Source organism: Achromobacter spanius (assembly GCF_002812705.1).
Taxonomy (GTDB): domain Bacteria; phylum Pseudomonadota; class Gammaproteobacteria; order Burkholderiales; family Burkholderiaceae_B; genus Achromobacter; species Achromobacter spanius.
In genome coordinates, this window is sequence record NZ_CP025030.1 from 2337829 (window position 1) to 2568514 (window position 230686).

The 230686-nt window shown below is 65.0% G+C and carries 197 protein-coding genes, 1 tRNA gene and 3 pseudogenes (2 of these 201 running past the window's edge); 89 read left to right on the top strand and 112 right to left on the bottom strand.

Annotated features, from left to right (window positions below; genetic code table 11):
- Window positions 1–1109, bottom strand: the 5' portion of a protein-coding gene (locus CVS48_RS10635; protein ID WP_100854424.1) for a CoA-acylating methylmalonate-semialdehyde dehydrogenase. Its footprint begins 385 nt before the window's first position; the window shows 1109 of its 1494 coding nt (coding positions 1–1109); the start codon lies at window positions 1107–1109; its stop codon lies beyond the left edge, outside the window.
- Window positions 1110–1225: 116 nt separating this feature from the next.
- Window positions 1226–2551, bottom strand: a complete 1326-nt coding sequence (gene aptA, locus CVS48_RS10640; RefSeq protein WP_167400970.1) for an omega-aminotransferase AptA — start codon at window positions 2549–2551, stop codon at window positions 1226–1228.
- Window positions 2552–2712: 161 nt separating this feature from the next.
- On the opposite strand from aptA, the gene CVS48_RS10645 reads away from it, so the two are divergent.
- Window positions 2713–4131, top strand: coding sequence for an aminotransferase-like domain-containing protein (locus CVS48_RS10645; protein ID WP_100854425.1), 1419 nt, complete (start codon window positions 2713–2715; stop codon window positions 4129–4131).
- Window positions 4132–4218: 87 nt separating this feature from the next.
- Here the strand turns inward: CVS48_RS10645 and CVS48_RS10650 are convergent, their stop codons facing one another.
- The 4 genes from CVS48_RS10650 to CVS48_RS10665 form a co-directional block, all read right to left on the bottom strand.
- Window positions 4219–4701 (bottom strand): dihydrofolate reductase, encoded by a 483-nt coding sequence (locus CVS48_RS10650; RefSeq protein WP_100854426.1) that lies wholly within the window; start codon window positions 4699–4701, stop codon window positions 4219–4221.
- A 125-nt stretch (window positions 4702–4826) separates the two neighbouring features.
- Window positions 4827–6890 carry a putative bifunctional diguanylate cyclase/phosphodiesterase gene (locus CVS48_RS10655; protein ID WP_100854427.1) on the bottom strand — a complete coding sequence of 688 codons (2064 nt, stop codon included), beginning with the start codon at window positions 6888–6890 and terminating at the stop codon, window positions 4827–4829.
- A 384-nt stretch (window positions 6891–7274) separates the two neighbouring features.
- Window positions 7275–8246 (bottom strand): thymidylate synthase, encoded by a 972-nt coding sequence (locus CVS48_RS10660; RefSeq protein WP_100854428.1) that lies wholly within the window; start codon window positions 8244–8246, stop codon window positions 7275–7277.
- An 8-nt stretch (window positions 8247–8254) separates the two neighbouring features.
- On the bottom strand, window positions 8255–8698 hold the full coding sequence (locus tag CVS48_RS10665; RefSeq protein ID WP_100854429.1) for an OsmC family protein: 444 nt from the start codon (window positions 8696–8698) through the stop codon (window positions 8255–8257).
- Between the two features lie 122 nt (window positions 8699–8820).
- On the opposite strand from CVS48_RS10665, the gene coq7 reads away from it, so the two are divergent.
- The 10 genes from coq7 to CVS48_RS10715 all read left to right on the top strand — a co-directional run bounded on the left by coq7 (window position 8821) and on the right by CVS48_RS10715 (window position 21633).
- Window positions 8821–9498 carry a 2-polyprenyl-3-methyl-6-methoxy-1,4-benzoquinone monooxygenase gene (gene coq7, locus CVS48_RS10670; RefSeq protein WP_167400971.1) on the top strand — a complete coding sequence of 226 codons (678 nt, stop codon included), beginning with the start codon at window positions 8821–8823 and terminating at the stop codon, window positions 9496–9498.
- A 745-nt stretch (window positions 9499–10243) separates the two neighbouring features.
- Window positions 10244–11350 carry an MraY family glycosyltransferase gene (locus CVS48_RS10675; RefSeq protein ID WP_050448076.1) on the top strand — a complete coding sequence of 369 codons (1107 nt, stop codon included), beginning with the start codon at window positions 10244–10246 and terminating at the stop codon, window positions 11348–11350.
- 98 nt (window positions 11351–11448) lie between these two features.
- Window positions 11449–12726, top strand: a complete 1278-nt coding sequence (gene tviB / locus CVS48_RS10680; protein WP_100854430.1) for a Vi polysaccharide biosynthesis UDP-N-acetylglucosamine C-6 dehydrogenase TviB — start codon at window positions 11449–11451, stop codon at window positions 12724–12726.
- 10 nt (window positions 12727–12736) lie between these two features.
- Window positions 12737–13762 (top strand): SDR family oxidoreductase, encoded by a 1026-nt coding sequence (locus CVS48_RS10685; RefSeq protein ID WP_100854431.1) that lies wholly within the window; start codon window positions 12737–12739, stop codon window positions 13760–13762.
- A 1-nt stretch (window position 13763) separates the two neighbouring features.
- Complete coding sequence (gene murJ / locus CVS48_RS10690; RefSeq protein ID WP_100854432.1) at window positions 13764–15113, top strand: murein biosynthesis integral membrane protein MurJ; 1350 nt, start codon at window positions 13764–13766, stop codon at window positions 15111–15113.
- Window positions 15114–16256 (top strand): glycosyltransferase family 4 protein, encoded by a 1143-nt coding sequence (locus tag CVS48_RS10695; RefSeq protein WP_100854433.1) that lies wholly within the window; start codon window positions 15114–15116, stop codon window positions 16254–16256.
- A 48-nt stretch (window positions 16257–16304) separates the two neighbouring features.
- Complete coding sequence (gene asnB / locus CVS48_RS10700) at window positions 16305–18236, top strand: asparagine synthase (glutamine-hydrolyzing) (RefSeq protein WP_100854434.1); 1932 nt, start codon at window positions 16305–16307, stop codon at window positions 18234–18236.
- A 3-nt stretch (window positions 18237–18239) separates the two neighbouring features.
- Window positions 18240–19355, top strand: coding sequence for a glycosyltransferase family 4 protein (locus CVS48_RS10705; RefSeq protein ID WP_100854435.1), 1116 nt, complete (start codon window positions 18240–18242; stop codon window positions 19353–19355).
- Complete coding sequence (locus tag CVS48_RS10710; protein WP_167400972.1) at window positions 19352–20509, top strand: glycosyltransferase family 4 protein; 1158 nt, start codon at window positions 19352–19354, stop codon at window positions 20507–20509. The genes CVS48_RS10705 and CVS48_RS10710 overlap by 4 nt, the downstream gene beginning before the upstream one ends.
- Complete coding sequence (locus CVS48_RS10715) at window positions 20506–21633, top strand: glycosyltransferase family 4 protein (RefSeq protein ID WP_100854436.1); 1128 nt, start codon at window positions 20506–20508, stop codon at window positions 21631–21633. The genes CVS48_RS10710 and CVS48_RS10715 overlap by 4 nt, the downstream gene beginning before the upstream one ends.
- A 71-nt stretch (window positions 21634–21704) precedes the next feature.
- Here CVS48_RS10715 and pgi read toward each other — a convergent pair whose 3' ends face one another.
- Complete coding sequence (pgi, locus tag CVS48_RS10720) at window positions 21705–23258, bottom strand: glucose-6-phosphate isomerase (RefSeq protein ID WP_100854437.1); 1554 nt, start codon at window positions 23256–23258, stop codon at window positions 21705–21707.
- 7 nt (window positions 23259–23265) lie between these two features.
- On the bottom strand, window positions 23266–24660 hold the full coding sequence (locus CVS48_RS10725; RefSeq protein WP_100854438.1) for a phosphomannomutase/phosphoglucomutase: 1395 nt from the start codon (window positions 24658–24660) through the stop codon (window positions 23266–23268).
- Between the two features lie 319 nt (window positions 24661–24979).
- On the opposite strand from CVS48_RS10725, the gene CVS48_RS10730 reads away from it, so the two are divergent.
- The 5 genes from CVS48_RS10730 (at window position 24980) to CVS48_RS10750 (ending at window position 30090) form a co-directional block, all read left to right on the top strand.
- Window positions 24980–25609: a BPTD_3102 family carboxylase-like protein gene (locus tag CVS48_RS10730; RefSeq protein WP_100854439.1), complete on the top strand. Its 630-nt coding sequence runs from the start codon at window positions 24980–24982 to the stop codon at window positions 25607–25609.
- Window positions 25610–25707: 98 nt separating this feature from the next.
- The gene (locus tag CVS48_RS10735; RefSeq protein WP_100854440.1) at window positions 25708–27123 is read left to right on the top strand and encodes an FAD-binding oxidoreductase; all 1416 of its coding nucleotides are present in this window, start codon (window positions 25708–25710) and stop codon (window positions 27121–27123) included.
- A 47-nt stretch (window positions 27124–27170) separates the two neighbouring features.
- Complete coding sequence (locus CVS48_RS10740) at window positions 27171–27884, top strand: response regulator transcription factor (protein ID WP_100854441.1); 714 nt, start codon at window positions 27171–27173, stop codon at window positions 27882–27884.
- On the top strand, window positions 27881–29230 hold the full coding sequence (locus CVS48_RS10745) for a sensor histidine kinase (protein WP_100854442.1): 1350 nt from the start codon (window positions 27881–27883) through the stop codon (window positions 29228–29230). Before CVS48_RS10740 ends, CVS48_RS10745 begins: the two co-directional genes overlap by 4 nt.
- A gap of 68 nt (window positions 29231–29298) precedes the next feature.
- Window positions 29299–30090 carry a phosphatase PAP2 family protein gene (locus tag CVS48_RS10750; RefSeq protein ID WP_100854443.1) on the top strand — a complete coding sequence of 264 codons (792 nt, stop codon included), beginning with the start codon at window positions 29299–29301 and terminating at the stop codon, window positions 30088–30090.
- Here CVS48_RS10750 and CVS48_RS10755 read toward each other — a convergent pair.
- The 5 genes from CVS48_RS10755 to CVS48_RS10775 form a co-directional block, all read right to left on the bottom strand.
- Complete coding sequence (locus CVS48_RS10755; protein WP_100854444.1) at window positions 30042–31325, bottom strand: TRAP transporter large permease; 1284 nt, start codon at window positions 31323–31325, stop codon at window positions 30042–30044. The genes CVS48_RS10750 and CVS48_RS10755 overlap by 49 nt on opposite strands.
- Entirely contained in the window at window positions 31316–31879 is a 564-nt protein-coding gene (locus tag CVS48_RS10760) for a TRAP transporter small permease (protein WP_100854445.1), read from the bottom strand. Before CVS48_RS10760 ends, CVS48_RS10755 begins: the two co-directional genes overlap by 10 nt.
- Window positions 31880–31886: 7 nt before the next feature.
- On the bottom strand, window positions 31887–32864 hold the full coding sequence (locus CVS48_RS10765; protein WP_100854446.1) for a TRAP transporter substrate-binding protein: 978 nt from the start codon (window positions 32862–32864) through the stop codon (window positions 31887–31889).
- 111 nt (window positions 32865–32975) lie between these two features.
- Window positions 32976–33854, bottom strand: coding sequence for an SMP-30/gluconolactonase/LRE family protein (locus CVS48_RS10770; RefSeq protein ID WP_100854447.1), 879 nt, complete (start codon window positions 33852–33854; stop codon window positions 32976–32978).
- Between the two features lie 8 nt (window positions 33855–33862).
- Window positions 33863–34711, bottom strand: coding sequence for an NAD-dependent epimerase/dehydratase family protein (locus tag CVS48_RS10775; RefSeq protein ID WP_100854448.1), 849 nt, complete (start codon window positions 34709–34711; stop codon window positions 33863–33865).
- Window positions 34712–34838: 127 nt separating this feature from the next.
- On the opposite strand from CVS48_RS10775, the gene CVS48_RS10780 reads away from it, so the two are divergent.
- Together CVS48_RS10780 and CVS48_RS10785 are read left to right on the top strand one after the other, a co-directional pair.
- Window positions 34839–35567 carry a FadR/GntR family transcriptional regulator gene (locus CVS48_RS10780; RefSeq protein ID WP_100854449.1) on the top strand — a complete coding sequence of 243 codons (729 nt, stop codon included), beginning with the start codon at window positions 34839–34841 and terminating at the stop codon, window positions 35565–35567.
- A gap of 214 nt (window positions 35568–35781) precedes the next feature.
- Complete coding sequence (locus tag CVS48_RS10785) at window positions 35782–37677, top strand: LTA synthase family protein (RefSeq protein WP_100854450.1); 1896 nt, start codon at window positions 35782–35784, stop codon at window positions 37675–37677.
- Between the two features lie 77 nt (window positions 37678–37754).
- Here the strand turns inward: CVS48_RS10785 and CVS48_RS10790 are convergent, their stop codons facing one another.
- From CVS48_RS10790 to hmgA, 3 genes are all read right to left on the bottom strand, one after another.
- The gene (locus CVS48_RS10790) at window positions 37755–38888 is read right to left on the bottom strand and encodes an IS481 family transposase (protein ID WP_100854451.1); all 1134 of its coding nucleotides are present in this window, start codon (window positions 38886–38888) and stop codon (window positions 37755–37757) included.
- A gap of 279 nt (window positions 38889–39167) precedes the next feature.
- Window positions 39168–40487 (bottom strand): fumarylacetoacetase, encoded by a 1320-nt coding sequence (fahA, locus tag CVS48_RS10795; RefSeq protein WP_100854452.1) that lies wholly within the window; start codon window positions 40485–40487, stop codon window positions 39168–39170.
- Between the two features lie 151 nt (window positions 40488–40638).
- On the bottom strand, window positions 40639–41937 hold the full coding sequence (gene hmgA / locus CVS48_RS10800; protein WP_100854453.1) for a homogentisate 1,2-dioxygenase: 1299 nt from the start codon (window positions 41935–41937) through the stop codon (window positions 40639–40641).
- 161 nt (window positions 41938–42098) lie between these two features.
- Between hmgA and CVS48_RS10805 the strand changes: the two genes are divergently transcribed.
- A complete protein-coding gene (locus CVS48_RS10805) occupies window positions 42099–43007 on the top strand; it encodes a LysR family transcriptional regulator (RefSeq protein WP_100854454.1) in 909 nt (302 codons plus the stop codon).
- A gap of 195 nt (window positions 43008–43202) precedes the next feature.
- Here the strand turns inward: CVS48_RS10805 and CVS48_RS10810 are convergent, their stop codons facing one another.
- From CVS48_RS10810 to mutM, 4 genes are all read right to left on the bottom strand, one after another.
- A complete protein-coding gene (locus CVS48_RS10810) occupies window positions 43203–43418 on the bottom strand; it encodes a DUF2783 domain-containing protein (protein ID WP_167400973.1) in 216 nt (71 codons plus the stop codon).
- A gap of 19 nt (window positions 43419–43437) precedes the next feature.
- The gene (locus tag CVS48_RS10815) at window positions 43438–45117 is read right to left on the bottom strand and encodes an FAD-dependent oxidoreductase (RefSeq protein ID WP_100854455.1); all 1680 of its coding nucleotides are present in this window, start codon (window positions 45115–45117) and stop codon (window positions 43438–43440) included.
- A gap of 126 nt (window positions 45118–45243) precedes the next feature.
- Entirely contained in the window at window positions 45244–46197 is a 954-nt protein-coding gene (locus CVS48_RS10820) for an MBL fold metallo-hydrolase (RefSeq protein WP_100854456.1), read from the bottom strand.
- Window positions 46198–46334: 137 nt separating this feature from the next.
- Window positions 46335–47162 (bottom strand): bifunctional DNA-formamidopyrimidine glycosylase/DNA-(apurinic or apyrimidinic site) lyase, encoded by an 828-nt coding sequence (gene mutM, locus CVS48_RS10825; protein ID WP_100854457.1) that lies wholly within the window; start codon window positions 47160–47162, stop codon window positions 46335–46337.
- On the opposite strand from mutM, the gene CVS48_RS10830 reads away from it, so the two are divergent.
- Both CVS48_RS10830 and lolB read left to right on the top strand, forming a co-directional pair.
- Window positions 47161–49047, top strand: coding sequence for a tetratricopeptide repeat protein (locus CVS48_RS10830; RefSeq protein ID WP_100854458.1), 1887 nt, complete (start codon window positions 47161–47163; stop codon window positions 49045–49047). The genes mutM and CVS48_RS10830 overlap by 2 nt on opposite strands.
- An 11-nt stretch (window positions 49048–49058) precedes the next feature.
- Entirely contained in the window at window positions 49059–49649 is a 591-nt protein-coding gene (lolB, locus tag CVS48_RS10835) for a lipoprotein insertase outer membrane protein LolB (protein ID WP_419191460.1), read from the top strand.
- A 3-nt stretch (window positions 49650–49652) separates the two neighbouring features.
- Here the strand turns inward: lolB and CVS48_RS10840 are convergent, their stop codons facing one another.
- Complete coding sequence (locus tag CVS48_RS10840; protein WP_100854460.1) at window positions 49653–51239, bottom strand: BCCT family transporter; 1587 nt, start codon at window positions 51237–51239, stop codon at window positions 49653–49655.
- A 226-nt stretch (window positions 51240–51465) separates the two neighbouring features.
- On the opposite strand from CVS48_RS10840, the gene betI reads away from it, so the two are divergent.
- The 11 genes from betI to CVS48_RS10895 all read left to right on the top strand — a co-directional run bounded on the left by betI (window position 51466) and on the right by CVS48_RS10895 (window position 62115).
- Window positions 51466–52089: a transcriptional regulator BetI gene (gene betI / locus CVS48_RS10845; RefSeq protein ID WP_100854461.1), complete on the top strand. Its 624-nt coding sequence runs from the start codon at window positions 51466–51468 to the stop codon at window positions 52087–52089.
- A gap of 17 nt (window positions 52090–52106) precedes the next feature.
- Window positions 52107–53573, top strand: coding sequence for a betaine-aldehyde dehydrogenase (gene betB / locus CVS48_RS10850; RefSeq protein WP_100854462.1), 1467 nt, complete (start codon window positions 52107–52109; stop codon window positions 53571–53573).
- A gap of 160 nt (window positions 53574–53733) precedes the next feature.
- Entirely contained in the window at window positions 53734–55407 is a 1674-nt protein-coding gene (betA, locus tag CVS48_RS10855; RefSeq protein ID WP_100854463.1) for a choline dehydrogenase, read from the top strand.
- Window positions 55408–55443: 36 nt separating this feature from the next.
- The gene (gene ispE / locus CVS48_RS10860) at window positions 55444–56343 is read left to right on the top strand and encodes a 4-(cytidine 5'-diphospho)-2-C-methyl-D-erythritol kinase (protein ID WP_100857596.1); all 900 of its coding nucleotides are present in this window, start codon (window positions 55444–55446) and stop codon (window positions 56341–56343) included.
- 1 nt (window position 56344) lies between these two features.
- Window positions 56345–56421, top strand: a tRNA-Gln gene (locus tag CVS48_RS10865).
- Between the two features lie 141 nt (window positions 56422–56562).
- Window positions 56563–57513, top strand: a complete 951-nt coding sequence (locus tag CVS48_RS10870; protein ID WP_006227587.1) for a ribose-phosphate pyrophosphokinase — start codon at window positions 56563–56565, stop codon at window positions 57511–57513.
- A 148-nt stretch (window positions 57514–57661) separates the two neighbouring features.
- Window positions 57662–58273 carry a 50S ribosomal protein L25/general stress protein Ctc gene (locus CVS48_RS10875; RefSeq protein WP_046805051.1) on the top strand — a complete coding sequence of 204 codons (612 nt, stop codon included), beginning with the start codon at window positions 57662–57664 and terminating at the stop codon, window positions 58271–58273.
- A gap of 97 nt (window positions 58274–58370) precedes the next feature.
- Complete coding sequence (pth, locus tag CVS48_RS10880; RefSeq protein ID WP_050448047.1) at window positions 58371–58970, top strand: aminoacyl-tRNA hydrolase; 600 nt, start codon at window positions 58371–58373, stop codon at window positions 58968–58970.
- On the top strand, window positions 58967–59746 hold the full coding sequence (locus CVS48_RS10885) for a CPBP family glutamic-type intramembrane protease (RefSeq protein ID WP_100854464.1): 780 nt from the start codon (window positions 58967–58969) through the stop codon (window positions 59744–59746). Before pth ends, CVS48_RS10885 begins: the two co-directional genes overlap by 4 nt.
- A gap of 96 nt (window positions 59747–59842) precedes the next feature.
- A complete protein-coding gene (gene ychF, locus CVS48_RS10890) occupies window positions 59843–60934 on the top strand; it encodes a redox-regulated ATPase YchF (protein ID WP_050448045.1) in 1092 nt (363 codons plus the stop codon).
- A gap of 122 nt (window positions 60935–61056) precedes the next feature.
- Window positions 61057–62115 (top strand): PDDEXK nuclease domain-containing protein, encoded by a 1059-nt coding sequence (locus CVS48_RS10895; protein ID WP_100854465.1) that lies wholly within the window; start codon window positions 61057–61059, stop codon window positions 62113–62115.
- A 75-nt stretch (window positions 62116–62190) separates the two neighbouring features.
- On the opposite strand, the pseudogene CVS48_RS10900 reads toward CVS48_RS10895, so the two are convergent.
- The 6 genes and pseudogenes from CVS48_RS10900 to CVS48_RS10925 form a co-directional block, all read right to left on the bottom strand.
- Window positions 62191–62471: pseudogene (locus CVS48_RS10900) on the bottom strand (transposase); the annotation flags it as partial.
- Between the two features lie 13 nt (window positions 62472–62484).
- A pseudogene (locus tag CVS48_RS10905) lies at window positions 62485–62739 on the bottom strand (integrase core domain-containing protein); the annotation flags it as partial.
- Window positions 62740–62796: 57 nt separating this feature from the next.
- Complete coding sequence (locus tag CVS48_RS10910; RefSeq protein ID WP_100854467.1) at window positions 62797–63981, bottom strand: MFS transporter; 1185 nt, start codon at window positions 63979–63981, stop codon at window positions 62797–62799.
- A gap of 134 nt (window positions 63982–64115) precedes the next feature.
- Window positions 64116–64424, bottom strand: coding sequence for an ester cyclase (locus CVS48_RS29770; protein ID WP_197723170.1), 309 nt, complete (start codon window positions 64422–64424; stop codon window positions 64116–64118).
- Window positions 64373–64550: pseudogene (locus CVS48_RS29590) on the bottom strand (hypothetical protein); the annotation flags it as partial. The pseudogene CVS48_RS29590 and the gene CVS48_RS29770, both read right to left, overlap by 52 nt.
- Window positions 64551–64552: 2 nt before the next feature.
- Entirely contained in the window at window positions 64553–65476 is a 924-nt protein-coding gene (locus CVS48_RS10925; protein WP_100854468.1) for a LysR family transcriptional regulator, read from the bottom strand.
- A gap of 382 nt (window positions 65477–65858) precedes the next feature.
- Between CVS48_RS10925 and CVS48_RS10930 the strand changes: the two genes are divergently transcribed.
- Window positions 65859–66980: a Fic family protein gene (locus CVS48_RS10930; protein ID WP_100854469.1), complete on the top strand. Its 1122-nt coding sequence runs from the start codon at window positions 65859–65861 to the stop codon at window positions 66978–66980.
- Between the two features lie 21 nt (window positions 66981–67001).
- Here CVS48_RS10930 and CVS48_RS10935 read toward each other — a convergent pair whose 3' ends face one another.
- Together CVS48_RS10935 and CVS48_RS10940 are read right to left on the bottom strand one after the other, a co-directional pair.
- Window positions 67002–67448 (bottom strand): MarR family winged helix-turn-helix transcriptional regulator, encoded by a 447-nt coding sequence (locus CVS48_RS10935; protein ID WP_100854470.1) that lies wholly within the window; start codon window positions 67446–67448, stop codon window positions 67002–67004.
- Window positions 67449–67451: 3 nt separating this feature from the next.
- Entirely contained in the window at window positions 67452–69050 is a 1599-nt protein-coding gene (locus CVS48_RS10940; protein ID WP_100854471.1) for an MDR family MFS transporter, read from the bottom strand.
- A 418-nt stretch (window positions 69051–69468) separates the two neighbouring features.
- On the opposite strand from CVS48_RS10940, the gene CVS48_RS10945 reads away from it, so the two are divergent.
- Window positions 69469–71967: an AsmA family protein gene (locus tag CVS48_RS10945; RefSeq protein WP_100854472.1), complete on the top strand. Its 2499-nt coding sequence runs from the start codon at window positions 69469–69471 to the stop codon at window positions 71965–71967.
- Window positions 71964–72350 carry an MOSC N-terminal beta barrel domain-containing protein gene (locus tag CVS48_RS10950; RefSeq protein ID WP_100854473.1) on the top strand — a complete coding sequence of 129 codons (387 nt, stop codon included), beginning with the start codon at window positions 71964–71966 and terminating at the stop codon, window positions 72348–72350. The genes CVS48_RS10945 and CVS48_RS10950 overlap by 4 nt, the downstream gene beginning before the upstream one ends.
- A gap of 64 nt (window positions 72351–72414) precedes the next feature.
- Here the strand turns inward: CVS48_RS10950 and CVS48_RS10955 are convergent, their stop codons facing one another.
- From CVS48_RS10955 to rsmD, 4 genes are all read right to left on the bottom strand, one after another.
- On the bottom strand, window positions 72415–73629 hold the full coding sequence (locus CVS48_RS10955; RefSeq protein WP_100854474.1) for a benzoate/H(+) symporter BenE family transporter: 1215 nt from the start codon (window positions 73627–73629) through the stop codon (window positions 72415–72417).
- Window positions 73626–73877 (bottom strand): YfhL family 4Fe-4S dicluster ferredoxin, encoded by a 252-nt coding sequence (locus CVS48_RS10960; protein ID WP_006221659.1) that lies wholly within the window; start codon window positions 73875–73877, stop codon window positions 73626–73628. The genes CVS48_RS10955 and CVS48_RS10960 overlap by 4 nt, the downstream gene beginning before the upstream one ends.
- A gap of 106 nt (window positions 73878–73983) precedes the next feature.
- Window positions 73984–74487 carry a pantetheine-phosphate adenylyltransferase gene (coaD, locus tag CVS48_RS10965; protein WP_046807920.1) on the bottom strand — a complete coding sequence of 168 codons (504 nt, stop codon included), beginning with the start codon at window positions 74485–74487 and terminating at the stop codon, window positions 73984–73986.
- A 58-nt stretch (window positions 74488–74545) separates the two neighbouring features.
- Window positions 74546–75112, bottom strand: coding sequence for a 16S rRNA (guanine(966)-N(2))-methyltransferase RsmD (rsmD, locus tag CVS48_RS10970; protein WP_100857599.1), 567 nt, complete (start codon window positions 75110–75112; stop codon window positions 74546–74548).
- 457 nt (window positions 75113–75569) lie between these two features.
- On the opposite strand from rsmD, the gene ftsY reads away from it, so the two are divergent.
- Window positions 75570–76646: a signal recognition particle-docking protein FtsY gene (ftsY, locus tag CVS48_RS10980; protein WP_318269771.1), complete on the top strand. Its 1077-nt coding sequence runs from the start codon at window positions 75570–75572 to the stop codon at window positions 76644–76646.
- 60 nt (window positions 76647–76706) lie between these two features.
- Here ftsY and CVS48_RS10985 read toward each other — a convergent pair whose 3' ends face one another.
- Both CVS48_RS10985 and CVS48_RS10990 read right to left on the bottom strand, forming a co-directional pair.
- Window positions 76707–78905, bottom strand: coding sequence for a phosphocholine-specific phospholipase C (locus CVS48_RS10985; RefSeq protein ID WP_100854475.1), 2199 nt, complete (start codon window positions 78903–78905; stop codon window positions 76707–76709).
- A 919-nt stretch (window positions 78906–79824) separates the two neighbouring features.
- Window positions 79825–81483 (bottom strand): CYTH and CHAD domain-containing protein, encoded by a 1659-nt coding sequence (locus CVS48_RS10990; protein WP_100854476.1) that lies wholly within the window; start codon window positions 81481–81483, stop codon window positions 79825–79827.
- 58 nt (window positions 81484–81541) lie between these two features.
- Here CVS48_RS10990 and CVS48_RS29195 point away from each other — a divergent pair, with 58 nt between their 5' ends.
- Entirely contained in the window at window positions 81542–81688 is a 147-nt protein-coding gene (locus CVS48_RS29195; protein ID WP_157814463.1) for a hypothetical protein, read from the top strand.
- A 7-nt stretch (window positions 81689–81695) separates the two neighbouring features.
- On the opposite strand, the gene phnE (CVS48_RS10995) is transcribed toward CVS48_RS29195, so the two are convergent.
- The 6 genes from phnE (CVS48_RS10995) to CVS48_RS11020 all read right to left on the bottom strand — a co-directional run bounded on the left by phnE (CVS48_RS10995) (window position 81696) and on the right by CVS48_RS11020 (window position 86997).
- Window positions 81696–82520, bottom strand: coding sequence for a phosphonate ABC transporter, permease protein PhnE (gene phnE / locus CVS48_RS10995; RefSeq protein WP_100854477.1), 825 nt, complete (start codon window positions 82518–82520; stop codon window positions 81696–81698).
- On the bottom strand, window positions 82517–83401 hold the full coding sequence (gene phnE, locus CVS48_RS11000) for a phosphonate ABC transporter, permease protein PhnE (protein WP_100854478.1): 885 nt from the start codon (window positions 83399–83401) through the stop codon (window positions 82517–82519). The genes phnE (CVS48_RS10995) and phnE (CVS48_RS11000) overlap by 4 nt, the downstream gene beginning before the upstream one ends.
- Window positions 83398–84168, bottom strand: coding sequence for a phosphonate ABC transporter ATP-binding protein (gene phnC, locus CVS48_RS11005; RefSeq protein WP_100854479.1), 771 nt, complete (start codon window positions 84166–84168; stop codon window positions 83398–83400). The genes phnE (CVS48_RS11000) and phnC overlap by 4 nt, the downstream gene beginning before the upstream one ends.
- A gap of 6 nt (window positions 84169–84174) precedes the next feature.
- Window positions 84175–85173, bottom strand: coding sequence for a phosphate/phosphite/phosphonate ABC transporter substrate-binding protein (gene phnD / locus CVS48_RS11010; protein ID WP_100854480.1), 999 nt, complete (start codon window positions 85171–85173; stop codon window positions 84175–84177).
- 158 nt (window positions 85174–85331) lie between these two features.
- The gene (locus CVS48_RS11015; protein WP_100854481.1) at window positions 85332–86147 is read right to left on the bottom strand and encodes an IclR family transcriptional regulator; all 816 of its coding nucleotides are present in this window, start codon (window positions 86145–86147) and stop codon (window positions 85332–85334) included.
- A 13-nt stretch (window positions 86148–86160) separates the two neighbouring features.
- The gene (locus tag CVS48_RS11020; protein WP_100854482.1) at window positions 86161–86997 is read right to left on the bottom strand and encodes an HAD-IIB family hydrolase; all 837 of its coding nucleotides are present in this window, start codon (window positions 86995–86997) and stop codon (window positions 86161–86163) included.
- A gap of 148 nt (window positions 86998–87145) precedes the next feature.
- Here CVS48_RS11020 and ribBA point away from each other — a divergent pair, with 148 nt between their 5' ends.
- The 6 genes from ribBA to CVS48_RS11050 all read left to right on the top strand — a co-directional run bounded on the left by ribBA (window position 87146) and on the right by CVS48_RS11050 (window position 91660).
- Entirely contained in the window at window positions 87146–88324 is a 1179-nt protein-coding gene (gene ribBA, locus CVS48_RS11025; RefSeq protein WP_100854483.1) for a bifunctional 3,4-dihydroxy-2-butanone-4-phosphate synthase/GTP cyclohydrolase II, read from the top strand.
- 10 nt (window positions 88325–88334) lie between these two features.
- The gene (gene ribH / locus CVS48_RS11030) at window positions 88335–88868 is read left to right on the top strand and encodes a 6,7-dimethyl-8-ribityllumazine synthase (RefSeq protein WP_100854484.1); all 534 of its coding nucleotides are present in this window, start codon (window positions 88335–88337) and stop codon (window positions 88866–88868) included.
- Window positions 88837–89346, top strand: a complete 510-nt coding sequence (nusB, locus tag CVS48_RS11035) for a transcription antitermination factor NusB (RefSeq protein WP_006227614.1) — start codon at window positions 88837–88839, stop codon at window positions 89344–89346. The genes ribH and nusB overlap by 32 nt, the downstream gene beginning before the upstream one ends.
- 186 nt (window positions 89347–89532) lie before the next feature.
- Window positions 89533–90498: a thiamine-phosphate kinase gene (gene thiL, locus CVS48_RS11040; protein WP_100854485.1), complete on the top strand. Its 966-nt coding sequence runs from the start codon at window positions 89533–89535 to the stop codon at window positions 90496–90498.
- A 101-nt stretch (window positions 90499–90599) separates the two neighbouring features.
- The gene (locus tag CVS48_RS11045; protein ID WP_100854486.1) at window positions 90600–91106 is read left to right on the top strand and encodes a phosphatidylglycerophosphatase A family protein; all 507 of its coding nucleotides are present in this window, start codon (window positions 90600–90602) and stop codon (window positions 91104–91106) included.
- Window positions 91103–91660 (top strand): CinA family protein, encoded by a 558-nt coding sequence (locus CVS48_RS11050; protein WP_100854487.1) that lies wholly within the window; start codon window positions 91103–91105, stop codon window positions 91658–91660. The genes CVS48_RS11045 and CVS48_RS11050 overlap by 4 nt, the downstream gene beginning before the upstream one ends.
- A gap of 27 nt (window positions 91661–91687) precedes the next feature.
- Here the strand turns inward: CVS48_RS11050 and pyrF are convergent, their stop codons facing one another.
- From pyrF to CVS48_RS11065, 3 genes are read right to left on the bottom strand one after another with little or no spacing between them, the layout of a single operon-like run.
- Window positions 91688–92506 (bottom strand): orotidine-5'-phosphate decarboxylase, encoded by an 819-nt coding sequence (gene pyrF / locus CVS48_RS11055; protein WP_050449563.1) that lies wholly within the window; start codon window positions 92504–92506, stop codon window positions 91688–91690.
- Window positions 92507–92513: 7 nt separating this feature from the next.
- Window positions 92514–93833, bottom strand: a complete 1320-nt coding sequence (locus CVS48_RS11060) for an NAD(P)/FAD-dependent oxidoreductase (protein ID WP_100854488.1) — start codon at window positions 93831–93833, stop codon at window positions 92514–92516.
- Window positions 93834–93881: 48 nt separating this feature from the next.
- The gene (locus tag CVS48_RS11065; RefSeq protein ID WP_100854489.1) at window positions 93882–94280 is read right to left on the bottom strand and encodes a diacylglycerol kinase; all 399 of its coding nucleotides are present in this window, start codon (window positions 94278–94280) and stop codon (window positions 93882–93884) included.
- 201 nt (window positions 94281–94481) lie between these two features.
- Here CVS48_RS11065 and CVS48_RS11070 point away from each other — a divergent pair, with 201 nt between their 5' ends.
- The 9 genes from CVS48_RS11070 (at window position 94482) to CVS48_RS11110 (ending at window position 104541) form a co-directional block, all read left to right on the top strand.
- Window positions 94482–95216, top strand: a complete 735-nt coding sequence (locus CVS48_RS11070; protein WP_100854490.1) for a FadR/GntR family transcriptional regulator — start codon at window positions 94482–94484, stop codon at window positions 95214–95216.
- A 127-nt stretch (window positions 95217–95343) separates the two neighbouring features.
- On the top strand, window positions 95344–96318 hold the full coding sequence (locus tag CVS48_RS11075; RefSeq protein ID WP_100854491.1) for a sialic acid TRAP transporter substrate-binding protein SiaP: 975 nt from the start codon (window positions 95344–95346) through the stop codon (window positions 96316–96318).
- Between the two features lie 91 nt (window positions 96319–96409).
- A complete protein-coding gene (locus CVS48_RS11080) occupies window positions 96410–97072 on the top strand; it encodes a TRAP transporter small permease (protein ID WP_100854492.1) in 663 nt (220 codons plus the stop codon).
- 58 nt (window positions 97073–97130) lie between these two features.
- Entirely contained in the window at window positions 97131–98540 is a 1410-nt protein-coding gene (locus tag CVS48_RS11085) for a TRAP transporter large permease (protein WP_100854493.1), read from the top strand.
- 13 nt (window positions 98541–98553) lie between these two features.
- Window positions 98554–99300, top strand: coding sequence for an SDR family oxidoreductase (locus CVS48_RS11090; protein ID WP_100854494.1), 747 nt, complete (start codon window positions 98554–98556; stop codon window positions 99298–99300).
- 31 nt (window positions 99301–99331) lie between these two features.
- Complete coding sequence (locus tag CVS48_RS11095) at window positions 99332–100198, top strand: fumarylacetoacetate hydrolase family protein (protein WP_100854495.1); 867 nt, start codon at window positions 99332–99334, stop codon at window positions 100196–100198.
- A gap of 51 nt (window positions 100199–100249) precedes the next feature.
- Entirely contained in the window at window positions 100250–101785 is a 1536-nt protein-coding gene (locus tag CVS48_RS11100) for a UxaA family hydrolase (protein ID WP_100854496.1), read from the top strand.
- 135 nt (window positions 101786–101920) lie between these two features.
- On the top strand, window positions 101921–103441 hold the full coding sequence (locus CVS48_RS11105) for a mannitol dehydrogenase family protein (RefSeq protein WP_100854497.1): 1521 nt from the start codon (window positions 101921–101923) through the stop codon (window positions 103439–103441).
- A gap of 47 nt (window positions 103442–103488) precedes the next feature.
- On the top strand, window positions 103489–104541 hold the full coding sequence (locus CVS48_RS11110; RefSeq protein WP_100854498.1) for an Ldh family oxidoreductase: 1053 nt from the start codon (window positions 103489–103491) through the stop codon (window positions 104539–104541).
- Here the strand turns inward: CVS48_RS11110 and CVS48_RS11115 are convergent.
- The 18 genes from CVS48_RS11115 to CVS48_RS11200 form a co-directional block, all read right to left on the bottom strand.
- The gene (locus CVS48_RS11115; RefSeq protein WP_100854499.1) at window positions 104538–105248 is read right to left on the bottom strand and encodes an ABC transporter ATP-binding protein; all 711 of its coding nucleotides are present in this window, start codon (window positions 105246–105248) and stop codon (window positions 104538–104540) included. The two genes, CVS48_RS11110 and CVS48_RS11115, sit on opposite strands and share 4 nt — an antisense overlap.
- Complete coding sequence (locus CVS48_RS11120) at window positions 105245–106048, bottom strand: ABC transporter ATP-binding protein (RefSeq protein ID WP_100854500.1); 804 nt, start codon at window positions 106046–106048, stop codon at window positions 105245–105247. Before CVS48_RS11120 ends, CVS48_RS11115 begins: the two co-directional genes overlap by 4 nt.
- The gene (locus tag CVS48_RS11125; RefSeq protein WP_100854501.1) at window positions 106045–107046 is read right to left on the bottom strand and encodes a branched-chain amino acid ABC transporter permease; all 1002 of its coding nucleotides are present in this window, start codon (window positions 107044–107046) and stop codon (window positions 106045–106047) included. The genes CVS48_RS11120 and CVS48_RS11125 overlap by 4 nt, the downstream gene beginning before the upstream one ends.
- Window positions 107047–107056: 10 nt before the next feature.
- The gene (locus CVS48_RS11130; protein ID WP_100854502.1) at window positions 107057–107977 is read right to left on the bottom strand and encodes a branched-chain amino acid ABC transporter permease; all 921 of its coding nucleotides are present in this window, start codon (window positions 107975–107977) and stop codon (window positions 107057–107059) included.
- Window positions 107978–108017: 40 nt separating this feature from the next.
- Complete coding sequence (locus tag CVS48_RS11135) at window positions 108018–109211, bottom strand: ABC transporter substrate-binding protein (RefSeq protein ID WP_100854503.1); 1194 nt, start codon at window positions 109209–109211, stop codon at window positions 108018–108020.
- Window positions 109212–109342: 131 nt separating this feature from the next.
- On the bottom strand, window positions 109343–110344 hold the full coding sequence (locus CVS48_RS11140) for an amidohydrolase family protein (protein ID WP_100854504.1): 1002 nt from the start codon (window positions 110342–110344) through the stop codon (window positions 109343–109345).
- A gap of 81 nt (window positions 110345–110425) precedes the next feature.
- Window positions 110426–111007, bottom strand: a complete 582-nt coding sequence (locus CVS48_RS11145; RefSeq protein WP_100854505.1) for a 3-hydroxyanthranilate 3,4-dioxygenase — start codon at window positions 111005–111007, stop codon at window positions 110426–110428.
- Window positions 111008–111201: 194 nt separating this feature from the next.
- Window positions 111202–112158: a LysR substrate-binding domain-containing protein gene (locus CVS48_RS11150; RefSeq protein ID WP_100854506.1), complete on the bottom strand. Its 957-nt coding sequence runs from the start codon at window positions 112156–112158 to the stop codon at window positions 111202–111204.
- Between the two features lie 72 nt (window positions 112159–112230).
- Window positions 112231–113202 (bottom strand): YihY/virulence factor BrkB family protein, encoded by a 972-nt coding sequence (locus CVS48_RS11155; RefSeq protein WP_100854507.1) that lies wholly within the window; start codon window positions 113200–113202, stop codon window positions 112231–112233.
- A 260-nt stretch (window positions 113203–113462) separates the two neighbouring features.
- A complete protein-coding gene (groL, locus tag CVS48_RS11160) occupies window positions 113463–115103 on the bottom strand; it encodes a chaperonin GroEL (protein ID WP_054423092.1) in 1641 nt (546 codons plus the stop codon).
- 37 nt (window positions 115104–115140) lie between these two features.
- Complete coding sequence (gene groES, locus CVS48_RS11165; protein WP_054423089.1) at window positions 115141–115428, bottom strand: co-chaperone GroES; 288 nt, start codon at window positions 115426–115428, stop codon at window positions 115141–115143.
- A 391-nt stretch (window positions 115429–115819) separates the two neighbouring features.
- Window positions 115820–116647: an enoyl-CoA hydratase/isomerase family protein gene (locus tag CVS48_RS11170; protein ID WP_100857600.1), complete on the bottom strand. Its 828-nt coding sequence runs from the start codon at window positions 116645–116647 to the stop codon at window positions 115820–115822.
- Window positions 116648–116705: 58 nt separating this feature from the next.
- Window positions 116706–117836 carry a CaiB/BaiF CoA transferase family protein gene (locus CVS48_RS11175; RefSeq protein WP_100854508.1) on the bottom strand — a complete coding sequence of 377 codons (1131 nt, stop codon included), beginning with the start codon at window positions 117834–117836 and terminating at the stop codon, window positions 116706–116708.
- A gap of 32 nt (window positions 117837–117868) precedes the next feature.
- Window positions 117869–118606 (bottom strand): IclR family transcriptional regulator, encoded by a 738-nt coding sequence (locus CVS48_RS11180; protein WP_100854509.1) that lies wholly within the window; start codon window positions 118604–118606, stop codon window positions 117869–117871.
- 49 nt (window positions 118607–118655) lie between these two features.
- A complete protein-coding gene (locus CVS48_RS11185) occupies window positions 118656–119810 on the bottom strand; it encodes an acyl-CoA dehydrogenase family protein (protein WP_100854510.1) in 1155 nt (384 codons plus the stop codon).
- Between the two features lie 45 nt (window positions 119811–119855).
- Complete coding sequence (locus CVS48_RS11190; protein ID WP_100854511.1) at window positions 119856–121985, bottom strand: acetate--CoA ligase family protein; 2130 nt, start codon at window positions 121983–121985, stop codon at window positions 119856–119858.
- Window positions 121982–122479, bottom strand: a complete 498-nt coding sequence (locus CVS48_RS11195) for a MaoC/PaaZ C-terminal domain-containing protein (protein WP_100854512.1) — start codon at window positions 122477–122479, stop codon at window positions 121982–121984. The genes CVS48_RS11190 and CVS48_RS11195 overlap by 4 nt, the downstream gene beginning before the upstream one ends.
- Window positions 122480–122519: 40 nt before the next feature.
- A complete protein-coding gene (locus CVS48_RS11200) occupies window positions 122520–123272 on the bottom strand; it encodes a beta-ketoacyl-ACP reductase (RefSeq protein WP_061306426.1) in 753 nt (250 codons plus the stop codon).
- A 224-nt stretch (window positions 123273–123496) separates the two neighbouring features.
- Between CVS48_RS11200 and CVS48_RS11205 the strand changes: the two genes are divergently transcribed.
- The 7 genes from CVS48_RS11205 to CVS48_RS11235 all read left to right on the top strand — a co-directional run bounded on the left by CVS48_RS11205 (window position 123497) and on the right by CVS48_RS11235 (window position 130769).
- The gene (locus CVS48_RS11205) at window positions 123497–124462 is read left to right on the top strand and encodes a tripartite tricarboxylate transporter substrate binding protein (protein WP_100854513.1); all 966 of its coding nucleotides are present in this window, start codon (window positions 123497–123499) and stop codon (window positions 124460–124462) included.
- Between the two features lie 83 nt (window positions 124463–124545).
- Window positions 124546–125529 (top strand): Bug family tripartite tricarboxylate transporter substrate binding protein, encoded by a 984-nt coding sequence (locus tag CVS48_RS11210; RefSeq protein ID WP_100854514.1) that lies wholly within the window; start codon window positions 124546–124548, stop codon window positions 125527–125529.
- A 51-nt stretch (window positions 125530–125580) separates the two neighbouring features.
- A complete protein-coding gene (locus CVS48_RS11215; RefSeq protein WP_100854515.1) occupies window positions 125581–126456 on the top strand; it encodes a MaoC family dehydratase in 876 nt (291 codons plus the stop codon).
- Between the two features lie 5 nt (window positions 126457–126461).
- The gene (locus CVS48_RS11220; protein WP_100854516.1) at window positions 126462–127991 is read left to right on the top strand and encodes an AMP-binding protein; all 1530 of its coding nucleotides are present in this window, start codon (window positions 126462–126464) and stop codon (window positions 127989–127991) included.
- 30 nt (window positions 127992–128021) lie between these two features.
- Entirely contained in the window at window positions 128022–129161 is a 1140-nt protein-coding gene (locus CVS48_RS11225) for an acyl-CoA dehydrogenase family protein (RefSeq protein WP_100854517.1), read from the top strand.
- A gap of 37 nt (window positions 129162–129198) precedes the next feature.
- Entirely contained in the window at window positions 129199–130356 is a 1158-nt protein-coding gene (locus CVS48_RS11230) for an acetyl-CoA acetyltransferase (RefSeq protein WP_100854518.1), read from the top strand.
- Between the two features lie 2 nt (window positions 130357–130358).
- Complete coding sequence (locus CVS48_RS11235; protein WP_100854519.1) at window positions 130359–130769, top strand: Zn-ribbon domain-containing OB-fold protein; 411 nt, start codon at window positions 130359–130361, stop codon at window positions 130767–130769.
- A 111-nt stretch (window positions 130770–130880) separates the two neighbouring features.
- Here CVS48_RS11235 and CVS48_RS11240 read toward each other — a convergent pair whose 3' ends face one another.
- Complete coding sequence (locus CVS48_RS11240) at window positions 130881–132470, bottom strand: sulfatase family protein (protein WP_100854520.1); 1590 nt, start codon at window positions 132468–132470, stop codon at window positions 130881–130883.
- Window positions 132467–133426, bottom strand: a complete 960-nt coding sequence (locus CVS48_RS11245; RefSeq protein WP_242001320.1) for a Bug family tripartite tricarboxylate transporter substrate binding protein — start codon at window positions 133424–133426, stop codon at window positions 132467–132469. The genes CVS48_RS11240 and CVS48_RS11245 overlap by 4 nt, the downstream gene beginning before the upstream one ends.
- A 115-nt stretch (window positions 133427–133541) precedes the next feature.
- Here CVS48_RS11245 and CVS48_RS11250 point away from each other — a divergent pair, with 115 nt between their 5' ends.
- The 3 genes from CVS48_RS11250 to CVS48_RS11260 all read left to right on the top strand — a co-directional run bounded on the left by CVS48_RS11250 (window position 133542) and on the right by CVS48_RS11260 (window position 135565).
- Window positions 133542–134483, top strand: a complete 942-nt coding sequence (locus tag CVS48_RS11250) for a LysR family transcriptional regulator (protein ID WP_242001319.1) — start codon at window positions 133542–133544, stop codon at window positions 134481–134483.
- A 191-nt stretch (window positions 134484–134674) separates the two neighbouring features.
- Window positions 134675–135061, top strand: coding sequence for a DUF6152 family protein (locus CVS48_RS11255; protein WP_100854522.1), 387 nt, complete (start codon window positions 134675–134677; stop codon window positions 135059–135061).
- An 18-nt stretch (window positions 135062–135079) separates the two neighbouring features.
- Window positions 135080–135565 (top strand): DUF6644 family protein, encoded by a 486-nt coding sequence (locus CVS48_RS11260; RefSeq protein ID WP_100854523.1) that lies wholly within the window; start codon window positions 135080–135082, stop codon window positions 135563–135565.
- 29 nt (window positions 135566–135594) lie between these two features.
- Here CVS48_RS11260 and CVS48_RS11265 read toward each other — a convergent pair whose 3' ends face one another.
- Complete coding sequence (locus CVS48_RS11265) at window positions 135595–136506, bottom strand: LysR family transcriptional regulator (RefSeq protein WP_100854524.1); 912 nt, start codon at window positions 136504–136506, stop codon at window positions 135595–135597.
- A 102-nt stretch (window positions 136507–136608) separates the two neighbouring features.
- On the opposite strand from CVS48_RS11265, the gene CVS48_RS11270 reads away from it, so the two are divergent.
- Window positions 136609–136935, top strand: coding sequence for a nuclear transport factor 2 family protein (locus CVS48_RS11270; protein WP_100854525.1), 327 nt, complete (start codon window positions 136609–136611; stop codon window positions 136933–136935).
- The gene (locus tag CVS48_RS11275; RefSeq protein WP_100854526.1) at window positions 136932–137714 is read left to right on the top strand and encodes an SDR family oxidoreductase; all 783 of its coding nucleotides are present in this window, start codon (window positions 136932–136934) and stop codon (window positions 137712–137714) included. Before CVS48_RS11270 ends, CVS48_RS11275 begins: the two co-directional genes overlap by 4 nt.
- A gap of 37 nt (window positions 137715–137751) precedes the next feature.
- Here CVS48_RS11275 and sorU read toward each other — a convergent pair whose 3' ends face one another.
- The 6 genes from sorU to CVS48_RS11305 form a co-directional block, all read right to left on the bottom strand.
- Window positions 137752–138126 carry a SorU family sulfite dehydrogenase c-type cytochrome subunit gene (gene sorU, locus CVS48_RS11280; RefSeq protein WP_100854527.1) on the bottom strand — a complete coding sequence of 125 codons (375 nt, stop codon included), beginning with the start codon at window positions 138124–138126 and terminating at the stop codon, window positions 137752–137754.
- A 13-nt stretch (window positions 138127–138139) separates the two neighbouring features.
- The gene (gene sorT / locus CVS48_RS11285) at window positions 138140–139378 is read right to left on the bottom strand and encodes a SorT family sulfite dehydrogenase catalytic subunit (RefSeq protein ID WP_100854528.1); all 1239 of its coding nucleotides are present in this window, start codon (window positions 139376–139378) and stop codon (window positions 138140–138142) included.
- A gap of 256 nt (window positions 139379–139634) precedes the next feature.
- Window positions 139635–140681 carry an alpha/beta fold hydrolase gene (locus CVS48_RS11290; RefSeq protein WP_100854529.1) on the bottom strand — a complete coding sequence of 349 codons (1047 nt, stop codon included), beginning with the start codon at window positions 140679–140681 and terminating at the stop codon, window positions 139635–139637.
- A 199-nt stretch (window positions 140682–140880) separates the two neighbouring features.
- A complete protein-coding gene (locus tag CVS48_RS11295; protein ID WP_100854530.1) occupies window positions 140881–141828 on the bottom strand; it encodes a sensor domain-containing diguanylate cyclase in 948 nt (315 codons plus the stop codon).
- Window positions 141829–141845: 17 nt separating this feature from the next.
- Window positions 141846–142217 carry a hypothetical protein gene (locus tag CVS48_RS11300; RefSeq protein WP_100854531.1) on the bottom strand — a complete coding sequence of 124 codons (372 nt, stop codon included), beginning with the start codon at window positions 142215–142217 and terminating at the stop codon, window positions 141846–141848.
- A gap of 343 nt (window positions 142218–142560) precedes the next feature.
- A complete protein-coding gene (locus CVS48_RS11305; RefSeq protein WP_100854532.1) occupies window positions 142561–143295 on the bottom strand; it encodes a PAS domain S-box protein in 735 nt (244 codons plus the stop codon).
- A 331-nt stretch (window positions 143296–143626) separates the two neighbouring features.
- Between CVS48_RS11305 and CVS48_RS11310 the strand changes: the two genes are divergently transcribed.
- Window positions 143627–146728, top strand: a complete 3102-nt coding sequence (locus CVS48_RS11310; protein ID WP_167400975.1) for an autotransporter outer membrane beta-barrel domain-containing protein — start codon at window positions 143627–143629, stop codon at window positions 146726–146728.
- An 8-nt stretch (window positions 146729–146736) separates the two neighbouring features.
- On the opposite strand, the gene CVS48_RS11315 is transcribed toward CVS48_RS11310, so the two are convergent.
- Window positions 146737–147687: a LysR family transcriptional regulator gene (locus CVS48_RS11315; RefSeq protein ID WP_100857602.1), complete on the bottom strand. Its 951-nt coding sequence runs from the start codon at window positions 147685–147687 to the stop codon at window positions 146737–146739.
- 90 nt (window positions 147688–147777) lie between these two features.
- Between CVS48_RS11315 and CVS48_RS11320 the strand changes: the two genes are divergently transcribed.
- From CVS48_RS11320 to CVS48_RS11330, 3 genes are read left to right on the top strand one after another with little or no spacing between them, the layout of a single operon-like run.
- On the top strand, window positions 147778–149025 hold the full coding sequence (locus tag CVS48_RS11320; protein ID WP_100854534.1) for a CaiB/BaiF CoA transferase family protein: 1248 nt from the start codon (window positions 147778–147780) through the stop codon (window positions 149023–149025).
- Complete coding sequence (locus CVS48_RS11325) at window positions 149025–150089, top strand: NADPH:quinone oxidoreductase family protein (protein ID WP_100854535.1); 1065 nt, start codon at window positions 149025–149027, stop codon at window positions 150087–150089. Before CVS48_RS11320 ends, CVS48_RS11325 begins: the two co-directional genes overlap by 1 nt.
- On the top strand, window positions 150038–151063 hold the full coding sequence (locus CVS48_RS11330) for a Bug family tripartite tricarboxylate transporter substrate binding protein (RefSeq protein ID WP_100854536.1): 1026 nt from the start codon (window positions 150038–150040) through the stop codon (window positions 151061–151063). The genes CVS48_RS11325 and CVS48_RS11330 overlap by 52 nt, the downstream gene beginning before the upstream one ends.
- Window positions 151064–151128: 65 nt before the next feature.
- Here CVS48_RS11330 and CVS48_RS11335 read toward each other — a convergent pair whose 3' ends face one another.
- Window positions 151129–152310, bottom strand: a complete 1182-nt coding sequence (locus CVS48_RS11335; RefSeq protein ID WP_100854537.1) for an MFS transporter — start codon at window positions 152308–152310, stop codon at window positions 151129–151131.
- 207 nt (window positions 152311–152517) lie between these two features.
- Window positions 152518–153069, bottom strand: a complete 552-nt coding sequence (locus tag CVS48_RS11340; protein ID WP_100854538.1) for a MarR family winged helix-turn-helix transcriptional regulator — start codon at window positions 153067–153069, stop codon at window positions 152518–152520.
- Window positions 153070–153323: 254 nt separating this feature from the next.
- On the opposite strand from CVS48_RS11340, the gene CVS48_RS11345 reads away from it, so the two are divergent.
- From CVS48_RS11345 to CVS48_RS11370, 6 genes are read left to right on the top strand one after another with little or no spacing between them, the layout of a single operon-like run.
- Window positions 153324–154247: a DODA-type extradiol aromatic ring-opening family dioxygenase gene (locus tag CVS48_RS11345; protein WP_100854539.1), complete on the top strand. Its 924-nt coding sequence runs from the start codon at window positions 153324–153326 to the stop codon at window positions 154245–154247.
- Window positions 154248–154285: 38 nt separating this feature from the next.
- Window positions 154286–155098: a DODA-type extradiol aromatic ring-opening family dioxygenase gene (locus tag CVS48_RS11350; protein ID WP_100854540.1), complete on the top strand. Its 813-nt coding sequence runs from the start codon at window positions 154286–154288 to the stop codon at window positions 155096–155098.
- Between the two features lie 54 nt (window positions 155099–155152).
- Window positions 155153–156628: a 2-hydroxymuconic semialdehyde dehydrogenase gene (locus CVS48_RS11355; protein WP_100854541.1), complete on the top strand. Its 1476-nt coding sequence runs from the start codon at window positions 155153–155155 to the stop codon at window positions 156626–156628.
- Between the two features lie 7 nt (window positions 156629–156635).
- Complete coding sequence (locus CVS48_RS11360) at window positions 156636–157067, top strand: RidA family protein (RefSeq protein WP_100854542.1); 432 nt, start codon at window positions 156636–156638, stop codon at window positions 157065–157067.
- A 32-nt stretch (window positions 157068–157099) separates the two neighbouring features.
- Window positions 157100–157960, top strand: coding sequence for an alpha/beta hydrolase (locus CVS48_RS11365; protein WP_100854543.1), 861 nt, complete (start codon window positions 157100–157102; stop codon window positions 157958–157960).
- Between the two features lie 20 nt (window positions 157961–157980).
- Window positions 157981–158958 carry a Bug family tripartite tricarboxylate transporter substrate binding protein gene (locus CVS48_RS11370; RefSeq protein WP_242001317.1) on the top strand — a complete coding sequence of 326 codons (978 nt, stop codon included), beginning with the start codon at window positions 157981–157983 and terminating at the stop codon, window positions 158956–158958.
- A 6-nt stretch (window positions 158959–158964) separates the two neighbouring features.
- Here the strand turns inward: CVS48_RS11370 and CVS48_RS11375 are convergent, their stop codons facing one another.
- The 5 genes from CVS48_RS11375 to CVS48_RS11395 all read right to left on the bottom strand — a co-directional run bounded on the left by CVS48_RS11375 (window position 158965) and on the right by CVS48_RS11395 (window position 164271).
- Entirely contained in the window at window positions 158965–159747 is a 783-nt protein-coding gene (locus CVS48_RS11375; protein WP_242001316.1) for an enoyl-CoA hydratase/isomerase family protein, read from the bottom strand.
- A 30-nt stretch (window positions 159748–159777) separates the two neighbouring features.
- A complete protein-coding gene (locus CVS48_RS11380; RefSeq protein ID WP_100854546.1) occupies window positions 159778–160770 on the bottom strand; it encodes a Bug family tripartite tricarboxylate transporter substrate binding protein in 993 nt (330 codons plus the stop codon).
- Between the two features lie 93 nt (window positions 160771–160863).
- Complete coding sequence (locus tag CVS48_RS11385; RefSeq protein WP_100854547.1) at window positions 160864–162444, bottom strand: AMP-binding protein; 1581 nt, start codon at window positions 162442–162444, stop codon at window positions 160864–160866.
- A gap of 40 nt (window positions 162445–162484) precedes the next feature.
- A complete protein-coding gene (locus tag CVS48_RS11390; protein WP_100854548.1) occupies window positions 162485–163261 on the bottom strand; it encodes an enoyl-CoA hydratase/isomerase family protein in 777 nt (258 codons plus the stop codon).
- Window positions 163262–163452: 191 nt separating this feature from the next.
- Window positions 163453–164271 carry an IclR family transcriptional regulator gene (locus CVS48_RS11395; RefSeq protein WP_100854549.1) on the bottom strand — a complete coding sequence of 273 codons (819 nt, stop codon included), beginning with the start codon at window positions 164269–164271 and terminating at the stop codon, window positions 163453–163455.
- Between the two features lie 168 nt (window positions 164272–164439).
- Between CVS48_RS11395 and CVS48_RS11400 the strand changes: the two genes are divergently transcribed.
- The 6 genes from CVS48_RS11400 to CVS48_RS11425 all read left to right on the top strand — a co-directional run bounded on the left by CVS48_RS11400 (window position 164440) and on the right by CVS48_RS11425 (window position 170745).
- Window positions 164440–165141, top strand: a complete 702-nt coding sequence (locus tag CVS48_RS11400) for a response regulator (RefSeq protein ID WP_100854550.1) — start codon at window positions 164440–164442, stop codon at window positions 165139–165141.
- Window positions 165134–166441: an ATP-binding protein gene (locus CVS48_RS11405; RefSeq protein WP_100854551.1), complete on the top strand. Its 1308-nt coding sequence runs from the start codon at window positions 165134–165136 to the stop codon at window positions 166439–166441. Before CVS48_RS11400 ends, CVS48_RS11405 begins: the two co-directional genes overlap by 8 nt.
- Before the next feature lie 157 nt (window positions 166442–166598).
- Window positions 166599–167702 carry a serine hydrolase domain-containing protein gene (locus CVS48_RS11410; protein WP_100854552.1) on the top strand — a complete coding sequence of 368 codons (1104 nt, stop codon included), beginning with the start codon at window positions 166599–166601 and terminating at the stop codon, window positions 167700–167702.
- Window positions 167703–167868: 166 nt separating this feature from the next.
- Window positions 167869–168825 carry a glycosyltransferase family 9 protein gene (locus CVS48_RS11415; RefSeq protein WP_100857603.1) on the top strand — a complete coding sequence of 319 codons (957 nt, stop codon included), beginning with the start codon at window positions 167869–167871 and terminating at the stop codon, window positions 168823–168825.
- On the top strand, window positions 168800–169957 hold the full coding sequence (locus CVS48_RS11420; RefSeq protein ID WP_100854553.1) for a glycosyltransferase family 4 protein: 1158 nt from the start codon (window positions 168800–168802) through the stop codon (window positions 169955–169957). The genes CVS48_RS11415 and CVS48_RS11420 overlap by 26 nt, the downstream gene beginning before the upstream one ends.
- A 62-nt stretch (window positions 169958–170019) precedes the next feature.
- Complete coding sequence (locus CVS48_RS11425; protein WP_100854554.1) at window positions 170020–170745, top strand: alpha/beta hydrolase; 726 nt, start codon at window positions 170020–170022, stop codon at window positions 170743–170745.
- Here CVS48_RS11425 and CVS48_RS11430 read toward each other — a convergent pair.
- The 4 genes from CVS48_RS11430 to CVS48_RS11445 form a co-directional block, all read right to left on the bottom strand.
- Window positions 170735–171052, bottom strand: a complete 318-nt coding sequence (locus CVS48_RS11430) for an NIPSNAP family protein (protein WP_100854555.1) — start codon at window positions 171050–171052, stop codon at window positions 170735–170737. The two genes, CVS48_RS11425 and CVS48_RS11430, sit on opposite strands and share 11 nt — an antisense overlap.
- 36 nt (window positions 171053–171088) lie before the next feature.
- Complete coding sequence (locus CVS48_RS11435) at window positions 171089–172081, bottom strand: Bug family tripartite tricarboxylate transporter substrate binding protein (protein ID WP_100854556.1); 993 nt, start codon at window positions 172079–172081, stop codon at window positions 171089–171091.
- 84 nt (window positions 172082–172165) lie between these two features.
- Window positions 172166–173851, bottom strand: coding sequence for a thiamine pyrophosphate-binding protein (locus CVS48_RS11440; RefSeq protein WP_100854557.1), 1686 nt, complete (start codon window positions 173849–173851; stop codon window positions 172166–172168).
- A gap of 128 nt (window positions 173852–173979) precedes the next feature.
- Window positions 173980–174879 (bottom strand): helix-turn-helix domain-containing protein, encoded by a 900-nt coding sequence (locus CVS48_RS11445; RefSeq protein WP_100854558.1) that lies wholly within the window; start codon window positions 174877–174879, stop codon window positions 173980–173982.
- Between the two features lie 157 nt (window positions 174880–175036).
- On the opposite strand from CVS48_RS11445, the gene CVS48_RS11450 reads away from it, so the two are divergent.
- Together CVS48_RS11450 and CVS48_RS11455 are read left to right on the top strand one after the other, a co-directional pair.
- Window positions 175037–175303, top strand: a complete 267-nt coding sequence (locus tag CVS48_RS11450; RefSeq protein WP_100854559.1) for a CopG family ribbon-helix-helix protein — start codon at window positions 175037–175039, stop codon at window positions 175301–175303.
- Entirely contained in the window at window positions 175303–175578 is a 276-nt protein-coding gene (locus CVS48_RS11455; protein WP_100854560.1) for a type II toxin-antitoxin system RelE/ParE family toxin, read from the top strand. Before CVS48_RS11450 ends, CVS48_RS11455 begins: the two co-directional genes overlap by 1 nt.
- Before the next feature lie 115 nt (window positions 175579–175693).
- On the opposite strand, the gene CVS48_RS11460 is transcribed toward CVS48_RS11455, so the two are convergent.
- Window positions 175694–176743, bottom strand: a complete 1050-nt coding sequence (locus CVS48_RS11460) for an alpha/beta fold hydrolase (RefSeq protein ID WP_100854561.1) — start codon at window positions 176741–176743, stop codon at window positions 175694–175696.
- 295 nt (window positions 176744–177038) lie between these two features.
- Between CVS48_RS11460 and CVS48_RS11465 the strand changes: the two genes are divergently transcribed.
- Window positions 177039–177665, top strand: a complete 627-nt coding sequence (locus tag CVS48_RS11465; protein WP_100854562.1) for a glutathione S-transferase family protein — start codon at window positions 177039–177041, stop codon at window positions 177663–177665.
- Between the two features lie 109 nt (window positions 177666–177774).
- Window positions 177775–179085, top strand: coding sequence for an MFS transporter (locus CVS48_RS11470; RefSeq protein ID WP_100854563.1), 1311 nt, complete (start codon window positions 177775–177777; stop codon window positions 179083–179085).
- 19 nt (window positions 179086–179104) lie between these two features.
- On the opposite strand, the gene CVS48_RS11475 is transcribed toward CVS48_RS11470, so the two are convergent.
- Window positions 179105–180118: a helix-turn-helix domain-containing protein gene (locus tag CVS48_RS11475; protein WP_100854564.1), complete on the bottom strand. Its 1014-nt coding sequence runs from the start codon at window positions 180116–180118 to the stop codon at window positions 179105–179107.
- A 193-nt stretch (window positions 180119–180311) separates the two neighbouring features.
- Between CVS48_RS11475 and CVS48_RS11480 the strand changes: the two genes are divergently transcribed.
- Window positions 180312–181082 carry an aldolase gene (locus tag CVS48_RS11480; protein WP_100854565.1) on the top strand — a complete coding sequence of 257 codons (771 nt, stop codon included), beginning with the start codon at window positions 180312–180314 and terminating at the stop codon, window positions 181080–181082.
- A gap of 82 nt (window positions 181083–181164) precedes the next feature.
- Here CVS48_RS11480 and CVS48_RS11485 read toward each other — a convergent pair whose 3' ends face one another.
- Genes CVS48_RS11485 through CVS48_RS11495 form a run of 3 tightly spaced genes read right to left on the bottom strand, consistent with a single transcriptional unit; the run spans window position 181165 to window position 198300 of the window.
- Entirely contained in the window at window positions 181165–181923 is a 759-nt protein-coding gene (locus tag CVS48_RS11485) for a SapC family protein (RefSeq protein WP_100854566.1), read from the bottom strand.
- A gap of 9 nt (window positions 181924–181932) precedes the next feature.
- Window positions 181933–196599 (bottom strand): filamentous hemagglutinin N-terminal domain-containing protein, encoded by a 14667-nt coding sequence (locus CVS48_RS11490; RefSeq protein ID WP_100854567.1) that lies wholly within the window; start codon window positions 196597–196599, stop codon window positions 181933–181935.
- Between the two features lie 24 nt (window positions 196600–196623).
- Window positions 196624–198300 carry a ShlB/FhaC/HecB family hemolysin secretion/activation protein gene (locus CVS48_RS11495; protein WP_242001315.1) on the bottom strand — a complete coding sequence of 559 codons (1677 nt, stop codon included), beginning with the start codon at window positions 198298–198300 and terminating at the stop codon, window positions 196624–196626.
- 436 nt (window positions 198301–198736) lie between these two features.
- Here CVS48_RS11495 and CVS48_RS11500 point away from each other — a divergent pair, with 436 nt between their 5' ends.
- Genes CVS48_RS11500 through CVS48_RS11510 form a run of 3 tightly spaced genes read left to right on the top strand, consistent with a single transcriptional unit; the run spans window position 198737 to window position 203169 of the window.
- Window positions 198737–199576, top strand: coding sequence for a response regulator transcription factor (locus tag CVS48_RS11500; protein WP_100854569.1), 840 nt, complete (start codon window positions 198737–198739; stop codon window positions 199574–199576).
- Entirely contained in the window at window positions 199569–202289 is a 2721-nt protein-coding gene (locus tag CVS48_RS11505) for a hybrid sensor histidine kinase/response regulator (protein ID WP_100854570.1), read from the top strand. The genes CVS48_RS11500 and CVS48_RS11505 overlap by 8 nt, the downstream gene beginning before the upstream one ends.
- 43 nt (window positions 202290–202332) lie before the next feature.
- Window positions 202333–203169, top strand: coding sequence for an alpha/beta fold hydrolase (locus CVS48_RS11510; RefSeq protein WP_167400976.1), 837 nt, complete (start codon window positions 202333–202335; stop codon window positions 203167–203169).
- Window positions 203170–203230: 61 nt separating this feature from the next.
- Here CVS48_RS11510 and CVS48_RS11515 read toward each other — a convergent pair whose 3' ends face one another.
- The 20 genes from CVS48_RS11515 to CVS48_RS11610 form a co-directional block, all read right to left on the bottom strand.
- On the bottom strand, window positions 203231–204562 hold the full coding sequence (locus CVS48_RS11515; protein WP_100854571.1) for an FAD-binding oxidoreductase: 1332 nt from the start codon (window positions 204560–204562) through the stop codon (window positions 203231–203233).
- A complete protein-coding gene (locus tag CVS48_RS11520; RefSeq protein ID WP_100854572.1) occupies window positions 204559–206007 on the bottom strand; it encodes a sulfatase-like hydrolase/transferase in 1449 nt (482 codons plus the stop codon). Before CVS48_RS11520 ends, CVS48_RS11515 begins: the two co-directional genes overlap by 4 nt.
- A 39-nt stretch (window positions 206008–206046) precedes the next feature.
- Window positions 206047–206931 (bottom strand): tripartite tricarboxylate transporter substrate-binding protein, encoded by an 885-nt coding sequence (locus tag CVS48_RS11525; RefSeq protein WP_242001314.1) that lies wholly within the window; start codon window positions 206929–206931, stop codon window positions 206047–206049.
- Window positions 206932–207136: 205 nt separating this feature from the next.
- Window positions 207137–208063: a LysR family transcriptional regulator gene (locus CVS48_RS11530; protein WP_100854573.1), complete on the bottom strand. Its 927-nt coding sequence runs from the start codon at window positions 208061–208063 to the stop codon at window positions 207137–207139.
- A 3-nt stretch (window positions 208064–208066) separates the two neighbouring features.
- Entirely contained in the window at window positions 208067–209116 is a 1050-nt protein-coding gene (locus tag CVS48_RS11535; RefSeq protein WP_100854574.1) for a hypothetical protein, read from the bottom strand.
- A gap of 416 nt (window positions 209117–209532) precedes the next feature.
- Window positions 209533–210528 (bottom strand): Bug family tripartite tricarboxylate transporter substrate binding protein, encoded by a 996-nt coding sequence (locus CVS48_RS11540; protein ID WP_100854575.1) that lies wholly within the window; start codon window positions 210526–210528, stop codon window positions 209533–209535.
- A gap of 68 nt (window positions 210529–210596) precedes the next feature.
- A complete protein-coding gene (locus CVS48_RS11545; protein WP_100854576.1) occupies window positions 210597–211568 on the bottom strand; it encodes a hydroxyacid dehydrogenase in 972 nt (323 codons plus the stop codon).
- Window positions 211569–211676: 108 nt separating this feature from the next.
- A complete protein-coding gene (locus tag CVS48_RS11550; RefSeq protein ID WP_100854577.1) occupies window positions 211677–212558 on the bottom strand; it encodes a LysR family transcriptional regulator in 882 nt (293 codons plus the stop codon).
- A gap of 255 nt (window positions 212559–212813) precedes the next feature.
- The gene (locus CVS48_RS11555; protein WP_242001313.1) at window positions 212814–213977 is read right to left on the bottom strand and encodes an MFS transporter; all 1164 of its coding nucleotides are present in this window, start codon (window positions 213975–213977) and stop codon (window positions 212814–212816) included.
- Window positions 213974–214504: a TetR/AcrR family transcriptional regulator gene (locus CVS48_RS11560; protein WP_100854578.1), complete on the bottom strand. Its 531-nt coding sequence runs from the start codon at window positions 214502–214504 to the stop codon at window positions 213974–213976. The genes CVS48_RS11555 and CVS48_RS11560 overlap by 4 nt, the downstream gene beginning before the upstream one ends.
- A 71-nt stretch (window positions 214505–214575) precedes the next feature.
- Complete coding sequence (locus tag CVS48_RS11565) at window positions 214576–215493, bottom strand: SMP-30/gluconolactonase/LRE family protein (RefSeq protein ID WP_100854579.1); 918 nt, start codon at window positions 215491–215493, stop codon at window positions 214576–214578.
- A 17-nt stretch (window positions 215494–215510) separates the two neighbouring features.
- On the bottom strand, window positions 215511–216509 hold the full coding sequence (locus CVS48_RS11570; protein ID WP_419191447.1) for a Bug family tripartite tricarboxylate transporter substrate binding protein: 999 nt from the start codon (window positions 216507–216509) through the stop codon (window positions 215511–215513).
- Between the two features lie 57 nt (window positions 216510–216566).
- A complete protein-coding gene (locus CVS48_RS11575) occupies window positions 216567–217541 on the bottom strand; it encodes a Bug family tripartite tricarboxylate transporter substrate binding protein (RefSeq protein WP_100854580.1) in 975 nt (324 codons plus the stop codon).
- Window positions 217542–217582: 41 nt separating this feature from the next.
- Window positions 217583–218560, bottom strand: a complete 978-nt coding sequence (locus tag CVS48_RS11580; protein ID WP_419191446.1) for a Bug family tripartite tricarboxylate transporter substrate binding protein — start codon at window positions 218558–218560, stop codon at window positions 217583–217585.
- 72 nt (window positions 218561–218632) lie between these two features.
- Window positions 218633–219703, bottom strand: a complete 1071-nt coding sequence (locus tag CVS48_RS11585) for a cyclase family protein (protein ID WP_100854581.1) — start codon at window positions 219701–219703, stop codon at window positions 218633–218635.
- Window positions 219704–219714: 11 nt separating this feature from the next.
- Window positions 219715–220662: an NAD(P)-dependent oxidoreductase gene (locus CVS48_RS11590; protein WP_242001312.1), complete on the bottom strand. Its 948-nt coding sequence runs from the start codon at window positions 220660–220662 to the stop codon at window positions 219715–219717.
- Window positions 220659–221342 (bottom strand): RraA family protein, encoded by a 684-nt coding sequence (locus CVS48_RS11595; protein ID WP_100854582.1) that lies wholly within the window; start codon window positions 221340–221342, stop codon window positions 220659–220661. The genes CVS48_RS11590 and CVS48_RS11595 overlap by 4 nt, the downstream gene beginning before the upstream one ends.
- A 38-nt stretch (window positions 221343–221380) precedes the next feature.
- Entirely contained in the window at window positions 221381–222382 is a 1002-nt protein-coding gene (locus CVS48_RS11600) for a Bug family tripartite tricarboxylate transporter substrate binding protein (protein WP_100854583.1), read from the bottom strand.
- A gap of 22 nt (window positions 222383–222404) precedes the next feature.
- Window positions 222405–223274, bottom strand: a complete 870-nt coding sequence (locus CVS48_RS11605; RefSeq protein WP_100854584.1) for an amidohydrolase family protein — start codon at window positions 223272–223274, stop codon at window positions 222405–222407.
- A gap of 6 nt (window positions 223275–223280) precedes the next feature.
- Window positions 223281–224249 carry a Bug family tripartite tricarboxylate transporter substrate binding protein gene (locus tag CVS48_RS11610; RefSeq protein ID WP_100854585.1) on the bottom strand — a complete coding sequence of 323 codons (969 nt, stop codon included), beginning with the start codon at window positions 224247–224249 and terminating at the stop codon, window positions 223281–223283.
- Window positions 224250–224430: 181 nt separating this feature from the next.
- On the opposite strand from CVS48_RS11610, the gene CVS48_RS11615 reads away from it, so the two are divergent.
- Entirely contained in the window at window positions 224431–225177 is a 747-nt protein-coding gene (locus CVS48_RS11615; RefSeq protein ID WP_100857609.1) for an IclR family transcriptional regulator, read from the top strand.
- 70 nt (window positions 225178–225247) lie between these two features.
- Here the strand turns inward: CVS48_RS11615 and CVS48_RS11620 are convergent, their stop codons facing one another.
- The 4 genes in view from CVS48_RS11620 to purB are tightly spaced (at most 37 nt apart) and all read right to left on the bottom strand, a layout consistent with a single transcriptional unit that may run on beyond the window.
- Window positions 225248–227572 (bottom strand): molybdopterin guanine dinucleotide-containing S/N-oxide reductase, encoded by a 2325-nt coding sequence (locus CVS48_RS11620; RefSeq protein WP_100854586.1) that lies wholly within the window; start codon window positions 227570–227572, stop codon window positions 225248–225250.
- Window positions 227573–227578: 6 nt separating this feature from the next.
- The gene (locus CVS48_RS11625) at window positions 227579–228442 is read right to left on the bottom strand and encodes a sulfurtransferase (RefSeq protein WP_100854587.1); all 864 of its coding nucleotides are present in this window, start codon (window positions 228440–228442) and stop codon (window positions 227579–227581) included.
- A gap of 15 nt (window positions 228443–228457) precedes the next feature.
- Window positions 228458–229462 (bottom strand): Bug family tripartite tricarboxylate transporter substrate binding protein, encoded by a 1005-nt coding sequence (locus CVS48_RS11630; protein WP_100854588.1) that lies wholly within the window; start codon window positions 229460–229462, stop codon window positions 228458–228460.
- Window positions 229463–229499: 37 nt separating this feature from the next.
- Window positions 229500–230686 carry the 3' portion of an adenylosuccinate lyase gene (gene purB, locus CVS48_RS11635; RefSeq protein WP_100854589.1) on the bottom strand. It continues 178 nt past the right edge of the window, so the window shows 1187 of its 1365 coding nt (coding positions 179–1365); its start codon lies beyond the right edge, outside the window; its stop codon occupies window positions 229500–229502.

Sequence of the window (230686 nt, forward strand, 5' to 3'; positions counted from 1 at the left end):
TCGAACAGCGTGCCGCCCAGGAAGTAGCCCTTTTCGTTGCCGGGCACGGTCAGTCCCCGGCCATCGACGACCAGGTCCGCGCCTGCCGCGATGCCGTCTTCGATGTAGCCCATGACCTTGTTGCGATGCTGCGCGGTAACCAGCGGGCCCATCTCGGCGTCGGCGTTCATGCCGTCCTTGACGATCAGCGCCTTCACGCGCGGGGCCAGGCGTTCGACAACCTTGTCGGCCACGTCGCCCACCGCCACGGCCACCGAGATCGCCATGCAGCGTTCGCCGGCCGAGCCATAGGCCGCGCCCATCAAGGCATCGGTAACCTGGTCCAGGTCGGCATCGGGCATGACAACCAAGTGATTCTTGGCCCCGCCCAGCGCCTGCACGCGCTTGCCGCGCTTGGTGCCTTCGGAATAAATGTATTCGGCGATGGGGGTCGAGCCCACGAACGACAGCGCTTCGACGTCCGGGTGCCCGATGAGCGCGTCCACGGCCAGCTTGTCGCCATGGACCACGTTGAAGACGCCGGGGGGCAGGCCGGCTTCGGTCAGCAGTTCGGCCAGGCGCAGGGACGCTGACGGGTCGCGTTCAGACGGCTTGAGCACGAAGGTGTTGCCGCAGGCAATGGCCACCGGGAACATCCAGCACGGCACCATCATCGGGAAGTTGAACGGCGTCACGCCGGCCACCACGCCCAGGGCCTGGCGCATGCTCCAGTTGTCGATGCCGCCGCCGATCTGGTCGGAATACTGGCCCTTGAGCAGTTGCGGAATGCCGCAGGCGAATTCGACGATCTCGATGCCGCGCATGACTTCGCCCTTGGCATCCGAGAACACCTTGCCGTGTTCGCGGGTGATGAGCTCGGCCAGTTCGTCCTGGTGCTGGTCCAGCAGCGCCTTGAAGTTGAACAGGATGCGGGCGCGCTTGAGCGCGGGGGTTTCCGACCAGGCCGGGAACGCTGCCTTGGCAGCCGCCACGGCCAGCGCCACGTCTTCGGTCGAGGCCAGCGGAATGGACGAGCAGATTTCGCCCGTGGCCGGATTGAAGCCGTCGGCGTAGCGGCTGCTGCGGCCATCGAAATGCTGGCCGTTGATGAAATGGGAGATCTTCTTCATGGTGCGAAAGGCTCTGGGCGGTGATTCTTCAAAAACCTCTTGCGGGCGGCACAGGGCCGCCCGCAAGAGGTGTCATGGGTTGCGGCGCGGCCGCAAGGGCAGCGTCATCATCGGATTTACGCGACTTCCTTCAGGATCTTCCCGATCTGTTCGAAGATCTGGCCGATCTGGGCTTCGTCGATGATCAGCGGGGGCGACACGGCGATGATATCGCCGGTATAGCGCACCATCAGGCCGCTGTCGAAGCACTTCTGAAAGACCTCGCCGGCGCGTGCGCCCGGTGCGCCCGCGCGCGGCGACAGTTCAATGCCGGCAACCAGGCCCAGGTTGCGCACGTCGATGACGTGCGGCGCGCCCTTCAGGCTGTGCGCGGCTTCCTGGAACGCGCCCGACAACTTGCGGGCGCGGCCGAACAGGTCTTCGCGGCGGTAGATGTCCAGCGTGGCCAGGATGGCGGCGGCGGCCAGCGGGTGCGCCGAATAGGTGTAGCCGTGGAAGAACTCAATGCCGCCCGCCGGGCCGTTGACGATGGCGTCGTGGACTTCGCGCTTGACGGCAACCGCGCCGGCCGGCACGGCGGCATTGCTGACGCCCTTGGCCATGGCGATGATGTCCGGCGTGACGCCGAAGAATTCGGACGCGGTGGCGGCGCCCAGGCGGCCGTAGGCGGTGATGACTTCGTCAAAAATCAGCAGGATGCCGTGCTTGGAGGTAATTTCGCGCAGCTTTTCCAGGTAGCCCTTGGGCGGAATCAGCACGCCGGTGGAGCCCGCCATGGGTTCGACGATCACGGCGGCGATGGTGGACGCGTCGTGCAAGGCCACGATGCGTTCCAGTTCGTCGGCCAGGTTGGCGCCCCACGCGGGTTGGCCCTTGGAGTAGGCGTTCTGCTCCAGGTTGTGGGTGTGCGGCAGATGGTCAACCGAGGGCAGCAGCGCGCCCGAGAAGGTCTTGCGGTTGGTCGAGATGCCACCGACCGAAATGCCGCCAAAGCCCACGCCGTGATAGCCGCGTTCACGGCCGATCAGGCGGGTGCGCTGGCCGTCGCCGCGCGCGCGGTGATAAGCCAGTGCAATTTTCAGGGACGTGTCGACGGATTCGGAACCCGAGTTCGTGAAGAAGACGCGGTCCAGCCCTTGGGGCATCAGGCTGGCGACTGCGGTGGCGGCTTCGAAGGCCAGCGGGTGGCCCAGTTGGAAGCCCGGCGCGTAGTCCATGATGCCGGCCTGGCGGGAGATGGCCTCGACGATTTCCTCGCGGCCGTGGCCGGCGTTGACGCACCACAGGCCGGCGGTGCCGTCCAGGATCTGACGGCCATCGGCCGAGGTGTAGTACATGCCTTTGGCCGTTGCCAGCATGCGCGGGTGGGCCTTGAACTGCTTGTTGGCAGTGAAGGGCATCCAGAGATGGGACAAGTCGGGCAAATTGGCGGGGGCGTTCATGGCGGCTCCAGGGAGAACGAAACGGCTGCGCAGCAAGGGAAAAGGCGCTGCCGCCGGGATTCAGTTGATTCTGGTCCGTCCCAGGGGGAATGAAAATATACGATCTGCGCAAAGGCCGCTAACTGTATAGTCACGAGTGGCTCAACTGTACAGTTATCGTCGTGATTGATTTCCAGCCCAACCGCGCTCGCGGACTGGCGCCCACTCTGGTGGAACAACTGGTGGCGGCCATCCTGCGCGCCATTGAAGAACAAACCCTGCGTCCGGGTATGTCCCTACCCTCGGTGCGCGAGTTCGCGCGCCAGTACGGCGTCAGCACCTTCACCGTGGCCAGCGCCTATAGCCGGCTGGTGTCGCTGGGTTGGCTGGCCGCGAGGCCGGGTGCGGGCTATCGGGTGGCCTCGCCGGACGCACCTGCGCGCCGGGGCGAACCGCTGTCATGGGAACCGCCGCGCCTGAATGCGGGCTGGCTGCTGTCCGACATCTTTGCCGACCACTCCATCCCCATCAAATCGGGCTGCGGCTGGTTGCCAGGGGAATGGCTGAATGAAGAGGGGCTGCATGTGGCTCTGCGCCACATGGGCCGGGTGCCGGCGATGCGCATCGCCAATTACGGGCACCCCTACGGTTATGCGCCGCTGCGTGAAACCATCGCGGCCAGTTTGAGCGCGCAAGGGATGGAGGTGGAGGCGTCGCAGGTGCTGCTGACCCAAGGGGTCACGCATGGCCTGGACATGGTCATCCGCACCTTGCTGCGGCCGGGCGACACGGTGGTGGTCGAGCAGCCCGCCTACGCCAACCTGTTGCAGATGCTGCGGCTGGCGGGGCTGCGCGTGGTGTCGGTGCCGCGCACGGTGGACGGGCTGGACTGCGAAGCGCTGGAGCGTGTGGCGGCGCAGCATCGGCCGCGCGCGCTGTTCATCAATACGGTGTTGCAGAACCCGTCGGGCGCCAGCATCGGCATGGCCAATGCGTTTCGCATTCTGCAAGCGGCCGAGCGGCATGGCTTGTGGGTGATTGAAGACGATATATCGCGCGAGCTGGCGCCGGGCGTGACGCCGATGCTGGCAGCGCTGGACGGTGCGCAGCGGGTGGTCTACCTGGGCGGGTATTCCAAGGTGATCAGCCCGTCGGTGCGCGTGGGCTATGTGGTGGCGCACCGCGACCTGGTCCGCGACATTGCGCGCACCAAGATGGCGGTGGGGCTGACCTCGCCAGAGATCATGGAACGCATCGTGCACCAGGTGATTCGCGAAGGCCGCTACCGCGCGCACATTGCCCGCACCCGCGAACGGCTGGCCGAGGCGCATGGGGTGGTGGCCGAGCAGATGCGGCAACACGGTTTCGAGATCCATGGCCGGCCGCAAGGCGGATTGTTTCTATGGGCGAAGGTGGCGGGAACGTGGCGCGAGCGTGGCGCCAATGGCTTGGCCGAGCTGGCCTTGAAGGACGGCATCTGGCTGGCGCCGGGGTCGTATTTCGACGTGGATGAGGCCGATACGCCCTGGGTACGGTTCAACGTGGCGTATTCCGAGGCGCCGGCGTTGTGGCGATTCATGCGGAATGCGGGGGCGGCCTAAATCGGTAGGATGGGTGTAGCGCGGCACAGCCGTCAGAAAAATCCCATCGCCGACCGCGCGCAACCCATTAGCCCGGCCCCGCACCCCTCACCGCTCATAAACCACAAAATCATATTCATAGCCGTTCTCCGCCGGCTGCGCGTCACGCGCCGTTTCCTTCCACTGAAACGACGGCAACAACGGAAAGAACGCGTCGCCCTCCACATCGGCGTGCACTTCCGTCGCCAGCACCCGTTGCGCCATCGGCAAGGCTTGCGCATAGATCTGCGCGCCGCCAATCACGAAGGCTTCCTGCACATCACCGCACGCGGCGATAGCGGCTTCCAGCGTGGGCACCACGGTGGCGCCGGCTGCGCTGAAATCCGGATTGCGGCTGATCACGATATTGCTGCGGCCCGGCAGCGGGCGGCCCAGGGAATCCCAGGTCTTGCGGCCCATGATGATGGGATGACCCAGCGTGCTGCGTTTGAAATGCGCCAGATCGCCCGGCAGTTTCCAGGGCAGGGCGTTGTCGCGTCCGATGACGCGATTGGTGGAGTAGGCGACGATCAGGGTAAGGCTGGCGGGCATGCGGGTTGGCTACGGTTGGGGCGGGGCCGGAAGTCGGCCCGCGCGACGGCGTAAGCGTAGCAAATTCGGTCGCCTGCTGGGACGCGGGAGGGCAGTCGGTTGCTGGCCGGGGCGCCTGCTCTCCCTCAGTTCGCCGCGTGTTCCAGGAATTCAGTCGCGGGCATCGGTCGGCCCAGCAAAAATCCTTGCAGCGAATCACAGCCCAGCCCCGTCAGGAACTTCTGCTGCGCGGCGGTTTCCACGCCCTCGGCGACGATGCGCAGGTTCAATTGCTGCGCCAAGGCGACGATGGCCGACACGATCGCCGCATCCTCGTTGTCGTTTTCCAGTTGATTCACAAAGCCGCGGTCGATCTTCAGTTCCGTCGCCGGCAGGCGCTTCAGATACAGCAGGCTGGAATAGCCCGTGCCGAAATCGTCGATCGAGATCGTGACGCCCAGGCCCGACAGGCGCTTGAGCACGGCCAGGCTGGCCTCGGCATCGCGCATGGCGGTGGACTCGGTGACTTCCAGCGTCAGGCAGGAAGGGGGCACATCGTGCCGCGCCAGCGCCCCGCGCACCGTCTCCACCAAGCTGGCGTGGGCAAACTGCAAGGCCGAAATATTGACGGCGATGGTCCAGTGCGACTGGCCGGCGTTGATCCATTCCCGCATCTGCCGGCACGCCTCGTTGATCACCCATTCGCCGATCGACAGGATCAAGCCCGTTTTTTCAGCGGTGGGAATGAACTGGTCCGGCCCGACCAGGCCGCGCGTGGGATGGTTCCAGCGCAGCAGCGCCTCGGCGCCGATGATCGGCCCTGCCGGCGCTTCATACTTGGGCTGATAGTGCAGCACGAACTGGCCGCGCTCCTGCGCCAGGCGCAGGTCGTGCAGCAGCTCGATCTGCTCATGCGCGTCCGCGTTCATGGATGGTTCGAAGAAGCTGTAGCCGGTGCCGCCCAGGCGCTTGGCGTGGTACATGGCGGCGTCGGCGTTGGTCAGCAGCGTGTGGGTGTCTTCGCCGTCGTTCGGGTAGATGGCGATGCCCACGCTTGAGGTCACCAGTACTTCGTGGCCATAGACCATGACCGGGCGCGCGATGGCTTCGATCAGCCGGTCGGCCACGTTGGCGGCGTCGGTGGGTTCGATGACTTCGCTTAGCACGATGAATTCGTCACCCCCCAGGCGCGCCACCGTGTCCTGCGTGCGCAGGGCTTGGCGGATGCGCTGGGCCAGGTCGATCAGCAAGGCATCGCCCGTGTGGTGGCCGTACGCGTCGTTGACCGCCTTGAAACCGTCCAGATCAAAGAACAGCACGGCGAAATAGCCCTTGCGCCGGCTAGCGCCCTCGATGGCCTGCTCCATGCGGTCTTCCAGCAGGATGCGGTTGGGCAGCTTGGTCAGCGTGTCGTGCAGGGCCAGCTGCACCAGTTCTTCATTGGCTTCGGCCAGGGAAGAAGCCAGCGCCGACGTGCGCGCCTCCAGTCGGTTGTCCAGCACCGCCACCACCAGCGCAATGGCCAGCACGCTCAAGGTGACGGCCGTCACGGCGATGGCCAGCCAGCCCGCCGAGATCCCGCCATCGGCCGCCATGCAGATGCTGCCGGCGGGGAAGGCGGCGGCTTTCATGCCCGAATAGTGCATGCCGACGATGGCGATGCCCATGACCACCGACGCCAGCGGCCGCGACAAGGCCACGCGCGGTCCGTCGTGGCGCAGCCGATAGGTAATCCACAGCGCGGCGCCCGAGGCCGCCACCGCAATCAGGATGGACAGCGCAAACCACTTCGCGTCGTAGGCGATGCCGGGCTCCATGCGCATGGCGGCCATGCCCAGATAGTGCATCGCGGCGATTCCCGCTCCCATCAGCAGCGCGCCGCTGAGCAAGCGGCGCCAAGGCAGTTCGTCCTTGCACACGATCCACAACGCAAAGGCCGAGCACCCGATGGCGATGGCCAGCGACAGTATCGTCAAGGGCAGGTCATAGCCCATCGGTATGGGCAGGTTGAAGGCCAGCATGCCCACAAAGTGCATCGACCAGATCCCGACGCCCATGGCGAACGCGCCGCCCGCCAGCCAATAGCGCGCCGCCGGCAGCCCATTCGAGGCCCGCACGCGGTTGGCCATGCCCAACGCCGTATATGACGCCAGGATGGTGACCCCTAGAGATACGAGGACGAGCGAAGGGTTATAAGTTCCAACGAGCATTTGTGCGGTCCTGTCCTAAGCGCTTACTGCCGACGCGCCGGCCTCAAATCAAATCAATTAGTAGTCAACAGTTGCAATTGGGTCGTGAGACAGATTGCTGCTGTCGACGCTGGCGATCTACGTACTCTCTTGTCGGGAAGGGGGAGGTGGCAAGCAATGCCTGCGGTCGGCGCCGCCGGGGTGCCGCGCGCTATTGCGGCAAGTGGCGGCGCGGCGCGGCATGAGCCGGTCGGAAGCCTGGGCGCGCGCGTGGTTCTGGACGCGCGTCCTGAGCTAAGGGATGGGTTATACCGAAATCGCGCGTCCAGATGCTCACCAATCTTCACTTAAGGCTTGCGAGGCCGGCTACCCCGCCCGCCGAAGTCTGGCGAGCCGAGGGGGAGCCTATACGGCCATGGGGGCGGTGAGCGGCGCGTGATGGGTGTAGCCGGACAGGGAAAAGTCGGTGGGTTCCACCTTTTCCAGCCACTCCGGTTCATAGCGCCCGGTGACGGCGAAATCAGGGATGCGGTCGGACAGCACCAGCTTGGGCGATTCGTAGGGCTCGCGGGTAAGCTGTTCGCGCAGCATCGGCAGGTGATTTTCGTAGATGTGCGCGTCGCCGATGAAGTAGGTGAACCAGCGCGGCGTGTAGCCGGTCAGGCGACCCACCAGATGCAGCAGCGCGGCGCCTTCCGTCAAGTTGAACGGCGTGCCCAGGCCCACGTCGTTTGAGCGGATATACAGGCACAGCGAAATCTCGCGCGTCGTCGCGTTGGGCAGGAACTGGTACAGCAGGTGGCAGGGCGGCAGCGCCATTTCTTCGATCTGGGCCCAGTTCCAGCCATGGAACAGGATGCGGCGATCGCCCGGGCGTTCGTGGATGGTGTCCAGGCACTGGCGCAACTGGTCCACCGCTTTATAAAACAATACCTTCGGCACGCCGCCTTCTTCCAGGTCGGCGACCTTGGCGTAACCGCGCGCCAAGGCATCTTCAAGCTGGGCCGGACGGCTGGCGTCCAGGAGCTTGTACGCAGGCCATTGGCGCCATTGCACGCCGTACACCGGGCCCAGGTCGTCAGGGCCCTCGCGGTACGGATTGGCCAGCCATTGGCTGTTTTCATTGGCGTTCTGGTCCCAGACCTTGCAGCCCAGTTCACGGAATTCGGCCGCGCTGCGCGAGGCACGAAGGAATCCGACCATTTCTCCAATGGCGGATTTGAAGGCCAGTTTTTTGGTGGTGACGGCGGGAAAGCCTTTTTGCAGGTCGAAGCGCAACGAGGCGCCCGGCATGCTGATCGTGCGGATGCCCGTCCGGTTTTCCTGCCACGAGCCGGTGTCCAGGATGGATTGGACGAGGTCTAGATATTGTTTCATGGCGGTCCTCAGGCTGCGGCCGGCGCGTCCTGGGTGTCGACGATCTCGACCGAAAAGGTCATCGCCGCGGTTTTCTCAAGCATGGCCGAGGCCGAGCAGTACTTTTCGTGCGATAACTGCACGGCGCGTTCCACCGCCGCCTGCGGCAGGTTGCGGCCCGTGACGGTGAAGGCGAAATGGATGCGGGTGAAGACTTTCGGGTCGGTTTCGGCGCGATCCGCTTGCAGCTTGACGCTGCAACCGGTGACGGCGTGGCGTCCACGCTTCAGGATCAGCACCACGTCGTAGGCCGTGCAGCCGCCGGTGCCGGCCAGCAGCATTTCCATCGGGCGGGGCGCCAGGTTGTGTCCGCCGCCGTCCACGGCGCCATCCATCACGGCCACATGGCCGCTGCCGGTGCTGGCGGTAAAGAGCATGCCGTTGGGGCCGCCCCAGTCTATCGTGCATTCCATTTTGAGTGTCCTTCCACATTGCGCGCAGTCAATGGCCGATGATACCCGTTGCGTACAATTCCAGGCATGAGAGCCCCGCCCCGCATCAGGGGTGTGTGCTCAGTCTTGCAGAGGAGTCGCCCATGCCCATCGCCATGTCCCAATCTGGAACTGTTTCCTTGCGCCGTCGCGTCGGCCCCCTGGATGCCCTGCTGGCCGAAGCCGACCGCGCCTTGCGTGTCCTGTCCAACAGCGCCACGGCCGGGCGGCCGTATCCCGCCAAGACGCCGGAAGCGCCCGATACGCTGTCGGCAGAGGAAAAGCGCCACGCCGCCGGATTGATGCGCGTGAACCACGTAGGCGAAATCTGCGCTCAGGCGCTGTACCGGGGGCAAGCCTCGGTGTGCCGTGAGCCCGCCCCGCGCGCGTTGCTGCTGAATGCCGCCGCCGAGGAAGTGGATCATCTGGTGTGGTGCAACGAGCGCCTGACGGAATTGAACAGCCGGCCCAGCCTGCTGAACCCGGTCTGGTATGCCGGCTCTTTCGCCCTGGGTGTGCTGGCCAGCGCCGCGGGCGTGCCGCGCAACCTGGGTTTCATGGCCGAAACCGAAAAGCAGGTCGAGGCCCATCTGGAAGAGCATTTACGCACCTTGCCGGTGCAGGACGAACGCTCGCGCGAGGTCGTCCGGAAGATGAAAGACGACGAAGCGGAACACCGGGCCAGCGCCGAGCGGGCAGGGGGCGTACCACTGCCGGGCCCTGTAAAGACGGCCATGCGGGCGATGTCCAAAGTGATGACGACGACGGCGTACTGGATCTGAAGCGAAGCGGTTTGGTTGCGGTTTGCGGCATTGTTGCAATGCACCAATATGGCCGCATCGTGGTGCGAATCGCACCAAGTTGGTGCGGAAATTCAGGCGGGATTACCCGATACCGGCGAGGGTAAATCCCCAAGGGGTTTACCCGTTTGGCAAAAACCCTTTTTTCGGCCAAGTCATTTGTTAGCGCGGGTTTCCAACGGGTAGGCGCTGGATTTGCAGCGAAAACGCAACGCAGAAATTGACCTTTTAAAGAGATCAAAAAAATTCTTGCATCGCACAAAAAACCTCGTTAATATTCACACATCGGATGTTGAAACGCAGTCGGCGCGGTGCAAAACCCCGACAGCAAAGCGAGCAGAAGGTCAGCTCCCAACATGCCACGGTTGTCTCCTCCACCCTCCTCCTTTGGTGGATTTAGCCCGAGATCTCACGATCTCGGGCTTTTTTTTGCGTGCTTTTGATGCGTCCCTGTTTTTGGCGGGCAGTCCGCCGACCGGACTGGAATGACGGTGCCTCCACCCTATGGAGGCATCCGCGTTTTCCCTGGGATATTTCGTATGCGCCCAGGCGGAAAGATCTACAATCGCCTGCATGAATCCTGGACTTCCGCGCGAAAGAACGCCCCTGACCCGGGAGTTACGTTTCGTGCCCGTGAATTGCACTTCCTTATCCCTCCCATATATGGGCGTTACACCTGCCCCCGATAATGGCGGGCCTGTCTCCATAGACCAAGAAAGGTGATCGAGTGACCTGGCTGTATATCTGCGTGGTCGCGTTCATGGTGGGGGGACTCATCGTGTGGTCGGAGCGCTGGCATGGCCGCTTCACCGGCGACAGCGACCTCAACAAACCGCAAGCGAACCATTCCCGAGCCACGCCCCGCGTTGGCGGCCTGGCCGTGCTGGCCGGCACCCTGCTGGGCCTGCTGGTGCTGGGCCCCGCCAACATGACGCTGACCTGGCTTTGGCCGGCGTTGTTCGTTGCCGCCCTGCCGGTCTTCGTGGCCGGCCTGCTCGAAGACATTACCAAAGACATCGGCGCCAGCAAGCGCTTGCTGGCGGCGTTCCTGTCGGCGGCGATTGCCTGGTGGCTGCTGGGCGGCGTCAGCCGTGTCGGCATGGCCCCGGTGGATTACGTGCTGTCGTACTGGCCCGTATCGCTGCTGTTCACCATGTTTGCCGTGGGCGGCTGTACCCATGCGCTGAATATCGTGGACGGCATGAACGGCCTGGCCGGCATGGTCGCCACGCTGATGGCGGTGTCGATCAGCCTGGTGGCGCTGCAAGTGGGCGACGTGCCCATCTTCATGATCGCGGCGGCCCTGGCGTCCGCCACCCTGGGCTTTCTGGTCTGGAACTTCCCGTTCGGCCGCGTCTTCCTGGGCGATGGCGGGGCGTACTTCCTGGGCTTCATGCTGGCCGAGCTGGCCGTGTTGCTGGTGGTGCGCAATCCGTCGGTGTCGCCTTTCTATGCGCTGGCCGTGCTGTTCTACCCCGTTTTCGAAACCGGTTTTTCGATCTGGCGCCGCCGCTTCAAGCGTGGCGTGCCGGTTGACCAGCCGGACGCGCTGCACCTGCACCAACTGGTGTTCCGCCGGCTGGTCCGCGTGACCTTCAGCCGTGGCCGCCGCCATGCGGTGCCGGCGCTGTGCAACGCGATGGCGTCACCCTACATGTGGGTGCTGGCGCTGATCGGTCTGGTGCCGGCCACCATCTGGTGGGACAACGCGTGGGCCCTGGGCGCCAGCCTGGTGGTGTTCGCCAGCGTCTACGTCTGGCTGTACGCCCGCCTGGTGTCCTGGCGTCGCCCGGGGTGGCTGCTGTTGCCGTCCGTGTTGAAGACCTCGGATTAAGTGTTGAGTGCCCCGGCGACTGCCGCCGGGGGCTCGTGAATCATCAATCACCCGACCATATTTAGAATGCCGTAAACGCTTACGGTGAAGGGAGAGTTATGTTGCGAATTCAGGATGTGAAACTCGCTGTCGTTGGCCTGGGCTACGTCGGTCTGCCCTTGGCGGTGGAGTTCGGCAAGAAGCGCTCGGTCATCGGGTTTGATATCAATACGCGCCGTATTGACGCCTTGAAGGCGGGCCACGACCACACGCTGGAAGTCAGCGACGAAGAGCTGGCCGAAGCCGCTCAGTTGAGCTACACCGCCGACCGCGCCGAACTCGGCCAGGCGAACGTGTTCATCGTGACCGTTCCCACGCCCATCGACGAATACAAGCAGCCGGACCTGACCCCGCTGGTCAAGGCCAGCGAAACGATCGGCGCGGTGCTCAAGCGCGGCGACATCGTCATCTATGAATCCACCGTTTACCCCGGCGCCACCGAAGAAGACTGCGTGCCGGTGCTGGAACGTGTGTCCGGCCTGAAGTTCAACGTGGATTTCTACGCGGGCTACAGCCCCGAGCGCATCAATCCGGGCGACAAGGAACACCGCGTCAGCACGATCAAGAAGGTCACCTCTGGCTCCACGCCCGAAGTCGCCGAGCTGGTCGACCAGCTGTACAAGGAAATCATCACCGCCGGCACGCACAAGGCGTCCAGCATCCGCGTGGCTGAAGCCGCCAAGGTGATCGAGAACACGCAGCGCGACGTGAACATCGCGCTGATCAACGAACTGGCCCTGATCTTCAACAAGATGGGCATCGATACCGAAGCCGTGCTGCAAGCCGCGGGCACCAAGTGGAACTTCCTGCCGTTCCGCCCGGGCCTGGTTGGCGGCCACTGCATCGGCGTGGACCCGTACTACCTGACCCACAAGGCGCAGTCCATCGGCTACCACCCCGAGATCATCCTCGCCGGTCGTCGCCTGAACGATTCGATGGGCGGCTACGTGGTGTCGCAGTTGGTCAAGTGCATGACCAAGCAGCGCATCCATGTGCAAGGCGCGCGCGTGCTGGTCATGGGCCTGGCCTTCAAGGAAAACTGCCCCGACCTGCGCAACACCCGCATCGTCGACATCGTCAGCGAGCTGCGCGACTACAACGTGGATGTGGACGTCTACGACCCGTGGGTCGATCCCGATGAAGCGGTACACGAATACGGCCTGACCCCGGTGGCCAAGCTCGAAGAGGGCAAGTACGACGCCGTGATCCTGGCGGTGGCGCACAACCAATTCAAGGCCATGGGCGCCGAAGGCATCCGCAAGCTGGGCAAGCCGCAACACGTGCTGTATGACCTGAAGTACGTGCTGTCGCCCGCCGAATCCGACCTGCGCCTGTAAGGATTCCGCCATGACGACTCGCTATGAAACCATCAAGCAAGAACTGGCCGCCGCGCCGCGTAAGTGGCTGGTGACGGGCTGCGCCGGATTTATCGGCTCGAACCTGCTGGAAACCTTGTTGAAGTTGAACCAGACCGTCACCGGCCTGGACAACTTCGCCACCGGCCACCAGCGCAATCTGGATGAAGTGCGCACCTCGGTCACGGCCGAGCAATGGGCGCGCTTCACCTTCGTGGAAGGCGATATCCGCGACCTGGCCGCTTGCCAACGCGCTGCCGAGGGGGTGGACTTTGTCCTGCACCAGGCCGCCCTGGGTTCCGTGCCGCGTTCGCTGAAAGACCCGATCACCACCAACGAGGTGAACATCGGCGGCTTTCTGAACATGCTGGTCGCCGCCCGCGACGCCGGTGTGAAGTCCTTTGTCTACGCCGCGTCCAGCTCGACCTACGGCGACCACCCGGCCTTGCCCAAGGTTGAAGAAAACATCGGCAAGCCGCTGTCGCCCTACGCCGTCACCAAGTACGTGAACGAGCTGTACGCCGACGTGTTCGCGCGTTCCTACGGCTTTGAAACCGTGGGCCTGCGCTACTTCAACGTGTTCGGCAAGCGCCAGGACCCGGACGGCGCCTACGCCGCCGTGATCCCGAAGTGGACGGCCGCCATGATCAAGGGCGAAGACGTCACCATCAACGGCGACGGCGAAACCAGCCGCGACTTCTGCTTTGTGGATAACGCGGTACAGGCCAACCTGCTGGCCGCCATGGCGCCGCCCGAAGCCCGCAACCAGGTCTACAACGTGGCCGTCAGCGGCCGCAGCACCTTGAACGACCTGTTCGGCTTTTTGGTCAAGGCCCTGGGCAACCAGAATGTGAACTATGGCAAGCAAGCCGTCTACGCGGATTTCCGCGCCGGCGACGTGCGCCATTCCCAGGCTGACGTCAGCAAGGCGGGTCGACTGCTGGGCTACGCGCCTTCGCACACCGTGCTGCAAGGCCTGGAAGTGGCCATGCCCTGGTACACGCAATTCCTGCGTTGATTTGAAAGCACTCGTCCGAAAACTCGGCAACATCCACCCGGACCACCAGCGCATCTTCAAGGGCGCGTTCCGGGTGGCGGTGTTTCTGCTGCTGGGCAAGGCGGCCGGCGCCATCAAAGAGATGGCGGTGGCGTACCGCTACGGCGTCAGCGACGCCGTGGACGCCTACCAGTTCACGATGACCATGGCCACCTGGCTGCCGGTCACCATCGTGGGCGTGCTGTCGGTGGTCTTGATTCCCGTGCTGGTGCGCCTGCGCCGCGCGGACGACGCCGAACGCGACCAATTCATCAAAGAACTGCAAGGCTGGGTAGCCGCGGCCGGTATCGCGCTGGCCATCGCAACCTGGTTCGCCTGGCCGTATGTTGTGGACGCCTTGGGCAAGGGCTTGCCCGAGCGCGTGCGCGGCATGACGGGCGACCTGCTCATCGCCTTCGCCCCGGTGTCGGCGTTGCTGCTCATCGCCGGCATCAGCGCTGCGCGACTGCGCGCGCATGAACGCCACGTCAATACCTTGCTGGACAGCGTGCCCGCCGTGGCAACACTGGCCTGGGTCATGCTGGCCGTCAGCGCCGACGGCGTGGGCCCGCTGCTGTGGGGCACGTTGGTGGGCTACGCCATCCAGACCGTATGGCTTGCGTGGCTGGCCGCGCGTGCCGATGGCGGATTCTGGGGCGCGCCTCGGCTGACGCTGCGGTCGCCGCACTGGCCCGAACTGATGGGCGCGGCCGGCGTCATGCTGATCGGCCAGGTGGCGATGAGCTTTGTCGGCCCGCTGGACCAGTACGCCGCCGCCAACCTGGGCGCCAACGCCAACGCCACGCTGGGTTATGCCAGCCGCTTGTTGTCGTTGCTGCTGGGCATCGGCGCGGTGTCGGTCGGGCGCGCCGCGCTGCCCGTGCTGGCCGATGTGCAAGCGCGCGGCGATACGGCCCGCGCGCGCAGCATGGCGCTGAAGTGGTCCGTGCTGATGGTGGGCGCGGGCGCCGTGGTCGTCGCCATCGGCTGGGTGCTGGCCCCGTGGGGCGTGGCCGTGCTGTTCGAGCGCGGCGCCTTCACGGCTGAAAACACCGAAGTCGTCGCGCATGTGCTGCGCTGGGGCCTGTTGCAACTGCCTTTCTATTTTGGCGTGCTGATCCTGGTGCAATTGCTGGCCAGCCAGAACCGCTACCGCATCATGGCCGCCATCGCCGTGGCCAACTTTGCGCTGAAAGCGGTGTTGAACACCGTGCTGGCGCCCAAGATGGGCGCGGCCGGCATCATGCTGGCAACCAGCCTCATGTATGTGCTGTCCTTCGCGTGCTACCTGGTCGTGGCGATGCGCAAGGCTGAACCCAAGGAGGCAGATTGAATGTCCGACGCCGACTCCGGCCGCGCATTGCGCGTGCTGCTGTTTATTCATTCGCTGCATGGCGGCGGCGCTGAGCGCGTTGCCGCGGACCTGAGCGCGCACTGGGCCGGCATGGGCCGCGAGGTCATGGTGGTGACCCAGGCCAGCGCGGACGGCGACGTCTACGCGCTGCATCCCAAGGTGCGCCGCGAAGTCCTGCATACGGCGGGCGAGGGCGGCGGCTTGCGCGGCATCTGGAGCAACGTGCAGCGCGTGCGTGCGCTGCGCCGCGTGGTCAAGACATTCCGCCCCGACATCGTGCTGGGCATGATGACCACGGCGTCGGTGCTGTCGGTGCTGGCATGCGCGGGCATCCCGTGTCGGGTGATCGCCACCGAGCACACGCATCCGCCGTCGCAGACCCTGTCCGGCCTGTGGCAGCGGCTGCGCCGCATCACCTACCCGCGTGCCGCGCGAGTCGTCGCGCTGACCCGTGGCACGGCCGACTGGATCGAACAGCACGTGCCGGGCTCGCGCCTGGCCGTCATCCCCAACCCGGTGCATTGGCCCTTGCCGCGCGCCGAGCCCTTGCTGGCACCGCCCACGTCCGATGGCCGCAAGCGCCTGCTGGCGGTTGGCCGGTTGCACGCGGACAAGGGGTTTGACCTGCTGATCCAGGCGTTTGCCGCGCTGGCCCCATCGCATCCGGATTGGGATCTGGTTATTCTGGGCGAAGGCCATGAACGCGGCGCGCTGCAAGCACAAGTCGACCAGGCCGGCCTGGCCTCGCGTATCTTGATGCCCGGCCGCGCCGGCAATGTGGGCGACTGGTACGACAGCGCCGACTTGTATGTGCTGACCTCGCGCTTTGAGGGGCTGTCCAATACCTTGCTTGAATCCATGGCCAGCGGCCTGGCCGCCGTCTCGTTCGATTGCGATACCGGACCGCGCGAGATCGTGCGCGACGGCATCGACGGCGTGCTGGTGCGGCCCAATGGCGATGTACCGGCCTTGTGCAAGGCGCTGTCCGATGTGATGGAAAACGACGCAAGGCGCCAGCGGATGGCGCAAGCGGCAACCGATGTGCGCGACCGCTTTTCGGCCGCGCGCGTGTTGCAGCAATGGCAAGAACTTTTTGACGGCGTGCGCAAGCCGGGCCGCTAGGGCCTTCGCGGCGCGCGCCGTTGCTACGGTGACCACGAGAACCTCATCATGTGTGGAATAGTCGGAATTTGGGGCCCCATCGGGAACAAGGAGCGCGTGCTGGCCGAAAGCTGCCGTCGCATCCGCCATCGCGGGCCGGACAGCAACGGTTTCTGGGAAGACCCGGAAGCCGAAGTGGCGCTGGGGCACGTGCGCCTGGCCATCCTGGACCTGACCGAAGCCGGCCATCAACCCATGACGTCCGCGTGCGGCCGCTATGTGATGGTGTTCAACGGCGAGATCTACAACCACCTGGACATCCGCCAGCAGCTTGAAAAGTCGGGGCTGGCGCCGTCCTGGCGCGGCCATTCCGATACCGAAACGCTGCTGGCCGGCTTCACCGCGCTGGGCATCGAGGCCACCCTGCAGGCCGCGGTCGGCATGTTCGCCATTGCGCTGTGGGACCGCGCATCGCGCAAGCTGATGCTGGCGCGCGACCGCATGGGCGAAAAGCCGCTGTACTACGGCTATTCGGGCGCCGAGCTGGTTTTTGCGTCCGAGTTGAAGGGCCTCATGCCCATCCCCGGATTCGGCCGCGAGCTGAACCGCAACGCGCTGGCCTCGTTCATGCGCCACAACTACATTCCCGCGCCGCAATCCATCTACCAGGGCATTGCCAAGCTGCCTCCGGGCACCTGGGTGGAGTTCACCGCCGACGACACCCGCAGCCGCCGCATGCCGGAGCCGCGCGTGTATTGGTCCGCGCGCGAAGCGGCCGACAGCGCGGCCCGGTCGCCGCTGTCGTTCGGGTCCGACGCCGAGGCCGCCCAGGCGCTGGAAAGCGTGTTGTCCAAGGCAGTGGGCGGCCAGATGCTGTCCGACGTCAGCCTGGGCGCCTTCCTGTCGGGCGGCATTGACTCGTCCACCATCGTGGCGCTGATGCAGGCGCAAAGCGCCAAGCCGGTACGCACCTTCGCCATCGGTTTCCACGAGAAAGGCTACGACGAGGCGCAACACGCCAAGGCCGTCGCCACGCATTTGGGCACCGACCACACCGAGCTCTACGTCACCGCGGACGACGCGCTGGCGGTGGTGCCGTCGCTGGCCGAAATGTACGACGAACCGTTTGCCGATTCGTCGCAGATTCCCACGTCGCTCGTCACCAAGATGGCGCGCCAGCACGTCACCGTAGCCTTGTCGGGCGACGGCGGCGATGAACTCTTTGGCGGCTATTCGCGCTACTTCCGCGTGAATAACTGGTGGCAGCAATGCGAGCGCGTGCCCGCCATGCTGCGCAAGCCCGCTGGCGCGATGCTCTCCGCCACCACCCACCTTCCAGGACGCGGCGCCTGGCGCGGCAAGGTCGGCAAGCTGGGCGAGCTGCTGCGCACCGATACGCGCGGCGACTTCTACCGCCACTTCGTGTCTTATTGGGCCGACCCCACGCAGGTGGTCAAGGGCGGTGTAGAACCCGTGTCGGAATTCGCGCGCGACATGCAGGGCTCGACCTTCGAAGCCATGATGAAGCTGGACACGATTACCTATCTGCCCGACGACATCCTGGTCAAGGTCGACCGCGCCGCCATGGCGGTGAGCCTGGAGACGCGCGTGCCGCTGATCGACCATCGCGTTTATGAATTCGCCTGGAGCCTGCCGCATCAGTACAAGGTGCGCGGCAACACGGGTAAATGGCTGCTGCGCCAGGTGCTGCATCGCCATGTGCCGCAGGCGCTGGTGGACCGCCCCAAGCGCGGCTTCGCCGTACCGCTGGCCGCCTGGCTGCGCGGACCGCTGCGCGAATGGGCCGATGCGCTGCTCGACCCCGCGCGGCTGCGCCAGGAAGGCTGGTTTGAACCCGAACCCATCCTGCGCAAATGGCGCGAACACACCTCGGGCCATCGCAACTGGGACAGTCACCTGTGGGGCGTGCTGATGATGCAGGCCTGGCTGGACCGCTATCGTGCCGCACCGGATCAAGGGGGAACGATTGGGAGTCGTTAACGCATGAAAATATTGATGTTGGTCAGCTCCATGCACGCGGGCGGTGCCGAACGCGTCGCCGCAACGCTGGTGAATGCCTGGGCCGAACGCGGCGACACCGTCACGCTCACGCCTACCTACTCGTCCAAGGGCACCTGCTTTTATCCCGTGTCGGACAAGGTCACACTCGCCTGGCTGGCCGATATCGCCGGCACGCGCGCATCGGGCGGGATGGCCGCGTTCAAGCGCCTGATGGCCTTGCGCAAGCACATCCGCGACACCAAGCCCGATGTGGTCGTGTCTTTCCTGACCAACGTCAACGTGGCCGCCATCCTCGCCACGCGGGGCCTGGGCGTGCCGCTTATCGTTTGCGAACGCACCAACCCCGTGGCCGAAACCACCACCGGCACGGTGTGGCGCAAGCTGCGCCGCTTGCTGTATCCGCGCGCCGACATGGTGACGGTGCAGGCCGAAGACACCGCTGGCCCGTTCTCGCGTCAGGTGCCGGGCATCAAGCGCCTGGCCGTCATTCCCAACCCCTTGCCCGCGCCCCTGCTCGACGCGCCGCGCGTGGCCCAGCGTGAAGACGGTGGCCCGCGTGAATTGCTGGCGATGGGCCGCCTGGTGCCCGACAAGCAGTTCGATGTGTTGATCAATGTGTTCGCACAATTGGCGCCGTCGCACCCCGACTGGAACCTGCGTATCTGGGGCGAAGGCCCCGAGCGCGCGCTGCTGGAGGCGCAGATTGAAAAGCTGGGTCTGCAATCGCGCGTGAGCCTGCCGGGCCGCACCGAAGCGCCGTGGGAAGAACTCGCGCGCGGCCAGGCTTTTGTGCTGAGCTCGCTGGTGGAAGGCTTTCCGAATGTCTTGCTGGAAGCCATGTCGCTGGGCCTGCCTTGCGTGGCTTTCGACTGCCCCAGCGGCCCTCGCGAAATGACGCGCGACGGCCAGGACGCCTTGCTGGTGCCCGCTGGCGACGCCAGTGCCTTGCAAGACGCCCTGCAGCGCGTCATGAGCGACCTGCTGCTGCGTCGGCAACTGGGCGTGTGCGCCGCCACGGCCGTGCGCCAGCGTTACGCCCTGGACACGGTGCTGTCCGAATGGGATGAACTGTTCGACGCGGTGCGGGAGGGGCGATGAGCACCGCCGCCTTGCGCGTTCTGCATGTCATCACGGGCCTGGGGCAGGGCGGCGCGGAATCCGTGTTGATGCGCTTGGCGACGTACCCGGAAACGGGCGTGTCGCACACCGTCGTGTCGCTGACCGATGAAGGCATCTATGGCGAGCGCTTGCGTGCCGCCGGCGTGCCCGTGCATGCCTTGGGCATGAAGCGCGGGCGCGTGAGCGCAAGCGGTTTTTTGGCGTTGCGCCGGCTGATCGCCGCTCAGCGTCCTGACGTCGTGCAGACCTGGATGTATCACGCGGACCTGATCGGCGGCCTGGCCGCACGGCTGGCGGGCGTGCGCGCGGTGGCCTGGGGCATCCGTAATTCCGGCGCGCATCTGGAACGCAGCAGCCGCTCGGCGCGCCTGGTCTTGCGCGCCTGCGCTTGGCTGTCCGGCAGCGTGCCGCGCGCCATCGTCTGCGCCGCCCAGAATGCGGCCGAACGGCACGCCGAACGCGGCTACCGCCGCGACCGCATGGTGGTGATTCCGAACGGCTACGACCTGTCGCGTTATGCGCCCGATGCGCAAGCCCGCACGCGCATGCGCGCGCAGTGGGGACTGTCGGAAGACGCACCCGTGATCGGCAGCGTGGCCCGTTGGGATCCGCTGAAAGACCACGCCAACCTGCTGCGCGCGGTGGCCGCATTGGTGCGCGATGGCCGCGACGGCGGCTTGCGCTGCGTGCTGGTCGGGCGCGGCATGACGGCCGACAACGCCGAACTTGGCGCGCTTGTCGACAAGCTGAACCTGCGCGACCGCCTCATCCTTGCCGGCCCCAGCGACGACGTTCCCGCCGTGATGAACGGCCTGGACGTGCACGTGCTGTCCAGTTGCGCCGAGGGCTTTCCCAACGTGGTGGCCGAGGCCATGGCCTGCGGTGTTTACTGCGTGGTGACGAACGTGGGCGACGCCGCCTACATCGTCGCCGACACCGGCGTCGTCGTGCCCCCCGAGCAAGCCGAGGCGCTGGCGCGCGGCATCGAGACCGCCTTGTGCGACGTGGCTGCGCGCGGCCACGGACGCGCGGGCGAGGCGGGCCGCGCGCGCGTGTTGGAAAACTTTGATCTGGCGCGCATGGTGCAGCATTACCTCACCGTATGGCGCCGCATTGCCGGAGACCAGGCATGAGCCGTCGCCTGATGTTCGTCGTCAACAATCCCGCGTTCTTCATGTCGCATCGCGTGCCGGTGGCGCTGGCCGCGCAGCAAGCGGGCTATGACGTGCATGTGGCCACGATGGATGGCCCCGCCGTGGCCGACATCCAGGCGCTGGGCATGACCCATCACGCCATTCCCATGACGCGCAGCGGCAAGCATCCCTTGCAGGAACTGGGCACGCTGCTGGCGCTGGTGCGCCTGTTCCGCCGCGTGCGTCCGGACGTGGTGCACCTGGTCACGATCAAGCCCGTGCTGTATGGCGGCATTGCCGCGCGCATTGCCCGCGTGCCGGGCATGGTGGCGGCAATTTCCGGCCTGGGCTTCGTGTTCCTGTCCAATTCCCTGAAGATGCGGCTGGTGCGCGCCGTGGTGGCGCGCCTGTACCGCGTGGCGCTGGGTCATCCGAACAGCCGCGTGATTTTCCAGAACGCCAATGACCGCGACCTGCTCAAGTCACTGGGGGCCGTGCGCGATGAACAGGTCGTCATGATTCGCGGCGCGGGGGTCGACCTGGATGCCTATCGCGCGTCGCCCGAACCGCCTGCGCCGCCTGTCGTGGTCACCATGGTGGCGCGCCTGTTGCGCGACAAGGGCGTGCGCGAATTCGTCGAGGCGGCGGCCCTGCTGCGCGCGCGTGGCGTGCCGGTGACCATGCAACTGGTGGGCGGGCTGGATGCGGGCAACCCCGCGTCCGCCACGCAGGACGAGGTGGACGCCTGGCAGCGCGACGGCGCCGTGCAGGCCTTGGGCGAACGCTCGGACATTGCCGATCTGTACGCGGCGAGCCATATCGCCGTGCTGCCGTCGTATCGCGAGGGTTTGCCGAAATCGTTGATCGAGGCCGCGGCGTGCGGGCGCGCGGTGGTGACGACCGATGTGCCGGGCTGCCGCGACGCCATCGAACCCGGCCAGACCGGGCTGCTGGTGCCGGTGCGCGACGCGCAGTCGCTGGCGGACGCCATCGCGCGCCTGGCCGAGGACGCCGCCTTGCGCCAGCGCATGGGCGCGGCGGGGCGTGCACTGGCCGAGAGCGAATTCGACATCAAGCGGGTTGCCCGCATCCATGTCGAGCTGTACGACGCCCTGGGTGCTTGATCGGCTGATACGGCTGATACGGCTGATACGGCGAATTCGGCGGGTTCGGATTCAGGATTGATTGAGCCCGCCTAGCGCCCGCGCGCGATCGCGTCGATCCAGAAACGGGTGGATGGGTCTTGCTGGCTGGTCTGCGGCGCATCCAGCTCGCGCATGATGTTCTTGGCCAGCGCCTTGCCGAATTCCACGCCCCATTGGTCAAACGGGTTGATGCCCCAGATCACGCCTTGCGCGAACACCTTGTGTTCGTACAAGGCCAGCAGCGCGCCCAGGGTATAGGCCTCCAGGCGCGGCAGCACGATCAGCGACGACGGACGGCCGCCCGGATGAACGCGGTGCTGCGCAAGCAGCCGCGCGCGCGCCGGATCGCTTTCCGTGGCCGAGGTTTCGGCCAGCGCCTCGTCGAAGGACTTGCCCCGCAGCAGCGCCGAACGCTGCGCCAGGCAGTTGGCAATCAGCAGTTCATGGTGACGCGCATAGGCGTGGTCGGGCTGCTCGCAAAGAATGAAGTCCACCGGCGCGCCCATGGCGTCCTGGTGCAGCCATTGAAAGAACGTGTGCTGACAGTCGGTGCCGGCCATGCCCCAAACGGAGGGGCCGGTCGGCACGCCGACAGGGCTGCCGTCTTCAGTGGCGACCTTGCCCAGTGATTCCATTTCCAACTGCTGCGCCCAGGGCACCAAGTGAACCAGCCGCGAGTCGTAAGGCGCAATCACCAGCGAGTCATAGCCCAGCACGCTGCGGTTGACCACACCGGCCAGCGCCAGTTGCAGCGGCGCGTTCTCCGCGTTGGGGGCGGTGCGGAAATGTTCATCCATGGCCGCGGCGCCCGCCAGCAACTGATCAAATGCATCGTTGCCCAACGCCAGCGCAATCGGCAGGCCGATGGCGGACCATAGCGAATAACGGCCGCCCACCCAGTCCCAGATCTGGAAGATGTGGTCGGGCAAGATGCCCAGGTTGAGCGCGGCTTCCACGTTGGAGGTAATCGCCACCACTTGCTTGATGGGGTCGGCCACGCCGGCGTCGCGCAGCCAGTTCATCGCCACTTCCGCATTGGCCAGCGGCTCGGTCGTGGTGAACGATTTGGACGCGACGATGACCAGCGTGTCGTGCGGATCCAGCCGGCTCATGGCGTCGGCGACGGAATGCGAATCCACGTTCGACGCAAAGCGCACTTCGCGCCGCGCGCCGCCATGGCGCAGCGCACGGCTTACCAGGCGTGGCCCCCAATCGCTGCCGCCGATGCCCAGGTGCAGCACGTAGCCGTAGCGGTCGGCGCGGTCGGCCTCGCGCACGAATTCGCGCAAGCGATCCCGTTCGGCCTGCACGGCGTTGGCAACCGCGGCGGGCGGTTCGGCCGCGCGCAAGGCGGTGTGCCAGGCGGCGCGCCCTTCGGTCCAGTTGGCGTGGCCGCCGTCAAACAGCGTGGCGCGGGCGGCGTCAAACTGCTGCTGGGCCAGCAGCGCTTCAGACGCTGCGTGCAAGGCGGGCGAGTGTGCCTGGGTGCTTAGATCCAGGCGCAGGCCCGGTGCGGTGATCACCCTGAGTTGCTCGCCGCGCAGGGGCGCGGCTTTGGCTGCCGCGGTGAATGGTTGCCAGGCTGGGCTGTTCGGTAGCGACATGAGCGGGTCAGAACGGCAGTTTGGCTTCTGGCGCAAGCTTGCCCAATTCGCGGCGGAAGTCGGCCTGGATGCGTTGCAGCGCCTCGGCGCTCTCGGCTTCAAAGCGCAGCACCACCACGGGCGTGGTGTTCGATGGGCGGGCCAATCCAAAGCCGTCGGCGTATTCGGCGCGCACGCCGTCGATGGTGATGACACGCTTGGCGTCGGTGAACTGCCCCTGTTCCTGCAAAGCCTTCACCAGCATGAACGGCTGGCCTTCTTCCATCTCCAGCTTCAGTTCGGGCGTGGAGACGTCTTGCGGCAGGGCTTCCAGGGGAGCGCAGGCGTCGGCGTCGCGCGACACGATTTCCAGCAGGCGCGCGCCGGTGTACAGGCCATCGTCAAAGCCGTACCAGCGTTCCTTGAAGAAAATGTGGCCGCTCATTTCGCCGGCCAGGGGCGCGCCGGTTTCGGCCAGCTTGGCCTTGACCAGCGAATGGCCTGTTTTCCACATCAGCGGCACACCGCCCGCGGCTTGCACGGACAGGCCCACGTGGCGGCTGCACTTGACGTCGTAGATGATGGTGGCGCCGGGGTTGCGGTCCAGCACGTCGCGCGCGAACAGCACCAGTTGGCGGTCGGGCCAGATGATCTGGCCCGATTTCGTGACCACGCCCAGGCGGTCGCCGTCACCGTCGAACGCCAGGCCCAGTTCGCAGTCGGTCTCGGCCACGCACTTGATGAGGTCTTGCAGGTTCTTGGGTTCGGCGGGGTCGGGGTGGTGGTTGGGGAACGTGCCGTCCACCTCGCAGAACAGTTCTGTGACTTCGCAGCCCAGCGCGCGGAACAGTTGCGGGGCCACCGCGCCGGCAACGCCGTTGCCGCAGTCGATCGCGATTTTCATGGGGCGGGCCAGCTTCACGCCGGAGGCCACGCGCGCGATATAGGCGGCGACCAGGTCCAGTTGGCGGCGCACGCCGGGGCGTTCGGCCGGGGCCGGGCTCGCGCCATTCATGGCGGCGCCCAGGGCCAGCACGTCTTCGCCATACAGGGCGCGGCCGCCCATCATCATCTTGAAGCCGTTGTACTTGGGCGGGTTGTGGCTGCCGGTGATGGCCACGCCGGACCCCGTCTGCATGATGTTCGCGGCAAAGTACACCAGCGGCGTCGGCACCATGCCCACATCCAGCGTGTCCACCCCGCCTTCCTGCATGCCTTCCTGCAAGGCGTCCGACAGCATTTCGCTGCTCAGGCGGCCGTCGCGGCCCACCACCAGGGTCTGCACGCCTTCGTCACGCGCGCGCGCGGCCAATGCCACGCCCAAGGCGCGCGCAAACGTCGCGTCGATCAGGTCCGGCACCGTGCCGCGTATGTCATAAGCCTTGAAGACAGAAGCGGGAAATTGCGTGTTGTTATTACCCACGACGATTCCTTGAGTAGGGAGTTGCAGCGCCAGTGCCGACGGGGCTAGTGGTAAACCCGCATGTCAGAACCCGGCTGGGTTAAGCATCAAAAGTGAATTATCCCCCATTGGCGCATGGCCCTCATCCGACGGGAGCAGTAGGACGTCTTAGGGGTGGCGCCCGCCCTGGATTGGTGCGTAGCGCGTGGCGTGCCGCCTTGATCCGGTGCGCTTCGGAAGAGGGGACGGAGCCGCTCCGGGGCGCGCGCGCATGGCACACAATTTGCTCGTCATCCGAAGGTGATACGCTTGCGCTGCAAGCAGAATGACAGGAGGGGCCATGGGTGCCAAAGTTTCCACTGTGATGTCATCGGGGCGCGCCACCAGCCGGCGCGGTCCTCCCACGGACTACGCCGGTCCGGGCGCTGGCCAGGAACGCCGGCTTGATATCCATGTATTCGTATCCGAGTCGGGCGAATTGGTCGCTGGCCGTGCGTGGGAACGCTGCGTCTGGCGCGAGGCCCGTGTGTTGATCGCCGAATGTCCCGCTCCGCATCTGCCGGCTTCCATCGAGGCCGCCTTGCGTGGCGTCGCCACCGAGGTCGCGCGCGACCGCAACTGGCAAGGTACGGGGGCCGTGGCCTTTTCCCTGGACGACCGCAGCGGCGTATTCCGCGTGATCAGCGCCGACGTGCAGCCGCATGCCGGTGCCATCCCGGCCAGCCCCGACGCCCTGGGCGCCCACGCCTTGGAAATGCGCATCGACGGCTGCGTCGACCGCCGCCTGCCTTGCACCCGGCTGCTGGTGTACGGCGCCACGCGCGGCGAAGCGTTGCGCCGTGCCTACCGCGCGCTGTCCGAAATGCCCGGCCCGGCCGGCATCGACCGCGCTTTCCTGATGAATCGCATCGCCTCCCGGGCTTACTGCTCGGGCCTGACCGGCACCCGACTCGACCAGGCCGTCGGCTAGCGCGGCGCTTTTAGCCCGCGCGATTCCGCCCCTACAATAGCTCGCACATCCCTATCCCCAAGCCTGGGCGCGTCCCAGGCCATTTCTGTGCGGCGCCTATGACATTGCTGAGCGATCTACAGTCCCTCCTGGGCTTTTCCCATGTGCTGACCGGCGAGGACGCCGCGTCTTATGTGCTGGACTGGCGCCGCCGTTACCGAGGGTCGGCGCTGGCGGTGATACGGCCGGGTTCCACGCAGGAAGTGGCCGACGCCGTGAAGCTCTGCCTGCACCATGGCGTGCCGGTGGTGCCGCAAGGAGGCAACACGGGCCTGTGCGGTGGCGCCACGCCCGACGACACCGGCCGCGCCATCGTGCTGTCCACGGCCCGCCTGACTGCGGTGCGCAACCTCGACACCGACAACGACACCATCACTGTGGAAGCCGGCTGCATCCTGCAAGCGGTGCAAGAAGCCGCCGCGGGCGCCAACCGCCTGTTCCCCCTGAGCCTGGCCGCCGAAGGCAGTTGCACCATAGGCGGCAACCTGGCCACCAATGCCGGCGGCACGCAGGTGCTGCGTTACGGCAACACGCGCGACCTGACGCTGGGCCTGGAAGTGGTGACGGCCGAAGGCGAGATCTGGGACGGGCTGCGCGGCCTGCGCAAGGACAACACCGGCTACGACCTGCGCGACCTGTACATCGGCAGCGAAGGCACACTGGGCATCATCACCGCCGCCACCTTGAAACTGTTTCCACGGCCGGTTGCTTCCTGCACCGCGTTGTTGACGCTGGACACCATCGATCAGGCCGTGGAAGTGCTGTCACGCGCGCGCGCTGGCTTCGGCGCGGCGCTGACAGGTTTCGAACTCATGAGCAACGCCTGCCTGCAAGGGGTGGTACGCCTGTTCCCGCAACAGCGCCTGCCGTTTGAGGGCGACTCCGCCGAATCCCCCTGGTTCGCGCTGCTGGAACTGTCCGATAGCGAAAGCGAAGCGCACGCGCGTGACCGCTTTGAAGCCGTGCTGGGCGAGGCCATCGACGCCGGCCTGATTCACGACGCCGCCATTGCCGCCAATGTGTCGCAGAGCAAGGCGCTGTGGCATCTGCGCGAAAGCATTCCGCTGGCCGAAGCCGAGCTGGGCAAGTCGGTCAAGCACGACGTGTCCATTCCGATTTCGTCCATCGCCGGCTTCGTGCACAAGACCAATGCCTTGTTGCAGGCGCGCTTTCCGGGCGTGCGCCACGTCATCTTCGGCCATCTGGGCGATGGCAACCTGCATTACAACGTGGCCAACGCGCCCGGCCAGACCGAAGCCGAACTGCTGGCGCTGCAAAGCGAGATCTATGGCGTGGTGCACGACAGCGTGCATGCGCACCAGGGTTCCATCAGTGCCGAGCACGGGGTGGGGCAGCTCAAGCGCGACGAGTTGCCGCGCTACAAAAGCCCGGTGGAATTGGCGCTGATGCACCGGATCAAGCGCGCGCTGGATCCGCAAGGGCTGATGAACCCGGGCAAGGTGCTGCAAGCCTAGCGCGTGCCGGCGCCGGACTCGCGTTCAATCCACACGGAGCGTCAACCATGGCAGTCAGCCTCGCGGCGGGTGCGAATTACCGGGTGCTGATTGTCGAAGACGATCACATCATTGCGGGCAACCTGTATTCCTTCCTGGAAGTGCGCGGGTTCCTGCCCGACGTTGCCTACACCGGCCACGCCGCACTGGAGAGCGTCAAGGCACAGCGCTTCGATGCCTTGATCCTGGACATCGGCTTGCCGGGCATGGACGGCAATGCGGTGCTGCACGCGCTGCGCAACGACATGCGCGCGGATGTACCGGTGCTGATGCTGACCGCGCGCGACAGCCTCGAGGACAAGCTCACGGGCTTCTCGCATGGCGCCGACGACTACCTGACCAAGCCCTTTGCCCTGCTCGAAGTCGAAGCCCGGCTGCTGGCGCTGATTCAGCGCGCCAAGGGGGCAACAGTGGATGCGGTGCGTGTTTTCGGCCCGCTGCAATACGACACCCGCAGCCGGGGCGTGTTGGTCAACGGGCAGCCTGTGCACCTGACGCGCAAGGCCAGCCTGATCATGCAAGCGCTGATGCGCGATCCGGGCCGTGTGGTGGCCCGCGAAGAACTGGAATCGCTGCTGTGGGGCAACGAGCCGCCGTCGTCCGACGCGCTGCGCAGCCAGGTGCACCTGCTGCGCCGCGCCTTGGCGGATGCCGGCTTCGATGGCATTGAAACCCTGCACGGCACCGGCTGGCGCCTGACCCTGAGCGGAGCCGCGCCATGACGCGCGCGGCGGGCGGCACACTGACCCAGCGGGTCGTGTGGGCCCTGACCGGAACGGTGGCGCTGTTCGTGACCGCGCTGGCCCTGCTGGCTTATCTGACGTTCGACCAGATGGAAGACGACCTGGTCAACGACATCCTCAACACCGAAATGGACCGGCTGGTGCAACACGCCCGCGCCAGCGACGAGTTCGTGCCGCGTCAGGGCGTGCGCGAACTGGGCGGTTCGATGCGCGCGTGGATGAGCGTGGACGGGCAGCGTCCCGCCGGCATTCCCGACGAGGTGCTGGGGCTGGACAACGGCCTGCACCTGATCGAGCCGGGCGCGTACACCTGGCACGTGATGGTGGCCGATACCGGTCGCGGCAAGGTGTATTTGCTGTACGACGCCACCGATAACGAAGAGCGGGTCCACGACTTTGGCCTGATCGTGCTGGGCGTGGGGGCCATTTGTGTGCTGGGCGCCTATGCCCTGTCGCGACGCGTGGCGGCGGTGGCGGTGGGCCCCTTGCTGGACCTGACTGACCGGCTGGCAACCTGGGCCCCGGGGGCGCCCGACCTGGCCGTCACCCGCGACGACGAGGCGGGCCGCCTGATCGAAGCCTTCAACCGCGTGCAGAATCAGGTGGACCGGTCCATCACGCGCGAACGCGAGTTCGCGGGCAACCTGAGCCACGAAATCCGCACACCGCTGGCTGCCATCCGTTCCGACAGCGAATTGATGCTGCTGACCCAATCCTTGACGCCAGATCAGCACCAGCGCCTGACGCGCGTGGTGGACAACGTGGACGATGTGATCGTCTGCCTGGAGAGCGCGCGCGCGATGGCGCGCGACCAGTTGCTGCCCCCCGCGCCAGTGGATATCAGCGTGTGCATGGATGATGCGTGGCGCGGTTATGAGGCGCAGGCCGGGCTGGCGGACTTGCGCTTCGACAATCAGATTGGCCCCGGCCACGTGCTGACCCTGGACCGCTACGCGCTCTTGACCGTGCTGCGCAACCTGGTGCGCAACGCGGTCGAGCACGCCGCCCCGGCCACGCTTACCGCCCGGTTTCACGCGCCCGGCGTGCTGGAGCTGAGCGACGACGGCAAGGGTATTGCGGCGGACGACCTGCCGTTTCTGTTTCGCCGTTACTACAGCGGCCGCATGCGGGACTCGGGTGCCGCCGAGCAGCACGAGGCCGCGCGTGGCCTGGGCCTGGCGATCGCCAAGCGTGTCTGCGACATGCAAGGCTGGCTGCTGACGGTGGAGTCTTCTCAAGAACCCGCGTCGCGGGGGACGCGGTTCCTGCTGCGCTTTGACGCCTATTCCGTCGCGGCGGAGCCAAACGCGGCGACGCGGATTTGACGAATTTTCGACCTTCGGCCGGCTAATCTCTGCGCTTGCTCCCGAACCGCTCGTCGTCGACGTTTCCCATGCCATCCTCTTCGTTGCCCGCGGCGCGCGCGCCCACGCTTGCCTGGTATTCATGCAGCCAACTCATTGGCGTGACCGTGGTGTTGGCTGCCGTCTCATGGTGGGCCAATGCGTCGGGTCTGGACCTGCGCATCGCGCAGGCGCTGTTCAACCCGGCGCTGGACGACTTTCCCTTGCGCGCGAACCGCTTGCTGGAATTGCTGGGCCATCGCCTCGTGCTGGTGCTGCCCATCGGCGTGGCCTTGGGCGCGGCGGGCGTGGTGGCTGCCAGTTTCCGTGTGCCGTCATGGCGCGGGTGGCGCGGGCCGGCATTGGCGCTGGCGGCAACCTGCCTTGCCGGGCAGTTGCTGGTGAATCAGATCAAGCACTACACGACCTTGCCACGCCCTTACGACCTGGCCACACTGGGGGGTTATACGCCCTACCCGAAGCACTGGTGGACCTGGGTGCGCGCACAAGCCGGGGGAGCCTTGCCGAGCGGGCACGCGGGCGCGGGCTATTCGATGCTGACGCTTTACTTTGCCGGCTGGGCGCTGAACCGGCCATCGTGGCGCTGGTGGGGCCTGGCGGTGGGTATGTCGGCCGGCGTTTTGTTTTCAGTGGTGCGCATCTTGCAAGGCGCGCATTTCCTGAGCCAGACGCTGTGGTCGGCCACGTTGCTGTGGTTTCTTGCGGCGCTGTTCTTCCTTCCGGTCATCGTGGGGCGGGCCGGTGCGAACGGCCCATCCCCGTCGACGTCCGCTCAGTTAAGCAGCACGCCAGGCAGCCACAGAGAAAACGCCGGCACATAAGTCACCAGCGCCAACGCGGCCAGCAGCGCCCCGTAGAACGGCCATATCGTGCGCATCACCGTCCCCACCGATACCCCGCCGATGGCGCACCCCACAAACTGGGTGGTGCCCACCGGTGGCGTGTTCAATCCCAGCGCGCAGTTCAGCAGAATTACGATGCCGAACTGCACCGGGCCCATTCCATACTGCATGCAGATTGGCAGAAAGATCGGCGTGCAGATAAGAATGGTGGCGGCCATGTCCAGGAAGGTGCCCAGCACGAACAGGATGATGTTCACCATCAGGAAGATGGCCCACGGGCTGGTCGAGATCGAGGCCATCAGCTGGCCCGTTTTCTCGGCCACGCCGTAGAAGCTGATCAGATAGCCGAAGGTGGCCGAAATGCCGATCAGCAGCAACACCACGCCCGTCGTCTTGACCGCCTTGCTGGCGGCGCGCACGAACTGGTCCCAGGTCAACGAGCGGTAGACGAACACCGTCAGCGCCAGTGCATACAGCACGGCCACCGCCGCCGATTCCGTTGCCGTGAATACGCCGCTGAGAATCCCGGTGATGATCAGCACCACCACGAACAGGCCCGGCGCGGCCGCCGCCAGCGAACGCGCCACGATGCGCCAACCGGGGAAGGTGCCCGCCGGATAGCCCCGGCTGCGCGCCACGAAATACGCGGCGGCCAGGTTGCACAGCGTCAGGATCAGCGCCGGCACGACGCCGGCCGCGATCAACGCGGCAATGGACACTTTGCCGCCCGCCGCCAAGGTGTAGATGATGATGTTGTGGCTGGTCGGCATCAGCGCGCCCACCAGCGCCGCGTGCGTGGTGACGTTCACGGCGTAGTCGGCGTGATAGCCCTCGCGCTTCATCATCGGAATCATCACCGAGCCCATGGCCGACACATCCGCCACCGGCGAGCCCGACACGCCGCCAAACAGTGTGCAGGCCACCACGTTGGACATGCCCAACCCGCCGCGTACATGGCCCACCAGCGACTTGGCGAAATTCACGATGCGCTCGGCGATGCCGCCATACAGCATCAGCTCTCCCGTGAAGATGAAGAAGGGAATGGCCAGGAACGAAAACGCGTTCATGCCCGAGGTCATCTGCTGGAAGGCCACGGCCAGTGGCAGGTCCTCGACCATGATCGCGGTGAGGGACGACAAGCCGATGGCAAAGGCCACCGGCACGCCGATCACCAGGAACCCCATGAACGTAAACGAAAGCAGTGTCAGCGCCATGCTGGTACCACCTTATGGTTGCGCAGGATGGCGATGATGTGCTCAAGCGAAAAGAGCGCGATCAAGGTGCCCGACAGGGTTGCGGGGACGTACTTCCAGGCGTTAGAGATGCCCAGGTTGGGAATCTTGTAGGCGTGTACCGATTCGGCCAGCACGCCGCAGTTCCAGGCCATCAACACGCCGAAGAGCAGCACCAGCAGGTGGATGACAATGCGCAGCCGCCGTTGTCCGCGCGCGGGCAGCGCGTCCAGCAGGGACTCGAAGCCGATATGCCCCGCGTCGCGTACGCCGACCGCCGCGCCCAGCATCGTGACGTACAACACCAGCAGCAGCGACAGGCTTTCGGCCCAGGTGGGCGTGCTGTTGAGCACGTGGCGGCCGAAGATCTGCAAGCTGACCGCGACGATCAGGCAGATCAGCCCGAACACGCTGGTCCACATGCAGGCCCGCGCCAGCATGGCGCAGCCGCGCGTGTAGGCGTCCAGCGGGCCGGCCAGGGCTTGCGCCCGGCCTTCTCCCTTTACGTGGGTGTCATTCGTGGATGTGGCCAACATGGCGCCCTCACTGAACAGCCTGGATCTTCGCGACCAGGTCTTTCATTTCGGGGGTGGTCACGAAGCGGTCGTACACCGGCTTCATCGCGCCCTGGAACGACGCCTTGTCCACCGCCACGATCTGCGAGCCCGCCTTCTCGACCACGGCGCGCGACTTCTGTTCACGCTCGTCCCACAGCTTGCGCATGAACGGCACCGATTCGCGTGCGGCCTCGCGCAGGATCTTTTGATCCTCGGGCGCAAGCTTGTCCCATTGGCGCTTGGAGAAAATCAGAATCTCCGGCGTCATGGTGTGCTCGGTCATGGAGTAGAACTTGGCAACTTCGTAGTGATGCGCGCTTTCGTAGCTGGGGAAATTGTTTTCGGCCGCGTCCACCAGCCCGGTCTTCAACGACGTATAGACCTCGCCCATGGGCATGGGCGTGGCGTTGCCGCCCATGGCCTCGACCATGGCGACGGACAGGTCCGACTGCTGCACGCGAATTTTCATGCCCTTGGCGTCGGCCAACGTCTTGACGGGCTTGTTGCGCGTGTACATGGACCGCGAACCGCTGTCGTACCAGGCCAGGCCGACAAAGCCGGCGGCCTCGCAAGAACGCAGGATCTGGTCGCCGATTTCGCTATCCAGCACCTTGTGCAGATGTTCTTTCGAGCGGAACAGGAACGGCAGCGACGGCACGCGCGTGGTCTGGCAGATGTTATGCATGGCGGCGCTGGACACGCGCGCCATCGCCAGGGCGCCCAGCTTTACCTGTTCGATCGAATCGTCTTCATTGCCCAGCGAGCCGCCCGCGTAGACCTTGACGGTGATGCGGCCGTTGGTGCGTTGCTTGACCAGTTCGCCGAACTGGCGCACGGCCTGCACGGTGGGATAGTCATCGGGATGGATGTCGGCGGATCGCAGCTCGGCCGCGTTGGCAAGGGGGACCAGCGTCAGCAAGGCAACCGCCGCCAAAATGGCGCGGGTCAGGGTGGGGCGCAGCATGTCTACCTCCGGTTGGAGTACGGCGTTTCGTTATGGGCCAGGACGGCCTCGAAGCTCTTCGTGTACAGACCTACGTTGCGTGGGGCGCGGCAATGCCACCCCGGTCGGGTGCTAACCGGCGCTGGCGGTTTCCTCCAGGCCTCGCGCGCCGGGACGCAGGGCGAACAACGCGCCATCCAAAGCGCCGGGGGCGGCGTCGGCGGGGCGTATCGATGTGATGAAAAGCGTGTCCATGCCCGCGCCGCCGAAGGCGCACATGGCGACCTTGCGGGCGGGAACGGCGTAGGTCTGGTCCAGCCGGCCATCGGGCGTGTAGCGATAGACGCGGCCCGCGTCGTTGCCGCAGATCCAATAGCCGCCGTCGGCGTCAACGGCGGCACCATCGGGGCGGCCGGCGGGTAGCGCAGGGATGAAGGGGCGGCGATTGTGGGGTGTGCCGCTGTCCACGTCGTAATCAAACGCCCAGACCATGGCGCGCGACGGGTGGGAATCGGACAGGTACATTGTCTTGCCGTCCGGGCTGAAGGCCAGGCCGTTGGGCACGATCAGGTCGTCCAGCAGCACCGACAGGCCGTCGGAATCAAACCGATACAGGCGGCCGGCGGCTTGCGCCCGGCTCATGTCCATCACCATGGTGCCAGCCAGGAAGCGGCCTTGCCGGTCGCAACGGCCGTCGTTGAAGCGCATGTCGGCAGCCGCGTGCGTGACGCCGGCCAGCAGGCGAGGCCGGCACGGCGTGTCGGGCAGCAGCGCGTCGCAGGTGTACACGCCGTCTTCCATCGCCAGCAGCCAGCCCGCGCCGCGCATGGCGATGCAGCCGGCCATTTGGGGCAGCGACCAGAGCGCGAATTCGCCACTGGCGGGCGACCAGCGCCACAGCGATTTATTCGGGATGTCGGTCCAGGTGTACGTCTGGTCGCTGGCGCGCCATACCGGGCTTTCTCCGACGCCGCACAACATGTCTCCAACGCGTTCGGCGGTTGTGGGCATGGCGGCGCCTACTTGGAGGTGTTGGTGGGAAAGGGAAACGGGCCTGCCTTGACGAACGCGCCGCCCTGATACCGGGCGGCGGGGTCGTCGGCGGGCAGCGGCGGCTGCGCTTCCACCTGCGCACGGAAGCGCTCGGACGAGTCCTTGGGCACAAAGCCCAGCACCTTCGCGGCGTCGTCGCGCCACCAGCTATCGCGGTTGGCCGACGCGCCATAGACGATCAGATGTCCGACGTCGGGGGCGAACAGCGCGCGCGTGACCAGGTCGGTCAGGTCGTCATAGCTAAGCCAGGTGACCAGCATGCGGCGGTCCTTGGGCGCTGGAAACGACGAGCCGATGCGCAGGCACACGGTTTCGATGCCATAGCGGTCGAAGTAAAAGCGCGACAGGTGCTCGCCGTAGGCTTTGGACAGGCCGTAGTAGCCGTCGGGTCGCAATGGCACGTCGGCATCCAATTGCTGGCCCTGTTCGTAAAAGCCGATGACGTGGTTGGAACTCGCGAACACCACGCGCCGCACGCCATGCACACGGGCGGCCTCGTAGAGGTTGTAGACGCCCTGTATGTTGGCGGGAAGAATGTCTTCGAATGGGCGTTCGACCGACACGCCGCCCAGGTGCACGATGGCGTCCACCCCCTGCACCAGCGATGACACGGCGGCGGCGTCGGCCAGATCGCACAGCATGGTTTCTTCGCCGTCCTCCGCGGGGGCCAGGGGCGCCACGTCGGAAACGCGCAGTATGTTGGTGTGAGGTTTGAGTCGGGGACGCAGCACTTGCCCCAGGCCGCCGGCGGCGCCGGTCAGTAGTAGACGCTGGCAGCGGGTGGTCGCTGGCGGCGGGTTGACGGTTCTGCTCATGTCGCAACGCTCGGTGAAAGGTGCGGAGTGGGAACGTATCTGGTACGTTGTCGTACAACGTGCGCAAAGTATAATTAGCCGCAAATTTCAGCGTCAAGCTTTTGTACTCATTTTCGGATTAACCCTGATGAACGCTCCAGTCGCTACTCCTGTCTTGCCGCAGCGTCGTCCCCGGAACTTGGCTCAAGGCTTGGTCGAGAGCATCTCCGAACGCATCCGCAGCGGCGAAATCCGCCCTGGCGACAAGCTACCCACCGAGTCCGAGATCATGCGTCAGTTTGGCGTCAGCCGAACCGTCGTGCGCGAGGCGCTGTCGCGCCTGCAGGCATCGGGCCTGGTCGAAACGCATCACGGCGTGGGCACCTATGCGCTGGAACCCAGCGGCAGTGTCGACTTCCGCGTGGACCCCGCCGACATCGCCACGGTGCGTGACGTGCTGGTGCTGCTTGAGCTGCGTATCTGCCTGGAAAGCGAGGCCGCGGGCCTGGCCGCCATTCGGCGCAGCGACGTGCAGTTGCAGGAAATGCGACGCGCGCTGGACCTGTTCAAAAGCGCATTGGACGTGGGCGGCGACACCATCACGCCCGACTTCCAGTTTCATCTATTGGTGGCGCAGTCCACCGACAACCGTTATTTCGCGGACCTGATGTCGCACCTGGGGTCGGCGATCATTCCGCGTACCCGCATCAATTCCGCCAAGTTCGCACACGAAGATCGCGCGGCCTATCTGGCCCGTGTGAATCTGGAACACGAAGACATCTACAGCGCGATCATGCGCCAGGACGCCGAAGCCGCGCGCGCCGCCATGCGCACGCACCTGAGCAACAGCCGCGAACGGCTGCGCCGCGCGCAATAACCCGGCAGGCCGGCTTGGTCTGCGTGTTATTGAAATACGATGTCGTACAACGTTTGAGTCACTGCGATCGCACCGCATCAAGGGAGAAACCGCGTTAATCTTTGCCCGGTTTCATTTTCGAACGACGAGGCGGCATGGTTTTGCTTGGCATGGATAGCGGCATTCTTTCATCAGTAGCGGCAATCGCGCTTCACCCCTTGCGGAGGGCCGCCGCATGCGTCGCCTGACACTTCGATTCATTCTTGCCGTCCTGGTGCTGCTGACGCTGTCGCGGCTGGGGCTGGCTTTCTGGATGTGGGACCGCGTGCAAGCGGCCGGCGGCTTGTGGCCGCTGCTGCTGGGCGGGCTGCGCATCGACGTCTGCCTCTTGTCCATGGTGATCGCGCTGCCCGCGGTGTTCTCGCCCTGGTTCGGGCATCGGCCCTTGGCCGCGCGCATCACCGCGTGGTGGTTCCGCGTGTGGTGGATGCTGTATGTGCTGCTGGAAGTGTCCACGCCGCAATTCATCGCGGAATACGACACGCGGCCGAACCGGCTGTACTTCATCTACCTGCTCAATCCCAAGGAAGTGGGGTCGATGCTGTGGCAGGGCTACAAGGGCGTGCTGCTGGCCGCGTTCGTGGTGCTGGTCTTGGCGGCGTGGCTCGCATTCAAGCTGTTTCCGACGCGGTCGCGCGATGGGTTCATGGCCTGGTGGAAGCGGCCGATTGCGTCCTTCGTGATCCTGGCGCTGGTGGTGCTGGGCGCGCGCGGCACTTTGGAACATCGCCCCATCAATCCGGCCAAGGTGGCGTTCAGTTCGGACGCCATGGTCAATGCGCTGGCGCTGAACTCGCTGTACAGCGTGTTCGATGCGGCCTATCGCATGCGCGATGAACGCTCGTCAGCGGCAATGTATCCGAAGATGCCGGTGGACCGCATGAACGCCATCGTCCGCGAAAAAGCTGGCTTGACCGGCGCGCCGCTGGATGCGCGCTACCCCAGCCTGCACGAACAAAAGGCCACCGTGCGCCGCGACAAGCCGCTGAACGTGGTGATCATCCTGCAGGAAAGCCTGGGCGCGCAGTACGTGGGCAGCTTGGGCGGACGCGATCTGACGCCCAACATCGACCGCCTGTCCAAGGACGGCTGGATGTTCCACCGCGCCTACGCCACCGGCACGCGCTCGGTGCGCGGCATTGAAGCGGTGACGGCGGGCTTTCTGCCCAGCGTGGCCGACGCGGTGGTCAAGCTGCCGCGCTCGCAGACCGGCTTTTTCACCTTGGCGCAGGTGCTGGGCAAGCATGGCTACCACTCGCGCTTCGTGTATGGCGGCGAGTCGCACTTCGACAATATGCGCGCGTTCTTCCTGGGCAACGGCTTTGACGAAGTGATCGACCGGCCCAAGTTCGTGAACCCGGTGTTTGAAGGTTCATGGGGCGCGTCCGACGAAGACATGTTCAATCAGGTAGACCGCCTGCTGCGCGCCGACGGCGACAAGCCGGTCTTCACGCTGGCGTTTTCCGTGTCGAACCATTCGCCGTGGGAATACCCGGAAGGCCGCATCAAGCCGGTGGGCGACCCCGCCACCGTGGACAACACGGTGCGTTATGCCGATTGGGCGTTGGGGCAGTTCTTCGACAAGGCAAAGCAGGCGCCGTACTGGAACAACACGGTGTTCCTGGTGATCGCGGATCACGATTCGCGTGTGTATGGGTCCATACCCGTACCGGTGCGCCACTTCCAGATCCCCGCGCTGTTCCTGGGCGCCGGCATCTCGCCGCGCCAGGACGAGCGCTTGGTGAGCCAGATAGACATGGCGCCGACGCTGTTGTCGCTGATCGGCCTGGACAACGTGAACCCGATGTTGGGCGCCGACCTGACGCAACGCGACCCAAACCGCGCGATGATGCAGTACGCGGACAACTTCGGCTATTTGCAAGGCGACAAGCTGCTGGTGCTGGAACCCGCGAAGGAACCCCGCGAATTCCGCTATGAAGCGGCGCCGGTTGGGCAAAATGAAACGTATGCGCCCGTGCAGCCGGCAGGCCCGGCGTTGACGGAAGAAGCGTTGGCGCATGCGCTGTGGGCAAGCTGGGCGTATCGGGAAGAAAAGTATCGATTGCCGTGATGGGTTTCTAGCGCTGTATGGACCGGGGACATGGGTGACACATGTTCGGGGACATGGGTAACACATAGGTTTTTATCCTATTGGGGTGCTCTGAGGTCGATCTGTTGAACAATTTTGTACAGGAAGACGACATCAAGCACGCCGTCTTGCGAGGAGGGTCTGACCGCGACAGGCAGACCCGCCATTCCCTCTCCGACGAAGACGACGCGTCCGTTCACAATGATCTGCCCTTTGGTCCTGACCTTGAGCACTCGATCGCCCGACTCGTATTCGATCGGAGGCAACGAGGCAGGATAGCGACGAGGGCTAGGTCTATATCTCGACAGGGGCGGCATCTGCCCCAACGCCTGGTGGGGCCGGACGTGGTTGTACTGTTCACGCCACTGATCCATGGCTTGCTGGCAGTCCAGCAGACTGCTAAACCCCCGGGCCTGGATCAACTCGCGCTTGAGCGTTCGATGCAGGCGTTCTAGCTTGCCTTGGGTTTGCGGGTGGCGAGGGCGACTGTGACTGATACGCACACCCAGCCGCATGAGCCAAACCTCCAGGCCTGTCAGCCCCAGGCCGCGCACCGATGCCCAGGATGGGCCGTTGTCCGCGGTGATCCGTTCGGGCAATCCGTAACGGCGAAATACGGCCTTCAGGTGCTGCTGCACAGTTTTGCTGCGCTCATCGCCACAAGCCTGGATGCACAGGGCGTAGCGTGAGTGATCGTCCAATAGCGTCAGCGGATGGCACCGTCCCTGACGCGCGTCGGTCAGGGCAAAGTGCCCCTTGAAGTCCATCTGCCACAACAGGTTTGGCGCCTCATGCTCAAAGCGCTGGTTCGCCAGCCCGACGTTCGAGTCCTCGCCTTGGACCCGATAGCCATGTCGTCGCAAAATTGCCGAGATGGTACTGGGCGCGGGCGCCGTAGTCGGCCCAAGCAGCGCCCGCAACTTGCGAGGCCCCCAGTACGGGTAACGCTTGTGCAGGTCGATCACCTGCGCTTCGATTTGCTCACACGTGCGCCCAGGGCTATTGCCTGGCCTGCGAGACAGATCTTGCAACCCAGCCTGGCCGTTCTGCTCGTAGCGGCCCAACCACTTGTATGCGGTCTTGGCGCTGATATCGAAACGCCGGCAAAGCTCCCGCACATTGCTGCCCGGTTGCAGGGCAAGCTGAACGAACTCCATTCGGCAGGACATAAGGCTTGACTCCTTCCACGGCATCGCTCGCTCCTAAAAACGACCATACCGTGATGCTAGAAGTGTTACCTATGTCCCCGAACACCCGTTACCCATGTCCCCGGGCCATACAAGCGCCGTGATGAAGTCGTGGTCACGTAGGATGGGTGAAGTGCGAGAAATCTTCACCCAAGAACCCCACCTCCCATCGCACGTAACCCATCACGCCCGGCAAGCAAATAACCCTTCCCGGGCGCAGTCACGATGGGTTGCGCGCGGCAAAGGGTGGGGTTCTTTCACCCGGCTTGCCGCGCTCCACCCATCCTACAATTTGGCGGGCAGCACTACGCCGGAGGATTCGCCGAAACCGATTTTCGGGTAGCCCGCTTTCTCGCATGCGGCGCGCATGATGATCTGGTCGCCATCTTGCAGGAAGGTGCGCTTTTCGCCCCAGGGCAGATCAATCGGGGTCTTGCCGCCATTGCTCAATTCCAGCAAGGACCCCGCTTCCGACGGCTGCGGGCCGGACAGCGTGCCGGTGCCCAGCATGTCGCCCGGTTGCAGGTTGCAGCCGTTCACCGTGTGGTGCGCAATCAGTTGCGCCACGTTCCAGTAAGCGTCGCGGAAATTGCTGCGCGACAGGGTCACCGGCGGTTGCTTGGCGTCGCGCGACTGCGCGGTGGTCATCAGCACTTCCAGTTGCACGTCGTAGGCGCCCTTGGCGCGGTTCGCGTCGGAGGCCAGGTACGGCATCGGCTGCGGTTCGGACGGACCGCGGTTGTACTGCGTGCGGAACGGCTCCAGCGCTTCCATCGTTACGATCCACGGCGAGATCGTTGACGCAAAGTTCTTCGACAGGAAGGGTCCCAGCGGCTGGTATTCCCAGGCCTGGATGTCACGCGCCGACCAGTCGTTCAGGATGCACAGGCCAAACACGTGGCCATCGGCGTCGGCCAGGTTGATGCGATCCCCTTGCGCGTTGCCGGTGCCCACGAAGATGCCCAGTTCCAATTCGTAATCCAAGCGGGCGCAAGGGCCGAACTGCGGCGCGTCGCCTTCGTTGGCGGGGCGGGTCTGGCCCACGGGGCGCGGAAACTTCTGGTCCACGCCGATGCTGGACGCACGGCCGTGGTAGCCGATGGGCACCCACTTGTAGTTCGGCAGCAAGGGGTTGTCCGGGCGGAATTGCTTGCCAATGGCGGTGGCGTGATGCACCGAGATGTAGAAGTCGGTGTAGTCGCCGATGCGCGCGGGCGTGGTGTGCTCAGCGTCGGCTTGCGCAACCAGCAGCGGCTCGACCACGTTGCGCAACGCGGCGCCTTCGCGCAGCGCGCGCGACAGTGCCAGGCGCAGGGCGCTCCAATGTGCCTGGCCCAAGGCCATCAGCGCATTCAGGCTGTCGCTGGCGCAAGCGGCCAAGGCTTCGGCGGCCTGGCCTTCAAACGGCTTAGCCGCCGCCAGCGCGGCCAGGTCCAGGATCTGGTCACCAATGGCCACGCCGGGGCGGAACGATTCGTTCGAGCCCTTGCGGCGGAACGCGCCGTAGGGCAGGTTTTGCACCGGAAAGTCCGACGTGCCGGTGTTGGCGCTGGCAATCCAGCTTTTCAAGGACGGGTCGTGGGTTTCGTTTATCGAGGTGGTCATGGCTGCGTGTCTCGTTAATGTGTGTGTTGGGGGCGGCTAGCCGGAGGAATGCCAAATTGTGTGCGCTAAACATTGAACGCCAAATGTTGAACGCCAAACGGCGATGCGTTTGCGCGCATCGCCGTGAACGTGGATCAGCGAGGAACCGCCGTCACGCCTTGTTGGGATCGAAGTGCTTCACGATGCCCTGCCAGCACCGGTAGTAGTCGCCTTGCAGGTCTTTGGAAGCCAGCGCCTGCGCGGTCGGACGGATCACCCGGCGCGTTTCAAACATGAACGCCATCGTATCGCGGATGTAGTGGGCGCTGTGCGTGTCGGCGTGCGAGGCCTTTTCGAACGTCTCGGCGTCGGGGCCGTGGCCGCTCATGCAGTTGTGCAGGCTGGCGCCGCCGGGCGCGAAGCCATCGGCCTTGGCGTCGTACACGCCCTGGATCAGACCCATGAACTCGCTGGCGACGTTGCGGTGAAACCAGGGCGGACGGAAGGTGTTTTCCATGGCCAGGATGCGCGGCGGGAAAATCGCGAAGTCCATGTTGGCCGTGCCCGGGGTGTCCGACGGCGCGGTCAGCACGGTGAAGATCGACGGGTCCGGATGGTCGAAGCTGATCGAGCCGATGGTGTTGAAGTGGCGCAGGTCGTACTTGTAGGGCGCATGCGTGCCGTGCCAGGCCACGACGTCCAGCGGTGAATGGTCGATGGACGCGCGCCAGAAGCCGCCGGTGAACTTCGCGATCAATTCAAAGTCGCCTTCGACGTCTTCGTACCAGGCCACCGGCGTCTTGAAGTCACGAGCGTTGGCCAGGCAGTTTGATCCAATGGGGCCCAGTTCAGGCAGGCGCAGCGCCGCGCCGAAGTTCTCCAGCATGTAGCCGCGCGCTTCACCGTCCAGCAGTTCGACACGAAAGCGCACGCCGCGCGGAATCACGGCAATTTCCAGGGGCTCAAGATCGATCAGGCCCAGTTCGGTAGCCAGGCGCAGCCGGCCTTGCTGCGGCACCAGCAGCAGTTCACCGTCGGCGTTGTAGAAGTAGCGACCCTGCATTGAGCGGTTGGCGGCGTACAGGTGAATGGCGACGCCGCCCTGTTCGTCGGGGCCGCCGTTGCCGCCCCAGGTCTTCACGCCTTCCAGAAAGTCGGTGGGGGCGGCGGGAATCGGCAGCGGGTTCCAACGCAGTTGGTTCGGCGTGACCGGGCCGTGGCCGAACGTGCTTTCCCAGCCCGCGGCGCCGTCAAACGCTTCAAACGGCTTGTGCTGCGCGCCCGGGCGGATGCGGTACAGCCACGAACGGCGGTTTTCGTTGCGCGGGGCGGTGAAGGCGGTGCCGGAAAGCTGTTCGGCATACAGGCCGTAGGGGCATTGCTGGGGCGAATTGCGGCCCACGGGCAGGGCGCCGGGCAGTGCCTCGGTGGCACAGTCGTTGCCGAAACCGGTCAGATATTGCAGTTCCATGGAATCCTCCTGGGTGGCGGCGCGGTGCGTGGCCGCGCGGTCGGTATGGGGCCGTCTGTAAAAACAGCGGCAATGCGTCATTGTCGGAAAAAATCACCACTATGGATACGGGAATGCAAAAATACAGACTATAAATTTCGTGAATAGTAGGGGGGGCGGCAATGGCCGAACTGCGCGACGTCGATCTGAATCTGCTGATCTTGTTCCAGCACTTGCTGGAAGACCGCAACCTGTCGGCCGTGGCGCGCCGCATGGACCTGACGCAACCCGCCGTCAGCAACGCGCTGCGCCGTCTGCGCGAGGCCTTTGGCGACGAGCTGTTCGTGCGGACGGGGCAGGGCATGCTGCCCACTCCCCGGGCGCAGCGGCTGGCCGGCCCCGTCAGTGAAGCGCTGACCGTGCTGACGCAGGCGCTGCAAGACCAGGATGTGTTCGACGCCGCGACCAGCAGCCGACGCTTTCGCGTGGCGATGACGGACGTGGGTGAAATCCACTTCATGCCGCGCTTGATGGAAGTGTGCGTGCAGGTGGCGCCACACGTGCGGATTGATTCAGTGCGGGTGCAGGGGCCGGACTTGCCGCGCGAAATGGAGTCGGGCCGGGTGGACCTGGCGATTGGCGCGTTCGACGAGATGGGCGCGGGCACGTTGCAACGCATGCTGTTTCGCCAGGGCTACGCAACCTTGTTCCGGCAAGCGCATCCCACGGCGCATGCCGGCATGGGCATCAAGGCATTTCGCGCGGAGCGCCATTTGATCGTGTCGCGCGCCGCGCCCTATGGGCAGGTGAACCAGTCAATGGAGCGCGCGGGGGTGGTGCTGGCGGAACACTTCAGCGTGCCGCACTTTTCGGCCGTGCCGTATATCGTGAGCGCAACGGATCTGCTGGCCACTGTGCCTGAAAAGCTGGCCGCCAGCGCCGCCCGGCCGTTTGGGTTGCGCTTCATGACACCGCCAGTGAAGGTGCCGGCATTACAGACAAACCTGTATTGGCAACGCCGGGTTGATCGGGATAGCGGCAATCAATGGCTGCGCGGGTTGATTTTGAATACGTTTGGGGTGGGGGGGTGAACGCCGGATGCTCGTAGGATGGGTGAAGCGCGAAAAATCGGCAAAAAGAAAACCGATGTGAATCGCGCGTAACCCATCATGCAGCGTTTGCGTTATGGCTGAATCTTCCCGGAATTCAACGCTGCTTGATGGGTTGCGCGCGTTCGATGTTTTCGTTCTTCTTTATTTTTTATCGCGCTCCACCCATCCTACGATCTAGCGCGCTTCACCCATCCTACATCCCACCACTGACTCTCGGGCTTGCTGCAATGCTTCGCGCAACAGGGCCATGTCGCCCAGATGGTTGGCCAGCAGCAGGATCAGCGCGGCGTTCAGTTCGTGGCTTTGCTCGTTCGTCAGGTCGCGATGGGTTTCGATCAGCGCCTCGTAGAAATCGTCGGGCGAACTCAGGTTGGTGTCGGTTATCAGCATGATGGGATGACCTCTGGAATCAGGCGTGGCCCGTGGCTCGCTTGACGGCGGCGGCAACCGCGTCGACATTGAAGGCGCGCCAGCGCGCGGCGATGTGCTGGTCGGGGCGGATCAGGTAGGTGGTGCCGGGCTGCGCGTCGTAGCGCTTGGCAACGCAGCCTTCGCGGTCGGCCACCACCGGCAGGTCCGCCGACAATCCCGCCACATCGCATTGCGGGTCGACCACCAGCACCGCCTTGACCGGCACCGGGGCCATGCGCAGCGCCTGCAAGGCCGACTGCGTGTCACGGTCGGGCAGGGTGTTGCCGCAGAACACGGCCAGCACGAAGCTGCCGTCCAGTTGCGCCATCCACCAGTCGTCTTCGCCATTCACCGACACCGGCGCATCCAGCGCGACCGCGCCGGGTGCCATGCGGCCGGTAAAGGCATCGGCATCCGGCGTGTTCAAGGGCGATCCGATGTAGGTCGCCGGCAGCGACAAACGACCGCTGTTAACGAGCGAGCGCGCAAACGGATGCGTCTTGGCCAGGTTCAACACGGCGTTGCGGAAGCTGCGGCTGATATCGCTCTTGGGCGTGATGAAGTCCGTGGCCCGCGATGAATTCAGGATGTTCTCGTCGGCCGCGTACTCGCGCTCGGCGCTGTAGCTGTCGATCAGCGTCTCGGGCGCCAGGCCCGTCAGCACCAGCTTCAGTTTCCAGGCCAGGTTCTCGGCGTCTTGCACGCCGCTGTTGGCGCCACGCGCGCCGAAGGGCGAGACGCGGTGCGCGGAGTCACCCGCGAACACCACGCGGCCGTGGCGGAACTTGTCCATGCGTTCGCACGCAAAGGTGTAGACGCTGACCCATTCCAGGTCGAACTGCGCGTCGGGGCCGAGCAACGCGCGGATACGCGGCAGCACGTTTTCAGGCTTGACGGCTTCGACGGGGTCGGCATTCCAGCCAAGCTGGAAATCGATGCGCCAGACGTTGTCCGGCTGTCGGTGCAACAGCACGGACTGGTTGGGATGAAAGGGCGGATCGAACCAGAACCAGCGCTCGGTCGGGAAGTCGGCTTTCATCTTCACGTCGGCGATCAGGAAGCGGTCGCGGAAGATGCGGCCATGGCTTTCCTGGCCGATCAGCTTGCGCACCGGCGAGCGCGCGCCGTCGCAGGCAACGAGCCAGTCGGCGTGCAGCGTGTAGGGGCCTTCGGGTGTTTCGATGGTGAGGTCTACGCCCGCATCCGTCTGCGTCACGCCCGCAACCTTGTTTTTCCAGCGCAGGTCGATATTGGGTTCCTGGCGCGCCTGCTCGTACAGATAGCCTTCGGCGTAGTACTGCTGCAGGTTGATGAAGGCGGGGCGGCGGTGGCCGGGTTCGGGCAGCAGGTCAAAGCGCCACACTTCCTGTTCACGGAAGAACACCTTGCCCACGTTCCACGACACGCCTTTGTCGATCATGCGTTGGCCGACGCCCAGGCGGTCCCAGATTTCCAGCGTGCGCTTGGAAAAGCAGATGGCGCGGGAACCGGTGGACAAGCGGTAGTCGTCGTCCAGCACCACCACGCGCACGCCTTGGCGGGCCAGGTCCAGCGCGGTGGTCAGGCCGACCGGGCCGGCGCCCACCACCACGACCTGATGCCGCGCCGCGCCCTGGGCGCTTTGGTCGGCGTGTTTTTCATAGGCGAACTCCATCGCCTGAAAGTCGATGTCTCCCACGGCTGTCTCCTGTGTGGGTCATTTTGTTTTTATGTGCGAAGCCGCGCGCCGTCTGGCGACGCGCGGTTCTGTTCTTGCATAGTCAGTCATAGGGCCGCAGGGCACCAGCCCAGCAGCCCTGCGGGTTCAGCCTTCCAGCTGCGCCCACATTTCCAGATCGCGCTTGTCGGTCCAGATGCGCGGATGCGTGTGGCCCGAGGCCTCGTCAAAGGCGCGCGACACGTCAAACGGCATGCAGTGGTCGAAGATGACCCAGTCGCTGTAGCGCGGCTTCATGAAGTCGTAGACCTCGCGGTAGATCGTCTTCAGGTCCTTGCCTTCGGCCACGCCACGGTTCACGGCGCCGTACAGATCGGTCAGGAAAGCGCGGGTGCCGGCCAGGCCCTGGCGCACTTCGGTGGCGTCCTTCAAGGCCGGGCCACGTCCCGGCACCATCTTTTCGGCTTCAAAGCCCGACAGCGCGTCCAGCGTGCTGGGCCAGTCGCGGAAGTAGGCGTCGCCGCAGTACGGGGTGGATTGGTATTCGACCAGGTCGCCCGCGAACAGGATCTTCTGTTCGGGCAGCCAGGCGATGGTGTCGCCCTTGGTGTGCCCACGGCCCACTTGCAGCAGCTTGACTTCCAGGTTGCCCAGGTTGACGGTCATTTCGCCCTTGAACGTCATCGTCGGCCAGACCAGGCCCGGCGGAATCGATTCGGCGTTGCGGAACAGGCGGGGGAAACGGCCGATTTCGCTGGCCTTGTCCTGCTCGCCACGTTCGACGATCAGGTCGTAGGTGTCGCGGCTGGCCAGGATTTCCTGGGCGTTGTAGGCGGAAGCACCAAACACGCGCACGGCGTGGTAGTGCGACAGCAGGATGTACTTGATGGGCTTGTCCGTCACTTCGCGGATGCGGCGGATGACGTCTTGGGCCATGACCGGCGTGGCTTGGGTGTCGATCACCATGACGGCCTCGTCGCCGATGATCACACCCGTGTTGGGGTCGCCTTCGGCCGTGTAGGCATAGGCGTTGTCGGACAGTTTTTCGAACGAGACGACCTTGTCGTCCATATCGGCGTGCGAGGCGAATTGCTTGCTCATGGAGGCTCCTTCCACTGTTATAGGAATAGGTGTGTGGAAGGAATATAGCGTGGCGTTAGTGTTTGTGCAATACGTTCGCTATAAACAAATGGTGCCGCTTTTACAGGGATTTCCCCAGTAATTTCAGCGTGTTGCGCCTAGTTCCGCTGGCATTTCGGGCAGTAATACGTGGCGCGCTGCCCTTGGACAAAGCGCCGGATGGGGGTTTCGCAGACGCGGCACGGCAGGCCTTCGCGTTCATAGACGGCGGCATGGATCTCGAAGTACGCCCCGGGTTCGCCCGTGGCGCCGACATAGTCCCGCAGCGTGCTGCCGCCGGAAGTCAGCGCGTCGGCCAGGGTGGCGCGCACCATGTCGGCCAGCCGTTCGCAACGGGCCGGCGACAGCTTGTTGGCGGGGGTCTTGGGGTTGATGCGCGCGCGGAACAGGCTTTCGGATGCGTAGATATTGCCCACGCCTACCACCGCCATGCCCGCCAGCAGCACCTGCTTGATGGCGGCGCCGTGGTTCTTGAAGTGGCGATGCAGCCAGGCCCCGTCAAAGCGCGGGTCGAAGGGTTCGATGCCCAGCTTGGCCAGCAAGGGGTGGGCATCGATGGGGCCGTCGGCTTCGGCGTGCCACAGTACCGCCCCGAAACGCCTGGGATCATGCAGGCGCAGCACGGCGTCGTCGAAAATCCATTCGACATGATCGTGCTTGCGCAGGAATTCACCCGGCGCCACGCTGCGCAACGAGCCCGACATACCCAGATGCACAATCTGCGTGCCGTGCTCGAACCGCAGCAGCAGATATTTGCCCCGGCGGGCGCATTCCAATACGGCGCGGCCACCAATCAGCGCTGGCAGGTCCGAGGGAATCGGCCAGCGCATGCGGGGTTCGTGGATGACCAGGCGCTTGAGCGTCCGGCCGGTGATGACGGCGTCGATTCCTCGGCGCGTAGTTTCGACTTCAGGCAGTTCCGGCATGAGCCAGTGTAAGATCATCAATTGCGTGTACGAAGATTGTGCCATCAACCGGACGGGCCGCGTGAAGTCGTCTTTTAAACAAATGAATATCGGGATCGCCGTGTTGGCGCTTGCGCTGGCAACAGGTTTTTCGCTGCCGGCCCAGGCGGCCGACAGCCGGACGCGAGATGCAACCGGGCCACGCATGGCCCCGCAGAACCGTCAGCCTGAAACCGAAGTGATCCGTCTGCGGCCGGGCCAACTGCCCTACGTTTCGCTGACCGGCGACATCTTCTATCGCGTCCTCGCGTCAGAGATCGCCGCCCAGCGTGGCATGTACGGCACAGCGGCAACCACCATGGTGGGATTGGCCCGCGACACAGGCGACCCCCGCCTGGCGCGGCGCGGGCTGGAATTCCAGTTGGCCGGCGGCAACCTGCCCGGCGCGCTGGAAGCTGCCCGGGTCTGGGCGCGCCTGTCTCCCAACGATGTCGAAGCCAGCTCCACCGAGCTGGCGCTTGCCGCCGCCAATGGGCAGACCAAGGGCCTGGCCCAGGCGCTGCGCAACCGCATCGACGCATCGCGCGACAAGCCGGCCGCCATCGGCCAGGCGCTGGCCGTGCTCAGCCGCCTGAACGACCGCCGCCTGGCGCTGCGCATCCTTGACGAATCCCTGAGCGACAGCGTGCGCAAGCTGCCCGCCGCTCATCTGGCCTTGGCCGACGTGGCGTCCGCCGCGGGCGATTACGAACGCGCCGCGCAAGAATCCCGCGCGGCGCTGGCCGCCGATCCCAAATCCGAACCGGCCGCCCAGCGCGTGCTGGAATACGGGTTCAAGGTGGACCCACAGCGCGCCCAGGCCGATGCCCGTGCCTATATCAACCGCAATCCTGGCGCCCGCAAGGTTCGTCTGATGCTGGCGGGCCAGTTGGCCGACAGCGGCGACTACAACGGCGCGCTGGCCGAACTGCAAGCCATGTCGCGCCGGTCGCCGGAAGACTTCGATCTGCTCTTCATGCAGGCGCAACTGGCCTACAAGGCCGGCCAACTGCCGCAAGCCAAGAACCTGCTTCAGCAATATCTGGACGTGCAGCACCAGCGCCAGCGCGCCACGGTGCCGGGCGCCACCGACGCCGGCGCGGCCGCCGCCGACGCGCATGTGCTGCTGTCGCGCATTGCCGAAGACCAGGGCAATTACGACGAAGCCATCAATGAATTGGGCCGTATCGACGACCCCACGCTGCGCTATTCCGTGCGCATGCGCCAGGCGGCGCTACGCGCCAAGAGTGGCCGCGTCGACGACGCGCTGGCCATGATTGACGCGGCCGGCCCGCAAGACGAAGAGGAGCGCACGCTGGGTGTGTTGACGAAGGCGCAGATTCTGCGCGACGCCGACCGCGTGCCGCAGGCGATCAGCACGCTGGAAGCCGCCGACGAAGCCCTGCCCGATACCGTTGAAATCAAGTACGAACTGGCGATGCTGTATGAGCGCCAGAATCGTCTGGACGACCTGGAACGCAAGCTGCGTCAGGTCATTGCGCTGGACCCGGATCATGCCCACGCCTACAACGCGCTGGGCTATACGCTGGCTGACCACAACAAGCGCCTGCCCGAAGCGCTGGACCTGATCACCCAGGCGCTTGAACTGTCGCCCAACGACCCGTTCATTCTGGACAGCATGGGCTGGGTCAAGTACCGCATGGGCGAATCCGAGTCCGCGGCGGAATACCTGCGCCGCGCCTACAGCGTGCGTCCGGAAGCCGACATCGCCGCCCACCTGGCCGAAGTGCTGTGGAGCCAGGGCAAGCGCGATCAGGCCACGGAACTGCTGCGCGCCGCGCTGATGAAAGACCCCAAGAACAAGACCGTGCAGGACGTGGTCAAGCGCTTGGGAGTCAACCTGTGATGATGTTTGCGATGCGAAGCCTGGCCGGCCTTTCCGGCTGGCTGCGCCTGGCGCTGGTCACGATGCTGGCGGCGGCGCTTGCCGCCTGCACCACGACGCCCAAACCCATTGAAAGCGCCAGCGCCGACGCATTTTCACGCATCGGCCGCTTTGCCATTACGGTCAACGAGGAAGGCGGCAAGCAGAATGCCGTGCAAGGCGGCTTTTCCTGGTCGGACGACGGCCAGCGCTATGTGCTGGACCTGACCAACCCGCTTGGCTCAACCGAAGCGCGCGTGGAAGGGCGCCCCGGCGCGGCCAGCTTGACCAAGGCCGACGGCACCCGCCTGCAGGCGGATAACCCCGACGCCCTGGCCGAAGAAGCGCTGGGAAGCAGCATGCCCGTGTCGGGCTTGCGCGACTGGCTGCGCGGCAGGCTGCCGGCTGAACCGGAAGCGTCTGACGTCGCCCGCGACGAACTTGGCCGGCCCACGACGTTCGAGCAAGGCGGCTGGCGGGCGAATCTGTCGCGCTATGACACGCTGGGCCCGCAGATGCTTGTGCTGCAACGCCAAGAGCCGGGCCGTCGCATCATGGTGCGCCTGGTGGTCAACCAGCCCTGAACATCAGCGCGTGGCGGGCAGGCTGCTGGGTTCGGGGTTGTCTCGGACCAGCGCCTTGTACAAGCTGACCATGTAGCACAGCAAAATCACGGAAAAAGGCAGACCGCACAGCACCACCGCGGTCTGCATTGCATTGAAATTTCCTGCCAGCAGCAGGCCGACTCCCAGCATCGTTGTCAGCGCCGCCCAAAAGACGCGTAGCCAGATGGGTGCGTCGTGGCCGGCGTCCGCGTTGCGGGCCGACAGGTTCGCGATCATCAGCGTGCCGGAATCGACCGGGGTCAGGAACAGCATGAATGACATCACCACGCCCACGCCGGCCACCAACTTGGTCATCGGCAGGTATTCCATCAGCGTGTAGAACGCCATCGGCGGGTCGGCCATGGCCATCCGGCCCAGACTGGCCGCGCCGTCGTTCAGAACCAGGTTGATGGCGGTATTGCCGAAGATGGACAGCCAGGCCAGCGTGAAGCCCAGGGGCACCAGCATCACGCCGAAGATCAATTCGCGGATCCGGCGGCCACGCGAAATGCGGGCGATGAACATGCCCACGAACGGTGCCCAACCGATCCACCAGGCCCAATAGAAGATGGTCCATGAACTGGTCCAGCGCACGGCCTTGCGGTCGTACAGGTACAGGTCGAAGCTCTTGCTCAGGAATGCGTTCAGGTAATCACCCAGGTTCTGTACCAGGCCGTCCAGCAGCAGGCGGGTGGGGCCGGCCAGGAAAACGAACAGCAGCAACAGGCACATCAGGCCGGTATTGATGTTGGACAGGATGGCGATGCCGCGCTTGATGCCCAGCGCCGCCGCACCCGTGGCCACCACCATCATGATGATCACAAGGGGCACCTGCACCGCGGCCGTGTTCGGCACGCCCCACAGGTACGTCAGCCCCGCATGCAGCAGCAATGCGCCCAGCCCCAGGTTGGTCACCATGGACACAATGGTGGCCAGCACGCCAAAGCCGTCGACGGCGTGGCCCACGCCTTTGGGCAGCGGCTTGCCGGATATCCCCTGCAGGGGCGAGCGCAGCGCCAGGGGCTGCTTGTGGCGATACGCGAAGTAGGCAAGTGCCGTGGCCGTCAGGGCATATAGCGTCCAGCCGTGGATGCCCCAATGCAGGAAGGTCAGGGTCAAGGCATTGCGCGCGGCTTCCTGGGTACCGCCCGTGCCGGTGGGCGGCATCAGGAAATGGTCCAGCGGCTCGTAGACGCCGTAATACACCAGCGCAATGCCGATGCCGGATGAGAACAGCATCGATACCCAGGACAGGTAATTGAATTCGGGGGGCTCGTCGTCATCGCCCAGGCGCAGCGCGCCATGTCGCGATAGCGCCAGCCACAGCGCAAAGCCCACGCTGACCGCCATGGCCAGCATGTAGTACCAGCCGAAATGCGCCGCCACCAATAACTGGGCGGCTTCAAGCCACGCTTGCGATTCGCCCGGCTGCACGATGAGCAGGGCGCCGATAAGCAGCACGGCGCCGGATGCACTGAGGAAAACGATGGGGTTGGTGTGCGCAAGCCAGCCGCGCCTGGGCGGCGCGGCCCCCGATGCCAGCGCCGTGGTTTTTCGATCTTGCTGCACCGCTGTCTCCCCGTGTGGTGATACTGCCGTGGTGCTTCTGATGTGCTGCTTCCAATACTGCGTCGTGGTGTCTGCGGGACCTTACTGTTTTTATATTGAATGATCAATCAATATAAATTAGACTCGACCGCACCCGGCGGGGCAGTCCAGGGTTCCACCGAAGTCGTCCCAGTCGTCCCCGCCCCTTTCGCTCCCCGCCCTCGCCAGCCCAGGAACCGCGCGCATCATGCCAAAAGTCGGAATGCAGCCCATCCGCTGCAATCAACTCATCCAAGCCACGCTTGAATCCATCGACCAGGTCGGCTTGGCGGAAAGCTCCATCGCCCATATCGCCCGCGCCGCGAAGTTGTCCACCGGCATCATCAGCCATTACTTCGGCGACAAGGACGGCCTGCTGGAAGCCACCATGCGGGAATTGCTGCGCAATCTTCGCGACTCGGTCTCGCGTGCGCGCCTTGATGCGCCAGCCACGCCCCGCGCGCAACTGCGCGCCATCATTGACGGCAACTTCGTGCCCACCCAGGTATCACGCAGCGCCATGCGCGCATGGCTCACGTTCTGGGCCGCCAGCATGCACCAACCCCGCCTGCGCAGGCTGCAACGCGCCAACGACCGCCGCCTGCATTCCAACTTGTGCTGCCAATTCCTGCGCGTGATGCCGCTTGCCCAAGCGCGCGACGCCGCGCGCGGCCTGGCCGCCCTGATCGACGGCCTGTGGCTGCGGGGCAGCCTTCAGGGCGCGGACTTTGCCAGCGACAAGGCGCGCGACATTGCTTACGACTATGTGGACCTGCTGCTTGATCGCAGCCAATTCAAGGGCGAGCCGGCTTTGGGCCCGCCCTTACTTTGACAACAGGACGGATTCCCATGCCTTTGCCCATCCAGCAACTCTACATCCACGGGCGGCGCACCAACGCCATCAGCAGCAAGACCATCACCACGGTTAACCCCGCCAATGGCGCGGTGCTGGCGGAAGTGCAGGTGGCCGCCCGGCAGGACATAGACCGCGCGGTGGCCAGCGCGCAGGAAGGGCAGAAGGTATGGGCGGCGCGCACCCCCGCCGAGCGCGGGCGCGTGCTGCTGAAGGCGGCGCAGATGCTGCGCGAGCGCAACGACGAATTGGCTGAGCTTGAAACGCTGGATACCGGCAAGCCGCTGTCCGAAACCCGTACCGTCGACATCGCCACCGGTGTGGACGTCATCGAGTATTACGCGGGCCTCGCGGCGGCGGTGGAAGGTATCCAGGTGCCCCTGCGCGAATCCAGCTTCTTCTACACGCGCCGCGAACCGCTGGGCGTTATTGCGGGAATAGGCGCGTGGAACTATCCCATCCAGATTGCCATGTGGAAGTCCGCCGCGGCCTTGGCCACGGGCAACGCCATGGTGTTCAAACCCGCCGAGATCACGCCGTTGACGGCCTTGCGGCTGGCCGAGATCTACACGCAGGCGGGCGTGCCCAACGGCGTGTTCAACGTGGTGCTGGGCAGCGGCCGTGAGATTGGCGACTGGCTGACCGGCCACCCCGGCGTGGCGAAAGTGTCGTTCACGGGTGGCGTGGACACCGGCAAGCAAGTCATGGGCGTGGCCGCCGCTACGCTCAAGAGCGTCACGCTGGAACTCGGCGGCAAATCCGCGTTGATCGTGCTGTCCGACGCCTGCCTTGAGCGCGCCGCCGATATCGCGGTAATGGCCAATTTCTTCAGCTCGGGCCAGGTGTGCACCAACGGCACGCGCGTGTTCGTGCACCGATCGCACAAGGCGGCGTTCGAGGCCGCCGTGCTGGAACGGGTGGCGCGCATCCGCATCGGCGACCCTTTCGATCCGCGCACGAACTTCGGCCCGCTGGTCAGCGCCGCCCACATGGACCACGTGCTGAGCTGGATTGAAATCGGCAAGCGTGAGGGCGCCAAGCTGCTGGCCGGCGGCGTCCGCTTGATGGAAGGCGCCTTGGGCAAGGGCGCTTATGTGGCGCCCACCGTTTTCTCGGATTGCGAAGACCGCATGGAGATCGTGCAAGAGGAAATCTTCGGCCCCGTCATGAGCATCCTGGCGTTCGACACTGAAGACGAAGTCGTGCAGCGCGCCAATGACAGCCGCTACGGCTTGGCGGCAGGCGTGGTCAGCCGCGATCTGGCCGCCGCGCATCGCGTTGCGCATCGCTTGCAGGCGGGCATTTGCTGGGTGAACACCTGGGGCGAATCGCCCGCGCAGATGCCGGTGGGCGGCTACAAGCAATCTGGCCTGGGCCGCGAAAACGGCATGGACGCGCTGGCCCAATACACGCAGACGAAATCCGTGCAGGTTGAACTCGGCCCGTTCGCGTCGGTGTTCTGATCGCCGGCGGCCGATGTTGCGCTGGCCAATGCCGGGGCGGTCGATGCCTTGGCGATTGATGCCGCGGCAACTAATGCGCGCGGCGGCCTCGCTAGCGCCACGACGGGTACCCGCCACACCGGCGGGCACCCGCTTTCTACACGTGTTCGGGGGGAAGAAAATGTCCATCAAGCGCGAGTACGACTACATCATCATCGGCGCGGGATCGGCGGGCAATACGCTGGCCGCGCGACTGACCGAAGACCCAGGCACGACCGTGCTGCTGCTGGAAGCCGGGGGCCAGGATCACCGGCTCGATTTCCGCACGCAGATGCCGGCCGCGCTGGCCATGCCGCTACAGGGCAGGCGCTACAACTGGGGCTACAAGACAGACCCGGAGCCGCATCTGAATGGCCGCCGCCTGGATTGCGGGCGCGGCAAGGGGCTGGGCGGGTCGTCGCTGATCAACGGCATGTGCTACGTGCGCGGCAACGCGCTGGACTACGACCACTGGGCGCGCATAGACGGCCTGGCGCATTGGGACTATCTGTCTTGCCTGCCGTATTTCAAGAAGGCCGAAAGCCGCGACGTGGGCGCCTGTGACTATCACGGCGGCGCGGGGCCGGTCAGCGTCACCACCCCCAAGGCCGGCAACAACCCGCTGTTTGCGGCCATGGTGGCAGCGGGCGAGCAGGCGGGGTACGCGCAAACGCCGGATATGAACGGCTATCGCCAGGAAGGCTTTGGGCCGATGGACCGCACCGTGACCCCGCGCGGCCGGCGTGCCAGCACCGCGCGCGGCTATCTGGACCAGGCGCGCGGACGCGCCAACCTGACGATCGTCACGCGCGCGTGGACCGATGTGATTCTGTTTTCCGGCAAGCGCGCCGAAGGCGTGGCCTGGGAACAGCATGGCCAGCAGCACCGCAGCTACGCGCTGCGTGAAGTGCTGTTGTGCGCGGGCGCCATCGCATCGCCGCAGATCTTGCAGCGTTCAGGCGTGGGGGCGGGCAGCATGCTGCGCGGCATGGGCATTGCCGTGCAGCATGACCTGCCCGGCGTGGGCGAGAACCTGCAAGATCACCTTGAGCTGTACGTGCAGTATGAATGCAAGCAGCCCGTGTCGCTGGCCCCATCGCTGAAGCTGCGCAACCAGGCTGCGATCGGCGCGCAGTGGTTGTTCATGGGTACGGGCATTGGCGCCAGCAATCAATTTGAAGCGGGTGGCTTCATACGCAGCCATGACGATTTCAAATGGCCGAACCTGCAATATCACTTCCTGCCGATCGCCATCAACTACAACGGGTCCAACCCCATCAAGGTGCATGGCTTTCAGATGCACGTGGGGTCGATGCGATCGCCCAGCCGTGGGCGGGTGCGCATCCGTTCGCGTTCGCCGCGCGACCATCCCAGCATCCTGTTCAACTACATGTCCGACGCGCAGGACTGGCGCGAATTCCGCGCGGCGCTGCGCATTACGCGCGAGCTGTTCGCGCAGCCTGCTCTGGCGCAGTACGCCGGCCGCGAGATATCTCCCGGCGCTGCCCTTAAAAGCGATGCGGACCTGGATGCCTTCGTGCGCGCGCAAGCCGAAACCGCATACCACCCGTCATGCTCGAACAAGATGGGCGCGGCGTCCGACCCGATGGCGGTGGTGGACGGCTACGGGCGCGTGCACGGGCTGGAGGGCTTGCGCGTGATTGATGCATCGATCATGCCGGACATCGTCACGGGCAACCTGAACGCGCCGGTCATCATGATGGCCGAGAAAATCGCCGACCACCTTCGCGGCCGTACGCCGCTTGCGCGCGCCGACGTGCCTTACTACACGGCGCAAGGTCCGGCGCGTGGCTAGAATGTTGGCTTGTCCCGCACGCATCGGCTGCCCTCTGTGACTCTGTACGACGTACCCGCTCCCGCCAAGCTGAATCTGTTCCTGCATGTGGTGGGCCGCCGCGCCGACGGCTACCACTTGCTGCAAACGGTCTTCCGCTTCATCGACCTGTGCGACACGCTGCATTTCGACGCGCGCGCCGATGGCGTCATCAGCCGTGCCACCGAGCTTGCCGGCGTGTCCGAAGCCGATGACCTGACCTTGCGCGCCGCGCGCGCCTTGCAGCACGCCACCGGCACGCGCCAGGGCGTGCAGATCGGGCTTGAAAAACGTATCCCGCAGGGCGGTGGGCTGGGCGGTGGTTCCAGCGATGCGGCCACGGTGCTGATCGCGCTGAACAAGCTATGGAACACGGGGCTGACGCGCCGCGAGCTGATGGACCTGGCCTTGCCCTTGGGTGCCGATGTGCCGGTCTTCGTGTTCGGGCAATCGGCCTTCGCGGAAGGCGTGGGCGAAGCGCTCACCGCCGTGACGCTGCCTGATCGCGCTTATCTGGTGGCGCAGCCGGACACCAGCGTGCCGACTGTTGGAATATTTTCCGCACCCGATTTGACAAGGGATTCTTCTTACATCACAATAGCGGACTTTCTTGCTTCGCCAACTTTTTCCTTCGGGAAAAACGACTTGGAGCCGGTGGTTCACCGTCTTTATCCTGAAGTTTCCAGGGCATCGCGGTGGCTTGCAGAACAGGGTTACCCTGTACGCATGTCGGGATCAGGCGCGTGTTTATTCGCCGAATTCTCTGAACTTTCCGAAGCCGTTTTGGCGAAAGCAGAAATATCCGCTATAATGCGCGGCGCTGTTAAAACAAATAGCACATCGCATCCACGGTTTCGGTTAGTGCAGGCTTGTACTGGTTTAACTGAACATCCGTTGCGGAATTGGATTGCAAGATAGTTGGGGAGTCGCCAAGCTGGTTAAGGCACCGGATTTTGATTCCGGCATGCGAAGGTTCGAATCCTTCCTCCCCAGCCAACCGAATACATAAAAAAGCTGTTGAACACGCCTGTAAGACACTGGCCCGGGTTCAGCAGCTTTTTTATTTTCCGGATCCGCTGGTGTTATCACCCCGCACCACCTCGTTAGTGTCTTACAACGACCATCGCATCATCCATCATGGCAAACGATAGCTTCATGATCTTCACGGGCACGGCCAACACTCGGCTGGCCGTGGACGTAGTCAACCACCTCGATATGTCCCTGGGCAAGATGACCGTCGGTCGCTTCTCAGACGGCGAGGTGATGGTCGAAATCAACGAGAACGTGCGTGGCAAGGACGTCTTCGTCCTGCAACCCACCTGTGCGCCCACCAATGACAACCTGATGGAAATCATGGTCATGGTCGATGCCCTGCGCCGCGCGTCGGCCGGCCGCATCACTGCCGCGATTCCGTACTTCGGCTACGCCCGCCAAGACCGCCGTCCGCGTTCGGCGCGTGTTGCCATCTCGGCCAAGGTTGTGGCCAACATGCTGCAAGTGGCTGGCGTTGACCGCGTCCTGACGATGGACCTGCACGCCGACCAGATCCAGGGTTTCTTCGACATTCCCGTGGACAACATCTACGCCGGTCCGATCTTGCTGGGCGACATCTGGCGCCGCAATTTCTCGAACCTGGTCGTGGTGTCCCCGGACATCGGCGGCGTGGTTCGCGCGCGCGCCCTGGCCAAGCAACTGGAAGCCGACCTGGCCATCATCGACAAGCGCCGCCCGCGCGCCAACGTGTCGGAAGTGATGAACATCATCGGTGAAGTCGACGGCCGCACCTGCATCATCATGGACGACATGGTCGACACCGCCGGCACGCTGTGCAAGGCGGCCCAGGCCCTGAAAGACCGCGGCGCCGGCGCCGTTTACGCCTATTGCACGCACCCCGTGCTGTCGGGCGGCGCCATTGACCGCATTGAAGCGTCGGAACTGGACGAACTGGTCGTCACCGACACCATCCCGCTCTCCGAGCAAGGCCAGGCCAGCGGCAAGATCCGCCAGCTGTCGTGCGCCGCGCTGTTGGGCGAGACCATCCTGCGTATCTCGAACGCGGAATCGGTCAGCTCGCTGTTTGTCGACTGACGCGCTTCGCGTCGGTCGGGCCACAGCCCACTCTCAGTTTTTGCACCTTGCTGGTCGCGGCAAGGCGCAATCAACACGGCGCGCATGTTGCGCGCCGTGCCGTTAACTGGTGAAGCCTCTTCACCTTATTTTGTTTTTGGAGTTTTCCATGAAATTCATCGCCACTGCGCGTAGCGTCCAGGGTTCGAGTGCGAGCCGCCGCCTGCGCCGCGCGGGCCGCGTTCCCGCCATTGTCTATGGTGGTACGGCTGCCCCCCTGAACATCGAACTCGACCACAACGAGATCTATCACGCCCTGCGTAAGGAAGAATTCCACGCATCGATCCTGCAAATGCAGCTCGAAGGCTCGAAGGATGAGCAAGTGTTGTTGCGTTCGGTTCAATGGCACGCCTACAAGCCGCAAGTCCTGCACGTGGACTTCCAGCGCGTGGACGCCAACCAGGCTCTGCGCACCAAGGTGCCGCTGCACTTTGTCAACGCCGAAATCTCGCCCGCTGTGAAGCTGGCCGGCGCCATCATCAGCCACGTGACGACCGAACTGGAAATCACCTGCCTGCCGAAGGCTCTGCCCCAGTTCATCGAAGTCGACCTGACCAACATCCTGGCTGGCGCTTCGATCCACCTGGCCGACATCAAGCTGCCCATGGGCGTCACCTACGTGCCCCACGGCGGTGAAGACAACCCGCTGCTGGCTGCCGCCATCGTCAAGGGCGGCGCTGCCGCTGCCGACGAAGCCGAAGAAGCTGCTCCGGCTGCCTAAGCGTTGCGGGAAGCCCTCGGGCTTTCCTCGGCTTGTGCCCGAAACCCTGCGTGTGCATTTGCATGCGCAGGGTTTTTTGGTTTAAACACCCTCCATCATGTCTATTCCCATACGCCTCATTGTGGGATTGGGTAACCCCGGTCCCGACTACGAAACGACCCGGCACAACGCCGGCTTTTGGCTGGCCGACCATCTGGCGGACGATCTGCGCACTTCTTTCGCGCTTGAGAAATCTTTTTTCGGCATGGTCGCCAAGTCTCGGCTGGGCGCGGACAACGTGCTGCTGCTCAAGCCCATCACCTATATGAATAAATCCGGCCAGGCCGTCGGTGCCTTGGCGCGCTTCTACAAGCTCGCGCCCGAACAGGTGCTGGTGCTGCATGACGAACTGGATCTGCTGCCGGGACAGGTCAAGCTCAAGCAGGGCGGTGGCCATGCGGGGCACAACGGCTTGAAGGACATTCAGGCCGTGCTGGGCAGCCCGAATTTCTGGCGGCTGCGCATCGGCATCGGCCATCCGCGCACATTGGGCCTGGCCCAGCAGGTGGCGGACTTTGTGCTGCACCCGCCGCGCCGCGATGAACAAAAAGAAATCGACGCCGTCATCGACCGCTGCCGCGCCGTGGTACCGGCGATGCTGGCGGGTGATTTCCCATTGGCCACGCGCCAACTGCATAGCGGCAACGTTGCCGGATGAACAACCCCGCGCAGTCCACCCCCGTCGGTAAAACCCGCTTTCGATCAGAAGTCGCGGACTTCTGGCGCTATATCCGTCACCCGCGTCCGCTGTCACGCGTGCCGGGGCGAGTGGCGGGTAATGGGTTTCTGGCCGACTGGTGGCCGGGCATCCGCCCTGGGCGCCTCTTGGCCTGGGCCGGGCTGCTGTGGGCGTTGAATCTTTTTGCACTGGGCCCTGTCGCCGTAATGGCTGCGGGCCTGGGTGGCGCGACCCACCGGATCGACCCGGCCAACCTGCCGTGGCTGACGGCGATTATCTGGGCGCCGCTGGTTGAAGAAATGCTGTTCCGCTACGGTTTGCGTCGGCCCTTGCAGACGCTCTGGCTGGTGCCTGCATTGATGCCCGTGGTCTTGTATGGCCCGCAACTGTGGACGGGGCTGCTGCTGGCGGCTTTTATGTTGCTGGCCTGCTGGGGCGTGCGTCCGCGCGACGCGATGCTGACGGGCTGGGACACGACGTGGCGGCGCTACTACCTGAAGCACTTCGGCCTGGTGTTCCATCTGGTCGCGCTGACGTTTGCCGCGGTCCATCTGACCAACTTCGTCTATAGCAAGACGCCGTACTGGCTGATGCCGCTACTGGTGTTGCCGCAATGGCTGACCGGCCTGGTGCTGGGCTGGATGCGCGTGCGACGCGGCATCGGCGCGGCCATCCTGCTGCACGCCACGTTCAACGCCGGCCCCATTTTGATGATCTGGGCCGTCATGCGCTGGGCGCCGTCCATCGTCAAATAGCGGGGCCGTATCGCCGGCCCTGATGAAACTGCCCCAGGGCGCACCCGGGGTAAACTAGAACGTTAACGATCAATACCGTACTTACACAGGATTCCCATGGCTCTGCAATGCGGCATCGTCGGCCTGCCCAACGTTGGCAAATCGACTCTCTTCAATGCTCTGACCCGCGCCGGCATCGCCGCCGAGAACTATCCGTTCTGCACCATCGAACCCAACGTCGGTGTGGTCGAAGTGCCGGATCCGCGTCTGCAAAAGCTGGCTGAAATCGTCAAGCCCGAGCGCATCCTGTCCGCCACCGTCGAATTCGTGGACATCGCGGGCCTGGTCGCCGGCGCAAGCAAGGGCGAAGGCCTGGGCAACCAGTTCCTGTCGCACATCCGCGAAACCGACGCCATCGTCAACGTCGTGCGCTGCTTCGAAGACCCGAACGTGATTCACGTGGCCGGCAAGATCGACCCCATCGCCGACATCGAAGTCATCGAAACCGAACTGGCGCTGGCCGACATGCAAACCGCTGAAAAAGCGCTGCAACGTCATCAGAAGACCGCGCGTTCCGGCGACAAGGAATCGCAGCGCATCGTGGCCGTGCTGGAAAAGTGCGTGGCCCAATTGAACGAAGCCAAGCCCATCCGCGCGCTGGACCTCAGCCCGGAAGAGCATGCCGACATCGCCCAACTGTGCTTCATCACCGCCAAGCGCGCGATGTACGTGGGCAACGTGGCCGACGACGGCTTCACCAACAATCCGCTGCTTGACCGCCTGACCGAATTCGCCGCCGCGCGCAACGCGCCGGTCGTCGCTATCTGCGCCGCCATCGAATCCGAAATCGTCGACCTGGACGACGCCGACCGCCAGGCCTTCCTGTCCGACATGGGCATGGAAGAGCCTGGCCTGAACCGCCTGATCCGCGCCGCCTTCAAGCTGCTGGGCCTGCAAACCTACTTCACGGCAGGCGTGAAGGAAGTGCGCGCCTGGACGGTGCCCATCGGCGCCACCGCCCCGCAAGCCGCCGGCGTGATCCACACCGACTTCGAACGCGGCTTCATCCGCGCGCAAACGATCGCGTACGAAGACTTCATCACATACAAGGGCGAGCAAGGCGCCAAAGAAGCCGGCAAGATGCGCGCCGAAGGCAAGGAATACATCGTGCAGGACGGCGATGTGATGAATTTCTTGTTTAACGTGTGAGTTTTCCCCGGACCTCGCGAACGTTCCTATTGTTTATCTAGGTATGAAGGATTCAGGGGTGGGTTGGGGGTAGTCGTGTTCAACCGCGGGGTGTTTTTCCCGTAGTCATGGATGGAAAGCTGATGGCCGCCGCCAAACCCGCCTCCCTCACTTCAGCTCCTCAAGGCTACGCTGACTGGCTGATCGACCTGAAAGGGCGCATCCACAGTGCGCAGCAGCGTGCGACGCTGGCGGTTAATCGGGAACTGGTCTGGCTGTATTGGCAGATCGGTCGCGACATTCTTGCACGACAAGCCGAGTTGGGTTGGGGTGCCAAGGTGATCGACCGGCTGGCGCATGACCTGCGTGCCGCCTTCCCGGATATGAAGGGTTTTTCGCCACGCAACCTTAAGTACATGCGGGCGTTTGCCGAGGCTTGGCCGGATGCTGAGATTGTGCAGCAGGCTGCTGCACAATTGCCCTGGGGGCATAACTTAGTACTACTGGATCGGCTTAAACAGCCAACGGAGCGTCTGGCTTATGCCCGCGCCGCCATCGAGCATGGCTGGTCGCGCAACGTGCTGAACATCCACATCGAAACCCGCTTGTTGGAACGCAGGGGCAACGCTGTTACCAACTTTGAACAGCGCCTGCCTGCGCCGCAGTCCGATCTGGCCATCGAGTCGCTGAAAGACCCCTACCGCTTTGACTTCCTCGGTCTGGGCGAGGAGGCACAGGAACGCGAGATCGAAAACGCGCTTGTGCAGCACGTTACCGACTTTCTGCTGGAACTAGGCGCTGGCTTTGCATTTGTCGGCCGGCAGGTGTTGTTGGACGTAGGCGGCGAGGAGTTCTTCATTGACCTGCTGTTCTACCACCTAAAGCTGCGCTGCTACGTGGTGATCGAACTGAAGGCGGGCAAGTTCAAGCCCGAGCATCTGGGGCAACTAGGTTTTTATCTGACGGCGGTGGACCGGCAGGTGAAGCACGCGCAGGACAATCCGAGCATCGGCCTGCTGCTGTGCAAGAGCAAGAACAAAGTGGTAGCCGAGTACGCCCTGGGTGACAAGTCGCAGCCGATGGGCATTGCCGAATACAAACTGATGGAGTCCTTGCCACAAGAGCTTCAAACCAGCCTGCCGACGATTGAGCAGATCGAGCAGGAATTGGGCAACTCTATGGATGATGGCGCCGACAAGTGATGCGATGACTTGATGCGTTTCGAGTACAACTCGCCGGGGGGGTCAGAAATTCCGTGTTCAAGGCGGGGTTAAGACTTACACGGAAGGTCTGATAAACCGATCCTCATAGAGGATAGCGAATTGGTTATGGCCTGCTTCCAGTCGCGAGCAGGCCGTCCCCAGTCTGCGGTGATATTGCGCAGGGCCAGCCAGATGAGCTTGGCGGCGGCGTCCTCAGACGGGAAGTAACCGCGGGTCTTGATAATCTTGCGCAACTGGGCGTTGATGCTCTCGATGGCATTGGTCGTATAGATCACCCGGCGCACTTCCGGCGGAAATGCGAAGAAGGGAATCACGCGATCCCAGGCGCTGCGCCATACTCATGCGGGGTCAGATGACCAGTGAGCCGTGGGGACGATGGTGGTTGTAGTCGTCCTGCCAGGCTCGCAGTTTTTGCTGCAGGTCGTGCAGCGTGATGAATTCATGCACATTAAGGAATTCATCACGCAATCGACCGTTGAACGACTCGATGAGCCCATTATCCGTCGGCTTGCCTGGGCGTGTGTAGTCGAGTTTGATGCCGCGTCGGTATGCCCAATCGTCCAACGCCCTAGACGTAAATTCCGTTCCGTTATCTGCGCGCACAGTGAGGCGGGTAGGCTCCAGTAAAGCCTGGTCCCGATGATAAGCCGATTCACAATCTCAGTTGAATCCGTGTTTCGACGCGCTTATTACCGTAATGAGCGCAACTATCAGAAGCGGAATCGTAGCCATCGGTAGCGCATCGAGCCCGACAGACAGAAGCAGCCCTCCGAGAATGCCGCCTCCCGCGATTGAGAGGTTCCAGGCAACCACAGTCATGGATTGCGCGACATCAATATCCGCTCCTGCCGTATGAGCTGTAGCAGTCTGAAAGAGGGTTGCCGAACCGCCATAGCCAAGCCCCCATGCAGCGACGCCGACATAGATAGCCTGCACTAGATCTATCCCGGTCGCGAGGCCAACGACAGCGACAATGAATAGCGCAATGCTGCCTAAAGTTAGTTGCCGCAGACGCTTATCCACTTGGCTGCCGACAAATACGATACTGGCCAACGACGCAAGGCCGAAGACAAGCAACACGCCACTCAGATTCTCGGTAAGTCCGGACGGACCCACCATTGGCGCGATGTAGGTGTAGAGGATGTTGTGGGCGAGAACGAATGTGAACAGGGTAAGAAGTATGGGTCTCATACCGGGAAGCACAAAGACCCGACTCAGAGTGAGTTTCGTTCTGGCATCCTGCCCTGGCAAGTTAGGCATGCGCCAGCGGATCCAGATCAAAAGCAGCATGCTTGCGCCGGACATGAGAACAAAAACTGCGCGCCAACCCAGTAGCTGGCCTAGGAATGTGCTCGCCGGAAGACCGAGGGACAATGCGATGGGCGTTCCAACCATTGCCACTGCGATGGCGCGCCCTTTGAGTTCGGGAGCGACCATCCGGGCGGCATAGCCTGCGATGATGCTCCATAGCAACCCAGCGCTCATACCAGCGAGGAAGCGGACTATAAGCGTCAGCACGTAGTTGTCGGAAACCGCGGTGATCAGATTGATCGCCGCGAAGAGCGCGATTGTGAGCATCAGCAACGGGCGTCGATCCCAGGCTCGTGTGGCGATGCTCAAAGGGATGGCGGCGACGAGTGAGCCTATGGCATATGCAGTCACCAACTGCCCCGCCATGGCCTCGGAGATTCCAAGGTCTGCACTTATCGGCAGCAAAAGGCCAGCCGGTAGGGTTTCCGTAAGGATCGTGATGAAACACGATGCGGCTAGCGCAAGGAGCGCCAAGAGCGGCAAGCGATCGGTCTCTTTTGCTTCGGTGGGAACGGCACAGATTTCTTCAGTCATGGCGCTCTTGCTTACCTTTGAATGTGAGCGATTGCAGCCCGCCGTCGAACCAGCAGAAGGCGGGTGCATCTACGTCTTCTAGACTAACTGGATTCGAACCCCCCGCGTGCCCCCGCCGAGAATCTCAAAGTTTCTCAGGAGTTGATGATGCCAAGCTGGGAGTAGAGGGTGAGGTTGTCTTCCAGATGCCAGCTTTCGAAGATCAAGCCATTGAAGAAGCGATAGATATCCATTGAGATGTAATTGACCGGCTGCCCTCCTCCCTGTACTCCCCGAAAGGTTCCCGTGAAATGCCCGGTGAATATCAGATAGGTGACGACCCGATCACCGTAGCCTTCGGTTCGGAACCGAAGATGATTCCATGCTGTGTGGGATAGGGATAGAGCGGCTTTATCCCAACGCGGTCGCGAATTAGGATCAGTTCTTCCTGCCGGTGGTCCCAGACAGCAAAGGCAAACATTGAGACGGCTGATCGCTTCGACATCCCATTGCAGGAATGCCTTGAGAAGAACCTCCGTGTCGCTGCGTGTTTGAAATGGATGGCCAAGGGACTGCAGGTCTTGACGCAACTCTAGATGGTTGTAGATTTCACCGCAGCATCTCCTGCGGTATCGAGGTGGGAGAGCGCAAGCGCCATGAAATCAATGAAGGTGCGAATCTTGGGGGCTAGGAACCTTCGGTTCTTATAGGCAGCGTAAAGCGGCGAGGAGAACGGAACGTAGCCCGGTATGGCCATTTCCAGCTTTCCCACTTCCAGGTCTGCTTCGACCAACCAGCGCGGCAGATAGGCCAGTCCGAAACCTGACTGAGCAAGTTGCAGAATCAGTGTGGTGTCGTTCGAGCGCATGACGTGCCCTCCGGCAATCGAATCGGCTTCCTGATCCTTGCTGATATCCACACCCTCGACCTCTGTGAGAACCGGCAGGATGAAGTTATGGGTCCCCAGATCTTTCGGAGAGGATGGGCGTCCTGACTTGGCAAAATAGGATGGCGTACCGACCAAGACAAAATCCAGAGTAGCTATTGGTCGTACGATGAGAGTAGGTGATGGCTTGTCAGTGACTCGAAGTGCCAGGTCGTAGCGTCCAGACACGAGGTCCTGCTTCGTATTGTCCAGAAGAAGTTCCAGCTTGATCTTCGGATAGGCGTGTTGATACTCCACCAGAATGCGTGCGAACTCGGCATTGGAGAACCACTGAGGTGCAGTCACCCGCAGCGTTCCGCTTGGGCTTCCATTGTGGTGCCCCAATAGCGCCTCAGCATCGTCGAGTATGTCGAGCGCTTCGCGGCAGCTGTTGTAGTAGAGCCTTCCGGATTCGGTCAGGCTTATGCTGCGACTGGTTCGATTGAGAAGCCGCGTTCGCTGAATAGCTTCCAAATGGGCAACGTGTTTGCTGACCATGGCTGTCGAGATCGCGAGTCGTTTTGCTGCACCGCTGAAGGAGTGCAGCTCAACGATCTCACGGAAAACCTTCAGGCTCGTTAGGGTATCCATGCCAATACTCCACTGCAGTTCGAGGGGTGAAGTATCGGCCTATTGAGCATGCGAGGGTGTCGGGCACAGCTAGAACAAGAACTTTCCTAAGCCCATTTCATTGCGAACGACATATGCCAGCCAGACCGTAGCAAGGAGCTCACTTCATCAAGGGCAACCGTTGCGAGCCAACGGCGTGAGGCGGATGTCGAGCATGAGTGCTGTAGGCGTGGTGAACAGCGCCTCGGGCGCCTGCTGGGTAAAGTCGCTGCGATAGTCTGCCATGTGAAATCTCCAGGGTTTGGATTACAACGGCCCATGTCCTTGCATCTCATCGCATGGATACACACACGTCAGCAGCGAATATCTTGCCGCTGCGGCGAATAGCCCCGATAATCGCCGCATGAACTGCGGCGATTATCTTTATATCTGGCAGGCCCCCGACTGGCCGAATTGGCGCTACGACTTGGCTGTTCTCGCCGAGCCGTTGGCGCGAGTCAGCCGCGCGCAGGGCATGTTGCTAGGGCGACTTGCCGACGTGGGCCTTGGCTTACAAGGGCAAGCCAGCCTGGCCGCCCTGACGGATGACGTGGTCAATACCAGCGAGATCGAGGGCGAGCACCTCAACGCAGCCTCGGTCCGCTCGTCCATTGCTCGCCGTCTTGGTGTCGATATCGGTGCCTTGGCGCCAGTCGACCGCAATGTGGAAGGCGTAGTGGACATGGTGCTTGATGCCAGCGGCAACAGCAGCCAGCCGCTGACGGCGGAGCGCTTGTTCGGTTGGCATGCTGCGCTGGTCCTCACTGGCTGCTCGGGCCTCGGCAAGATCATCACTGGCGGGTGGCGGGATGACGCCCAAGGGCCGATGCAGGTGGTGTCGGGTCACGTCGGGCGCCATAAGGTTCATTACGAAGCCCCCGCTGCGGAGCGTCTGCCGGCGGAAATGATGTGCTTTCTGGGCTGGGTGAATGCGCCACGGGCGTCGGAGCCCGCTTTGATCCGCGCCGGACTGGGGCATCTGTGGTTTGTGACCTTGCACCCCTTTGATGATGGCAATGGCCGTATCGCCCGAGCGATCGGCGACTTGCTCTTGGCCCGCGCCGATGGCAGTCCGCGGCGTTTCTACAGCCTGTCCGCGCAGATCCAGCGGCAGCGCAATGCCTATTACGACATCCTTGAGCGCACGCAGAAGGGCACGCTGGACGTGACGGCGTGGCTAATGTGGTTTGTTCAGATGCTGGATGAGGCGGTGCGACAGGCACATCACACGCTGGATACGGTGCTGGGCAAGGCACGGTTCTGGAACCGTGTGTCCGGCGCTTCATTGAACGACCGGCAAGTGAAGGTGTTGAACCGTTTGCTCGACGGCTTTGAAGGCAAGCTGACCAGCAGCAAGTGGGCTGCTCTTGCGAAGTGTTCTAGCGATACCGCGCTGCGCGACATTTCCGAACTGGTTGATCTTGGTGTGTTGCAACGCTCGGGGGCTGGTGGCCGCAGCACCAGCTACGAATTGAAGCCTGACTGACCCGGGTTCCGCGCGCCCCCATCACCCCCCCGCCTTATCCCCCGCCGCCCTTAGAAAATTCGATTCCAGCACGCTAAGCACCCGGTTCAGCGTATCCACATCCGCCGCTGACAACCCCTTCAACGCCTCTTCAAAAAACGCCGCCCGTTTAGGCAGCGCTTCATTCACCACCGCCTGCCCGGCAGCGGTCAGCGTGGCATTCGTCAAGCGGTTGTCCTGATCATCCACCGCACGCGCTATCCAGCCCATTTTCTCCATCGCTTGCAATTGCCGGGTCAATGACGCCGGATCCAGCCGGCAACGCTCCGCCAGATGCTTCTGCGAACACTGTCCGTTCTCATGCAGCGCCAGCAGAATGCGCCAGCGGGGCAGGGCGTGGCCGACCTTGCTGCTGAATGCGCTTTGCATGACGCGGTACGTCTGCCCCATGTGCTGGATGACTTGCAGGCCTTGTTGTTGTCTGGGCAAAAGCTATTCTCCGACGCCGGCGGGCTCCGCCTTGGATGGGCGGGCCAATTGCACCAGCGGCACGCGCCGCACGCACCATAGCGCGAAGATGGCGACGGCCAGCGCGATGAGCTGGCCTTCATGGATGGCGCCCACCAGCGCGACTCGCGCAATCTCGATCAGCGACGTACCGTCCTGGCCTTGATGCGCCAATTGTGCCAGGAACTGCGTCTGCGCCGCCGGGTTGACCAGCATCTGCGGGTCGTTCAGTTCCGGCAGCCATTGCGCCGACGCGCCGTTCAGCGTGGACTCGACGCCGCTGAAGTAGCTATGGCTGACCATGGTGCCGACGACCGCCGTGCCCAGCATGCCGCCGATCATGCGCAGCGATTGCAGCAACGCCGTGGCGATGCCCAGGTGCGTGCGGCCCGCGGTTTGCTGCGCGAAAACGGTCAGGTTGGGCATGATGAAGCCCATGCCCAGCCCGGCCATCATCATGTAGGCGGCAATCAAGATATGCGACGTGGTGTTGTGGGTGGTGACGATGCCCAGGCACGACAGCGCCATCAGCAGAAAGCCTGCATAGAGCATGCGGTTGGGGTTGCGGATGCGGGTAATGATGCGGCCGTTGATGATGCTGCCGACGGTAATGAACACAACCATGGGCGTGATCAGCATGCCGGCGTCCTGCGGCGACAGGCCAAAGCCGCCTTGCAGCAGCAGGGGCGCATAGAACAGCAGCGAATACATGGTCACGCCCACCAGCAGCGCCAGCGTGAACAGCGTGGCCAGTCCGCGGTTGCGGAACATGTCCAGCGGCAAGAGCGGATGCGGGCAGCGCTTTTCCCACCAGATCAGCAGCACGAAAGAGGCGATGCTACCCAGGCCCAGCAGCACGATGGGGCCGCTTATTCCTTCCTTGGGCAGCAGTTCCACCAGCAGTTGCAGGCTGCCCAGCGCCAGCGCGACCAGCAGGGCGCCTTGCCAGTCCAGGCGCACCTTGCCGGACGTGTGGTTGCGCAGGTGCGGCAGGTAGCGCGCCACGAACCACAGGCCCAGGATGCCGATGGGCAGGTTCACGTAGAACACGGACCGCCAGCCATAGTGTTCGGTCAGCGCGCCGCCCAGGGTGGGGCCGACGGCGTTGGCAATGCCGAAAGCCGAACTCAGCATTACTTGCCAGCGCAAGCGCACGTGCGGGTCAGGAAACAGGTCGGGGATGGAGGCGAACGCGGTGCCCACCAGCATGCCGCCGCCGATGCCTTGCAGGGCCCGCGCCAGCACCAGCGACAGCATGCTGTCGGCCGCGCCGCACAGGGCCGAGGCCAGCGTAAAGAGGATGATGGCGGCCACTACGAAGGGCTTGCGCCCGTAGTAATCACCCAGGCGGCCGAAAATGGGCACGGTGATGACCGACGTCAGCAGATAGGACGTGGCGACCCAGGCGTACAGTTCAAAGCCCTTGAGCTCGGCCACGATGGTGGGCAGCGCGGTGCCCACGACCGTTTGGTCGATGGCGACCATCATCATGACGAAGCACATGCCCAGCATGGCCAGCAGCGTTTGCCGGAAGGGCAGCACCTGGCCGGGCGAATGTGGGGTACTTGGGGTGGGGGCGGGCATTGTTGGATGCATCAACGATTGATGGATCAATTATTCTAGTCCTACAATCCGCAAACAGAAAATCGTCAGCTTCGCGGGCTTGAATGGACGGCATCGCGGCGCTTTGGGCTGGCAAGCGGGCGCGTTTTTGGTGTCATGGTCTGACAATGCCGCGCGAAGCCGGTCTGATTTGTTACGATAGCGAAATCTGCACGCTGGTCATGCTGGCGTCTTCAGCAGTCCTTCCTTGGTAGACCCTTCCTCCCTACGCCGCGGCCACAAGCTTTCGGCAGGAGCGGGGACTCGTCCTGAAGGCAGACAGTTCCAGGCAGACAGTTCCATCCGGCGCGCGATTTTTCCGCCGCTACAGCACCATCCCCGCGCGTTGCGCGGCGGGCGGCATTCCAGAATTTCCAGTCGAGGTACCGACGGGGCAGCAATGAAAACGTGGTTCAAGCGCATTTTGATAGGCCTGGTAGTGTTGGTTGTCGTGGCCGTCGTTGGCCTGGCCATCTTCTTGCTGACATTCGACCCCAACGCGTACAAGTACAAGCTGGAAGAGCTTGTTCAGGAACGCTATCACCGCACCCTCACGATCGACGGCGAGATCGAGCTATCGCTCTTCCCTCGTATCGGCCTGTCCGTGCAGGGCGTGTCGCTGTCCGAGCCCAATAGCCCGGACACCTTCGCCTCCATCGAAAGCACGCGCCTGGCGGTTGCCGTCTGGCCGTTGCTGTCCAACAGCTTCGTGGTGGACCACGTAGCCATCAGCGGCCTGAAGGCCCGAGTGGTGCGCGACAAGGACGGCCAGTTCAACTTCAGCAATCTGGTGGGAGGCACGCCGGGCGTTACGGCCGCGCCGTCCAATCCGGCCGAAGCGCTGGTTGGCGCGGCCCAGACCGCGGCCCAGGTCATCACCAGCGGCACCTTGCCGGCCACGCGCAACAACATGCAGATCGACATTGCCGGCCTGGACCTGAAGGACGGCGAAGTGTTGTTGCAGGATGCCATTTCTGGCATGGCCGTGGCGGTGACGAAGATCAACGCCAACACGGGCCGCGTCACGTTCAACCAGCCTTTCGATGTGCGCATGACTGCCCGCGTGGAAGGCGGTAACCCGCGCGTGGACGCCAACCTGACGGGGCAGGCCCTGTTGACGCTGGACCCATCGGCCAAGCGCTACGCGGCTCAGAAGCTGGACCTGCGCCTGGACGGCAAGCTGCCCGGCGCCGAGGCCAAGAGCCTGGCCATGCGCGGCAACCTGGCCTTCAACGGACAGAAGTCGTCGCTGGATATCGCCGGCCTGGAAGTCGTGTTTCAGGGCGACATCACGGACCCGGCCGCGCGCGCCACCAATGTGGAAGCCAGCGTGGCCATGCCCAAGCTGGCCATCGACCCCCACAAGAGCCAGTTGCAGATTGAAAAGCTGGCCGTGCGCGCCAAGGGCGGGTCCGACGACGGCCCCTTTGAAGTCGCGGTGGACGCGCCCGCGCTGAACATTTCGCCGACCTCGGCCACGGGTGAAGCCCTGACCGGGCGCGTGCGCATCAGCGGCCTGGATGCCAGCTTCGGCTTGAACGGTATCAGCGGCAATGCCGCCGAGCTGGACATCAAGGAAGCCAAGGTGGACAGCACGTCCAAGAACGGTGAGCGCGTCGTGAAGCTGAACTTCGCATCGCCGCTGACCCTGAACCTGTGGCAGCGCACCGGCGGCCTGTCGGCGCTGCGGGGCGACGTCAACATCACCGACCCAGGCCTGCCCAAGGGCAGCCTGCAGATTCCAGTCATCGGCAGCGTGAACGTGGACCTGCTGAAAGACCAGGCCAGCAGCAAGATCAATGCCGTGCTGGAAGGCGGCAAGTTTGATCTGAGCGCCGACATCACCAAGCTGTCCGAAACGCCGATGGTGAAGTTCGCGTTGGTGGTGGACACGCTGGACCTGGACAAGCTGGCGCCGCCCGTGGTGGCGGCCCCGGCCAAGCCGCCCGCCGACGGCAAGAAAGACGAATCCAAGCCGGCCACGCCCGCGGCCCCGGCCGCGCCGGTGGATGACACCATCGACCTGTCCGCGCTGGTGGGGCCTAGCGTCAACGGCACCCTGAAGGTGGGCAAGCTGGTGGTGCGCGGCCTGAAAGCCGACGAGGTGTCGGCCGTGGTCAAGCTGGACAAGGGCAAGCTTGAAATCTCCAGCCTTACGGCGGGCCTGTATGGCGGCAAGCTGGCGGGCGCCTTGTCCGTGGACGCCGCGCAAGGCAATCAACTGGCCACCAAGATGTCCTTGGCCGGCATTGCCATCGAGCCGTTGCTGATGGACCTGGCCAAGCGCAACGTGCTGAGCGGCACGGGCAGCCTGGCGCTGGACTTGAAGACGGCCGGCGCCAATGTCTACGCCATGAAGAACGCCTTGGGCGGCACCCTGCAAGTGCGTTTGCGGGATGGCGCGGTCAAGGGCATCAACCTGACGCAGACGCTGCGCGAGCTGAAGGCGGCGTTCAAGCCGGAATCGCAAAACGAGACCGTGCCGGCCGACACCAGCAAGCAGACCGAATTCTCGGAAATGGACGCAGACCTGGCCTTCACCAAGGGCGTGGCGGCGGTGAAGCGGCTGAACATCGTGTCGCCGTTGCTGCGCGTCACGCAGGGCGATCCGGCCAGCATCGACTTCGTGAAGAGCGAGCTGAATCTGGTGGCGCGCGCCCGGGTGGTCAACCCGGCCGCCGCCCCGGAAGGCCAGGAACTGATCGACCTGAAAGACGTGACCATTCCCGTGCACGTACAAGGTCCGTTCGACAAGCCCACCTACACCGTGCTGTGGAAAGACGCCATCGGCGGCATCCTCAAGCGCAGCCTCGAGAACAAGCTGCGCGAGGCCGTCACGGGCAAGGGCAAGGGCGGCGAGGCCGTGGACAAGGCTTTAAAGGGATTGCTTGGAAAATGAGCACCGATACGTTCCAGCCCATCGCGCAATGCGGCACCACCACGCAGCCCAATGCGGCGGCTTATCACCGGCAGTGGCTCATTGCCAATGATTCCGGCCAATGGCTGAACCGCGAGCTGTGTCCCAAGCTTGCCGACGTGTCGGTGGAGTTGCGGCTGGGCTATCTGGTGCTGAAAGCGCCCGGCATGCTGCGCATGGATATTCCGCTGGACGTCATCGAAGACGACGACAGCGTGCGCTACAGCATGAATGTGGGCGATCAGACGATTGACGTAATCGACGAAGGCGAACTGGCCGCGGCCTGGATATCGAACTTCGTGCAGGTGCCCTGCCGCATCATGAAGGTGCACCCGGACACGCCGGTCACGGCCTGGCCGGCCTGACATACTGCCAGCGTGACAAGTCGCCGCGCGGGCAGGGCTCGCGCTTGGGCCAGCGCCATAGGACCTAGGCGCGGCGCTTGAACTCGAATGCCGCGTGGGCCAGCAGGCCCGCCACCAGGCCCCAGAAGGCCGACCCGATACCCCAGAAACTGAAGCCCGACGCCGTTGCCAACAGGGTGATGAGCGCGGCTTCGCGCCGTTGCGGGTTGACCATGGCGGCGGACATGCCGCCCATGATCGTGCCCAGCAGCGCCAGGCCCGCCAGCGCGGCCAGCAGGGCGGCGGGCAGGGCCTGGAAGAAGACGGCGACAGCGCCCGCCACCAGGCTCAAGGCCACGTAACCCAAGCCGTAGGTGGCGGCGGCAATGTAGCGCTTACCGGGGTCAGGGTGGGCTTCGGGGCCGGTGCAGATGGCGGCGCTGATGGCGCCCATGGTGACGCTGTGCGCGCCAAAGGGCGCCGCCAACAGGCCCAGCAAGCCCGTGGCGGCCACGATGCGGGACGCCGGGGGCCGGTACCCCGCCGCTTGCAGGATCGCCAGGCCCGGCAGGTTCTGCGACGCCATGGCCACCACGAAGAGCGGAATGCCCAGGCTGACCACCGCCTGCATGCTGAACGTGGGCGTGGTCCAGACGAATTCCGTCAGGCGCCAGTCCAGCAGGTCCAGCCGGATCAGGTCCAGCGCGAACGCCAGCGCAATGGCCACCACCATCACCAGCAGCACCGCGTAGCGCGGCGCCCAGCGCCGGCACAACAGATAGGTGGCGCACATGGCCAGCACCAGGCCAGGTTGCAGGGCGACGTTGCTGAAAATGCCTATGCCGAAATTGAGCAGCACGCCGGCCAGCATGGCGGCGGCGATTTCGCCGGGGATGCGGCGCAGGATGGGGTCGATCCAGCCAAACAGGCCACAGGCCAGCGTCAGGCCGGCGGCCAGCATGTAGGCGCCGATGGCTTCATTGAACGGGACGCCCACCAGCGCGGTCACCAGCAGCGCGGCGCCGGGCGTGGACCACGCCATGACGATCGGCAGGCCGGTGCGCAGGCTGTAGAACGCGCCGCCGAATCCGAAGGCCAGGCTCAGCGAGCCGATCCACGAGCCGATGCGGGCCGCGTCCAGCCCCGCGGCGTGGCCCGCCTGCACCATCAGCACGGCGGTGCCGCCAAAGCTGACCAGCACGGCCACCACGCCCGCGGCGATGGCCGATGCGGACACATCGCGGCGCGCGTGGTGGGAATTCGAGGGAAGGGGGATACCGCTTTGCGTGGCGTCGCTCATGCGGCACCGGTCAGGCGGCGGTACTTGGCCATGAGCTGTTCCTGGCCTTCGTTCCACTGGGGGTGCAGTTCAATGCACTCCACCGGGCACACCACCTTGCACTGCGGTTCGTCGTGATGGCCGACGCACTCGGTGCATTTGTCGGGGTCGATGACGTAATAGTCATCACCCATGGAGATCGCGTCGTTCGGGCACTGGGGCTCGCAAACGTCGCAATTGATGCATTCTTCGGTGATGAGCAAGGCCATGGTGGGCAGCGGTGTAAAGCCGAGGGCGGCTGCCATTGTACTGCCGGGCCGCAAAGCGCAAGAAGGGCGCAAGATGCGCCCTTCGGGATGGTGCCGTGCAGGCCGATCAGCCCGGCCAGGATTGCTCGCGGCGCTCCTTGGCTTTTTCCTGCAACCAGCGTTCCACGGACGGGAACACGAACTTGCTGACGTCGCCGCCCAGCTGGGCGATTTCGCGCACGATGGTGCCCGAGATGAACTGGTATTGGTCCGACGGCGTCATGAATAGCGTTTCAACGTCGGGCAACAGATGGCGATTCATGCCGGCCATCTGGAATTCATATTCAAAGTCAGACACGGCGCGCAGGCCGCGCACGATGACGCGCCCGTTCTGGTCGCGCACAAAGTCCTTCAACAGGCCGCCAAAGCTTTGCACTTCCACGTTGGGATAGTGGCCCAGCACTTCTCGCGCGATTTCAACGCGTTCGTCGATGCTGAAGAAAGGCTTCTTGTTGCGGCTGTGGGCAATGCCCACCACGACCTTGTCGAAGAGCGTGGCCGCACGGCGGACCAAGTCTTCGTGGCCCCGGGTCAGCGGGTCGAAAGTGCCGGGATATACAGCGATGATCATGCGAGCTCCGTACCGTTATTAGTGGTGTACACCATCCTCCGAAGCTCGGATTATTGATCTATTTCCGCAATGCAGCAAATTCCAGCAGGTGGTAGTGGACCGCGCCTGCCTTGTCCTGCCGCAAGATCTGGAATCCTTCGGGGGCTTCGATGGGGGCTTCCGCCTCGACGTAGACCAGCCCATGCTCGTTCAGAATGCCCGGCAGAATGGGCCAGAGCCGCGCCAGCCAACCCTGTCCGAAGGGCGGGTCCAAAAGGATGAGGTCAAAGCGGGACGCATCCATGCGCTCGGCAACCTGCATGGCGTCGCCCACGTGGATGCGTATCATGTCGGCGTTGAGCTTGTCGCGCAGTGTCCGCAGCGCGGACGCGGCGGTCTTGTCCCGCTCGACCATCTGCACATGCGCCACACCGCGAGAGGCCGCTTCAAAGCCCAGCGCGCCACTGCCGGCAAACAGGTCCAGCACCTGCTTGTCGGCGAACTCGCCGGCCCAAAGATGATTCAACCAGTTGAACAGCGTTTCGCGAACCCGGTCGGGCGTGGGGCGCAGCGTCTCCACGTCGGGAACGGCGATGGGGGTGCGCCTGTATTGGCCCCCGACGATACGAATATACTTGTTACCCATGTTTAGCCGCTTCTTCAAGAAAAAATCCCCTCCGCCCGCCGCACCGGCTCAGCCCGTGCCGCCGCCGGAGGTCGTGGACGCCGCCGTCGCGCCCACGGAGCCCGCCGCCGCGCCGGTGATTCCGCCGCCCGCGCCGCGTCCCGAGGTGGTCGCGCCGGTGTCCGCACCCGCTCCCGCCCCGGCCGTTGATCCTGTCGCCGCACCGGTTTCGCCTGCAATTGCACCGCCGGTGTCGCCTGCCGCGCCGACCGTGGCGCCGGCTGCTGCACCGATCGCTGCACCGACGGTGTCGACGCCGGTTGCCGCGCCGACTCTGACTCGGACCGCTGCACCGACTCTGACGCGAACCGCCGCGCCGACCCATACGACGCCGGTTGCGGCGCCCGCGCCGGTGGTGTCACCGGCACCGGCCGCGCCACCCGCGCCGGCCATTGAGCCGGTCCGCGCGCCAGAGCCGATGCCTGCGCCTACGGTTTCGGTTGCGCCGACTGCCGCGCCTGCACCGATCGTAACGCCGGTGACTGCGCCAACGCCCGCGCCAGCATCCACGCCGGCACCCGCGCCAACGCCCGCGCCGGCACCCGCGCCAACCCCCCAACCCGCTGCCGCCGAGGCACCCAAGAAGTCGTCATGGCTGTCGCGCTTGAAGCAGGGCTTGTCGCGCACGGGGCAGAGCATTGGCGGCATTTTCGTTGGCGTCAAGGTCGACGAAAACCTGTTCGAGGAACTCGAATCGGCGCTCATTATGGCCGATGCGGGCTTGGAGGCCACCGAGAAACTGCTGACCGCGCTGCGTGCGCGGGTCAAGAAGGAACGCATTGAAGACCCCGCCAAGGTGAAGACGGCGCTGCGCCAGTTGCTGGCCGACCACCTGCGCCCGCTGGAGCGCGGCTTCAACCTCACCAGCGCAAAGCCGCTGGTGGTGATGATTGCCGGCGTTAACGGCGCGGGCAAGACCACGTCCATCGGCAAGCTGGCGCACACATTCCAGCGCCAGGGTGCAAGCGTGCTGCTGGCGGCAGGCGACACCTTTCGTGCCGCGGCACGCGAACAGCTTGTGGAATGGGGCAGCCGCAACAACGTCAGCGTGATTTCTCAGGACGGCGGGGACCCGGCCGCCGTGGCGTTCGATGCCGTCAACGCCGGACGCGCGCGCGGCATGGGCGTGGTCATGGTGGATACCGCCGGCCGCTTGCCCACGCAGTTGCACCTGATGGAAGAGCTGAAAAAGATCCGCCGCGTCATCGGCAAGGCGGATGCGTCGGCGCCGCACGAAGTGCTGTTGGTGGTGGACGGCAACACCGGCCAGAACGCACTGGCGCAGATTCGCGCCTTTGATGCGGCCATCAACCTGACGGGCCTGGTCGTGACCAAGCTGGACGGCACCGCCAAGGGCGGCACGCTGGCCGCCGTGGCCGCGGGTAGCCAGGGCGTGCGGCCGATTCCGGTGTATTGGATTGGCGTGGGCGAAAGCCTGGAAGATCTTCAGCCCTTCGTGGCGGATGAGTTCGCGGGCGCGCTGCTGGCGGACTGAGTTTTCGCTGTGTGAAGCAGTAAAGACGGGACGGTGCCTAGGCGCCGTCCCGTTTTGCTTTTAAGCGTCTAGCTGGCCCATCGCGGGGTCGCTGACCGCGTCCTTGCCGGTTTCCATGCGGCCGGCAAAGCGGCGCTGAAATGCGGCGTAGCCGTCGCAGGACACTGCAAAGTCGTACCACTGGCCGCTGTCGGTGATGGGCCAGCTTAGTTCACCGACCTGGCCTGCCTCCACGGTTGCCGTCCAGGGGCCGTCGTTGCGGTAGGCCATTGCTTGCACGGTGAACGTGCGGGCCTGGCTGCCGTTGTTGTGCAGCTTTACCTGCACTTGCGGGTCGTCGCAGGGCACGTAGCAGACCTGGATTTCGGGCTGCGCGCCGGCTGCTCGCATCAAGTCGCCCGCAAACGAGCGGTGGTAGCCGTTGGGGCCCAGCACCCACAGGTCGTACTGGCCGCTGTCGGCCGACACGTCCCAGGCGTCATCCAAAGACTTGCCGGCTTCGACCACATAGCGGCGTGGGATGCGGTCCAGATGCAGTTTGTCGTACACGTGGAAGACGGCTGCTGTTTGCGCACTGCTGGCATTCGCAAACAATAGCTGCACGCGGTTCTCGCGGGCTTGTTCGCGTGCGCTCGTGTGCAGTTCATAGGGCAGCGCGCGCGACGGGCGCGTGCCGGGCGCCTGCGGGGCAAGGGTCTGCTGCGTGGGGATGGCGATGGCGGGCTGCGCTTCCTGCCAGGCAGTCAGCCCGTCGGCATCGGTCTTGGTGGTGCGGCCCGACAAGGTGGGCAGGGTGGCGCTGTTGGGCGACACGAAATTCAAGGTGGACGTCAGGTCGCCGCACACGGCGCGGCGAAAAGCGCTGATGTTGGGTTCGACGACGCCAAAGCGCTGCTCCAGAAAGCGCAAGGCGGACGTGTGGTCGAACACCTGCGAATTGACCCAGCCGCCACGGCTCCACGGCGAAATCACCCACATCGGCACGCGCATGCCGGGGCCGTAAGGCTTGCCATCGGCCGTCAATTGCTTGGGCGTGGCGGGCGGGTAGGTGAAGTATTCAAACGCCATCTGCGCATCGGTCAGCGTGGACTTGCCGGCCAGCGTGCCGTCGTCGTTGCGCGACGGCGCCGACGGCGTGGGCATGTGGTCGAAGAAGCCGTCGTTTTCGTCATAGGTAACCAGGAATACCGTCTTGCTCCAGACCTCGGGCGACTGCGTCAGCGCGTCCAGCGCCGCCTGGATGTACCAGGCGCCCTTGGCGGGGCTGGAGGGGCCGGGGTGCTCGCTGTAGGCGGCCGGCGGAATGATCCACGACACTTCGGGCAGCGTGCCGTTCATGACGTCGTCGCGCAGGCTTTGCAGGAAGCCGCCGTCGGGCATGGTGTTGCCGAACCCCTTGGCCAGCGGGCTGTACAGGTCGTCGATGGCGGGGTTGTACGCGGGGCCGCCCTGGTTGGTGACCTGGCGGTCCGCAGGCATCTTTTCGATCTCGGCGCGCCAGTGCCGAAAGCTCATCATTTCGTTGCAGCCGAAGTTGTCGGGAATGTTCTGGTAGACCTTCCAACTGACGCCGGCCGCTTGCAACCGGTCGGCGTAGGTGGTCCAGGTCCAGCCTTCGGTGGATGGGCCCACGTCGGCGCCGTCGTTCCATTCGTTCATCACCACCGACACGTTGTCGCCCGACGGGCCGTTGGTGCCGGTCCAGAAGAACAGGCGGTTGGGGATGGTGCCCGCGTGCATCGAACAGTGGTAGTTGTCGCACAGCGTGAAGGCGTCGGCCAGCGCGCGGTGAAACGGCACTTCGGCGGTTTCGTAGTAGCCCATGGACAGCGGCTGCTTGGCGCTGGGCCACTTGCTCATGCGGCCGTGGTCCCACGCCGCTTGGCAGTTGGGCCAGGAGTGCGGCGTGCTGCCCGCGCGCTGCGCATTGCCCAGCGTGGTGTCCAGGTGATAGGGCAGTTCTTCGCTGCCATCGCTGCGCGTCTGGTGGAAGACTGATTTGCCGTTGGCCAGCGGAATGGGGAAGCGGTCGCCAAACCCGCGCACGCCGGGAAAGGTGCCGAAGTAGCCGTCGAAGGAACGGTTTTCCAGCATCAGCAGGACGACGTGCTTGACGTCCTGGATGGTGCCGGTGGCGTTGCTGGCTTCAATAGCCAGCGCCCGGCGGATGCTGGGCGGGAACATCGACAGCGCGCTGACCGCGGCGGTGGCGCCCACGGTGGTCTTGAAGAACTTTCTTTTGGATGCGTCGAACGTCATTGGCTTGCCTGTCCTGGTGATCGATGTGAAGTGTGCTTAAACGGCGCGAGGGGCTCAAGGGGGGCTAGGGGCTCGAGGGGCGCAGGGGTTCAAGCGATTCGAGGGGCTGGAGGGGGCTCAAGCGACTCAAGAGGCTCAAGGGGCTCATACGCCTCAAGGGGCGCAATGCGCGGCGCAAGCGGCAGGCGTCGTCGTGGGCGGGGCAGGAGCCGGTTCGTCAGTGTCGTTATCGTCGTCGCCGCCGCAGGCGGACAGCGCGAAGACCAGCGACAAGGCGCAAAAGGCCGCAAGGCCTCGTCTTGCATGGGCGAGCAAGCAGGATGGGTGTTTCATGGTTCGGTCATTGTGGGTGGGCTGACGGCCCGCCGGGGGCCTTCATGCCGTCACAAGGACGAATGTCGGGCGTATGCAGCGGGCCACGAATGCGCCCAACGCATGATGTGATGGCGGGGCGACAGCAACCCAGTATTGGCGCCGCGGATGTCGAACAATTGACCGGAAGCTGACCCGTTGCTGACTATGGCCCTTTTTTTGAAACGCCATGCGAGATGCGTTTCCAGGTGCAAACGGCAATGAGGACTGTCGCCAAAGTGAGGTATTGGAGGGGGGTATGAACCGGGGTGACGCGAGATGGGTTGCGCGCGATGGGGCCTTGGTGATCTTGCCGGTGACACTGCGCGCTTCACCCATCCTACGAGGTCGTGGTCGATGGGCGATCGTAGGATGGGTGTAGCGCGAGGAAACGTCCAGAAAAACCCAAGCGCCGAACGCGCGCAACCCATCAGCCGCCGGTGGATAAAAATCGGATCGCCGCAAGATGGGTTACGCGCGATGGGGCCTCTGCGACCTAGCCGCCGTCCGCGCGCGCTTCACCCATCCTACGAGATCGTGGTTCGTCGTGAAAATCGGGCAATCACGTTCACCGCCAGAACGGTTTGCTTTGCGCCAGGGCGTCGAAGGCCTTTTGTGCTTCCACGGCCAGTTCATCCAGGCGGGCGCTGATCCAGCCCAGGGCGAACCAGGCTTGCGGATGCGTGGCGGTACACGATTCGTAGTAGTCCTTCGCGACGGCCAGGTCGTTGATTTCGCCCAGCACGTCCTGCACCTTGGACAACAGCTTGCGATAGCCGCGCAGCTTGGCGGCGGGCAGCAGCGATTCGGCAAACGCCAGGCTGTAGCGCAGCCGTTTCCCGCGCTTGCGCAATTCGTGGCGTGTGGGAATGTCCAGCTTGGCGAATTGCGTGCCCTGGTCGGCCACTTTGCTATGCCAGCGGTGCAGGCGGCGCGCCAGTTGCTTGCGCAAGCGGCGCGGATCCGGCTCGGGGGCCAGCATGGGAATGATGGTGGGCTTGACGTTGGATACCGACAGGCCGCCTTCCAGCCGGATAGCGGGTTCGGGCGCGGTGTCGTTGGGCGTGCCGTTGGCGATGGTTTGCGTGCCGTCCGACGGCAGCGGGGGCGGTACGTCCAGGCTCCATTCCAGCAGGTCCAGCAGCCACGCCTGGAAGGCCTTGCCGCCGGCGATCGTCTGCGCGTCCTGCTCGGGCGGCGCGGCTTCCATCGGGATGACGGGCATGCCGGCGCGCAGCAGCGCGGGCGCCACGGTTTCGTTCAGCACGTCCTGGTCGCGGTTGGCGCCGAAGGCGGCGAAGTGCGTGCGCACCCCTTGCAACAGCGCGTCGGGCAGCGGCGCCACCCAGCCTTCGAACAGCTTCCACGCCGAACGCAGCCGGCGCACGCCCACGCGCAACTGATGCACGTGTTCGGAATTGCCGGCGCGGTAAACGCCTTCCGTGTCCACTTCAGCCAGCACCGCGGCGTTGCGCGCGATCTGGTCCAAACATTCCGCTGCGATGCGGCCCAAGGCCTGCGGCGCCGTCATGTCTTCGCGCAGCTTGACCGAGGCCGCGCCGCGCGGCGCCCAGAACTGGGCAATGGCTTGGGCGCGGCGCGCTTCCAGATCATCGTCCGCCTTGGCGTCTTCCTCGGCAAGCCGTTCCGCCAACTGCGCCAGCGCATCGCCACGTTCGGATTTGCTGCGCGGGTCCAGCACCAGGCTGTGCCGCTGCTGCCAGCCGCGCGCAACAGCAAAGATGGCGGCGGGGCGGCCCGACACCAGTTCAAATTCCAGTTCGGAAATAGGCAGTTCCAGCGCGCCCGCGCGCAGGATGCCGGTGTCGTAGGCCAGTTCAACCGTGCCGTAACGCGTGCGCACTTTGCGCAGCAGGCGCAGCACGTCGGTTTCATAGCGCAGGCCCAGCTCGCCCTTGATGGCGCTCAGCGCCGCTTCGACTTCGGTGCCTGCATACACCGACAGGTCCAGCACTGGCCCGGGGCGGGGGTGGTTCATTTCGATGCGGGTGATGGCGTTGATGCCGGGCATCTTCAGCGTCTGCACCCAATCATTGCCTTCCTGGCGCAGGCGGATGGCGATGCGCGCACGCGCCAGTTCACGCTCGGGTGTATCGAAATACATGGCATGCAGGCGAATGCGCGTGGCCTCGCGTTGCTTGACTTCCTTCAGCACGGCCTGGCGCGTAGCGGCGGGCACGTGCAGTTTCAATTCCTGTTCCGACATGGCGGTGGGTGTCCGACGGCAAAAGCCGAGATGTTAATCAAGCAAGGGGCGGGATTTGATGACCGTTCATATTTTGGTCATATCGAGCATAGACGCCATTTGTTGCGTGGAACAAGCGGGCACCGCAGCAAAAGAAAAAACGCCGCCCTTTTTCAAGGGCGGCGCCAAGGAGCGCTGGTCAGGGGAAACCGACAAGCGTAAATAAGATGCAACTACAGAATCCGTTTGCGCGCCTGGGTGATGATGATTTCGGCCAGCACAACCACCACGAAGATGGCGGCCAGCACCAAGGCCACGCGATCCCACTGGAACAGGTTCAACGCCGTGTCCAGCGCCATGCCGATGCCGCCCGCGCCCACCAGGCCCAGCACGGCGGATTCGCGCACGTTGATGTCCCAGCGCAGCAACACGATGGACCAGAACGCCGGGCGGATCTGCGGCCAGTAGGCATACCACAGCACCGAGCCCTTGCTGGCGCCCGTGGCGGTCACGGCTTCGATGGGGCCGCGCTGCGCTTCCTCGATGGCTTCGCCCACCAGCTTGCCGACGAAACCGATGGAGCGAAACGCAATCGCCAGCGTGCCCGCCAACGCGCCGGGTCCGAAGATGGCGATGAACAGCAGCGCCCACACCAGCGAATTGACCGACCGGCTGGACACCAGGATCAAGCGCGCCAGCATGTTGATGGTTTTGCTGGGCGTCAGGTTGTTGGCCGCCAGCAAGCCCACCGGCACCGCCATGAAGACGGACAGGATGGTGCCCAGCGTGGCGATGTGCAGCGTTTCGATCAGCGCCGCGTGCACGCCATCCGGGTAGTAGGCCCAGTCGATCGGCCACATGCGGCGGAACAGGTCGGCCATCTGTTCGGGGGCGTCATACAGGAATTCCGGTATGACTTCCACGCCACGGATGGCCTGGACAATGGCCGCGACCACCAGCAGGTACAGCGCAAAGCGCAGCAGCCGCTGCCCCATGCTGTAACGCTGCCACACGCGCGGCGTGCCCGCCGGATTCAGGGTAGAGGCGTGGGCGTTCATTCTTCCACCTCCGCCTTGCGAGCCACCGGCGGCTTGCCGGAACCGATGCCGCGCGCGCCGGCAAAGCGGCCTTGCAGGATGCGGTCAAAGCCCAGGTTGTCCAGGAACACGGCGCGCACGAAGCCCGCGATGATCTCACCCAGCATGATGATGGCGATCAGGGTCAGCAAGATGGCGCTGACGAAGTCGTAGTCAAAGCGCTGGAAGGCCGAGAACAGCGTGCCGCCCACCCCGCCCGCGCCCACGATCCCCACCATGGTGGAGTTGCGCAGGTTGGAGTCGAACTGATAGGTGGCAAAGCCGATGAAGCGCGCGAAAACCTGCGGCAGCACGCCGAAGATGATCACGTTGGCGAACGACGCACCGCTGGCGCGCACCGCTTCCACCTGCTTTAACGAGATCTCTTCGATGGCTTCGGTGAACAGCTTGCCGATGAAGCCGATGGACGCCACCGTCAGTGCCAGAATGCCCGCCAGCGCGCCAAAGCCCACGGCCTTGACGAACAGGATGGCAACGATGACGGGGTGCAGTGCGCGGCACAAGGCCACCAGCGAACGGGCGGGCCACGACACCCAGGCGGGCATCATGTTGCGCGCGCCCAGAAGCCCTACGGGCAGCGCAAACAAAATACCCAGCACCGAGGCCAGCACGGCAATTTCCAGGCTTTCGGCGATGCCCTTCCACAAGGTGTCGGGCTTTTCGAAATTGGGCGGAAACATGCGCGCCAGAAACGTCGACGCGTGTCCCATGCCGCTTTCAAAGCGCGCCCAACTGAAATCCAGTTGCGCGGCCGCGTAGACGGTGTAGATCAGCAGCAACACCAGGCCCGCCTTGGCGCGCCCGGACATGGCAAAGGGGCGGTTGCCCCGCAGGGGTGTCATTCCAGCCAAGACTCGCCTCCGTAGATGGTCTTGAGCATGGCGGCGTCCAGGCCCTGGCCGTCGCCGTCATAGACCACGTGCCCGCCGGACATGCCGACGATGCGGGTGGCGTAGCGGCGCGCCAGTTCCACGTCGTGGATGTTGACGATGACGGGAATGCCGGTGGCGCTGCCCTGATCGGACAGCAGCTCCATGATTTCCACCGAGGTCTTGGGGTCCAGCGACGAGGTGGGCTCGTCGGCCAGCAGCAGTTGGGGGCGCTGCATCAGGGCGCGGGCGATGCCCACGCGCTGGCGCTGGCCGCCCGACAGCGCATCGGCGCGCTGGTCTGCAAAGCCGGCCAGGCCGACGGTATCCAGCAGCTTGTAGGCGTGCTCGATATCTTCGGCTTCAAAGCGGCGCATCCAGGCCTTGAGCGCCGAGGTGTATCCCAGCCGCCCGGTCAGCAGGTTTTCCATCACGGTCAGGCGTTCAACCAGGTTGTATTCCTGGAACACCATGCCGATGCACCGGCGCGCGCGGCGCAGCGACGCGCCACGCACGCGGGCCAGGTCCACGCTGCCTTCCTGGGACTGCAGCACGATCTCGCCCTTGGTGGGTTCGATCAGCCGGTTGACGCAACGCAGAAGCGTGCTTTTGCCGGTGCCGGAAGGGCCGATGATGGCGGTCAGGCCTTGGCCGGCGATTTCAAGGTTGATGCCATTGAGAACCGGCCGGCCGGCCCGGTATTCCTTGACCAGGCCGGAAATGCGTAGCGACGTCGTCATGCTGGATTACTTCTTGCTCTTGGCGGATTCGCGGTCGTAAGCGGCGCGGTTGAAGCTTTCGCCACCCGATTCAGCCACTTGGCGGACGATGGCCCAGTCCTTCTGGTAGGTCACCGGATAGAAACGGTCGGCGCCGTCGAAGGCCTTCGACATTTCCGCGGGGAAGCGGTAGTCGTAGAAGCACTTCAACATCTGGTCGCGGAACTTCGGTTCCAGGTCATGTGCGTAGGCGAACGACGAGGTCGGGAATTTTTCGCTGGTGTAGATCACGCGGAAATCGGCTTCCTTGACCTGGCCGCGTTCGACCATGCGCTTGAACACGTCGGATGCCACGGCGGCGGCGTCGTAGTCGCCGGAGTTCACGCCCATGACCGACTGGTCATGCTTGCCCGAGAAGATCACCTTGTAGTCCTTGTCCGGCGTCAGGCCTTCCTTGGGGAACAGGGCCACGGGCGCCATGTGGCCCGAGTTCGACGACGGCGCGGTGTGCGCGAGCTTCTTGCCCTTCAGGTCGGACAGCTTCTGGTACGGGCTGTCTTTCTTGACGATGACGATCAGGTTGTAGCCCTGGAAGCCGTCGGCATAGCCTTTCACGGCAAAGGGCACGGCGCCGGCGATGTTCACGGCGAATGCGGTGGGGCCGGTGGAAAAACCGCCCACGTGCAAACGGCCCGAGCGCATGGCTTCGATTTCAGCGGCGTTGCTTTGCACCTGGTAGAACACCACGCGCTTACCCGTGCATTCGGACAGGTGCTTGGTGAACGGCTTGAAGATGTCTTCATAGACCGCCGGGTCTTCCACGGGTGTGTACGTGAACACCAGGGTGGACGGGGTCTTCTGCTTCGAAGCGTCAGTGGGGGTGTCCGCCACCAGATCCTTGTTGGCGTCGCAGTACATCTGGTCCAGATCGCCGCGGTTGGAGCAGGTGTCGGCGGCATTGGCGGCCGAGCCGCCAACGGCGAATGCGGCCAGGGCGGCCGCTTGCAATAGACGCATCGCGTGCATGGTTTGTCTCCTCGTGGGAATGAATTTGAATATTTCCTGAATTCAAACACACAATAGGGAAAACGCGCACCTGGGAAAGTCCCTGCCTTTTTTTTCGCGAATTGTTCGAATTGTTCGTTTTATGTTCGTTTATTTTCGCGCGATCGCGCTGCGGGGCCCTAGCCTCGATATCCCAGCTTGCGGGAAATTTCCTGCGCGCAAGCCAGCAGTGGCCGGGCGATGGCGCCGTCCCAAGACACATCGAACAATCCCGTCGGCCCCAGGCTGGTCAGCGCCAGCGCGATGCTGCCGGTGTTGTCGAACACCGGCACCGACAGCGCGTCCACGCCCGGCAGCGGGTTGCCCAGCGCGCGCGCCATGCCGTGCACGCGGATGTCGGCCAACTGGGCTTCGATATTGGCGCGCGACGCCTTGCGCGGCGGCGGCACGCTGGCGATGACGGCGGTGTCGCCCTCTTCGCGGGCGATGTAGTGTTCGCTGACCTTGGGCGGCAGCCACGCCGCGAATACCAGGCCCGTGGCGGTGTGCAGCATGGACATCACCGTGCCCTTGCGCATGTTCACGTGTACCGGATAGCTGGCTTCGGTCATGTGGATCATGGTGGGGCCGTGCGAGCCCAGCACGGCGATGCCCAAGGTATGGCCGATGTCGGATTGCAGCTTGGCGATCTCGGGCATGGCGATGCGTACCGGGTCCAGCCTTTGCAGGCTGACGAGCCCCATCTGCAAGGCGAAGGGGCCCAATTCGTACTGGCCCGTGATGGCGTCCTGCTGCACCAGGCCCACGCGGATGAAGCTGACCAGGTAGGGGTGCGCCTTGGCGGACGTCATGCCGGCGCCCGCCGCCAGGTCGCGCAGCGTCAGGGGCTTGCCGGCGTCGACCAGCGCGGCCAGCAGCGGCACGCCCACTTCGATGGATTGGATGCTGCGGCGGCCGTCATTGGCGGAGGCCGCGGGGGTCTTGGAGGTGGCCACGGTGTGTCTGACCTCAGGCCGGTTGAGCCGGGGTGGGGGGCGACGGCTGCGGCGCCTGGCGCGCTGCCAGCAGCCGATTGGCCATTTCAACAAAGCCGGCGCCGCCGTGGAATGCCGCCACGAAAGCAGGGCGGTCCGTCAGGCGGTGCAATTGCGCCTGGATGTTCGCCACGCCGACCGAAATCGGAAAGTACGCGAACATCGGCTCGTCGTTGGGCGAATCGCCGATGAAGAGCGTGCTATCCAGTGCATCAGCCACGTTCTGGCCGAATTCGCGCTGGAACATCGTACGCGTCATGGTCAGCTTGTCGTAGTCGCCAAACCAGCCGTTGACGTGGATGGAGCTGACCTTTGCCTGCGCGCCGGCGTCGTGGAAGATCTGCACGATCTTCGTGACCGCCTCCTCCGGCAGGGCGGGCACGTCTTCGCAGAAGTCGATGGCCAAGTCGGCCACGCGGTAGTCCTGGTCGCTGGCGACGGCGCACCCCGGCACCTCGGCCAGGACGCGGTCGCGGATGGCGTCCAGGCGCTTGCGGCTGGCTTGACGCGAAGCGGCGTCCGTCCAGTAATGGGTCGTCATGCGGCGGGCATGGCGGTCATAGGCATAGTAGAACGCGCCGTTTTCCCCCACCACGGCGCGCACCGGCCACATGCGGGCGATATGGTCGCACCAGCCGGCCGGGCGGCCGGTAATGGGCACGACCTGGATGCCGGCCGCCTCCAGGCGCTCCAGCGCGGCGTAGGCATCGGCCGGCAGACGGCCTTCGGTGGTCAGCGTGTCGTCGATGTCGGTCAGGACGACGCGAACCGCCGCCGCCACGGTCAAAGGCATGGCCGCAAGGGCTTGCATGAGGTTTTTCCTTCGAGTTTTAAGGGGGATCTCCGGGCGAAAGTTTAACCGTATGCCCCCCGCCAAACGGGCTTCTTGCAGACCAATAGGGGTTCTGGGCCCAGGGGCGCTAAAATCCGGGCTTTCCCGCCTGGTTTGCGTGCCCGCCATGTCCGTCCAGTTGTCCTCTTTGCCCGGCTCCGAGCCGGAATCCTTCGGTATCGCTTCGGTAGCCGAGATCATCGCCGAGCTGCGCGCCGGCCGTATCGTCATCCTGGTTGACGAAGAAGACCGTGAAAACGAGGGCGACCTTGTCATGGCCGCCGAATTCGTCACGCCCGAAGCCATCAACTTCATGGTGACCCACGGCCGCGGCCTGGTGTGCCTGACCCTGACCGAAGAACGCTGCCGCCAGTTGGAGCTGCCCATGATGGCGGCCCGCAACGGCACGCGCTACGGCACCAACTTCACGCAGTCGATCGAAGCCGCCGAAGGCGTCGAGACCGGTATTTCGGCTGCCGACCGCGCCCGCACCATCCAGGTGGCGGTGGCGCGCGACGCCAAGCCGGCCGACCTGGTCCAGCCCGGCCACATCTTCCCGGTGCGCGCGGTGCCCGGCGGCGTGCTGGTGCGCGCCGGCCACACCGAAGCCGGTTGCGACCTGACCGCCATGGCCGGCCTGACGCCCGCCGCCGTCATCTGCGAAATCCTGAAGCCCGACGGCACCATGGCCCGCTTGCCGGACCTGGTGGAATTCGGCCGCCAGCACAACCTGAAGATCGGCACCATCGCCGACCTGATCCAGTACCGCAGCGAACACGAATCCATCGTCAAGCGCGTGGGCAAGCGGCCCATGCAGACGGCCTGGGGCACCTTCGAGGCCGTGGCCTACGAAGACGCCGCCACCGGCTCCGCCCACTTGGCGCTGGTGCATGGTAACGTTTCCCCCGACGTTGAAACGCTGGTGCGCGTGCATGAACCGGCTTCCGTGCTGGACCTGCTGGACACCGGCGCCAGCCCGCATAGCTGGGGCGTGGCGAAGGCCCTGGAGGCCATTGCCGCCGCGCCCGCCGGCGTACTGGTGCTGATGAATTGCCAGTCTTCCACCGAACATCTGTTTGGCCAGATTGCCGGCTGGAGCGACCCGAAGGCCCAGGCCGACGCCGCCGCCAGCACCGACCGTTTCGGCCTGCGTACTTATGGCATTGGCGCCCAGATTCTGCGCGACCTGAATGTGGGCCAGATGAGGCTCCTGGCCCGGCCGCGCAAGATGCCCAGCATGGCGGGCTTTTCCCTGACCATTACGGGTTACGATTGCGACCCGCAGAATACTCCCGCAACACACTGAAGGCCGACACATGAACCCTTACATCCTTACCCCCGACCTGAACGGCGAAGGGCTGCACATCGGCATCGTACGCGCCCGCTTCAACGAAGAAATCGGTCAGGCCGAACTCGAAGCGTGCCTGAAGGAATTGGCCGAGCTGGGCGTGGACGAACGCGACGTGATGGTCACCACCGTCCCGGGCGCCCTGGAACTGGGCGTGGCCCTGTCCCACATGGCCGAAACGTTTGAATTCGACGCACTGATCGCGCTTGGCGCCGTCATTCGTGGCGAGACCTATCACTTTGAAGTGGTCAGCAATGAAACGGCCACTGCAATCACCCGTATCTCCCTGGAAACCGGCATCCCCGTCGCAAACGGCGTGTTGACCGTCGACACCGACGAGCAGGCGCAAGCCCGCGCCGCCGGCAAGGGCCGCGATTGCGCCCAGGTGGCCGTTGAAATGGCCAACCTGGTGGCGGCGCTGGAACCCGAGGAAGAAGACGAAGACGAAGAAGACGACGAGGACGAAGATTTTGACGACGAAGAAGACGACGACAAGCGCTGATAGCGCGGCGCAAGCCCGCGCCAACGCGCGCAGCGCACGCCGCCGTGCACGCGAATTCGCGCTGCAAGGCGTTTATGCGTGGCTGCTGCGCGGGGGCGAAGGCACGCAGGACGCCGGCGAGATCGACGCCCATCTGCGCGACACCGAGGATTTCTCCGAGGCCGACGCGCAATGGTTCAAGACCTTGCTGCATGGTGTCCTGCGCGAAGCGCCCGCGCTGCGCGAGCGTTTCACGCCTTACGTCGACCGCCCGCTGGCCGAGTTGTCGCCCGTTGAGCATGGCATCCTGCTGATCGGCAGCTTCGAACTGATTCATCATGTTGAAGTGCCGTACAAGGTTGCCATCAACGAAGCCGTTGAGCTGGCCAAGTCGTTTGGCGGCACCGACGGCTTCAAGTTCGTCAACGGCGTGCTCGACAAGCTGGCCGCCGATGTGCGTGCGAACGAGGTCCAGGCCGCGGCGCAGCAGCGACGCTGAATCCGGGCTGTTGGTTCGGACCGACGGCCCGGGCCATTGGCCCGGCCCAACGGTCTGTGTAGGGGTCAGGCGCATGCCGCCCTGCGCGCACTTTCGCGGTGCGCCAGGCGTGGTCTGCACCTGACCCCTTCGTGTATCTGGTATTTGTATTCCCGCCGGCCCGCGTGCCGGCCTCTCGGAGTTGCCGTGGCGTCCGAATTTGAATTGATCGCGCGCTATTTCACCCGGGCCGCGCCCGCCGGCTTGCTGGGCGTGGGCGACGACTGCGCGCTGTTTCCCGTGCCCGCGGGCGAGCAGGTCGCCACCAGCACCGACCTGCTGCTGGAAGGCCGCCATTTCTTTCCCGACGTAGACCCCCGCGCCTTGGGCCACAAATCGCTGGCCGTGAACCTGTCCGACCTGGCCGCCATGGGCGCGCGCCCCATCGGCTGCGTGCTGGGCCTGGCGTTGCCGCGCCTTGACGAACCCTGGCTGGCCGCCTTCGCCGAAGGCTTTCATGCGCTGGCGGCGGCCCATGGCTGCCCGCTGATTGGCGGCGACACCACGCGCAGCGCGCATGACCTGGCGATCAGCGTCACGGTCTTTGGCGCCGTGCCTGCCGGCCAGGCGCTGCGGCGCGATGCGGCACAAGCGGGCGACGACATCTGGGTATCCGGCGAGTTGGGCGCGGCCGATGTCGCCTACCGCCTGCTGGACGGCCAGTACCCCGCCAACGACGCCTTGCTGGCCGCCACGCGCGCCGCGCTGGAATGGCCGCAGCCGCAGGTGGCGTTGGGGATGGCGCTGCGCGGCATTGCGCACGCCGCCGTTGATTTGTCCGACGGCCTGCTGCAAGACCTGGGCCACATCCTGACCGCCAGCCGGCTGGGCGCCCGCCTGGAAGTCGACCGCCTGCCGGTGGCCGCCGCCGTGGCGGCCCTGGACGACGCGCCGCGCCGTCGCGCGGTGCTGGGCGGTGGCGACGTCTATCAACTGTGTTTCACCGCCCCGGCCGCGCAACGCGAGGCCGTCCAGGCCGCCGCCCGCGGGGCCAGCGCTCAGGTCACCCGCGTGGGCCAGACGCTGGCGCAATCGGGGCTGCAAGTGCTGGACGGGCATGGGCGGCCGCTGGCCGACCTCCCGGGCGGCTTCGATCATTTCCCCGCCGCCTGAGCAGCCGGTTCGCGCTTCGCCACTTCCTATTCCCCACTCCCCATTTCTCATTCCCCATCGGCCCAGGATCCATGTCCTCTTCCTCCAAGCCATCTCCCTCCATGCGCGAACGCTCGCGCGCCGTGTATCCCGCGCTTTCCTGGGTGTGCCGCGACCCCGGCCGCCTGATCGCTTTCGGCCTGGGCAGCGGCCTGATCCGGCCGGCATCGGGCACCTGGGGCACGCTACTTGCTTGGGGCATCTGGGTGGCCGCCGCGCCCGCCGCGTCGAACCTGGCCATCGGCGTGTTCCTGGCGCTGGCCTTTGTGTACGGGTGCTGGGCCTGCCATCGCGTGGGCCGCGAACTTGGGCAGTCGGATCATGTCGGAATGGTCTGGGACGAGATGGTGGCGTTCTGGCTGGTGCTTTGGCTGACGCCGGCCGGATGGTTGTCGCAGTTGCTGGCGTTCGCGCTGTTCCGCACGTTCGACATCGTCAAGCCGCCGCCCATCAAGTTCTTCGACGCCCACGTCAAGGGTGGCTTTGGCGTCATGTGGGACGATATCGTCGCGGCCGGCTATGCCTTGCTGGTTATGGCCTTGGTAGTGCGTACAGGAGTCTTGGGATGAACGAACAACAAGCAGTCACCCGTTCGAATCTGTCGGCGGCGCAGTTGGCGGAAGCCACGCTGGTCGCCCTGGCCGAACGGCTGGGCGATGCGATGCGGCGCAAGGGCTGGATGTTGGGCACGGCCGAATCGTGCACGGGCGGCCTCTTGGCCGGAGCGATGACGTCGGTGGCGGGGTCCAGCGACTGGTTCGAACGCGGCTTCGTCACCTACAGCAACGACGCCAAGGTGACCGAGCTGGACGTATCGCCCGATGCCTTGCATCACTTCGGCGCGGTCAGTGAACCCGTGGCGCTGGAAATGGCCAACGGCGTGTTGCTGGCTTCGCCCGCCGCGCACATGGCCGTATCCACCACAGGCATTGCCGGGCCGGGCGGGGCTACACCGGGCAAGCCGGTGGGCATGGTGTGTTTTGGTTTTGCGATGCGGGTGGACGACGGCATCAGCAGCCGCGCCGCCACCCATGTGTTCAACGGCGACCGCACGCAGGTGCGTCAGGCCGCCGTGGAATTCGCGCTGCGCGGCTTGCTCGAATTGCTGGGCGAGCCGGCCTGATTCAATACGCCGCGTTGACCAAGGACATCAACGCACCGCGTTGATGGCGTCCCGCAGGCCCATGGCGGCCTGGCCGGCGGCTTCGCGCCAGTCGTCGCCGCCGCTGGCGTAGATGATGGCGCGCGACGAGTTGATCATCATGCCGCTGCGCGCGGCGTTGGCGCCCGCGTTCACGGTGGCGGTAATGTCGCCGCCTTGCGCGCCGATGCCCGGCACCAGCAGGGGCAGGGCGTCGCCGATGCGTTGGCGCACTGCCGCGAGTTCGTTCGGGAACGTGGCGCCCACCACCAGGCCGCACTGGCCGTTGGCGTTCCACTTGTCGGCCACCAACCCTGCCACGTGCAGATACAGCGGTTCGCCGTTATCCATCTTCAAAAATTGCAGGTCCGAACCGCCGGGGTTGGACGTGCGGCACAGCACGATCACGCCACGGTCACGCCACGCCAGGTAGGGCTCGACCGAGTCCAGGCCCATGTAGGGGCTGACCGTCAGCGCGTGCGCCTGGTAGCGTTCGTACGCTTCGCGCGCGTAGTTCTCGGCGGTGGAGCCGATGTCGCCGCGCTTGGCGTCCAGCACGATGGGCAGGTCCGGGTGCTTGTCGCGGATGTGCTGGCACAGCGCTTCCAACTGGTCTTCGGCGCGGTGCGCGGCGAAGTACGCAATCTGCGGCTTGAAGCTGCAAGCGTAGGGCGCGGTGGCGTCGACGATGTCGCGGCAGAACTGGAAGATGGCGTCCGGCTTGTCCTGCAATTCGCGCGGAAAGCGTTGGGGGTCGGGGTCCAGGCCCACTTGCAGAAGCGAGTTGCTGGTGGTCCAGGCGTGTTCGAGTTTTTGCAGGAAATTCATGGGGAGTTCAGTGCAGTTTGACCCGGGGGCGCGTGCGCCGCATCAGCAGGCGGGCCAGGGCAAGGGAGGCGGTGCGCGAGATGCCCAGCACCGCTTTGTGGTGCATCAGGTGCAGGCTCATGTACATCAAGCGCGCCAGTGTACCGCTTACGAACAGTCCCCGTCCGGCCAGCTTGCCCATCAGGCTGCCCACCCCGGCGTCCTGACCCAGCGACACCAGCGAGCCATGGTCCTGGTAGACGTAGGGTGCGGTGGGTTCGGCGGTGCGGCGCAGGCGCGCCGTGAGCTTCTTGGCCAGGTAGTCGGCCTGCTGGTGCGCCGCCTGCGCGCGCGCGGGCACGGTGCGCCCGTCGCGCCAGGGCGCCGCGCAGCAATCGCCCAAGGCCAGGATGTGCGGGTCGGGGGTTTCCAGGCGCTCGTTGACTTCCAACTGGCCCAGCTTGTTCAGCGGCAAGTCCAGATCGGCCAGCAGGGCGGGGCCCTTGATGCCGGCGGCCCACATGCACAACTGGGCGGGGAATTCCCGGCCGTCGGCGGTCTTGACGCTATCGCCCGTGACTTCCGACACGCGGCATGACGTTTCCACGCCGATGCCCAGCTCGGTCAGCCGGTTGGTGGCGGCTTCGGAAATTTTTTCAGGCAGTGCCGACAGGATGCGCGGCGCGCCTTCCACCAGCGTGATGGCCAGGTCGCGTTCAGCGCGGAAGTTCGGCAGACCGTAGGCGCTGACCACGTGGCTGGCTTCGGTCAGCTCCACGGCCAGTTCCACGCCGGTGGCGCCGCCGCCCACAATCACCAGGTCCAGCCGTGCCGACGGGTTGCGCACCTTGGCCAAGTCCACCAGCGCCATGGCTTTCAGCATGGTCAGGCGGAATTGTTCGGCGTTTTCGGTGGTGTCCAGCGTGACGGCGTGTTCAGCCGCGCCGGGCGTGTTGAAAAAGTTGGACGTGCTGCCCAGGGCCAGCACCAGCGTGTCGTAGCCGAACTCACGGCGCGGCAGCACTTCCAGGCTTTGCGCATCGTTGACGGCGTCCACCACGATCTGGCGGCTTTCGCGGTCCACGCTCAGCAGCCTGCCTTGCGCGAACGAAAAGCCGTTCATGTGGGCCAGCATCAGGTAGGACAAGCCTTCCTGGTGGATATCCAGCGTGCCGGCGGCCGCTTCGTGCAGCGACGGCTTCCAGATGTGGAAGGGCCGGCTGTCGACCAGCGTGATGTGCTGGCGGCCGTGGATGCGGCCCAGTTTGGCGGCCAGTTCCAGGCCGCCTGCGCCACCGCCAACGATGACGATGCGTTCAGAGCGTGCTGACGTCGAATTAGGCATCATGGCTCCCAGTATAAATACGGCCGCATCCCCCGTGGGATGCCGCCCGTGTCAATGCATGACGAATCGGCTGATGGCCACGCCCACCCAGACGACCCCGGCGAAGATCAGCAGCAGCATCACAGCCGCGCTGCCCAGGTCCTTGGCGCGCCCCAACAGTGGGTGGCGCTCTACCGACAAGGCGTCGGCCAGCGCTTCGATGGCGGAATTCAGCAGCTCGGCCGCCAACACCATCACCACCGTGCCCACCAGGAAAAACACCTCGACCGTGGTGCGCCCCAGAAAGAACGCCGCCGGAATCATCAGCACGGCCAGCGCCAGTTCCTGGCGGAACGCGGCTTCATATTTGACGGCCGCTTTCAGGCCTTGCCACGAATAGCGCAGCGCATTCAGGATGCGGCGCAAGCCGCCGGAGCTTTTGAAGGGCGAGTGTTGCGGGTCGTGGGTCATGAGTGCGTAGTAAGGCGGAAGGGTGGCCGCTTTTTAACAGAGTTCGGTTGCCCGCATGGCGTGATGTTGGGCTATGGGCAAACCCTAATTGTGACGCATCGCGGGCAGGCGCAGGATTCTGGTCAATTGGTAAGGCCACTTTACCTTTCTGATGTTGCAACGCCCGGGCACCCCAGCCCCACCGCAACCCCCACCGTAACCATGCCGATCCAGACCATCGAGCCGCGCCGCTTGTACCGCCAGATCGCCGACCAGCTGCGCTTGCTGATCGAGGCCGGCGAATTTCCGGTGGGCGCGCGCTTGCCCCCGGAACGCGACCTGGCCCTGAAGCTGGGCGTGTCGCGCCCGTCGGTGCGTGAAGCGTTGATTGCGCTGGAAGTGGAAGGCTGGGTGGAAGTGCGCATGGGCTCGGGCGTGTATGTGCAAAGCCTGTCTGGCGCGCCGCGCGCCAGCCTGATGGCGGAAAGCCCCCTGGAAACCATCCGCGCGCGCTGGACGATCGAAGGCGAACTTGCCGCGCAGGCGGCCCGCAACCCGGCGCCCGCGCTGGTCGATGGGTTGCTGGAGGCGGTGGGCGCCATGGAAGACGAAGCCCGCGCGGCCAGCGTGCCCATACGCGGCGACCGGCTGTTCCATTTGCGCGTGGCCGAAATGGCCAGCAACGCCGTGCTGGTGCGCGTGGTGGGCGAACTATTCGACGAACGCCACAACCCCTTGTCCGTGAAGCTTGGCGACTACTTCGAAAACCCCGATAGCTGGGCCGCCGCCATCACCGAGCACCGCCGCGTCATCGCCGCCATTGCCGCGGGCGACGAGGCCGCCGCGCGCGCCGCCATGCATCACCATCTTTCCTGCTCGTTCGACCGCTTGACCGCCAGTTGGCCGGGCGCGGCCGAAACGATGCGCATCGATAGCAAAGAGCCGGCGGCGTCCTGACGCCACCGGGGATCCGTAGTCGCAGTACGAAGGTGCAACCTGTATGTGAAATTCCGATGTGAAACATAAAGCGGGCCGGCCCAAAACAACATACGCCGCGCCCGCTACCTCAAAGAGAGGAGACAACATGAATAAAGGCAACGCTATCAAAGTGCTGTTTGCCGCCGTCGCGCTGGCCGTCAGTGGCAGCGCGCTGGCGCAAACCAAGTTGAAATGGGCGCATGTGTACGAGACTTCCGAACCCTTCCATACCTCGTCGGTGTGGGCGGCGCAGGAAATCGAAAAACGCACCAACGGCCGCTATCACATCGATGTCTATCCCGCCTCTCAGTTGGGCAAGGAAAACGACATCAACCAGGGGCTGACCCTGGGCACGGTGGACATGATCATTTCCGGGTCCAGCTTCGCCGCCAAGAGCTTTCCGCGCATTGGCGTCACGTACTACCCCTACACCTTCCGCAGCCCCGAGCACCTGATCGCCTACACCAAGAGCGACGTCTACAAAGAGCTGACGCAAGGCTACGACCAGAAAAGCGGCAACCACATCGTCGCCACCACGTACTACGGCACGCGCCAGACCACGTCCAACCGCGCCTTCACCAAGTGCGCCGAAATGAAGGGCTTGAAGATCCGGGTGCCGGACGTGGCCGCCTACCTGGCCATGCCGCGTGCCTGTGGCGCCAACACCGCGCCGATTGCGTTTGCCGAGGTCTACCTGGCCTTGCAGAACGGCACGGTTGAAGCGCAAGAGAACCCGCTGACCACCATCGAAGCGAAGAAGTTCTACGAGGTGCAGAAGAACATCATCCTGACGGGCCACATCGTCGACCACCTGAACACGGTCATCTCGGGCAAGCTCTGGAAGAGCCTGTCCGATGCCGACAAGAAGGTCTTTGCCGAGGTCGCGCAGCAAGCGGCGGAAAAGGCCTCGGCCGAGGTCGCCGCGAGCGAAAAGAAAATGGTGGATGTGTTCAAGAAGCGCGGGCTGAACGTGGCCGAAGTCAACGTTGAAGACTTCCGCAAGACCGTGTTGGAGAAGGTGCCGTTCGAGCAATACGGCTACCAGAAGTCGGATTGGGAAAAGATCCAGGCGGTGAAGTAGCCGCCAGGGGCGGCTGCCGATGGTAGCCACCCACGGAACCGGCGGGCCCTTGCGGCCCGCCGACCCACCGAAATCCGATCAGGGGAACGTCATGCATTCCAACGCGAAAGCGGCGCCGATGGCGGCCGTGAGCCATGGGCCGGGTCCGGTGTCGGCGCCCAGCTACGCCAGCCCGTCTTCCGGTTCATCATCCGGCCCACACCAGACCAGCGTCGACGAGATCGTCCACAGTTTCGAAGAGGCCGACCAGCACACGGTCGACCTGTCCGGCTATCAACCTGAAGACTGGATTTGCCTGGGCATATTCTGGGTGATGTCCCTGCTTGTCTTCTTGCAGTTTTTCTCCCGCTACGTGCTGAACGACTCCTTTGCCTGGACCGAGGAACTGGCGGTGTATTGCCTGATCGGCGTGGTGTTCCTGGGCGCCGCCATGTGCGTGCGGACCTGCCGCCATATTCAGGTGGACTTCCTGTACCGCTATCTGCCCAAGCCGGTGGGCCGCGTGCTGGCCACCGTGATCGATATCTTGCGCACCGCCTTCTTTGGCTACGCGGTGTGGCTCACGTACCGCTACATCGTGCTGGTGGGCGACGAGCCCATGACCACGCTGTTCTGGAACAAGTCTTACGTGTACTGGGTGGCCCTGGCGGGCTTTGCCATGATGTTCCTGCGGTCGCTGCAAGTGTCGGCGCGCAACTGGCGGCAGGGCTATTCCATCCTGGAAAACCCCGCGGCCTACGACGCGCTGGATTGAACGTGTTCACCGCGCCGCAATTCCTGATGACCCCGCATTGCCTATCCGGGAGCAAGACATGGGCATTTTGATTGGAACGTTTCTGCTGTTGATGATCCTGGGCCTGCCGGTGGCGGTGTCCATGGTGGGCGCGTCGCTGCTGTTCATTCTGGTTTCCGGCAGCGTGCCCGACGTGGTGGTGGCGCAGCGCATGATCGCGGGCATTGAATCGTTTCCGCTTCTGGCCGTGCCGTTTTTCATCCTGGCGGGCAACCTGATGAACATCGCCGGCATCACCGGCCGCATCTACAACTTCGCGGTGGCGCTGGTGGGCTGGATGCGCGGCGGCCTGGGGCAGGTGAACATCATCGGCTCGGTGGTGTTCGCCGGCATGTCGGGCACCGCGATTGCCGACGCGGCGGGCCTGGGCACCATTGAAATCAAGGCCATGAAAGACCATGGCTACGAGACCGAGTTCGCGGTGGGCGTCACCGCCGCGTCTGCCACGCTGGGCCCCATCATTCCGCCGTCCTTGCCCTTCGTCATCTACGGCATGATGGCCAACGTGTCGATCGGCTCGCTGTTCCTGGCGGGCCTGATCCCGGGCGCCGTGCTGACCCTGTTGATGATGCTGACGGTGGCCTACTACGCGCGCCGCAACAACTGGGGCGGCGACGTCGCGTTCAACTGGAAGCGCCTGGGTGGCGCGGGGCTGGAAGTGCTGATCGTGCTGGCGTTTCCGCTGTCGATCTGGTTGATGACGCTGGCCGGCGTATCGCCCAACCTGGCCACCGGCATCGCGTTCGCGGCGCTGCTGCTATTGGACTGGCGCTTCAACTTTTCGGCCGTCATGGCCTTGATGGCGCCGGTAATCTTGATTGGCGGCATGACGCTGGGCTGGTTCACCCCCACCGAGGCCGCCGTGGCCGCCGTGATCTGGGCGCTGTTCCTGGGCCTGGTGCGCTACCGCTCGATGACGTTGCGCACGTTGGCCAAGGCGTCGTTCGACACCATCGAGACCACCGCATCCGTGCTGTTCATCGTGACGGCGGCATCCGTCTTTGCCTGGCTGCTGACCACGACGCAGGCCGCGCAGGCGCTGACCGACGCCATCCTGAGCGTGACGCAGAACAAGTGGGTATTCCTGTTGATGGCCAACGTGCTGATCCTGATCGTGGGATGCTTCATCGACACCATTGCCGCCATCACGATCCTGGTTCCCATCCTGCTGCCCATCGTGCTGCAACTGGGCATCGACCCGGTTCACTTCGGCCTGATCATGGTCTTGAACCTGATGATCGGCCTGCTGCATCCCCCCATGGGCATGGTGCTGTTCGTGTTGGCCAGGGTCTCGCGGCTGTCGGTTGAACGCACCACCATGGCCATCCTGCCGTGGCTGCTGCCGCTGTTCGTGGCGCTGATCGCCATTACCTACATCCCGCAGATCACGCTGTGGCTGCCCACTGCCATGGGCATGGCCGGCAAATAAGGAGCACGCACTCATGTCGCAAAGACTGCAAGGCAAGACCGCCATCGTGACCGCCGCCGGCCAGGGCATCGGCCGCGCCGTGGCCGAGGCGTTCGCGCGCGAAGGCGCCGACGTGCTGGCCGTGGACATCAATGCCGACGCGCTGCTGACGCTGTCCGGCTGCCGCACGCAAGTGCTGGACGTGACCGACGGGCGCGCCATTGCCGCGCTGGTCGCAGGTGCCGGGCCGGTGAATGTGCTGTTCAACGGCGCGGGCTTCGTCCACGCCGGCACCATCCTGGACTGCGACGAAGAGGCGTGGGACTTTTCCTTCAACCTGAACGTGCGGTCCATGTATCGGCTGATCCGCGCCTGCCTGCCCGGCATGTTGGCGCGCGGTGCAGGGTCCATCGTCAACATGGCGTCAGTGGCAGGCAGCATCAAGGGCGCGCCCAACCGCTGCGCCTATGGCGCGACGAAAGCCGCCGTGATCGGGCTGACCAAGTCGGTGGCGGCGGACTTCGTGGCGCAAGGCATCCGCTGCAATGCCATCTGCCCGGGCACCGTGGAATCGCCGTCCTTGCGCCAGCGCATCGAAGCGCAGGCCGCGGCCAGCGGGCAGACGATAGCCGCTGTCGAAGCCGCCTTCACCGCCCGCCAACCCATGGGCCGCATTGGCCGCACCGATGAAATCGCCGCGCTGGCGGTGTATCTTGCCAGCGATGAATCCGCCTTCACCACCGGCACCGCCCAGGTGATCGACGGCGGCTGGTCCAACTGAAGCTTTCCTCTTTTCGCAACAAGGAACCGTTATGAAACTGATGCGCTATGGCGCCAAGGGCGCCGAGAAACCTGGCCTGATCGACGCCGAGGGCAAGGTGCGCGACCTGTCTGCCGTGCTGCCCGATATCACCGCGCAAACACTAGGCGCCGCGCGCCTGGCCGAACTGCGCGCGCTGGATGCGTCCACGCTGCCGCTGGTGGCGAACCCGGGGCGCGTGGCGCCGCCGTGGAGCGGCATGGGCAAGTTCATTTGCATTGGCCTGAACTACGCCGACCACGCCGCCGAATCGGGCTTGCCCGTGCCGGCCGAACCCGTCATCTTCATGAAGCCGACCTCAGCGGTGGTCGGCCCCAATGACCCCGTCGTGCTGCCGCAAGATTCCATCAAGACCGATTGGGAAGTGGAGCTGGGTGTGGTCATCGGTGAAAAGGCGCGCTACGTCAGCGAGGCCGACGCCATGAAGCACGTGGCCGGCTATTGCGTGGTGAACGACGTGTCCGAACGCGAATACCAGATTGAACGCGGCGGCACGTGGGACAAGGGCAAGGGCTGCGACACCTTCGGCCCCATCGGCCCGTGGCTGGCCACCGCCGACGAAATTCCCAATCCGCAAGACCTGGAGATGTGGCTGGAAGTGAACGGCAAGCGCTATCAGAACGGCAGCACGCGCACCATGGTGTTCGGCGTGGCGCAGTTGGTGGCGTACGTCAGCCGCTTCATGACGCTGTACCCCGGCGACCTCATCAGCACCGGCACGCCGCCCGGCGTGGGCATGGGGCAAAAGCCCGCGCCCATTTATTTGAAAGCGGGCGACGAGATCAAGCTGGGCATCGCGGGCCTGGGCGAACAGCGCCAGCGCGTGCATGCCTGGGACCCCGCGTTGATCGACGGCTGATCGCGCTCGCGTCCGCACGCCCGCCCGCACCCCTTATTTTCCGGAGTCCTCATGTCCCAGAACGAAATGGCGTTCATCCGCATCCACCCGGCGGACAACGTGGTGATCGCCCGGCGCCAACTGGTCAGCGGCACGCGGCTGGAAGGCGAAGGCGTGACGGTGCAGGGGCTGGTGCCGCCCGGCCACAAGGTGGCCGTGCGCGCCATTGCGGCGGGCGAGCCGGTGCGCCGCTACAACCAGATCATCGGCGTGGCGCGCCAGGCCATCGCGGCCGGACAGCATGTCCACACGCACAACCTGGAGTTCTCTGAATTCGAGCGCGACTACGCCGTGGGGCAGGGCGCGCACGCCACCGATTACGTGGCGCAACCCGCCACCTTCGAGGGCATCGTGCGCGCCGATGGCCGCATCGCCACGCGCAACTACATCGGCATCCTGACCAGCGTGAACTGTTCTGCCACGGTGGCACGCGCCATCGCCGACCACTTCCGCCGCGACATCCATCCCGACGCGCTGGCCGCCTGTCCGAACGTGGACGGCGTGGTGGCGCTGACGCACGGCGCGGGCTGTGCCACCGGCAGCGAGGGCGAGCCGCTGAAAGTGCTGCGCCGCACGCTGGGTGGCTATGCGCGCCACGCCAACTTCGGCGGGCTGATGGTGGTGGGGCTGGGTTGCGAAACCAACCAGATCGGCGGTTTGATGGAACAAGAAGGCCTGCGTGAAAGCGGCCTCTTGCACACGTTCAACATCCAGGACACCGGCGGCACGCGCAAAACCGTGGCGCGTGGCATTGAATTGGTCGAGCGCATGCTGGACCAGGCCAACCAGGTGCGGCGCCAGCCGGTGGCGGCTAGCCATCTGACGGTGGGCCTGCAATGCGGCGGTTCCGATGGCTATTCGGGCATCAGCGCCAACCCGGCGCTGGGCGCGGCGGTGGACCTGCTGGTGCGCCATGGCGGCACCGCGATCCTGTCGGAAACGCCCGAGATCTATGGAGGCGAACACTTGCTCACGCGCCGCGCCCAAACACCCGCCGTGGCTGAAAAACTGCTGGCGCGCGTGCGCTGGTGGGAAGACTACTGCGCCCGCAATGACGCCGAAATGGATAACAACCCATCGGCCGGCAACAAGGCGGGCGGGCTGACCACCATTCTGGAAAAGTCGCTGGGCGCCATCGCCAAGAGCGGCACCACCAACCTGACCGACGTGTTCGAATACGCCGAGCCCGTGCGCACGCGCGGGCTGGTGTTCATGGACACGCCGGGCTACGACCCCGTCTCCGCCACCGGCCAGGTGGCGGGCGGCGCCAACCTGATCTGCTTCACCACGGGTCGTGGTTCCGCCTACGGCTGCGCGCCCGCGCCGTCCTTGAAGCTGTCGACCAACACCGCCTTGTGGCAGCGCCAGTCCGACGACATCGACATCAATTGCGGTGAAGTAGTGGACGGCGCACAAACCGTGGCGCAGATGGGCGAACGCATTTTCCAGCTAATGCTGCAAACGGCATCGGGACGCCGCACGCGCAGTGAAGAGCACGGGTATGGCCAGAACGAGTTCGTGCCCTGGCAACTGGGCGCGGTGATGTAGCGCCGGGAAGGCGGTGATGTTGCATTTGGTCACTGACTTGATATCGAAGATTTCCGTGTCTACAGATATCCTCATTCGCGCGCCGACTGGCCGGTCATCCGACGGGTGCATGGCGCCTTCCGCCCTGGGTCAACCATGCTCGAACGTTTGAATTCGGAGTCGTTGCCACGCCTGCCCGCAGACGTGGAAAAGCCCGCCTATGATCGCAGCCGGCTCACGCCCGGCATCGTGCATTTGGGTCTGGGGGCATTTCATCGCGCGCATCAGGCGGTGATGACGGACCTGGCCATCGAGGCCAGCGGCGACCTGAGCTGGGGCATCCTGGGCGTGTCATTGCGCAGCCGCGCCACGCGCGACGCGCTGACGCCGCAAGACGGCCTGTACACGCTGGCCCTGCGCGAGGGGGGAACCGACGGGCAGGCCCGCGAACAACTGCGCGTGGTGGGCTCCGTGCTGCGCGTGATGGTGGCCGAGGAAGACCCCAACGCCGTGCTCGAGCGCATCGCGTATCCGCAAACCCGCATCGTCAGCCTGACGGTCACCGAAAAAGGCTACAGCCACGAACCGGCCACCGGCTACCTGCGCTGGGACGACCCCGACATTCTTCACGACCTGGAAAACCCGCAGCGCCCGCGCAGCACCATCGGCATCCTGGTCTACGGGTTGGCGCTGCGCCGCGAGCGCGGTCTACCGCCCGTCACGCTGCTGTCTTGCGACAACCTGCGCGGCAACGGCGACATGCTGCGCAGCCTGGTGCTGGCCTTTGCCCTGCGCGTGGACGTGGCGCTGACCGCATGGATCGACGCGCACTGCACCTTTCCCAATTCCATGGTGGACCGCATGGTGCCCGGCACCGACGACGGCGACCGCCAACGCATCGCCACGCGGCTGGGCGTGCAAGACGCCTGGCCCGTGGTGGGCGAGCCCTATCTGAACTGGGTGATCGAAGACAAATTCGCCGCCGGCCGCCCCGCCTGGGAAACGCAGGGCGGCGCTACCTTTGTGCGCAACGCCGAGCCCTACGAACGGCTGAAGCTGCGCATGGTGAATGGGCCGCACTCCACCTTTGCCTACCTGGGCATCTTGTTGGGGCACCGGACCATCAGCGCGTCGGTGCAGACGCCGGCCTTGCTTGATTTTGTCGACGCGATGATGCGGCTGGAAATCGCGCCTACCTTGAAGGGCATTCCGGGCAGTGGGCTGGAGGAATATCGCCAGCGCTTTCTGGCCCGTATCGCCAACCCGGCCTTGCCGCACCCAAGCGCGCAAGTGGCCATGGACGGCTCGCAGAAAGTGCCGCAACGGCTGCTTGAAACCCTGCGCGACCGCCTGCGCGCGGGCGACGACATCAACCGCCTGACGCTTGCCGTGGCGGCGTGGCTGCATTATTTGCGCGGCGAAGACGAACAGGGGGCGCGCTACGCCATCGAAGACCCGTTGGCGGCGCGGCTGGCCAAGCTGCTGTCGCGCGCCGAGGTGGCTGCGCGGGCGTCGGCCCCGTCGCAAGCGGCGCAGCGCCGCGCCATGGTGCTGGCCGGCTTCAAACCCGTGTTTGGCGACCTGGGCAAAAAACCCGAGTTCGTCGCCGCGTTGACCACGCATCTGGAAAACCTGCGCGAGCACGGTGTGATGTTCGCCGTGGAAGCAGCAACCTAAGGGTTCCCACTTACCGGTTCCCGACCACGAATCAAGGAGCGCATGGCATGCCTGCTGATAGCCGAGTGGACGCCGTTGAATGGGAACGCTGGGGCGCCGCCTGCCTGCGCGCGCAAGACTTCAACGAGGACGATGCGCGCTGCCTGGCGGCCAGCCTGACGCAAACCAGCTTATGGGGCATCGACTCGCACGGCATGGCGCGGCTGCCGCATTACCTGAACCGCGTGGCGCATGGCTCCATCCTGGCGCGCCCGGCTATCCGCGTTGACCGCACGGGCCCGGGCACGGCGCAATTGCACGGCGGGCAAGGGCAGGGCATCGTGGTGGCGCACCGCGCCAACGCGCTGGCGATGGACCTGGCGCGTGAAGCCGGCATCGCGGCCGTTGGCGTCAGCAATTCCTCGCACTGCGGCGCGGTGGGCCTGTATAGCCGCGCGGCCGCCCGGCAAGGCTTGATCGGCATGGCCTTCACGCATTCGGATTCCATTGCCGCGCCCCATGGCGGCCATCACGCCTTCTTCGGCACCAACCCCATTTCGATGGCGTTCCCGCGCGCGGACGGCGAGCCGCTATGCCTGGACATGGCCACCACCTCCATCCCGTGGAACCGCGTCATGAACGCCCGCCGCGACGGCGTGGCCCTGCCACCCAGCGTGGCGTTGGACGCCCAAGGCAGTGATTGCACGGACGCCGACGCAGTGCGCGCGTTACGGCCCTTGGGCGGCATCGAGTACGGCCACAAGGGCTACGGGCTGGCCATGATGATTGAGCTGCTGTGCGGCCCCTTGAACGGCAATCCCTTTGGTCCGCACATCTCACCCATGTACGACGCGCTGGATCAGCCACGGGAATTGGGCGCGTTCTTTATCGTGATTGATCCGCAACGCTTTGCGGGCGGCGCGGCGCTGGCGGGCGTGGTGGCGGCGATGGCGGTGGAACTGTCGCAAGCACCCGGCGCGCCGCGCATGCCGGGCGACCCCGAAACCGAGGCCCAGGCCGAGCGCTTGCGCGATGGCATTCCCGTGCCGCCCGCCCTGTGGAACGAGATGAAGGCCTGGAGCCAGCGCCTGGGTGTGGCGCTACCCGCGCGCCGCGCTTAAACGCCCAGGTACTGCAACAGGCGCGGCTCGTCGTCCAGGAAGGCTTGCGACGAGCCCGTCCACGCCACGCGGCCCTTCTCGACGATGGCGTGATGGTCGGCCGTGGCAAGTAGCGGTTCCAGGTTCTTGTCGATGCACAGCACGGCCAGGCCGGTTGCTTTCAGGCTGTCCAGCGCTGCCCAGATTTCTTCACGCACCACCGGCGCCAGGCCTTCGGTGGCTTCATCCAGGATCAGCAAGCGCGGGTTGGTCAGCAGCGCCCGCCCGATCGCCAGCATCTGCTGTTCACCGCCCGATAGATGGCTGCCCAGATGCCGCGCACGTTCGGACAAGCGCGGAAACAGCGCGTACACACGGTCCAGCGTCCACGGTTCCGCCAGGCCCTGGCGATTGTGCGCGGTGGCCACCAGGTTTTCACGCACCGACAGGTTGGGAAATATGTGCCGGCCTTCCGGCACCAGCCCGATGCCACATTGCGCCACTTTGTACGACGGTAGCCGGCTGATGTCCTGGCCATCGAACACGATGCTGCCTTGCGTGGCGCGGGTCAGCCCCATCACCGTCTTGACGGTGGTGGACTTGCCCATGCCGTTGCGGCCCAGCAAGGTCACGAATTCACCTGGCCCGATATCCAGGTCGATTCCGAACAGCGCCTGGCTGGCGCCATAGTGCGCGGTCACGCCCCGCAGCGATAGCAGCGCGCTCATGCGGGTTCTCCTTGTTTGGCTTCGCCTTCGACCTTCCCCCGCCTGCCGCGCGCGCTGGCGCGTTCGCTGCCCAGGTAGCATTCGCGCACCTGCGGATTATTGCGAATCTGGTCCGCCGTGCCGCAGGCCAGCGCGCTGCCGTACACCAGCACCGTAATGCGGTCAGACAGCGCAAACACGGCCTGCATGTCGTGCTCCACCAGCAAGATCGTGTAGCGTCCGCGCAGTTGCAAGAGCAGGCGCGTCATGGCCTCGGATTCGTGCTGGCTCATGCCCGCCATGGGCTCGTCCAGCAACAGCAGCGACGGCTGGCAAGCCAGCACCATGGCCAGTTCCAATTGCCGTAGTTCGCCATGCGCGAGTTCACCCGCGGGCGTATCGGCGCGGGCCGACAAGCCGGTCAACGCCAGCGCCTCGCGGGCCGGGTCGGTCAGGGCGGTGGTCGACAGCACGGGCTGCCAGAACCGGAAGCTGTGGCCGCGCCGCACCTGCACCGCCATCACCACGTTTTCCAGGGCGGTAAAGGGTTTGAAGACAGAGGTGATCTGGTAAGAACGCGCCAGCCCGTGGCGCACGCGCGTGTTCACCGGCATGCGGGTAATGTCGCGGCCGTCCAGCAGCACGCGCCCGCTGTCGGGCCGCAGTTCGCCGCTAAGCTGGCCGATCAGCGTGGTCTTGCCCGCGCCGTTCGGCCCGATCACGGCGTGCAGTTCGCCCGCGTGCACGTTCAACGACAAGTCATCGGTAACCGTCAGGCCGCCGTAGCGCTTCACCAGGTTTTCAACACGCAGAGTGCTCATGGCGTTTCTCCCAGCGACCCTTGCGCTTGTTCCGCAGGTTGCCGCCGCGCCGCGTTGCGGCCACGCCAGGGCGTGTCGCGCAGGCTGCCGTACACCCCACGCCGCGATACCAGCACCACGCCCACGATCAGCAGGCCCATGATCAGCATCCAGTGCCCGGTCAGCAGCTTCAGCCCTTCTTCCAGCAACAGGAACGCCAGCGCGCCCGCCACGGGGCCGAACAGCGTGCCGATGCCGCCCAGCACCACCATCACGATCAGTTCGCCCGACGTAGTCCAGGCCAGGTAGGACGGCGACACATACATGGTCAGGTTCGCCAGCAGCACGCCGGCCACGCCGCAGATCATGGCCGATATCACGTAGGCCGCAAGCCGGTAGCGCAAGGTGGGAAAGCCCAGCGCGCGCATGCGGCGTTCGTTTGCCTGGCAGCCGCGCAACGCCATGCCGAAGGGCGCATGGATCAGCCGGTGCATCAGGCCCAGCACCGCCAGCAGCACGCCAAAGGCCGTGTAGTACAGCGCCAGCGGCGTATCCAGCCGGAACGCGCCGAAGTCGCTGCCGGCAAACAGCGACATGCCGTCGTCGCCGCCAAAGCCGTCCAGCCCCGTCGCCAGGAAATAGAACATCTGTGCAAACGCTAGCGTGATCATGATGAAGGCGATGCCGGAGGTGCGCATCACCACGTAGCCGCTGACCAGACCCACCACGGCGCAGCCGGCCAGCGCCCCAGCCAGATGCAGCCAGCCGCTTTCAATGCCGTAGTGCGACATCACACCCACGGAATACGCGCCCAGCCCCAGGTACAGCGCATGGCCGAAGCTGACCATGCCGCCAGAGCCCAGCAGCAGATTCAGCGCCAGCGCGGCCACGCCGTAGACCAGCACGCGGCCAAACAGCGCCAACAGAAAAGGTTCGCCCTGCCAGTGCGCGTACACCGGCACCAGGGCCAGCAACAGCAGCAGGGCGGAGGCCACCAGAAAGCGCGGAGACATGTGCATGAGGTTCCCCTTATCCGTGCTTGACGGGAAACAGGCCCTGCGGCCGCATCGCCAGCACCAGCGCCATCACGATGTAGATCAGCATGGACGCAATCGCCGGGCCGGCCGCGTTGGCGGCGGCGGGAGGCAAGGCCGCGCGCAGCAGCGTGGGCAGCAGCGCGCGGCCCAGCGTGTCGATCAGCCCCACCATCAGCGCGGCCAGGAATGCCCCGCGCACCGAGCCGATACCGCCGATGACGATCACCACCAGCGTCAGGATCAGAATCGGTTCGCCCATGCCGGTCTGCGCCGACAGGATGGGGCCGGCCATCAACCCCGCCAGGCCCGCCAGCACCGCGCCCAGCACGAACAGCAAGGTGTTCAGCCGCGCGATGTTCACGCCCAGCGCGCCCACCATCATGCGGTCGGTGGACCCCGCCCGGATCAGCATGCCCAGCCGCGTGCGGTGGATCAGCACATAGCAACCGGCCGCCACCAGCAGGCCCACCACGATGATCAGGAAGCGGTACAGCGGATACGTGACGCCCAGGATGTCGATGGTGCCCGACAGCCACGACGGCAATCCCATGCTGATCGGCGCGGGGCCCCAGATGATGCGCGTCAGTTCGTTGAAGAACAGGATGAAGCCAAAGGTGGCCAGCACCTGGTCCAGATGGTCGCGCGGGTATAGGCGCGCCAGCGCAATGCGGTCCAGCAGCAGGCCCAATGCCGCCATGCCCGCGATGACGGCGGCGCCCGCCAGCAGGAACGAACCCGTGTGGCGGAACACGGTGGCTGCGATGAACGCGCCCATCATGTACAGCGACCCGTGCGCCAGGTTGATGAAGTTCATGATGCCGAACACCAGCGTCAGCCCGGCAGCCAAGAGGAACAGCAGTATGCCTAGCTGCAAGCCGTTCAAGGCCTGCACCAGCAGCAGCGTCGTGGACATGGGGATCACCTTGCGCCAGCGGCCAGCCCGGCCGCCCGCATTACTTCATCACGCATTGGGCGGCGTACTGGTCGGACACCTTGGACAGGTCCGCAAAGATGGGGCCCTTGTTCACAAAGGCCACCTTGCCGTCGGCGTCCGCCTGCACGTCCGCGCGGAAGAATCCGGCCACCGGGAAGTGGTTGGGCTGGTAGCGGAATTCGCCTCGCACGGATGCAAAGTCGGCGGCTTCCAGCGCTTTGCGCAGCACATCCTTGTCGTCAACCTTGCCGCCTGTTTTCTTCAAGGCCGAGCCGATCAGTTGGGCCGCGTCAAACGATTGCGCGGCGTAGCTGGACGGTTCGCGGCCGTACTTCTGCCGGAACGCGGCGGCAAACGCCTTGTTGGCGGCGTTGTCCAGGTCGGGCGAATACGGCACGTTGGTCACCGCGCCCAGCGCGTCTTGCTGCAAGGCGGGCAGCGTGGCGCCGTCGATGGTGTCCACCGACAGCAGCGGGATCTTGCCGAAGAGCCCCGCCTGCCGGTATTGCTTGACGAAGTTCACGCCCATGCCGCCAGGAAAGAACACGTAGGCGGCGTCGGGTTTCGCATCCGCCAGCGCCGCCAGTTCCACCGAGTAGTCGGGCTGGTTGACCTGCGTGAACACTTCGTTTGCGATCTCGCCCTTGTAGAAGCGCTTGAAGCCGGCCATGGCGTCTTTCCCGGCCTGGTAGTTGGGGGCAAGCAGGTAGACCTTCTTGAAGCCCATCTGCTTGGCCATTTCGCCGCTGCCTTCGTGGCGCTGCGTGTTATTCCAGGACGTGGAAAAGAAATACGGCGAACAGTCCTTGCCGGCCAGGTTGGTCGGGCCGGCGTTGGACCCCACCAGGAACACGCCGGCCGTGGTCACCGGCCGCACCACGGCCAGCATCACGTTGGAATACACCACGCCGGTAATGATGGGCACCTTGTCGCTTTGCACCAGCTTGCGCGCGGCCTGCACGCCCACCTCGGGCTTGAACTGGTCGTCTTCCTTGATGACCTGCACCGGCACGCCGCCCAGCTTGCCGCCGCCTTGCTCCACGGCCAGCATGAAGCCGTCCAGTTGGTCTTGCCCCAGCACCGAGCCGGGGCCGGTCAATGTGGTCAACAGGCCGATCTTCACATCGGCTAGTGCGGCAGCGGGGAGGGTCAGGCCCAAGCTCAGGCCCAGGCCCAGGACCGCGGCTGCGGTCAGCGTGGTGGTGCGTTTCATGGCGTTTTCCCTTGAGTTGCCGTGTGTCACGGTCGTGGTGTTGTGCTGCGGCTGGCGAAGCGGGCTGGCTAAAGCGGGGCTGTCTAAGTGCGGCAGCCTAAGTGCGGGGCGTTGCACTACGGCCTGATGAACTACGGCGTCAGGCCAAAGAACGTCATCGTGTTGCGGAACAGAATCTTTTGCTGCACATCCGGCACCAGCTCGGCGTGCGCCACCAGGCGGCCCACCTCCTGCTCGCCCAGCGGATAGGGGTAGTCGGACCCCAGCAGCACGCGGTCTTCACCCATGACGTCGATCAACAGGCGCAGCGAGCGCGCGTCGAACACGGCGCTGTCCGTGTAGAAGCGGTCGGTGTACGACGAGGGCAATTGCGGACAGTCCTGGCGGATGATGTCGCGATGGCGCCAGGCGTTGTCCACGCGCCCCAGCAGGTAGGCAAAGCTGCCGCCGCCATGCGCGAAGCACAGCTTCAGGCTGCGGGGAATGCGTTCAAACGCGCCCGACAGGATCAGCGACAGAATCCCCAGTTGCGTTTCAGCGGGCATGGCCACCAGCCACGGCAGCATCCATTTCTTCATGCGGCCGTCGGTCATCATGTCCCAGGGATGCACCAGCACGGGGATGTCGTTATTGGCGCAGTGAATCAGAAACTGCACCAGCAATTCGTCGTCCAGGTCGCGGGGGCCGACGTGGTTGCCGATCTGCACGCCCAGATGGCCGGCGGCGCGTGCGCGCGAGGCTTCCTTGCACGCCAGGTCCAGGTCTTGCAGCGGCACTTGCGCCAATGCCTTCAGGCGCGAGGGGGCGTGGGCGCAGTGCTCCAGGGCCAGGTCATTCATGCGGGCGGCCCAATCGGCGGCGGCCTGGCCAGGGTAGGTGTAGCCGAACATGATGGGCGTCGCGCACAGGATCTGCACGTCCACGCCGTGGCGGTCCATCTGCGCAATGCGCAGCGCCGGGTCCCACAAGGTGGCGTCCACCGGGCGGAACTCGCGGTCGCCCGCCATGATCTGGCCCGTGGTGCCGTCGGCGTCCGGGCGCAGCCAGGGCGCGTTGACCGGGTCAAGCGCCGCCGCTTCCTGCCGTGTGATCGGCGGAAAGAAGTGGGCGTGCATGTCGATTTTCTGAATCATGGGGTGGGCTTTGCAATAGAGAGGGCGCCAGGTGGTTTTGGCCTGCTATGTGGCTTGCTGCGCGGCTGGCGCAGTGGCTGGCTATGTGGCCTGCTGGGTCGTTTGCTGTGCCGTCTGCTGGGTCGGCTGCTGCGTCGGCGCGTGGCCTTTGCCAGGGTGCATCTGGCCGCAGCCGGGGCAGGTGCGCTTGTCAGGGCTGTCGTAGAACGCCTGGAACAGCGGCGGCAAGTCGGTCACGATGCTTTTCAATTGCACTTCCACGCGATGCACCAGGTGGCCGCAGTGGGGGCAATACCATTCAAAGCCATCGAGCAGGCCCACGGGGCGTTGGCGCTCGATGACCAGACAGGCGCTGTCGGCTTCGGGGCGTTGCGGCGAATGGCGCACGTGCGGCGGCAAGAGAAAGATGTCGCCTTCCTTCAGGTCGACACGTTCGGGTTTGCCGTCCACCCACAAGGACAACCAGGCGTTGCCCCGGAACTGGTAGAAGAACTCTTCCAGCGGGTCGTCGTGATAATCGGTGCGATGGTTCGGGCCACCGACCACGGTGACGATGAAGTCGGCGTCTTGCCAGATCTGCTGGTTGCCGACCGGCGGCTTGAGCAGGTGGGCGTGGTCGTCGATCCAGCGCTGGAAATTCAACGGCGGGCCGTAGGCGGGCATGAAGATCTCCGGAAGGCGAGTTTGATGCAGTCTAGGCGGCGAGCGCGCCGGGGGAATAATAGAAATTGCGCGCTTGGGTATGCGGCTTATCTATCGCGGGGTTTCCCGTAGAGGGGGTACGCGGCAGGCTGCCGCGCGGTGTCAGCAACATTGCGCCGCGCGCTTTTCCGCATCGTCGCGCGGCGCGAGCGTGCTCAGTCGCGCTGGGCCGCGACGGCTTTCAGATATTCCACCAGCCGTTGGCAGGCGGGCGTCATCGGGTGATCGGCGCGGACCGAATAGCCCACGTCGCCAAAGTCCCCGAACACGGTGGTGGGCAGCCGCGCCAACAAGCCCATGGACAGGAACTGCGCCGCCGCGTCATAGGGAATCAGCGCCAGCGCGTCGCTGTGCATCAGGATGCCGATATTGGTCAGCAGCGATAGCGATTCCACGTGGCGGGCGGGCAGGCGCAAGCCCGCGTCAAAGAAGGTGCGCTCCACCGACGCGCGCAAGGGCGAGGTGGGCGCGGGCAAGATCCAGATGTGGTCGGCCAAGTCCGCCAGCGCGACCTCTTGCGCGGCGGCCAGGGGGTGCTGGGCGCCCACCACCAGGCACAGGGCTTCGCGGTAAAGCTTGTGGTGGTCCACCGCCACGCCGGAAATCGACGCCATGTCGGCGCCCGGCAAGCGGCCCACAACGATGTCGACGTCGCCCGTGGCCAGCGCGGGCAGCAGTTGCGCGGACGGTCCTTCACGCACGGTGACCTGGATGCCGGGGTGGTCGGTCATCAAGCGCGCGATGGCTTCGGGCAGCAGCTTGGCGGACGCGGCAATCAGCGTGCCCACCACCACGTGGCCGCTGGCGCCGCCCAACACCGCGTCGATGTCGTCGGCCATGTAGCGCACTTCGGCCAGCATGGCGTGCACGCGCCGCCCCAACACCAGGGCAAGCTCGGTAGGCGTGACGCCCCGGTTAGAGCGTTCAAACAGGGTCGCGCCGAAGAAGGCTTCCAGGTCGTGGATGGCCTTGGTGACGGTGGGTTGGGTCAGGTGCAGTTCGCTGGCCGCGCGCGATAGCGATCGGCGTGCCAGTACGCGCTCGAAAATCTGTAGCTGATGCAGCTTCAGTTTGTGGCTGAGCGCGTTGGGCGTGATGCGGAAGTTCGACATGCTTGCGGTCGCCCGGGCGGCGCGCCGCGAGCCATCGTCCTGTTATGTTGACCAGCGAAGTCGGGATCTAGCCTACGCCTGCCCGGGGGGCGTCGGCGAGGCTGCGTCCGCTTTGTTCGCTGCGTCTGTCTTGTCGGCTGCGTCGGCCGCGTCTGTGTCGTCGGCCTTCGCCGCCTTGCCGAAGCGTAGCGCGAACTGCCGCGTGAACACTGCGCCAAAGAAAAAGATCTGCGCCGAATAGTAGATCCACAGCAGCAGGGCAATCAGCGAACCCGCCGCGCCATAGGCCGACACCGCGGCGCCCCGGCTCAGGTACAGGCCGATGCCCCACTTGCCCACCAGGAACAGCGCGGCCGTCACGATGGCGCCGGGTATCACGTCCGGCCAGGAAATCTTGGCGCTGGGCAGCAGCTTGAAGATCACCGCGAACAGCGCCACCACCACTGAAAAAGAAAACAGCGTCGACACCCAGTCCAACACCGTCGCGAAGGTAGAGGCCATCCACATGTCGCCATACAATTTTCTCGCGGCGCCGAGCACCGCGTTCACGGTCAGCGACACCAGCAGGAACAGCGCCAGCACCAGCACCAGGCCAAACGACAGCATGCGGCTGCGCACCATGCCGTGGATGCCGCCCTTCTGGTTGGCGGACACGTCCCACAAATCGTCCAGGCTGGCTTTCAGCTCGGCAAACGCCGTGGTGGCGCTGAAGATCAACACAAAAATCGAGATCAGCGCGGCAATCCACCCGCCCCCCGATTCATGGGCGCTGGCCAATACCGTCTGAATCACTTCCGCGCCGCGCTCGCCGGTCAGGTCGCGCATTTGCAGGAACAGCTCGGACCGCACCGCGTCTTCGCCATAGAACGCACCCGCCACGGCGATCACCAGGATCAACATCGGCGCAAGTGAAAACACCATGTAAAGCGCCAGCGCGGCGCCCTTGCTGGACGCGCGGTGGGCCGACCACTGGCTGGCGGAATCCATCAATAGCCCGCCGATCTCGGACGGACGCAAGGCTCGCAGGCTGTGGGGAAGGCGCATAGGACAGGGCGGCAGGGGGCGAAGGAGCCTTCATTGTAGGGACGCATGCGCCACGGGGAAACCGTGAGTTTGTGCGCAAACGTGTGCTTGCCGGGCGGCTTGGGGCGCCATGGAAACAACAGGCAAAGAATGCGCCCGCCATGCTGTGCGCGTGGGCGGGGCCACAAAAAGAAAAACCCCCGGGGCGAAGGTCCGAGGGTTTTTCAGATACTGCATTCCCCGGCTTTGACGCCGGGGAGGCCGTGCAAGGAAAGCGGGATTTAGAAGTCCATGCCGCCCATGCCGCCCATGCCACCCGGCATGGCCGGGGCAGCGGGCTTGTCTTCGGCCAGTTCGACCACGGCGGCTTCAGCCGTCAGCAGCAGGCTGGCAACCGAGGCAGCGTTTTGCAGGGCGGTACGGGTCACCTTGGTGGGATCCAGAACGCCTTGCTCAACCAGGTCGGTGTACTCGCCGGTTGCGGCGTTGTAGCCGTAGTTGCCCTTGCCTTGCAGCACGTTGCTGACCACGACGCTGGCTTCTTCGCCGGCGTTCGTGACGATGGTGCGCAGCGGCTCTTCCACAGCACGCAGGATCAGCTTGATACCGGCGTTCTGGTCAGGCGTGTCGCCCTTCAGGTCAGCGATGGCTTGCTTGGCGCGCAGCAGTGCAACACCGCCACCAGCCACAACGCCTTCTTCCACTGCGGCGCGGGTAGCGTGCAGGGCGTCTTCGACGCGAGCCTTCTTTTCCTTCATTTCGACTTCGGTGGCAGCGCCAACGCGAATCACGGCAACGCCGCCGGCCAGCTTGGCCACGCGTTCTTGCAGCTTTTCACGGTCGTAGTCGGACGTGGCTTCTTCGATCTGGATACGGACTTGCTTGACGCGAGCCTCGATCGACTTGCTGTCGCCAGCGCCGTCGATGATCGTCGTGTTTTCCTTGCCCACTTCGATGCGCTTGGCTTGGCCCAATTCAGCCAGGCCGGCCTTTTCCAGCGACATGCCGGTTTCTTCGGAGATCACCGTGCCGCCCGTCAGGATGGCGATGTCTTCCAGCATGGCCTTGCGGCGGTCGCCGAAGCCCGGCGCCTTGACGGCGGTGGTCTTCAGGATGCCACGGATGTTGTTCACAACCAGGGTGGCCAGCGCTTCGCCTTCGACGTCTTCTGCGATGATCAGCAGCGGACGGCTCGACTTGGCAACTTGCTCCAGCACGGGCAGCAGGTCACGGATGTTGCTGATCTTCTTGTCGAAAATCAGGACAAACGGATCTTCCAGCACGGCAACTTGCTTTTCCGGGCTGTTGATGAAGTAGGGCGACAGGTAGCCGCGGTCGAATTGCATGCCTTCGACGACGTCCAGCTCGTTTTCCAGCGACTTGCCGTCTTCGACGGTGATGACGCCTTCCTTGCCAACCTTGTCCATCGCGTCAGCGATGATCTGGCCGATGGAGGCATCGCTGTTGGCCGAGATGGAACCAACTTGAGCGATTTCCTTGCTGGTCGTGACCGGCTTGGATTGCTTCTTCAGTTCAGCCACGGCGGCGGCGACAGCCTTGTCGATGCCGCGCTTCAGGTCGATCGGGTTGAAACCGGCGGCAACGTACTTCAGGCCTTCCATGACGATGGCTTGAGCCAGCACGGTGGCGGTCGTGGTGCCGTCACCGGCGTTGTCGGAGGTCTTGGAGGCAACGTCCTTGACCAGTTGTGCGCCGATGTTCTCGAACTTGTCCTTCAGTTCGATTTCCTTGGCGACGGACACGCCGTCCTTGGTCACGGTCGGGGCGCCGAACGAGCGCTCCAGCACGACGTTGCGACCCTTGGGGCCCAGGGTGGTCTTAACAGCGTTGGCGAGAACATTCACGCCGCGGACGATACGCACACGGGCGTCGTCACCGAACAATACTTGCTTGGCAGCCATTTCTTAGCTTCCTTCGAAAATTCGTTTGAGGCGGGGTTTACAGAACCACGGCGAGGATTTCGTCCTCGCGGATGACGAGCAGTTCTTCGCCATCAACCTTCACGGACTGGCCGGCATACTTGCCGAACAGAACCTTGTCGCCAGCCTTCAGGTCGACCGGCAGAATCTTGCCTTCTTCGGTCTTCTTGCCGGGGCCGACGGCCACGACTTCGCCCTGATCAGGCTTTTCTGCGGCGCTGTCGGGGATGACGATGCCCGAGGCAGTCTTGCGCTCGTTTTCGAGGCGTTTGACGATCACGCGATCGCCCAGGGGACGCAAGGCCATGAGGAACTCCTGTTTACTTGAATGAAAGTGAATGATCGGTTAGCCCCGGGAGGGCTGTTAGCACTCACCGGTGTCGAGTGCTAATTATAGGGATGATGTTGCAGGGTTCAAGGGGGGGAAGGGCGGCTGTTACATATTTGGGGGGTGGCCCTATTTATCGAAGCCGGCCGCCGAGCCTCATGTCGAATTTCTGTAGTCGAAGATGGCGAAGATGAGTGCCCGCGGCATTGGCGCAACCGCCTGAGCTGGCAGACGGTCTTCGCGGGTACGCGTCTTTGAGGCCGAAGAGGGTAAAACGAGCCATACGGCGGTCGTGCCGTTTGGCGAAGCACGGTGTTTTAGGCGTTCCCGGGACGTCAGCGCTCGAAGAAAGCGATCAGATGGGCCATGCCTAGATGGCGTCCGCTGCCGGCCATTGGAAGCGCTGCGCCACCTTGTCCAGAAAGCGGCCTGCCGCCTCGCGGTGGTACTCGGTGGAACGGGCCACGCCCTGGCCGGCAGCCTCCAGGTCCAGCATGGCGCTCAGGTCGCTGTTGAGCGAAGCGTTGAAGCCGCGCTTGGTGATCGCCAGCGCCGCCATGGGCAGTTCGGCCATGGACAGGGCGATCTGCCGCGCTCGTTCGTGGATCCGTTCCCGCGGCTGGATCTCAAACACGATGCCCATCTCCTTCGCTTCCTCGGCTTGGAACTCGCGGGTGGAGAAGGCCAGTTCCTTGGCGCGCTGCAGGCCCACCATGCGCGGCAGGGTGTACATGGTGGCACAGTCCGGGATGGCGCCCAGCCGCAGGAAGGATAGGCAGAAGCGCGCCCGCGGCGACGCCAGGATCAGATCGGCGGTCAGGGCAAGACCCAGCCCGGCGCCGTAGGCCGGGCCGTCGACCGCCGCGATCACCGGCCGGTCCAGCGTGATCAGGCCTTCTATCGTCTGCAGCAGGCCGGCCATGCGCTCGTGCGCTTCTTCGGCGGAGCCGCCCGAGCCCATCGTGGCGATGTCGCCGCCCGAGCAGAAGGCCCCGTCGGCGCCGGCCAGGATCACGACGCGCACGCCGCGGTCGTGCCGGATCTGGCTCACCAGATGGGCCAGCTCTTCGCGCATGACCATGTCCAGCGCATTGCGCTGCGCTGGACGGTTCAGGGTGATGGTGGCGACGCCGCCTTCCACCGCATAGAGCAGGGTCTTGAACTCGCTAGAGCTGTCTTGCATCGTATTGGTCTCCATGTCTTCCATGATGGCCGGGCCGCGCCATGCGGGCCTGGCCGCAAGCTGTCGCGGGCCGTCAGGCGATGGCGCCGCATTCGCGCAAGGCCTGGATCTCGGCTTGCGCCAGGCCCAATTGCGCCAGCAGTTCTTGCGTGTGCGCGCCAGGTGCGGGCACCGTGCCGGCCTGTCCCGGCGTACGCGAAAGGCGCGGCGCTGGGGCTGGGTGCAGGATGCCGCCGGTTTCAATGAAGCTGCCGCGCGCCTGATGGTGTGGGTGCAGTGGCGCTTCTTCAAAGTCCAGCACCGGCGCGAAACAGGCGTCCGTGCCTTCTAGCAGCGCGCACCAATGCTCGCGGGTCTTGCCAGCAATGATGCCCGCCAGCTTGGCGCGCAGCTGCGGCCATTGCGCGCGGTCCCATTGCTGCTCGAAGTCCGGGTCGTCGATGCCGCAGCGTTCCAGCAATAGGCGATAGAACTGCGGTTCGATCGCGCCGATGGAAACATACTTGCCATCCGCGCAGGCATAGCAGCCGTAGAAGTGGGCGCCGCCGTCCAGCATGTTGGATTGGCGCTGGTTGACCCAACTGCCGTCTTGCAGCTTGCCGTGATAGGCGCTGGCCAGCAGCGAGGCGCCGTCGCAGATGGCAGCGTCCACCACCTGGCCTTTGCCCGTGCGGCCGACCTCGAGCAGGCCGCACAGCACGCCGAAGGCCAGCATCATGGCGCCGCCGCCCATGTCGCCGACCAGGTGCAGCGGCGGCGTCGGCGGCAACCCGGCATGTCCCATGGCGTGCAGCGCGCCGCTGATGGCGATGTAGTTCAAGTCATGGCCGGCGGCCTGCGCCAGCGGGCCGTCCTGGCCCCAGCCCGTCATGCGTCCGTACACCAGCCGCGGGTTGCGCGCCAGGCACTCGTCGGGCCCTAGGCCCAACCTTTCCATGACGCCCGGCCGGAAGCCTTCGAGCAAGGCGTCTGCCTTGTCCAGCAGCCGCAGCACGATGTCGGTCGCCCCGGGCTTCTTGAGGTCCAGCGCGATCGTGCGGCGGCCCCGGTCGATGAGGGTGCCGCCTCCGCCCAGGAACCCGGGCGTCAGCCGGTCGATGCGGATCACGTCCGCGCCCATGTCCGCCAACATCATGGCGCAGAAGGGGCCGGGCCCTATGCCGGCCATTTCCACCACCGTAAATCCACTCAGGGGACCAGCCATGTCTATCGTTACTCCATGATGAATCGGGGTTCTCAGGATTCGAAGAATTCGGCGCGCGCGTCCAGGATGATCTGGACGTACTTCTCCATGTTGGCGTCCATGCGGTGGGTCGGACCGACGATGGAAAGGGCAGTCAGCTGCCCGCCCACGCGCCCCGCAATGCCGACGGCCGATACTCCTTCATTGCCTTCGTCGCGGCTGTTGAAGTGGTGCTTGGGCAACTGCGATTCGATCTGCGCGCGCAAGGTGTCAGGGTTGGTGATGCTGCTGGCCGTGACGTGTTCAAACGGCAGCGTATCGATGAGCGCATTGCGTTCCGCCGCGTCCATCTCGCCCAGCAGGGCTTTGCCCAATGCTGCAACCTGCAGATCGAAGGTGGTGCCGGGCTTCACCACATAGCGCAAGGCGCGCGGGCTTTCCTGGCTGGCGTAGATCTTCACCTTGTTGCCGTCGAGCAAGCCGCACATCGATGATTCGCCGGATTGGCGCGTCAGGATCTCCAGCGCTTCCGAAGCGAAGGACTGCAGCGGGTCGGCCGCCGAGATGCCTTGGGCCACGTCAAGCAGCCTGCCTGTGGGGTGGAAGTAGCGCGATTTCGGCGTGCGCAGCAGATAGCCCGCCTGACGCAGCGTGTAGAGCAGGTCCGAGCAGCTGCTGTCGGCCAGATCGAGAAAGCGCGCCATTTCCGAGTTCGTCAGGGGACGGCGTTCCCGCGCATAGACTTCGAAGACTTGTAGTACACGCTGTGCGGTAGGGAGGATTTGCGGCATAGGATGTCGGAATTGAGTGGGGAACCGGCCCGGGCGGTTGCGTAGTCGGTCATTTCAACGCGGAAATGCCCAGTACGCTCTGCGCCATGAGCAGGGCCTGGATCTGGTTGGTGCCTTCGGCAATGCTCAGGTGGCGGGCGTCGCGGTAGTAACGCTCGACGGGAAACAACGTGGTGTAGCCCGCGCCGCCATGCACCTGCATGGACAGTTCCGCCACGCGCAGCACGGCGTCGGTGGCGTGGCGCTTGGCCATCGAACATAGCATCTGGCTGTCGGCGGCGTTGCGGTCCAGCGCGTCGGCGGCGCGCCAGCACAGCAGGCGCGAGGTTTCGACCAGCGTCATCATGTCGGCGATCATATGCTGGACCAACTGGAAGCCGCCGATGGGCCGGCCGAACTGAACCCGGTCGCCGGCGTATTTTACCGCTGCCTCACAGGCCGCCTCCGCAATACCCAGCGCCGAGAACGCCACCACGCAGCGGCCGATGTTGAGGTATTTCTTGGCCAGCGCGAAACCCTTGCCCTCGGTGCCGATCAGGTTGGCCGCGGGGATCTCCACGTCTTCGAACAGCAACTCGCCCAGCGGGCAGCTCAGCATGCCCATCTTGTGGATGGGGCTGGACGAGAAACCCGGCATGGCGCGCTCGAACAGCAGACAGGACACGCCGCGTTCGCCGCTTTGACGCTGGGTCTGCACGAACACCACTCCCAGCTCGCAAACCGTGCCCAGGCTGATGTAGAGCTTGCGGCCATTGACGCGCCAACCGCTGGCGGTTTCGACGGCGCGGGTTTCGACGTTGGCGGCGTCCGAGCCGATGTTCGGTTCGCTGAGCGCGAAGCTGGCGATCGCCTCGCCCGACAGGACGCGCGGCAGGTACTTTTCCTTGAGATAGGGCGAGCCGCCGTCGCTCAGCACCGAGGCGGCGAGATTGCTGGTGCTGACGATGCTGCGCAGCGAAGGCCAGACGCGCGCCAGCTCGGCGATCAGCATGCCGTAGGTCGTCATCGGCAAGCCGTAGCCACCGTCCTTTTCCTGCAGCATGCCGCCCAAGAGGCCGAAGTCGCGCATCGCGCGGACCATTTCCTGCGGCACCACGCGGGCTTCGGCCTCGTAGCGGTTGACGATGGGGGCGACTTCGGCCGTCAGGTAGCGACGCAGCGAATCGCGCAATTCGATCTGGGTGGAGTCCAGTGAGAAGTCCATGCGGGTCCTAGGCGGGTATGGTCGAAGAGAGAAATCCGGCGGCGGTCATGGCAGGCGCTGCCCCAGGCCGGCATCGGCGTCAGGCCGCAGGCCGATCAGCGCGTCCAGCGGCATCACGCCTTGCCCCTCGGCGCCGACCCAGACCGGGTTGAGCTCTATTTCCTGCAAGGCGTCGCGGTGGCTCCAGGCGAAGTCCGAGACCCGCAAGATCAGCGCCTCCAGCGCGGCGAGATCGGCAGGCGCCTCGCCGCGCACGCCGTCCAGCACTTCGGCGTAACGGATCTCGCGCAGCAGCGCGCGCGCATCGTCGCGCGACAGCGGCAGCATGCGGTGGGCCACGTCGCGGATGGTTTCGACGAAGATGCCACCCAGGCCGAAGGTCAGCACCAAGCCGAAGGCTGCATCGCTGTGCACGCCCACCAGTACCTCGCGCCCGCCTGGCGGCAGCATGCGCTCCACCAGGATGCCGTCGATGACGGCGCCAGGGCTATGGAGCGCGACGGCCGCATGGATGGCCGCATAGGCCTCGCGCGCGGCGCCCGCGCTGGCGATGCCGAGCTTGACGCCGCCCGCTTCCGTCTTGTGCGCGATTTGGGCGCTGACTACCTTCATCACCACGGGAAAGCCCAGGCGCTCGGCCTCGCGGGCCGCATGCTCGGCGCTGGTGACCACCAGCCCTTCAGGAATCGGCAGGCCGGCTTCACGCAGTAAGGATTTGGCCGCGGCTTCGCTGAGCATGCGGGCCGGCACGACGGCGCCATCTGCGTGCCTGGGCGCAGCAGCCGTCCCGCCTTCCGGCCGCTGCCACGGTATGGCTTTGGACAGGGCCGCGATTGCGTCTGACAAGGACAGGAAGGGCAGCAGGCCGGCGGTTTCCAGCAACTGGAATCCGCCGCCCAGGCGCCGGCTCATCCAGACCGGGACGATCAGGGTTTCGGTTTCGGCCGCCACCGTGGCGATGGCCTGCGCCATGCCGTCCGTGATGCTGCCGTAATCCATGGGAATGGGAAACAGCACCGTGCCTACCGCCGGGTCGGCGCAAATCGCGCGCAGGCACGCGGCCGAGGCTTGGGGGTTGCGCAGGATGTCGGCGGTGGTGTCGACCGGATTGTCCATGCTGGCGAAATCCGGCAACAGCTTGCGCAGGGCGGCCTTGGTCTCGGGCGCGAACACTGCCATCGGCAGACCGGCGGCGCCGGCAATGTCGGCGGCCAGCGCGGCGGTGCCCCCGGAAAAGGTATAGATGCACAGGCCGTTGCCGCTTTTGCGGGTGATGCGCGTCAGCAGGCGCGAGACTGCCAGCAGCTGGTCCAGGTCATCCACTTCGATTGCGCCGAATTGCCGGAACACGGCGCTGTTGACGGCGGCCGTGCCGGCCACCGATGCCGTGTGCGATTGCGCGGCGCGCACGCCGGCTTCGGAGCGGCCCACCTTCAGCACCACCACCGGCTTGTTGCGGGCGCGCGCCAGCTCCAGCGCCGCGGTCAGGCGCCTGCCGTGCTTGACGCCTTCCATCAGCAGGGCGATCACGCTGATCTTCGGATCGTTCGCCATGTGGGCGATGAAGTCCGGGATCTCCAGGTCGACCTCGTTGCCGGCGGAAAACCACAGGCCCACACCCTGGCCATAGGACAGGCCCTGCAGCAGGTTGCGGCCCAGTCCGCCGCCCTGGGTGGCCAGGCCGATGGAACCGGTGTTCAGATCGTCCTTGAAGGCGGGCGAGAAGGTCATGCCCAGGCGGTCACGCACATTGACAAAGCCAGGGCAGTTCGGTCCGTAGACGTGCAGGCCGGTGGACTCGCACAGCTGGGCGATCTCGCGTTCCAGGCGCTGGCCTTCCTCGCCGGCTTCCGAGAAGCCGGACGTCATGACGACCGCGAACGGAATGCCGCGCGCCGCGCATTGGCGCAACGCATCCAGCACCAGCGAGGCATTGATCATGATCAGGGCCACGTCGATTTCGGCCTCGGGCAAGGCGCTGATCGACGGCCAGCAGGGCCGGCCGCCGATCTCCTGGTAGGCCGGATTGACCGCGTACACCTCGCCCGGGACCGTCGAATGCAGCACCAGATTGTCGTACAGGCGGCGCCCTTGGCTGGATTCGCGGGCGGAGGCGCCCACCACGGCCACGTTGCGCGGATTGATGAAGCGGGTCAGGTCTGCGAACGGTTTCATGCCGAGCCCTCCATGGACCGCAGCACCATCGCGAAGTCGGCCTGGACCACCACCTCGCCGCGCTGGTTGACGGCTTCACGCCGGAACACCACCTTGTCCTTGCCGGGCCGGTACTGCTCAGTCTTTTCCGTCACCGTCACCCGCACGACGATGGTGTCGCCGATGAAGGTGGGTTTGGGAAAGCGGCAATTGATGTCGATCAGCGCCAGCACGTAGGGCTCCAACTGGCGGTAGCCGTTGGATTGGGTGGTCAGCCCGGATAGCACGGAAAGTACCAGCAGGCCGTGGGCGATGCGCTGGCCGAAGGGCGTGGACCTGGCGTACTCATGGTCCACGTGCAGGCGGTTGAAGTCGCCGGACAGACAGGCGAAGTTGACGATGTCGCTCTCAGTAATGGTGCGGCCGGCGGACTCGAAGCGGTGGCCGACCTCCAACGAGGGCAGGGATGTCGGCGGTGGCAGCGGGAGCGGGTTGGCGGGGCTTGCGCTTTGCATGGCTGATCGGATTCCGGAGTAGGGGCGCGGGTGGGGCGTTTTACGAAGCGTAGCGGCCGCCGGTCACGTGCAGCAGTTCGCCCGTGATGAAGGAGGACCGCTCAGAAGCCAGGAAGGCCACGGCGTTGGCGATGTCTTCGACCGCACCCAGGCGCGGCACCGGCTGGCGCGCCAGCGCGTTGGCGCGCAGGGTTTCATAGGTGGACAGGCCGCGCACCAGCGGCGTTTCGATCAAGCCAGGGGCGATGGCGTTGGCGGTGATGTTGAACTTGCCCTGTTCCAACGCCAGCGCGCGGGTGAAGCCGATCAGGCCAGCCTTGGCGGCCGAGTAGTTGGTCTGGCCGGGGTTGCCCCAGTGCGCGCGCGAGGCGATGTTGATGACGCGGCCCCATTTCCTTTCCATCATCGAGGGCAGGGCGGCCTTGGTGCAGTAGTAGGCGCCCTTCAGGATGGTATCCACCACCGAATCCCAGTCTTCCACCGGCATCTTGAGCAGGTATTTGTCGCGCGTGAAGCCGGCGTTGTTGACCAGGATGTCGATGCCGCCGAAGGCGTGCGCGGCCAGCTCGGCCATGGTCTGGACCTGTTCGGGATCGCAGACGTCGAGCACGGCGCCGATGGCCTCATGGCCGGCCTGCTTCAGGCTGCCAACTGCCTGCTCCACCGATTCCGGGTTGATGTCGGTAATCACAATCCGGGCGCCTTCCTGCGCCAGGGCCAGCGCCGAGGCGTAGCCGATGCCGCGGCCCGATCCCGTGATGACAGCGACTTTACCGGTGAGTTGCAGGTCCATCTCCATTCCCCTTCTGTAACTGGTGGATGCCCTGGCACATGGATCCGAAATCCGATATTTCGGAAAAGGCCGGGCGGGGTTAAATTTATTCCGAGGTTCCGAAGAAATATACACAACACCGGAAATATTGACAATTTATATCGGCATCTCGTTATACTGTTCGGCATGTCGGATTTAGTTGGCCCGACATTCCCCTATCTCTAAAAATGGAAGGAGATCGACTCATGACAATGTTGAAGGGATTGTTGGCCGCGGTACTGAGTCTGGCTGCCGTGGGTGCAGCCAGCGGGTCCGACGCGTATCCGAACAAGCCGGTGCGGGTGTACGTGGGCTTCGCGCCGGGCGGCGCGACCGACCTGCTCGCCCGCCTGTACGCCAAGAAGTTGGGCGAGCGTTTCAACCAGACATTCATTGTCGAAAACCGCCCTGGAGCCGGCGGCAATATCGCGATCCAGGCGCTGACGCAAGCGCCCGCCGATGGCTACACCATCGCGATGGCGGCCAACTATGTGGCGGCCAACGCCGCCATGAAGCGCAACCCCTACGACTGGGAGCGCGACCTGATGCCCATCGGCATGGTGGCGTCCACGCCCAACATCCTGGTGGTGCCGCCCGGCTCCAGCATCCAGAGCGTCGACGACCTGATCCGCAAGGCCCGCGCGCCGGGCAACAAGCTGACCTTCGCTTCGGCTGGCATGGGGTCGTCCATCCATCTGGCGGGCGAGCTGTTCAAGGTCATGGCCGAGGTCGACATGACGCACGTGCCCTACAAGGGGGTTTCGCCGGCGGAAGTGGACCTGATGTCGGGCTTGGTCGACATGATGTTCGGCAGCGTCTCCACCGCGATCCCGCTGGTGCAGGCCAAGAAGCTGAAGGCACTGGCCGTGACCGGACGCGATCGCATGAAGGCGATGCCGGATCTGCCCACCATCGAGGAGGCCGGCCTCAAGGGCTACGACGTCGAAGCGGTGTACTTCATGGCGGCGCCCGCCAAGGTGCCGGCGCCGGTTCTGAAGACGCTGGCCGACGCCGTTGCCGACATCAACAAGCAGCCCGACGTGCAGGAGTTCATGGACCGGATCTACGCCCGGCCCTTGACCGGCAGCCCTGAAGAGGCCCGCGCTTTTCTGAAGACCGAAGTGAAGAAGTGGCAGGGCGTGGTCGACGCCACCGGCATGAAGGTGGATTGACGCGACGGTAACGAATCCGTTCATCGGATCCGAGACAGCGGGCGCCACAAGCCCGCGGAACACAAAACTATCAGGAGACATACATGAACACACGCAGGCGAGTCGCGCTGGCAGTGCTGGCCGGCCTGATGACCTCATTGGCCCTGCCGCAGATGGCGCGCGCGGCGGATGGCTATCCGAACAAACCTCTGCGCCTGATCGCGCCCAGTTCGCCGGGCGGGATCCTGGACATCACCAGCCGGGTGATTGGGAAGAAATTGTCCGAACGGCTGGGGCAGCCGGTGGTGGTGGAAAACATGGCGGGCGCGGCCGGCATCCTGGGCATGCAAGGCCTGCTGCGCGCCGAGCCCGACGGCTACACGATGGTCATGGGCAGCAGCGGCCCCAACGCGGTCAACTACACCCTGTACAGCAAGCTGCCCTACGCGATGTCCGACTTCGCCCCGGTGATCCGCATCATCACCATGCCGAACGCGTTGGTCGTCAACGCCAACTCGCCGGTCAAGACGCTGGCGGAGTTTCGCGACTATGCCCGCAAGAAGCAGGGCAGCCTCTCCATGGCGGTCTCCATGATCGGCACGTCCGGCCACCTGGGCGGCGAGTTGCTGAAGAGCCGGCTGGATTTCACGGCGGTCACCGTGCCCTACAAAGGCGCCGCCCCGGCGACCAATGACCTGTTGGCGGGGCAGGTGGATTTCACCGTAGAGAACGTGATCACCGTGGCGCCGCTGGTCAAGGCCGGCAGGCTGCGCGCGCTTGCGGTCACCACCCGCGAGCGCAGCCAAATCCTGCCCGAAGTGCCGACCCTGGCCGAGCAGGGCTATCCCGATGTCGACGTGGGCGCCTGGTTGGGCGTGCTGGTCGCGGCGCGCACGCCGCCGGCCGTGGTCGCGCGCCTGAACACGGAGCTCAACGCGGTCCTGGCCGATGAAGAGGTCAGGAAGCAGTTGGCGCAGCAGGGCGGCATTCCGTTGGGCGGCACCCCGGCAGAGTTCGACCGCTTCATCCGGTCGGAAAAAGACCGTTGGGAAAAAATCATCAAGGCCGCCGGCATCAAGGCGGAATGACCCGCAAGCCGGCGGCAACGCGCCGCCGGCTTGCACAGGGAGGAATGATCCATGGCAATCGATTATCAAAACCTGCGCAACTGGAAGTTCGAGGACCGCGTCGATCGCTACGGCGCGCGCGACTGCATGATCTATGCGTTGGGGCTGGGCTACGGCAGCGATCCTGCGAATGAAAGCGAACTGCGCTACGTGCATGAAGAGGAAACGGCCGTGGTGCCGACTTTCCTGGCCACCATCGGGGCGCCCAACGGCTGGGCGGCGGATCCCGCCACCGGCATTGACTGGTTGAAGATCCTGCACGGCGAGCACCGCATGACTTTCCATGCCCCGCTTGCCCCCGCCGGCGCGGTACGCAGCCAGACTCGCGTCACGCGGGTGGTGGACAAGGGCGCCAGCAAGGGCGCGCTGGTCGTGACCGTGCGCGACATTTCGGACGCCGAGAGCGGCGTGCCGCTGGCGACCGTTGAACATGTGTCGTTCTGCCGCGCCGATGGCGGCTTTGGCCCGGGCGACGCATCGCCCGAAGCATTGCCGGCCACGCCAGAGCGCGAACCCGATCAGGTCGTGCTGCTGCCCACGCTGCCGCAACAAGCGTTGCTGTACCGCCTGAACGGCGACCTCAACCCGGTGCATGCGTTGCCGCACATGGCGCGTGCCGCCGGTTTTGACCGGCCCATCCTGCATGGCCTGTGCACCTATGGCATGGCGGCGCGCGCCCTGCTGCAAGCGTGCGGATGCTCAGCGCCCCAACGGCTCGGCGCGATCGCCGCGCGCTTTTCCGCGCCGTTTTTTCCGGGCGAGACGCTGCGCGTGGAGATCTGGCGCGACGGCGACAGCTTGCAATTTCGCGCCGTGGCCGACGAGCGCGACACGGTGGTGCTGAGCAACGGCGTCGCCAGCCTGGCGTATTGCGCGAACGAGAGGTGAAACCTATGTCTGCACTTGAAGCCCATGCCCGGGAGATGCCCGACCGCATCGCCTACCGCATGATTCCCTCCGGAACCACGGTGACCTGGCGCGAGCTGGAGCTGCGCAGCCGCAAATGCGCGACTGCTTTGCTGGACGCCGGCCTGCGGGCCGGCGACGTGATCGCGGTGTTCCTGGAAAACCACCCGCGCTTTTTTGAACTGCTGTGGGCCGCGCATCGCGTCGGGCTGTACTACACCACCATCAGCCGCCACCTGAAGCGCGAGGAAGCGCGCTACATCATCGACAACTGCGACGCGCGGGTGCTGTTCTATTCGAGCCACACGCAGGCCGAAACGGATGCGGACAGCCTGGATGCGCGCGGCGTGTTGCGCGTCCGCATGGACGGCGTGGACGCCGGCGCGATCTCTTACGAGGCGTGGATCGGCCGCTACGCCGACGATGTGGCGCTGCCAGAAACCCCGGAAGGCACGGATTTCCTGTATTCGTCGGGCACCACCGGCCTGCCCAAGGGCATCAAGCGTCCGCTATCGGTGGCCAACCGCTATTTCCGGGTGGGGGACGCGCCCAGCAGCGCGTGGAAGGCATTCGACCGCGACACGGTCTATCTGTCGACTGCGCCGTTTTATCACGCAGCCCCGGTGCGCTGGAACATGGCGGCACTGCGCGCGGGCGGCAGCTGCGTGATGATGGAAAAATTTGACGCGGCAGCGGCTCTGGAGGCCGTCGCCACTTATGGCGTCACGCATTCGCAGTGGGTGCCGACAATGTTCATCCGCCTGCTGCGCCTGCCGCGGGAAGTGCGTGAGCACCATGACTTGTCCACGCTGCGCTATGCCGTGCACGCGGCCGCGCCGTGCCCGGCCGACGTCAAGGAAGCCATGATCGCGTGGTGGGGGCCGATCTTGTACGAGTACTACAGCGGCACGGAACTGGTGGGGCGCACGTCGCTGGGCTCCGAGGAATGGCTGACGCATCGCGGGTCGGTCGGCCGGCCGGAGTTCGGCCAGGCTCACATCATGAGCGAGGACGGGCTGAACGAACTGCCCGTGGGACAGCCCGGCGTCATCTACTTTTCCGGCGGCGGTTCCTTTGAATATCACAAGGATCCGGACAAGACACGCGGCGCCTACAACGCGCGCGGCTGGGCCACCTACGGCGATATCGGCTACCTGGACCAGGATGGCTATCTGTATCTGACCGACCGCCTGTCCAACATGATCGTGTCGGGCGGCGTCAACATCTATCCGCAGGAAGCGGAGAACCTGCTCAGTACGCATCCCGCGGTGGCCGACGTGGCGGTGGTGGGCGTGCCGAACGAGGAGTTCGGCGAGGAGGTGAAGGCGGTCGTGCAATTGCGCGATCCCGCCGCTGCCAGTCCCGAACTGGCGCAGCAACTGATCGCCTATTGCCGTGACCGGATCTCGCCCGTCAAGTGCCCCAAGAGCGTGGATTTTTCCGGCGACATGCCGCGCACCGAGACCGGCAAGCTGCTCAAGCGCCTGGTCAAACAGCGCTACTGGCCGCAAGCCTAGGCGGCCCACCATGACAGATCAGGAGACGGCATGAACCAGCAGCGCAGACTTTTCTCCGCGGACCATGAACTGTTCCGCGACACCGTGGCGCGTTTCATCGCGGACGAGATCACGCCCCACCACTACCAATGGGAACAGGACGGTCTGGTGCCGCGAGATCTGTGGCGCCGGGCCGGCGCGGCCGGCATCCTGCTGCCCAGCACCCCCGAGGAATACGGCGGGGGCGGCGGAGATTTCCTGCACACCATCATCGTGGTGGAGGAGATCGCCCGCGCGCTGGCCACTGGCGTCACCGGCTTCACCACCCATTCAGACATCGTGGCGCCCTATCTGCTGAACTTCGGCACCGAGCGCCAGAAGCAACGCGACCTGCCCGGCATGGCACGAGGCGACATCGTCGCATCCATCGCGATGACCGAGCCGGGAGCGGGCAGCGACGTCAAGGCCATACGCACCGCGGCGGTCAAGGCGCAGGGCGGCTACGTCATCAACGGTCAGAAGACGTTCATTACCAATGGCTTTCACGCCGACCGCGTGCTGGTGGTGGCCAAGACGGACCCCGGCGCCGGCGCGCGTGGCATCAGCCTGTTCTGGGCCGATACCGCGGCCACTGGATTCACGCGGGGACGGCTGCTGGACAAGGTCGGTCAGAAGGCGCAGGACACGGCCGAGCTGTTCTTCCAGGACATGTTCGTGCCGGACGAGGACATGCTGGGCGAGCCGGGCCAGGGCTTCGGCTATCTGATGAAGGAACTGGTGCGCGAACGCCTGATGATCGCGGTGCGCTGCGCCATGGCGCTGGAGAGCGCGCTGCAATGGACCGTCGACTACACCAAGCAACGGCGCGCCTTCGACAAGGCCCTGATCGACAACCAGTACATCCGGTTCAAGCTGGCCGATATCAAGACCCTGGCCGCCGCAACCCGCGCCTTCGTCGACGGCTGTGTGCAGCAATACCTGGACGGCGAACTCGACGCCGGGGGGGCGGCCATGGCCAAACTGTGGGCGTCCGAAGCCACCAGCGCGATCGATGATCTGCTGCAGTTCCACGGAGGCTACGGCTACATGCGCGAATACCCCATTGCCCGCGCCTACACCGACGTTCGACCCAACCGGATCTATGGGGGCGCCTCGGAAGTCATGCGCGAACTGATCGCCCGCACGCTTTGAACTTTTTTCTTCGACTTCGACAGGAACTGATCCCTACATGACCAAGCATCTTTCGAAATCGGTCGCCATTGTCGGCGCCGCCGAATCCGACCTGGGGAAAGTCCCCGGCATGACTTCGCTGGACCTGCAGGCGCAGGCGTCCGCCCGCGCCCTGCGCGATGCCGGGCTGACGCTGCAGGACGTCGACGGCGTGTTCGCGCACGTGGACGACAAGTTCGCCGGCCTGCATCTGGCGGAATACCTGGGCATACGGCCGCGCTACGTGGATTCGACCAGCGTGGGCGGCATGTCCAGCGTCATGCACATCCGCCACGCCATGGCGGCCATCGAGGCCGGCATGTGCGAGGTGGCGCTGGTGGCCTACGGCAGCACCCAGCTGTCGGACGGCACGCGCAAGGTGGGCGGCACGCCCGAAGACATGCGCATGCCGCGCGGCCAATTCATCACGCCCTACGGGCAATTGAGCCCCATCGGCTATTACGCGATGGTGGCGCAGCTGCACATGCAGCGCTATGGCACCACCCACAAGGACCTGGCCGAAGTGGCGGTGGCGGCGCGCAAGTGGGCGCAGCTCAACCCCAAAGCCTACCGGCGCGAGGACACCTCGATCGAGGAAGTCATGGCTTCCAAAATGATTGCCGACCCCTTGCGCCAGCGCGATTGCTGCCTGGTGACCGACGCCGGCGGCGCCGTCATCGTCACGTCCGCCGCCCGCGCCCGCACGCTCAAGCGGCCGCCGGTCTACGTGATGGGTATTGCCGAATCCTTCTCGCACCACTACACGCCCTTCAATACGGTGGACTGGTTGGACACCAATGTGAAGCAGACGGCGGATGCCGCGCTGGCCATGGCCGGCGTCACGCGCGCGGACATCGACGTGGTGCAGATCTACGACCACTTCACCATCGGCGTGATCCAGTCGCTGGAGGAGCTGGGGTTCTGCAAGCGCGGGGAGGGCGGCGCCTTCGTGGCGGATGGGCGCCTGGCTCCCGGAGGCGACTTCCCCATCAATACCTCCGGCGGCGGTCTGTCCTACAACCATCCCGGCCAGTTCGGCATGCTGCTGCTGCTAGAGGCCGTGCATCAACTGCGCAAGGAATGCGGCGAGCGCCAACTGCCCAAGGCTGAAATAGCCCTGGTGCATGCGCCCGGCCTGGTTTTTTCCTGCAACACCACCCTGATACTCGGAGTCTGACCATGGACCAAGCCCAACGCCCGCTGCCGCAACCGACCCGGATCACCCAGCCTTACTGGGATGCGGCGAAGGACCATCGCCTGGTCGTCCAGCAATGCTGCTGCTGCAAAACGCGTCAGTTCTACCCGCGCGAATTCTGCACCGCCTGCCTGTCGGACAGCATCGAGTGGATCGAGTCCGCTGGCCGGGGAACCGTCTACACCTACACCATCAACCGGCGCCCGAGCAACGCCGCCCTGAGCGAAAAAGTGCCATATGTCGTCGCCATGATCGACCTGGACGAAGGCGTGCGCATGATGGCCAACATTGTGGATTGTTCAGCCGAAGCGATCAGAATTGGCGCCCGGGTGCGAGTGTGCTTTGAGCCGGTCTCCCCCGAGATCACATTGCCGCAGTTCAGATTGGAGGCCTAGTTCCCGTGGCCCAACTCCGATAACCACGAAAAATGCGGTGCGGGTTGTAGCCGCGTTTGCGGGGAGGGCTTGCGGGCCCGGCCGAAGCCTCCCTCGAGGACAGCATGGCGGCTACGCCAAGGCCGTGGGGTAGGGGCTGGTGTCGATGTGGGACAGCATGGCCCGAGACAGTGTCTCCAGCAGGCGCGCGCGAACCTGCGCGCTCTGTGCCGCGTCCCAGAGGTTTTGCAACTCGTGCGGATCGTTGCGCAGGTCGTATAGCTCTCCCCAATTTGTGCCGTCGTATATCGTCAGGCGATGGTTTTCCGCCAGGAGCGTGCGGCAGCGAATCCGGCGGTCGAAACCCAGGATGACGCGCTGGCCTTCCTCCTCGATCATCAGCGCATCGCGCACGCCGACAGCCTGGCCCGAAATGACCGCAGCAAGATCGTGCCCCTGCATGCCGTTGTAGGGCTGGACGCCCGCGCGCGCCAGGATGCTGGGCGCGATGTCGATCGTGCTAACCAGCGCATCGCTGGCGGAACCCCCGGTGGCGCTGGCGCCGTCCCGCCAGATGAACGGCACCCGGGTCAGGCCCCGGTAGTGGATGGGGCCCTTCAGCATCAGTTGATGGTCGCCCAGATAGTCGCCGTGGTCGCTGGTGAAGATAACCACGGTATTGTCCGCCAGCCCGCTTTGTTCCAGCGCGGCCAGCACGCGGCCGATATGATGGTCGATATTGGCGATGGATCCATAGTTCAATGCCAGCGCTTCGCGCGTTTCGCGCTCGTTGCAGGCGAAGATCGCCGGGGTGTGCCTGACGGCCTTGCCGCTGTCGCGCTGGTCGCGCAGCCACGCCACATGCGGTGGTATGGAATGCCCGTCGAGAAAGGACGCGGGCAGCTCCATGTCCTCCGGCTTGTACATGTCCCAGTAGCGGCCCGGCGGCGTAAAGGGGTGATGCGGGTCGGGAAAGGAGCACTGCAGAAAGAAGGGGCTGTCGCCGAGGCTGTATTCACGCAGTTTTTCGATCGTGCGGTCCGCGATGTACGCCGTGGGATACAGTTCCTCGGGAACGCGGGTCCGCCAGGCCTGGCGAATGCGGGTCAGCTCATAATCCGGCGTCTCGATGGCGGCTTCAAAGCCGATCAGCGCCTCCACCTCCGGATGATGGCGGCGCAGCCAATAGCGGTAATGCCCGTGGGGCTGATCGCTATGGTCGTCCACCAGGTCCGCCTGCTGGAATCCGTAGTAGGGATAGCTCAGATCATAATCGTCGCGTTCCAGCCAGGAGCGCCGGTTTTCCTGGTCGTAGCGCCCGCTGGCATCCGGCGCTACTGCTTCCAGCGGAAGACGATCCTCGGCGCGGACGGGCCAGGAAGGCGGGATGTCCGTCATGTTCTGCAGATGGAGCTTGCCCACCACGCTGGTGCGCCAGCCCGCCGCGCCCAGCATGTCCACAAAGGTCCTGCTGCGCAGCGACAGCGCAATGCCATTGTGGCGCGCGCCGTGGGCGGATGGATAGCGGCCTGTCATCAGGCTGGCGCGGTTCGGCATGCATATGGGGGTGGCCACATGCATATTGTCCGCGCGCCATCCGCCGGCGGCCATGCGGTCCAGATGGGGCGTCGCGACGACGCCGTTGCCATAGGCGCCGAGGTGGTCAGCGCGATGCTGGTCGGTTATGAACAGCAGAAAGTTCACGGGACGGTCGGGCTTCATTGCGTGGCTCCCGATGCTTTTACCGCTGCGTTCCACTTGGGCATGTCGTTGCGCACCATGTCGCCAAACGCCTGCGGCGTCATCGGACGCGGAGCCATGCCCAGCGGTTGCAGCGCGGCGGTAAATTCGGGATTCTGCAGCACGGCCCGCAAATCGGCGCTCAGGCGTTCGATCACCGGCGCTGGTGTTCCGGCCGGAGCGAACAGGCCGATCCACGACTGCACGCTCACCCCTGGGGCCACCTCCGAGAACAGCGGCGTATCGGGGAGGGCCGGATAGCGCTCGGGATTGGCGACGCCAAGCACCCGGACCCGGCCATCGGACAGGAACGGCAGCGCTGGCGCAATGCCGCCTATCATCAGCGGCACGTGTCCGGCCACCAGGTCGCTCATCGCTGGCCCGGCGCCCTTGTACGCCGCGTGCACTACGTCCAGACCGGCGGCGTGCTTCAGCTGCTCCATGGCAAGCTGATGCACGGTGCCTACGCCAGGCGAGGCGTAGGTGTATTTGCCGGGATTCTGCTTCAGCACAGTCACTGCGTCAGACAGGTTCCGGGCCGGAAAGCTCTGGTTCGCAAGCAGCACCACCACGTTTTCAGCCACCATGCCGACCGGGGCAAAATCCTTGACCGGGTCGTACGGCATGGTGGGGTACAAGGCGCTGTTGATGCCATGGGTGTTGGTGGTTCCCATGAGCAAGGTATAGCCGTCTGGATTGGCGCGCGCCACCAGGCTGGCGGCAATATTGCCCCCGGCGCCGGGCTTGTTCTCGATGACCATCGTGTAGCCCCGGGCCTGCAGACGCTGCGCCAGCTGCCGTGTCAGCACGTCCACCGCGCCGCCCGGCGAGAACGGCACCACGACCTGCACGGGCCTGGCCGGATAGGTATCCGCGGCGTACGCGCTTGGCGACGCCAAGGCGGTACAAGCCGCCATCGCGGCTAGTGTCTTTTTCATTGTCTGTCTCCATCCATGCCGCGCATGGAACGCGGCCTGCACAGTATGGGCGCGGCGTTCATGCCCGGGAAATGAAATAAACTCACCGGACCATAACCATTCAGTTATCTATGCCATGTTCGTACGCCTTGGTACGCATCTGAAGCCACGCCATGCGGAGCTGATGATTGCCCTCGATGAGGAGCGCAATCTGGGGCGCGCGGCGGATCGGCTGCACATGTCGCAGCCGGCGGCGTCCAAGGCGCTGGCGCAGCTGGAAGAGCAGGTGGGCCATGCGCTGTTCGAGCGCACAAGCCATGGCACTCAGCCCACCGCCGCCGGTTCCATCATGATCCTGCACGCCCGCCACACCCTGGGTTCGGCGGCACGGGTCGCGGCGGAGCTGCAGGCCGCGCAGGAACGTGGATGCGCCTTGCTGCGGCTGGGCACGCTGCCGTCGGCGGCGGTCACGGTGGCTCCGCAGCTGATAGCCGCGCTGTGCCAACGCATTCCCGCCTTGGAAGTGACGCTCGTGGAGGGTGTACTGGACAACCTTTTGGACAGGCTTTCCGTGGACGATCTGGATATCGTCCTGGGCCGGCTGGGCGGACGTCCGCTGCCGGCCGAATGCGAAGCGATGCGCCTGCACGATGAACCGATCTGCATCGTATCGGCGCCGGGTCATCCGTTGGCAGGCCGGCGCGGCCTGCATCTGCGCGAGTTGCAGGGGAGTTCGTGGGTCTTGCCCTTGCCGGGCACCATGTTGCGGGAACGGCTGGAGCGGGCATTCGAGCAGGCCGGCCTGCCGGTGCCGCCGGCCCGCATTCATACGAATTCGCTGCTGGCGACGCTGGCTCATATCTGCCGTAGCGATTGGCTCGCGGCCATGCCGACCGCCATCGCCGAGTTCTACCGCGACCGGGGCGCGCTGGATGTCCTGCCTTTGCGCATCGAGGGAAATTTCGGCGCAATCGGCGCCATCTATCGCCAGCAGGGAACGCGAATGCCCGCGGTGCAGGCCGCGCTGGATTGGCTGGGTCAGGCGCGTGAACCTAGTGTCGAAGTTCATTCAACTTGAGATTCGGTTAACAGAAGTTGGCCTGTACGGATGTGTAGATCGACGCGGCGCGCGGGTTTGCACCGGGGCTGGGCATAGCCGCTGTCCGCCGTGGCAAGAACCGCTGTCCCGCTGCTATGCTTGCCTCACAGCCCGCCACGCTTCGGCGCCGGGCCGTGCCGACAGGCCAACCGCAACCCAGGAGCATCGACATGAAGCTATCGAAACGCGCGTTATTGGCAGGGCTGGCGTTATCCGCGCTGGCGGCAGTGGCCCCCGCGGCCATGGCGCATCACGGGTGGTCTTGGGCGGAATCCGAACAGATGACCTTGCAAGGCACGGTCGAGCAGGTGCAGGTTGCGCCGCCCCATCCCAATTTAAGGGTGCGGGCCAATGATGGTGTCTGGGTGGTCGAACTCGGCAATCCTACCCAGACGAAGGAAGCGGGGTTCGTCGAGGGCTCCGCCAAGCCGGGCGACGAAATCACCGCCATTGGCAACCGCGATCAGGACGCCGGCAACAAGCGCATGAAGGCCGTTCAGATCATGGTGGGCGGCAAGACCTACGACATCTATCCCAGCCGCATCAAGAAACCCTGAGCCGCACGGCCCTCAGTCATGCCCGAACTGCTTCGGCTGGCGCTGGAACAGCTTACCGCCTTGCCCCCGGCGCTGTGGCTGCGACGGTCCGGCACGCTATACCTTCTGGTCAACGCCGCCCATATCGGCGCCATCGGGCTGTTGATCGGTTCGATCGTTCCGCTGGACCTGCGCCTGCTCGGCGTCCTCAAGCCCACCTCCTTGGCGCTGCTGGCGCCTGTGCTGGCGCGCACGGCTGCGGTGGGCCTTGCGCTGGCCGTACTGACCGGCGCCACGCTGTTTACCGTGCGTCCGCTGGAATACCTGCAGAACCCGGCATTCGTGGTGAAGATGGGCTTGCTGGGCGCGGGCGCAATCAACGCGTGGCTCGTGCGGCGGGGCAGGGCATGGGGACAGGTATTACAGGGAGACCGCCCGTCCATCGCGCTGCGCTGCCAGGCCGCCGTCTCGCTGCTGCTGTGGACGGGCTGCCTGGTAGCGGGCAGATGGATCGGGTTCTTGTAGCTTGCCCTATTCGATTGCTTTTTCAGGGCCTAGAGCCGATCGAACGGTTTTCGGTCCAACAGGCAGTCGATGAACGCACCAAGGAGGGCGGGTCGATGCTGTCTGTTCGGATAGTAGAGGAACAGCCCTGGGCGCGAAATCGACCAGTCCGCCAGGACCTGGATAAGCCGTCCCTGCGCCAAAAGCTCACCCACGCCATCTAGCTCAAAGTGATAGGCAATGCCGAGCCCGTTCAGCGCAGCGGCAATGCCGATGTCGGCATGATTGGTGACTACGGGGCCGTCCACCGCTACTTCGAGTCGTTGCCCCCGTTTCTCAAACTCCCAGCGATAGTGCCTGCCGTCCATCTGTAGCCGCCAGTTGATGCATGCGTGGTCATGCAACTCGGCGGGTGACTTGGGTATTCCGCGACGCGCGAGGTAGTCCGGGGACGCCACGGCGACCATGTTCAAGTCGGGCGTGAGGCGGACGGCAACCATGTCTTTCTCGAGCCGTCCACCCACGCGGATGCCCGCGTCAAAGCGGCCGACGACGATGTCGGCAAGCGCGTCGTCGACCACGATGTCGAGAACCACGTCAGGGTGTGCCTGATGGAAGCGTGAAAGCCGGGGCGCGATGAGGGTTCGCGCTGCGATCCCCAGCGTGTTGATCCGCAGCGTGCCGCTCATCTGTCCTGTCGCCTCACTGGCTTCTGCGACTGCGGCAGCCATCTCCCGAAACAGCGGAGCGATGCGCTTGTAGAGCAGTTCGCCACTGGCCGATGGCGCGACGCTACGAGTCGTGCGATTCAGAAGGCGAGCGCCGATGCGGCCTTCGAGCTGACGGATGGTCTGGCTGAGTGCCGAAGGCGACAGGCCCAGATGCTCTGCGGCACGGGCAAAGCTCTGGCGCTCCACGACGGCCACGAAGGCCTTCAGTTCAGCGAAGTCGGATCCACGCATTATGTATTGTTTCCTACATGACCTATCAAGATTGTAGGGTATTCACTAAATTCACCTTGGCGCGCATCCTGATGCCTTCACTGACCCCATGGAGCCAACAACATGAACGCCTTGCCCCTTCCTGAGCCCATTGCCGCGTACTTCGCGGCTGAACACAAGCCTGAAGCCTTGGCGCATTGCTTCACGGCGCAGGCCGTCATGAAGGACGACGGTCATACCTACACGGGCATCAACGCCATCAAGGCCTTTATGGCCGAGGCATCGGCCAAGTACAGCGCGACAAGCGTGCCGTTCGCCATTGAGCGCGAGGACGGCTTCCAACTCGTCCGCGCCAACGTCGCCGGCAACTTCCCTGGCAGTCCGGTCGTTCTGTCCTATCGCTTTCGCCTGGAACGCGGCCTGATCGCATCGCTGGAGATCTCGGCATGAGCTTCGACCTTCACCTGAATGGCCTTAGAGCATTGGTGACCGGCGGCACGCTGGGCCTTGGCGCCGCCGTCGTAAAAACCTTTGCGGAGGCCGGCGCTCGGGTGGCGACATCCGCGCGGACTGTGCCTGCGCAGCGTGTGGAGGGGGTCAACTACATCGCTGCCGATCTGTCGACGGCCGTAGGCACGAGTCACCTGGCCCAGACCATCATGCAGGATTGGGGCGGCGTCGACATCTTGATCAACGTGCTCGGCGGGTCGAACACTCCCGGCGGCGGTTTCGCTGCGATCAGTGATGAACACTGGTTAGCCGAATTGAATCTGAACCTCATGCCTGCCGTACGTTTGGATCGTGCGCTGCTGCCGGCGATGCTGGCTCAGGGCTCCGGCGTCATCATTCACGTCAGCTCCATCCAGCGCGTGCTGCCGCTGCCCGAGTCCACGACCGCCTACGCCGCGGCCAAGGGGGCGCTCACGACCTACAGCAAGTCGCTGGCAAGAGAGGTGACGCCGAAGGGCGTTCGCGTGCTGAGCGTTGCGCCGGGCTGGGTCGAGACCGAGGCGTCCGTGGCGTTTGCAGAGCGGATGGCGGCAGACGCCGGAACGGACTACGAGGGAGGCAAGAAAATCGTCATGGATTGGCTGGGAGGAATTCCTGTGGGCCGACCCGCAAAGCCACAGGAGGTTGCCGATCTGATCGCGTTCCTGGCGTCTCCGCGATCTGCTTCGATCGCAGGGTGCGAGTATCGGATCGACGGCGGCACAGTTCCCACTCTGTAGCCAACTTCGCGGTCAATGTGCCGCCAAGGCCTCGGGGCTACTGTGCTGCACCGGTTGCCCTGGCCACATAGTTCGCAAGCGCCTGTACGTCCCCATCGCTTAACGCGTCAAAAGCCGGCATGACGCCGATGCCGTTGCGTACGGCCTGCATGACTCGCTGCGCGTCCGGCTTGAGCTCGTCCAGATTGGGTCCAACGGCCCCCGTGGCGCCGGCGTCGGCCATTGTGTGGCAAACGGCACAGGCCGGCGTTGAGCCCTTCAGGAACAGCGCGCGGCCAGCCTCGGCATCAGCCGGCTCCGCGGCGACGGTCAAGCTGCCTGGTATGCATAACAGGGCCGCCGCCAACAGCGCGAATCCTCGCCACCTGGTAAGGCGGCGCGGTGTTGGCGGTGACACAAAGCTGCGCTGCATCAATCCGCCATGTTCATGACACATTGACTGCCAACCCGTGATCCTGCCAGCTACTGTTGATGTACCCCGGCGCATTGTCAGATCGCTTTTCCACCTGCACATTGCCCTCTGTGTCTTCAACGCGGCTGACCAGTGTGTGCTGTCCCGTTGGAAGATCGACGGGTAGCGCGAACTGTCGCCACGCGTATTTGCCAAGGTCCGGCCCGATAAGCGAAGCCTCTTTCCAGGTTTTGCCGCCGTCTATCGAGACCTCCACCCGCTTGACCGCATGCATGCCCCCGAACGCCACGCCCCGCACGACGGCACGTCCGGCCTTAAGGGCCTGTCCATCCGTGCCAGGCGCGGTGATCCAGGACTTGGGCTCCATGGCCCAAACGGAAGGCTGGTCGGGGCTGGGTTTGGCACCCATCGGGGTCAGCCGATAGCCGGTTTGCTGGATCTTCGCGCGACTTTGCTCGTCAGTGAAGGCAAGGCGCTTGAGGTACTTGACGTTGTTGACGCCGGTATAGCCAGGGACGATCAGCCGCAGCGGGCCGCCGTGAGCCAGCGACAGCGGCTCGTTGTTCATTTCCCAGGCCAGCATGGCATCTTGCATGGCCTCGCGCGGCACCGAGCGCTCGACCAGCAAGGACATGGGATCGAGGCCTTCGGGCAGGACTTCGCCGCCTGTGCCCGTCATGTAGGCGGGCTTACCCTTCAGTCCGCCCAGGTGTTCGACCAAGGTACGCACCGGAATGCCTGACCACATGACGCAGCCGGCCGCGCCCACCTCCCACGGCGTTCCACTGGGTTTGTGCGGAAAAAATCCACGGCCATTGCCCGAGCATTGCAGTACCGTGGCCAGCGTTTCCACGCCCAATGCCTTGAGGTCCCCCACGGTCAGGGTGCGCGGTTGCTCCACGCCGGCAATCTCGACGGTCCAGGCATCGCGGTCATCCAGGATGGACGCGGCGGGCGGCGGAAGGTTGTTGCGTACGTAGAGTTGGCGTGATGGCGTGATGATCCCGTCACCAAAGGCGCTGCGCTTGGTTTCGATCGTGTTGGCGCTATGCACGATGACGCTGTCGGCGTCTTTCCATGCCGCGTAGGGGGGCAAAGGCTTTGCCGCGGGGGCGGCTTTGGTCGCGGTGGGGTTGGCGACTGCGTCCGTGGCGCAGACGACACCTGTGGCGCCCAGGCCAACGGCGGCAAGAGCACCGGCGCTGCCGGCCAACATGCGGCGTCGGGCAAGATTTGGGGGAAGTGTCTCCATGGCATGCCTCTCTGGTTGTCGCGCCTTTGACAACCCGGCGCTGTGTTCTACCGATGGCGGCCCGGCGAAGCGGGCCATCTGCATCATCGACACTGCGTTTTTTTATGTCAAGGGGTTTTAAAGGGCGATGGATTCCGCACTTTTTTGGCATAAGCGTTTTGGATGACCAAGCCGGCGCGGCCGCTGGAAAGTGCACGCCAGCGTGGCCCCAAAAAAAACGCGGCGCGGCTAGCCCCAAGCCCACGCCCGCGCGCACTTACCCCTTGGTCGGCACCGGCCGCCGCAGCGCGTCGATCAGCGCCGCATTGAAGCGCGCCGGATCCTGCACCTGCGGCGAATGTCCCAGTTCGGGCCACATCACCAGCGTGGCCCCCGGGATTGCGCGAGCGGTCTTCGGGCCCAGCTCGGCGTAATTGCCCAGGCGCTTGGCGATTTCGGGGGGCGCTGCGTCCTTGCCGGGCGCCGTATTGTCCTGCTTGCCGATCAACAGCGTGGTGGGCACGGCGATCTGGCCGAATTCATGCACGACCGGCTGCGTGTAGATCATGTCGTAGGTAAGCGCCTGGTTCCAGGCCACGCGCTTCCGTCCTTCCCCCTGCAGCATGCCTGCGGCCATCAGCACCCATTTGTCGTAGTCGTCACGCCACTGCCCCGCGTAGTACGTGCCTTGCTGATACTTCTTCATGCCGGCAAAGTTGGCCTTGAGTTCGCGCGCGTACCAGTCGTCGATGCTGCGGTAGGGCACGCCTTCGTGCTTCCAGTCTTCCAGCCCGATCGGATTCACAAGCACCAGCGCATCGGTAGTCGCGCCGTACAACAGCGCATAGCGCGCCGCCAGCATGCCGCCCATCGAATGCCCGACCACGCTGGCGCGTTCCACGCCCAGGTGCGTCAGCAGGGCCTGGGTATTGGCCGCAAGCTGGTGAAGCGAAAACTGATAGCTCGCCGGTTTGTCGGATTTGCAGAAGCCGATCTGGTCGGGCACCACGACCCGATAGCCTGCCTGGCTCAACGCGGCGATCGTGGCGTCCCAGGTGGCGCCGCAGAAGTTCTTGCCGTGCATGAGCACGACGGTTCGGCCGTTCGCCTGCGCGGGCTTTACATCCATGTAGGCCATCGACAGCGTCTGGCCCTGTGACGTCAGGGTGTGGCGATGGACTTCGTGCGGATACTCGAAGCGTTCAAGATTGGGGCCGTAGTCGGGCACCTTGGGGGCATCGGCCGCGAGGGCCGCGCCGGCGCCGCCCGCCAGCAACAGGCTGGCGCACCATGTGGCTAGCCGTGTATGTCGGATTCGTGTCATGCAATCACTCCCGTTATGGCGCCGGCCCGCTGCCGGCGCTATAGAAGAGTGACCCTGCGCGACGGGGCGAGGTTCCGTGACGGGCTTGATTTGTCAGCAAGAAGAGCCACGGTTCGCCGTGATCTTGCCCGGTTCAATCACCAACTTTTCAGCGTGTGAGCCATCCGCCAGGATGGCTCCGCTTATTCGTTGAGCCCGCTTACGGCCGCCATTGCACGTGCTCAACGCGGTCGCGCCCGTTGCGCTTGGCTGCATATAGCTGTTGGTCCACGGCCTTGATGAAGTCGGCTCGTTCCGCTTTTCCCTCAAGCACCACCGTGCCCGCGCCGATGCTGACGGTGACGCGTCTGCCATGCGGCGACAGGGCGTGCAGAATGGATTTCTTCTGAAGCAGGCGCTGGCAGCGTTCTGCGACTTTCCGGGCGACTTCGGCGTCGGCCTCGGGCAGCAGCACCACGAATTCCTCGCCGCCGTAGCGCGCAACCAGATCGCGGGGGCCATCCAGCGCCAAGCTGAGCGTCTGGGCAATTTCCACCAAGCAGTTGTCGCCCTGGGTGTGGCCGTACAAATCGTTGTATTGCTTGAAAAAATCCACGTCGAACAGCAATACAGACAAGGGTCGACGTTCGCTTTCCGCGCGCTCCCACTCCAATTCAAAACACCGATCAAAGCGGCGGCGGTTGGCAATATTGGTCAGGCTGTCCTTGAAGGAGAGTACCTCTAGCTCTTTCTGCAAGCTCAGCAGCTTTTCTTCGGTCTTCTTGCGTTCGGTGATGTCGAACATGAAGCCGATCAGCGAATCGACTTCGCCGCTGTCATTGCGCACGACGTGCACCACGTCACGAATCCACACGTAGCCGTTGTCCTTGGTCAGCGCGCGGTAGTCCGCCTCGTGGTCCACGCCGGCCTGGGATTGGGTGACGCAGAAATTCACCACGTATTCGCGGTCCTCGGGATGCATGCGCATGGCCCAGTCTTCCGCGCTTACCCAGCTTTCCGTGCTCCAGCCCAGCAACGCCTCGATCTGAGGGCCGATGTAGGCAAACTTCATCGTGGCCCAATCGATCTTCCAAGGAATTGCCTTGGTTGACTCCAGCAAGGTTCTGTACACGGCGTTGTCATCCAAAGTCGGGCCTGCGTGGGACATGCCAAATCCTTTTTCGGTCAATACGTTTCGCGCGACGTCGAAAAATACGTTCCGCCCTTGCCATCCGGCGTCAATGTCACCCGGAACGGAATCTGTTGATTGCACAGTTGCACAATCCATCGTTCATCGACGCTCCCGTACTGCCGGGACGCGGCGGAACTGCCGGTGCCGACCGGGTTGACCTTCACGACTTCGGTTTGAATCGCGTCGACCTTCTGACAATTCAATTGCGTCTGGGCCTGCATGGAAATGTTCTGGGCGACGTCGGCTTTCAACGTTGCGCCGGCATGCGTGTTGCCGGTGATGGGCGCTTTGGCTTGCGGGGTGGCGCAAGCGGCAAGCACCGCGGCGGATGCGGCAACGATAAGCGCGCGCGAATGGCGTTTCATGATGACTCCCTTGTTGGTCGGCAGAAGGTGTGCGGCGAAATTACGTTGTGGCGTCGGTCGGACGGGGCGAGGATACCGTAGATTTTTTAATCAATTCCACCGTCCAAGGAAGTGTCGACTTCACGCTGACCGATGGTGGCGCATCTTCGTATCCGGGACTTGGTTTTCATGCGCAGCATTTTTGTGTCGATGCTGCGATGGCGCGTATCCGTGAAAAATTGGCCACAAAGCTGGCCGATCATGATGCAGCGCCCGCTACGCCGCGCAGTCGAGACCGTTAATAGCCGGTATCGCAACAGGACTACCTACGAAGTCCGAGCCGACCACATCGAGCTCATAGCCGTTATGCACGCCCGTCAGGAATACCCATAGCCGCCACCTCGCCCCGCCGCCGGCATTCGATCGGGTCGTAGAACCGATACCCCATTCCCCGCACCGTCGCGACCGGTAGCTCGCGGTCGCAGGCTTGTTCTACCTTTCGGCGCAGGCGGCGCATCTGCGTATCCAGGCTGCGCCGGTCGTAGGTCCAGTAGTCCTTCCCAAGCGCTTCCACGATGGCTTTGCGGCTGGCGCCTTGGTCGTGCGCGGCAAGCGTGGCCAGGACGGTGTAGTCCTGGTGGGACAAGGGGATGGGCGACGCGCCGGGAGGCACCAGGCTGGGCGGCGAATCGCAGAGTTGCCAGGGCAAGGGTTGCGGGGGCGCCGGCTTATCTTCCAAAGCGCTGCGCTGGATATGCCGCTCGGTGACGTCCCGGGCGACCGCAACGCGGATCTGCTTGTCTGGATACCAGCGCGCCGACCACATGATGTGGACGACGCGTCCGTCCTTGCGCATGTAACGGTTCTCGAAATCGTATTGCAGCTTGCCGCTCATCAGCCGGCCGACCGCGGCCAGCGTTGCGGGCCGGTCGGCTTTATGGATCAGGTCCATCATCGGGCGCCCCACCATCTCTTCTGGCGTGTAGCCGAAGATCTGTTCGCAAGCGCCGGTCACGTTGAGAAATATGCCCGACTCGTCCACGACGCACACGGCGTCCAAAAGCATGGGCATCAGGTCGGCAGGCGGCGAAGCGGGCATGAGGATCCGTGGTTGGTATCGAAGCACCGGTAGACGCGCACCCGGGTGGGGTCGCGCGGCGCCAAGTTTAACCAGACTTGGTTTTCGTTCGCAGCGTATTTTTTTTTGATGCCGCGGCATCGGAAAATCCAGCGCGTGCGCTCAGCTTTTCTCATTAATCGCGCTCAGTTTTGCTCAGCTTCAGACGCGCGCAAATTTTTATACTCCTCGTCGCCGCGCCGGGATGCGAACGCCCCGGCTGCCCCAAACCTGGAAGCCAAGAATGAAGCTCGTGCGCCTGTCACCCATGATTTCCCATATGCCTTTGCGTCCGCTTTCAGCGGGGATCGCCATGGCGGTTGCGGCCCTTGGCGTGCCATCCGCCGGTGCGGCGCCCATCACCTGGGTCGGTGGTGGAGGCGGAGGGTTCTGGAGCGTCCCCGCGAACTGGGGCGGCACGCTGCCCAGCATGGCGGACGATGTCTATGTCGCAGCCAGCACGGTTCAGCTCGACGGCATGAGCGAAGCGGGCTCGCTGCTGGTAGGCGACACCGCCGCCGGCGCACTGGTGTTTCGGACGGGCGGAAGCCTGACTACCGGCAGCTTCGTGCTGGGCAATGGTGGTGGCTCAAGCGGGTCAGCCGTATTGGGGGGAGTTGGCGCCGGCAACGTCTGGAACTCCATGAACGGCACGATCGCCAAGGGCGTCAACAGCACGGGGTTCGTGACGGTGACGGATCCGGGGAGTCGGCTCGAAGTAGTGGCTAACTTGTTTGTGGGTGAGCTTGGAACCGCTGCGCTGGCCATCAACAATGGGGGCGTGGTGCAGGTAGGCGTTTTGGCAGCGGGGCGTGGCGGGGACGCCTGGGGGGACATCCAGGTGGCGGACGCAGGCTCCACGTTGCAAGCCGGCACCTTGCTGGTTGGCGGCGATGAGTTCGGCCCGGCCAGCACGAGCGCTCGGGGCTCGGTGAGCGTAAAGGCGGGCGCGTCGCTTATCGCCACCGAGATCAGCATTGCGGACTCGGCGCTTTCCACGGGTTCTGTCCAAGTGAGCGGCGCGGGATCGTCGCTGGATTCGGCACTGGCCGTAAAGGTGGGGCATCTTGGCGGCGGCGTGTTTGAACTCAGCGATGCGGGGCGCGTAACCAGCGGCGGTCTGGTCGCCGCCAATAAGGTGGGATCGACAGGCAGCGTCTCGCTGACGGGCGCCGGTTCGTCCTGGACCAGTTCCGGGCCTGTGGAAATCGGCAAAGAGGGCAGCGGCACGCTGCTGATAGGCGACGGCGCGACACTCAGCGGCACATCCGGCTTCGTCGGCATCGGTGCGGGCAGCGTCAGCACGGCCTCGATTGGCGGGGCGGGGGCTTCGTGGATCAACAGCGGGATTTTTGTTGTTGGCGACGCTAACGGCGCGCGGGGCGGCGTGGGTATTTCCAACGGCGGGCAACTCAGCAGCCTGAACGGCACCTTGGGCAGGCGCGCCGGGTCCTATGGCAACGTGACGATTTCGGGCGATGGGGCGAACTGGACGTCGACCGGCCCGGTGACCGTGGGGGATGCAGGCGAAGGACGCCTGCTGCTGATGTTTGGGGGCGCGCTGAACGCGAGTGAGGTCGTGATCGCGAACGCCGCTGGTTCCAAGGGCACGCTGGTCATGGGCACGCCGGCGGATTTTGGCGCGGCGCCAGTCGGTGTGCTGAACGCGCCGGTGCTGCGCTTTGGCGCGGGGGATGGCGAATTGCTGTTCAACTTCGTCGGCCCGGCCCTGACGTATGGCGGCAGCATTCAAGGCAATGGCCGGGTCAACATTCTGTCGGGCGACGTAATCCTGACTGGCACCAGCAGCAACACCGGCTTGACGACGGTGTCGGCAAGCTCGCTGACGGTCAATGGCGCGCTGGCGGGGCCGGTCAGCGTGGGCGCGGGCGCCACGTTGCGTGGGTCGGGTTCGGTGGGGTCGACCACATTGGCCGCCGGGTCGGTGTTGAGCCCCGGCAATTCGATCGGCACATTGACGGTCAATGGCGACCTGACCTTCGCGCCTGGCGCAACCTACCGCGTCGAAGCGGCGCCGGCATCGGCCAACAGCGATCGGGTGGTGGTGAACGGCATTGCGCGCCTGGCCGGTTCGGTGCTGCACGTCGGGCCGGACGGCAACTTTACGCCCAACCTGAGCTACACCATTCTTAGCGCCAATTCGGTGCAGGGCAAGTTCGAGAGTGTGTCGTCGAACTATGCCTTCCTGGATCCCCAGCTTTCCTACAGCGCGACGGACGTGAAGCTGGGCTTGCTGCAGACGCGCACCTTTCCTACGGGCGCCAATACGCCCAACCAGCGCGCCGTGGCCGGCGCCCTGGAAAGCATGGGCGCCGACAGCGCGTTGCGCCAGTACGCGGCGACGTTGGCGGTGGGCCAGACCGAAGACGCCTTCGACAGCCTGTCGGGTGAAGTACACGCCAGCGTGTCCAGCACGCTGCTTCAGGGCGCGGCGCAGGTGCGCGAGACACCCTTGGCCAAGCTGCGCGCGAACCTTCAGGCGACTGCGCGGGCAGGGACGCCCACCGCCGCCGTGGGCGTATCGGATGCCCCGGCTTCAACCGGCGCAATGCCCGTGTCCGGCGCCTTGCCGGCCTGGGCCGAGGTCGTGGGCAATTGGCAGACCATTGATGCAGACGGCAACGCCGCGCAAATCCGCCAGCACGTCGGCGGACTCTTCGTGGGCGCCGATCGTGCCGTGGGCGCGGGCTGGCGCGTTGGCGGCGCACTGGGCTACACCGACAGCAAGGCCCGTGTCGACGAACGGTCTTCACAGGCGGACGTGTCCAGTTACAGCGCGCTGGTCTATGGCGGAAAGTCCTTTGCCGCCGGGCCCGGCGCCTGGCAGTTCCTGGCGGGCGCGGGCTACACGTGGCACGACATCTCCACGCGGCGCTATGCCAACAGTCAAACCGCCGCGTTGACGGCGGACTATGGCGCCAGCACCAGCCAGGTGTTCACGGAATTGGCGTATGCAAGGCAAGTGGGGGAACGCACCACGCTGGAGCCGTTCGTCGGCCTGGCCTGGAGCGACCTGCGCACGCGTGGCTTTGCCGAAAGCGGCGGCGACGCCCCGCTGTCGGGCGAGTCCGGCAGCACGCAGCAAACCTATACAACGTTAGGTCTGCGCGCGGCGCAAGGCTTCGAGGCCGCCGGCCGTCAGGGCAGGGTGTTCGGCACCGTGGGCTGGCGCCACGTGTTCGGCGACGTGAAGCCGGAATCGGTACTGGCGTTTGATGCGGGGCAGCCGTTCACCGTCGCGGGCACGCCCATCGGGCGCGACGCGGCGCTGGTGGAGTTAGGGGCCGAAATGGAGATTGCGCGCACGGCGTCGGTGCGGCTAGGGTATGCCGGACAATATGCCGGCGACAGCCGCGAGCATACGCTCACCGCGAATGTGCGCTGGCAGTTTTAACTGCGCCTTCACGCCGGCTTGCGCGCGGGACGCTGCCTTTCCCAATCCTGCATATGCCGCTCAATATGCTCGCGAATGAAGTCGGCAAGCACGCGGGTCGCCATCGACGGAAAGCGGTTGGGCGCAGTAAGCAGGTAGATGGCGTCGCCGACGCCTTCGGGTTCAAACTCGGGCAGCACTTCAAGCAGTTCCCGGTCGCGCAACTGTTTCCATACCGCGTAGCGGGGCAGCAAGGCCACGCCCAGCCCCGCCAGGACCGCGTCCCGCAGGAACGGATAGTCGCCCGATTGCAGCCTGGGCGTCACGCGCAGGATCAGCGGGTCTCCGTGCTCCTGCTTCAAGCGCAGGTCAAAGCGGCGGCCCAGGGACTGCGGGGCAATCAGATCGCATCGCCCCAAGTGCTCCATCTTCTGCACCGGCTCGGCGTCCGCCAGGAATGCCGGCGACGCGCACAGGCACCATTGGATGCCGCACACACGACGCGCAACATGGTCCTCGGGCGGCGATGAGGTGATCTTCAGCGCCATGTCGACTTCGGCGGAGATCAGGTCTCCGATGCCGTCGTTGATATGCACGCGCAGCGAAATGTCGGGATGCGCGCGCGCGAATTCAAGCAGCACAGGCGCCAGATACAGATGCCCCAGGCCCGTCGGCAGCCGGATGCGCACGTCTCCCCTGACGGCGCCATCCAGGCTATCGATGGCGGCTTGCACCGCGCGCATCTCGTCCAACAGGCGGATGCCGTGCTGATACAGCAACTGGCCGGCCTGCGTCAGCTCGACATGCCGCGTGGTGCGCCGGAAAAGCTGCGCGCCCAGGTCCAGCTCAAGCCGCTTGAGCCGATGCGACATGTTCGATCGCGTCATGCCGCAGCGCACGGCGGCGGCGCTCAGATTGCGCGATTCCACCATTGCCACGAAGAGTCTGACCAGGTTCAGGTCCGGCATATTGTCAATCATCATTCACCATTCAAGGCACAAACAGGTGGATTGTCCAATGATGTCGGCGAGTCTAGCATCGACCGCATTGTCCTAGCCGCTATCGCACCCATGCCGACCACGCCGATCGACCCTACATCCGGCCCGTATTCAGGCCCGCATTCAGGCCCGCATTCAGGCCCATATTCAGGCCTGCGCGTACTGGACCTGAGTCAGGGAATCGCGGGCCCTTACTGCGCCCAGATTCTCTGGGAGCAAGGCGCGGATGTCGTGAAAGTGGAGCCTCCGGACGGTGATTGGGGCCGCCATGTCGGCGTCGTGCGCGACGGTGAAAGCGCGCTGTCGATCGCCTACAACGTGGGCAAGCGCGGCGTATGCGTGGATGCCCGCCAGCCTCGGGGCAAAGCCTTGCTGGCGCAAATGGCGCAACGTGCCGATGTCTTGATCCAGAATTTCCGTCCCGGCGTCGCCGAGCGCATGGGCGTGGGCTACGACAGTCTGGCGGAGCGCTGCCCGGGCCTGGTGTACGTGTCCATCAGCGGCTACGGGCCGGATGGCCCTTGCGCGAACGCGCCGGCGTCGGACTCGGTGATGCAGGCCGACAGCGGGCTGATGTTCGCGAACCAGACGCCCGAGGGCGAGCCGCGCCGGATCGGCCTGCTGATGGCCGACATCGCCACGGCGCTGTATGCCGTCCAAGCCACCAGTGCCGCGCTGTATCAGCAGGCGCGTGGGGGCCGAGGCCAGCACGTGCAGTTGAGCCTGTTCCAGGCCTGCGCCGCATTGCAGGTCAACGACATCCTGGCGTTCGGCATGGCGGGCGCACGCGCGACGGGCGCGGTCAGCGCGCCCAACGGCGTGTTCAGTACGGCGGACGCAAGCCTGTCGGTCCTGGCGCTGAACAACGACCAGTTCGCGCGGCTTTGCCGTGCGCTGGAGCGTACCGACTGGCTGACCGACCCGGCGCTATCCAGCAACGAAGGTCGCATGGCGCAGCGCGAGCGTCTGCATCGCGAACTGGCCGCTCAGCTTGCGGCGCAACCTGCCGCGCACTGGGTCGAGCGCTTCGCGCGCGAAGATGTGTTGCATGCGCGGGTCAGGGACTACGACAGCTTGGCCACGCACCCGCAGGCCGCGCATATCGGCCTGCTGGATTCCCTGGCGCAGCCCGGTGGCGAGCCACTGCCGTTCGCGCGCGTGCCAGGCGCGGCTGCGCGCCGGCCATTGCAAGCCGCGCCCGCGATCGGCCAGCATACGGTTGCCGTGCTGACGGAGTGGGGGGTGCCGCCGTCGGACATTCAGTCCATGCTGGACATGGGCGTGCTGCGCCAAGCGTCATCTGCTCAAGGGGAGTACTGATGCGCGCGCTGATCTGCCATCGCCATGGTCCGGTTGAAGACGTCTTGCCGGGCGACATGCCGGACGCCCCGGCCCCTGGCGCCCACGACGTCACGGTTGCCGTGGAGGTCGCAAGCGTCAGCCACGCAACCAAGCTGCTGATCGAAGGGCGCTATCAAAGCCGGCCGCCCCTGCCATTCGTGCCTGGCACCGAAGCGGCCGGGCGCGTGATTGCTTGCGGGGCGGAAGTCACGCGTCTGAAGCCGGGCGACAAGGTGGTGGCGCTGTCGCGCTGGGGTTGCTACGCGGAACAACTGACCTTGCCCGAGCACACCGTCTATCCCGTGCCGGACGACTTGCCGCTGCTGTCCGCGCTGCCCATTCCCATTTCCTACGGGACGGCCTGGTGCGCCTTGCTGTGGCGCGCCGCCATGCAGCCGGGCGACACGGTGCTGGTGCTGGGGGCCGGGTCTGGCGTCGGCTTGGCGGCGGTGGAGATCGCTTCGTCGTTGGGCGCCTCGGTGCTGGCCTGCGCCAGCACCGAGGCCAAACGCCAGGCCGCGCTGGCGGCGGGCGCCGCGCATGCGTTTGCCGCCGACGAAAATATGGTGCAGGCGGTCAAGGCGGCAAGTGGCGGGCGCGGCGCCGACGTGGTGCTGGATGCCGTGGGGGGTGACGCCTTCGAGCGCAGCGTGCGGGCGGCGGCGGCCAATGCGCGGATGGTCTCGGTGGGCTTCGCCAGTGGCCGCGTGCCCGACGTGCCCCTGAACCTGCTGCTTGTGAAGAACATTGCCCTGCATGGGTTTTTCTTTGGCCGCTACATCGGTTGGACGCCTGCTGACGAACGCATCGTCCACGCGCCCGCCATGCAGCGCACGATGTCCACTTTGTTTGACTGGGCCCGCAGCAAGCGGATCCGGCCAGCTGTAACGGCGGTCTATCCGATCACCGGTCTTGCCGCAGCACTCGCCGCCCTGGAAAGCCGACAAGTCGTCGGCAAGGTGGCGATCACAATAACGACGGAGACAAACCCATGCATGCCATCACCGCCCGACTCGCCCGCAGGGCGAGCCGCTCCCGCGTAGCACTATCCACCCGCAAACTGGCCGCTGCCGCGCTGGCCTCGGGCCTTGCCACCGGCCCATTGACCGCGTTGGCGGCGGACACCGCGTTTCCCACCAAGCCGATCACCATGGTCGTCCCGTACCCGCCGGGCGGCCCGACGGATATCGTGGCGCGCCTGGTGGCTGCGGAAATGTCCAAGACCATCGGACAGAACATCATCGTTGACAACAAGCCGGGCGCAAGCGGCATGATCGGCGCGGATCTCGTGGCGCGCGCCGCGCCGGATGGCTATACCTTTCTGGCCAACGCATCGTTGCACGTGATCAATCCGTATATCTACAAGTCCATGCGCTACGACGCCTTCAAGGATTTCGCGCCCATCACTCAGTTGGCCGACGTGCCCTTGGTGCTGGTGGTGCCGCAGACGGGCAAGGTTCGTACCGTTAAGGAATTAATCGCGCAGGGCAAGACGCAGCCGCTTAATTTCGGATCGGCCGGCTCTGCATCGGCGCAGCAGCTTGCAGGAGAGTCCTTCAAGGTGCGCTCCGGTCTGACAATGCAGCACGTGCCCTACAAGGGCAGCGCGCCGGCATTGACGGATCTGGTGGGCGGACAGATCCAGCTGATGTTTGATTCGATGCCTTCGGCCATGCCGTTCATCAAGTCCGGCAAGCTGCGCGCGGTGGCGGTCACGACCGCGCGGCGGGTGGATGAGCTTCCCGACGTGCCGACCATGGCGGAATCCGGCTTTCCGGGCTTTGATATCAGCACCTGGTATGGCCTGTGGGCGCCCAAGGGTACGCCGCCCGAGATCGTGGCCAAGCTGGCCGACCATGCCGCGCGAGCACTCAAGCAGCCCAACGTCGTGACGCAGTACACGGCGCTTGGCGCCAAGCCGGTGGGTTCGGACCCCGCCACGTTCACGCGCTTCAATGTCTCCGAGGGACAAAAGTGGCGCGACATCGTGACGGCGGCGCAGATAACACCGCAATAGTTGAGACCTTTGATAGCCGTCGAGAATGATGGCTTTTCTTGGGGGCGCTCGCCGCGCGCAGGCCTTCAAGCCTGCGCGCGGCGAGGCAGCCAGCGCCAGAACACGCCCGCCGCCACCAGGCCCAGCGTGCCCACGCCGAATGATGCGCCGCCCAGCGACACCAGGGCGGTCAGCGCCGACAGCGCCACCGGGCCGCCGCTTGCGCCCAGGTCGGCCATGAAGCGCCAGATGCCGAGGAACTGGGTGCGTGCGCCCGGGGGCGCGGCGTCGGCGCCCAGCGTCATTACGATGCCTGACCCGATGCCGTTGCCGAAGCCCAGCAGCGCCGACACCAGGATGAAGCTCGCCACGCCGCCGGTGAGCGGAATCGCCATCAGGCTCAGCCCCATCAGCAGCGTGCACGGCAGCGCCACCCACAGGCGGCCGCGCTGGTCCATGACCTTGCCCGCCGGATAGAACACCGACATGTCGACCGCGGCCACCAGCCCGTACACGAGTGACGTGGTGGTAGCGTCCAGGCCCAGGTGATCTGCCCACAGCGGAATCACCACCTGGCGCGAGGCGCGCAGTGCGCTGATCAGCATCACGCCCACGCCCAGCGTGGCGTACACACCGCGATGGTCGCGCGCGACCTCGCCGATGCGAGCACGGGGCGCACCCGCCTTCTTGCCACCCGAGGGCTCGATGTCGGGCGCCTTGATGGCGATGAAGCCCGCGCCGAACATGGCGCAGATGGCAATCCAGTATGCGCCTTCCAGCCCCACGAAATGAATGAGCGCCGCGCCCGCGAAGGGGCCGATGAAGGTGCCGATGCGCGTCGTGCCGCCCAGCGTGGACAGGGCGCGTGCCCGGTACGTTATTGGTACGACCTCGATCATGTAGCTCTGGCGCGCCAACTGAAACACCGACTGGGCGCACCCCTGCATCAGCATGGCCAGCGCCAGCACCCAGAGATTGGGGACGGTGATGACGAGCAGCAGGCCGATCATGCTCAGCAGGGCGGCGCCGGCCATGGCGCGCTTCTCGCCGAAGCGCTCGGTGATCAGTGCGGATGGAATGTTGGAGAGCAGCGAGCCGACCCCGATCAGGGCGGCGATCAGCCCGGCGGTGGCCAGCGATGCGCCCTGGTCGCGCGCGGTGAGCGCGATGACGGGAAGAATGGCGCCGTTGCTGATGCCGTACAGCAGCGACGGGCCGAACGCCGGCACGGCGATCTGCCTGAGATTGAACGAATTGGGTTGCGACATGACGGGACTATGAGAGCAAGGCTGCCTGCCGGCCGCCATGCCTGTGCGCGTGGGGCCGGTCCGGCGGCCATCGGCGCGGGATCCCAAGAGTGTAGCGGGAGCGCCTCGCGCGCGGCTGTCAGCCGGCTGAAAACGATGCGCCGCTTGCCGACCGTTCGGCGGGGCGCGTCAAGGCAGACAGGCGGGCGGACGCCCGACGTTTATTCGTCAATCAGCTTGGAGATCCGGTTTTGGCGCGTCCGCCTCATTGCCGTACTCGGCGATCAGGCGCAGACATTTGACGAACAGGCCGCGGTATTCCTCGGGCAGGCGAGCAAGCAGTTGGTCTTCCACCACCACATCGCGCGGCATCACTCTGCATAGCAGGTCCAGCCCGGCCGGCGCCACGTAAAGCTGGTAGGCGCGGGCATCCGTCGGCGACGGCCTGCGCTCTATCAGCCCGCCGCCATGCATGCGTCTTACCATCTCGGCGACCGTGTTGCGGTCCATCGCCAAGCGTTCCGCCAAGGAGTTCTGGCTAAGCCCCGGCTCTTGATAAAGCAGGACCAAGGCGGCTTTCTGCCTGGGCGTTACGCCTTCGCCCGCAAACGTCGTGGCGAAGATCTCTTCGGCCTTGAAGTGAGCGCGTCGCAAGAGATGCGACGGTACATCTTCAAGCCGGAAATTCCGCAGCAATGCGTCGACTTCCGCCACGGCGGGTGAGGGCGAAGTCGGGGCGGACTTGGATGTGGTGGGCTTGGAGGAAGGTGAACGGGCCATTGTGATCGGAGTGTTTTACGGTAGATGGAGATATTAAGATGGGTCCCCGCGTAGTTACAATAGCATGTATACGTACAAGATAAGAGCTTGGGTCGTAAGGGCTCGTACCGTTTTAAGCAAATATTTATAGGGTTATTACTCGTTTCATGGCTTGGTGCTCCGCCCTAATATAGTACGCATACGTCTCATAAAGCCCGTTCCGCCGGTTGCTGTGGTGGGAGTTGAGTTTCAACTGTCAATCAAGGAGCTTCACCATGAGTGAAGGAGTGATTCTTTCCGGCTTCCTGGCGCCGCATCCCCCGCACCTGGTCTACGGCGAAAACCCACCCCAGAACGAGCCTCGGTCCGAAGGCGGCTGGGAGCCGCTGCGCTGGGCGTATGAGCAGGCACGCGAGAGCATTGAACGCATGAAGCCTGACGTGCTGCTGGTGCATTCCCCGCATTGGATTACGCAGGTGGGGCATCACTTTCTGGGCGTGCCACGGCTTAGCGGGCGGTCGGTCGACCCTATCTTCCCCAACATATTCCGCTATGACTTCGGCATGGACGTGGACGTTGAACTGGCCGAGGCCTGCTGCGCAGAGGCCGCCAATCTAGGCCTGGTCAGCAAGATGATGCGCAATCCGAAGTTCCGGCCCGACTACGGAACGATCACCACGCTGCACATGATCCGGCCGCAATGGGACATTCCTGTGGTGGGCATATCCGCCAACAACACGCCATATTTCCTGAACACCCAGGAAGGCCAGGGCGAGATGGACCTTCTGGGCCGCGCCACGCGGGAAGCAATCCGCAAGACCGGACGCCGCGCCGTCCTGCTGGCCAGCAACACCTTGTCCCACTGGCATTTTCATGAAGAACCCGAGCTGCCCGAGGACATGACCAAGGAACATCCCGAGCGCTACGACGGCTACAAGTGGGATGTGCGCATGATCAACCTGATGCGGCAGGGACGCATGAAAGAAACCTTCCAGCTTCTGCCCCAGTTCATTGATGAAGCCTTCGCCGAAGTGAAGTCTGGCGCCTTCACCTGGATGCACGCCGCGATGGGCTATCCCGAACTTGCCGGCCGCTTGCATGGCTACGGCACCGTCATCAGTACCGGCAACGCGGTGATCGAATGGAACCTTCAGGAAGCGGGCCTTTCAAGCCTGGCGCCGGCAACCCAAGCAGCCTGATAGCGCCGTTTGGAAATAAAAAGGAAAGGGGAAAGCCCATGAGCATCGTATCCGCGTTTCTTGTACCTGGCAGCCCGCTGCCGCAACTGCGTCCCGACGTAGCGCCGTGGGGCCGCCTTCGAGACGCCCTGGCGCAGGCCGGGAAATCGCTGGCCGAGTCCAAACCTGATTGCGTGCTGGTCTATTCCACGCAATGGTTTGCCGTGCTGGACCAGTTGTGGATCACGCGGGCGCGCAGTACCGGACTGCATGTGGATGAAAACTGGCATGAGTTCGGCGAGCAGCCGTTCGACATCTATTCGGACTCAGCCCTGGCGCAACGCTGTGTGCAGGCGTGCAACGAAGCGGGCATCAAGACGCGAGGTGTCGACTATGACCAGTTCCCGATCGACACCGGCACCATTACCGCGACCACCCTGATGAGCTTCGGCTCATCGGCGCTGCCGGTCGTCATCGCCGCAAACAATCTTTATCACAGCGCCGAGCAGACCGAGCAACTGGGGGCCATCGCCGCGGCTGCCTTGCAGGACAAGCGTGTGGCGGTGGTGGGCATTGGCGGCCTGTCCAACAGCATGTTCCGCGACAACATCAACCTTCAGGAAGACCACATTCTTTCGGAAGCCGACGACACGTGGAACCGGCGTGTGCTGGCCCTGATGGAAAGCGGGGATGTGCAAGCGCTGCGCGCAAGCCTGCCCGACTATGCCAAGGAAGCGCATCCGGATATGGGCCTCAAGCAGTTCCATTGGCTGCTTGGCGCGATGGGTGGGAATTTCAAGCAGGCCATCGTGCACGAGTACGCACCGCTGTACGGCAGCGGCGGCGCTGTCGTGGAGTTCAAGCTCCAGTAGCGCCAATCAATAGGGCCTACCAAGCGGGCCCGACCTTGCCAAGGAGCAGTCGTGTTGAAGCAGTACAGAAATTTCATCAATGGCCGGTTCGTCGATAGCGAAAAGCGCTTCGCCGGCATCAACCCGGCAACGGGCGTGCGCTTTGCAGACGTGCACGAGGCCACCCAAGCCATGGTCGACGAGGCCATCGCGGCGGGCCATCAGGCGGTACGCGGCTGGGGCGCGACATCGGTTGCCGACCGGGCCGACATGCTCTACCGCATCGCCGACGAGATCGATCGGCGCGCGGATGACTTCCTGGATGCAGAGGTCAGTGATACGGGCAAGCCGGTGTCGCTGGCGTCGAAGCTGGATATCCCGCGCGGCGCGGCTAATTTCCGAATCTTTGCGGACATTCTGAAGACGGCCCCACTGGAAACGTTTCGCACCGAGCTGGCCGGTGGCGCCCATGCCATCAACTACGCCGTCAGAAAGCCCTTGGGCGTGGTCGGCATCATTTCGCCGTGGAACCTGCCCCTGCTTCTGTTCAGTTGGAAAGTCGCACCCGCGCTGGCGTGCGGCAATGCGGTGGTGGCCAAGCCATCGGAAGAAACGCCAGGCACTGCCACCCTGCTTGCCGAGGTGATGCAGTCCGTTGGGCTGCCTGAAGGCGTGTTCAACCTGGTGCACGGCTTTGGCCCGAATTCGGCCGGGGAATTCATTACCAAGCATCCGGACATCAGCGCCATCACCTTTACCGGTGAATCAAAGACCGGCACGGCCATCATGCACGCGGCCGCCGATGGTGTGAAACCGGTGTCGTTCGAGCTGGGCGGCAAGAACGCGGCCATTATCTTTGCCGACTGCGATTTCGAGAAAACCGTGGAAGGGATGACGCGGGCGGCGTTCCTGAATAGTGGTCAGGTGTGCCTGTGCTCCGAAAGAATTTTTGTTGAACGGCCCCTCTACGACCGCTTCGTGGCCGCGCTGGCCGATCGCGCCAAACGCATCAAACTCGGCAACCCCACCGACGCGGCGACGGACATGGGGCCGGTGATTTCAGCGGCTCATCGCGACAAGGTGCTTAGCTACTACGCGCTGGCGCGGGAAGAAGGGGCGCAGTTCATCGTGGGCGGCGGCACGCCACGCTTCGGCAATGCGCTGGATGGCGGCTTCTGGGTTGAACCCACGTTGATCGCCGGCCTGGCCGATGACGCGCGCTGCGTGTCGGAAGAGATCTTCGGCCCCATCGGCCACATCACGCCTTTTGACACCGAAGCGGAAGTCATCCGCCGCGCCAATGCCACGCCGTATGGCCTGGCGGCGACGATCTGGACAAGCAACGTGAACAAGGCCCACCGCGTTGCGCAGTCCATGAACGTTGGCATTGCCTGGGTCAATGCCTGGTTCCTGCGCGACTTGCGCACACCGTTTGGCGGTAGCGGCCTGTCCGGCATCGGCCGCGAGGGTGGGCTGCACTCGTTGAATTTCTATTCCGAACTCACCAACGTTTGCATCCACGTGGATGCACCGGAGGCCGTCAATGACTGAGAAAACCATGAGCAAAAACAATGTGTCGTCGGCCGTCGTCGAAGGGCGCGCGCAGCCGCGCGGCAAGTTCCCTCACGTAAAACGTGCCGGTGATTTTTTGTTCGTTTCGGGCACCAGCTCCCGGCGCGCCGACAACAGCTTCATGGGCGCCGAGGTCGACGCCATGGGGGTGCTGGATGCCGATATCCGCGCGCAGACTCGCGCCGTCATCGAGAACATCAAGGCGATTCTGGAAAGCGCGGGCGCCGGCCTGAAAGACTTGGTCGAACTCTCCACGTACTTGGTCGATATGGGTGACTTCAAGGGCTACAACGAGGTCTACGCCGAATATTTCGACTACGACGGCCCCGCCCGAACCACCGTGGCGGTGCACCAACTGCCGCATCCGATGCTGCGCATCGAAATCAAGGCGGTGGCCTACAAGCCGCTATCGCTTTAGCACAACCGAAATCACTTCAGCGCGGTCCAGACATGAGCTTTCCCAATCTTGCCCCACAGCCCCCGCTATATCCCTCAGAGGCCGAGGACTATGCGCAAGCGGCACTCGCGCTGTCGGCTGCCGCCATACAGCGATGCGAACGTGTCGCCGATATTCAATACGGCGACACCGCCGCGCACCGGCTTGACCTGTACCCCAGCCAAAACGCACAGGGGCGAGCCGGCCCGGTGCTGGTCTTCGCGCATGGCGGCGCGTGGACGAACGGCTACAAGGAGTGGGTGGCGTTGATGGCCCCGGCATTGGTCGCCGCCGGCATTACGTTTGTCTCGGTCTCGTATCGGCTTGCGCCTGGCTTCAAGTGGCAGGCGCTTCTGGACGATTGTCTGTCAGCAATCTCGTGGGTGCATCGGAACATTCACGAGTATGGCGGCGACCCCAGTCGCATTGCGCTTGGCGGTCATTCCGCGGGCGGCCATTTGATGACGCTTGCGGCGTTGAGCGCCGACGGTCTGGCCCGCCACGGCATCCCGGCATCGTCGATCGTCGCGTGCTTTCCGCTGTGTGCGCCGCTTGATATCCGGTATCCCGATCGGCTTCCAGATAGCGGGGAAGAACGTACGCATCAAATTCTTCTACATGACGCTTCCGAAGCGGCGTTGGCAAGTCCGGTTTGTCTATTGAATGAAGACGCGCCCTTGATGTTGCTGGCTTATGCCAAGGAAGACTTGCCAAGGATCGTCAAGGGCAATCACACGATGGAAGCCGAGCTGCGCCGGCTGCAACGCCCCTGCGAAACCATGGTGCTGCCGGGGGATCATTTTTCTCCAGCGCTTGCGGCGGGGGAACCGGGGTCGCCCTGGATGAATCGCCTGATTCAAATTCTGCGCGCATGACGTGCATTCATAAAAGTAGCTTGGAGAATCCGATGAAAATTTCCCGATGGATCGCACTTGTGGCGATCACGTTTTCTACAGCCGTGCATGCGCAATCCTGGCCGACCAAACCCATCAAGCTCATCATTCCCTATGCGGCGGGGTCTGGGCCTGACGTGGCGACGCGGCCCGTCGCCGAACAGATTGGAAGAATCCTCAAGCAGCCCGTCATCGTGGAAAACCTGTCTAGCGCTGGCGGGATCGTGGGCACCCGCACCGTTGCCAAGGCGGCGCCGGATGGCTACACGTTCGGCTTTGGCAACAACATCACCCTGGCGGTCAACGCAAGCTTCTACCGAAGCCTGCCTTATGACCCGGTCAAAGATTTTGCGCCGGTCGGTTTGCTGTTCGACAACCCTTACATCCTTGTTGCGGGCAAGAACTTCAAGCCGAACTCCATTTCGGAGCTGACGGCGTATATCAAGCAGAACCCTGGCAAGGTGAACTTCGCGTCGGGAACCGGGGTAGGGTCGGGTAGCCATCTGACCGGCGAAATGATGAAGGCGGTTGGCGCGTTGGACATCACCCACGTGCCGTATCGCAGCGGGTCCATGGCGCTGTCGGACGTGGTCAGCGGCCGGGTCGACGTCATGTTCGATAACGTGAACGGCGTCCAGCAGTTCATTAACGACGGCACGCTGAAAGCGTTCGCGGTCACCAGTTCGAAGCGCCTGGCGACCATGCCGGATGTTCCAACGATGGCTGAATCCGGTTTCCCGAACTTCCAGGCGGTGGCTTGGGGCGGCATTGTGGCGCCCAAGGGAACGCCGGATGCCATCATCAAGCGCATGAACGAAGCGATCGGGCTTGCCCTCAAGACGCCTGAGGTCGAACGGGCCAATGCCACGATGTCGCTCAACCCGCTCGCCTCAAGCCCTGAAGCATTCACGGCGTTCATTGCCACGGAAACCAAACGATGGGCCGAGATCGTCAAGGTGTCCGGGGCCCGGGCAGAATAGCGTCGTTTAGCGCCCGACGAACACCGGTTGCCGTTTCTCGGCGAAGGCGGTCGCGGCGTTGCGGTAGTCCTCGCTTTGGTTGGCCTGGTCTGACAATGCCTGGATGCGCGCCGCATCCTCGATCAATGTGCCCGCCGAGATCGCGTTGAGCTGGAGTTTGCTGCCGGCGATGGACAGCGGCGCGTTGTCCATCATGCCTGCCCCGAATGCCAGCGCGCCGGCGACTGGGTCGTCGTGGATGGCGTCGATGAAGCCCGCCTGGCGTGCCGAATCAGCACCCACGAATTCACCGGTGTAGAGCCAGCGCCGCGTCTGGCTCACCCCGATCAGCTGAGACAGGCGCTGCAACTGGATGGTGGGATAGACCAGGCCCAGGCGCGCCACGGGCACGCTGACCCGTGCGCTGGCGTCGCCCACCCGGAAGTCGCAGCACAACGCCAGGCTTGCGCCACCGCCAACGCACACGCCGCTCATCGCGGCGATCACGGGCACCGGCGCGGCCTGCACGGCCGCGAAGCATTCCTGGATCACGGCGCGATAGGCGTCGGCGCGCACCGGGTCCGACAGCGCCTCGCGAAACGCAAGAATGTCGTCGCCCGCGCAGAAGTGGCCTTGCGCGCCGGTCAGCACCGCCAGCCGCAGCGCGCGGTCTTCGGCAAAACCACGAAAGACGTCGCGCATGTCGCGCCAGGCCGCCAGGTCGCAGGCATTGCGCCGATGCGGCCGGTTGATGGTGACGACGGCCACGCGGCCCCCGTCACGGCGTTCCACAAGAATTTCAGATGCCAAGGCAATCTCCCGTGCCGTTTGCGCGGCGGTTCAGTTCAGTTTGATGTGCGTGGCATCCACCACGCTGTTCCATTTCTCGACCTCGGCCCGCAGTGCCGCGTCGGCCTGCTTGGTGTCGGTGTAGACCGGTTCCACGCCTTGCAGCCGCAGCTTCTCGGCCAGTGCCGGGCCCTTGTTGATCTGCTTGAGCGCGCTGTTCAACGCTTGCACCACCGGCTCCGGCGTGTCGCGCGACACCAGGATGGCGTAGACCGACGACGCGGTGAAGTCCGACAGCCCCTGTTCTATCAGCGTGGGCGTGTCGGGCAGCGATGCCAGCCGGGTGCGCGCGGCCACGCCCACCGGCACGATGCGGCCGCCGGGCAGGTTGGCCAGCGCCGTGGGGGCCGTGGCGAACATCATCTGCACCTGGCCCGCCAGCAGGTCGACCATGGCGGGCGCGGCGCCGCGATACGGCACGTGCAGCAGCTCCAGTTTTTCGCGCAGGCGGAACATCTCGGCGATGGCATGCTCAAGCGTGCCGGGGCCGGAAGAGCCGTAGGCGTAGTCGTCCGGCGCCGCGCGCACCTTGGCAACCAATTCGGGCAGGGTCTTGACGCCCATGCCCTGGTTCACGACCAGCACGACGGGCAGCTCGCCCACCACGCCCACCGAGCGGAAATCCTTCAGCAGGTCAAAGCCCACGACCTCTTTGCCCATCAGCCGGCTGTTCAGCACATACGACGTGGTGGGCGCCATCAGCAGCGTGTAGCCGTCGGCCTTGGCCCGCCGCACCTGCTGCGCGCCGATGTTGCCGCTGGCGCCGGCCTTGTTCTCGACCACGACGGTCTGGCCTAGCTGTTCGCCCAGGGCCGTGCCGAAAATGCGGCCGACCACGTCGACCGCGCCACCGGCGGCAAACGGCACGACCAGCGTGATCGGGCGATCCGGATACTGAGCCTGCGCCGGCAATGCCGCCAGGCTCAATGCGCCTGCGGCGAACCAGGTGGCGCAACGCGACTTCCAATTGAAAATGATGTTCATCGACTTCCCCTTGATGCGGTGCGCTGACGCGCCCGCGGATTCTGATGTGTCCGTTGAACTGCGGGTGTTGTACTGCGGGTTGATAACCGTGCGCTACTTGCCGACCCGGTAGCCCGAGGCCTGCAAATCCCACACGCCGTCGGTCTGGCGCGACAGCTCTTTCTTCTGAATGCGTTGCGTCGGCGTCTTGGGAAATTCGTCAACAAAGGCCACGAAGCGAGGGATCTGGTAGTACGGCAGCTTCGGCTCGCTCCAGCGGATCAGGTCCAGCGGCGCCAGCTCGCGGCCCTCGCGCAAGCGCACGAAGAGCTTGAGCTCGTCTTCGCCCAGGTCGCTGGGCACGCCCACCAGCGCGGTCTCCTCGATATCGGGATGCTCGGCAATCACGCGCTCGACCTCCCAGGCCGAGATGTTGATGCCGCGCCGCCGCAGCATGTCTTTCTTGCGGCCGGCGTAATACAGAAAGCCCTGTTCATCCTGGCGCGCCAGGTCGCCGGTGCAGAACCAGTCGCCACGGCGCGCTTCGCGCTCGGCCTCGGGATTGCGGAAGTAGCCCAGGAACTCCAGACCGGGCACGCGTGCGCGCACCGTGATTTCGCCGGTCTGGCCCACCGGCACCGGTTCACCGTCGTCGTCGGCGAGCCGCACGTCGTAGTAATCCAGCGGCTTGCCCACGGAACCGGCCGGCCCGTCGGGGTTCACGGTGACGAAGGTGATCAGCTCCGACAGCCCGTAGCCTTCGCGCATTTCCACGCCGAAGCGTTGCGAGAAGGTCTGCCAGAGATCGGGCGGGCAGCCGCCGCCCCACGCAATCTGTACGCCGTGGTCGCGATCGTCGGCGCGCGGGGGCTGCTTGAGCAACATCGGAATCACGGTGCCCAGATAGTGGATGTGCGTCACGCCGTAGCGGCGGGCGTCGTCCCAGAAGCGCGACGCGCTGAAGCGCTCCACCATCGCCAGCCGGGTGCCGCCCAGCAGCGCCGAAATGATCACCGCAACGCCGGCGCCGTGGTGCAGCGATTCCCACAACAGGAATACGCTGCCGGGCTCGGCGCCGGTCAGCCGCAAGATCGCAAGCGGCCCCGCGCGCAGGGTGCGGTCGGACTTCAGCACACCCTTGGGCGCGCCCGTGGTGCCCGAGCTTGGCGTGAGCGCCAGGATGTCGTCGGGGCCGGGTGCCACCGGCAGCGGGTCGGCCGGCGTGTCCAGATAGCGCTCGAAGGCGTGGCTGGCGTCGGCATCCGGCCCTTGCCCGCCGCGCCACAACACCTTGTCCAGTCGGTGGAGCTCGGGCGCCAGCGCGTCGGCGTGTTCCGCGTCGGCGATCAGGGCGCGCGGCGCCAGGTGTTCGAACAGATGCGTGAGCGACGCCCCTTTCAGGTGGACGTTCACAGGCACCCGCACCAGGCCCAGCGTGGCCAGCGCGAAGATGGCGACGATGTGGTCGGGGTGGCTGGGCAGCATCAGCGCCACGCGGTCGCCGGGGCGCAGGCCCTCGCGCCACAGCAGGTTGGCCAGGCGCAGCACGCGCTCGTGCAGCATGGCCAGCGTGAGCGGCGTGTCATTGAAGAGGCAATACACCTCGTCGGGCGCCTCGGCGGCGCGGCGCGCGATGAGCTGCGCCAGGGTTTCGTCGGAGGCCGACGGGATGTCGATGTGAGTGTCTGCGTTCATGATGCGTGAAGCGATCGGGGAGTCGAGTGAGGCGCCCACGTCAGTTAGCGGCTTGGCGGCGCCGATCGCGCTCGGCGAAGAAGGCTTGCATCATGCGGGCGGGCTCGCCGCTTTCGTACGATTCGTGATGCAGGCGCGCGGCGGCCTTCATTGCGTCGCGGAAGCCCGCTTCGGTCATTTCCTGGAAGCGTTGCTTGTCCAGGCGCAGCGCCACGGGCGGCTTGGCCGCGAGTTCGGTGGCGATCTCCAGCGCGCGTGCAAGCACCTGGTCCGCCGGAACCAGGTGATGGATCAAACCAAGCTGGTGGCATTCGCGCGCATCCATCATGCGGCCGGTCAGCGTGAGCTCGATGGTGCGCGACAGGCCGAGCATTTCGCGCATGATCCACGGCCCCGTCACGCTGGCGATGCCGGCGTTGATCTCGGGCTGCCCCATTTTCACGCCGTCGTGGGCCACACGGATGTCACCCAGCAGGCTCACCTGGAAAGCCGAACCGGCGGCCGTGCCGTTAAGCGCCATGACCAAGGGCTTCGGGAAGCTGCGCAGCAGGTGGTAGTAGGTTTCCCACTCGCCGATCCACGTTTCGGCGCGGGCGCCGTCGAAGTCACGCGCCTCATTCAGGTCTTGGCCCGCGCAGAAGGCGCGGTCGCCGGCGCCGGTCATCACCAGCGCGCCGACGGTCTTATCCGTGGCGGCCTCGCGCAGCACCTGCATGATCTCGGCGCGCATCGCCGTGTGCCAGGCATTGAGGCAGTCTGGCCGATTCAGTGTCAGCACCGTTACGTTGCCAACCCGTTCCAATTTGATGAAGTCCATGGTGTTCGTCCTTTGCATAAGCGTCCGCCGCCGTCGGGGACAATAAAATTACATAGCAATTTACGTAATTACTATTTAATTTTTATGGATCATACGGCGGATTTTTGCGCGGAAAAACCGAGGGGTTTCCCGAAGACGAGCGAAGGTCATGGCAATAAAATTGCCATGCAATTTTTAATGAGGGGGGGTTGTTATGCCGCGATGAGGTCGCGCGCGGCCTGCATCACCAGCGGCAGCAGGCGGGTACTTACGGCGTTGGCGTCGTGGCGCGCGGCCAGCGTGGACAGATTGATGGCGGCGATGGTCTGACCACGGCTGTCGACCACCGGCACGGAGATCGACACGCTGCCTTGACCCAGGTTCTTCTCGGTCATCGAGTAACCCTGGGCGCGGGCCTTGATGAAGAAGCTGAGGATTTCGTCGTCGTCGCGGTCGCCAAAGCGGGCACGCACGCTGGCCGGCATGGCCACGATCCGCGCGCGCAGCGCTTCGTCGGGAAGATGCGCCAGCAAGGCCTGTCCCGATGACGCCGGCAGGGCCGCGAAACGGCTGCCCACCGGCAGGTTCACCGACACCGGATGCACGCTGGGGATGTTGCCCAGGACGATGATCTCGTCGCCGTCGAGCTCCACCCACGACACCGATTCGCCGGTTTCTCGCGCCAGTTCCACCAGGTGCGGCCAGGCATGTTGCAAGGGCGCGTTTCCGCCCAGCATGGCGCCAGCCAGGCCCACCAGCCGCGCCGACAAGCGATAGCTTTTCGCGCCCGCCAGCCGTTGCAGATAGCCAAGCCGGTGCAGCGTGTAGACAAAACGCTGGGTCGCGCTGCGGCCCAGTCCGGTGCGTTCATTCAGCTCCAGAATCGACAGCGCCTGGTTGTCGCGATCGAAACTTTCCAGCACGCGCATCGCCTTTTCCACCGACGCCACGAACAGGCGTTCGTCCACGTCGTCCTCGCGGGCGATGTCGTTAACGGGTGCGGCGGTGGAGGTAAGCGGGGGGGTGGACACGGTCGGGCAGGTTGCGCTCTGGGCCAGGGAGCGCACAGTGTACCGCCCTGCAACGCGCCGGGAATCGGCTGCCGCGCGACCCGAATCCCAGGCAAAATCCCCATTCTTTCGGTGTATGCTTGCCGCGCAAATGCACCGTGACGGTGCAAGAACTTTAGTCTGGACACCATGACCAAGGCCTTGTTAGTCGAAGACGATCCGAAGCTCTCGCGCTTGATTGCGCAGTTTCTGGAACAACACGGTTTCAATGTCGCCCAGGCCTATCGCGGTGACCATGCCGTGGAGGCGTTTCGTCGCCACGATCCGGCCATTACCATCCTGGACTTGATGCTGCCGGGCCGCGACGGCTTGCAGGTTTGCCGTGACCTGCGCGCATTTTCTAGCGCGCCCATCCTGATGCTGACCGCCCGCGAAGATGACCTGGACCAGATTCTGGGGCTGGAATCCGGCGCGGACGATTACGTCATCAAGCCGGTTGAACCGCGCGTGCTGTTGGCGCGGATTCGTGCCCTGATGCGCCGCCACAACCAGACTGACGCGCAGCCGGATCACCTGGAGTTCGGTCCGCTGTCCATCAGCCGCCAGACGCGCGCGGTGCGGTTGGCGGGGGTCGAGGTTGACCTGACCACCATGGAATTCGAAATGCTGTGGGCCTTGGCCAGCCAGGCCGGTCAGGTATTGACGCGCGACGATCTGCTTAACGCCGTGCGCGGCATCGAATTCAATGGCCTGGATCGCAGTGTGGATGTGTGCGTCAGCAAGCTGCGCCGCAAACTGGAAGATGATCCGCGCGACCCCACCCGCATCAAGACCATTTGGGGCAAGGGCTACCTGTTCTCGCCCAAGGCGCACGAGCTGGGCGATGCTTAAGTTCGTCCTGCGCATCTTCGTGGTGCTGGCGATTGGCTTTGTGCTGTCAAACGAAGTGGTGGACCGGGCCGCGAACTACTTGTTTGAGCCCGAGACGGCGAACTACACGCGCGAAGCGGTGCGCGGCCAGTTGCACAGCCTGAAGCAGGAACTGGCCAACGTACCGCCCGAGGCGCGCCGTGATTATGTGCGCGACACGCTGGCGCCCCATTACGGATTGGCCTTGCAGGTGCTGGACCCCGCCGACTACCACGCGGCGGATTTCGCGCTGACGGATGAGGAGTGGCGCACTATCGATGCGGGCGGGTTCTTCCTGCGTGACAATCTGATGAGCTTCGTTGCCGCCATTCCGGGGCCGGGCGCGCAATGGTTGCTGGTCAAGATGCCGCCCGAACCGCTTGTCGGCACCTGGGTGATTGTTGGCGTTTATGCCGCGTTGGGCTTGCTGCTGTGCGGCTTCATGCTGCTGTGGGCGCTGCCGATCTGGCGTGACCTGGAAGCGCTGAAGACCGCCGCGCAGCACATGGGCCAGGGCGACTTGCAAGCGCGCGTGCGGCTGTCGCGGTTCTCCAGCATCCGTGGGCTGGGCGACACGTTCAACCAGATGTCCGATCGCATCAGCGCGCTGATCAGCAATCAGCGCGACCTGACCAACGCGGTGTCGCACGAACTGCGCACGCCCATTGCCCGGCTGTCGTTTGAGCTGGACATGATCGACCGTGAACCCGACCCCGAGGCGCGCAGCCGCCTGGTTGAGGAAATGAAAAGCGATGTGGCCGAGCTGGACAGCATGGCGTCGGAATTGCTGATGTATGCCCGCCTGGAACACAAGAGCGACAACGTTCCGCTGCAGGCGCTGGATGCGCGTGGTTGGCTGGATGCCGTCGTGCAGCACGCGGCATTCGAGGCCGGGCTGCTGGGCGTGCAGTGCACCGTGACGCAATGCGAGGTGGACGAGATTCGGCTGCACTCGCGCTACATGACGCGCGCCTTGCTCAACCTGCTGCAGAACGCGATCCGGCACGCGGGCGAGCGGGTGCAGGTTGGCTTGACCAGTCCGGCGCCGCATAACTATGCGCTGACGGTTGATGACGACGGGCCAGGCGTGCCGCCCGCCGATCGCGAACGAATTTTCGAGCCCTTCATCCGCCTGGATGAAAGCCGTGCGCGCGGCACCGGCGGCACGGGCCTGGGGCTGGCCATCGTCAGCCGCGTGGCGCGGTGGCATAACGGCACGGCGTTCGTGGCCGAGAGCCCGCTGGGCGGCGCCCGCTTTGTGATCAGTTGGAACGCGGCCTGACCGAACCGCCAGGCATGGCGACACCCGGCAACCCACGGCCACGCGTGGCGGCTCCCGCGTAAAGATCTTCACAAACTCCCTACAAAGCGGGAAAGATCCCGCGCGGGCGCATCGATAGCATCACGGCATTCCTCATTGACAGGGTTTGCCGACCGCCATGTTCTCGCTAAGTCGCTTGGTTGCCATCGGATCGTTGCTGCTTGCCGCGGGCGGTTGCCAGAGCCTGCCCCCCGCCGCGCCGGCAACCATCGCCAAGGGCGATTACGCGGCGGTGGTGGATTACCTGGCAGCGCGTATTCCCTACGACATGGGCGCAGCCAAGGTGCCCGGCGTGTCGATCGCCATCGTGGATGATCAGCGCATTGTCTGGAGCACGGGCTTTGGAGTCGCGGATGCGTCGCGGCATCGCCGCGCCACCCGCGACACGCTGTATCGCGTGGGCGCCATCAGCAAGGTGGTGACGGCGGCGGCCGTGCTGCGCGCCGCCGACGATGGCCGGCTACCGCTGGACGCGCCGGCCGGAGACGCCTTGCCGGACTGGCACGTGGAACCCCGTCGCAACGCCATGCAGTGGATGGGCACCGAACCCTATACCGCCCGCAATCTGCTGAGCCTGCATCCAGCCACGCTGGAAGACACGATGGGCCGCGCCCGCGCCGACATGGCCTACGCGCTGCTGGGCGACATGGTGGCGCATGTGGCGCGGGAACCCTTCGATACTTATGTGCGCCACACGATTCTTCAGCCCTTGAATATGCCGCGCGCGGGGTTCCAGCCCCACGCGCGCATGCTGGAGCAGCGCGCGTCCGGGTACCGGCGCGGGCAGCCATGGACCGAAGCGCCGCAGCCCAACGAGGCGGCGGACGGGCTGTGGATGAGCGCGTCCGAGATGGCGCGCTTTTCCAGCATGTTGTTTGCCGGTGGCAAATACAGCGGCAAAGACAACAGCAAGCGAGTACTGACGGAAAAATCCGCGCAGATGCTGCTCGGCCTGGAAACCGTGGCGGGTGGCGGCCTGGACCTGGATTGCCGCTTCGCCTTGTCATGGCTGGCCGCGCCCTGTGGCGATACGGTGGTAAGCGGCGCGGCGTTCGTTGAACATAGCGGGGCGACGGAGGCGTTCCACGCCCGATGGGTGCTAGCCCCCCAGGACAAGCTTGCCGTGCTGGTCATGAGCAACGCTGATTCAAGCGAGTCGCTGGTCGCATCGGTGTCGACGACGGCGATGCGCATGATGCGCCAGGCCAAGCTGGGCAGGTAGCCGTTCGGCGGCGATCGCGGGTGCTGCCGTAAATTGTGTAGTTGTATGAAGTGCGCCTGCATGTTTCTTCACAATCGTTAAAGGGAACCCGGAAATTTACCCGGTGCTTCCCGATACATTGCCCGCCAGCGGCCACTTGGCTGCGCTGGCGGGCGGGAGGTCGAAATTGTCGGAAATCGTTGTATATGTCAGAAGCCAGTCCAAGCTCGGCGACCAGATCGTCGCCATGCCGACGCTGTATCAACTGAAGACTTGGTGGCCGTCGCAGGGCATCAGCGTGGTTGCGCGTGATGATGTGGGCGGCTTTTATCGGGCGCTGCCCTGGGTGGATGAGTTTGTGCGCGCGTCGACATTCGGCGATTACCTGCGCAGCTTGAATAAAGACACGCGCCTCTCCGTCAGCCTGCATCACAGCAGCGAGCGTTTCGGTCTGGTCAACCTGCTGCGTCGGCCGCCGATCCGCCTGGGGTTTCGTAATGCACGCCTTAGCGACATGGCGTGGACACATTCCCACCGCAAGAGCCTCGCCGAATACATTGGCCAGGCCAATCTGAGCCTGCTGGCCGCGTACCGTCCGTTCGATCTTGCGCACGCAGCGCGTGCGTGTTTCCAGACGCTGGCGCGTCCGCATCTGCGCACCGTCCAGAGCGCCGATGTGGTGATGATTCCTGGTGGCGGCTCTGGCGCGTTCAAGCGCTGGAGCCTGGCGAACTACCTGCTGTTGGTCGACAAGCTCAAGCGGCAGTTGGGCGACGACACCCGCTTTCTGTTCGTGTTGGGCCGGCAAGAGGACGCGGAACGCGACACCTTGCAGGCCATGCAGCGGCCCGACTTCGCCATTGCCTATTGCCAGCCGATTCCCGAGCTAAGCGCCATCATGCTGCGCGCGCGCCTGGTGGTGGCCAATGACTGCGGCCCCTCGCATATTGCGCAAGGCGCCTGTGTGCCCTATGTCGGAATTTTCAACGAACCGAATCCGGAATGGTTCTGGAATCGGCCAGGCTCGGCCGCTGTCGTTCCGCGCCATCCGGGCGACAGAATCAACGCCGTCACGCCCGATGATGTGCTGGCCGCCTGCCTTAATGTATTGGAGCATCATGCGCATACTGCATACCCTGGCTGAGCCCAGCCTGGGTGGATTGGAATTTCGTACCCTGGAACAGGCAAGCTGGCTGCAAGACCACGGCTACGATGTGGCCATCGCCTCGCCCTCGGGCAGCGCCGTCAGCCACGCAGCGCGCGAGCGCCACCTGACGACCGTGGACATCGACTTCAAGCCGGCGTATTCGCCGTTGACCGTCCTGGCGCTGCGCCGCGCCATCAAGGCCTTGCACATCCAGATCATCGACAGCCATAGCCGCGCCGACGGCAAAACCGCCGCCCTCTGCCGCGACCTGTGCGCGGTTGTTCGAACCCGTCATTTCGCCAAGCCGATGCGCACCTCGCCGCGCCGTCGGCTGGAATGGCACATCGGCTGCGACCACGTCATCGCGACCAGCAACGTCGGCAAGCAGGAACTGCTGGCCGCGCGGCTGATGCGTGAAGATCGGATCAGCGTCGTGGGCGAGTGGGCCGGCGACGAGTTCTTCCGGCCGGCCGGCGAACCGGAAGCGGCCTTGCACATCCGGCGCGACCTGCAAATTCCTGCCGCCAACGAGGCTTACGTCATCGCCACCATCGCGATGCTGCGCCCGGAAAAAGGCCAGGCCGACCTGCTGCGCGCGGTGCAACGCCTGCGTGTCCAAGGGGTGCCCGCCGTGGCCCTGGTCGTGGGCATGGCCACCCCGTCCACTCAGCCCTATGCGTACGAGCTGTACCGCCTGGCGGTGGATCTGGGCATTGCGGAACATGTGGTGTTCGCCGGCCACCGGACCGATGTGCCCGACATGATCCGGGCGGCTGACGTGGTGCTGGTGCCATCGGCCACGGAAGCCTGGTCGCGCATCGTGCCCGAAGCCTTTGCTACGGGCCGGCCTGTCGTGGCCAGCAATGTGGGCGGCTTGCCCGAGATCGTCACGCCCGGCAAGACCGGCTGGCTGGCCGCGCCGAGTGACGTCGCGGGGTATGTCGATTGCATCATGCAAGTGCGAAACCGACCGTGGCATACGCAAGCCATCGTGAGCAACGCCCGTGCATTTGCGGACACGCATTTCCGCTTGGGCGAAAAGATGTTCCGTACGCTTGAGGCATACCGCCGCGCGATGGATCCGAGTCTGCCCGCTGAAGCCTGCCAGGGTGAGGGGGCGTCGGCGTGAATGTTCCCCACGACAATTTACGAGCCGGAAACGGGAAGCGTGGCCGCACGGGGATCCTGCTGGTGCACAGCCTGAGCGGCAGCCCCAAGGAAATGCGCCTGCTGGCGCGCAGCCTGAACCTTCAGGGTTACACGGTGCTGACGGTGACGCTGGCGGGCCATGGCGGCACGCGGGAACACCTGGTGAATACAAGCTGGCTGGATTGGCTGGCCAGCGTGCGGCGTGGGGCAGATCTGCTGGCAAGCCTGGTCGATCGCCTGGTGGTTGGCGGATTCTCGACAGGAGCGGTGCTGGCGCTGGCCCTGGCGCAGGAACGCCCGCTGCACGTGGCGGGTGTGCTGGCCTTGTCGCCCGCTTTCCGACATGACGGCAGGGACATGCCGCGCTATGCCCGGCTGGCCTTCCTGATGCCCGTGCTGCGGGCGCTGGGCATCGGCCAACGCCGCGTGTTTGCAGAACGATCGCTCCAAATGGATCAGCCCGGTACCCCCTGGTGGGCGCTTCCCCAGATGCGAAAGCTGACGGCGTCGGTGTTGCGTCGCATGAACCTGCTGCGGGCGCCTTGCCTGGTCATGCATGCCCGGCACGATGACATCGCGTCCGTGTCGAACGCCTTAGAAATCGTGCATCGGGCATGCAACACGAACGTGTCCTTGCAGTTGCTGGCAGACAGCCCCCACCTGATCACGATGGGTCGCGAGCGCCGCGAAGTGATCGCGCGGGTGGCGGCGTTCGTCAACGGGATTGCCGAGGCGCCGGCGCTTCAGGGGGAGGCGCTCAGGGCTTGAAAAACGCCGTGGGCGTCATGAGCCGGTTGACCTGGCTGATCAGATAGCCGGCGTCGGCGCTCTTGGTCAGGTAGCCGGCCCAGGCGGGATCTTTCTGCAACGCCTGGCGTTTCGCTTCGCGGTCGGCGGCGCTGTCATAGACCCAGATGTGCATGTAGCTGTTCACGTCACCCGTCTCGGTCTGCATGTAGGCCAGGGGCTTGCCCAGGTGGCGGCTTTGCACTTCATAGCCGTGCTCGGCATACAGCGCCAGATGCTTCTTGATGGTGCCGGCGCGGCAGGTGTAGGTACGTACGTCGTAAAGCATGGGGTGTCCTCGATTGGTGTTGCGAAAAATTGATCGTCAGTCGACCGTGGCGCCGGACTGTTTCACCAGCACGCTCCAGCGCTCGACTTCCTGGTTCACGTACTTTTGAAAGGCGGCATGGCCGTCGCCGACGGGGTCGGCGCCCAGCCCTTTCAGCTTGTCCTGCACGGCGGGGTCGGCCACGCCTTGGGTGATGGCGTGCGACAGCTTTTCCACCACGGGTGCGGGTGTGGCCGCGGGCACGAAGAGGCCGAACCAGGAACGGGCGTTCATGGCCGGGTAGGCCGTCTCGGAGAACGCCGGCACGTTGGGCAGCGCGGCGTGGCGCTGCTGGCCCGTCACGGCGATGGGCGTCAGGCGGCCGGCCTGCACCTGCGACAGCACTTCCGGCAGGTTCGCGAACATGATCTGCACCTGGCCACCCATCAGGTCATTGAGCGCTTGCGCGCCGCCTTTGTAGGGCACATGCGTCATCTGCGCGCCAGCCAGCGAATTGAACTGGGCGCCCGCCAGGTGCGATGCCGTGCCGGTGCCGCCCGAGGCGTAGTTCACGCGGTTGCCGTTGGCCTTGGCATAGGCGGCCAGCTCTGCGGGCGTCTTGGCCGGTACCGACGGGTTCACCACCAGCAGCAAGGGCACCGACGCCAGGTTCGACAGGCCAGCGAAGTCGCCCGTCAGGCTGTAGTCTAGCTTGTGATAAAGCGTGGAATTGATGGCGTGGCTGGACGTGGCCATCAGCAGGGTGTAGCCGTCGGGTTCGGCGCGCGCCGCCATGACGGCGCCGATGTTGCCGTTGGCGCCGGCCTTGTTCTCCACCACCACCGGCTGGCCCAGGCGCGTGGACATGGACTGCGCCACGGTGCGCGCGATCACGTCGGTGGCGCCGCCCGCGGCAAAGGGCACGATGATGCGCAGGGGGCGTTCGGGATAATCGGCGGCCGATGCCGCGAACGATGTGGCGACTAGGGTCGCGGCAGCCAGCATCGCGGTCATGGCCAGTCGCCGCGGGGTGCGCAGGGGGGTATTCATAGTCTCTCTCCAGGTGTGGATATTTTTTATGTGTGCGCCGCGCGCCGTGCTTGCGGCCGGCGCGCGGCAATCCGATCCTGAACGTCAGGATGCGGCAAGCCGCGCCTTTTCGCGCAAGCTGGTCAGGGTGGCCCGAGGCGTGATCACCTCGGGGTCCAGACTGAGTTCGATCAAATACGGCGACCCGCTATCCAGCGCGCGCGCCAAGGCGGGCGCGAAGCCTTCGTGGCTGTCCACTCGCTCGGCGGGCACGCCGAACGATTCCGCGTAGGCCACGAAGTCGGGGTTGCAGAGGTCCGTGCCGATGGTCCGGCCCGGGTAGTGCACTTCCTGGTGCATGCGGATCGTGCCGTACATGCCGTTGTTGAACACAATGAAGACGATGGCCAGACGGTGCTGCTTGGCGGTGGCCAGCTCCTGCGAGGTCATCAGAAAGCAGCCGTCGCCGGCCAGGCACACTACCTGCCGTTCGGGGTGGCGCAGCTTGGCCGCAATGGCGGCGGGCACGCCGTAGCCCATGGCGCCGCTGGTGGGCGCAAGCTGGGTGCGGGGATGGCTGAAACGGTAGTAGCGATGCGCCCAGGCGCTGTAGTTGCCCGCGCCGTTGGTGAGGATGGCGCGCGCATCCAAGCCTTCGCGCAGGGCGACGATGACACGTGCCGGGTCCATGCGCAGCGCGGTGGCGGGCGGTTCGGTGTAGCGCAGGTAGCTCTGCCGCAGTTCGTCGAGCCAGCCGCGCCACGGGGCCGCGTCCAGCGGGTCCAGTGCGGCGGCCGCGTCCGCGAAGGCGTCCAGGCCCGACGGTATTTTCACGGTGGGCTGATACACCCGGCCCAGCTCTTCCGGGCTGGCCAGCACATGAATCAGCGTCTGCTTGGGCACGGGAGATTGCAGCAGCGTATAGCCGCCCGTCACCATTTCGCCCAGGCGCGCGCCCACCGCCAGGATCACGTCGGCGCGGCGCACGGCCTCGGCCAGTTCCGGATTGACGCCGATGCCCACTTCGCCCACGTATTGCGGATGGTGGTTGTCGTACAGGTCTTGCCGGCGGAACGAGCACGCCACGGGCAGTCCGTTCCGGCTGGCAAAGCGGGCCAGGCTGTCCAGGCCCGCGCTGCTCCAGCCCGAACCACCCACGATCATCAGCGGCCGCCGTGCGCCGGCCAGCAGGGCGCGCATGTCGGCCATCGCATCGGGCGCCGGGTGCGCCTGCGGAAACTGAATCGTCCCGCAGTCCTGGGGCGCGGCCAACTCGGTCAGCATGTCCTCGGGCAGCGCCAGCACCACGGGGCCAGGCCGGCCCGACATCGCCACCGAGAACGCGCGGTTCATGTATTCGGTGACGCGCGCGGCGCTGTCGATCTGCGCCACCCATTTGCTGAACTGCCCGAACATGCGCCGGTAGTCGATTTCCTGAAACGCCTCGCGCTCCACCATGTCGTTACCCACCTGGCCCACCAGCACGATAAGCGGCGTGGAATCCTGAAACGCCGTCTGCACGCCGATGCTGGCATTGGTGGCGCCGGGCCCGCGCGTGACCATGCAGATGCCCGGCCGGCCCGTCAGCTTGCCGTGCGCTTCGGCCATGAATGAGGCCGCGCCTTCGTGGCGGCAGGACACCAGGCGGATGCGCTCGCGTTCCGTGTACAGCGCGTTCAGCACGTCCAGATAGCTTTCGCCGGGCACGCCGAATACCGTGTCCACGCCGTGTTCCAGCAGCGCGCGCACCACATGCTGGCCGCCCGTCATCAATTGGGGAGTGTCGTTCATCGCAGTTTCAATCAGGCCGCTAGGCGGCGGGTTGGGTCTGGATGAACTGTACGCAGCCCGGCGCCGGGCGCGTTAGGACAGATCAGAGCTTGTATTGCACTTTTTCGCGGATCCGTCCTGCGCGGTCGTCAGCCGATGGGGCGGTCGTACTTCTTGCGGAAATCACCGGCGGTGCTGCCGGTGTGCTTCTTGAAGAAGCGTGCGAAGTAGGAGGGGTCTTCGAAGTTAAGCTGGAACGCGATTTCGTTGATGCTCAAGCCCGTGTTGCTGAGCAGGCGCTTGGCCTCAAGCGCAATGCGCTCCTGCACCAGTTGGCTGGCGGTGCGCCCCACGCTGCGCTTGACGGCCTCGTTGAGCTGGCGTTCGCTGACGCACAGCGCGTCCGCGTATTGGCGGATGGCGCTGAATTCCAGATAGTGTTCCTCGATCAGCATGGTGAAGCGCTTGGTCAGCGAATAGCTGGGGCCGGCGGCCGTCTCGCGTTCGTCGGCCGGGTAGAGGCGGCGCAACTGCGTCAGCAGGATCAGCAGGTAAGAGCGCACCACGTCGAAGCGCCCGGTCTGGCGGTCGCGCGTTTCGCGTTCGATTTCGTTCAGCAGCGGCAGCATGCCGTCGTGCTGCTCGCGCGACAGATAAATGGCGGGCGAGCCGCCCGCCAGATGGAAGAAGGGAAACTTGGCGATGTCGTCCGCGCGCGGGAACATGTGCGCGAAGAAGTCCGTACTGATGTTCAGCACGTAGCCGCGCGGCTTCACGGAAGAGGTCCAGGCGTGGATCTGGCCGGGCGACAGGAAAAATACCGAGTGGTCGCGCACCTCGTGCTGCTCGAAGTCCAGCATGTGGGTGCCGCTGGCCTCGCTCATCCAGAGCAGATGGTAGTAGTTGTGCCGGTGCAGGAAGCCGCGCGGAATATCGTCGCGGTCCTGCAGGCGCACCAGATCGAAATAGAACGACCCCTCGCCCGAGAAATCGGAGGTTTCAAAGGTGGGAAACGGTGCCGGGAAGGGCGTGGGTGTGCCTGCGGACAAGCGGGAGTCTCCTGGATGGCGCGCGGGGGGGCGGCTCTGTTTTTTTGCCATGATAAAGGCAAAAAGCGTACAGTCTGCCTATTCGATTCAAATCTAATCATCACGATTAAAGTTAAATCGGATCCTATCCGCATGGCCGTACTCAAGGAGGTAGAAGATGCCCGTAGCCACCAAGGTGCTGACCGCACACGTGCCGCTCCCGCTGGCCGAGAAGGTAGATCAGATGGCTGCTCGTCTTGAACGCTCGCGCGGCTGGATCATGAAGCAGGCGCTTTCCGCTTGGATCGCACAAGAGGAAGAACGCGATCGACTTACCCAGGAAGCGCTGGCTGATGTCGAGGCCGGTCGCGTGGTTGACCACCAGGCCGTGCAAGCGTGGGCAGAAAGTCTGGGTACCGACAAGCCGTTGCCGGTACCCCGCTGATGGAACTGAAATGGACCAGCAAGGCGCTTTCCGATCTGGCGCCCTTGTATGAATTCCTGGCCCCGGCGAATGCGCCCGCAGCCGCGCGCGCGGTCCAGGCGCTGGTAAAAGCGCCCGGCATATTGCTGACCCATCCCCGTATTGGCGAACAGCTATTCCAGTTCGAACCGCGAGAGGTTCGAAAAATACTCGTCGGGCAGTTTGAGGTGCGCTACGAAATTCAGGGTTCGATCATCTACGTGTTGCGGCTGTGGCACAGCCGAGAGGAACGCTGACACGTCAGAAGCGATTGACGGCTGTGTTCACCGCAGCGCGAACCAATCGCCATACAGGCTGCACGTGAGACGGGTGATCAACGCCGGGCCAAGAAACGGCCCGGCGCCCGTCACATCAGCGTCCCGCCACCTGAAGCACGGCCTCCGCAAACGCCTGCGGCGCCTCTTGCGGCAGGTTGTGGCCGATGCCGCCGGTGATGGTGCGGTGCTGGTATTTGCCGGTGAACTGCTTGGCGTAGGCGGCAGGGGGCGGATGCGGCGCGCCGTTGGCGTCGCCTTCCAGGGTGATCGTCGGCACGCTGATCTTCGGTGCCGCCGCCAGGCGCTTTTCCAGCTCGTCGTACTGCGCTTCGCCTTCGGCCAATGCCAGGCGCCAGCGGTAGTTATGGATGACGACCGCCACATGATCCGGGTTGTCGAATGACCGGGCCGAACGCTGATAGGTGGCGTCGTCGAACTTCCATTGGGGCGACGCCAGTTGCCAGATCAGCTTGTTGAAGCCGTCGCGGTTGGCGGCGTAGCCCGCCGCGCCGCGTTCGGTGGCGAAGTAGAACTGATACCACCACTGGAATTCCGCCTGCGGGGGCAGCGGCTTGCGGTTGCCCTCCTGGCTGCCGATCAGGTAGCCGCTGACCGAGACCAGCGCCTGGCAGCGTTCGGGCCACAGCGCGGCCATGATGTCGGCGGTGCGCGCACCCCAATCGAATCCGGCGATGACCGCGCGTTCGATCTTCAACGCATCCATCAGTGCAATGACGTCGACGGCAATGGCCGCCTGTTGGCCATTGCGGGGCGTGTCCGACGACAGGAAGCGGGTGGACCCATAGCCGCGCAGATAGGGAATGATCACGCGGTAGCCGGCGGTGGTAAGCCGGGGCGCCACGTCGGCGAAGGCGTGAATATCGTAGGGCCAGCCGTGCAGCAGGACGGCGACGGGGCCGTTGGCCGGGCCTACGTCTACATAGCCCACATCAAGCGTGCCGGCGCGGATCTGGCGGATATCGCTGAATGGCGTGGCGCTGCCGCCGCCTGCGGTGTTCGAGGATGGGGATGTTGCCTTGGCCAAAGCGCTGCCGCTTGCGGCAAGGTTCAGCAGACTGGCGGCAGCCAGCGTCGAGGTCGTGGCTAGCAGGCGGCGGCGCTGCGGGTCGATGGGGTTCGTCATCGTGAAAGCTCCATAAAAGTTCGCGGGGTTGGGCTTGCTGCGAACGATTTATAGGGGCTGCGCGATGGCGTTGGGTGTCGGAATGTATTGTCCCTGGGGGTGGATACAGTGCCATGCAAAACGGGGGGATCCGCTCCTCGGCGCACCGGGTGACGAAGCCGCAGCCTGTCGCTTCTGGTCAATCCCCGTGCGCGTGCCGTCAATTCAGCCCGAGCGGGCGCCCCTAACATTCCCTGCATCCTTCCCCGCATGCTTCCCGTGCAGGTTACCGACCAGGCGCCACGCCCCGCTCCCCATGATCACGCTCTACGACCATCCTCGATCCGGCAACTGCTACAAGGTGCGCCTCTTTCTGTCCCTGATCAATTTGCCCTATCGGCGGGAATTCATCGATGTGCTGGCGCGCAAGAACCAGACCGACGCGTTTGAACGCATTAGCGCGTGGCGGCAAGTGCCGGCGATCGACGACGACGGCCTGGCGGTTTGGGACAGCCACGCGATTCTGCTTTACCTGGCGCAGAAGCACGCCCCGCAATGGCTGGCGCCGCTTCCTCATAGCGCGCAGATGGTCTCATGGATATCGGTGTCGGCAAACGAGATTGCCAACAGCTTGCAGCCGCTGCGCCTGACCAAGGTGGTGAGCCTTGCCGAGGCCGCCCATCACCTGGGCGTGAGCGAAGCCATGCTTGATTTGAACGGGCTGCAACAGCGGACCGATCGGTTGCTGAAGCTGATCGAAAAGCGCCTTGACGCAAGCCCTTGGCTGGCGACTGTACCCAGCGTCGCGGATATCGCCTGCTATGGCTATCTGGCGTTGGCCGAAGAGGCCGAGATTGATGTGAACGCCTATCCCGCGATATCGGCCTGGCGTCGTCGTATCGAAGCACTGCCGGGCTATGTCGCGCCCGGGCAGGTGACGTAAGCAGAGTAGGCAGTGGAAAGCCGAAGCGGCACACCGAAGCGGCACAACTAAGCGGCACACATAAACGCAATACGCCGCGCCACAACAAACAACACACTGGGGAAAAAACATGGAAGCGATCTCTCGACCGGACGTGAATGTGGGGGCTGGAAAAAAGCCGAACCTGCTTCGAATATCCGTGGCGACCGTGGTGGGTACGGCCGTCGAAGCGTTTGATTTTCTAGCCTATGGCACGGCCGCGGCGCTGGTTTTCAATAAGCTGTTCTTTCCGCAGTTCGACCCCTTGACCGGCACGCTGGCCGCGTTTGCCGCCTTTGCCAGCGGCATGCTTGCGCGCCCCGTCGGCGGGATCCTGTTCGGGCACTTTGGGGATCGCATCGGGCGCAAGTCCATGTTGACGCTGAGCCTGCTGATGATGGGCATCTGTACGGTGCTGATCGGCTTGCTACCCACGTATGAACAAATTGGCGTGTGGGCGCCGATCTTGCTGGTGGCGCTACGCATCGGGCAAGGTTTGTCGTTTGGCGGCGAGCTGGGTGGCGCCATGCTGATGGCGGTGGAACACGCGCCGCCACGCTGGCGGGGGTTCTTTGGCAGCCTGCCGTTGGTCGGGTCGCCGCTGGGCATTTTGCTGTCGGTGGGCGCGTTTGCCTTGGTCACGCGGCTGCCTGAAGAAGACTTCCTGTCCTGGGGCTGGCGCCTGCCGTTCCTTGCCAGCGCGGTGCTGATCGTGGTCGGCATATTGATACGCCGAGGCATCGATGAATCGCCCGATTTTGCTCGCGTCAAATCCGAGCAAACCCAGGTCAAGCTGCCCGTGGCGGAATTGCTCAGCAAGCATGGCAAGGCGCTCTTGCTGTGTGTGGGTTGCAAGCTGGCCGAAGTGACGCTGATCTACACCTTCCTGGTCTTCTCCGTGTCGTACGCGGTGTCCACGCTGGGCTTTAACCGGTCGGACGCGCTGCAAGCGCTGCTGTACGGCGCGGCGGTGATGACGTTCACCATTCCCTTGTTCGGCATATTGGGCGACCGCTATGGCGCCCGGCGCGTGTGCGGCTGGGGCGGGCTGTTGCTGGGCGTGATGGCCATCCCCATCTTCATGGCCGTGGGCAGTGGCTCGCTGCTGGCCTACAGCGTGGCGGCGTTTGTGGCCATGGCCTTGAATTACGCGATGATGATTGCACCGCAATCCAGCTTGTATGCCGCGCAGTTTCCGCCGGAGTTACGGTACTCGGGCTTGTCGATCGGCGTACAGTTTTCCGCGGCAATCGGCGGTGGATTGGCGCCGATGGTGTCGGCGATGTTGGTGGCGCGCTTTGACAGCATTGTGCCCGTGGGCGGATACCTGGCCGTGCTGGGCGTTATTGCGGGCACGTCGGCATTCTTGATGAAGCCCACCCCGGCACGGCGCGCTTCTTGAGCCGCTCTCGGCCCGCCCGCTACTTTTGCGCCAGCACCGACGCGCGATATTTGTTGGGCGGGCTGCCGAAGCGTTGCTGAAAGCAGCGGCTGAAATGGCTGGCATCTTGAAAGCCACAGGACAGCGCAATGTCCTTGACCGCCACATGGGCCTTGCACGGATCAACCAGCGCCGTGCGGGCCAGTTCCAACCGGCGCTCGCGCACGTACTGGCCGTACTGAATGCCGCGTATCTGGAACAGGCGATGCACCCAGCGGCTGGACGCCCGTAACGCCCGCGCTACCGCCGCAACGGACAAGTCACTATCGACAATGTGCGTGTCCACGTAGCTGGTGATTGCCTGCCAGCTTTCGATGGGGCCACGTTCGGTGGAGGGCAGTTGCTCCAGCGCCTGGCTGGTGTAGATGGCCGCAAGCAAAGAGATCAGCGCCTGCTCGGCAAACATGCTGGACGTGGGGCTGACCGTGTCGGCTTGCTCGAAAAAAACATGGCCCAAACACTGATGCGCAGTGCGCACCATCGGCAGCGTCGATGCCGCGCGCTGGGCGGTGAACTGCGAGATGTCCTGCAAGTGCATGCCCAGCAGATTCAGCAACGAACCCTTGATCACGACCAGCCTGGAATCCGTCAGCATGCGCACTTCAGAAGGCAGTGCAGTCGTACGAAAAATGATGTCACCGGTTTCCACGGGCAGGCTCGCGCCGTTCTGGCTGATGGTGCCGTGTCCTTCGATGATGAAGCTGGCCAGGAACTCCGCCCGCATCGCGTCGGCAGCGTGTTCGGCGCGGTGCTGGACCCGCATGGGGGTGGACTCCAGGTTCACGGCCAAGCCGCCCGCGCGCAAGCGGCAAGCCTGCAAATGCAGGCGCGGTTGCAGGGTAAGCGGCAGGAAATCACCCGGCAGCACCAGCTTGTCCAACTGGGCTTGATAGCCGGACAGTTCGGTCTCATAAAAGGGACGAAAACGGGGGGCGAAGTTCAGGTCCGGTTCCTGCTGGGAGGCAGCAGGCGGAAGCGATTGGGCAACGTGCATATGGATGGACCCGACTTTCAGCGCGAGCCCAGTGCCCGCAAAATCAAAATCATTGTATCGACGCGGATCGCCCGCGTACCTGCCGTTTACCCTAGGCCGTGTCACTCTCGGACAAGCGCTGTGCGGTTGGGGTCAATGGCGTGGAAGCCGCCGCAAGATGTAATGGCAGTGTTGTGCCACGAGGCATTAGGAGATGGGTGTGGATGACAAGAAACTACAGTCCGATGCGTTCTTCAAGCGGTCGGCTGACAAGCTGGATTTCGGCAACTGGAATGTGCGGGAGAAGATCGCGCTAAGTTGCCGGATCCTGGCCAGGGAAGGGCACTCCGAGACCCTGGCGGGGCAGATCACGGTGAAGAACGATGACGGCTCCTTCTACACCACGGCGCTGGCCCAGGCGTTTGATGAGATCCGGCCCGACACGGTCATCCGTATCAACGACAACATGGACGTGCTGGAAGGAGAGGGCACGCCCAATCCCGCCGTGCGCTTTCATTTCTGGGTCTATCGCAACCGGCCGGACGTGCGCTGCATCGTGCACACGCATCCGCCTTATGTATCGACGCTGGCCATGACCGGCCGCCCGCTGGTGGTGTCGCACATGGACGCCACGCCGTTTCATAACGACTGTGCGCATCTGAAGGAATGGCCGGGCTTGCCGATTGCCGATCAGGAAGGCGAAATCATTTCCGCCGCCTTGGGGGAAAAGCGATGTGTGCTGCTGGCCAACCATGGCTTTCTGGCGGCGACCAGCTCGGTGGAAGAAACTTTGTATCTGTCGGTACTGATCGAGCGCGCCGCGCGGAATCAGTTGCTGGCGGCTGCCGCGTACGGTGAAGTGAAGCCGGTGGATGATGCGCTGGCGGCGGAGTCGCACGACTTTCTGCTCAAGCCCAGCATCGTGCGCGCCAGCTTTGCGATGTTTGCGCGCCGGATTGAACGGCAAGACCCCGCACAGGCATAAGCACGGGCACAACCTAAGACCCGCCACAAAACAAAAAGGCCGGCTCCCCAAAAGGGCCGGCCTTTCTCATCCGCGTCGCAAATTACGCTTCGGCGGACGTTTCCTCAACCGCAGCCACCGCCTGCACCTGATTGATCAGGGCGGGCCAGGTATTGATCGACAGCAGATGGCAGTACACCAGCGGCAGCCAGCCGTTGGCGCGCCAGCGCAGGAACTCTTCGTCCGACAGCTTGTTGAACTTGGCTTCGTCGATCACCTTGAAGCCGGACATGGCCAGGCGCTGGCCGTCGGGCAGGGTGATGTCGGCGCGGTTCTCAACCAGCAGGTCGGCGGCGGCCAGGGCCTGCGCGAACTCCATCGTGTAGGCGTGCTGGTTCTGGTAGTCGCGGCAGAATTCCAGCGCGCTGCGGGCCAGGTCGGTGGGCTCGCCGGCCTCGTCGAAGAACGGGTTGTCGCGGCCTTCGACCACCGATGCGGCCTTCTCGTCGACGCACAGCGTGAACTGGCTGCGGTCTTCGTTTTCCATGAATATGAAGGGATAGCGGCGGATGTAGGCCGGGATGTAGGTGCCGGCGCGCCATTGGCCGTCGGCGTCGACGAACAGGTTTTCCTGGCCGCGCACACCCAGCACTGCGACGGGCGTGGGCTGCTCACCGTCGGTGAAGACGATGGGGAAATGGCGGCACGCGGTGGGCAGCTCGGTGGCAACCAGCGGCACCGCGTTGGTGTTGGCGGCATAGGCAAAGCCCGTGTTGCCGGCCAGCGACAGGTTGGCGTGCACGCCGGCCGCCAGGGGGCGGGGTTGTTCGTAGAACAGGGGAAGCGAAGTCTGCGTAGTCATGGTGTCGAATCAAAGAGTGCGGGATTGCGCGTCGTTGGCGCGACGCTCGTCGTCGGAAGACGGGTTGCCTTCGGCGACGGGTTGTTGGGGGGTGCTGCCAGGGGTCTGCAGTACCGCGTTGTTGCCGGCCGGTGTGCTCAGCATGGCGTTGTCGCCGGAAGGCAGTTGCCAGTTATAGGTGGCGGTGGCCACCTGCAGCACCTGCGGATCGGCGTACGCGCCCAGCGCATCCGGGCCGAAGCCATCTGACGGGACCGTACCACGGAACAAAGCGTCGGCGGTAGGCGTGGTCGGAATGATCGGCTGCGGCACGGTGATGGAGGACAGGCGGTCGATGATGCCCGTCGGACCCCACGTGACGCCGTTCAGGTAGTACGGTGCGCCCACCAGCGAGCTCTTGATGGAAGCGGCCGCCACGGCGTCCGTCTTGCCACCGATCGTGCCCCACACATCGGCCGAGCCAGCGGTGGGAACGGTCAGCGAGGCCACGTTCAGCTTATGGCTCAGGTTGGCGTCGTTCAGGCCGATGCGCAGCGCACCCAGCGGGCCGGCAGCCAGCGTCAACTCCGTTTGCGGGCCCATCAGGCCGACGGCGGTAATGTCGCCGTTGGTGCTGATGGTGGCATTCGCGCCTTGCAGCGTGGCGGGCGCGCCCAGATTAATGGGGCCTCGCGTTACCAAGAGTTGCGCGGGCAGCGTCAGGCCTGCGCCGCCCGTCTGGGTGAAGCCCGTGGCGGCCTTGACGGTGGAGCCGGCGCCGAAGCTCGTCGTGCCGGTCGGGTCGGTGTTGGCGATGCGGATGGAGCCCGTGTCGGCGGTAACGTCCTTGCCGAACGACACCTTGCCGCCCGAGATATCGATGCCGTCCGGGCCCGAGGCGCGCACCGCGCCGTTGTAGCTGGCGGACTTGGCTTCCAACTGCTGCACGCGGTAGGCGCTGACGTCGCCGTTGAACACGATGGTGTCCACGGCGCGCAGGGTCAGCGAACCCAGGCCGGTGGCGTCGCCCGCCACCTGCACATGCTTGCCGGCGTTGATGGCCAGGTTGTTGCCATTGCCGCCGTCCAGCTTGCTGCCCAGCACGACCGAACCGGTGTTGCTGGTCAGTTCGCGGTCGCCCGTCAACGTGACCGCGCCGGTGTAGACCTGGTCGCCGGTGGTGACCACCTTGCCCGTACCCATCGTGGTGGTGCCCTGGACGGCCAGGCCACGCAGCGGCGTGGTGGCGCCCACGTCGCCTTGGATGTCGGCGTTGCCGGCGATGATCAGGCCTTGCTGGCCCGACACGGTGCCGTCCACCCCGGCCTTGAGCTGCACATTGGTGCCGGTCAGGGTGGTGTCCACGCCGGAAAGGATCACGTGCTGGCCATACTGCTGCGAGCCCGTGGTGTTGACCGAGCCGCCATTGATCAGCACGTCGCCATTACCCCGGGTTTGCAGCGAGGCGGCGCGAACCGGACCGTCCAGGACGATGTCGCCCGCGGCGGCCACCGTCAGGTTGCCCAGGCGCGAACCCTGGCCGATCGGGGCGGTGAAGTCGACGTTCCCCTTGCCCGCGGACACGGTCAGGTCGTGGCCGCCGTCAAGCGCGTCATTGAAGCGGATGTCGCCGTCGCGGCTGGCCACCGAGACGTTGCCGCCCAGCGTGACCGCGCCGCTGTACGACTGGTCGCCCGTGGTGGCGATGCTGCCCGCGCCCAGCGTGGACTTGCCGTTCACCGTCAGGCTGGCCAGTGCGTTCTGCGCACCAAGCGGGCCCTTCAACACGGCGTCGCCGTCGATCGTCAGGTCGTGCGCACCGTCGCCGCCGCCCAGCAGGCTGACGGTGCTGCCCTTCAATACGGTGTCGCCGCTGAAGATGGCCCGTTCGCCGTAGGACTGCGTGCCGGTCGTGTCGACGAGCCCTCCGTTGATGCCGATGGTGCCGCCGACGTCCGACGTAATCGATGCCGCGTAGACCACGTCGTTGAGCGTGGTGGCGCCTTTGCTGGCGATGGTGATGTCGCCCAGGCGGCCACCCGTGTTGTCGCCGATGGTGTTCGTGAAAGTGACGTTGCCCGCGCCGGCGGACAGCGACAGATCGTGGCCGTCGCCCTGGCTGCTGGCGACCTTGTCGTTGAACGTGATGTTGCCGCCTTGCGTGGCCAGCGCGACATCGCCGTCCAGGGAGACCGCGCCGTTGTACGACTGTTCACCCGTGGTGCCGATGCTGCCGTCCAGGCTGGACGTGCCGTTGATCGTCAGGCTGGCCAGCGCTTCTTGCGCGCCGAACGCGCCCTTCAGCACGGTCTCGCCGTCGATGGTCAGGCCGTGTTCGCCGTCGCCGCCGCCCAAGAGGCTGATGATGCTGCCCTTGAGTACGGTGTCCGCGCCCAGCGTAACCAGCTCGCGGAAGGTCTGCGCACCCGTCGTGTCGACCAGGCCGCCGTTGATGGCCACCGTGCCCGGGGCATCCGTCTGTGCCGACGCGGCATACACCGCGCCGTTGAAGGTGGTTGCGCCGGCGGTATTGGCGGTCAGGTTGCCCAGGCGCTGCCCGGCGCTGCCCACGGCGTTCAAGCTGATGTCGCCGCCTGCCGTCGAGTCAATGACAACGTTGCGGGTGCCGATCAGCGCGCCGTCGAACGTGACGTTGCCGGTGGTGGTGGACAGCGACTGGTCGCTGCCCAGCGTGACGGCGTCCTGGTAGTGCTGGTTGCCGGTGGTGGCGATGCTGCTGGTGGTCAGCGTGGCGGGGCCGGTTATGGTCAGGCTGGCCAGCTTGGTGTTGGCGCCGATGGCGCCCGCAAGCGATGCGGCGCCATCGATGTCCAGCGCGTGCGCGCCATCCGCGCCGTCGGCCAGGGTGATGGTGCTGCCGGTCAGTGCCGTATCGTCGCCCAGCACCACGCGGCCGGCGTAGTACTGCGCGCCCGTCGTGGTGACGCTGCCGCCGTCAAGGGCGGTGATGCCCGTGCCCAGCTGGCTCAGCGATGCCGTGCTGACGGCGCCGCCGTAGGTCGTGGTGCCCGTGGTGGTAACGGTCAGCGCGTTGGCGCCCGAGACGTCGCCCGTGAACGCGACCGCGCCGTTGCCGGTGACCACGTTCACGCCACTGCCCAGCACGGTGTCGCCATCGACGCCGAAGGCGCCGTTGGCCGTGGTGTACAGGCCACGCAGCGTCGTGTCGCCGTTGTACTGCTGGGCGCCCGTCGTGCTGACGCCTTGCAGGTCAATGGTGGCGCCGTCGATGTTGAGGCTGGCCAGGTTGCTGGCGTTGCCGCCCAGCGTGACGTCGCCGTCATTGGCGTTGATCACGGCTTGCTGGTTGCCGCCGTTCAGCGAGCCCCAGACGTTGACGCCACCGCCTACGCCGTTGGCGGTCAGCGTGCGCTTGCCGCCTGCCAGCGTGGCGTTGCCCGTGATGTCGATGGCCGTGCCGGTCAGGTCGCCATTCAGCGTGACGTCGCCGTCGTAGCTCTGGGATCCCGCCGTGTGGACGGCGGCCAAACCGATCTGCGCACCGATCACCGCAAGGTTGTTGGCCTCGTTGCTGGCGATGGCGTGGTTGACGCCGACATTGCCCGAGACCGAGCCCAGGAAGATGTCGCCGTGATTGCCGGCGGACAGCCCGACGGTGCTGATCAGATCGTCGACCGAGGCGATCTGGATGTGGCCATCCGCGGTGGCGATGCGCCCCAGCGTCAAGGCGCCGGTGCCGTCCACGATGATGTCGCCCGCGCCCACAACGTTGGCCGTGAGATAGCGCGCCGACGTGTTGAAGGAGGCGCTGGCGTCGCCAATGCCGGTCTTGCTGGTCAGGTCCAGGCTGTTGGTCGTGATGTTGATGCCCGCACCCAACAGCGACCCCTCGGCGGCGGCCAGGATGACGCTGCCGTTGGCGTCGCCCGCATCGATCAGCCCAAATGCCACGTCGCCGTGCTGCGAGCTCAGGTCGATGATGCGGTTGCTGCCGCTGGCCGTGGCCGACGCATCCAGCGTGCCGGTGGCGTTGGCGGTGATGTTGCCGTTGGCGGTGGACAAGGCGGCGGTCAGCGCGCCGGTGTTGTTCAGCGTAAGGTTCGCGGGCGCGGTGATTCCGGTGAGGCTGACGTTGGCGTTGGCCGCTTCCGTCGTCAATGCCGTGTTGCCGCCCGCTGCGCCGCTCGTGAAGTTCAACGTGTCGCCCGTGACCGCGATGGTGCGCGGCGTGGCGCCTGCCGCGACCACGTCGCGCGTGCCCACCAGGGTAACGGTGTCGTTGGCCTGGACGCCCGCGCCGGCAATGGTCAGGGTGCCGGCCGAGGACAGCAGCAGGTTGTCGGCGGTGTTGGACAGGCCCGAACGCGCGTCCAGGTCGCCGGAAGAGCGGATATAGACCGAGCTGTTGTCTCCCGCCTGGGTCACGTCGCCGTTGAGCGTCAGTGCACGCGTGCCCACGTTGTTAAGGACGATGACCGCGCCGTCGGCGCCGGTCGTCAGGTCACCCAGCGACGCGAGGTTGGTGCGCAGCGCAATGCCGCCCGTGCCGTTGGCCAGGTTGGTGGCCGTGCCGATGCTGCCGCCGGCGGTGGCCGTCAGGCTGTTGCCGTAGACCAGGTTGCTCGCCAATGCGCCCAGGATGGAACCGGCCGCCTTCAGCGTGACGTCGCCCGAGGCCATGGCGTCGATCGTGTTGATCGACAGGTCGCCCTTGGACGTGGCGATCGAGATGTCGTTGTCCGCCGAGTTGGTCTTGGTGATGGCGCTGGTGACCAGCGTGGGGCCGGCCGTGGTGATGCCGATGGCGCCGTTCTGCGTGATGATGGAATTCAGCGTCGTGCCGGCCGCGCGGTTGTCGTCCAGGAAAATCGAGCCGTTGCCGGTGACTTCCGCCGTGATGCTGGCGGCGGTCGTTTGCAGATTGTCGGCCGAGCCTTCGGCGCCGCCGATGCCCGCGCCCGCCTTCAGCGTGACCGAATTGCCGATGATGCGCGTGGATTCCTCGCGATCGTCGACGATGGTGCTGCCGGCCTTGCTGTAGTCGATGTTGACCGTGCCCGTGCCCGCGTCGATGTTGCCCGCCACCAGTTGGCTATTGGTGCCGTTGCCCACGATCTTGATCGTGCCGCTGCCGTTGCTGGCGATGGCGTTGGCGATCTGCAAATTGCCGGCCGCCGCGATGTCGATGGTATTGCCCGACAGGTACGAGTAGACGGAGTTGTTGTCCGCCGCCAGGTACATCGCGCCATTGGTGGTGGCTTCAACGCGCTGGCCGGTTGCGTTGATGCGGCCAGTCGAGGTGTTCGCGCCGATGCCGTAGCGGGCGTTCAGCGCCACGCCGTACGCCTTGATGGTGGCGCCGGCCGCGTCGGCCAGCACGTAGCCGTTTTCGGCGTTCAGCGTGATCTGGCCTTGCGTGCTGCCAGCCTGCACGTTCTTGACGGTGATGTTGCCCGACGTGGTGTTCACCGAGATGCCGTTGCCGGCCGCGTCGGTGGCGGACGTCATGCTGTTCAGCACCAGATTGCCCGTCGACGTGACGCGCGTTTCGCCGTTGGCGACCGAGGTCGTCAGGCCGCCCAGCAGGTTGCCGGTGCTGTCCAGGTACAGCGAGCCGTCGCCGGTGACGGTCGCCGACACAGGGTTGTACGGCGCCGCGATCTTGACGGCCGCGTCGTTCGTGCCGATGCCGTTCTTCGCGGTCAGCGTGATGGCGCCGGTGCCCGACCCCGAGATGGCGCCGCCGCCGTCCAGGATGCTGCCGTTCTGGGCGTTCAAGGTCAGCGTCTTGTCGGTGCCGTAGCTGACCGTGCCGACCAGGATGTCGCCGGTGGTGGTGGTGACCGACAGGTCTTCGCCCGCGCGCAGGTTGCCCAGGTTGATCGAGCCCGCCTGGCTCAGCCAGATGCCGCCCGAGGCGGTCGCCGAGATGTTGTTGACCTGCGTGTTCAGGGCGCGGCTGGACGAGCCGATCGAGTTGGTGGTGTTGCCCGACGCGGTGGACAGCGTCAGGTCGCCCGCCGTGATCTTCGACGTGTTGACCATGCCCTGGATGGAGCCGCCCGTGTAGTAGTACGGATTGGTCGACAGGTTTACCGAGCCATTGGCCGTCACGTCGATCTCGTTCAGCGTGATCGAACCGATCGCCTGGTACGTGAAGTTCAGGCCGGTGGTGTCACGAACGATGGTCAGCGCGGTGTTGTTGCTGGTGTCGGCGCCGCTGAAGGTCAGGTTCTGGGCGTCGATGGTCAGGAAACCGGAACTGCCGTTCTGGTTGCCCATGGCGTTGTTGCGGTTGATGGACAGGTCGGTCAGGTCGGCCAGGTTATCGACATAGATGCTGCCCGGGGTGTTCAGCGTCAGCGACGGCGTGTCCAGATGGATGCGGTTGGTGTTGCCCGAGCCGATGCTGCGTGACGAGCCGTAGTCGGCCGTCAGGGTGACGCTCTTGCCGGTGATGCGGTTGCTGTTGTCCGCGCCGACGATGTTGCCGCGGTTGGTCGTCAACGCGACCGCGCCGCCGCTGGTGCTGATGGTGCCCACCACCAGATCACGGCCGGTGCTGGCGGTGTCGGCGGTCAGCGTGATGTTGCCATCGCCGGTGACCGAGGCCGCGCGCAGCCCGTAGGTTTCAGTCAGTGCGATGCTGCCGTCCGCCGTGTCCGTCTTCTTGGCGCTCAGGTTGACGGTTGTCGTGCCGCCGCTGAGATTCGTGGTGCGGATGGCGCTCTTGTTGCCGATCGAGCCATTGGCCGTCAGGTTGACGGTGGTGGCGTTGGCGATCGTGCCGCTGAGGATCGAGCCGCCGGTGTTGTGGACGGTGAAGTCGTTGCCGTTGGTGTTGACCGAGCCCAGCTCGATGTCGCCGACGGTATTGCTGACCGCGCTGGCGCCCACCGACGTCAGGCTGGGCAGGCTGGTATTGCCTTCCACCGTGATGAACGCGCCACCGCCGACGGCGCTGCCGGACAGCGTGCTGACGCGGGTGTCGATGGCGTTGCCGGCGCCGGTGGCGCCGATGGCGTTCCTGGCGTAGAGCGTCAGCGACGCGGCGTCGATCTTGGTGTTGGCATCGCCATCGCCCAGCAACGAGCCAAAGTTCGATGTCAGCGCAACGTTGTCGTAGCCGACGTTGATGGTACCGACGGTGATGCCGCGGTCGCTGCTGACGTTCAGGTTCAGGCCGCCCGCGTCCGTGACGTTGCCCAGCACCAGGCCGGCCGTGCTGCCGCTGCCGCCGTCGGTGGCGGTAAAGCCGATGGCGCCCTGGCCGTCGCGCGTCGGCGAAGTGATGCTGTAGGAACGCGCGTCGTTGCCCCTCGAGTACAGTGACAGCGCATCGATGTGCGTGTCGGAATCGATGTAGACGTCGCCGGTGTTCTGGATGTTCAGCACCGGGGCGGAGAGATTGATTTCGCGGCCTGCGTCGCCGATGCCGCCCGTGCCTTGGGTGGTCAGCGACACCTGGCCGGCGGTGATGCGCTTGCTGTCGTCGGCGCTGCCCAGGATGCTGTTGTTGCTGGACAGGCGCACCGTGCCGGTGGTCTGTGTATCGATGATGCCGATGTCCTGGCCCACGCTGCTCGCCAGCGACAGATTCAGGCCGGTGTTATCACGGACTTCGTTGACTTGCAGACGGCCGTCGTGGACCACGTTGAACTGCAGCTCGTTCGAGGTGATGTCGTAGGTGGCGGGCGATCCTCCGGTCGCGTACAGCGACAGGCTGGCCAGGTCTTGGTCGTTGTTCACGTAGACGTGGCTGCCGCCCGTCAGGTAGAGCTCGCTGGTTGTCGTGTTGATCTTGTCGGCCGGACTCGCGCCGATCTGGCCGGTGGCGAACAGCGATACCGAATCGCCTGTGACGTGCGAGGTGGGCGACAGGTTGACGAGGGTGCTGCCGGCGCCCGTGGCGGCCAGGCTGACGCTGTGGGCGGGGCCCGTGTCGATGGTGCCGATGTTCAGCGTGCGGTCGCCCGAGAACGAGAAGTTCAGGCCGGTGGAGTCGCGCACGTCGAACAGCTTGTAGCCGTCGTTGGTATCCGTGACGTTGAACGTCAAGCCCTGGGCCGCAACCTGGACGGTGTTGTTCACGCCCTGATCCGCGTGGTTGGCGGTGACGTTCAGGCTGAACAGGTTCGACGCGTTGTTCAGGTACAGGTTGCCGCTGGTCTGCGTGGTCAGTTGACGGGTATCGGTTTGCACCACGTTGCCGGAGGTGCCGATGGACCCCGTGGCGGTCAGCGTCAAGGAAGGGGCGACGAAGTTGCTGCCCGCGCCTTGAATGATCGACCCATTGCTGACGTTGACTTGCGCGGAGCTGGCGACGTTGTTGTTGCCCAGCGTCAAGTTCTTGTTGTTCGAGATCCACAGGCTGCCGCGCAGGTTCGACGACAGCTTGTCGACGCTGACATACAGCGCTTGGTTGGTGTTGTAGGTGCCCGTGACCGAGCCGGCGTTCAACGTCAGCTCGCCCGTGCTGATGTTGGGGTTGCTGGCGCTATTGCTGTTGCCGTAGATGTTGCTGCTGCTGCCCAGCGTGACGGAGCCGCCCGCGCCGGTCGCGACGTTATTGACCGTCAGCGTGCGGTCAGACGACAGGGACAGCGCCAGGTTGCTCGCGGTGGAGACGTTGTTGAGCGTCAGGCCCGAGGTGCCGGTCGAATCCGTCAGCGAGAAGGTCAGGCCGGTGGCGGAGATGCTGTACGAATGGGTCTGCGCGCCGCTGGTGTTGTGGTTCGCGGTCAGCGCCAGCGACGTCAGTTGCTTGTTGTTCGAGACAGAGACGTTGCCCGCTGACCCGATCGACAGGTTGTTGGCGCTGGTCGATGCCGTGACGCTGCCGTTCGTGTTCAGGGCATTCAGGTTGACGTTGTTGCCGGTGATCAGGCCGGATCCACCGATGGTGGGGTTGAACGTGTTGTTCGCGTAGCGCGTGGTCAGCGTCACCGAGCCCGTCGTGCCGGTATTGATCGTGCCGGCGGTGATGGCGGTGTCGGTGTTGACGGCCAGCGCGGCGCCGTTCATGTTGGCGGCGATCGTCAGGTTCGTGCCACCGGTGATCGACAGCGATTGGCTGCCCAGCCCGCCGAAGGAATAGGCGTTGGTGTCGAAGTTGGCGGTGCTGGACGCATCGCGGCGCGTCAGGTTCAGATCAATGCTGTCGAGCGCCCGACCGCCATTGTGCAGGGTGATGTCGCCGTTGTTGGCGATCACCAGATTGTCGGTCAGGGTGCGCAGCGCGCGGCCGCTGCTGCCGATGGCGCCGGTGTTCGCGTCGCGCGCGGTGTAGCTGTCGCTACCGATGGCCGACAGTTTGACCGTGCCGGCCGTGATGCGGCCGCTGCCGGCATCGCTGGTGATGCTGGAATTGACGCCGCCGTTGGCCGTGGCCAGGCTGACCGCGTTGCTGGCGGTGATGGCGCCCACCTGGATGTTCTTGCGGCCGGTGAAGCTGAAGTCCGTCAGCCCGCCCGTGATCTGTTCCAGGTACTGGGTGGTGCCATCGTCGGTGATGCGGATGGTCTGGCCCGCGCCGCCGCCGATGGCGATGGTGCTGGTGCTACCCGCCGCGCGCAGGCTGTTGATGGCCAGCTTGTTCAGAACGGTGTCGCTGCCCACATAGAAATTGTTGCCCGTCAGGCTCAGCGCCGACGTGCCATTCAGGGCCAGCGTGCCGCCGGTGGCCGACGAGCCGATCGAACCGCTTGATCCCGCCGTCAGCGAGACCGTGGCCGCGCGGATCGCGCCGGGGTTGGCCAGATCGTCGTTGGCGATGTTGCCGGCCGACACCAGGCTGACCTTGCCGGCCGCGCCGGCATCAACATTACCGACCAGCAGGTGCTTGCCGTTGGCCGAGAATGCGAAGTCCAGATCGCTCGAGCTGGCGATGTCTTTCAGATGAATGCCGTTGGCGTCGTCCGTCAGCGTGAAGGCCGACAGATTGTGCGCGGTGATAGCGTACGAGCCGTAGGCCGAGCCGTTGCGCGTGATGGCCAGGCGCGTCAGGCCGGTCTCGTTGTTGACGGTGATGTCGCCGCCGCTGATCAGGCTGACGTCGGGGGCCCGCAGGGTCAGCGCGGCGCCTGCCGTGCCCAGCGTGCCAGCGGCCGACAGCGCGATGCTGCTGGCCTGGATCTTCGTGGCGGCGTCGCCGTCGTCAAGGATCGAACCGGCGCTGTTGGCCAGCGCTGCGGGGCCAGCGGCCTGCACGCTGCCGACCGTGGTCGTGCCGGAATACTGGGTGTAGCCAAGCTGGCCACCTGCCGCAAGCGACGCCAGCTTGATGTCGCCGGTGGTGCCGTTCAGGTAAAGGTCGCCGCCGGCGTTGGCCTGTACGTTGACCTGGCCTGCGCCGCCCACGCCCACATAGCGCACGCTGCCCGCGTACATGCCGCCGATAGCGCCCGTGGCCGTCAGCGAGATGTCGCCGCCGCCCGCGTAGACGTTGCCCGAGCCGGTGCCCAGGATGGAGCCGTTGGCCGCGTTCAGCGTGACGTCGTCGTTCCAGCTTCGCACCGTGCCGGTCAGCAGCAGGTCGCCCTGGCGCGCGTCGATCTGCACCACGTCGCTTGCCGTGATGTTGCCCAGTGTGATGATGCCGGTGGTGTTGCCGGAGCCGGTGGGCTTGGGCAGCTGAGCGTAGAAGCCGCCACTGTTGGCGGAACCGGACAGGTTGCTGGTGAGGATGTCCAGATAGCCCGTGCCGGTGGCGCCGATGGCACGGCCGGCATACAGGTACACCGAGTTGGCCAGCAGCAGGGTGTTCTTGTTGCCGTCGTCGCTGATCGCGCCGGCGGAGTTCAGCGTGATGGAGCCGCCATAACCCGCATCGATACTGCCGACCGTGACGTCGCGGTCGCTGAGGAAGCTGAAGTTCACCGAGTTGCTGTCGCGCACCTCGTGAATGGTGTGACCGGTCACATCGTCGGTGATGTTGAACAGCAGCGACGGCGCGCGCACGTCCAGCACGTAGCGGTCGTCCTCGCCCTTGTGGCGAGCGGCCACCGTCAGGGAATTGAGATCCGCGATGTTGGTGGCGTACAGGTTGCCGCGCGTGTCCAGCGACAGGTTCGGGGCGTTGACCGAGACGAAGTCGGTGCTGGTGCCGATGTCCTGGTTGGCGACAAGGCTGACGGAGCTGGCCGTGACACGCGTATTCGCAAGGCCATCGTCCAGGATGCTGCCTTGCGTGGACGTCAGCGTAACGCTGCTGCCCGCGCGGATGTTGCCCAGTTTCAGGGTCTGGTCGCCGCTGAAGATGAACTGGTTCAGCAACGAGCTGTAGACCTGCTTCAGGTCGTAGGCGTTGCCCAGGTCGTCGTTGACGTCGAACGCCAGGAAGGGCGCGGACACCAGCAGGGCGTTCTTTCTGAGCGGGTCGGAGTGTGAATTGCTGACCGACAGGTACGTCAGCGTCTTGCCGGGGTTGTCGACGTAGATGTCGCCGCCACTACCCAAGGTCAGGCTGGTCGTGGAAGTCTTGATGTGATCGCCGGCCGTGCCGATGTGCTGCTGTGCTTGCAGGTTGACGGCGTTACCCAGCAGTTCGCTGTTGGCATTGGCGCGCAGGATGTTGCCGCCCTGGGCGTTCAGCCACAAGGTGCCGGTGCCGGCGTCCAGCTTGTTGGCGGTCAGGTCGGCCACGCCGATGACCGAAATGCCGTTGTAGGCTTTCAGGTCATCCAGCAGCACCGAGCCCTGGGCCTGGTTGAGGTAGATGCTGCCGCCCGTGGCGCGCAGTTCACCGGCCGCCGTGCGCAGGTAGGTGCCCGACGTGCCCACGGTGTAGTTGCTGTTGGAGGCCGGGGCCAGCAGGGTGACGACGTTGCCGGTGATCAGCGATGCCGACGATCCCGTGATGCTGCCCGCGCGCGCGGTCAGCGTGACGTTGCCCGAACCCGCGTTGACCTGGCCGGCGAAGATGCTGTTGCCGGTCAGGTTGACCGCGCCGCCCGAAGAACTGACGTTATTGGCCGACACCGAGCCCGCGCCGTTGATCACGACCGCGGCGTTGTTGGCCTGCGCCTGGGTGATGGTCAGGCCGTTGCTGGTGCTGTCCAGGTACACGCCGCCCGCGCCCGATGTGGCGGACACGGTGCTGGCGTTGGTCTTCAAGGCGCGCGACGCGGCGCCGATGCCGCCGTTCTGCGCCGACAGCGTGAGCGCGCTGGTGGCGATCGAGGTGGCGTCATCACCGTCGTCGAGGATGTTGCCCGAGCCCGACGTCAGCGACGCGGACGCGCCCGCCTTGATGGCGCCCAGGGTCAAGTGGCCGCCCGCCCAGACGGACAGCGCGCCGGTGGTGTCGATCGAACGCAGGGCCAGGTCGCCCAGGTTGTTCACATACACGCCGCCTGAGCCGCTTGCGGCTGTCAGCGCGCCCGTGTTTGTGGTCAACGCCAGGCCCGAGGAGCCGATGGCGCCGTTGTTGCCGGTGCTGCCCGTGGCCTTCAGCGCGATGCTGCCGGCAGTGATGCTGCCGAGGCTGTTGCGCGCCTGGATGTCACCGGCCGTGGACGTCAGCGCCAGCGCGCCCGTGCCCAGCGCAATGTTGCCGACGTTGATCGTGCGGTCGCCGGTGAACGAGAAGTTCAGGCCGGCCTGGTTGACCGTGTTCAGTTGGTAGCTGCCGTTGTCCGTCAGCGAGAAATTCAATCCGCTGGATGCCAGTTCGTAGGTGTTGTTGACGCCGGGTTGCGCGTGGCGGCTGGTGATGTCCAGCGTGTTCAGCACCGAGCGGTTGGCCACGGCCAGGTTGCCGCCGGTGGCGAGCGCCAGCCGCGTGGTCTGGGTGTTGACCGCGTTGCCGGCTTCACCGATGCTGCCGCCGCTGGCGTCCAGCGTGACGGTGTTGCCCGTCACCACCTGGTTGGCGCCACCCACGTTGCGGATGGTGCCCGCGCTGGTGCGGACCAGCGCCGCGCCGCTGCCGGCATCAATGACGTTGGCCAGGTTGATGTCGCCGGTGGCGTTCAGCGTGATCGTGCCGCCCCGGCTGGTCAGCTTGCCGATGTTGTTCAGCGTGCTGCCCACGCCCAGCGCTTCCAGCGTGATGGCGCCGCCCTGGGTGCTGATTTCCGTATTCGAATTCTCGAAGCGGATGCCGCCCGTTTGCGTCGAGCGCAGCGTGAAGCTGTTGCCCGAGGTGGTTTGCAGATTGATCGCGGCCATGTCCGCGATGGTGATCTGGCCGGTGGCTTCCAGCTTGATGTTGGTGGTGCCGGCCAGGCTTTCCAACAGGCCGCGCGACACGGTGTTGTTGGCCGCGTTGGCGTCGCCGCCGTTGACGGTGCCGTCACCGGCGCTGCCGTCCAGCGCGCCCGATCCGCTGCCGGAATCGACGATGCGCAGATCGGTCGGGTCGATCAGCAGCAGGCCCGTCTTGCCCTTGGGCGCGCGCATGTCCACCGAACCGGTCAGGCCGATGTTCTTCTTGCTGGAGACTTCGGCAAAGCCGCCGTCACCGCCTTGTTCACCGCCACGCGCCGACAGGCTGCCGGCAAACGCCGTGGCGTCGTTGGACCACATCGTGACGTTGCCGCCGTTGCCCTTCACAAGCGCATCGGCCTTGAGCGTGGCGCCCGCCGCCACCTTGACGGTGGACGACTTGCCGCTGAACGCGGCCGAGCCATTGTCCGGGGCCACGCCCAGGCTGCCCAATGCAATCTCGCCGCCGCCCGCGGCGCCCGAGACGTCGATGGCCGCGCTGCGTGTCACGTCCACGTGTTCGCCGGTGACGACGACCTTGCCGCCTTGCCGGCCCGCGCCCACGCCCGTGGCGTCCACCTTGCCGGCGATCTTCACGGTGCCGGCATCGCCGCCGGACAGCACGATCTTGCCGTTCTGCATGCCCACCGATTGGGCGCTGATGATGCCGTCGGTGTTGACCACGTTGTCGATCACGCCCTTGACGGCGCGTGCCGTCAGCAGCACCGTGCCGCCGTCGGCGCGGATGACGCCGCTGTTGGTCACCAGCGCCGATACCGGTTTGCCGTTGGCGTCCTTGGGCAGTTCGTTGACGGTGGAGGTGGCGTCGAAGCTGAGCAGCCCGTCGCCCTGGAAGTCGACGGTGACGGTGTTGGCGCCGGCCAGGGCCACGCGGCCCAGCTTGGCCTGGATCACGCCCGAGTTGCGTACCGACGGCGCCACCAGCGCGGCCAGGCCGCTGTCCTTGATGCTGATCGTGCCTTCGTTCACGATCATGGCATTGGCCTTGGACGAGGCCTGGTTGAACTTGTAGTTGCCGGCCAGGAAGTCCTTGTCGCTGATGTTCGCCGTGGTGGCGACGAGGCCGCCCACGTCGATGCGCGCACCCTTGCCGAACACCACGCCGTTCGGGTTCACCAGCATTACCGTGCCGTTGGCGTTCAATCTGCCGAAGATCGCCGAGGGGTCATTGCCGACCACGCGGTTCAGCGTGACGCTCTTGCCGCCGGGCTGACGGAAGTTGACCGTCTCGTTGGCGCCGATGTTGAAGTCTTTCCAGTTGATGATGGCCTTGCCGGTCGACTGGTTGATGTCCAGCGTGCCGTTGCCACGGTCGACGATGGTGGCCGAGCCCCCAACCACGTTGCCGCCGGTGGGGTTGGCGTGCGCGCCGCTTGAGGCAAGCGAGCCGATCAGCACGGCCAGCGTGCTGAGGGCGGGCAGGGCGGCGTCTTTCTTCGAGCGCGAGCGGCGAGCGGATGGGGCGAGGCTGCGGGAATTGCGATTCATGGTCGGTCTCTTGTCGTTCGCTGCTTAGTACTGCGCCGAAATGCTGAAGAACACGCGGGGATTCTTGTTGCCCTGGGTCAGCACGTCCGTGCTGGTGGGCTTGGCCACTTCAAGCGTGGCGTACAGGCTCTTGCTGAGGTTGGCGCGCATGCCCGCCCCGATGGAGGACACGTTGGCGCGCGTCAAGGGCGCGCTTTCGCTGCGCGACCAGATGCGGCCGCCATCAATGAACGAATAGACGTGCGCGCCGTGCGGCAGGAAGTTGTCGGTGGACACCGCATAGCGCAGTTCCAGCGAGCCGGCCAGGCCGGAGTCGGCGGACATTTCGCCGTCGTCGTAACCGCGGCCGAAGTTGGGGCCGCCCAGCGCGAATTCCTCGCTGGCCAAAAGCGGGCTGGCGCTGTATTGGCCGGCGAAGGTGGCCACGAACGACAGGCGTTCGGTGAGCTGTTGCAGACGGGTCAGTTCGGCGGTGAGCTTCAGGAAATCCGAACGGCCCTTGGCGCGCGAGGCCAGTTCGGAGCCTTCTTGCGTGGCGCCCATTGCGTCCAGGCCCTGGTGCACGGTGCCGCGGATGGCGGTGATGCCGTTCCAGCTGTCGGTGCGGTCATAGCTCAGGCCCGCGCGCAGCACACGCAGGCGGTCGCGCGTGAAGGGGGTTTCGGTGATGTCGGTGGCCACGTTGCGCACGTCGAACATGCCGAAGGCGCGCAGGTTTTCCAGGCGCGAGCGGATCAGCGGATAGGTCAGTGTGGCGGTGTAGGCCTGCACGTCGCTGGCGACGTTCAGCGGGGCCAGGTCGCGGCCCGGCTCGCTCTTGGCATAGCTGGCGGCCAGGCCGAAAGTCATGCCGCTGTCGGAAACCAGCATGTCGTAATTGCCGGCCACGGCCTGGCTGCGGTAGGCCGGAAAGCCCAGACGCCCGCTCAGCGTGAAGGTGTCGGCGCGCGCGCCGAACGAATTCAGCGTGACCTGACCGGTCATTTCGCTCCAGCCCAGGTAGGGCGAGCCACGGTTGTCGAAGCCCAGGCGCGCATCGACGGGCTTGCGTTCGCTATGCACCACCAGCACCGAGCCGCCTACTTCCTTGGGCGAGGCTTCCAGCGAGGCGCGCACGACCATGCCGCTCAGATCATTGGCCAACAGCAGTTGGCGTTCGACCTCGGCCACATTGATCGGGCGCACGCCGCGCAGGCGCTGCACCAGCTTTTCAACCGCCGCTTGCGCGGGGCCGATATCGCCGTCGTACTTCACGTCCGATACATAGCCTTCGACCACCACGATGCGGAAGACCCCGCCGTCGACCGTCTGCTCCGGCACGATGACGCGCGTGGTCACGTAGCCGTCGTTGCGGTAGAGCAGTTCGATGTCGTTGGCCACCTTGAAGGCGTCGGCCACCGTGATCGTCTTGCCCACCAGCCCCTGATAGAACGCGCTGATCTTTTCGGGGGAATAGTGGGTCACGCCGTCCACGCGCATGTTGCTCAGCGTGAAGTTCAGCTTGTCGGCGCCGGCCGGCGCCTCGGACGCGCTGCCTTGCTGCACCGTCACCTGGGGCGCGCCGGTCGTGCTTTCGGGCATGGCCGGTTGCGGCAGGGCGCGGCCCGGCTCGGCGGCCGACGGCAATTGCGGACGCACGCTTTGCGCCATGACCGGTCCGGCGGCCAGCGCCAGGGCCGTAGTCGCAAGGCCGATATGCAAGGAAATGGGGGTCAGACAGAGGACAACGGGACGGCAGAATCGAGATAGGCGGCGCATGGGGGAATCGAACGGCGGCTTGTTACATTTGGAATTGATAGATGCTATTTGACATATAACTCACGCTTGGGTACACAACATTTTTGCAACCGCCAAGCGCTCAGATATGCCTTCGCTCGTGACGCCGTCATTGGGTAGATACCGGAAAACAAAGGGAAATTCAGATTCCATCAGCCTGTGGCGGCGACACCACAAAGCGCCGGAATCTCGGGTGATCTGACCAGTTTCGCGCTGTAACAAACATTATCGTAAGTACGCAAATATTCCATTACCGAGGTTTGCTGGAATGTCAGGTAGGTTTGCCGCAAGGAAAATTATTCGAACCGGGGCCTCGGTTTTGTCTCTTGTTACCAACGTCAACGTCGGCCGGCATGAAAGAATGCGCGGCATGAACGATGCCTTCTTTCCGCTGGCTCCGGGCCAGCTCGCCGGTTTGCGCGTATTGGTGGTCGAGGATCGCCCCGAAGACCGCATGCTGCTCGTGGATTTCCTGACCAGTCAGGACTGCCGGGTCTATGTGGCCGAGGACGGCAACGACGGCTACCGCAAGGCGCAACTGGTGCAGCCGGACATCATCCTGATGGACGTGAACATGCCGGTCTGCGACGGCCTTGCCGCCTGCCGCCTGCTGAAAGCCGACCAGGCCACGCGCGCCATTCCCCTCATCTTCCTGACCGCGGCTTGCCTGCCCGGCGAACGGGTGGCGGGGCTGTCGGCGGGCGCCGTCGATTACGTGGCCAAGCCGTTTGATTTCGAGGAAGTGCGCCTGCGCCTGCTGATTCATCTGCGGGTGGCTGCAACGCCCATGCCGGTGCCCGCATCGTCGCCGGCCGTGGCCGAGGCCAGCGCGGAAGACGGCACATCCGCTGCCGCCGCCGGGGCCACGCTGGACGGCGTGTTGTTTCGCGCGGCGCGCAAGCTGCTGCGCGAACGGCTGGATCACACGCCCGAACTGATGGCGCTGGCCCAGGCGCTGAATACCAACGCGCGGCGGCTGAACCAGGCGTTCCGGCGCTGCGCGGGCACGACCGTGTTCGAGTTCCTGCGCGAAGAGCGCATGCGCGAGGCGCGCCGCCTGCTGTGCGAAACCAGCCTGGATATCCAGGCCATTTCGCAGGCGGTGGGGTATGGCAACCGTGGCAATTTCTCTACGGCTTTTCGCGAACGCTTCGGCATGCCGCCCACGGCCTTGCGCCAGGAACTGGATCCCCATGCGTGAGCGCCGCCTGGGCTTGCCGGGTTGGCTGCCGTTGTTGTCGTTGTTGTTGTCGACGTTGTTGGCCATGGCTTGCCTGCTGCTGCCCGTGCAAGCGCAGGCCGCGCCGCCGCCGGTGGACCTGAGCGCCGTCACCGGCAAATTGCCGCTGAACCACGAACTGCTGGGCGTGGAAGACTCGGCCGGCACGCTGGAACCCAGCCAGATCCTGGACGGCCCCTGGCAGCCCGTCACGCCCGCCTGGTTGAACCGGGGCTTTTCGCCATCCGTGTACTGGCTGAAGCTGGACGTGCACAACCCCACCTATCGCTTCCTGGAACGCTGGTTGTCCTTTGGCGTACCCAGGCTGGAAGACGTGCGCTTCTACCTGTATCACGACGGTGAGCGAGAACCCTTCAAAGTGGTGCTGGCGGGCAACCGCGAGCCGCTCGCCTCGCGCGAAGTGCCGTCTTCCGTGTCGGTGGCCTCGCTGCTGCTGATGCCGGGTGAACGCGTGACGGTGCTGGTCAGGGTGCAGAGCCGCTCGGCCATCAGCATGGAACCCACCTTGTGGACGCCGGCGGCATTCGTGGACGCGGCGCAGCGCGGCACGGTGGTCCTGGCGCTGCTGATCGGCGCGCTGCTGATGGTGGCGATCTACACCGGCGTGCTGGGCGTGGCCCAGCGCGATCAGGTGTTCCTGTTTCTGGCCGCCGCCATCATCATCGAAATTCTCTACAGCCTGTCGTTTCAGGGTTTGCTGTACCGCTACGTACTGACGGGCGGCGGTGAAACGGTGTTGCGCGCGCCCAGTGTGCTGGGGACGCTGGCGGCCACGGTGTTCGGCTATACCGTGATGCGGTTCGCGGACTTGCATCGTGTGCGGCTCTGGCGCTGGGTGTATGGCGTGCTGATCGCCCTGGGCCTGGCGGGCTCGGTCTGGGCGGCGCTGGGCGAGTATCGCGCCAGCGCGCAGGCCGTGGTCGGACTGGTCTTCCTGTGGGGGCTGGTATGGCCGGTTTCCATGGCCGATGGCTGGCGGCGCGGGCACGCCAATGCGCGGATCTTCCTGCTGTCCTTCGCGGTGTATTGCGCCTTGCTCTTCTTGCGGCTGGCCTTCATCAACGGGCTGCTGCCCGGCCGGTGGGAAGGTGGGCCCGAGGTGGCTTGGGACCTGTTGTCGGTGTCGCTGATGCTGGCCGTGCTGGTGCATGGCCGCACGCGCCAGCATCGTCAGGAAAAACTGGCGGTCCAGCAGGAACTGACGCAAGCGCGCGAACGCGAACATCTGCGGCTGGACCAGGCCGTCAAGGCGCGCACGCGGGCGTTGCAGGCGGCGTTGATTCGGGCTGACGAAGCCGGCCGCGTGCGCCAGGACTTCCTGGCCCGAATCAGCCATGACCTGCGCACGCCGCTGACGTCCATCATCGGCTTCGCGGACCTGATCCAGGCGGGCGGCCGCGACGACGCGCCGCGCGGGGCGATCATTCGTCGCAGCGCCGATCACATGCTGAGCATGGTGAATGACCTGATCGATTACGCCGCCGGCGCGGGCGGCCAGGCGCTGCGCGTGTCTCCTGAATACGTGCACGCCTTGCTGGACGCCGTCGCCAAGGAATCCGCGCCGATCGCCGCCCGGCAGAACAACCAATTCGTGTTGCGGGTGTCGGAGTCGGTACCTGCCGTGTTGGAAATGGATGGCAAGCGCGTGCGGCAGGTGCTGTCCAACCTGATCGACAACGCCGCCAAGTTCACGCGCGGCGGCGTCCTGACCTTGACCGCCGACTACATCGCGCCCGATTCGGGCGACGCGATCGAGGGTGCGGGACGGCTCGCACTGTCGGTGCGCGACACCGGCTGCGGCATTGCGCCGGAAGACCGGCAGCGCATCTTCGAACCCTTCCAGCGGCTGGCTTCCGCCGAGAACCAGCCGGGGGTGGGACTGGGCCTGCCCATCGTGCAGCAATGGGTGCAGCGCATGAAAGGCGCGATCAGCATCGACAGCGAGGTGGGGCAGGGGACGCGGGTCAGCGTCACGCTGCCGGTCAGGAAGATGGACGAGTCCCGCATCTCGCATCACTACATTGCCGCCGCGCCGCATGTGCTGCCGATGCTGGACGGATCCGGCAAGCACCTGTGGCTGGCCGAGGACACGCCGGAGATTCGGGAGTTCCTGGTCGAGGAACTGGCCAGCATGGGCTTTCAGGTGGATAGCGAGGCCGGTGGCCAGGGCATGGTGGCGCGCATCCAGGCAGACGACGCCCGCCGTCCCGACCTGATCCTGACGGACCACCGCATGGACGGCGTCGACGGCTCGGCCGTGCTGGCAGCCGCCCGCGCGCGCTGGCCGGACCTGCCCGTCGTCGCGGTGTCGGCAACGCCCCACGACACGCAGGCCTTGGGCGGCGCGGGCTACGACGCCAGCTTGCTCAAGCCCATCAACCTGGTTGAGCTTCGCCATGTGCTGGGCAGGCTGTTGAATCTGTCGATCAAACCCTCAAGCAACGAGATGGACTCGGCCCCACCGCAGACGGCGCATCTGTCCGACGCCGAGCTGGCGCAGGTGCAATTGCTGCTGGAAAGCGGCGCCATCTCGGACCTGATCGATTGGGCGCAGGCATTGCAGGCGCGCGATGCGGCGTTCAAGGATTTCAGCGAACAACTGCGGCGCATGGCCAGGCAAGGCGACATCGCGGCGATCCGCAAGCTGTGCGAGACCATGCGGGAACACACCTGACCGCGAACGATCCCGGCACCGTAAACTGCCGTTGATTGGCGATATGAAAAGGGAGATCACTGTGCTGCATTTGCCGAACACATCGATCATCGAAGGAAACGCCGTCAGGTGGGGAACGTGCGGCGAAGGGCCGCCGTTGGTGGCTATCCATGGCACGCCGTTTTCCTCGCAGGTATGGCGCAGGATCGTGCCGGCGTTCGCGGATCGCAGAACGGTTTATGTCTTTGACCTGGTGGGTTACGGGCAGTCTGAAATGCGCGATGGGCAAGACGTGTCGCTGGCGGTGCAGAACAAGGTGCTGGCGGCCTTGTTCAAGGAATGGGAGCTTGATCGCCCGGACGTCCTGGCGCATGACTTTGGCGGAGCCACCGCGTTGCGTGCCTACTATCTGGACGGCTTGCGCTACGGCTCCTTGACGATCTTTGACGCCGTGGCGCTGGCCCCGTGGGGCTCGCCTTTCGTGCAGCACGTGCGCAAGCACGAAGGCGCGTTCGCGGGAATGCCCGACTATATGCATCGCGCGCTGCTGCACGCATATCTACAGACGGCGGCCAGCCAACCGCTCTCGGATGAAGCGCTGGATGTGTATAGCCGGCCGTGGCTGGGCGAGATCGGCCAACCCGCCTTTTACCGGCAAATTGCGCAGATGGATCAGAAGTACACCGACGAGGTCCAGGGCATGTATGGGCGGATGGACTGCCCCGTGCAGGTGCTATGGGGCGAGAACGACAACTGGATTCCGCACGCGAAAGGCGAAGCCTTGGCGGCGCTGATTTCGGGCGCGCCGTGTATGCCGATTGCGCATGCCGGCCATCTTGTTCAGGAAGATCGGCCCGAAGCGATTGTGGCGGCGGTGCTGAAGCAGATTGCGGGGACTTGAGCACCGCTCGTCACGCGTTCACAGAGGGTAGGCCGCCACATAACGTCGCGGCGTGTGAGCGTCAATCGACGATGCGGCCCGGGTTCAACGTGTCGTTGGGATCCAGCGCGCGCTTCAACCGCTTGAGCAGCGCGATTTCACCGTCGCTGCGCGTGTAGCCCAAGAATGGCTTCTTCAGGAAACCGATGCCGTGTTCGGCGCTGATCGTGCCTTGCCGGCCACGCAATGCGCTGTACACAATCTCTTCCACGCCCAGCCATTCGCTTTGCGCGTGGGGGCCGGTCAGGATGTGGATGTTGTTGTCGCCCAGATGCCCCATGAACAAATGCGTCGCGTCGGGGTATTTCTGTTTCAGCGTGGCCTCGACTTCGGCCACATACGTCGGCATTTCAGCCCAAGGCAGGCCGCAGTCGAAGTTCACCGTGGGTTTCAACGCGGTCAGCAACTCAGGGATGCACTCCCGCAAGCGCCAGAACTTCTGGGCGTCCGACAGGCTGGACGCCACCGCGCAGTCACTGATCAACTCCGCTTCCAGCGCGCCCTCCAGCGCGTTCTCCAGGGCTGCCTGGGGGGCCATGCCAGCCAGGCCGCTGGCCTGGATCAGTACGCTCCAGGGCGCGTTGCCCGGCAATGGCAAGGGCACGCCCGCCAGCTCGCTGGCACGTTGCAGGAACTGCGCCGACATGAATTCATAAGCGCTCAGTTGCGGGCCCAGGGTTTTTTTAAGATGGCGCAGCAGCAAGGCCATGGATTGCGTGTCCGGCACCTGCACCAGCGCCGTGGCGGGCGCGCCGGGATCGGGCTGCAAGCGCAAGGTCAGGCGGGTGATCACGCCCAGCGTGCCTTCGGACCCGATGAACAGAAACCGCAAATCCAGGCCAGCGCTGTTCTTGACCAGGCGCGTCAACGATGTCACCACAGACCCATCGGGCATGACCGCTTCCAGCCCCAGCACCGAGTCGCGCATGGTGCCGTAGCGCACCACCTGCGTGCCGCCGGCATTCGTGGCGGCATTGCCGCCAACCTGGCAACTGCCGCGCGCGCCCATGTCCACCGGGAAGAACCAACCGGCTTCAAGCGCGGCTTCCTGCACCTGTTGCAAGGTTGCGCCCGCCTGCACCTGCATGACGCCTTCGACCGCATCGATGGATTCGATGCGGTTCATGCGTTCCATATTGATGACCACATCGCCGTCGGCGGGCACCGCGCCACCCGCCAGCCCGGTCAAGCCGCCCTGGATGGTGATCTTGCGGCCATGCCGATCCGCATCGCGTACCAGGGCCGCCACCTCGTCGGTGGTAGTAGGCCGGTGCACGACGCTGGGCACGCCCCGCGTCAGGCCGCTCCAGTCGTGCAGGTATCGCTCATCCACAGGCCGTTCATCTCCATTCATGCCGCTTGCTCCACCTTGGGGGCGGGCGTTGCGCCGCTTGAGCCCATCGTCGAGGCGGCTTCCGGTCCACCCATGCGTTCAATCAACGCGGCCTGGTCGGCCTTGGCCTGCCGGTCCACCTCTTCCGGATTGCAGATCGCGTACAGCGCGGCCTTCATTCCCGCCAGCACGGCGGCATAAGCGGGTTCGCCTGCCAGGTCGTGCAGTTCGCCGGGGTCCGACTCCAGGTTGAACAGTTCCGGCTGACAGCGCACGTAGTGGTGATACTTCCAAGGCCCCTTGCGCAGCATGAAACCCGCGGTGTTGCTGCCGGCCGCATGATATTCGCTGAGGATGGCGCGGTCGTCGTCGACGGGTTGCCGCGCAATATCGAATAGCGATTGCCCCGCCCGCGTGCCCATGTGCGGCGTCGGGTCCACACCTACTGCCTGCAAGATCGTCGGATACAGGTCCAGCAGGTCCACCGCGGTATCGCAGACGGAAGGCGAGACGTCGGGGCCGGCCAGGATCATCGGGATGCCGACGCTTTCCTGGTAGAGCGTGGATTTTCCCCATAGCCCACGGGCGCCCACGTTGTCGCCGTGGTCCGACGTATAGACCACGTGCGTGGAATCAGCCAGGCCGAGCGCGCCCAGTGCGTCCACGATGCGGCCCACGTTGCTGTCCAGAAAGCTGCATAGCCCGTAGTACGCCAGGAACGCATTGACGCGCTCGTCTTCGCTTTCGAAGGTGTCTTCGCTGCGCTCGAATTCCGCGTAGGCCTGCACCCAGGGATGGCGTTCGTAGCCGTCTTTGGGATGCAGCTTGGCGTCGGGGATCTGCCGGGCGTCGTACAGGTCAAAGAACTCCCGAGGCGCGATCAGCGGGAAGTGCGGCGCCACCAGGCCCACGTACAACACGAATGGTTCACCGCGATCGGCCGCCGCGCGCAGCCACTCCAGGGTGCGGTCGGTAACGGACCTGTCATAGGACGTATAAGGCGATTCGCCCATGCCGATGCGATCGCCCAACATGCGCTTGCGTCCTGCCACCGGCAAGTAAGGGTCCCGGATGGATGCCCACACCATGCCGTGCCCGCCCACCACGTGCATGGGGATATGTTCCGCATCGAAGCCGACCGGGTCTTCTTCATTGCGATAGTGCAGCTTGCCGATGCTTTCAACGTTGATGCCCTGCTGCTGCAACACATGGCCCCAGCCTTGCGGATCACCCACGTACGGCATGGCGTTATCCCAATGCCGGGTCTGGTGCACGCGATAGCCGGTGGCGAACGCCGCGCGCGCCGGCACGCAGATCGGGCTGGGCGTGTAGGCGTTCGGAAAGCGTGCGCCACGCGCGGCAAGCGCGTCCAGGTTTGGCGTCTTGATGAACGGATGTCCGGAACAACCCATGAACGCGGGATTGTGTTCATCGGACATGATGACGACGATGTTTTTGCCTTTCATAGTGCTTCCTGGATATAGCCAGGCCACGCGCGCGGCGCGTCAGGCCTCGGGGGTGTAGCCGCTGTCCTTGACGACCCGGGCCCAGAACGCATCTTCGCGTTCCATCTGTCGTTTCAAGGCGGCGGGCGCGGTGACTTTGGGGTCGAAGAATTGCTGCTGCATGACTTTTGCAAACGCAGGCGAACGCACGGCATCGGCCACGGCCCCCGCCAATGCCTGTGCCTGGTCGGCGGGCAAGCTCTTGTTGCCGATCAGCGTGAAGTACTCGGCCACCGTCAGCGACGGATAGCCCGCTGTGGCGAACGTGGGCACGTCGGGCAGCGCGGACGACGGCGCCGAACCGGTCATGGCCAGGATGCGGATCTTGCCGGCCTTGTGCATGGGAATCAGGTTGGGCAGCGTGGTGATCAGCGCGGGCAGGACGCCGCCCACGGTGTCCGTCAGCGCCAGTGAACCGCCCTTGTATGGAATCGGCGTCAAGGGAACCTTGCTGGCGTTCGCCAGCATGACGCCCAGGAAGTGCATGACGGTGCCCGCGCCGGGCGTGCCGTAGACCGCCATGCGCGGGTCCTTTTGCGCCAGCGCCAGGAACTCTTGCAACGTTTTCGCCGGGCTGTCGGCGCCCACCGCGAATCCAAAATCAAACTGGCTGGCGGTGCCCAGCGGCGTAAAGTCCGCGGGGGTGTAGCGCAGGTCTTTGTATAGATGCGGATACAGCGTCAGGTTCGTGGAGGGGGTGAACAGCACGGCATTGCCCGTGCCATTGCCATTGCCGCCCGCCGCCAGCAACGAGTCGACCGCGATGCGGCCTCCCGCGCCGGCCTTGTTTTCAACGATGAGGGTGTAGCCCGATGCCCGCATGCCTTCGGCCAGCGCACGGGCCACCAGGTCGGCCGCGCCGCCCGGGGCAAAACCCACCAGCATGCGTAAGGGGGGCTGGCCTGTAGCTGCCTGATCGGCAGCGCGCTACAGCACACGGCGGCGCCCATGGCGCCCAGGAACTGTCTGCGTCGTACGTGCATGCTTGTCTCCGTATCGGCGCTTTTGATGCGCCATTTTTGGAGTAGCGTACGGCTGCGTCAGACCTGAAGACAAATATTATTTATCTGTGTTTTATATAAGTTTTTTCTTATGCCAGTTTTCCGCGCAGCACCTTGCGTGCGACCAGCGTGCGCAAGACGGTTTCCAGCGCGTGTTCCATGGCCAGCGTCGTGCTGTCTGGCGCGCCTTCGGCCACGCGCACAATGGATTGCATACGCGCAATGGGCGGTCGGACCAGGCGCCGTTCCCCCATGGCCTTGTTGCCACGCGCCAGTTCCAGGCCAGCGCTGTCGGGCAGGATCGCAAACGCCACGCCGTCGCGCACCAAGGCAAAATTCAGTTCGGGGTCGTTGATCTCGTACTTCACGTTCAGCGGGCAATCCAGATCCAGCGCCGTGCGTTCGATCAGGCGGCGCAAATCGTGGTCACGGTCAGGCGCCACCAGCGGACGCGACCCGATCGCGGAAAACGCCATCGTCTTTCCCGGCCGATCGAATAGCGATTCCAGTCCGAACAACGAAAACTGTTCTTCATAGACCGGCTTGCAATACAGCCCCGGCAATTCGAAGGCGTTGGGCATGAGCGCCACGTCCAGTTGCCGCGTTTGCAGCGCCACGCGCACTTCGCTGGACAAGGCCGACGACAACAACAGCCGGACGTCGGGGTAGTTCTGTTCGACGTACCGCACGAGCGGCGCGGCAAGCACCTGGGCCAAGGACCGGGCCAGGCATACCCGAACCGGCCCGCGTGGCTTGCCCGTGGGGGCCAGCACGTCGGTCTTCAGCGATTCCAATTGCTCCAGAATCGACGTGGCGCGTTGCTGCAGGCGCTTGCCTTCGGCGGTAAGTGTCACGCCCTTGGCATGCCGTTCAAACAAGGCCACGCCCAACTCGGCTTCCAACGCCGCCACGTGCTGGCTAAGCGCGGGCTGCGCGATGCGCAACGCGGCCGAGGCCAGCGACAAGCTGCCGCTGCGGGCGATTTCCAGAAAATAGCGGAGCTGGCGTGGGGTCATGCGCTATTTTGCCTTACCCATCGACAGCGGCACCCCCCAGATCGGATCTTCCATGCCTTGCTTGCCCAGCGGCGTGATCTGCATGGGTTGTAGCGTGGACAGCAACTGCCGGTGCGCGTCGCTCAAGCTGTGGCGCTGCGCGATGAGCTTCTGCGTGAAATCCATTGGTGCCGGGCGCGTGTAGACCGTGAAGTCTTCTAGCGGGCATTCGATCATCTTGGGGTCGACCGCGCGGCAGCCCGATTGCTTGTACTTGTAGCTGGGCGTCTTCATGTGCATGCGCTGGCTCAGCACCAGTTGGCCGCCCTTGAGGGTAAAGCTGGCCAAGGCCAGCTTCGGCGGCACGCGCGACTGCACTTTGATGGCGGGGATATCGCGCGAATCCGTTTGCTCGTAGTAGCCGGCGCGGGATCCCTGCGTGGTTTCGGTGTATTGCTCTTCGCCCCAACTGACGCAGTTGCCCGATGCCCGGTGCACGGCCGTGCACACCGTGCGCGTCTTGAGCTGGGTGCCGGTGGTGCCTTCGTGCCAGTTGGTTTCCTTGTAGAACTCGCGATAAAGCTCCGGCGATAGATAGGTGGTGCCGTTGGCGCCCCGGCCCGAGCCCACCGGACCGGGGCGCGCGCCCACCTGGTCCAGCAAGGCATTCAGCTTGTAGTCGTCGCCACCGGTCAGCAGGTATTTGCCGGGCGGCAGGATATGCACTTCAAAGGCCTTGAACAGGTAGGTGGCCTGCTTGTCCCGTTGCAGGGAATTGTTCTGGAACTTGCGGCCAAAGGTGATCTTCGGCTGCTGTTCGTGCATCCAGACTGTGTTGCCGGTCCACTTGGTCATCGACTCCGCGTCGTTCAAGCTGGCGTGCGGCATCACGTCGGCCACCAGCACCACGGCCATGTCGGCCTTCAGGGCCTCGCCGATCAGGTCCAGCAGTTGCGCGTAGCGCGGGTCGTCCATGCTGCCTTCGCCGTTGTAATCCGGCACGTGCACGCAGCCCGACAAGGCCAGGGCAAGCGTCAGGGCGGAAAGGGCAACGCGCGGTCGCGGCAGCGTCATGGGATCGGTCCTTTGAAGGGGCTGAGTCGGGTGAGTGACCGCGCATGCTACTGAATTGGGATGGCGCTGCAATACCCGGATGGTGGCCTGAAACATGGCGCAGGCCGGGTGGGCGCGAACCCCCGGGCGGGCGGTGCTTGCCTGCGCGGGCGGTTCGTGGCGGGAATCCTGAAATGGCGAGGGTTGCGGCCCTGTTGGGGGCTCGGATTGCCAGCTGGACCCAGGTCAAGCCGAATGGCGGGTTTGGAAATTTATTGTTGCCATTGTTTCGGCCTGGGCCTTTGCCGCCGTCCTTTGTGGTCGTCCTTGTGGCCGTCCTTTGTGGCCGTCCTTTGTGGCCGTCCTTTACGCCTTGGCCTGTATGCGGCCTGGACCCGTGTCTGCGCGAAAAACCCGTTCGTCCGCGCGTAGGGATGCTATTGCGCGGTGATCTTTGCCGACTCGATCAGCGCCCGCCAACGTTGCACTTCGCTGTTCCAGAAGGGCGCGAATTCCGCCGGCCCGCGCGCATCGACGCTAAAGCCTAGCGAGCGCGTTTTCTCCGCGACCTCGGGCCGCGCCATGATGCTGACGAGCTCTTTGCCCAGGCGTTGGACGATGGCGTCCGGGGTTGCAGCGGGCAGCATGACGGCGGTCCATTGTTCGACGTTCAGCTTCGGCATGCCTGCCTCGGCGGAAGTCGGCACATTCGGCACTTGCGGGTTGCGCGCCGCGCTGGCAATGGCAATGGCGCGCAGCTTGCCCGACTGGACGTAGGGCAGGGACTCGGCGTAGTTGCTGAAGATCACATCAAGCTGCCCGCCCATCAGGTCCGTCAATGACGGCGCGCCGCCGGCATAGGGGATGTGCAGGATGTTGGTGCCATTGATCTGGTTGAACAAGGCCAGGGACAAATGCGATGGCGTGCCCACGCCGCTGGACCCGGCATTCAATGCCTTGCCCTTCGCCGCCTTGGCCAGGTCGTCCAGCGTGCGGATGGTGCTGTTGGCCGGCACCACGACCAGGATCGGTGTCGAGGCCAATAGCGCGACGGGCTTCAGGTCTTTGGTGATGTCGAAGCGGCTTCGGTCGCGCAGCAAGGTGGCGTTCACCGAGTGCGTCATGGTGATGGCCAGCAGCGTATTGCCATCGGGCGCCGCGCGCGACACCTGTTCGGCGCCGATCATCGCGCCCGCGCCCGGGCGGTTTTCCACCACCACGGTCACGCCCAGGCGCTCGCCGAGTTGTTGGCCCACCAGGCGAGCCATGACGTCCGTCAATCCGCCCGGCGGGAAGGGCACGACGTATTTCAACACGCTGCCTTTGGCGGGGTAGTCGGCGGCGGGTGCTTGTGATTGTGCTTGTACCCCGGCGGCGGGGGCGATGGCGGCAAGCGCTAAGGCCGAAGCCAGCAACATTCTTCTGGTAATCATGTGGTCTCCTCTCCGTGTATTTTTTTATGGTGTTGCAAGGTCGGTGTTGCCAATGCGGTGTTGCGAAATCAGGCCAGCGCCGCCAGCACCTTATCGGCAACCAGGCTGCTTACCCGTTGGTTGGATTCGGTGGTCAAGCCTGCTGTGTGGGGCGTGAGGATCAGGTTTGGGCACCCCTGGAAATGCGGCGCCGGGGCAAGCGGCTCGACGTCGAAGACGTCCAGGGCGGCGCCGCCAAGCTGTCCGCCGCGCAGGGCGCTGGCCACGGCGGCCTCGTCAACAATGCCGCCACGCGCGGTGTTGATGAGGATGGCGCCCGGCCGCATGGCTTGAATGCGTGTGGCATTGAGCAAATTGCGCGTCGATTCCAATAGCGGCATGTGCAAGCTGAGCACGTCCGCCTGCGCCAGCACATTGTCCAGGCTGGCGGGGGCTGCGCCCAGCTTCGCGAACAGCGGGTCGCCATGCGCCAGTGCCGGGTCAAACGCGACCACCGACATGCCGAGCGCCTTGGCCAGCCGCGCGGTTAGTTGTCCGATCGATCCAAAGCCCAGCAAGCCCAGGGTCTTGCCCGAGATCTCGCGGCCTTTGGACAGCGCATCGCGCGGCCATTCGCCCGCCGCGACCGCCGCCGAGGATGCATAAGAGCCGCGCAGCAGCACCATCGCGGTCGCGATCACGTATTCGGCAACGCTGTTGGCGTTTGCGCCGGTGGCGGGAAACACCTGTATGCCTTGTTGTTCGCAGCCCGCCAGGTCGATGTTGTCCAGGCCGACACCCAGCCGTCCCACCACCTTGCACCGCTTGAGCGACGCCAGCAGTTCGCCGCGCACCTGCGTGCGGTTGCGCACAATCAGTGCGTCGCAAGTGGTCGCCAGTTCACACAGGCGCGGCAGGTCGTCGACCAGCTTCGGGTTGTAGGTGACGTCTGCTTTTTCCCGTAGCCGGTCGACCGCGGGTGCGTCCATGAATTCAGTCACGACGATGTTCAAAAACTCCTCCTTCCGACGGCACTGGCCGCTTGCTGTGATCCGGCCCATGCACGATGCCAAGATCCATACTAAGAAGGCGAGAGATTTATCAAAAGCTAATTTTTTTACATCTGAGCATCGGTAAATGCGATGCTCGTGGGATGACAAACACGACGGCTATTTCGCCAGCGGAGAAGATTCCCCGAATTCCCGGAAGCAGTTCACCAGCACCTGCGTGGTCCGGCTGTCGTTGTTGGCGTGGCGCACGGCCAGGCACACGGTGCGGTACAAGCCCGGCAGGTCAATGAACTTCAACGCGCCGTCGCTGCGCGCGGGGCCTTTCAGCACGGGCAGGACGGTGACGCCGATGTCATGGCGCACGATGGACAACACAGCGTCATGCGAGTCCAGCTCCATCGCGGGCCGGACCGAGACGCCGCTGTCCTGGATGAACGAATCGATCTGCTTGCCAATCCAGGTGGTTTTGTCGAACGCGATATAGGGATATTCCTCCAACGCGGCTTTGACGTTGGTGAAATTGCGCTTGGCGCTCATGACCAGCGCCAAGGGTTCGGTATACAGCTCGTGAAAGCACAGCGTCGTGGAGAAATGCGGTGGCGGCATCGAAATCACCGCCGCATCCAGCAAGCCCGCTTCCACCTGCAACGCAAGATCCGGCGACCGTTTCGCGGTAATGCGCAATTCCAGGGAGGGATGTTCGGCCCCCAGCCGCTTGAGCACATCCGGCAAGCCCCCACTCAATGTGCTGGTGATGATGCCCAGCGCCAGCCTGCCCTTGAGACGGCTGGAATTGCCCAGCGACGCCATCTCGCTTTCCAGGTCCAGGACCCGTCGGGCAAGCGGCAGGAGCTGATGCGCGCGATCGTTCAACAGGATGGAGCGGCCGGTGCGTACGAATAGCTCGACACCCAGTTCTTCTTCCAGGTTCCGAAGCTGAACGCTGACGGCCGCGGGCGACAAATGCACGGCCTGCGCGGCGGCGGTCACGGTGCCGAATTGGTGTAGCGCCAGGAAAGCGCGCAGGGAGCGGCTTTGCATGAGTAGGGTGGGGCTGTGGGGTGGCGGCTACGTTAACACGCGGGCTGCGAGGTGAAGAGCTGATTGGATGCTGCACATTAGTTTCAGTGAAAGTGCGCCTTTCAACAAATGTTGAAAGGCGTGGATTCAGTGAAAAAAGCAGCGGCTCATGCAAGTCATGTTGTAGATTCTTTCGTCTTGAAAGCGCTGAGCGCGAGGCTGCCCTGTGGGGCTGGCAACCTGAAACAGCAGCACGCAATCAACCCGCGCTGCCCGCTATCGCCCCGCCACACACGGTCGTGGATTTGCCGCTTCAGCCCGCGCGATCCCCGCCGTCAGGGCAAGGCAGGCAAAAATAGCCACCGCGTAATTGGCGGTCAGATGCTCCATCAACAGTCCGAAGACGGCGGCCCCGGCGGTCTGACCGATCGCAAGCGCCAGGAAGGCGATCGTCACGCCCGTGGCGGGCCGGTCGGGCAGCGCCTGGACGCCCCATAGCAGATAGACGCCGGTAAGCATGATGTAGGCCGCGCCAAACAGAAGGCCGCCGCCAAGGGTCAGGGCCGCCGAGGTGTCTGCGATGCCGATCATGAGAATGCCTGCTGCCATGGCCGCCAGGAATACGTGGTGGACGCGGTCCATGCCGAAGCGCGCAATCAGATGCCCTGCGCTCGCGCCCGCGATACCGGCTGCTCCAATGGCGATCCACAGCAGGCCCGCGCCCGCGCTGTTCCAGTCGAGCCGTAGCGCGACAAGCTGTGCCCCGAAGGACCAGATCGCGGTGCTGGCCGCGCCGGTCAGGAAGGCGGCGGCGATCAAACGCCGCAGCTCGCCGTTAAGGGACGGTAAGCCATGGGTATTGTTCGTGACTGTCTGGGAACCTCGCGGCAGGGTAAGCGCCGCCGCGAACGCCAGGCCGACCGCCGCGACCGCAAAGCCCGAGTAAGCCAGGCGCCATTGATCTCCCATCATCAGCGCCACGGGGCCGGACAGCACCACGCCCGCGCCTGTCCCGGCGTTGATGACGGTGTTGGTGGCGTTCTGCCGGTCCGGCTTGACCGCTGCCGTCACGGCCGCGGCCAAGGGGGGCGAGGCCAGTCCCGTGCTGGACCCAGCCAGCATCACCGCGCCCGCCAGCCAGGGTGCCGAGGGCGCGGCGGCGATGCCGGCCATGCCCGCCGCCGCGATCAGGGCCGCGACGATGGCGACAGCGCGGGGGCCGACGCGCTCGGTCAGATAGGCCGACAGCGCGATAGCGATGCAATAGCCCAGAAAAGCCCCGCCCGAGATCAAGCCGCTTAACGTTGACGACAAAGACAGTTCAGCGTCGACCTGCGGCAGGAACAAGCCGAAGGCGAAACGGGCAAAGCCGTAGCAGACGGCGATCAGCGCAAAGCCCGTTGCGCCCAGGGTAGCGGCGGGACTCAGCGCAAGACTCATTGCCGTGCCCGTTCAACCAGGGCGATGGCGGCCAAACGTGCGGCCTTCACGGATTTTGCGCCGCGATAGATGGCGGCGGCTGTCGCGCCCTCGAACAACACCAGGATCTGTTCGGCCAGCACCGGGTCGCTGCGGCCCCCGATTTCCGCCGAGACGACTTCCCGAATTTTTCGCCAGAACGCGGCCTTGTGCGCGGACACCGCATCGGCAATTTCCGGCGTGTCGCCACCGGTTTCCGCGTAGGCACGCAAGAACAGACAACCCAGGTTGTCCTCGGTTTTCATCCAGTTTTCCAGCGCCTTGAAGATCGCGTCGACGCTGCTTGCCGCTTGGATCTGCGCAAAGAACCGTTTGTCGCGCTCGGTGAGCACGGCGGCGATCAGCGCCGTTTTGCTGCCGACATGCTTGTAGAGCGTTCGGCTTGACATGCCGGCACCCTGGGTCAATTGGTCCATGCCGGTGGCCGTGAAGCCGTGTCGGTTGAAAAGCTGCTCCGCCGTGGAGATCAGTTGTGTCTTGGTATCCATGCGTCCAATGTAAAACGGTCGTTTTACACTGTCAATTCACGCGGCGGCCGCGCTTTTTTTGCTTGGCGCTGTCAGGCCTTGCGCGCCAGAGCCAGGCCCGCGTGCGGCGCGGACGCGAACAGGATTGAGCCGCTGGTCGATTCCGTGCAGAACAGCGTGCGTCTGTCTTCGCCGCCAAAGGCAAGATTGGTGGTGGACGCGCCCGTGACGCTGCGCCAGACGATGCTGGGTTCGGCGCGATGATTCAACAGCCAGACGTAGCCCAGCCCGGGGTTGCAGACTAGCAGGTTGCCTTCGGTGTCGACGGCCAGGCCATCGGGGCCGCTGGGGCCGTAAGACGTAAAGAACTGGCTGACCTTGCTGACGCTGCCATCGGGCAGCAAGGGCACGCGCCATACGCAATTGCCACGCGTGACCGCCAGGTACAGCACGCGCTCGTCAGGGGACAACGCCACGCCATTCGGGCTGGGTACGTTATCCAACAATTGGTCTAGCTGGCCGTTGGGCCGCAGTCGGTACAGCCGGCCGCCGGGATCATGCAGCCCGCTTTGGCCCTGGTCGGTGAAGTACAGGTTGCCCTGTGTGTCGAAGATCAGGTCATTGACGCCCTTGAAGCGTTCGCTGTTGCGGCGTTCCAGATAGGGCGTGACGGCGCCGGTCGCGATGTCCAGCGCCATCAGCCCGTTCTTGTAGTCGGTGATGAGCAGGCGGCCAGCGTCAAGAAACTTCATGCCGTTGGGTTCGCCGTCGTACTCGGCCACCAACGACCATTCACGGTCTGGCGTGATCCGGAACACGCGGCCCCAGGGGATGTCCGTGACGTACAGGTTGCCGGACTCGTCAAAGACCGGCCCTTCAAGAAAGGAGTCGACCGGCATGCCGCCGCGATTGGCGTCTGCCCAGGCGCTGCGGCGGGGGCGGCGCAAGTGATCGGGCATGGCCGACCAGACCTGAAGGTCAACGACTTCGGGGGCGTGCAAGCAGAACATGGCGAATCCTCCTGGGTTTACTTGGCGTCGAAGCCGATGCTGCGGACCACCTTGCCCCACATCTGGCCGCTATCGGCCAGGATGCCGCGGAACTCCGTGGCGTTGGCGGCGCGTGGCTCCGCGCCCATCTTGGTAGCGAACGTCTTCATCTCTTCCGAGGCCATGGCGGTAGCGATCTCGCGTTGCAGTCGCTCGGTGACTTCCGGGGGCGTGCCCTTCGGCACCCACAGGCCGGTCCAGTTGACCACGCCAAAGTCCTTCACGCCCGCCTCGGCAAAGGTGGGCACGTCGGGCAACACCGGCAGGCGCTTGTCGCCGCTGACGGCCAAGAGCTTTAGCTGGCCGCCTTGCACCGGTCCCATGACGCCGGTGGTGGACGCAAACTGAAAATCAATCACCTTGCCCAGCACGGCCTGGGTGGCCTCGGCCGCGCCCTTGAACGGCACGTGCATGAACTTCACGCCGGTTGCCAGGCCCAGCGCTTCCGCCGCGAAATGCGGGGTGGTGCCTGGCCCGCCCGATCCGTACGTAATCATGTTGGGTTTGGCGCGGGCTTGCGCGATCAGGTCGCCCAGTGTGCGGCTGGTGCTGTCGGCCGACACGGCCAAGGCCATGGGGGCGAAGACAAAGGCCGACACGGGTTGCAGATCCTCTGCGGGATCAAACGGCAGTTTCTTGAAGATGTACGGCAGCAGGGAGTACGTGGTGTCGTTGGCCACCAGCGTGTAGCCGTCTGGCGTTGCGCGCGCGACCTGGCTCACGCCGATGGTGCCGGTGGCGCCGGGCTTGTTTTCCACAACGAAGCTCTGCCCGGTCTGGCTGGACAGCATTTGCGCCATCTTGCGCGTGGCCACATCAACCGCGCCGCCCGGCCCGTACGGCACCACGATGCGCACCGGCCGGTTAGGCCAGGCGTCGGCCGCGTGCGAGACGGACGCGCCCAGCAGCGGGGCGGCGAAGGCCATGATCAATGCCGCGGTCTTGCGACGCGCGTAGGGGTGGGTAAGAAATGTCATTTGTCTTCCTCCGAATGTATGTTTTTTACTTGTGTATTTTCGATGGCTGGGCATGGCTCAATCTGCCTTCAGCCCCAGGTTCTCGGCCAGCTTGCGATTCGCATCGATCTCGCTGGCCAGTTGCGCGTTGAAGTCGTTGCCGCAAGTTTGGCGTGCCTGCATGCCTAGCGCGTCCAGACTCTTGGCGGTGGCGGGCGCGCGGGCGAAATCCCGGGCCACTTGCTCCAACTTTTCGCGTACATCTTGCGGCAGGCCTGCCGGCGCAAGCACGCCATACCATGCGTCGGCGGTGTACCCGTGGACGCCCGCCTCGTCGAAGGTGGGCACTTGCGGTAGCTGTGGCAGGCGTTGGGGCGCGGCCACCGCCAGCGCGGTCAGCTTGCCGGATTCCACTTGCGGCAGTACCGAACCCAGCGTGGCCAGCGAGCTATCGACTTGTCCTCCCAGCAGGTCGGCAATGGCCTGCGACGCGCCCTTGTAGGGGATGTGGTTCATGGACGTCTGCGTCAGGTTCAGGAATTGCGCCGTGGCGAAATGCCCCGAACTGCCGGCGCCCGGCGTGGCGTACGTAATGCGGCCAGGCTCCGCGCGCACCTTTGCCAGAAATGCGTCCAGTGTCTTGACGGGCAGGGCGGGACCCACGACCAGTACCGTCGGGCTGACCGCTACCGCGCAGACGGGGGTGAACGAGCGCAAGGCGTCAAATTTGACGCGACTGCTGTATAAGGCGGGGATCATGGTGTGGTTGGTTGCGCCCACCAGCAGCGTGTAGCCGTCAGGCGCGGCTTTGGTCACGGCTTCGGCGGCAAGAATGGTGTTGGCGCCGGGTTTGTTTTCCACCACGAAACTCTGTCCCAGTGCCTGCGCGGCATAGGCGGCGAAGGCGCGCGCGACGACGTCGGTCGGCCCGCCGGGGGAAAAGCCGACAACGATACGCACCGGGCGATCGGGATAGGCGGCGTGGGCGGTTTGGGAGGGTTGGGCGAAGGTCGCCGCAACAGCAAGCGAGAGGCTGACAAAGGTCTTGTTCATGAGAACTTCCTTGTGCTAACGGGGCGTGGGGGCGCGCCGGGTTATTCCTTGGTGATGCCGGCTTTGGCCAAAATGCTGGCCGAGCGTTGCATCTGTTCGTCCAGAAAGGTGCGGAACTCGCCACTTGACGAGCCCACCGGCCGTGCGCCCAGGTCTTCCAGGCTGCGGCGTACGCCAGGGTCCTGAAGCGTGGCGCGAAGTTCCTGCTCGATACGCGCGGCTACCTCGGCAGGAAGTCCCGCGGGTGCGAGTACGCCGTTCCATTCATAGACCGCGTACTGCGCTATGCCGCTTTCGGCCACGGTGGGAACGTCGGGCAGCGCGGCGACGCGCTCGGTAGAGGTCACCGCCAACGCGCGTAGCTTGCCGGCCTTGACCAAGGGGTAGGACGCCGCCATGTTGCTGAACATCATGTCCGTCTGGCCACCCATCAGATCGGTGAGCGCGGGTGCGCCGCCCTTGTACGGAATGTGCGTCAGCGCAATCCGGTTGCCCTGCGCAAACCAGGCTGCCGCAATGTGCTGGGCCGTGCCCTGGCCGGGCGTGGCATAGGTCAGGTGACCCGAGCGGGCCGCGTCGGTCAGTTCTTCAATGCGTTGATACGGCGCCTTGACCGGCACGACCAGCAGAGTTGGCGTCAGGCTCACTAACGAAATTGCTTGAAAGTCGCGCTTGCTGTCATAGCTCAGCGTCCTGTAAACGGACGGGTTGATGGCGAAGGCCGTGGCGTCGTAGAGCAGCGTGTAGCCATCGGCGGGGGCATGCGCGACATTGGCTGCGCCGATGGTGCCGCTGGCACCGGGGCGGTTTTCCACTACGACGGTTTGGCCCAGGCGTGCGCCCAGCTTTACCGCAACCAGGCGCGCCTGTGCGTCGGCGGCGCCGCCCGCGGAATAGGGCACCACCAGTTTTACGGGGCGTTCCGGGTACTGCGCCAAGGCGGTGCTGGTGCCTAGCGTCAGGGCGGCCGAAAAAAGCGCAAGGGCAGGGGTACGGATAAGCGTACGGATCGTATTCACGAGTTGTCTCCTTCGTGCATGGTTGGCTTGCGTCCTGTGCCGGCCGCTGTGCCTGGTAAGAAAATGGTGAGATCAGACGGTGGCGATGGGGGTTGCGGGGGAACCTGCCGCGCCGGGCAGGCGCAGCGGGGGGGCGGTAAGCAGGAAGCGATGGCGGCGGTGTGCACGCAACCATCGCGCAAGCGGCGTCAGCCACCACAGTTCACCTAGATGAATGCCGTTCTTGAACAGGCAGTGTTCATGCAGCGGTAGTCGGGGGCGGCGCAAGGGCGTGGAGGCCCCACTCAGGTTCACCGCTTGCACCAGCTCCACCGCAGGGTTGTCCGCGATCAAGCAGGCCAGGCGCGAATCGACGATCCAATCCAGCAGTCGGGGGTCATTGCCGTCCAGGCCGGTGCCGCTTGCGTGCAGGCGCGCGACATCCGGTTGCCCGGCCATGGCCATCAGCATGTCGGCGAAACCGGTGTGCAGGCACACCATGTCGCCGGGTTCGATCACGACGCCATCGGCCTGCATGATGCGCATGAGTCGCTCATACCCGACGGCGGTGCGTTCGCGGCCGACATGCGCTTCCAGATCGATCAGCACCGCACGGCCCTGAACGCCGTGCTCGGCCAGGTTCTCAATGCCCAGCGCACTGGCGTTCGGGCCGGGATAGCGGGCCCAGTCAGCGCTTGCATGCGGGTCGGGGGACGCTGCCGTGATTTCCACTCCGGCCCGAAAGCCGTTGTAGAACACGGCCTCGGCCTGGCCGTCGCCATCGGCATCGAAGCGGCTGCCCATATGCGCCAAGCTGTCCCACTGGGTGGAGTACTGCGTGTTCATCAGCAGCACGTCATCGCAAACCACGTCGGTAAGCAGCGGGTCTTCAGATGCGTAGGACCAGCAGTAGCCCTGCGCGCCGGCGCTCTTACCGTCGCGCAACGTGGCGTAGCGCTGCGGGGGCAGTCGTCTGGGATTCAGCGCCATGCCGCCCGGCAAGTCGAGCGGTAGCGACAGGCAGAATGTTCTTCCCTCCTGAACTTCGGCAATGCCTTGCAGGACTTTGGCGCGCGTCACCAGGTTCATGCGGCCGCGCTGGTCGTCCGGGCCGAATTCGCCCCAATTGCTGCCGTCCGGCGCGTGCTTCCATCGTTGCGGCATGATGCGGCTCCTTAGGCTGCGCTGGTGCTGCGGGCCAACACCGCCAGCACATTGCGCGCCGCCGCCACGCCCATGTTGACGTAGGCGGCGCGGGTCACCCCGCCGATGTGCGGGCTGAGGATGATGCGCGCTTCCTCTTGGAAGGGGTGGCCCGCTGCCATGGGTTCGACGGCGAAGCTGTCCAGGCCGGCGGCGGCCACCTGGCCGGAACGCACGGCGGCCAGCAGCGCGCCTTCGTCCACCAGACCGCCTCGGGCGGTGTTCACCAGGATGACGCCGGGCCGGCACTGCGCCAGCGTGTCGGCGTTGAGCAGGCCACGGTTCTCATCGGTTAGCGGGCAATGCAGCGAGATGGCGTCGGCTTCCTGCCAGAGCTGTTGCAAGGGCACCGCGTCGATGTAGGCGGGCAGGTCTTGCGCATAGGGATCATGGCCGATGACCCGCATGTTCATGCCGTGCGCCATGGCCGCGAAGCGCCGGCCGATGGCGCCCAGCCCGATCAAGCCGATGGTCTTGCCGTCCAGCTCCATGCTCTTGTGCGTGGACTTGTCCCAATGGCCGTCGCGCATGCGCGCGTCCAGCGTCACCAGCGACTTGGCGCAGCCCAACAGCAGCGCCAGCGCTTGTTCGGCCACTGCGGCGGCATTGGCGCCCGCCGCCGCGACGACTTCGATGCCGCGTTGCGCGGCGGCGGCCTTGTCGATGGTGTCGGTGCCGCTGCCGTGTTTGGAGATCACGCGCAAGGACGGCGCGGCGTCCATCGCGGCGGTGCCGACCTTGCTGTAGCGCACGATGATGGCCACGGGGTCGTGCTGGCGGCACAGGGTAACGATGTCGTCTTCGGTGGGTGTCTTGCCCGCATAGACGATGTTGAAGCCCTCCAACAGCGCCAGGGCCTCGGGGGCCAGGTCGGCGGCGGTGACGAGCAACGCCGGCTTTGGGGCGGCAGCGTGGTTCACAGCGACTCTCCTTCCTTCAACACGCCGGCGCTGCGCAGGGCGGCCGTCAGCCACTTGGCTTCGGTGTCGCCGGCCTGGATGGCGGCGATGCGGGCGGCTTCGTCGCGCACCTTCTTTTCGGCGGCGGGCAGCAGGCCTTCGATTTTTTCGCGTTCCACGACCACCAGGCCGTCGGCGTCGCCGATGATGAAGTCGCCGGCGTTGACGGTGACGCCGCCTACCGACACGGGGTGGCCGATGCGGCCGGGCACGTTCTTGGTGGGGCCATTGGGGTTGGCGCCGGCCGCGAACACCGGGTAGCCCATCTCGATGATTTCAGTGGTGTCGCGCGCCGCGCCGTCGATCACCACGCCGGCCAGTCCCAACTGACGGCAGGCGTTCATCATGATGGTGCCCATCAGCGCGGCGCTCAGATCGCCCTTGCCATCGATCACCAGCACGTCACCCGGTTTGGCCAGCGATATCGCGGCGTGAATCATCAGGTTGTCGCCGGGCCGCACTTCAACGGTAAACGCGGGGCCGGCCAGCTTCATGCCGGGGTCCAGCGGTCGGATCCGGCCATGCAGCGCGCCGCGTCGGCCGGCCACATCGGCGAGGATGGCGGGTTGCAATTGCGCGGCGCGGCGCACGACATCGGCGTCGACGCGGGGAAAGTCTTTGATGATGTCCTGGTTTGCCATGACGGCTCCTGTGTAAAGAATGCGGGGATGGGAATTTGTCAGGTGGGCTGGATGCCGGAATCGCGAATGACCTTGCCCCACTTCTGGAAGTCGGCCTTGCGGGTTTGGTCCAGCGCCTGCGGCGTGCCGCCGACCAGCGTGATGCCCAACTGCTGCGCCAGTTCCGTCAAGGCAGGGCTTTGCAGCGCCTTGCCGATGCTGGTGTTCAGCCGTTCGATCACGGGCGCGGGCGTGCCGGCCGGCGCGAAGACGGCCTGCCATTGCTCGGCCACGAAGTCTGGAATGCCGGCCTCTTGCATGGTCGGCACATCAGGCAGAACCGGCAGGCGCTGCGCGGAGGTGGCCGCCAGGGCGCGCAGCGCGCCCGACTGCACATGCGGCAGCGCGGCGGCTGCCGGCAGAAAAGCAAACTGGACCTGGCCCGCAAGCGTGTCTTGCAGCGCGGGCGTGTCGCCCTTGTAGGGCACGTGCAGAAAGCGCGCGCCGGTCTTCTGTTGCAGCAGTTCGCCCTGCATGTGCAGGATGGTGCCGGTGCCACCCGAGGCGTAGGCCAGGCCTTGCGGCGCGGCCTTCGCGGCGGCCAGCAGATCGGACACGGACCGGTAGGGCTGCGCAGCCCCCACGACCAACAAGTGGGCGATGGTGCCGATCATGATGACGGGCGCGAAGTCGGCCACGGGGTCATAGGTCAGCTTGCCCATCACATGGGGGGCGATGGCCTGCGGCCCGATCGAGGTGCCCAGCAACGTGAGGCCATCGGGCGCGGCGCGCGCCACACGCGCGGCGCCGATGGTGCCCGTTGCGCCGGGCCGGTTGTCGACGATGACGCGCGTGGCAAGCAGCGCGTCCAGTTGTTGGGCCACCGCGCGTCCCAGCACGTCGGTGCTGCCGCCGGCCGGGTAAGGCACGACCCAGGTAATGGTCTGGCCGGCGGGCCAGTCTTGCGCGGCGCGCACGCCGAACGCGGCGCCGGCGGCCAGGGTGGCGCTCAGCGCCAGGAAGCGGCGGCGCGCAGGCGAGGGGGTATCAATCGATGTCATGGTTGTCTCCTGAATATTTTTTTCATGCCGGAAAGCCGTAGAGGGCCGCCGGGTTCTGCACAAGAACGCGTTGCAGCGTGGCGTCCGTTTGGGTCCATTCGGCCAATCGCTCAAGCTGGCGCGCGTCATCGGGCATGGGCTGCATACCGGCCGATGCCGAGGCGTGTGGCCAGTCGCTGCCCCAGATCACGCGATCGGGATTGGCGTCGATGAAGGAGCGGGCCAGGTCGTCAAGCGCAGGGTCTTGCACCGAGCGCTGCTCACTGACGAGGTAGCCGCCCGACAGCTTCACCCAGGCACGGCCCGCGCCCAGCCATTGCAGGACCAGGGCGTGGGCCGGGTGCGCGCCAGCCTGGTTCGGCGCAATGCGCGCCATGTGGTCAAAGACCAGCGGGGTGGGCAGGCGCGCCAGCACATCGCTGATCTGCACCAGTTGGTCTGGCGGCATCAGTAGCTGGACATGCCAGCCCAGCGGCGCCACGCGCGCGGCCAATGGTCCGATCTGCGCAACGGCATTCACCACGCCCAGCGACAGGTTGAACCGAATGCCACGCACGCCCGCCGCATGCAGCGCTTGCAGTTGCGCATCGGTCTCCAAGCCGTCGATGACGGCCACGCCGCGCGCCTGCCCACCCAGTTCGGCCAGGGCCGACAGCATGCTTCGGTTGTCCGCGCCATAGGTGGACGGCGTCACCAACACCGCGCGCTGCGTGCCCAACCTGGCCTGGATGGCGCGGTACTGCTGCATCGTCGCGTCGGGCGGCAACAGCCGCGCGCCCGGCACGGCGGGGTAGCGCGCGTCGTAGGCGTGGATGTGGCAATCGCAGGCGCCGTCGGGAACGGCCACGGCTGCGGACGCCAGCCCGGCAGAGTAGGGAAAGGGCGCGGACATGCGGACTTACTCGACGCGGGCGCCGGAATCCTTGACGATCTTGCCCCAGCGGATGCGGTCGTCGTGGATCAGCTTGGCGAATTCTTCAGGCGTGCCGGTCAGCACGCGCGCGCCCTGTTCCTGATACTTCCGGCTCAGGTCCGAGGTCTGCAATGCCTTGTTGAATTCCGCATTCAGGCGCTGCACGATTTCCTTGGGCACGCCGGCCGGCGCCGCCAGGCCGAACCAGGTCACGGCTTCAAACCCGGGATAGCCGCGTTCGGCGATGGTGGGCACGTCAGGCAGATCGGACGCGCGTTGCGCGGCGGTAACCGCCAGGGCGCGCATCTTGCCGTTGCGGATGTGGCCGATCAGCGTGGGAACCGACGACAGGTACATGTCGATCTGTCCGCCGATCAAATCGTTGGACGCTTGGGCCGCGCCCTTGTACGGGATGTGGGTGAGCTTGATGCCCGCCGCGTTCTGCAATTGCACGGCGGCCAGGTGCGCCACGGTGCCGTTGCCCGAGCTGGCGTAGGTCAGCAATTCCGGCTTGGCCCGGGCGGCCGCGATCATGTCGTCGAACGATTTCAGCGGGGAATTGGCCGGCACCACCAACACCAGCGGCGCGTCGGCGATCAGGCCGATGGCGGTCAGGTCTTTCTCGGGGTCGTAGGGCAGCTTGGCGTACAGGGTGGGGTTGATGGCCAGGTTGCTGGTCTGGCCCAGCACCAGCGAATAACCGTCGGGCGCCGACTTGGCTACGTTGTCCACGCCGATGTTTCCCCCGGAGCCCGGGCGGTTCTCGGTGACGATGTTCCAGCCGGTGTTTTTTGCCACCTTCAGCGCCGCCTCGCGGGCCAGCACGTCCGTGCCGCCGCCGGGCGGGAACGGCACGATCAGGCGGATCGGTTTGTCGGGGTAGCCCTGGGCGGCGCTCAACCCCGCCACGCAAACAAGCGCCAAGCCAGACAGCACGCGCGCAATGACTTTCATGGTTTGTCTCCAGTCGTTGTTTTGATCCGCGCATTGTGCGATCGTGTTCCGCCTAATACAATCCAGGTTCGTACAGCGAAACATGTTGCGTACCATGGTCGATACTAAAGACGGCAAAAGCGGCAGCAAGAAAGGCGGCAAAGTGGATAAAACCAAGCGGGGAGTCACCACGGATGACGCCATGGATGACGCGCGCTTGACCGAAGACGTTGCCCCCGAGGACGATGCCCCCGAGGAAGGCGTGGTCGCGGTCAGGCGGGCGATGCGCATCCTGGAAGCCTTCGGCATTGACGATGCGCACCTGTCGCTGGCGGAACTGAGCCGCCGCACGGGCTGCCACCGGTCCACGGTGTTGCGCCTGGCGCGCACCTTGGCCATGGATGACTATCTGGCGCAGCGCTCGGATGGCACGTGGCGTCTGGCGCGGGCGGCCGGCTGGCTGGGCGCGTGCTATCAGGCCACGTTCAACGTGCAGGAATTGGTGCAGCCCGTACTGCGAGAGCTGTCGGGCGCCACCGGGGAAAGCGCAACGTTCTATGTGCGCGAGGGCAATCAGCGCATCTGCATGGCGCGTGTGGAAGGGCCGAAGTCGATCCGCCATCACGTGCGCGTGGGCGCGGCATTGCCGCTGAACCTGGGCAGCCCGGGCCGCGTGCTGTTGGCGTTTTCAGGCGAAGCCGGTGAAGAGTACGAGGCCGTGCGGCGCGCCGGCTACATGATTTCGCTGGGCGAGCGTGACGCCGAGGTATCCAGCATTTCGGCGCCGGTCTATGGCATCAATTGGACCTTGCTGGGCGCCATCTGCATCTCGGGCCCGATCTCGCGCTTGAACGAAGCGGTGCTGCTCAGCCATAAAGAGGCCATTCTTTCCACGGCCAGCCGCCTGTCGCGCTCGATGATGGGCGCGCGGCAGGGTGGGGCGGCGTAGCGGGGCGATCCCGCTACGTGTTTCTTTTGACCGCCCGTGGCTTGACCGCCCGTGGCTAGACCGCCCGTGGCTAGACCGCCCGTGGCGCGTCGAATGCCCGCATGGGCGGCAACACGCCGTCATAGCGCTCAACCTGCACCGCCGTCAGTTGCCCGCTACATCCCTGCGCCAGCGACGACGTGCCGACGTCGCGCGTCAGGATGTTCGGGTTGCCGTGGCCGCACAGCACCACGTTGCCGCTGGCGTCTGTCACGGGGTCGTACCAGGCGCCGGTGGGCAGTTGCGCTACGCCGGGCATGATGGCCGTGCTGAGGGTGGCGCTGGCCAGGCAGGCGCCACGTCCATTGAACAGGCGCACGATATCGCCTTCCGCAATGCCGCGCGCGGCGGCGTCCTGCGGATGCAGCGTGCACACTTCACGGCCTTGCCGCTTTTGCGACACGCTGTGTGCGCCAAAGTCCAGTTGGCTATGCAGCCGGGTAGCGGGTTGATTGGCCACCAGGAACAAGGGGTAGTCAGCGGTGGGCGCGTCTTCGGGTGGCAACCACGCCGGGTGGCCCGGACAGTCCGCGTAGCCAAAGCCCGCGATCACCTGGGAACTGATCTGCACCTTGCCGCTAGGCGTGGGCAAGGGCTTGCCGGCCGGGTCGTTGCGGAACGCGCGCAAGATGCCGCCGTCGTCATCTTGTTGGGGCAGCGGCAATTCGCCCCGTTCCCAGAACTGCTCGAAGCTGGGCGCGTCCCGGCCCTGGTCTTGCAATGCCAGGCGCGTTTTTTCGTACAGGTGGCGCAGCCATTCGCCGCTGGTCCGCCCTTCGGTAAATGCGTCGCGCGTGCCCAGGCGGTCGGACAGGTCCGTGAATATGTCGTAGTCATCGCGTGCCTGGCCATTGGGCGCGGCGATGCGGTGCATGGCCACCAGCAGCGGGTCGGTTGCCGAACCGCCGATGTCTTCACGTTCCAGCGTCATCGTGCAGGGCAGCACGATGTCGGCATGGCGCGCGGTAGCGGTCCAGCCGATTTCATGGACGATGAAGGTGTCCAGCGTGGCGAACGCGCGGGTCAGGCGCTTCAGGTCTTGATGATGGTGGAAGGGGTTGCCGCCCGCCCAGTACGCCAGGCGGATGTGGGGATACCGCATGCGCTTGCCGTTGTAGTCAAAGGGCTGGCCGGGATGCAGCAGCATGTCGGAAATACGCGCGACCGGAATGAAGTCCTTCACCCCATTCATGCCTTGCGGCAATGACGCCACCGGTACGGCGTTGCTGCGCTTGCCGTAGTGCGCCAGCGTGCCCAGCGCATAGGCGTAACCCCCGCCAGGCAAACCCAGTTGGCCCAAGGCGGCCGCCAGCACGGCGGCCATCCAGACCGGCTGCTCGCCGTGTTCGGCGCGCTGCAACGAATGCGAAACGGTCACCAGCACGCGCTTGCCGGGCAACAGGCGCGCCAGTTCAGTGATCTTTGCCGCCGGCAGGCCGCAAAGGGGGGCGGCCCAGTTCGCGTCTTTGGCTTGCCCGTCCTGGCGGCCCATCAGATAGTCTTCAAAGCCTTCCCAGCCGTCGCAGAACTCGGCCAGGAAGGCTCGGTCATGCCTGCCGTTGGCGACCACGTCATGCACCAGCGCAAGCATCAGCGCCACATCGGTGCCGGGCACGGCCTGCACCCATTGCGCGTCGGCGTCCGCCGGAAAGTCGCTGGCCAAGGGGCTGATGTTGATAAAGCGGCAACCGCGCGCGGCGGCCTGGCGCATGGACTCGCGTTCGATGTGACGGCTGATGCCGCCGCTGGCCACGCGTGAATTCTTCAACGCCATGCCGCCGAACGCCAGCACCACATCCGTGTGCGCCACGATCTGTTCCCACGTGACGTTGCGGCGCGCCACGTCGTCCATGCTGCCCAGGATATGCGGCAGGATCACGCCCGACGCACCCGCGCTGTAGCTGTTGACCGAACGCACGTAGCCGCCCAGCGCCGTATTCAGGAAGCGGTGCACCTGGCTTTGGGCATGATGAAAACGGCCCGCGCTGGACCAGCCGTAAGACCCGCCGAACACGCCTTGCGCGCCATGCAGATTCTTGACGCGTTGTAGTTCAGCGGCCAACAGGTCCAGCGCATCCTCCCAACTGACCTGCACGTAGTCGTCGCGGCCCCGGCTGGCGTCCGGCCCCGGCCCGCGTTCCAGCCAACCGCGCCGCACCATGGGCGCGGTAACGCGTACGGGGTGGTCCAGCGCATTGGTGAAGTTCTGGATCAGCGGGTTGGGGTCCGGGTCGCCGGGATACGGCAGCACCTTCAGCGCGCCGTCTTTCCAGGCGGCGGAAAACACGCCCCAGTGGGCGCTGTGGGGCTTGCTGTCGGTGTCCGGACGGGCCGGCGGGAAGACGGGGTCGTTCATGAGGATCTACGCTTCAGGGCCGGTGGCGATGGGCGCGCCGGCTTGCGCGCTCCATTCGCTCCACGAGCCGGGGTACAGGGCCGCGCCTGTCAGTCCGGCGACTTCCATGGCAAGCAGGTTGTGGCAGGCCGTGACGCCGGAACCGCATTGGTTGATGACGTCGGCCGGCGCGCGGCCGTTCATGCGCGACGTGAACTCCTGACGCAGTCGTTCGGGCGACAGAAAGCGGCCGTCGGGCGCGAGGTTGTCGCGGAAGAAGCGATTGCGCGCGCCGGGTATGTGGCCGCCCACCGCGTCCAGCGTTTCGTTTTCACCGCGATAGCGGTCAGGCGCGCGCGCATCCAGCACGACGTGCCTGCCTGCGTTAAGCGCCTGGCGCATTTGCGGGTAGTCGATGGTGGGCTGAAGGCTGTCGCCCACCGGCAGTTGGCCGGCGGCTCGCTCGGGCGGCGCCTCCGTGGTGAGCGGGTAGCCGGCGGCCTTCCATGCCGCGACGCCGCCGTCCAGCACCGCCACGGCGTCGTGCCCGATCCAGCGCAGCAGCCACCACAGGCGCGCGGCGAACATGCCGCCCGCGTTGTCGTAGGCGACCACCTGCGTCTGGCTGCCGATGCCCAGCGCGGCCATCGCGCGGGCGAACCCGGCGCGATCCGGCAGGGGATGGCGTCCGTTCTTGCCTGTTTTCACGCCGCTGAGCGTGTCGTCCAGATGCACGTAGGCCGCGCCGGGCAGATGGCCCGCTTCATACTGGCGACGCCCCGCTTGCGGGTCCGCCAGGTCAAAGCCGCAGTCCAGGACCACGATGTCGTCCCGCCCCGCCTGGGCCAGCGCGCGGTGCAGCTCGGCCGCGCCGATCAAGGTGTTGCTCATGTCAGGCTCCTGGTCTTATTGCCCGATCTGCTTGAGCAGGGCGGGGGTGGCGGCTTTACGGTAGTTGGCGATGTCTTCAACGATGTACTGCTTGAACTGGTCCATCGGCAAGTCGTGTTCCATGGCGGAGTCCTTGCGGATGGCGTTCTGCACCGACGGTTCTTTCAAGGCGCGCGAAAGGTTGTCGGACAGCACCTTGACCACGTCGGGCGGCGTGCCGGCGGGCGCCGCCAGGCCGTACCACTGCGTCATTGTCATGTCGATGCCCAGCTCCTTGAATGTGGGTACGTCCGGCAGGATCGGGCTGCGCTTGCTGCCGGTCAGGGCCAGCACGCGCAACTGGCCTTGCTGCACCTGCGGCACCAAGGGCGATGCGGTGGCGAAGAACATATCGATCTGTCCGCCCATCATGTCGGTGATGGCCGGGCCGGATCCCTTGTATGGCACGTGCAGCAGCTTCAGGTGTCCCAGCTCTTTGATGGTTTCCATGCCGATGTGGGCGGCCCCGCCCGTGCCGGTGGAGGCAAAGGTCAGCTCCTTTGCCTTCGCGGCCTGGATCACTTCCTGCGCGGTCTTGAAGCGCGACTGCGTGGCCACGAACAGGCCGTGCGGCGCTTCCAGGATCAAGCCGATGGGGGCAAAGTCTTCCGGCACTTTGTACGGCAGGGTCTTGGGCTTCAAGGCAGGCGACACCGCCAGGTTGCCGCTCATGGCCAGCAGGATGGTGTAGCCGTCGGGCGGCGCCTTGGCGACCAGGCCCGCGGCGATGTTGCCGCCCGCGCCGGGCCGGTTTTCAACGATGACGGTCTGGCCGATCTCTTTACCCATGGCGGTGGCGATCAGGCGTCCGTAAAGGTCGCCGCCGCCGCCCGGCGGAAAGCCCACCACCAGCGTGATGGGGCGGTCGGGAAACGCGGCCTGCGCCGTGCCGCCCGCCAAGCTGATCAAACCCAGGCCCGCCACCACGGCGGCGCGGCCCCCAAACTGCCGGACAAACCGGCTTGCGAAAGAATTGCCCATTGTGTTTGTCTCCTGTGTTGTTTTTTTCAGGGAAAGACTAGGCGTCGAGCCACCCGGCCTGATGCTGTTGCACCACCCTGTCCACCGATGCCGCGCACTGCCCCAGGTAACCTGCGGGGTCGGTCAGGCGCAGGATCTCTGCTTCGCCCAGCAGCGCCGCCAGGTCCTTATGCTGGCGCAGCGCCTGGGCGAAATCGAGCTTGTGCGTGATGCCATGCATGGATGCGTCGTAGATCCATTCGTGGGCGGTCTGCTTGCCCACGCGCTCGGACAGTTCCAGCATCACGTGTTCGGACAGCAGGTAGCCCCGCATGCGGTCCAGGTTCAACGCCATGGCGTCCGCGTCCACCCGCAACCCGGCCAGCAGGTTCTTGGCCTGGAACAGCATGGCGCCGGCAATCAGGCAGCATTCGGGCAGGGCTTTCCATTCGATCTTCCAGGCAATGCCGTCGCGCTCGCCTTCCTGCACCATGCCTTCCAGCATCAGCGCCGCGTTGGCGCGCAGGGGGCGGCACAGGCCCGCCAGGTTCTCGGCGGACGTGGGGTTGCGCTTGTGCGGCATGGTCGACGAGCCCAGCTTGCCCGCCGAGAACGCCTCTTCCACTTCGCCGAATTCGTTTCTTTGCATGTTGAAGAGTTCGTTGCCGATCTTCGACAAGGTGGCGCCCAGCATGGCCAGCACCAGCGCGTACTCGGTGAAGCGGTCGCGCGCGGGCGCCCAACTGACGGCGGGCGCGGCCAGCCCCAGCTTGGCCAGCGTGCGGCGTTCGACCTCTTCGGCCTGCTCGCCCAGCGAGGCCTGGCTGCCCACCGCGCCGGCCACCATGCCCACGAGCATGCGCGCTTCGCATTCTTTCAGGCGGTCGTGATGGCGCGACAGCTCGTCCAGCCAGACCGCGCATTTGTGGCCGAAGGTGATCGGCAGCGCCTGCACGCCGTGCGTGCGCCCCGCCATGGGCGTGTCGCGATGCGTCAGCGCCAGGCGCGCCAGTTCCTGCCCCACGGCGGTCACGTCGCGCAGGATGACGCCATGCACCTGCTTAAGCTGCAAGGCCACGCCGGTATCCACCACGTCTTGCGTGGTGGCGCCGTAGTGCACCCATTCGCCATGATCCGGTCCGCAACGTGCCTGCAATTGCTTCAGCGCGGGCACCAGCGAATGCTTGATGCGGCGAATCTCGGCCGACATCTGCGTGATGTCGATGTTGGAAATATTGGCCTGGG

Coding starts and splice junctions, on each gene's coding strand:
- aptA (WP_167400970.1), bottom strand. CDS start 2,551: ATGAACGCCCCCGCCAATTTGCCCGACTTGTCCCATCTCTGGATGCCC.
- CVS48_RS10650 (WP_100854426.1), bottom strand. CDS start 4,701: ATGCCCGCCAGCCTTACCCTGATCGTCGCCTACTCCACCAATCGCGTC.
- CVS48_RS10655 (WP_100854427.1), bottom strand. CDS start 6,890: ATGCTCGTTGGAACTTATAACCCTTCGCTCGTCCTCGTATCTCTAGGG.
- CVS48_RS10660 (WP_100854428.1), bottom strand. CDS start 8,246: ATGAAACAATATCTAGACCTCGTCCAATCCATCCTGGACACCGGCTCG.
- CVS48_RS10665 (WP_100854429.1), bottom strand. CDS start 8,698: ATGGAATGCACGATAGACTGGGGCGGCCCCAACGGCATGCTCTTTACC.
- coq7 (WP_167400971.1), top strand. CDS start 8,821: ATGCCCATCGCCATGTCCCAATCTGGAACTGTTTCCTTGCGCCGTCGC.
- tviB (WP_100854430.1), top strand. CDS start 11,449: ATGTTGCGAATTCAGGATGTGAAACTCGCTGTCGTTGGCCTGGGCTAC.
- CVS48_RS10685 (WP_100854431.1), top strand. CDS start 12,737: ATGACGACTCGCTATGAAACCATCAAGCAAGAACTGGCCGCCGCGCCG.
- CVS48_RS10695 (WP_100854433.1), top strand. CDS start 15,114: ATGTCCGACGCCGACTCCGGCCGCGCATTGCGCGTGCTGCTGTTTATT.
- asnB (WP_100854434.1), top strand. CDS start 16,305: ATGTGTGGAATAGTCGGAATTTGGGGCCCCATCGGGAACAAGGAGCGC.
- CVS48_RS10705 (WP_100854435.1), top strand. CDS start 18,240: ATGAAAATATTGATGTTGGTCAGCTCCATGCACGCGGGCGGTGCCGAA.
- CVS48_RS10710 (WP_167400972.1), top strand. CDS start 19,352: ATGAGCACCGCCGCCTTGCGCGTTCTGCATGTCATCACGGGCCTGGGG.
- CVS48_RS10715 (WP_100854436.1), top strand. CDS start 20,506: ATGAGCCGTCGCCTGATGTTCGTCGTCAACAATCCCGCGTTCTTCATG.
- pgi (WP_100854437.1), bottom strand. CDS start 23,258: ATGTCGCTACCGAACAGCCCAGCCTGGCAACCATTCACCGCGGCAGCC.
- CVS48_RS10730 (WP_100854439.1), top strand. CDS start 24,980: ATGGGTGCCAAAGTTTCCACTGTGATGTCATCGGGGCGCGCCACCAGC.
- CVS48_RS10735 (WP_100854440.1), top strand. CDS start 25,708: ATGACATTGCTGAGCGATCTACAGTCCCTCCTGGGCTTTTCCCATGTG.
- CVS48_RS10740 (WP_100854441.1), top strand. CDS start 27,171: ATGGCAGTCAGCCTCGCGGCGGGTGCGAATTACCGGGTGCTGATTGTC.
- CVS48_RS10745 (WP_100854442.1), top strand. CDS start 27,881: ATGACGCGCGCGGCGGGCGGCACACTGACCCAGCGGGTCGTGTGGGCC.
- CVS48_RS10750 (WP_100854443.1), top strand. CDS start 29,299: ATGCCATCCTCTTCGTTGCCCGCGGCGCGCGCGCCCACGCTTGCCTGG.
- CVS48_RS10755 (WP_100854444.1), bottom strand. CDS start 31,325: ATGGCGCTGACACTGCTTTCGTTTACGTTCATGGGGTTCCTGGTGATC.
- CVS48_RS10760 (WP_100854445.1), bottom strand. CDS start 31,879: ATGTTGGCCACATCCACGAATGACACCCACGTAAAGGGAGAAGGCCGG.
- CVS48_RS10765 (WP_100854446.1), bottom strand. CDS start 32,864: ATGCTGCGCCCCACCCTGACCCGCGCCATTTTGGCGGCGGTTGCCTTG.
- CVS48_RS10770 (WP_100854447.1), bottom strand. CDS start 33,854: ATGCCCACAACCGCCGAACGCGTTGGAGACATGTTGTGCGGCGTCGGA.
- CVS48_RS10775 (WP_100854448.1), bottom strand. CDS start 34,711: ATGAGCAGAACCGTCAACCCGCCGCCAGCGACCACCCGCTGCCAGCGT.
- CVS48_RS10780 (WP_100854449.1), top strand. CDS start 34,839: ATGAACGCTCCAGTCGCTACTCCTGTCTTGCCGCAGCGTCGTCCCCGG.
- CVS48_RS10785 (WP_100854450.1), top strand. CDS start 35,782: ATGCGTCGCCTGACACTTCGATTCATTCTTGCCGTCCTGGTGCTGCTG.
- CVS48_RS10790 (WP_100854451.1), bottom strand. CDS start 38,888: ATGCCGTGGAAGGAGTCAAGCCTTATGTCCTGCCGAATGGAGTTCGTT.
- fahA (WP_100854452.1), bottom strand. CDS start 40,487: ATGACCACCTCGATAAACGAAACCCACGACCCGTCCTTGAAAAGCTGG.
- hmgA (WP_100854453.1), bottom strand. CDS start 41,937: ATGGAACTGCAATATCTGACCGGTTTCGGCAACGACTGTGCCACCGAG.
- CVS48_RS10805 (WP_100854454.1), top strand. CDS start 42,099: ATGGCCGAACTGCGCGACGTCGATCTGAATCTGCTGATCTTGTTCCAG.
- CVS48_RS10810 (WP_167400973.1), bottom strand. CDS start 43,418: ATGCTGATAACCGACACCAACCTGAGTTCGCCCGACGATTTCTACGAG.
- CVS48_RS10820 (WP_100854456.1), bottom strand. CDS start 46,197: ATGAGCAAGCAATTCGCCTCGCACGCCGATATGGACGACAAGGTCGTC.
- CVS48_RS10830 (WP_100854458.1), top strand. CDS start 47,161: ATGAGCCAGTGTAAGATCATCAATTGCGTGTACGAAGATTGTGCCATC.
- mutM (WP_100854457.1), bottom strand. CDS start 47,162: ATGCCGGAACTGCCTGAAGTCGAAACTACGCGCCGAGGAATCGACGCC.
- lolB (WP_419191460.1), top strand. CDS start 49,059: ATGCGAAGCCTGGCCGGCCTTTCCGGCTGGCTGCGCCTGGCGCTGGTC.
- betI (WP_100854461.1), top strand. CDS start 51,466: ATGCCAAAAGTCGGAATGCAGCCCATCCGCTGCAATCAACTCATCCAA.
- betB (WP_100854462.1), top strand. CDS start 52,107: ATGCCTTTGCCCATCCAGCAACTCTACATCCACGGGCGGCGCACCAAC.
- betA (WP_100854463.1), top strand. CDS start 53,734: ATGTCCATCAAGCGCGAGTACGACTACATCATCATCGGCGCGGGATCG.
- CVS48_RS10870 (WP_006227587.1), top strand. CDS start 56,563: ATGGCAAACGATAGCTTCATGATCTTCACGGGCACGGCCAACACTCGG.
- CVS48_RS10875 (WP_046805051.1), top strand. CDS start 57,662: ATGAAATTCATCGCCACTGCGCGTAGCGTCCAGGGTTCGAGTGCGAGC.
- pth (WP_050448047.1), top strand. CDS start 58,371: ATGTCTATTCCCATACGCCTCATTGTGGGATTGGGTAACCCCGGTCCC.
- CVS48_RS10885 (WP_100854464.1), top strand. CDS start 58,967: ATGAACAACCCCGCGCAGTCCACCCCCGTCGGTAAAACCCGCTTTCGA.
- ychF (WP_050448045.1), top strand. CDS start 59,843: ATGGCTCTGCAATGCGGCATCGTCGGCCTGCCCAACGTTGGCAAATCG.
- CVS48_RS10895 (WP_100854465.1), top strand. CDS start 61,057: ATGGCCGCCGCCAAACCCGCCTCCCTCACTTCAGCTCCTCAAGGCTAC.
- CVS48_RS10910 (WP_100854467.1), bottom strand. CDS start 63,981: ATGACTGAAGAAATCTGTGCCGTTCCCACCGAAGCAAAAGAGACCGAT.
- CVS48_RS10925 (WP_100854468.1), bottom strand. CDS start 65,476: ATGGATACCCTAACGAGCCTGAAGGTTTTCCGTGAGATCGTTGAGCTG.
- CVS48_RS10930 (WP_100854469.1), top strand. CDS start 65,859: ATGAACTGCGGCGATTATCTTTATATCTGGCAGGCCCCCGACTGGCCG.
- CVS48_RS10940 (WP_100854471.1), bottom strand. CDS start 69,050: ATGCCCGCCCCCACCCCAAGTACCCCACATTCGCCCGGCCAGGTGCTG.
- CVS48_RS10945 (WP_100854472.1), top strand. CDS start 69,469: ATGAAAACGTGGTTCAAGCGCATTTTGATAGGCCTGGTAGTGTTGGTT.
- CVS48_RS10950 (WP_100854473.1), top strand. CDS start 71,964: ATGAGCACCGATACGTTCCAGCCCATCGCGCAATGCGGCACCACCACG.
- CVS48_RS10955 (WP_100854474.1), bottom strand. CDS start 73,629: ATGAGCGACGCCACGCAAAGCGGTATCCCCCTTCCCTCGAATTCCCAC.
- CVS48_RS10960 (WP_006221659.1), bottom strand. CDS start 73,877: ATGGCCTTGCTCATCACCGAAGAATGCATCAATTGCGACGTTTGCGAG.
- coaD (WP_046807920.1), bottom strand. CDS start 74,487: ATGATCATCGCTGTATATCCCGGCACTTTCGACCCGCTGACCCGGGGC.
- rsmD (WP_100857599.1), bottom strand. CDS start 75,112: ATGGGTAACAAGTATATTCGTATCGTCGGGGGCCAATACAGGCGCACC.
- ftsY (WP_318269771.1), top strand. CDS start 75,570: ATGCCTGCGCCTACGGTTTCGGTTGCGCCGACTGCCGCGCCTGCACCG.
- CVS48_RS10985 (WP_100854475.1), bottom strand. CDS start 78,905: ATGACGTTCGACGCATCCAAAAGAAAGTTCTTCAAGACCACCGTGGGC.
- CVS48_RS10990 (WP_100854476.1), bottom strand. CDS start 81,483: ATGTCGGAACAGGAATTGAAACTGCACGTGCCCGCCGCTACGCGCCAG.
- CVS48_RS29195 (WP_157814463.1), top strand. CDS start 81,542: ATGACCGTTCATATTTTGGTCATATCGAGCATAGACGCCATTTGTTGC.
- phnE (WP_100854477.1), bottom strand. CDS start 82,520: ATGAACGCCCACGCCTCTACCCTGAATCCGGCGGGCACGCCGCGCGTG.
- phnE (WP_100854478.1), bottom strand. CDS start 83,401: ATGACACCCCTGCGGGGCAACCGCCCCTTTGCCATGTCCGGGCGCGCC.
- phnC (WP_100854479.1), bottom strand. CDS start 84,168: ATGACGACGTCGCTACGCATTTCCGGCCTGGTCAAGGAATACCGGGCC.
- phnD (WP_100854480.1), bottom strand. CDS start 85,173: ATGCACGCGATGCGTCTATTGCAAGCGGCCGCCCTGGCCGCATTCGCC.
- CVS48_RS11020 (WP_100854482.1), bottom strand. CDS start 86,997: ATGCAAGCCCTTGCGGCCATGCCTTTGACCGTGGCGGCGGCGGTTCGC.
- ribBA (WP_100854483.1), top strand. CDS start 87,146: ATGTCCGTCCAGTTGTCCTCTTTGCCCGGCTCCGAGCCGGAATCCTTC.
- ribH (WP_100854484.1), top strand. CDS start 88,335: ATGAACCCTTACATCCTTACCCCCGACCTGAACGGCGAAGGGCTGCAC.
- CVS48_RS11045 (WP_100854486.1), top strand. CDS start 90,600: ATGCGCGAACGCTCGCGCGCCGTGTATCCCGCGCTTTCCTGGGTGTGC.
- CVS48_RS11050 (WP_100854487.1), top strand. CDS start 91,103: ATGAACGAACAACAAGCAGTCACCCGTTCGAATCTGTCGGCGGCGCAG.
- pyrF (WP_050449563.1), bottom strand. CDS start 92,506: ATGAATTTCCTGCAAAAACTCGAACACGCCTGGACCACCAGCAACTCG.
- CVS48_RS11060 (WP_100854488.1), bottom strand. CDS start 93,833: ATGATGCCTAATTCGACGTCAGCACGCTCTGAACGCATCGTCATCGTT.
- CVS48_RS11065 (WP_100854489.1), bottom strand. CDS start 94,280: ATGACCCACGACCCGCAACACTCGCCCTTCAAAAGCTCCGGCGGCTTG.
- CVS48_RS11070 (WP_100854490.1), top strand. CDS start 94,482: ATGCCGATCCAGACCATCGAGCCGCGCCGCTTGTACCGCCAGATCGCC.
- CVS48_RS11075 (WP_100854491.1), top strand. CDS start 95,344: ATGAATAAAGGCAACGCTATCAAAGTGCTGTTTGCCGCCGTCGCGCTG.
- CVS48_RS11080 (WP_100854492.1), top strand. CDS start 96,410: ATGCATTCCAACGCGAAAGCGGCGCCGATGGCGGCCGTGAGCCATGGG.
- CVS48_RS11085 (WP_100854493.1), top strand. CDS start 97,131: ATGGGCATTTTGATTGGAACGTTTCTGCTGTTGATGATCCTGGGCCTG.
- CVS48_RS11090 (WP_100854494.1), top strand. CDS start 98,554: ATGTCGCAAAGACTGCAAGGCAAGACCGCCATCGTGACCGCCGCCGGC.
- CVS48_RS11095 (WP_100854495.1), top strand. CDS start 99,332: ATGAAACTGATGCGCTATGGCGCCAAGGGCGCCGAGAAACCTGGCCTG.
- CVS48_RS11100 (WP_100854496.1), top strand. CDS start 100,250: ATGTCCCAGAACGAAATGGCGTTCATCCGCATCCACCCGGCGGACAAC.
- CVS48_RS11105 (WP_100854497.1), top strand. CDS start 101,921: ATGCTCGAACGTTTGAATTCGGAGTCGTTGCCACGCCTGCCCGCAGAC.
- CVS48_RS11110 (WP_100854498.1), top strand. CDS start 103,489: ATGCCTGCTGATAGCCGAGTGGACGCCGTTGAATGGGAACGCTGGGGC.
- CVS48_RS11115 (WP_100854499.1), bottom strand. CDS start 105,248: ATGAGCGCGCTGCTATCGCTGCGGGGCGTGACCGCGCACTATGGCGCC.
- CVS48_RS11120 (WP_100854500.1), bottom strand. CDS start 106,048: ATGAGCACTCTGCGTGTTGAAAACCTGGTGAAGCGCTACGGCGGCCTG.
- CVS48_RS11125 (WP_100854501.1), bottom strand. CDS start 107,046: ATGCACATGTCTCCGCGCTTTCTGGTGGCCTCCGCCCTGCTGCTGTTG.
- CVS48_RS11130 (WP_100854502.1), bottom strand. CDS start 107,977: ATGTCCACGACGCTGCTGCTGGTGCAGGCCTTGAACGGCTTGCAGCTA.
- CVS48_RS11135 (WP_100854503.1), bottom strand. CDS start 109,211: ATGAAACGCACCACCACGCTGACCGCAGCCGCGGTCCTGGGCCTGGGC.
- CVS48_RS11140 (WP_100854504.1), bottom strand. CDS start 110,344: ATGATTCAGAAAATCGACATGCACGCCCACTTCTTTCCGCCGATCACA.
- CVS48_RS11145 (WP_100854505.1), bottom strand. CDS start 111,007: ATGCCCGCCTACGGCCCGCCGTTGAATTTCCAGCGCTGGATCGACGAC.
- CVS48_RS11150 (WP_100854506.1), bottom strand. CDS start 112,158: ATGTCGAACTTCCGCATCACGCCCAACGCGCTCAGCCACAAACTGAAG.
- CVS48_RS11155 (WP_100854507.1), bottom strand. CDS start 113,202: ATGCGCCTTCCCCACAGCCTGCGAGCCTTGCGTCCGTCCGAGATCGGC.
- groL (WP_054423092.1), bottom strand. CDS start 115,103: ATGGCTGCCAAGCAAGTATTGTTCGGTGACGACGCCCGTGTGCGTATC.
- groES (WP_054423089.1), bottom strand. CDS start 115,428: ATGGCCTTGCGTCCCCTGGGCGATCGCGTGATCGTCAAACGCCTCGAA.
- CVS48_RS11170 (WP_100857600.1), bottom strand. CDS start 116,647: ATGGAGACCAATACGATGCAAGACAGCTCTAGCGAGTTCAAGACCCTG.
- CVS48_RS11175 (WP_100854508.1), bottom strand. CDS start 117,836: ATGGCTGGTCCCCTGAGTGGATTTACGGTGGTGGAAATGGCCGGCATA.
- CVS48_RS11180 (WP_100854509.1), bottom strand. CDS start 118,606: ATGCCGCAAATCCTCCCTACCGCACAGCGTGTACTACAAGTCTTCGAA.
- CVS48_RS11185 (WP_100854510.1), bottom strand. CDS start 119,810: ATGGACTTCTCACTGGACTCCACCCAGATCGAATTGCGCGATTCGCTG.
- CVS48_RS11190 (WP_100854511.1), bottom strand. CDS start 121,985: ATGAAACCGTTCGCAGACCTGACCCGCTTCATCAATCCGCGCAACGTG.
- CVS48_RS11195 (WP_100854512.1), bottom strand. CDS start 122,479: ATGCAAAGCGCAAGCCCCGCCAACCCGCTCCCGCTGCCACCGCCGACA.
- CVS48_RS11200 (WP_061306426.1), bottom strand. CDS start 123,272: ATGGACCTGCAACTCACCGGTAAAGTCGCTGTCATCACGGGATCGGGC.
- CVS48_RS11205 (WP_100854513.1), top strand. CDS start 123,497: ATGACAATGTTGAAGGGATTGTTGGCCGCGGTACTGAGTCTGGCTGCC.
- CVS48_RS11210 (WP_100854514.1), top strand. CDS start 124,546: ATGAACACACGCAGGCGAGTCGCGCTGGCAGTGCTGGCCGGCCTGATG.
- CVS48_RS11215 (WP_100854515.1), top strand. CDS start 125,581: ATGGCAATCGATTATCAAAACCTGCGCAACTGGAAGTTCGAGGACCGC.
- CVS48_RS11220 (WP_100854516.1), top strand. CDS start 126,462: ATGTCTGCACTTGAAGCCCATGCCCGGGAGATGCCCGACCGCATCGCC.
- CVS48_RS11225 (WP_100854517.1), top strand. CDS start 128,022: ATGAACCAGCAGCGCAGACTTTTCTCCGCGGACCATGAACTGTTCCGC.
- CVS48_RS11230 (WP_100854518.1), top strand. CDS start 129,199: ATGACCAAGCATCTTTCGAAATCGGTCGCCATTGTCGGCGCCGCCGAA.
- CVS48_RS11235 (WP_100854519.1), top strand. CDS start 130,359: ATGGACCAAGCCCAACGCCCGCTGCCGCAACCGACCCGGATCACCCAG.
- CVS48_RS11240 (WP_100854520.1), bottom strand. CDS start 132,470: ATGAAGCCCGACCGTCCCGTGAACTTTCTGCTGTTCATAACCGACCAG.
- CVS48_RS11245 (WP_242001320.1), bottom strand. CDS start 133,426: ATGAAAAAGACACTAGCCGCGATGGCGGCTTGTACCGCCTTGGCGTCG.
- CVS48_RS11250 (WP_242001319.1), top strand. CDS start 133,542: ATGTTCGTACGCCTTGGTACGCATCTGAAGCCACGCCATGCGGAGCTG.
- CVS48_RS11255 (WP_100854522.1), top strand. CDS start 134,675: ATGAAGCTATCGAAACGCGCGTTATTGGCAGGGCTGGCGTTATCCGCG.
- CVS48_RS11260 (WP_100854523.1), top strand. CDS start 135,080: ATGCCCGAACTGCTTCGGCTGGCGCTGGAACAGCTTACCGCCTTGCCC.
- CVS48_RS11265 (WP_100854524.1), bottom strand. CDS start 136,506: ATGCGTGGATCCGACTTCGCTGAACTGAAGGCCTTCGTGGCCGTCGTG.
- CVS48_RS11270 (WP_100854525.1), top strand. CDS start 136,609: ATGAACGCCTTGCCCCTTCCTGAGCCCATTGCCGCGTACTTCGCGGCT.
- CVS48_RS11275 (WP_100854526.1), top strand. CDS start 136,932: ATGAGCTTCGACCTTCACCTGAATGGCCTTAGAGCATTGGTGACCGGC.
- sorU (WP_100854527.1), bottom strand. CDS start 138,126: ATGCAGCGCAGCTTTGTGTCACCGCCAACACCGCGCCGCCTTACCAGG.
- sorT (WP_100854528.1), bottom strand. CDS start 139,378: ATGGAGACACTTCCCCCAAATCTTGCCCGACGCCGCATGTTGGCCGGC.
- CVS48_RS11290 (WP_100854529.1), bottom strand. CDS start 140,681: ATGACACGAATCCGACATACACGGCTAGCCACATGGTGCGCCAGCCTG.
- CVS48_RS11295 (WP_100854530.1), bottom strand. CDS start 141,828: ATGTCCCACGCAGGCCCGACTTTGGATGACAACGCCGTGTACAGAACC.
- CVS48_RS11300 (WP_100854531.1), bottom strand. CDS start 142,217: ATGAAACGCCATTCGCGCGCGCTTATCGTTGCCGCATCCGCCGCGGTG.
- CVS48_RS11305 (WP_100854532.1), bottom strand. CDS start 143,295: ATGCCCGCTTCGCCGCCTGCCGACCTGATGCCCATGCTTTTGGACGCC.
- CVS48_RS11310 (WP_167400975.1), top strand. CDS start 143,627: ATGGCGGTTGCGGCCCTTGGCGTGCCATCCGCCGGTGCGGCGCCCATC.
- CVS48_RS11315 (WP_100857602.1), bottom strand. CDS start 147,687: ATGATTGACAATATGCCGGACCTGAACCTGGTCAGACTCTTCGTGGCA.
- CVS48_RS11320 (WP_100854534.1), top strand. CDS start 147,778: ATGCCGACCACGCCGATCGACCCTACATCCGGCCCGTATTCAGGCCCG.
- CVS48_RS11325 (WP_100854535.1), top strand. CDS start 149,025: ATGCGCGCGCTGATCTGCCATCGCCATGGTCCGGTTGAAGACGTCTTG.
- CVS48_RS11330 (WP_100854536.1), top strand. CDS start 150,038: ATGCATGCCATCACCGCCCGACTCGCCCGCAGGGCGAGCCGCTCCCGC.
- CVS48_RS11335 (WP_100854537.1), bottom strand. CDS start 152,310: ATGTCGCAACCCAATTCGTTCAATCTCAGGCAGATCGCCGTGCCGGCG.
- CVS48_RS11340 (WP_100854538.1), bottom strand. CDS start 153,069: ATGGCCCGTTCACCTTCCTCCAAGCCCACCACATCCAAGTCCGCCCCG.
- CVS48_RS11345 (WP_100854539.1), top strand. CDS start 153,324: ATGAGTGAAGGAGTGATTCTTTCCGGCTTCCTGGCGCCGCATCCCCCG.
- CVS48_RS11350 (WP_100854540.1), top strand. CDS start 154,286: ATGAGCATCGTATCCGCGTTTCTTGTACCTGGCAGCCCGCTGCCGCAA.
- CVS48_RS11360 (WP_100854542.1), top strand. CDS start 156,636: ATGAGCAAAAACAATGTGTCGTCGGCCGTCGTCGAAGGGCGCGCGCAG.
- CVS48_RS11365 (WP_100854543.1), top strand. CDS start 157,100: ATGAGCTTTCCCAATCTTGCCCCACAGCCCCCGCTATATCCCTCAGAG.
- CVS48_RS11380 (WP_100854546.1), bottom strand. CDS start 160,770: ATGAACATCATTTTCAATTGGAAGTCGCGTTGCGCCACCTGGTTCGCC.
- CVS48_RS11385 (WP_100854547.1), bottom strand. CDS start 162,444: ATGAACGCAGACACTCACATCGACATCCCGTCGGCCTCCGACGAAACC.
- CVS48_RS11390 (WP_100854548.1), bottom strand. CDS start 163,261: ATGGACTTCATCAAATTGGAACGGGTTGGCAACGTAACGGTGCTGACA.
- CVS48_RS11400 (WP_100854550.1), top strand. CDS start 164,440: ATGACCAAGGCCTTGTTAGTCGAAGACGATCCGAAGCTCTCGCGCTTG.
- CVS48_RS11405 (WP_100854551.1), top strand. CDS start 165,134: ATGCTTAAGTTCGTCCTGCGCATCTTCGTGGTGCTGGCGATTGGCTTT.
- CVS48_RS11410 (WP_100854552.1), top strand. CDS start 166,599: ATGTTCTCGCTAAGTCGCTTGGTTGCCATCGGATCGTTGCTGCTTGCC.
- CVS48_RS11420 (WP_100854553.1), top strand. CDS start 168,800: ATGCGCATACTGCATACCCTGGCTGAGCCCAGCCTGGGTGGATTGGAA.
- CVS48_RS11430 (WP_100854555.1), bottom strand. CDS start 171,052: ATGCTTTACGACGTACGTACCTACACCTGCCGCGCCGGCACCATCAAG.
- CVS48_RS11435 (WP_100854556.1), bottom strand. CDS start 172,081: ATGAATACCCCCCTGCGCACCCCGCGGCGACTGGCCATGACCGCGATG.
- CVS48_RS11440 (WP_100854557.1), bottom strand. CDS start 173,851: ATGAACGACACTCCCCAATTGATGACGGGCGGCCAGCATGTGGTGCGC.
- CVS48_RS11450 (WP_100854559.1), top strand. CDS start 175,037: ATGCCCGTAGCCACCAAGGTGCTGACCGCACACGTGCCGCTCCCGCTG.
- CVS48_RS11455 (WP_100854560.1), top strand. CDS start 175,303: ATGGAACTGAAATGGACCAGCAAGGCGCTTTCCGATCTGGCGCCCTTG.
- CVS48_RS11460 (WP_100854561.1), bottom strand. CDS start 176,743: ATGACGAACCCCATCGACCCGCAGCGCCGCCGCCTGCTAGCCACGACC.
- CVS48_RS11465 (WP_100854562.1), top strand. CDS start 177,039: ATGATCACGCTCTACGACCATCCTCGATCCGGCAACTGCTACAAGGTG.
- CVS48_RS11470 (WP_100854563.1), top strand. CDS start 177,775: ATGGAAGCGATCTCTCGACCGGACGTGAATGTGGGGGCTGGAAAAAAG.
- CVS48_RS11475 (WP_100854564.1), bottom strand. CDS start 180,118: ATGCACGTTGCCCAATCGCTTCCGCCTGCTGCCTCCCAGCAGGAACCG.
- CVS48_RS11480 (WP_100854565.1), top strand. CDS start 180,312: ATGGGTGTGGATGACAAGAAACTACAGTCCGATGCGTTCTTCAAGCGG.
- CVS48_RS11485 (WP_100854566.1), bottom strand. CDS start 181,923: ATGACTACGCAGACTTCGCTTCCCCTGTTCTACGAACAACCCCGCCCC.
- CVS48_RS11490 (WP_100854567.1), bottom strand. CDS start 196,599: ATGAATCGCAATTCCCGCAGCCTCGCCCCATCCGCTCGCCGCTCGCGC.
- CVS48_RS11500 (WP_100854569.1), top strand. CDS start 198,737: ATGCGCGGCATGAACGATGCCTTCTTTCCGCTGGCTCCGGGCCAGCTC.
- CVS48_RS11505 (WP_100854570.1), top strand. CDS start 199,569: ATGCGTGAGCGCCGCCTGGGCTTGCCGGGTTGGCTGCCGTTGTTGTCG.
- CVS48_RS11510 (WP_167400976.1), top strand. CDS start 202,333: ATGAAAAGGGAGATCACTGTGCTGCATTTGCCGAACACATCGATCATC.
- CVS48_RS11515 (WP_100854571.1), bottom strand. CDS start 204,562: ATGAATGGAGATGAACGGCCTGTGGATGAGCGATACCTGCACGACTGG.
- CVS48_RS11520 (WP_100854572.1), bottom strand. CDS start 206,007: ATGAAAGGCAAAAACATCGTCGTCATCATGTCCGATGAACACAATCCC.
- CVS48_RS11525 (WP_242001314.1), bottom strand. CDS start 206,931: ATGCTGGTGGGTTTTGCCCCGGGCGGCGCGGCCGACCTGGTGGCCCGT.
- CVS48_RS11530 (WP_100854573.1), bottom strand. CDS start 208,063: ATGACCCCACGCCAGCTCCGCTATTTTCTGGAAATCGCCCGCAGCGGC.
- CVS48_RS11535 (WP_100854574.1), bottom strand. CDS start 209,116: ATGACGCTGCCGCGACCGCGCGTTGCCCTTTCCGCCCTGACGCTTGCC.
- CVS48_RS11540 (WP_100854575.1), bottom strand. CDS start 210,528: ATGATTACCAGAAGAATGTTGCTGGCTTCGGCCTTAGCGCTTGCCGCC.
- CVS48_RS11545 (WP_100854576.1), bottom strand. CDS start 211,568: ATGGGCCGGATCACAGCAAGCGGCCAGTGCCGTCGGAAGGAGGAGTTT.
- CVS48_RS11550 (WP_100854577.1), bottom strand. CDS start 212,558: ATGCAAAGCCGCTCCCTGCGCGCTTTCCTGGCGCTACACCAATTCGGC.
- CVS48_RS11555 (WP_242001313.1), bottom strand. CDS start 213,977: ATGAGTCTTGCGCTGAGTCCCGCCGCTACCCTGGGCGCAACGGGCTTT.
- CVS48_RS11560 (WP_100854578.1), bottom strand. CDS start 214,504: ATGGATACCAAGACACAACTGATCTCCACGGCGGAGCAGCTTTTCAAC.
- CVS48_RS11565 (WP_100854579.1), bottom strand. CDS start 215,493: ATGTTCTGCTTGCACGCCCCCGAAGTCGTTGACCTTCAGGTCTGGTCG.
- CVS48_RS11570 (WP_419191447.1), bottom strand. CDS start 216,509: ATGACATTTCTTACCCACCCCTACGCGCGTCGCAAGACCGCGGCATTG.
- CVS48_RS11575 (WP_100854580.1), bottom strand. CDS start 217,541: ATGAACAAGACCTTTGTCAGCCTCTCGCTTGCTGTTGCGGCGACCTTC.
- CVS48_RS11585 (WP_100854581.1), bottom strand. CDS start 219,703: ATGCCGCAACGATGGAAGCACGCGCCGGACGGCAGCAATTGGGGCGAA.
- CVS48_RS11595 (WP_100854582.1), bottom strand. CDS start 221,342: ATGGCAAACCAGGACATCATCAAAGACTTTCCCCGCGTCGACGCCGAT.
- CVS48_RS11600 (WP_100854583.1), bottom strand. CDS start 222,382: ATGACATCGATTGATACCCCCTCGCCTGCGCGCCGCCGCTTCCTGGCG.
- CVS48_RS11605 (WP_100854584.1), bottom strand. CDS start 223,274: ATGTCCGCGCCCTTTCCCTACTCTGCCGGGCTGGCGTCCGCAGCCGTG.
- CVS48_RS11610 (WP_100854585.1), bottom strand. CDS start 224,249: ATGAAAGTCATTGCGCGCGTGCTGTCTGGCTTGGCGCTTGTTTGCGTG.
- CVS48_RS11615 (WP_100857609.1), top strand. CDS start 224,431: ATGGATGACGCGCGCTTGACCGAAGACGTTGCCCCCGAGGACGATGCC.
- CVS48_RS11620 (WP_100854586.1), bottom strand. CDS start 227,572: ATGAACGACCCCGTCTTCCCGCCGGCCCGTCCGGACACCGACAGCAAG.
- CVS48_RS11625 (WP_100854587.1), bottom strand. CDS start 228,442: ATGAGCAACACCTTGATCGGCGCGGCCGAGCTGCACCGCGCGCTGGCC.
- CVS48_RS11630 (WP_100854588.1), bottom strand. CDS start 229,462: ATGGGCAATTCTTTCGCAAGCCGGTTTGTCCGGCAGTTTGGGGGCCGC.